207 protein-coding genes, 2 rRNA genes, 8 pseudogenes and 2 riboswitches (2 of these 219 running past the window's edge) are annotated in these 230,686 nt (G+C 48.2%); of the genes and pseudogenes, 39 read left to right on the top strand and 178 right to left on the bottom strand.

From position 1 onward, the window contains the following. The 9 genes from hisJ to ACZ5N7_RS17565 all read right to left on the bottom strand — a co-directional run. Window positions 1–292 carry the start of a histidinol-phosphatase HisJ gene (gene hisJ, locus ACZ5N7_RS17605; RefSeq protein WP_464655920.1) on the bottom strand. The gene continues 536 nt to the left of window position 1, outside the view, so only the first 292 of its 828 coding nucleotides appear in the window; its start codon is at window positions 290–292; the stop codon falls past the left edge of the window. Between the two features lie 4 nt (window positions 293–296). Next, a complete protein-coding gene (locus tag ACZ5N7_RS17600; protein ID WP_464655919.1) occupies window positions 297–1,295 on the bottom strand; it encodes a Gfo/Idh/MocA family protein in 999 nt (332 codons plus the stop codon). Window positions 1,296–1,404: 109 nt separating this feature from the next. Beyond that, complete coding sequence (locus ACZ5N7_RS17595; RefSeq protein WP_464655918.1) at window positions 1,405–2,187, bottom strand: sugar phosphate isomerase/epimerase family protein; 783 nt, start codon at window positions 2,185–2,187, stop codon at window positions 1,405–1,407. 28 nt (window positions 2,188–2,215) lie between these two features. Then, on the bottom strand, window positions 2,216–3,079 hold the full coding sequence (locus ACZ5N7_RS17590) for a sugar phosphate isomerase/epimerase family protein (RefSeq protein ID WP_464655917.1): 864 nt from the start codon (window positions 3,077–3,079) through the stop codon (window positions 2,216–2,218). Between the two features lie 73 nt (window positions 3,080–3,152). Next, entirely contained in the window at window positions 3,153–4,130 is a 978-nt protein-coding gene (locus tag ACZ5N7_RS17585; RefSeq protein ID WP_464655916.1) for a Gfo/Idh/MocA family protein, read from the bottom strand. A gap of 22 nt (window positions 4,131–4,152) precedes the next feature. Beyond that, window positions 4,153–4,983, bottom strand: coding sequence for a sugar phosphate isomerase/epimerase family protein (locus ACZ5N7_RS17580; RefSeq protein WP_464655915.1), 831 nt, complete (start codon window positions 4,981–4,983; stop codon window positions 4,153–4,155). Window positions 4,984–5,045: 62 nt separating this feature from the next. After that, window positions 5,046–6,428 carry an ABC transporter substrate-binding protein gene (locus tag ACZ5N7_RS17575; protein ID WP_464655914.1) on the bottom strand — a complete coding sequence of 461 codons (1,383 nt, stop codon included), beginning with the start codon at window positions 6,426–6,428 and terminating at the stop codon, window positions 5,046–5,048. 98 nt (window positions 6,429–6,526) lie between these two features. Continuing rightward, on the bottom strand, window positions 6,527–7,414 hold the full coding sequence (locus ACZ5N7_RS17570) for a carbohydrate ABC transporter permease (RefSeq protein WP_464655913.1): 888 nt from the start codon (window positions 7,412–7,414) through the stop codon (window positions 6,527–6,529). A gap of 12 nt (window positions 7,415–7,426) precedes the next feature. Further along, a complete protein-coding gene (locus tag ACZ5N7_RS17565; RefSeq protein WP_464655912.1) occupies window positions 7,427–8,380 on the bottom strand; it encodes a carbohydrate ABC transporter permease in 954 nt (317 codons plus the stop codon). 302 nt (window positions 8,381–8,682) lie between these two features. Between ACZ5N7_RS17565 and ACZ5N7_RS17560 the strand changes: the two genes are divergently transcribed. Beyond that, complete coding sequence (locus ACZ5N7_RS17560; protein WP_464655911.1) at window positions 8,683–8,928, top strand: MerR family transcriptional regulator; 246 nt, start codon at window positions 8,683–8,685, stop codon at window positions 8,926–8,928. 138 nt (window positions 8,929–9,066) lie between these two features. Here ACZ5N7_RS17560 and ACZ5N7_RS17555 read toward each other — a convergent pair whose 3' ends face one another. The 16 genes from ACZ5N7_RS17555 to ACZ5N7_RS17480 form a co-directional block, all read right to left on the bottom strand. Further along, entirely contained in the window at window positions 9,067–9,981 is a 915-nt protein-coding gene (locus ACZ5N7_RS17555; protein ID WP_464655910.1) for a dienelactone hydrolase family protein, read from the bottom strand. After that, window positions 9,978–11,066 (bottom strand): Gfo/Idh/MocA family protein, encoded by a 1,089-nt coding sequence (locus ACZ5N7_RS17550; RefSeq protein ID WP_464655909.1) that lies wholly within the window; start codon window positions 11,064–11,066, stop codon window positions 9,978–9,980. The genes ACZ5N7_RS17555 and ACZ5N7_RS17550 overlap by 4 nt, the downstream gene beginning before the upstream one ends. Before the next feature lie 42 nt (window positions 11,067–11,108). After that, entirely contained in the window at window positions 11,109–11,855 is a 747-nt protein-coding gene (locus tag ACZ5N7_RS17545) for a glucosamine-6-phosphate deaminase (protein ID WP_464655908.1), read from the bottom strand. Then, complete coding sequence (locus ACZ5N7_RS17540; protein WP_464655907.1) at window positions 11,845–13,035, bottom strand: N-acetylglucosamine-6-phosphate deacetylase; 1,191 nt, start codon at window positions 13,033–13,035, stop codon at window positions 11,845–11,847. Before ACZ5N7_RS17540 ends, ACZ5N7_RS17545 begins: the two co-directional genes overlap by 11 nt. A gap of 15 nt (window positions 13,036–13,050) precedes the next feature. Further along, window positions 13,051–14,058, bottom strand: coding sequence for a Gfo/Idh/MocA family protein (locus ACZ5N7_RS17535; RefSeq protein WP_464655906.1), 1,008 nt, complete (start codon window positions 14,056–14,058; stop codon window positions 13,051–13,053). Between the two features lie 29 nt (window positions 14,059–14,087). Then, window positions 14,088–15,422, bottom strand: a complete 1,335-nt coding sequence (locus ACZ5N7_RS17530; protein WP_464655905.1) for an ABC transporter substrate-binding protein — start codon at window positions 15,420–15,422, stop codon at window positions 14,088–14,090. 101 nt (window positions 15,423–15,523) lie between these two features. Next, on the bottom strand, window positions 15,524–17,134 hold the full coding sequence (locus tag ACZ5N7_RS17525) for a response regulator (protein ID WP_464655904.1): 1,611 nt from the start codon (window positions 17,132–17,134) through the stop codon (window positions 15,524–15,526). Continuing rightward, window positions 17,135–18,898 carry a cache domain-containing sensor histidine kinase gene (locus tag ACZ5N7_RS17520; RefSeq protein ID WP_464655903.1) on the bottom strand — a complete coding sequence of 588 codons (1,764 nt, stop codon included), beginning with the start codon at window positions 18,896–18,898 and terminating at the stop codon, window positions 17,135–17,137. Window positions 18,899–19,517: 619 nt separating this feature from the next. Next, the gene (locus tag ACZ5N7_RS17515) at window positions 19,518–21,140 is read right to left on the bottom strand and encodes a glycoside hydrolase family 13 protein (RefSeq protein WP_464655902.1); all 1,623 of its coding nucleotides are present in this window, start codon (window positions 21,138–21,140) and stop codon (window positions 19,518–19,520) included. A 26-nt stretch (window positions 21,141–21,166) separates the two neighbouring features. Then, on the bottom strand, window positions 21,167–23,239 hold the full coding sequence (locus ACZ5N7_RS17510; protein ID WP_464655901.1) for an amylo-alpha-1,6-glucosidase: 2,073 nt from the start codon (window positions 23,237–23,239) through the stop codon (window positions 21,167–21,169). A gap of 71 nt (window positions 23,240–23,310) precedes the next feature. Further along, entirely contained in the window at window positions 23,311–24,135 is an 825-nt protein-coding gene (locus ACZ5N7_RS17505; RefSeq protein WP_464655900.1) for a carbohydrate ABC transporter permease, read from the bottom strand. 4 nt (window positions 24,136–24,139) lie between these two features. Next, entirely contained in the window at window positions 24,140–25,087 is a 948-nt protein-coding gene (locus ACZ5N7_RS17500; RefSeq protein ID WP_464655899.1) for a carbohydrate ABC transporter permease, read from the bottom strand. 129 nt (window positions 25,088–25,216) lie between these two features. After that, on the bottom strand, window positions 25,217–26,446 hold the full coding sequence (locus ACZ5N7_RS17495) for an ABC transporter substrate-binding protein (RefSeq protein ID WP_464655898.1): 1,230 nt from the start codon (window positions 26,444–26,446) through the stop codon (window positions 25,217–25,219). A 170-nt stretch (window positions 26,447–26,616) separates the two neighbouring features. Then, window positions 26,617–28,161 (bottom strand): response regulator, encoded by a 1,545-nt coding sequence (locus tag ACZ5N7_RS17490; RefSeq protein ID WP_464655897.1) that lies wholly within the window; start codon window positions 28,159–28,161, stop codon window positions 26,617–26,619. A gap of 6 nt (window positions 28,162–28,167) precedes the next feature. After that, a complete protein-coding gene (locus ACZ5N7_RS17485; RefSeq protein ID WP_464655896.1) occupies window positions 28,168–29,967 on the bottom strand; it encodes a cache domain-containing sensor histidine kinase in 1,800 nt (599 codons plus the stop codon). Between the two features lie 99 nt (window positions 29,968–30,066). Further along, entirely contained in the window at window positions 30,067–31,215 is a 1,149-nt protein-coding gene (locus ACZ5N7_RS17480) for an MFS transporter (protein ID WP_464655895.1), read from the bottom strand. A gap of 308 nt (window positions 31,216–31,523) precedes the next feature. On the opposite strand from ACZ5N7_RS17480, the gene ACZ5N7_RS17475 reads away from it, so the two are divergent. Then, window positions 31,524–32,198 (top strand): hypothetical protein, encoded by a 675-nt coding sequence (locus ACZ5N7_RS17475; protein ID WP_464655894.1) that lies wholly within the window; start codon window positions 31,524–31,526, stop codon window positions 32,196–32,198. A gap of 55 nt (window positions 32,199–32,253) precedes the next feature. Here ACZ5N7_RS17475 and moaA read toward each other — a convergent pair whose 3' ends face one another. The 8 genes from moaA to ACZ5N7_RS17435 all read right to left on the bottom strand — a co-directional run bounded on the left by moaA (window position 32,254) and on the right by ACZ5N7_RS17435 (window position 42,968). After that, complete coding sequence (moaA, locus tag ACZ5N7_RS17470; protein WP_464655893.1) at window positions 32,254–33,276, bottom strand: GTP 3',8-cyclase MoaA; 1,023 nt, start codon at window positions 33,274–33,276, stop codon at window positions 32,254–32,256. A gap of 33 nt (window positions 33,277–33,309) precedes the next feature. Further along, complete coding sequence (locus ACZ5N7_RS17465) at window positions 33,310–34,578, bottom strand: molybdopterin molybdotransferase MoeA (RefSeq protein ID WP_464655892.1); 1,269 nt, start codon at window positions 34,576–34,578, stop codon at window positions 33,310–33,312. A gap of 131 nt (window positions 34,579–34,709) precedes the next feature. Beyond that, the gene (locus ACZ5N7_RS17460) at window positions 34,710–35,198 is read right to left on the bottom strand and encodes a helical membrane plugin domain-containing protein (RefSeq protein ID WP_464655891.1); all 489 of its coding nucleotides are present in this window, start codon (window positions 35,196–35,198) and stop codon (window positions 34,710–34,712) included. Next, window positions 35,182–38,157, bottom strand: a complete 2,976-nt coding sequence (fdhF, locus tag ACZ5N7_RS17455; RefSeq protein WP_464655890.1) for a formate dehydrogenase subunit alpha — start codon at window positions 38,155–38,157, stop codon at window positions 35,182–35,184. Before fdhF ends, ACZ5N7_RS17460 begins: the two co-directional genes overlap by 17 nt. A gap of 325 nt (window positions 38,158–38,482) precedes the next feature. Next, window positions 38,483–39,559, bottom strand: a complete 1,077-nt coding sequence (locus ACZ5N7_RS17450) for an NAD(P)H-dependent flavin oxidoreductase (RefSeq protein ID WP_464655889.1) — start codon at window positions 39,557–39,559, stop codon at window positions 38,483–38,485. A 124-nt stretch (window positions 39,560–39,683) separates the two neighbouring features. Beyond that, complete coding sequence (locus ACZ5N7_RS17445; RefSeq protein WP_464655888.1) at window positions 39,684–40,835, bottom strand: ABC transporter permease; 1,152 nt, start codon at window positions 40,833–40,835, stop codon at window positions 39,684–39,686. Beyond that, complete coding sequence (locus ACZ5N7_RS17440) at window positions 40,828–41,991, bottom strand: ABC transporter permease (protein WP_464655887.1); 1,164 nt, start codon at window positions 41,989–41,991, stop codon at window positions 40,828–40,830. Before ACZ5N7_RS17440 ends, ACZ5N7_RS17445 begins: the two co-directional genes overlap by 8 nt. 38 nt (window positions 41,992–42,029) lie before the next feature. After that, complete coding sequence (locus ACZ5N7_RS17435; protein ID WP_464655886.1) at window positions 42,030–42,968, bottom strand: ABC transporter ATP-binding protein; 939 nt, start codon at window positions 42,966–42,968, stop codon at window positions 42,030–42,032. A 225-nt stretch (window positions 42,969–43,193) separates the two neighbouring features. Here ACZ5N7_RS17435 and ACZ5N7_RS17430 point away from each other — a divergent pair, with 225 nt between their 5' ends. The 5 genes from ACZ5N7_RS17430 (at window position 43,194) to rarD (ending at window position 46,804) form a co-directional block, all read left to right on the top strand. Continuing rightward, the gene (locus tag ACZ5N7_RS17430; RefSeq protein WP_464655885.1) at window positions 43,194–44,330 is read left to right on the top strand and encodes a sensor histidine kinase; all 1,137 of its coding nucleotides are present in this window, start codon (window positions 43,194–43,196) and stop codon (window positions 44,328–44,330) included. Between the two features lie 41 nt (window positions 44,331–44,371). After that, window positions 44,372–45,004, top strand: a complete 633-nt coding sequence (locus ACZ5N7_RS17425; RefSeq protein ID WP_464655884.1) for a response regulator transcription factor — start codon at window positions 44,372–44,374, stop codon at window positions 45,002–45,004. Between the two features lie 146 nt (window positions 45,005–45,150). Then, on the top strand, window positions 45,151–45,390 hold the full coding sequence (locus tag ACZ5N7_RS17420; protein ID WP_464655883.1) for a hypothetical protein: 240 nt from the start codon (window positions 45,151–45,153) through the stop codon (window positions 45,388–45,390). A gap of 233 nt (window positions 45,391–45,623) precedes the next feature. Further along, entirely contained in the window at window positions 45,624–45,902 is a 279-nt protein-coding gene (locus tag ACZ5N7_RS17415; protein WP_464655882.1) for a hypothetical protein, read from the top strand. After that, window positions 45,899–46,804: an EamA family transporter RarD gene (gene rarD, locus ACZ5N7_RS17410; RefSeq protein ID WP_464655881.1), complete on the top strand. Its 906-nt coding sequence runs from the start codon at window positions 45,899–45,901 to the stop codon at window positions 46,802–46,804. The genes ACZ5N7_RS17415 and rarD overlap by 4 nt, the downstream gene beginning before the upstream one ends. 86 nt (window positions 46,805–46,890) lie before the next feature. On the opposite strand, the gene ACZ5N7_RS17405 is transcribed toward rarD, so the two are convergent. The 10 genes from ACZ5N7_RS17405 to ACZ5N7_RS17360 all read right to left on the bottom strand — a co-directional run bounded on the left by ACZ5N7_RS17405 (window position 46,891) and on the right by ACZ5N7_RS17360 (window position 58,576). After that, window positions 46,891–47,868 carry an ATP-dependent DNA ligase gene (locus ACZ5N7_RS17405; RefSeq protein WP_464655880.1) on the bottom strand — a complete coding sequence of 326 codons (978 nt, stop codon included), beginning with the start codon at window positions 47,866–47,868 and terminating at the stop codon, window positions 46,891–46,893. Window positions 47,869–47,915: 47 nt separating this feature from the next. Continuing rightward, a complete protein-coding gene (locus tag ACZ5N7_RS17400; protein WP_464655879.1) occupies window positions 47,916–48,308 on the bottom strand; it encodes a hypothetical protein in 393 nt (130 codons plus the stop codon). A gap of 121 nt (window positions 48,309–48,429) precedes the next feature. After that, entirely contained in the window at window positions 48,430–49,290 is an 861-nt protein-coding gene (locus ACZ5N7_RS17395; protein WP_464655878.1) for an alpha/beta fold hydrolase, read from the bottom strand. 103 nt (window positions 49,291–49,393) lie between these two features. Beyond that, on the bottom strand, window positions 49,394–50,929 hold the full coding sequence (locus ACZ5N7_RS17390; RefSeq protein WP_464655877.1) for a solute symporter family protein: 1,536 nt from the start codon (window positions 50,927–50,929) through the stop codon (window positions 49,394–49,396). A gap of 191 nt (window positions 50,930–51,120) precedes the next feature. Then, a complete protein-coding gene (locus ACZ5N7_RS17385) occupies window positions 51,121–52,635 on the bottom strand; it encodes a solute symporter family protein (RefSeq protein ID WP_464655876.1) in 1,515 nt (504 codons plus the stop codon). A 5-nt stretch (window positions 52,636–52,640) separates the two neighbouring features. Continuing rightward, window positions 52,641–52,946 (bottom strand): DUF485 domain-containing protein, encoded by a 306-nt coding sequence (locus ACZ5N7_RS17380; RefSeq protein ID WP_464655875.1) that lies wholly within the window; start codon window positions 52,944–52,946, stop codon window positions 52,641–52,643. Window positions 52,947–52,971: 25 nt separating this feature from the next. After that, window positions 52,972–54,699: an acetate--CoA ligase gene (gene acsA, locus ACZ5N7_RS17375; RefSeq protein WP_464655874.1), complete on the bottom strand. Its 1,728-nt coding sequence runs from the start codon at window positions 54,697–54,699 to the stop codon at window positions 52,972–52,974. Window positions 54,700–54,953: 254 nt separating this feature from the next. Then, the gene (locus tag ACZ5N7_RS17370; RefSeq protein WP_464655873.1) at window positions 54,954–55,724 is read right to left on the bottom strand and encodes a LytR/AlgR family response regulator transcription factor; all 771 of its coding nucleotides are present in this window, start codon (window positions 55,722–55,724) and stop codon (window positions 54,954–54,956) included. Then, window positions 55,711–57,474, bottom strand: coding sequence for a LytS/YhcK type 5TM receptor domain-containing protein (locus ACZ5N7_RS17365; RefSeq protein ID WP_464655872.1), 1,764 nt, complete (start codon window positions 57,472–57,474; stop codon window positions 55,711–55,713). The genes ACZ5N7_RS17370 and ACZ5N7_RS17365 overlap by 14 nt, the downstream gene beginning before the upstream one ends. 154 nt (window positions 57,475–57,628) lie before the next feature. Then, a complete protein-coding gene (locus ACZ5N7_RS17360) occupies window positions 57,629–58,576 on the bottom strand; it encodes an MBL fold metallo-hydrolase (protein ID WP_464655871.1) in 948 nt (315 codons plus the stop codon). 296 nt (window positions 58,577–58,872) lie between these two features. Here ACZ5N7_RS17360 and ACZ5N7_RS17355 point away from each other — a divergent pair, with 296 nt between their 5' ends. Further along, window positions 58,873–59,655, top strand: a complete 783-nt coding sequence (locus tag ACZ5N7_RS17355) for an alpha/beta fold hydrolase (protein ID WP_464655870.1) — start codon at window positions 58,873–58,875, stop codon at window positions 59,653–59,655. Window positions 59,656–59,778: 123 nt separating this feature from the next. Here the strand turns inward: ACZ5N7_RS17355 and ACZ5N7_RS17350 are convergent, their stop codons facing one another. The 39 genes from ACZ5N7_RS17350 to ACZ5N7_RS17160 all read right to left on the bottom strand — a co-directional run bounded on the left by ACZ5N7_RS17350 (window position 59,779) and on the right by ACZ5N7_RS17160 (window position 110,589). After that, a complete protein-coding gene (locus ACZ5N7_RS17350) occupies window positions 59,779–61,809 on the bottom strand; it encodes a glutaminase family protein (protein WP_464655869.1) in 2,031 nt (676 codons plus the stop codon). 21 nt (window positions 61,810–61,830) lie between these two features. After that, window positions 61,831–63,594 carry a glycoside hydrolase family 2 protein gene (locus ACZ5N7_RS17345; RefSeq protein ID WP_464655868.1) on the bottom strand — a complete coding sequence of 588 codons (1,764 nt, stop codon included), beginning with the start codon at window positions 63,592–63,594 and terminating at the stop codon, window positions 61,831–61,833. A 15-nt stretch (window positions 63,595–63,609) separates the two neighbouring features. Next, on the bottom strand, window positions 63,610–64,434 hold the full coding sequence (locus ACZ5N7_RS17340) for a carbohydrate ABC transporter permease (RefSeq protein WP_464655867.1): 825 nt from the start codon (window positions 64,432–64,434) through the stop codon (window positions 63,610–63,612). Then, window positions 64,435–65,310: a carbohydrate ABC transporter permease gene (locus ACZ5N7_RS17335; RefSeq protein WP_464655866.1), complete on the bottom strand. Its 876-nt coding sequence runs from the start codon at window positions 65,308–65,310 to the stop codon at window positions 64,435–64,437. It lies immediately after the preceding gene. A 79-nt stretch (window positions 65,311–65,389) separates the two neighbouring features. Beyond that, entirely contained in the window at window positions 65,390–66,682 is a 1,293-nt protein-coding gene (locus tag ACZ5N7_RS17330; protein ID WP_464655865.1) for an ABC transporter substrate-binding protein, read from the bottom strand. A 753-nt stretch (window positions 66,683–67,435) separates the two neighbouring features. Then, on the bottom strand, window positions 67,436–68,362 hold the full coding sequence (locus ACZ5N7_RS17325; RefSeq protein ID WP_464655864.1) for an ArsR/SmtB family transcription factor: 927 nt from the start codon (window positions 68,360–68,362) through the stop codon (window positions 67,436–67,438). Between the two features lie 308 nt (window positions 68,363–68,670). Continuing rightward, the gene (locus tag ACZ5N7_RS17320) at window positions 68,671–69,357 is read right to left on the bottom strand and encodes an ECF transporter S component (RefSeq protein ID WP_464655863.1); all 687 of its coding nucleotides are present in this window, start codon (window positions 69,355–69,357) and stop codon (window positions 68,671–68,673) included. Window position 69,358: 1 nt separating this feature from the next. Beyond that, on the bottom strand, window positions 69,359–71,053 hold the full coding sequence (locus ACZ5N7_RS17315; RefSeq protein ID WP_464655862.1) for an ABC transporter ATP-binding protein: 1,695 nt from the start codon (window positions 71,051–71,053) through the stop codon (window positions 69,359–69,361). Then, window positions 71,026–71,913 (bottom strand): energy-coupling factor transporter transmembrane component T, encoded by an 888-nt coding sequence (locus ACZ5N7_RS17310; protein WP_464655861.1) that lies wholly within the window; start codon window positions 71,911–71,913, stop codon window positions 71,026–71,028. Before ACZ5N7_RS17310 ends, ACZ5N7_RS17315 begins: the two co-directional genes overlap by 28 nt. Next, entirely contained in the window at window positions 71,910–72,764 is an 855-nt protein-coding gene (locus ACZ5N7_RS17305; RefSeq protein WP_464655860.1) for a DUF4430 domain-containing protein, read from the bottom strand. The genes ACZ5N7_RS17310 and ACZ5N7_RS17305 overlap by 4 nt, the downstream gene beginning before the upstream one ends. Window positions 72,765–73,266: 502 nt before the next feature. Continuing rightward, complete coding sequence (locus ACZ5N7_RS17300) at window positions 73,267–77,820, bottom strand: S-layer homology domain-containing protein (protein WP_464655859.1); 4,554 nt, start codon at window positions 77,818–77,820, stop codon at window positions 73,267–73,269. A 529-nt stretch (window positions 77,821–78,349) separates the two neighbouring features. Beyond that, window positions 78,350–78,536: riboswitch (cobalamin riboswitch) on the bottom strand. Window positions 78,537–78,615: 79 nt separating this feature from the next. Further along, a complete protein-coding gene (locus ACZ5N7_RS17295; protein ID WP_464655858.1) occupies window positions 78,616–79,785 on the bottom strand; it encodes a benzoate/H(+) symporter BenE family transporter in 1,170 nt (389 codons plus the stop codon). A gap of 30 nt (window positions 79,786–79,815) precedes the next feature. Beyond that, window positions 79,816–81,015 (bottom strand): hydroxyacid-oxoacid transhydrogenase, encoded by a 1,200-nt coding sequence (locus tag ACZ5N7_RS17290; RefSeq protein ID WP_464655857.1) that lies wholly within the window; start codon window positions 81,013–81,015, stop codon window positions 79,816–79,818. Window positions 81,016–81,042: 27 nt separating this feature from the next. Continuing rightward, window positions 81,043–82,482: an aldehyde dehydrogenase family protein gene (locus ACZ5N7_RS17285; protein WP_464655856.1), complete on the bottom strand. Its 1,440-nt coding sequence runs from the start codon at window positions 82,480–82,482 to the stop codon at window positions 81,043–81,045. Between the two features lie 60 nt (window positions 82,483–82,542). After that, window positions 82,543–83,397, bottom strand: a complete 855-nt coding sequence (locus tag ACZ5N7_RS17280; RefSeq protein ID WP_464655855.1) for a fumarylacetoacetate hydrolase family protein — start codon at window positions 83,395–83,397, stop codon at window positions 82,543–82,545. 51 nt (window positions 83,398–83,448) lie between these two features. Continuing rightward, complete coding sequence (locus ACZ5N7_RS17275) at window positions 83,449–84,513, bottom strand: Ldh family oxidoreductase (RefSeq protein ID WP_464655854.1); 1,065 nt, start codon at window positions 84,511–84,513, stop codon at window positions 83,449–83,451. Continuing rightward, entirely contained in the window at window positions 84,513–85,790 is a 1,278-nt protein-coding gene (locus ACZ5N7_RS17270) for an MFS transporter (protein ID WP_464655853.1), read from the bottom strand. The genes ACZ5N7_RS17275 and ACZ5N7_RS17270 overlap by 1 nt, the downstream gene beginning before the upstream one ends. Window positions 85,791–85,873: 83 nt before the next feature. After that, window positions 85,874–86,527 carry a GntR family transcriptional regulator gene (locus ACZ5N7_RS17265; RefSeq protein ID WP_464655852.1) on the bottom strand — a complete coding sequence of 218 codons (654 nt, stop codon included), beginning with the start codon at window positions 86,525–86,527 and terminating at the stop codon, window positions 85,874–85,876. A gap of 162 nt (window positions 86,528–86,689) precedes the next feature. After that, a complete protein-coding gene (locus ACZ5N7_RS17260) occupies window positions 86,690–87,514 on the bottom strand; it encodes an endonuclease/exonuclease/phosphatase family protein (protein WP_464655851.1) in 825 nt (274 codons plus the stop codon). A gap of 46 nt (window positions 87,515–87,560) precedes the next feature. After that, window positions 87,561–88,586 (bottom strand): LacI family DNA-binding transcriptional regulator, encoded by a 1,026-nt coding sequence (locus ACZ5N7_RS17255; RefSeq protein WP_464655850.1) that lies wholly within the window; start codon window positions 88,584–88,586, stop codon window positions 87,561–87,563. An 81-nt stretch (window positions 88,587–88,667) separates the two neighbouring features. Further along, window positions 88,668–89,216: an HAD family hydrolase gene (locus ACZ5N7_RS17250; protein WP_464655849.1), complete on the bottom strand. Its 549-nt coding sequence runs from the start codon at window positions 89,214–89,216 to the stop codon at window positions 88,668–88,670. After that, on the bottom strand, window positions 89,209–90,357 hold the full coding sequence (locus ACZ5N7_RS17245) for an ABC transporter ATP-binding protein (protein WP_464655848.1): 1,149 nt from the start codon (window positions 90,355–90,357) through the stop codon (window positions 89,209–89,211). The genes ACZ5N7_RS17250 and ACZ5N7_RS17245 overlap by 8 nt, the downstream gene beginning before the upstream one ends. Before the next feature lie 23 nt (window positions 90,358–90,380). After that, on the bottom strand, window positions 90,381–91,244 hold the full coding sequence (locus tag ACZ5N7_RS17240; RefSeq protein WP_464655847.1) for a carbohydrate ABC transporter permease: 864 nt from the start codon (window positions 91,242–91,244) through the stop codon (window positions 90,381–90,383). A gap of 24 nt (window positions 91,245–91,268) precedes the next feature. Next, complete coding sequence (locus tag ACZ5N7_RS17235) at window positions 91,269–92,183, bottom strand: carbohydrate ABC transporter permease (protein WP_464655846.1); 915 nt, start codon at window positions 92,181–92,183, stop codon at window positions 91,269–91,271. A gap of 12 nt (window positions 92,184–92,195) precedes the next feature. Beyond that, window positions 92,196–93,665 (bottom strand): sugar ABC transporter substrate-binding protein, encoded by a 1,470-nt coding sequence (locus ACZ5N7_RS17230; protein WP_464655845.1) that lies wholly within the window; start codon window positions 93,663–93,665, stop codon window positions 92,196–92,198. Between the two features lie 154 nt (window positions 93,666–93,819). Beyond that, on the bottom strand, window positions 93,820–94,440 hold the full coding sequence (locus ACZ5N7_RS17225) for a benzoate/H(+) symporter BenE family transporter (RefSeq protein WP_464659331.1): 621 nt from the start codon (window positions 94,438–94,440) through the stop codon (window positions 93,820–93,822). A gap of 207 nt (window positions 94,441–94,647) precedes the next feature. Beyond that, complete coding sequence (locus ACZ5N7_RS17220; protein WP_464655844.1) at window positions 94,648–95,871, bottom strand: Gfo/Idh/MocA family protein; 1,224 nt, start codon at window positions 95,869–95,871, stop codon at window positions 94,648–94,650. Window positions 95,872–95,894: 23 nt separating this feature from the next. Next, window positions 95,895–97,835, bottom strand: coding sequence for an alpha/beta hydrolase (locus ACZ5N7_RS17215; protein ID WP_464655843.1), 1,941 nt, complete (start codon window positions 97,833–97,835; stop codon window positions 95,895–95,897). Between the two features lie 25 nt (window positions 97,836–97,860). Further along, window positions 97,861–98,742: a carbohydrate ABC transporter permease gene (locus ACZ5N7_RS17210; RefSeq protein ID WP_464655842.1), complete on the bottom strand. Its 882-nt coding sequence runs from the start codon at window positions 98,740–98,742 to the stop codon at window positions 97,861–97,863. A gap of 16 nt (window positions 98,743–98,758) precedes the next feature. Then, window positions 98,759–99,694: an ABC transporter permease gene (locus ACZ5N7_RS17205; protein WP_464659329.1), complete on the bottom strand. Its 936-nt coding sequence runs from the start codon at window positions 99,692–99,694 to the stop codon at window positions 98,759–98,761. A 52-nt stretch (window positions 99,695–99,746) separates the two neighbouring features. Beyond that, window positions 99,747–101,396, bottom strand: coding sequence for an extracellular solute-binding protein (locus tag ACZ5N7_RS17200; protein ID WP_464655841.1), 1,650 nt, complete (start codon window positions 101,394–101,396; stop codon window positions 99,747–99,749). Between the two features lie 51 nt (window positions 101,397–101,447). Next, window positions 101,448–102,284, bottom strand: a complete 837-nt coding sequence (locus ACZ5N7_RS17195; RefSeq protein WP_464655840.1) for a phytanoyl-CoA dioxygenase family protein — start codon at window positions 102,282–102,284, stop codon at window positions 101,448–101,450. Between the two features lie 211 nt (window positions 102,285–102,495). Then, window positions 102,496–103,269 (bottom strand): PHP domain-containing protein, encoded by a 774-nt coding sequence (locus ACZ5N7_RS17190; protein ID WP_464655839.1) that lies wholly within the window; start codon window positions 103,267–103,269, stop codon window positions 102,496–102,498. Between the two features lie 52 nt (window positions 103,270–103,321). Beyond that, window positions 103,322–105,277: a CehA/McbA family metallohydrolase gene (locus ACZ5N7_RS17185; RefSeq protein ID WP_464655838.1), complete on the bottom strand. Its 1,956-nt coding sequence runs from the start codon at window positions 105,275–105,277 to the stop codon at window positions 103,322–103,324. A gap of 103 nt (window positions 105,278–105,380) precedes the next feature. Beyond that, a complete protein-coding gene (locus ACZ5N7_RS17180) occupies window positions 105,381–106,157 on the bottom strand; it encodes an MBL fold metallo-hydrolase (RefSeq protein WP_464655837.1) in 777 nt (258 codons plus the stop codon). Between the two features lie 21 nt (window positions 106,158–106,178). Next, window positions 106,179–106,967 (bottom strand): MBL fold metallo-hydrolase, encoded by a 789-nt coding sequence (locus ACZ5N7_RS17175; RefSeq protein ID WP_464655836.1) that lies wholly within the window; start codon window positions 106,965–106,967, stop codon window positions 106,179–106,181. A 15-nt stretch (window positions 106,968–106,982) separates the two neighbouring features. Next, entirely contained in the window at window positions 106,983–107,867 is an 885-nt protein-coding gene (locus tag ACZ5N7_RS17170; RefSeq protein WP_464655835.1) for a carbohydrate ABC transporter permease, read from the bottom strand. 16 nt (window positions 107,868–107,883) lie between these two features. Continuing rightward, a complete protein-coding gene (locus ACZ5N7_RS17165; RefSeq protein ID WP_464655834.1) occupies window positions 107,884–108,861 on the bottom strand; it encodes an ABC transporter permease in 978 nt (325 codons plus the stop codon). Window positions 108,862–108,933: 72 nt separating this feature from the next. After that, the gene (locus ACZ5N7_RS17160) at window positions 108,934–110,589 is read right to left on the bottom strand and encodes an extracellular solute-binding protein (protein WP_464655833.1); all 1,656 of its coding nucleotides are present in this window, start codon (window positions 110,587–110,589) and stop codon (window positions 108,934–108,936) included. A 224-nt stretch (window positions 110,590–110,813) separates the two neighbouring features. On the opposite strand from ACZ5N7_RS17160, the gene ACZ5N7_RS17155 reads away from it, so the two are divergent. Then, window positions 110,814–111,575, top strand: coding sequence for a DeoR/GlpR family DNA-binding transcription regulator (locus tag ACZ5N7_RS17155; protein WP_464655832.1), 762 nt, complete (start codon window positions 110,814–110,816; stop codon window positions 111,573–111,575). Window positions 111,576–111,668: 93 nt separating this feature from the next. On the opposite strand, the gene ACZ5N7_RS17150 is transcribed toward ACZ5N7_RS17155, so the two are convergent. The 3 genes from ACZ5N7_RS17150 to ACZ5N7_RS17140 are packed head-to-tail and all read right to left on the bottom strand — an operon-like array spanning window position 111,669 to window position 114,394. Beyond that, entirely contained in the window at window positions 111,669–112,499 is an 831-nt protein-coding gene (locus ACZ5N7_RS17150; protein ID WP_464655831.1) for a TIM barrel protein, read from the bottom strand. 21 nt (window positions 112,500–112,520) lie between these two features. After that, entirely contained in the window at window positions 112,521–113,438 is a 918-nt protein-coding gene (gene murQ / locus ACZ5N7_RS17145) for an N-acetylmuramic acid 6-phosphate etherase (protein WP_464655830.1), read from the bottom strand. A 23-nt stretch (window positions 113,439–113,461) separates the two neighbouring features. Next, entirely contained in the window at window positions 113,462–114,394 is a 933-nt protein-coding gene (locus ACZ5N7_RS17140; RefSeq protein ID WP_464655829.1) for a BadF/BadG/BcrA/BcrD ATPase family protein, read from the bottom strand. A 192-nt stretch (window positions 114,395–114,586) separates the two neighbouring features. Here ACZ5N7_RS17140 and ACZ5N7_RS17135 point away from each other — a divergent pair, with 192 nt between their 5' ends. From ACZ5N7_RS17135 to ACZ5N7_RS17125, 3 genes are all read left to right on the top strand, one after another. After that, window positions 114,587–115,717, top strand: a complete 1,131-nt coding sequence (locus ACZ5N7_RS17135; protein WP_464655828.1) for a serine hydrolase domain-containing protein — start codon at window positions 114,587–114,589, stop codon at window positions 115,715–115,717. 137 nt (window positions 115,718–115,854) lie between these two features. Further along, complete coding sequence (locus tag ACZ5N7_RS17130) at window positions 115,855–116,304, top strand: hypothetical protein (protein ID WP_464655827.1); 450 nt, start codon at window positions 115,855–115,857, stop codon at window positions 116,302–116,304. An 88-nt stretch (window positions 116,305–116,392) separates the two neighbouring features. Continuing rightward, window positions 116,393–117,241, top strand: coding sequence for a CBO0543 family protein (locus tag ACZ5N7_RS17125; RefSeq protein WP_464655826.1), 849 nt, complete (start codon window positions 116,393–116,395; stop codon window positions 117,239–117,241). Between the two features lie 245 nt (window positions 117,242–117,486). Here ACZ5N7_RS17125 and larA read toward each other — a convergent pair. Then, window positions 117,487–118,753, bottom strand: a pseudogene (larA, locus tag ACZ5N7_RS17120) (nickel-dependent lactate racemase). Between the two features lie 15 nt (window positions 118,754–118,768). Then, on the bottom strand, window positions 118,769–119,755 hold the full coding sequence (locus ACZ5N7_RS17115; RefSeq protein WP_464655825.1) for a 2-keto-3-deoxygluconate permease: 987 nt from the start codon (window positions 119,753–119,755) through the stop codon (window positions 118,769–118,771). Between the two features lie 94 nt (window positions 119,756–119,849). Between ACZ5N7_RS17115 and ACZ5N7_RS17110 the strand changes: the two genes are divergently transcribed. Next, window positions 119,850–120,062 carry a glycerate kinase gene (locus tag ACZ5N7_RS17110; RefSeq protein ID WP_464655824.1) on the top strand — a complete coding sequence of 71 codons (213 nt, stop codon included), beginning with the start codon at window positions 119,850–119,852 and terminating at the stop codon, window positions 120,060–120,062. Here ACZ5N7_RS17110 and pdxA read toward each other — a convergent pair. The 8 genes from pdxA to desA all read right to left on the bottom strand — a co-directional run bounded on the left by pdxA (window position 120,008) and on the right by desA (window position 130,067). Further along, window positions 120,008–120,973, bottom strand: a complete 966-nt coding sequence (pdxA, locus tag ACZ5N7_RS17105) for a 4-hydroxythreonine-4-phosphate dehydrogenase PdxA (RefSeq protein WP_464659328.1) — start codon at window positions 120,971–120,973, stop codon at window positions 120,008–120,010. The genes ACZ5N7_RS17110 and pdxA overlap by 55 nt on opposite strands. A gap of 19 nt (window positions 120,974–120,992) precedes the next feature. After that, on the bottom strand, window positions 120,993–122,294 hold the full coding sequence (locus tag ACZ5N7_RS17100) for a four-carbon acid sugar kinase family protein (protein ID WP_464655823.1): 1,302 nt from the start codon (window positions 122,292–122,294) through the stop codon (window positions 120,993–120,995). Window positions 122,295–122,366: 72 nt separating this feature from the next. Continuing rightward, a complete protein-coding gene (locus ACZ5N7_RS17095; protein ID WP_464655822.1) occupies window positions 122,367–123,638 on the bottom strand; it encodes a nickel pincer cofactor-dependent isomerase, group 22 in 1,272 nt (423 codons plus the stop codon). A gap of 61 nt (window positions 123,639–123,699) precedes the next feature. Further along, window positions 123,700–124,974: an MFS transporter gene (locus ACZ5N7_RS17090; protein ID WP_464655821.1), complete on the bottom strand. Its 1,275-nt coding sequence runs from the start codon at window positions 124,972–124,974 to the stop codon at window positions 123,700–123,702. 224 nt (window positions 124,975–125,198) lie between these two features. Beyond that, window positions 125,199–127,010 (bottom strand): PrpR N-terminal domain-containing protein, encoded by a 1,812-nt coding sequence (locus ACZ5N7_RS17085; protein ID WP_464655820.1) that lies wholly within the window; start codon window positions 127,008–127,010, stop codon window positions 125,199–125,201. A 198-nt stretch (window positions 127,011–127,208) separates the two neighbouring features. Then, the gene (locus ACZ5N7_RS17080) at window positions 127,209–127,808 is read right to left on the bottom strand and encodes a response regulator (protein ID WP_464655819.1); all 600 of its coding nucleotides are present in this window, start codon (window positions 127,806–127,808) and stop codon (window positions 127,209–127,211) included. After that, window positions 127,805–128,941, bottom strand: a complete 1,137-nt coding sequence (locus tag ACZ5N7_RS17075) for a sensor histidine kinase (protein ID WP_464655818.1) — start codon at window positions 128,939–128,941, stop codon at window positions 127,805–127,807. Before ACZ5N7_RS17075 ends, ACZ5N7_RS17080 begins: the two co-directional genes overlap by 4 nt. Before the next feature lie 55 nt (window positions 128,942–128,996). Continuing rightward, complete coding sequence (gene desA / locus ACZ5N7_RS17070) at window positions 128,997–130,067, bottom strand: Delta(5) desaturase DesA (protein ID WP_464655817.1); 1,071 nt, start codon at window positions 130,065–130,067, stop codon at window positions 128,997–128,999. A gap of 326 nt (window positions 130,068–130,393) precedes the next feature. On the opposite strand from desA, the gene ACZ5N7_RS17065 reads away from it, so the two are divergent. Continuing rightward, complete coding sequence (locus tag ACZ5N7_RS17065) at window positions 130,394–131,932, top strand: multicopper oxidase family protein (protein WP_464655816.1); 1,539 nt, start codon at window positions 130,394–130,396, stop codon at window positions 131,930–131,932. Between the two features lie 123 nt (window positions 131,933–132,055). On the opposite strand, the gene ACZ5N7_RS17060 is transcribed toward ACZ5N7_RS17065, so the two are convergent. The 5 genes from ACZ5N7_RS17060 to ACZ5N7_RS17040 form a co-directional block, all read right to left on the bottom strand. Continuing rightward, window positions 132,056–132,316: a hypothetical protein gene (locus tag ACZ5N7_RS17060; protein ID WP_464655815.1), complete on the bottom strand. Its 261-nt coding sequence runs from the start codon at window positions 132,314–132,316 to the stop codon at window positions 132,056–132,058. A 100-nt stretch (window positions 132,317–132,416) separates the two neighbouring features. Next, on the bottom strand, window positions 132,417–132,857 hold the full coding sequence (locus tag ACZ5N7_RS17055; RefSeq protein WP_464655814.1) for a GyrI-like domain-containing protein: 441 nt from the start codon (window positions 132,855–132,857) through the stop codon (window positions 132,417–132,419). Between the two features lie 201 nt (window positions 132,858–133,058). Beyond that, window positions 133,059–133,436 carry a hypothetical protein gene (locus ACZ5N7_RS17050; RefSeq protein ID WP_464655813.1) on the bottom strand — a complete coding sequence of 126 codons (378 nt, stop codon included), beginning with the start codon at window positions 133,434–133,436 and terminating at the stop codon, window positions 133,059–133,061. 115 nt (window positions 133,437–133,551) lie between these two features. Further along, window positions 133,552–135,444, bottom strand: coding sequence for a molecular chaperone HtpG (gene htpG, locus ACZ5N7_RS17045; protein WP_464655812.1), 1,893 nt, complete (start codon window positions 135,442–135,444; stop codon window positions 133,552–133,554). 347 nt (window positions 135,445–135,791) lie between these two features. Further along, complete coding sequence (locus tag ACZ5N7_RS17040) at window positions 135,792–136,739, bottom strand: aldo/keto reductase family protein (protein WP_464655811.1); 948 nt, start codon at window positions 136,737–136,739, stop codon at window positions 135,792–135,794. Between the two features lie 419 nt (window positions 136,740–137,158). Here ACZ5N7_RS17040 and ACZ5N7_RS17035 point away from each other — a divergent pair, with 419 nt between their 5' ends. Together ACZ5N7_RS17035 and ACZ5N7_RS17030 are read left to right on the top strand one after the other, a co-directional pair. Beyond that, entirely contained in the window at window positions 137,159–138,421 is a 1,263-nt protein-coding gene (locus tag ACZ5N7_RS17035; protein ID WP_464655810.1) for a DNA polymerase IV, read from the top strand. Then, entirely contained in the window at window positions 138,418–138,906 is a 489-nt protein-coding gene (locus ACZ5N7_RS17030) for a hypothetical protein (protein WP_464655809.1), read from the top strand. The genes ACZ5N7_RS17035 and ACZ5N7_RS17030 overlap by 4 nt, the downstream gene beginning before the upstream one ends. 10 nt (window positions 138,907–138,916) lie before the next feature. Here the strand turns inward: ACZ5N7_RS17030 and ACZ5N7_RS17025 are convergent, their stop codons facing one another. After that, on the bottom strand, window positions 138,917–139,624 hold the full coding sequence (locus ACZ5N7_RS17025; protein WP_464659326.1) for an AAC(3) family N-acetyltransferase: 708 nt from the start codon (window positions 139,622–139,624) through the stop codon (window positions 138,917–138,919). Window positions 139,625–139,743: 119 nt separating this feature from the next. Further along, a pseudogene (locus ACZ5N7_RS17020) lies at window positions 139,744–140,091 on the bottom strand (cupin domain-containing protein); the annotation flags it as partial. Between the two features lie 512 nt (window positions 140,092–140,603). Between ACZ5N7_RS17020 and ACZ5N7_RS17015 the strand changes: the two are divergent. Then, on the top strand, window positions 140,604–142,343 hold the full coding sequence (locus ACZ5N7_RS17015) for an ABC transporter ATP-binding protein (RefSeq protein ID WP_464655808.1): 1,740 nt from the start codon (window positions 140,604–140,606) through the stop codon (window positions 142,341–142,343). A gap of 180 nt (window positions 142,344–142,523) precedes the next feature. Here the strand turns inward: ACZ5N7_RS17015 and ACZ5N7_RS17010 are convergent. The 5 genes and pseudogenes from ACZ5N7_RS17010 to ACZ5N7_RS16990 all read right to left on the bottom strand — a co-directional run. After that, window positions 142,524–142,635, bottom strand: a pseudogene (locus ACZ5N7_RS17010) (SDR family oxidoreductase); the annotation flags it as partial. A gap of 78 nt (window positions 142,636–142,713) precedes the next feature. Continuing rightward, the gene (locus ACZ5N7_RS17005; RefSeq protein WP_464655807.1) at window positions 142,714–144,645 is read right to left on the bottom strand and encodes a TOMM precursor leader peptide-binding protein; all 1,932 of its coding nucleotides are present in this window, start codon (window positions 144,643–144,645) and stop codon (window positions 142,714–142,716) included. Further along, window positions 144,642–146,327: a ThiF family adenylyltransferase gene (locus ACZ5N7_RS17000; protein ID WP_464655806.1), complete on the bottom strand. Its 1,686-nt coding sequence runs from the start codon at window positions 146,325–146,327 to the stop codon at window positions 144,642–144,644. The genes ACZ5N7_RS17005 and ACZ5N7_RS17000 overlap by 4 nt, the downstream gene beginning before the upstream one ends. 164 nt (window positions 146,328–146,491) lie before the next feature. Then, window positions 146,492–146,605, bottom strand: coding sequence for a YjcZ family sporulation protein (locus ACZ5N7_RS16995; RefSeq protein WP_464655805.1), 114 nt, complete (start codon window positions 146,603–146,605; stop codon window positions 146,492–146,494). A 31-nt stretch (window positions 146,606–146,636) separates the two neighbouring features. Continuing rightward, entirely contained in the window at window positions 146,637–146,750 is a 114-nt protein-coding gene (locus tag ACZ5N7_RS16990) for a YjcZ family sporulation protein (protein WP_464655804.1), read from the bottom strand. Between the two features lie 201 nt (window positions 146,751–146,951). Here ACZ5N7_RS16990 and ACZ5N7_RS16985 point away from each other — a divergent pair, with 201 nt between their 5' ends. Continuing rightward, window positions 146,952–147,251, top strand: coding sequence for a spore germination protein (locus ACZ5N7_RS16985; RefSeq protein WP_464655803.1), 300 nt, complete (start codon window positions 146,952–146,954; stop codon window positions 147,249–147,251). A gap of 93 nt (window positions 147,252–147,344) precedes the next feature. Here the strand turns inward: ACZ5N7_RS16985 and ACZ5N7_RS16980 are convergent, their stop codons facing one another. The 5 genes from ACZ5N7_RS16980 to ACZ5N7_RS16960 form a co-directional block, all read right to left on the bottom strand. After that, entirely contained in the window at window positions 147,345–148,523 is a 1,179-nt protein-coding gene (locus tag ACZ5N7_RS16980) for a DEAD/DEAH box helicase (protein WP_464655802.1), read from the bottom strand. A 275-nt stretch (window positions 148,524–148,798) separates the two neighbouring features. Next, window positions 148,799–150,373, bottom strand: coding sequence for a SagB family peptide dehydrogenase (locus ACZ5N7_RS16975; RefSeq protein WP_464655801.1), 1,575 nt, complete (start codon window positions 150,371–150,373; stop codon window positions 148,799–148,801). 22 nt (window positions 150,374–150,395) lie between these two features. Next, window positions 150,396–152,339, bottom strand: coding sequence for a TOMM precursor leader peptide-binding protein (locus ACZ5N7_RS16970; protein WP_464655800.1), 1,944 nt, complete (start codon window positions 152,337–152,339; stop codon window positions 150,396–150,398). Then, window positions 152,336–154,252, bottom strand: a complete 1,917-nt coding sequence (locus ACZ5N7_RS16965) for a putative thiazole-containing bacteriocin maturation protein (protein WP_464655799.1) — start codon at window positions 154,250–154,252, stop codon at window positions 152,336–152,338. The genes ACZ5N7_RS16970 and ACZ5N7_RS16965 overlap by 4 nt, the downstream gene beginning before the upstream one ends. A gap of 207 nt (window positions 154,253–154,459) precedes the next feature. Beyond that, window positions 154,460–154,699, bottom strand: coding sequence for a hypothetical protein (locus tag ACZ5N7_RS16960; protein ID WP_464659325.1), 240 nt, complete (start codon window positions 154,697–154,699; stop codon window positions 154,460–154,462). 476 nt (window positions 154,700–155,175) lie between these two features. On the opposite strand from ACZ5N7_RS16960, the gene ACZ5N7_RS16955 reads away from it, so the two are divergent. Then, on the top strand, window positions 155,176–155,355 hold the full coding sequence (locus tag ACZ5N7_RS16955; protein ID WP_464655798.1) for a hypothetical protein: 180 nt from the start codon (window positions 155,176–155,178) through the stop codon (window positions 155,353–155,355). Window positions 155,356–155,546: 191 nt separating this feature from the next. Here ACZ5N7_RS16955 and ACZ5N7_RS16950 read toward each other — a convergent pair whose 3' ends face one another. Both ACZ5N7_RS16950 and ACZ5N7_RS16945 read right to left on the bottom strand, forming a co-directional pair. Continuing rightward, window positions 155,547–155,957 (bottom strand): hypothetical protein, encoded by a 411-nt coding sequence (locus tag ACZ5N7_RS16950; protein ID WP_464655797.1) that lies wholly within the window; start codon window positions 155,955–155,957, stop codon window positions 155,547–155,549. Window positions 155,958–156,072: 115 nt separating this feature from the next. Continuing rightward, window positions 156,073–156,576 carry a GNAT family N-acetyltransferase gene (locus ACZ5N7_RS16945; RefSeq protein ID WP_464655796.1) on the bottom strand — a complete coding sequence of 168 codons (504 nt, stop codon included), beginning with the start codon at window positions 156,574–156,576 and terminating at the stop codon, window positions 156,073–156,075. 431 nt (window positions 156,577–157,007) lie between these two features. On the opposite strand from ACZ5N7_RS16945, the pseudogene ACZ5N7_RS16940 reads away from it, so the two are divergent. The 3 genes and pseudogenes from ACZ5N7_RS16940 to ACZ5N7_RS16930 all read left to right on the top strand — a co-directional run. After that, a pseudogene (locus tag ACZ5N7_RS16940) lies at window positions 157,008–157,487 on the top strand (alkaline phosphatase PhoX); the annotation flags it as partial. Continuing rightward, window positions 157,484–157,921 (top strand): alkaline phosphatase PhoX, encoded by a 438-nt coding sequence (locus ACZ5N7_RS16935; protein ID WP_464655795.1) that lies wholly within the window; start codon window positions 157,484–157,486, stop codon window positions 157,919–157,921. The pseudogene ACZ5N7_RS16940 and the gene ACZ5N7_RS16935, both read left to right, overlap by 4 nt. A gap of 189 nt (window positions 157,922–158,110) precedes the next feature. Beyond that, on the top strand, window positions 158,111–158,788 hold the full coding sequence (locus ACZ5N7_RS16930) for a DUF899 domain-containing protein (protein WP_464659323.1): 678 nt from the start codon (window positions 158,111–158,113) through the stop codon (window positions 158,786–158,788). A 142-nt stretch (window positions 158,789–158,930) separates the two neighbouring features. Here ACZ5N7_RS16930 and ACZ5N7_RS16925 read toward each other — a convergent pair whose 3' ends face one another. Continuing rightward, window positions 158,931–160,133, bottom strand: coding sequence for an IS110 family RNA-guided transposase (locus tag ACZ5N7_RS16925; protein WP_464655794.1), 1,203 nt, complete (start codon window positions 160,131–160,133; stop codon window positions 158,931–158,933). A 655-nt stretch (window positions 160,134–160,788) separates the two neighbouring features. On the opposite strand from ACZ5N7_RS16925, the gene ACZ5N7_RS16920 reads away from it, so the two are divergent. The 3 genes from ACZ5N7_RS16920 (at window position 160,789) to ACZ5N7_RS16910 (ending at window position 161,856) form a co-directional block, all read left to right on the top strand. Continuing rightward, the gene (locus ACZ5N7_RS16920) at window positions 160,789–160,986 is read left to right on the top strand and encodes a helix-turn-helix domain-containing protein (RefSeq protein ID WP_464655793.1); all 198 of its coding nucleotides are present in this window, start codon (window positions 160,789–160,791) and stop codon (window positions 160,984–160,986) included. 240 nt (window positions 160,987–161,226) lie between these two features. Beyond that, window positions 161,227–161,490 (top strand): helix-turn-helix domain-containing protein, encoded by a 264-nt coding sequence (locus ACZ5N7_RS16915; protein WP_464655792.1) that lies wholly within the window; start codon window positions 161,227–161,229, stop codon window positions 161,488–161,490. 39 nt (window positions 161,491–161,529) lie between these two features. Next, the gene (locus tag ACZ5N7_RS16910; protein ID WP_464655791.1) at window positions 161,530–161,856 is read left to right on the top strand and encodes a hypothetical protein; all 327 of its coding nucleotides are present in this window, start codon (window positions 161,530–161,532) and stop codon (window positions 161,854–161,856) included. 442 nt (window positions 161,857–162,298) lie between these two features. Here ACZ5N7_RS16910 and ACZ5N7_RS16905 read toward each other — a convergent pair whose 3' ends face one another. The 12 genes from ACZ5N7_RS16905 to ACZ5N7_RS16850 all read right to left on the bottom strand — a co-directional run bounded on the left by ACZ5N7_RS16905 (window position 162,299) and on the right by ACZ5N7_RS16850 (window position 169,652). Continuing rightward, a complete protein-coding gene (locus ACZ5N7_RS16905) occupies window positions 162,299–162,682 on the bottom strand; it encodes a DUF302 domain-containing protein (protein ID WP_464655790.1) in 384 nt (127 codons plus the stop codon). A 450-nt stretch (window positions 162,683–163,132) separates the two neighbouring features. After that, window positions 163,133–163,549 carry a rhodanese-like domain-containing protein gene (locus ACZ5N7_RS16900; protein WP_464655789.1) on the bottom strand — a complete coding sequence of 139 codons (417 nt, stop codon included), beginning with the start codon at window positions 163,547–163,549 and terminating at the stop codon, window positions 163,133–163,135. Between the two features lie 24 nt (window positions 163,550–163,573). Beyond that, window positions 163,574–163,840, bottom strand: a complete 267-nt coding sequence (locus ACZ5N7_RS16895) for a metal-sensitive transcriptional regulator (RefSeq protein WP_464659321.1) — start codon at window positions 163,838–163,840, stop codon at window positions 163,574–163,576. 83 nt (window positions 163,841–163,923) lie between these two features. Continuing rightward, window positions 163,924–164,406 (bottom strand): DsrE/DsrF/DrsH-like family protein, encoded by a 483-nt coding sequence (locus ACZ5N7_RS16890; protein ID WP_464655788.1) that lies wholly within the window; start codon window positions 164,404–164,406, stop codon window positions 163,924–163,926. An 80-nt stretch (window positions 164,407–164,486) separates the two neighbouring features. Then, a complete protein-coding gene (locus ACZ5N7_RS16885; RefSeq protein WP_464655787.1) occupies window positions 164,487–164,885 on the bottom strand; it encodes a rhodanese-like domain-containing protein in 399 nt (132 codons plus the stop codon). A gap of 179 nt (window positions 164,886–165,064) precedes the next feature. Beyond that, window positions 165,065–165,289, bottom strand: a complete 225-nt coding sequence (locus ACZ5N7_RS16880; protein WP_464655786.1) for a sulfurtransferase TusA family protein — start codon at window positions 165,287–165,289, stop codon at window positions 165,065–165,067. A gap of 51 nt (window positions 165,290–165,340) precedes the next feature. Further along, window positions 165,341–165,739, bottom strand: coding sequence for a DsrE/DsrF/DrsH-like family protein (locus tag ACZ5N7_RS16875; protein ID WP_464655785.1), 399 nt, complete (start codon window positions 165,737–165,739; stop codon window positions 165,341–165,343). A 22-nt stretch (window positions 165,740–165,761) separates the two neighbouring features. Further along, window positions 165,762–166,334 (bottom strand): sulfurtransferase TusA family protein, encoded by a 573-nt coding sequence (locus ACZ5N7_RS16870; protein WP_464655784.1) that lies wholly within the window; start codon window positions 166,332–166,334, stop codon window positions 165,762–165,764. Window positions 166,335–166,360: 26 nt separating this feature from the next. Continuing rightward, complete coding sequence (locus ACZ5N7_RS16865; RefSeq protein ID WP_464655783.1) at window positions 166,361–166,669, bottom strand: rhodanese-like domain-containing protein; 309 nt, start codon at window positions 166,667–166,669, stop codon at window positions 166,361–166,363. A 13-nt stretch (window positions 166,670–166,682) separates the two neighbouring features. After that, complete coding sequence (locus tag ACZ5N7_RS16860) at window positions 166,683–167,462, bottom strand: sulfite exporter TauE/SafE family protein (RefSeq protein WP_464655782.1); 780 nt, start codon at window positions 167,460–167,462, stop codon at window positions 166,683–166,685. A 282-nt stretch (window positions 167,463–167,744) separates the two neighbouring features. Continuing rightward, window positions 167,745–168,887 carry an MBL fold metallo-hydrolase gene (locus ACZ5N7_RS16855; RefSeq protein WP_464655781.1) on the bottom strand — a complete coding sequence of 381 codons (1,143 nt, stop codon included), beginning with the start codon at window positions 168,885–168,887 and terminating at the stop codon, window positions 167,745–167,747. Between the two features lie 303 nt (window positions 168,888–169,190). Next, entirely contained in the window at window positions 169,191–169,652 is a 462-nt protein-coding gene (locus ACZ5N7_RS16850) for a ferritin-like domain-containing protein (RefSeq protein ID WP_464655780.1), read from the bottom strand. A 353-nt stretch (window positions 169,653–170,005) separates the two neighbouring features. Here ACZ5N7_RS16850 and ACZ5N7_RS16845 point away from each other — a divergent pair, with 353 nt between their 5' ends. After that, complete coding sequence (locus ACZ5N7_RS16845) at window positions 170,006–170,284, top strand: CC/Se motif family (seleno)protein (protein WP_464655779.1); 279 nt, start codon at window positions 170,006–170,008, stop codon at window positions 170,282–170,284. A 1,043-nt stretch (window positions 170,285–171,327) separates the two neighbouring features. Here ACZ5N7_RS16845 and ACZ5N7_RS16840 read toward each other — a convergent pair. Further along, the gene (locus tag ACZ5N7_RS16840; protein WP_464655778.1) at window positions 171,328–172,131 is read right to left on the bottom strand and encodes a hypothetical protein; all 804 of its coding nucleotides are present in this window, start codon (window positions 172,129–172,131) and stop codon (window positions 171,328–171,330) included. A gap of 573 nt (window positions 172,132–172,704) precedes the next feature. Further along, window positions 172,705–173,445: an SDR family NAD(P)-dependent oxidoreductase gene (locus tag ACZ5N7_RS16835; RefSeq protein WP_464655777.1), complete on the bottom strand. Its 741-nt coding sequence runs from the start codon at window positions 173,443–173,445 to the stop codon at window positions 172,705–172,707. A gap of 581 nt (window positions 173,446–174,026) precedes the next feature. Here ACZ5N7_RS16835 and ACZ5N7_RS16830 point away from each other — a divergent pair. Next, window positions 174,027–175,232, top strand: coding sequence for an IS110 family RNA-guided transposase (locus ACZ5N7_RS16830; RefSeq protein ID WP_464654555.1), 1,206 nt, complete (start codon window positions 174,027–174,029; stop codon window positions 175,230–175,232). A 419-nt stretch (window positions 175,233–175,651) separates the two neighbouring features. On the opposite strand, the gene ACZ5N7_RS16825 is transcribed toward ACZ5N7_RS16830, so the two are convergent. The 3 genes from ACZ5N7_RS16825 to ACZ5N7_RS16815 all read right to left on the bottom strand — a co-directional run bounded on the left by ACZ5N7_RS16825 (window position 175,652) and on the right by ACZ5N7_RS16815 (window position 177,831). Continuing rightward, window positions 175,652–176,515: an SDR family oxidoreductase gene (locus tag ACZ5N7_RS16825; RefSeq protein WP_464655776.1), complete on the bottom strand. Its 864-nt coding sequence runs from the start codon at window positions 176,513–176,515 to the stop codon at window positions 175,652–175,654. Window positions 176,516–176,564: 49 nt separating this feature from the next. Continuing rightward, a complete protein-coding gene (locus tag ACZ5N7_RS16820) occupies window positions 176,565–177,098 on the bottom strand; it encodes an NAD(P)H-dependent oxidoreductase (protein WP_464655775.1) in 534 nt (177 codons plus the stop codon). A gap of 313 nt (window positions 177,099–177,411) precedes the next feature. Continuing rightward, entirely contained in the window at window positions 177,412–177,831 is a 420-nt protein-coding gene (locus tag ACZ5N7_RS16815; protein WP_464655774.1) for a MarR family winged helix-turn-helix transcriptional regulator, read from the bottom strand. Window positions 177,832–178,204: 373 nt separating this feature from the next. Between ACZ5N7_RS16815 and ACZ5N7_RS16810 the strand changes: the two are divergent. The 6 genes and pseudogenes from ACZ5N7_RS16810 to ACZ5N7_RS16785 all read left to right on the top strand — a co-directional run. Beyond that, window positions 178,205–178,753: pseudogene (locus ACZ5N7_RS16810) on the top strand (IS110 family transposase); the annotation flags it as partial. 87 nt (window positions 178,754–178,840) lie between these two features. After that, window positions 178,841–180,079: an IS21 family transposase gene (gene istA, locus ACZ5N7_RS16805; RefSeq protein ID WP_464655773.1), complete on the top strand. Its 1,239-nt coding sequence runs from the start codon at window positions 178,841–178,843 to the stop codon at window positions 180,077–180,079. A 13-nt stretch (window positions 180,080–180,092) separates the two neighbouring features. Further along, window positions 180,093–180,857: pseudogene (gene istB, locus ACZ5N7_RS16800) on the top strand (IS21-like element helper ATPase IstB); the annotation flags it as partial. Window positions 180,858–180,951: 94 nt separating this feature from the next. Further along, a pseudogene (locus ACZ5N7_RS16795) lies at window positions 180,952–181,671 on the top strand (transposase); the annotation flags it as partial. Between the two features lie 918 nt (window positions 181,672–182,589). Then, window positions 182,590–183,405 (top strand): annotated as a pseudogene (locus tag ACZ5N7_RS16790) (site-specific integrase); the annotation flags it as partial. Window positions 183,406–183,479: 74 nt separating this feature from the next. Next, window positions 183,480–183,812 (top strand): site-specific integrase, encoded by a 333-nt coding sequence (locus tag ACZ5N7_RS16785; RefSeq protein ID WP_464659319.1) that lies wholly within the window; start codon window positions 183,480–183,482, stop codon window positions 183,810–183,812. Between the two features lie 478 nt (window positions 183,813–184,290). On the opposite strand, the gene ACZ5N7_RS16780 is transcribed toward ACZ5N7_RS16785, so the two are convergent. The 21 genes from ACZ5N7_RS16780 to ACZ5N7_RS16680 form a co-directional block, all read right to left on the bottom strand. Then, window positions 184,291–185,061 carry an ImmA/IrrE family metallo-endopeptidase gene (locus ACZ5N7_RS16780; protein ID WP_464655772.1) on the bottom strand — a complete coding sequence of 257 codons (771 nt, stop codon included), beginning with the start codon at window positions 185,059–185,061 and terminating at the stop codon, window positions 184,291–184,293. Further along, the gene (locus ACZ5N7_RS16775) at window positions 185,058–186,524 is read right to left on the bottom strand and encodes a restriction endonuclease subunit S (protein ID WP_464655771.1); all 1,467 of its coding nucleotides are present in this window, start codon (window positions 186,522–186,524) and stop codon (window positions 185,058–185,060) included. The genes ACZ5N7_RS16780 and ACZ5N7_RS16775 overlap by 4 nt, the downstream gene beginning before the upstream one ends. Beyond that, window positions 186,521–187,960, bottom strand: coding sequence for a type I restriction-modification system subunit M (locus ACZ5N7_RS16770; RefSeq protein ID WP_464655770.1), 1,440 nt, complete (start codon window positions 187,958–187,960; stop codon window positions 186,521–186,523). The genes ACZ5N7_RS16775 and ACZ5N7_RS16770 overlap by 4 nt, the downstream gene beginning before the upstream one ends. 24 nt (window positions 187,961–187,984) lie before the next feature. Next, window positions 187,985–190,351, bottom strand: a complete 2,367-nt coding sequence (hsdR, locus tag ACZ5N7_RS16765; protein ID WP_464655769.1) for an EcoAI/FtnUII family type I restriction enzme subunit R — start codon at window positions 190,349–190,351, stop codon at window positions 187,985–187,987. A 246-nt stretch (window positions 190,352–190,597) separates the two neighbouring features. Next, window positions 190,598–191,635: a serine/threonine protein kinase gene (locus ACZ5N7_RS16760; protein ID WP_464655768.1), complete on the bottom strand. Its 1,038-nt coding sequence runs from the start codon at window positions 191,633–191,635 to the stop codon at window positions 190,598–190,600. Between the two features lies 1 nt (window position 191,636). Further along, window positions 191,637–192,068 carry a hypothetical protein gene (locus tag ACZ5N7_RS16755; protein WP_464655767.1) on the bottom strand — a complete coding sequence of 144 codons (432 nt, stop codon included), beginning with the start codon at window positions 192,066–192,068 and terminating at the stop codon, window positions 191,637–191,639. 380 nt (window positions 192,069–192,448) lie between these two features. Continuing rightward, a complete protein-coding gene (locus ACZ5N7_RS16750) occupies window positions 192,449–193,174 on the bottom strand; it encodes a metallophosphoesterase family protein (protein ID WP_464655766.1) in 726 nt (241 codons plus the stop codon). Between the two features lie 24 nt (window positions 193,175–193,198). Then, window positions 193,199–193,603 (bottom strand): PHD finger domain-containing protein, encoded by a 405-nt coding sequence (locus tag ACZ5N7_RS16745; protein WP_464655765.1) that lies wholly within the window; start codon window positions 193,601–193,603, stop codon window positions 193,199–193,201. A 170-nt stretch (window positions 193,604–193,773) separates the two neighbouring features. Beyond that, window positions 193,774–194,694, bottom strand: a complete 921-nt coding sequence (locus ACZ5N7_RS16740) for a leucine-rich repeat domain-containing protein (protein WP_464655764.1) — start codon at window positions 194,692–194,694, stop codon at window positions 193,774–193,776. Window positions 194,695–194,918: 224 nt separating this feature from the next. Then, a complete protein-coding gene (locus ACZ5N7_RS16735) occupies window positions 194,919–195,326 on the bottom strand; it encodes a hypothetical protein (RefSeq protein ID WP_464655763.1) in 408 nt (135 codons plus the stop codon). Between the two features lie 301 nt (window positions 195,327–195,627). Beyond that, window positions 195,628–196,167 (bottom strand): Uma2 family endonuclease, encoded by a 540-nt coding sequence (locus ACZ5N7_RS16730; protein WP_464655762.1) that lies wholly within the window; start codon window positions 196,165–196,167, stop codon window positions 195,628–195,630. Window positions 196,168–196,426: 259 nt separating this feature from the next. Beyond that, window positions 196,427–196,942 (bottom strand): metallophosphoesterase, encoded by a 516-nt coding sequence (locus ACZ5N7_RS16725; protein ID WP_464655761.1) that lies wholly within the window; start codon window positions 196,940–196,942, stop codon window positions 196,427–196,429. A gap of 57 nt (window positions 196,943–196,999) precedes the next feature. Continuing rightward, the gene (locus ACZ5N7_RS16720) at window positions 197,000–197,878 is read right to left on the bottom strand and encodes a metallophosphoesterase family protein (RefSeq protein ID WP_464655760.1); all 879 of its coding nucleotides are present in this window, start codon (window positions 197,876–197,878) and stop codon (window positions 197,000–197,002) included. A 44-nt stretch (window positions 197,879–197,922) separates the two neighbouring features. After that, window positions 197,923–198,303: a type II toxin-antitoxin system death-on-curing family toxin gene (locus tag ACZ5N7_RS16715; RefSeq protein WP_464655759.1), complete on the bottom strand. Its 381-nt coding sequence runs from the start codon at window positions 198,301–198,303 to the stop codon at window positions 197,923–197,925. After that, entirely contained in the window at window positions 198,300–198,977 is a 678-nt protein-coding gene (locus ACZ5N7_RS16710; protein ID WP_464655758.1) for a hypothetical protein, read from the bottom strand. Before ACZ5N7_RS16710 ends, ACZ5N7_RS16715 begins: the two co-directional genes overlap by 4 nt. Window positions 198,978–199,045: 68 nt before the next feature. Continuing rightward, window positions 199,046–199,822, bottom strand: coding sequence for a hypothetical protein (locus ACZ5N7_RS16705; RefSeq protein ID WP_464655757.1), 777 nt, complete (start codon window positions 199,820–199,822; stop codon window positions 199,046–199,048). A 43-nt stretch (window positions 199,823–199,865) separates the two neighbouring features. Next, entirely contained in the window at window positions 199,866–200,381 is a 516-nt protein-coding gene (locus ACZ5N7_RS16700; RefSeq protein WP_464655756.1) for a hypothetical protein, read from the bottom strand. Between the two features lie 170 nt (window positions 200,382–200,551). After that, window positions 200,552–201,169 (bottom strand): hypothetical protein, encoded by a 618-nt coding sequence (locus ACZ5N7_RS16695; protein WP_464655755.1) that lies wholly within the window; start codon window positions 201,167–201,169, stop codon window positions 200,552–200,554. A 2-nt stretch (window positions 201,170–201,171) separates the two neighbouring features. Next, a complete protein-coding gene (locus tag ACZ5N7_RS16690) occupies window positions 201,172–201,765 on the bottom strand; it encodes a hypothetical protein (RefSeq protein WP_464655754.1) in 594 nt (197 codons plus the stop codon). Between the two features lie 136 nt (window positions 201,766–201,901). Continuing rightward, on the bottom strand, window positions 201,902–202,303 hold the full coding sequence (locus tag ACZ5N7_RS16685; protein WP_464655753.1) for a MerR family transcriptional regulator: 402 nt from the start codon (window positions 202,301–202,303) through the stop codon (window positions 201,902–201,904). Between the two features lie 60 nt (window positions 202,304–202,363). Next, entirely contained in the window at window positions 202,364–202,930 is a 567-nt protein-coding gene (locus tag ACZ5N7_RS16680) for a hypothetical protein (RefSeq protein WP_464655752.1), read from the bottom strand. Between the two features lie 180 nt (window positions 202,931–203,110). Between ACZ5N7_RS16680 and ACZ5N7_RS16675 the strand changes: the two genes are divergently transcribed. Next, window positions 203,111–204,283, top strand: coding sequence for a hypothetical protein (locus tag ACZ5N7_RS16675; RefSeq protein ID WP_464655751.1), 1,173 nt, complete (start codon window positions 203,111–203,113; stop codon window positions 204,281–204,283). 126 nt (window positions 204,284–204,409) lie between these two features. Here ACZ5N7_RS16675 and rlmD read toward each other — a convergent pair whose 3' ends face one another. The 4 genes from rlmD to ACZ5N7_RS16655 all read right to left on the bottom strand — a co-directional run bounded on the left by rlmD (window position 204,410) and on the right by ACZ5N7_RS16655 (window position 208,424). Continuing rightward, the gene (gene rlmD, locus ACZ5N7_RS16670) at window positions 204,410–205,924 is read right to left on the bottom strand and encodes a 23S rRNA (uracil(1939)-C(5))-methyltransferase RlmD (RefSeq protein ID WP_464655750.1); all 1,515 of its coding nucleotides are present in this window, start codon (window positions 205,922–205,924) and stop codon (window positions 204,410–204,412) included. A gap of 228 nt (window positions 205,925–206,152) precedes the next feature. After that, window positions 206,153–207,061: a diacylglycerol kinase gene (locus ACZ5N7_RS16665; RefSeq protein WP_464655749.1), complete on the bottom strand. Its 909-nt coding sequence runs from the start codon at window positions 207,059–207,061 to the stop codon at window positions 206,153–206,155. A gap of 35 nt (window positions 207,062–207,096) precedes the next feature. Further along, the gene (locus tag ACZ5N7_RS16660) at window positions 207,097–207,876 is read right to left on the bottom strand and encodes a sirohydrochlorin chelatase (protein ID WP_464655748.1); all 780 of its coding nucleotides are present in this window, start codon (window positions 207,874–207,876) and stop codon (window positions 207,097–207,099) included. 257 nt (window positions 207,877–208,133) lie between these two features. Next, window positions 208,134–208,424, bottom strand: a complete 291-nt coding sequence (locus ACZ5N7_RS16655) for a YerC/YecD family TrpR-related protein (protein ID WP_464655747.1) — start codon at window positions 208,422–208,424, stop codon at window positions 208,134–208,136. A 440-nt stretch (window positions 208,425–208,864) separates the two neighbouring features. Between ACZ5N7_RS16655 and ACZ5N7_RS16650 the strand changes: the two genes are divergently transcribed. Further along, a complete protein-coding gene (locus tag ACZ5N7_RS16650) occupies window positions 208,865–209,443 on the top strand; it encodes an aminotransferase (RefSeq protein ID WP_464655746.1) in 579 nt (192 codons plus the stop codon). 147 nt (window positions 209,444–209,590) lie between these two features. Here the strand turns inward: ACZ5N7_RS16650 and ACZ5N7_RS16645 are convergent, their stop codons facing one another. The 4 genes from ACZ5N7_RS16645 to ACZ5N7_RS16630 form a co-directional block, all read right to left on the bottom strand. After that, window positions 209,591–209,752: a hypothetical protein gene (locus ACZ5N7_RS16645; protein ID WP_464659381.1), complete on the bottom strand. Its 162-nt coding sequence runs from the start codon at window positions 209,750–209,752 to the stop codon at window positions 209,591–209,593. A gap of 82 nt (window positions 209,753–209,834) precedes the next feature. Continuing rightward, a complete protein-coding gene (locus ACZ5N7_RS16640; RefSeq protein ID WP_464655745.1) occupies window positions 209,835–209,996 on the bottom strand; it encodes a hypothetical protein in 162 nt (53 codons plus the stop codon). 134 nt (window positions 209,997–210,130) lie between these two features. After that, window positions 210,131–210,910 carry an ABC transporter permease gene (locus ACZ5N7_RS16635; RefSeq protein WP_464655744.1) on the bottom strand — a complete coding sequence of 260 codons (780 nt, stop codon included), beginning with the start codon at window positions 210,908–210,910 and terminating at the stop codon, window positions 210,131–210,133. Continuing rightward, window positions 210,907–211,869 (bottom strand): ABC transporter ATP-binding protein, encoded by a 963-nt coding sequence (locus ACZ5N7_RS16630; protein WP_464655743.1) that lies wholly within the window; start codon window positions 211,867–211,869, stop codon window positions 210,907–210,909. Before ACZ5N7_RS16630 ends, ACZ5N7_RS16635 begins: the two co-directional genes overlap by 4 nt. 163 nt (window positions 211,870–212,032) lie before the next feature. On the opposite strand from ACZ5N7_RS16630, the gene ACZ5N7_RS16625 reads away from it, so the two are divergent. Next, window positions 212,033–212,164, top strand: coding sequence for a hypothetical protein (locus tag ACZ5N7_RS16625; protein ID WP_464655742.1), 132 nt, complete (start codon window positions 212,033–212,035; stop codon window positions 212,162–212,164). A gap of 90 nt (window positions 212,165–212,254) precedes the next feature. Next, window positions 212,255–213,208, top strand: coding sequence for a phosphotransferase (locus tag ACZ5N7_RS16620; RefSeq protein WP_464655741.1), 954 nt, complete (start codon window positions 212,255–212,257; stop codon window positions 213,206–213,208). An 86-nt stretch (window positions 213,209–213,294) separates the two neighbouring features. On the opposite strand, the gene ACZ5N7_RS16615 is transcribed toward ACZ5N7_RS16620, so the two are convergent. Beyond that, a complete protein-coding gene (locus tag ACZ5N7_RS16615; protein WP_464655740.1) occupies window positions 213,295–213,597 on the bottom strand; it encodes a DUF2653 family protein in 303 nt (100 codons plus the stop codon). After that, window positions 213,594–214,121, bottom strand: coding sequence for a hypothetical protein (locus ACZ5N7_RS16610; RefSeq protein ID WP_464655739.1), 528 nt, complete (start codon window positions 214,119–214,121; stop codon window positions 213,594–213,596). The genes ACZ5N7_RS16615 and ACZ5N7_RS16610 overlap by 4 nt, the downstream gene beginning before the upstream one ends. A 532-nt stretch (window positions 214,122–214,653) precedes the next feature. Here ACZ5N7_RS16610 and ACZ5N7_RS16605 point away from each other — a divergent pair. After that, complete coding sequence (locus ACZ5N7_RS16605) at window positions 214,654–214,803, top strand: hypothetical protein (RefSeq protein ID WP_464655737.1); 150 nt, start codon at window positions 214,654–214,656, stop codon at window positions 214,801–214,803. 89 nt (window positions 214,804–214,892) lie between these two features. After that, window positions 214,893–215,045 carry a transposase gene (locus tag ACZ5N7_RS16600; protein ID WP_464655736.1) on the top strand — a complete coding sequence of 51 codons (153 nt, stop codon included), beginning with the start codon at window positions 214,893–214,895 and terminating at the stop codon, window positions 215,043–215,045. 101 nt (window positions 215,046–215,146) lie between these two features. On the opposite strand, the gene purD is transcribed toward ACZ5N7_RS16600, so the two are convergent. The 15 genes from purD to ACZ5N7_RS16525 form a co-directional block, all read right to left on the bottom strand. After that, entirely contained in the window at window positions 215,147–216,409 is a 1,263-nt protein-coding gene (gene purD / locus ACZ5N7_RS16595; RefSeq protein ID WP_464655734.1) for a phosphoribosylamine--glycine ligase, read from the bottom strand. A 78-nt stretch (window positions 216,410–216,487) separates the two neighbouring features. Next, window positions 216,488–218,029, bottom strand: coding sequence for a bifunctional phosphoribosylaminoimidazolecarboxamide formyltransferase/IMP cyclohydrolase (purH, locus tag ACZ5N7_RS16590; RefSeq protein WP_464655732.1), 1,542 nt, complete (start codon window positions 218,027–218,029; stop codon window positions 216,488–216,490). Window positions 218,030–218,085: 56 nt separating this feature from the next. After that, window positions 218,086–218,700, bottom strand: coding sequence for a phosphoribosylglycinamide formyltransferase (gene purN, locus ACZ5N7_RS16585; RefSeq protein ID WP_464655730.1), 615 nt, complete (start codon window positions 218,698–218,700; stop codon window positions 218,086–218,088). Then, window positions 218,700–219,740, bottom strand: a complete 1,041-nt coding sequence (gene purM, locus ACZ5N7_RS16580) for a phosphoribosylformylglycinamidine cyclo-ligase (RefSeq protein WP_464655728.1) — start codon at window positions 219,738–219,740, stop codon at window positions 218,700–218,702. The genes purN and purM overlap by 1 nt, the downstream gene beginning before the upstream one ends. 86 nt (window positions 219,741–219,826) lie before the next feature. Continuing rightward, window positions 219,827–221,308, bottom strand: coding sequence for an amidophosphoribosyltransferase (gene purF, locus ACZ5N7_RS16575; RefSeq protein WP_464655726.1), 1,482 nt, complete (start codon window positions 221,306–221,308; stop codon window positions 219,827–219,829). Further along, window positions 221,293–223,536 (bottom strand): phosphoribosylformylglycinamidine synthase subunit PurL, encoded by a 2,244-nt coding sequence (gene purL, locus ACZ5N7_RS16570; RefSeq protein ID WP_464655724.1) that lies wholly within the window; start codon window positions 223,534–223,536, stop codon window positions 221,293–221,295. Before purL ends, purF begins: the two co-directional genes overlap by 16 nt. Continuing rightward, the gene (gene purQ / locus ACZ5N7_RS16565) at window positions 223,514–224,209 is read right to left on the bottom strand and encodes a phosphoribosylformylglycinamidine synthase subunit PurQ (protein WP_464655722.1); all 696 of its coding nucleotides are present in this window, start codon (window positions 224,207–224,209) and stop codon (window positions 223,514–223,516) included. Before purQ ends, purL begins: the two co-directional genes overlap by 23 nt. 27 nt (window positions 224,210–224,236) lie before the next feature. Continuing rightward, entirely contained in the window at window positions 224,237–224,479 is a 243-nt protein-coding gene (purS, locus tag ACZ5N7_RS16560; RefSeq protein ID WP_464655720.1) for a phosphoribosylformylglycinamidine synthase subunit PurS, read from the bottom strand. A gap of 69 nt (window positions 224,480–224,548) precedes the next feature. After that, window positions 224,549–225,436, bottom strand: a complete 888-nt coding sequence (locus ACZ5N7_RS16555; RefSeq protein WP_464655718.1) for a phosphoribosylaminoimidazolesuccinocarboxamide synthase — start codon at window positions 225,434–225,436, stop codon at window positions 224,549–224,551. Between the two features lie 65 nt (window positions 225,437–225,501). Next, window positions 225,502–226,797 carry an adenylosuccinate lyase gene (gene purB, locus ACZ5N7_RS16550; RefSeq protein ID WP_464655716.1) on the bottom strand — a complete coding sequence of 432 codons (1,296 nt, stop codon included), beginning with the start codon at window positions 226,795–226,797 and terminating at the stop codon, window positions 225,502–225,504. A 131-nt stretch (window positions 226,798–226,928) separates the two neighbouring features. After that, on the bottom strand, window positions 226,929–228,131 hold the full coding sequence (gene purK, locus ACZ5N7_RS16545) for a 5-(carboxyamino)imidazole ribonucleotide synthase (RefSeq protein WP_464659317.1): 1,203 nt from the start codon (window positions 228,129–228,131) through the stop codon (window positions 226,929–226,931). An 11-nt stretch (window positions 228,132–228,142) separates the two neighbouring features. Continuing rightward, window positions 228,143–228,628, bottom strand: coding sequence for a 5-(carboxyamino)imidazole ribonucleotide mutase (gene purE / locus ACZ5N7_RS16540; RefSeq protein WP_464655714.1), 486 nt, complete (start codon window positions 228,626–228,628; stop codon window positions 228,143–228,145). 228 nt (window positions 228,629–228,856) lie between these two features. After that, window positions 228,857–228,958: riboswitch (purine riboswitch) on the bottom strand. 264 nt (window positions 228,959–229,222) lie between these two features. Then, window positions 229,223–229,759 (bottom strand): MFS transporter, encoded by a 537-nt coding sequence (locus ACZ5N7_RS16535; RefSeq protein ID WP_464659315.1) that lies wholly within the window; start codon window positions 229,757–229,759, stop codon window positions 229,223–229,225. A gap of 80 nt (window positions 229,760–229,839) precedes the next feature. Then, window positions 229,840–229,956: ribosomal RNA gene (gene rrf, locus ACZ5N7_RS16530) — 5S ribosomal RNA — on the bottom strand. Between the two features lie 134 nt (window positions 229,957–230,090). Further along, window positions 230,091–230,686, bottom strand: a 23S ribosomal RNA gene (locus tag ACZ5N7_RS16525) (it continues 2,330 nt past the right edge of the window).

Below are 230,686 nucleotides of genomic sequence, written 5' to 3'. Positions count from 1 at the left end.
CCTGGCCCGGCAGAAAATCCAGCTCCAGGCCGACCGTCACTTCAAGCTTCCCTTGATAATCCTCCTTGGCTTTGAGCACGTGATCAAAATAAGCCGGAAGTTCCCAAGGCTCCATCGCGATTTCCTTAAAAAGCTTCTCGTCTTCAAGCCAGCCTTCAGGCAAAGGAGGGTGCTCGCTCACCGTGTACCGGTCGAATCCGAGCTCCACTGCCCTGTCCAGATAAAGCCTAAGTTCTTCCCCATTGCCATGAGGACAAAACTGCGTGTGGGTATGCCCGTCCCATTTGATCATCGGTTTACTCCCTCCCGCTTGCTGAATCGGCCGGGAATACAAGTCCCATTTGCCGCCTGGCTTCGTCCATTATTTCCATAACAGCCATGGAGTTAGCGAAAGAGTTGACACGTGACTCCAGCTTTCCATTTTTCAGCAAACCTATAAATTCTTTAACCTCATAATACATCGCATCGCCGATCTGGGCTTGGGAGATATCTTCTATCGCGCCGTCCCTGTAACGGATTTCCACCTTATCGGGCTCGCTGATTTTGTTGATGACCATCGTGCCATTCTCCCCCTGGATTTCGGAAGGAAGCTGCGAATCGGTGATTTTGGAATACATGATGACCCCATCCATCTCCTTGTACTTCACAACGAGGCTCCCTTCCCCGTCCGCTCCGGAACCCAGCATCACGCCCTCCGCCTTGATCCGCTCAGGCTTCCCGAATAGCACGGCCATCGGATATATGCAGTAAATGCCGAGGTCCATCAAAGACCCGTTGGAAAACGCCGGATTAAAAGCGTTAAGCACCGTGCCTTGTTTATAGGCGTCATAGCGCGAGGAATATTGGCAGTAGCTAGCAAAATAGCGGCGTATCTGTCCAATTTTATGTAAGTTGTCTTGAATGGCCCCAAAATTAGGAAGAAGCGTCGACTTTAAAGCCTCCATCAGCAGCACGTTGTTCCTTTGGGCCGCGCTGATCATGCTATTCAGTTCATATGCATTGGAGGCTATCGGCTTCTCACACAAAACATGCTTCCCATAGTCCATGCAGAGGATCGCATGCTGAACATGGAAGGAATTGGGGCTGGCGATATACACGGCGTCAAACTCAGGACTACATGCAAATACTTCCAAATCTGTGAAAATGTGTGTGACATTATACTTCTCGGCAAATTCCTTTGCCCGCTCCTCCGTTCGTGAATAAACGGCGGTCAAAGCGAATTCCTCCGTCAGTCGGGCCGCTTTAATGAAACGCTCTGTGATCCAGTTGGTGCCGATAACGGCAAATCGTATCATAGGACTCCCTCTCTTCAACCTGGTATGGATATCTTCTTTTATTGTAAAGGAAGATGTCCCGGGAGACCAGTTTTCTGCTGCTTTCACCTCCAGGTGCTCGCGAGGACAACTAATCCTCGGCCGATGTAAACGTTTTAAATTTCCGGTCCAAAAAATGTCTGGCGTCCGCGGTTTCTTTTCTGAAATCGTTCCATAAGCATTCGATCGAAATACGTCCGTCATACCCGGCCCTCTGTATGCAATCGACCAAAGTATCGTAAGGGTAGTCGCCCATTCCGGGAGCATAGCGGCTGTCCGAGACATGGATATGCTTGATCCGGTCCTTATATATTACGATATTTTCAAGCGGTTCTCCTTCTTTATGCATGTGATAAAAATCAGCCAGCGCATGGATCGATTTCCGATTCACTTTATTGGCAAAATCGATCGCTTCCGGAACACTGTTAATGATGTTGGATTCGGTAGTGTTTAATGGTTCTATTACAATGGTAATGCCCAGCGGATCAGCGTAGTCCGCTATCAAGTGAAGAAATTTGACGATCTGCTCCTCCGCGTGTCCTCTCGAAAAACCGTCCGGCAAACTGCGCGCGCCGCCGCTTCCGAACACTATGGTTTCTCCGTCGATTGTTTTTACCCTTTCCAACGCTTTCTCCAGATAGCGCCTAATGCGGTCGGTGTCCACGGACGGGCCGACGATCTTCAGTTCCCTGGGCAGTAAAATGTTGAACGCTTCCACAGGCACCGGGCTGTCCAGGAACCTGTCCAACGTTTCCTGAAACTCGGCGTCGCTTTGTTCCGGCTTTAGAGAAACCACCGTACACTCGACAAAATCAAAGCCGGCTTCATGAACGATATGAGCCTGTTCGATACTGGTGCAAACTCCGAATTTCACTGGTCCATTTCTCCTCCCTTTTTGCGGATCATACTTCCGACCAAAGCCGTTTGGCGTTTTCCATTCCAATTCTCGAGCCTGATCTGCAGTCCTCCATGCCTTCGAACTCAATGGAGATATAGCCGTCATAACCGGACTGCTTGATCACCCGCACAATTCCCCTGATGTCGATATCTCCCTGCCCGACGATGGCACCCCTTAAATAATTGCCGCTAGTTGTCTGGAACCAGCCTTCTCCGGGGTTGTTATAGGACGGGCGAAGGTAAAAATCTTTCAAATGGATCATGGAAGCGTAAGGCAGATTCTTTTTCACGGCAGCGACCGGATCTTCATCCACGCACATGAAATTTCCGATGTCCATAGTGGTTTTATAATTGGCCCGCCCTACCGCCTCAATCAATCTCTGCACTCTATCGCTGGCCTGGACAAAGAACCCGTGGTTTTCCACACTCGTCGTAATGCCGTACTGCGCCGCATAATCGGCAATCGTTCTGCAGGCGTGCACAAGCAGTTCCAGATCCGACTCAAAGCGTGCGATCGAGCACTCATTCTTGGGGCGGAATGCCACATCGTGGCGCATCCGCTTAACTCCCAGCCGGCTTGCGATATCCACATGCTGTTTGACACGCTCAATTTCTTTCTCGTACCCCGCCTGGTTGTCTTTAATAAAATTGGCGGAAATGTTGTAACTGGAAAGCTCCAGACCTGCTTCGCCCGCCTTGTCACGTACGGCATCGGCAAGATCAGGGTCATCCTCAAAAGAGAATCCGAAAGGAGAAATTTCGACATGCTGTCCCCCGTTATCCGCAATCCATTGAATCGCCGCAAAAATATCCATTTCACCCGCTTTAATCACCCTTGACAAACTGTACGTGCTTAATCCGATTTTCATCGTTTTAGTCCCTCCCTTTGTCAACAACAGCAGAGATGCCCTGCCGCAATAAAACGGGAGCATCTCCTTGTTTTTATACTGCCATCTCCTGCGAAATAGTAACCGGCCGTCCCCACTTGGCGGAATCGTTTGCGGCCAGCGTGACTTCCAAAGTTTTCAGCGCTTCCTCATAAGGGGCAAGGATGAAACTGTGGTCTCCGGTGACGATGGCTTGGATAAATGCATCGTCCTGCTCTTTGTAAAAGTTAACCTGGCTCTTGTAAGTGGTCGTCTGCTGTTTTTCCGCAATAGTAAGCGTAGTCCCATCCAGAGTCAAGCGGAACCCGCGTCCGATGACTTCAAGGCTGGAACGTCCGTCAGGCTGTTCGACAAAAGAAGTATCGAGGTGCCCGATCGCGCCCGACTCAAAGACTACATTGACCGAGCAGACATCCGGAATGTTGATTCCGGGAATATCATCCATCACTCTCAGAGCCATATCAGCCGACACCTTCTTGATGTCGCCTGCCAAGTATCTCATTAAATCCAGATTATGAGTGGTCTGTTCCACAAGCTGCCCGCCAGATTTAGCCATATCCCTCCACCACGGCGTTTCTACGAAGCCTCCGAAGCGATGGGCGCGCACCATGGCCACCTCTTTACCCTGTAAGTATTCTTTGGCTTTGGCAACTGTGTCCAGATAGCGCAGGCAGTATCCTGTTGCGGCAATAATATTGGAGCTTGAAATCAACCGTGCCTTTTTTCTCACCATTTCCATCTCCAGGCCTAGAGGCTTTTCCACAAGAAGATGTATTCCACGGCTAACCGCCTTTTCTTCGATTTCCTGGCGGGCAAAAGGAGGCACGCACACCACAAGGGCATCCAACTGTTCCATTTCCAGCATTATGTCAAAATCCGTATATGGGGTTACACCGTACTGATTGGCGATTCTATCCGCGTTAGCCTGCACTATATCGCAAACAGCCACAAGCTTTGACTGCTGGTTTTCATTGAAATATTTTAAATGCTCCGCTGCTATTCCGCCCACGCCGACTATTGCCATACGTATCATTTGTCCTGCTCCTCCGTTTTGGTTATTTCGGTTCCCCGCCGATGATGACGTCTATATGTCTTGCCGTATCGAATATTAACTGCTCTGGATAGCTTGCGTACGGATCAATCTCTGCGGTCAGCACATCGTTATAGCCGATTTCCTGTAAAGCGAGCCTCACTTCTGTCCAGTTGACATCTCCCGCGAGCAGCGGCACAAAGCCATTATAGTTGCCTACAGCCGGTTTAAAATCTTTTACATGGACCCTCTGGATGCGATGTCCCAGAATACGGATCCACTGTTCAGGATAGCCGAAGAGCAGAACATTGCCCACGTCATAGTAAGCGCATACACAAGGGGAATCGAATTCATCGATATAACGTGCCATTTCGAGCGGTGACAGCAGGAATTTATTCCAAACGTTCTCAATCCCCATTTTTACCTTATACTTTTCCGCGCAGGGCAGCAATTTGTTCAGCTCTTCCTGGCTGCGCTTATAGCAGGTATCATACGAAATTCGATCGTTCACTCTGCCAGGGACGACCAGGATCGTGTCTATGCCAAGCATACTTGCGAGTTCCAGCTGCTTTTGGATCGATTGTCTCGCCTGCTCGCGGACGGATTCATCTTCAGATGTCAGCGGATATTTGCCCAATAATTCAGTGGACAGGCTGCGAAGCTGCAGACCATACTGATCAGCCAAAGCGCCGATGTGTTCCGCTTCAGCCGATGTGGTATCCATTGTCAGGCCTACACCGCCTGGCGCGTACAAATTCAGTTCAACGGCGTCGTAACCGGCTCGTTTGCAGGTTTCAAAAATGGTTTCCAATGGAGTGCCTGCCGGAAAACACCATTGGTTGATTCCTTTGAGCATAGTTTTGATTCCTCCAAGTTTCACATGTGATAGGGGCGGGGACAGCCCCACCCCTGGCTTACTTATTTCTGGCTTGCGGACCATTTTTCCGCACGGGACTGCAGATCGTCCAGGAATCCTTTGATGTCAGGCGCTGCTCCGGTTGCCGCTTTACTGGCGAATCCGTTGATCGCAGGCACGATATCGCTCAGGAAGAACGGATTGGCTTCATCCAGCAGCTCCGAGTGGCCGACATTTGCGATTTCCAGCGCGGTCTTCACATACTTATCCTCCGGCAAAAGAAAATCGGGATTCTTCAGTGTCGGCGTATAAGCGAAATACTGGTAATTATGCTTCTGTGTTTCATAGCTGGCAAGGAACTTCATTACTTCCCAGGAAGCCTTTACGTTCTTCGCATCCTTGGACATGATCATGGGGTCAACCGCAACCCAGCCCTCGCCTTTAGGGCCCATGTTCATTCTCACTTCAAATCGGTCAAGCAGATTCTTATCCTTCTTCGTACGGAACTGGCTCATCGTGGAACCTCCGGTTTGATCCAGTCCGATAGCGATATTGTTTTTGTCCAAACCGAAGTTTTCCGCACCCTGCGCATTTACGAATCCCGGAGGAGCCAGCGGAGCCGCTTTCTTGATCCATTCCAGCACTTTGACCATTTCGGGGGAATTCAGCTTCCATTTGATATTCTTCATATCTGCCAGGCTTCCTTCTGCGCCTTTTGCATTATAGGCTAACGCTAAAGCGACGATAGTGGAACCATTGAGAGAGTTTCCGCTCCAGTATATGCCGTAATTCTGTTCTCCGGTTTTCGGGTTTTTGCCGTTTATTTTCAACGCATTTTCCAAAACTTCCTCCGGAGTCGGTTTGCTGCCCAGCGGCGCTACTCCCCAATCGTCAAACAGCTTCTTGTCAAAAATGGTTTCCCGTCTGCCAAGCACGGCCGGAATACCGAATTGTTTAGTTCCGTCAAGCGATTTGGTGCTGTACGATTTGTTCCAAACCCCATCAAGATAAATGTCCGATTTAAATTCCGGGTCCGATTTGATGAGATCGTCGATCTCTTTGAGCAATCCCTGCTGATACCATTGGGCCGCATAGGCTCCCCCGGTGTACAGCACGTCCACTTCCTTGGACATCATCATAGCATACTGTTTGGCTTTTGCGTTTTCCCACGGGATCTGATAAATTTCCAATTTGATTTTCGGGTATTTCTTATAGAAGGTGTCTTTTAAAAATTGGTTCAATCCAACGGTTTCCGCACCTGTCAGAGGGTCGATCCCGTTCTCCAGCGTCCAACCCGCGAGTGCCACCCTCACAGTCCCCGAAAGCCCATCGCCGCTGTCTTTGCTGTTCGAGCCTGAAGCCGGTTCCGAGGAGGAGCAGGCTCCAAGAGTTAAAAGAGATAATGCCAACGGTATTGCCATCCCAGCGCGTGCCCACTTTTTCATAGAAGAACTTCCCCTCTCATTCTGATTGAATGTTCAATTTCCTGCTTTATTTATCCGGCAGCCTGTCTTAGTCACCTCCCGGGCGGATTCCGAAATCATCATTGTTTGATCCCTGTAAGGGCAATGCTCTCGATTATGTATTTTTGGAGAGAGAGATAGACGGCGATCACCGGCACCAGACTCACTGTGGTGGCTGCCATAATGATAGACGGCAGATGGTTGACCCCGTTATTGTAGGTAAACATAGCCAGTCCGAGCTGGATCGTGTATTTCGCAGAGTTTTTCAAGACCAGCAAAGGCCAGAGCAAATCGTTCCAGACCCCCAGGAAGAGCAGGATTACCATGGTGGCCACAATTGGTGTGCAGAGCGGAAAATAGATCCTTGAGAACACGGTGAATTCTCTCGCCCCGTCCATAATGGCGGCCTCCCTCAGACTGGAAGGGAGTTGGTCGATAAACGCTTTTGACAGGAAAGTCCCGAATGCATAGTTCACCGCCGGCAGGTAAAAGGCCCAATAAGAATCGATCAACCCCATTTTGGTGAACAGCAAATACTGCGGGATCATCGTCATTTCAAAAGGAATCATCATTGTGCTCAGAGCCAGCACCAGCACAAAATTCGAACCTTTGAATTTGATTTTCGAGAGCGCATATCCGGAAAGAAGGGCTGAACAGCAGCTGACCAGAATGACACCGGCACTGATTAACGCCGAATTCAGGATGTATTTCATCATCGGAACGTTCGTAAACGCGGCTTTATATGTCTTCACAGAAGGTTCTTCAGGCCAAAATTTGGGTGGGAACGTAATGTTCAGTCTGGCCCCCCAATCAAAACTGGTGGAGAGCATCCAAATGAGGGGAACGATCATGATCAGAGAGCCCAGGCTAAGCATAATGATAATAAACCACTGTACCGCCCTCTCTCTTCGTTTTCTTGAACTGTGCTGAAGTTCATTGCCAGGTACGATCACGTTTCCTTGAGCCATTGTTCTTCCCCCTCAATCGAAACTGTCTTTCTTCTTGTTCAATCCAAGCAAAAGCACGGTCAGAATTAAAATGACAATAAACAGCAGGTACGAAGCAGCTGTAGCCAAGCCCATCTGGGACGCAAGAAAAGCGTTTCGGTAAATATAGAGCACAGAGGTCATCAAGGTTCCGCCGGGGTTCCCCGCTGTACCGCCAATTAACCACACATCCGTAAACCGCTTCATCGCGTGAATGGTTCCCATAATAATCATGAATACAAAGATGGGCCGCAGGTACGGGATGGTAATGTATCTCCACTTCTTCAGGCCGCTTGCCCCGTCCACCTCCGCGGCTTCATACAGATCCCTGGGAACACTCTGCAGCCCTGCGATAAAGATAATTGTGTTATAGCCGAGGGCCCCCCACATGCTCATTAAAACAATACTGAATCTTGCATATTTCGGGTCGGTGAACCAGCCTATGGGGCTGATATGGAACACTCCCAATACGAAGTTGAGCAGGCCTTCTTTGGTTGGGGCAAACAGGAAGGAAAACAGCAGAGTCGTGGCAACCGCCGATATGACATTCGGTAAAAAGTAAATTCCTTTGAAAATGTTTTTCCCTTTGGTCCACTTTACGCTGTTAATCAAACTGGCGAGTATAAACGAAGCGGCGATACCCATAACTACCGACAAGAATCCCATATAAAAGGTGTTGTAGAGAGATTTCCAAAAAACCGAGTCTTTTAAGGCATAGGCGTAATTGCCGAAACCGACCCATTTCCCGACCAGAGCCGTACCGGCTGTTTGCTGAAAACTTAGAATCAACGCTGCCAGCATAGGGTAGATCGCGAAGGTGAGCACACCGATAATCAAAGGAGAACAAAACAGAAACCCTGTCAAATCATTGCGGTTGAATAGTCTTTTACTTCGCTGTGCGGCCGGTGCTTGCTTCAAATTCACTTTGAGCTCCGTTTCGATTGACATAATCACTCACCCCTTTTTGTAACTCCCGCTTGGTCACTCGTTTCTGAAGCTTTTTTTCAATTTTAGTCGACAAGGTGAAATTTAAAAATAAGAGAAATCTATAGAATTCATTGTAAATTTCCAATTTTCACCTAATGTAAGAATATCAAAGAACATGGAGCCAGTCTATAATTTATGTTATAAAATCTAACAAACAAAATGAAATATTAATAAAATCAGGATTAAAACCCCTTGTCAAATAGTAGATATGTAATATAACATAACATTAATAGAGAGATCATGCGTATAGGAGATGAGAAATCATGGCTTGGGCAGAAAAGAAAGTAATCTCTATCGGAACTGTCAGCAAGCTGAGCGGGTTGTCCGTCCGTCAAATCCGCTATTACGAGGAAAGGAAGCTGCTTTTTCCTGAAAGAACCGAGGGAGGAAACCGATTGTACTCTTTTCGCGACGTGGAGAAATTGGTGAAAATCGCAGCGCAGATGGAAGAGGGTTATCATACATATGAGATTCAGCGGCTGGAGATAAAGAAAGCTTCACAAGCTTGAGGAAATTGGGGAGGGCTGCAGGGAAGCGCATTTCGCCGGAATCCAGTCTGCTGCTGCAGGTATCTGGACCTTTATGCTGCGCTTCCCTCCGGAAGTTGGTGAAATCACGCTTTTCCGGCGTCCCTTAAGCCCGACCGATTACAGCCATTTGCCCAAAAATGCCATTACTTCCGAGCGCATCCCGGGGGTCTCCTGATGCCCGGCTTCATATCTTTGAAGGCTCCAGGCTTCCGGCGCATTTTCCTCACGGTAGACGCTTTTCAATTCTGTATCGATTTTGTCTAAACCGTCCCGGGGGGTGAGCAAATCAAATAAACCGTTTAGGCTTAGATGCGGTCTGGGTGCAATTAATGCGTTGATCTGTGCCGTCGTAAAATGCTTCAACAGGCCGGGAACATAATAATAAATTCCATGGCCGTCAAGGCCCTGATTTTCTATAAGGGCGTGGAAATCGGTCATACAACAAAGATCGACGCAAACCTTGATCCGCCGGTCCAACGCGGCCGCCCACCAGGCCATCGTGCTTCCCATAGACATTCCCAAAGTGGCAATCCGCTGCGAATCCACATCCGGCCGCGTCACCAGGTAATCGACCGCACGCAGTGTATCGTAAACCATCATGCCCCACATTACCCGGCCCGACCAAAGCATCTCTTTAAAGATCATACTTTCTGTACGTCCTTCTGCATGGCGCTCTCCAAAGCCCCAGGCGTCTATGCTTATAGCCGAGTACCCTTTCTGTGTCAGCTGTTCCGCGTAAGGGGGCACCTGCATGTAAGGGGCTCCCGTGAGCAGCTCGTTTTTGCCTGCTGTATAAAATCCGCCGTGAGAGTGATTGAATACAACGGCGGGCGAGGGCCCTGCCATATTTTTCGGACGTACGAAATAAGCGGGTACTGGCTCTATTCCATTGAGGTGCAGCACCAGCTTTTCCAATATGTAGGTTTCCCGTTCTTCCTCGAATAGTTTATCGACGGTTATTTCCTTCCGGCTGGGCAAATCTCCAAGCAGCCTGTAAAGCTCCGCTCTCCTCTGTGCGTTTTGCAGGTTCATGGTACTCGTAATCCTCCTTTTTGAAACGAAGGATTTTGACGGAAGCATTCCTCCATTACGGCGACCTGCCGCCTGACCTGCTCGACGGTTACCTTTAAAGGCGTCCCGCTGGTTAGCGTGTCATAAAGCATCGTATAAAAAGACGCAGCCATCGAAAGAAAAAGATCCTTGCCCGCTTCTTCAGTAATATCCCAGCTGTCTTCATGCCAAATTAACTGTTCTCCGCAATAGGCCGGTGTCCCATCCGATTTGCTTAAAGGCACTGAGACCAGCCTCTGCTCCGGAGTTTCCTCAGGTTGGAAATATTTCCATTCCAAATGGGAGGTCGATCCCCGCAATCCGCCTTGTGTTCCTTGCACATTGTATGTATAGCCCGGATACGCGCAGCAGGATGAGATTTCCACGTCAATCGTCGGACGACCTTCGCCCTGAAGCAGCAGCTTTACATAATCTTCCGCATCTCCGAACGTGTTGGCGCTATCCATGCTGCATGTAACCTGAGGCTGTGCATCCGGTCCGAACAGCTGTAATGCCTGGTCGAGCGGATGAGGGCCGGTGTTAAGCAAATTCCCTCCGTTGTTCTCTTGAAGCGTCTGCCAGTCCCATCTCCTGGAAAAACCGTTGTAGGCAATGCTGATCTGTACAATACGGCCAAGGATTCCGGATTCTATAACCTTTCCCATTTTCTCAAAGGCAGGGGCAAAACGCGATTGCTGAAATACGGCTAACAGCTTTCCGGAACTTTCTGCAGCCTTGATCAATGCGTCGACCTCTTCCGTTCTTCTGGCGAGCGGCTTCTCACAAAGCACGTTAAACCCGCTTTGCAGGATATCCATCGATATCGGCACATGCAGATGACTGGGCGAAGCATTTACAATCAAATCCAGATCCGTTCTATCTAACAGTTCGCGGTAATCCGCATAAGTATCGCAACCGAGTTCCTCTTTAGCCCTGTTTCGCCGCTCCTTGAGCGGATCAACCACCGCGGCAATATTATAATATTCAGGCATTTTGCTTAAAGAATAGGCGTGAATATCTCGTCCGCTTCGGCCCTGCCCAATGATCCCGACGTTTAATGTCTTCATTCTGTTCACCTCTCCAAGGTTTTTCGTATCCTTTTATTCTGCTTATTTGTTTAATACCGACGGTTCGGCTAAGGAGGCGGATTCATTATCGATAAAAAGAGTCCAGTTCGAATGTGATTTTAAAATGGTAGCCGGAATTTGGTTTGTGATTTCGCTCTGCAGCGTCAATTGGACCGCCTTGGCTTTCACCTTATGGGGGACGCAGGAAACGATAACGTTACTTTTGAGGATTTGCTTGACTGACATGGTTATCGCTTTTTTGGGGACCTCATCTATTGTTGAAAACCATCCCTCGCCCACCTGCTGTTTTTTGCATGCTTCGTCAAGATCCACTACGATATAAGGTTGATCAGTATCAAAATTTGCAGGGGGATCGTTAAAGGCAATATGGGCATTCTCGCCGATTCCGATCAAGGCCAAATCCACCGGTTCCATGGCCACGGCTTCATTGAGTTCCTGTGTGTTCTGTTCGTAATTTCCTTCACCGTTTACAAAATGGGCTTCTTTAATGTTCACATGGCTGAGAAACCTTTCTTTCAAATACTTCCGGAAGCTGGCAGGATGGCTTTCAGGCAAATCTACATATTCATCCAAATGGAACATCTCCACTTTGTTCCATTCCACATCCATTTGTACAAAAGCTTTAAAAAATTCAAATTGCGATGCCCCCGTCGATAAAATGATCCGTGCTTTTCCTTTTCTCCCGATGGCCTCTTTAAGCACTTCAGCGGAATAAACAGCCGCTTCATAACCCAACTTCTCGGGATTTTCCAATACTTTAACTTGCATCTGACTTCACTCCATTCGGTTTGTTTTGTTGCCGGTATTTATAAACAATGTTTCCGTTTACAACAGTTTCGACGATGGCTAGTTCTCCATCCGGATCCGGGAAATGGAACAGCGTTAAATTTCCTGCAGCACCTGGCTCAAGCCGGCCTAATCTGTCAAACCCCATCGCCTCGGCAGGTCTGGCCGTAACAGCTTGGATGGCTTCGCTTAAATCAATTCCCGCCTTTTGCAACGCAGACGCAATCCCAAGATCCAGGGATTGGGCGGAGCCCGCCAGAATAGCAGGGTTAGCCGCAGTATTCAAACGTCCATCGGCGTGAAGAATCACTTCCGACCCGATTTCGCTTGTATAACGCCCTGGCGGCAGCCCACCGAATTTCACACAATCGCTGACAAACAGCGCTTTGCTTTGTTTCGCCCGCACCATCGATTTGAGTACCTTTGGAGCCAAATGATGTCCGTCGGGAATGAAGGTAGCCCAGAGTCGGTCGTCTCCCAATTGCTCCCATATGTAGTTGGGGTGGCGCGGCAGTATCGGGTGGGCTCCATTGCCCAAGTGGGTTGAGAGCGCCGCTCCCGCTTCAATGGCTTGGTTTATCTGCTCGGCTGTAGCGTTCGTATGGCCGAGGCTGACAATAATACCCGCTTCGTGAAGTCTTTGGATGAAGGATATTGCTCCTTCCCGTTCCGGGGCAACCGTAACCAGACGAATTCTACCGCCGGACGCATTCTGCCATTCCATAAATTCCTGCCAGTCAGGATTTCTGATATGGGCCCGGTCATGCGCGCCGCGCGGTCCGTCCTCATCAGACAGATAAGGCCCTTCCAAATGGATACCCGGGATGGAGAAATTCACTTCATCCGCAGATTCGCATAGCTCTGCATATGCCGCCATTGCTCGGCAAATCCGTTCGAAGCTTCCCGTTATGACGGTAGGCAAATAAGACGTCACCCCCTTGGTCCACATGGCTCTCGTAACGCCTATAAAATCCTGGGCTGTGGTTGTCTCGTCATTAAAGTCATAGCCCGCAAAGCCGTTGACCTGCAGATCAATCCATCCGGGTGAAATCCATGGCAAATGCCCGTCATCTTCGGCGGCCTCAACCGATCGGATTACACCATTGTGCACGGCAACCTGGATAGGTTCCCCGGTGTCGACACGTTTTCCTTTCCATTCCACAACATCACCCCCCTTTCAGGAAAATGCATTTAGGATGCGTACATTTTCATCCGCATCAATGGTTGCTTTTGTCGCTTTTAACAGATCGTCAAAGGTCAGCAAAGCATCGTCCCCACGGATGCGGTTTAAAAAATCTTCTGAAACGGTTGCAGGAGGGCACTCCAAATCAACCAAACTCGGTGCCCCAGCATCGGTGACCTGCAGCAAAAGCGGGCTTTTGGAAATAAACGGGTCACCGGCGGTGCGAATTTCCGCACATCCTTTCGTTCCGGATACGAATATTCTTCCGTCTCCCCATGTCCAGCTTGTTTCAGGCGTGTACCAGTCCGCATAGAGCTGGGCTGCCGTGTTTCCTCCCATAACCACCTGCAGGAAAGCTGCGTCGTAAAAGCCGGCGTATGCAGGAAGAATGTTTTTGGCCATAAATCCTTCTGCAGCAGCGACTTCTTTGCCTGTAAACCAGCGAAGAAGATCGAAATCATGGATAAGAAGATCAATGACAACCCCCCCATTCCGCTCTTTCGAAAAAAACCACTCGGGACGGAGGCCAGGATTCAATCGGTGCGGTTTACGTATCCCTACGCTGACAAGCGAACCCAGTATGCCTTGTTCGATCAGCTTCTTTAGTGTGTACACCGGGGGGGTGAACCGCTCCGTCAGCAGCATACCGACTTGAATTTTACCTCTTTCCCTTACGGAAACGAGGCGCTCGTAATCGCTCCTGCCCGTCACCGCGGGTTTGTCTACCATAACGTGCTTTCCGTGCCGTTCACACAGTTCAATAATGTCAATTTTTTCGTTGTTGATCGAGGCGCAGCCTACGATTTCGATGCCCGCTTCCAGCAGGGTCTCTTTTTCAGAGACAATTGGAATCCCGAACTTTTCCGCAACTGATCTGGCCAGCTTCTCATTTTCCTGTTCATAGATTCCTGCACATTCATATTCAAGCGCCCGCATCTCCTCAATAAAAATCTCAATATGGGCATGCTGGCAGCCGATGATGGAAAATTTCTTTTGCCGCAAGATGGAATCCTCCTTTACGGGTTTGTGCCTCATTTATTTTTCTCAAAAATCTTACCGGCTTCTCCCCGGAATTCAGCTGCCGCTTCGTCTATGCTTGCTTTACCGAACTGCTGTTTCTGTACCACTTGTTCGAACAGCTTGCTCACTTCCCCTGCCCCTTTGGGACCCGCGTCATACCAGGCAGGCTGACTGCCCGTAACGTGATCGAGCATCTCTATCGTTTTCTTGTCCCTGTCCGTAAATCTAGGGGTAAGCGACTCCCGGATTTTTTTATTTTCCGGAATGCCTCTCTCCGTTTCAAAGATGTCCGCCGCTTCCTTCGAATTCACGAAGAAATCGATAAACATCGCGACCTCCTTGGGATACCTTGTCTTAGCCGAACCCGTTAAAAACATCGCGGTCTCCAAAACACTGCCGGTGTATTTGTCACGGGGGACGGAAACCATGCCGATTTTGTCCTTCATCACATTCTCATATGCCGCAAAACTGCTCGTCCAGCCGGGACCATATATAGGCACAATCCCTTTCATCAACGGATCTTTTGTGGGATCTCCCGAGCCCAAAAGGTATGCCGCACTTTCGGCCGCAGGCGGGACCAGACCTTCTTGCCTGGCGTTATCCCACATGGCGAGCCAATTTTTTAAATTCAGATCTTCGTATCCAAGCCTGTTATCGTTATACAAGCGGTCCCCTACAGAATTGAGATAATACATAAACCCTTCATAGCTGGAGGAGAAATCCAGTGCTCCGTATACCTTGCTTCCTAATTTCCCTTTCATTTCACGGGCTTTATCAAAATATTCCTGCCAGGTCATATCTTTTTTCGGCGCCTCGACACCGGCCTGCTTATACATCTCTTTGTTGTAAAAAAGGACAGAAGCGTTATCGGCAATCGGAATACCGGTCAGCCTGCCCTGCACGCTGCCTTGATGTTGCAGAATATCTTCATTCAACTCGTCTGTCTTAAGTTCTATTCCTTTATAAGGCTCAAGGTCTAACAGCACACCACGTTCCGAATATTCCTTTATGTACAGTATGCTCATCTGGATAATGTCCGGCTCTCTGCCGCCCGCCACCTGAGTGGAAAGCCTCTGCCAATATCCATCCCAGCTGGAGTATTCCGGCTTGATTGTGATATGGGGATGGAGCTCCTGAAACTTTTCTATAGTCTTCAAAGTCCGGTCGTGTCTGCCTTGGCTGCCCCACCACGCGAAGCGCAGTTCTATATTTTCGGCCTCACTCCGGCTGGTATCCCCTTTATCTTTGGCGCGGATAGGACCGCTGCAGCCGGCCAGTACCATCAGGCTTAGGGATGCGCACAAAACGATGTATAAAGGCGTGCCCCTAACTCTTTTCCTGCTCATCTTGTGCCCCCTGATCGTACTACAGCCATTATAAATGGCAGTGTATGGTAATGAAATAAGAGAAATCTATAATTATTATTAACAAAACCTCTATTGAGACTTCACTGATTGATTTCTGAAGGATTGCTGCCTGTGTATTTTTTGAACAATTGGCTGAAGTAAGCAGTGTTTTTGTACCCTACCATTCGGGCGATCTCATACAGCTTGTAATTTCCTTTCAGAATAAGTTCCTTCGCCTTATCCATACGTACGCGTGTCAGATAATTATTATAATTTTCTCCGGTTTCCAGCTTGAAGATCTGGCTCAAATAATTGCGTGTCAAAAAAACTTTCTCCGCGATGATATCCAGCGTAATATCCTCCGCATAATGTTCCCGGATATACCTGACGATGAAATCGATTGTTTTTTTATGCTTCACTGTATTCCTTGATTCGATATAACTGCAGACCGGAAGAAGAGTGACCCGTAACCATACTTCCAAATCATCGACAGTATACAGGCCCTCCAGCTCTTTATACAGGTTAAAATCAGTGAGGATTTCTTCCATGGAAAGCGCGTGTTCATAAAGAGAGACCATCAAAATACCCATAAATTCAACGGCGAAGTCCCTGACTGCGTTTATGCTTAACCCTGGCATGGAGTTTACGGTAATGGTCAGTTTCAGTTCCTTCAATTTCATCTCCACCGATTCCCGATCTCCGGATAATACGGCGTCATTAAGCGCGAAATAGCATTCTGTAGGACGGCGGTGAGATTTACGCGTCAGATGGCTCAAATCCTGTTGGGAGATCAATCGTTTATCCACCCAGTTCTCGCGCTCCGCCAATAAATTTATGGCTTCTGTATAGGAATTTTTGATCAGTTCTATCGAATCCACCACCGGTCCAAGCGCCGCCCAGACGTGGATTTTGAGGTAGCTGCTTATATTGAGAAGAAATTCGTTTGCTATTTCCCTGGAGCGCCGCTCAATGTATTCTCTGCCGGCCTCTTTTCCCACGCTGACGATGACCGTAATCATATTGCGCTGGATATCCGCCAGGTAAATCCCTTTATTTTTCTGCACCATTTCATCAACGATGTTGCTCACCGCATAATTGAGCAACAACCATTCACTGGGTTTGCACCCGATTCGGTCTCTGTCCTTGCTAAATTCAATAATTATCACTGAACAATAATGGCACGATAAATCCATCTGCAGGTACTTTAAAGCCTTGGGCAGGATGGGATGGGCGCAGCCCGGCTCAAGCAGTTCCTTTAACACCTGTTTTTGGGTAAGCCTGCCGTTATACTGCAGCAGTTCTTTCAATTCCTTTTCTTCCCGTTCGCATTTGTTCTTTTTTCTTACTTTTTCTATAACATTTTTGATAGCATTCTCAATCTCATCAATCGTGGACGGCTTGGACAAATAGTCATTAACATTCAATTTCATCGCCGACCTGGCATACATGAAGTCTTGATATCCGCTGAGGATCACAATTTCAGCTTCATTGCCCTGCTCCCGTAGTTGTTTGAGCATTTCAATACCGTTCATGGCGGGCATAAAAATATCCGTCAGAATAATATCCGGCTGATGGGTATTAATTTGGTCAAGTCCCTCATTGCCGTTTTGCGCTGTCCCGATAACCTCTATATCCAATCCCTTCCAATCCACCGCTTTTTGCAATCCGTTCAAGGTGATTAAATCATCGTCGACGATAACGGCTTTAAGCATTCAGGCACCCCTTCCTTTATACTGCAGATTGTGCGCAATCTTAGGTATACGAATGGTCATAACCGTCCCGGCACCAACTTCACTTTCCATACCGACGCCATATTCTTGTCCGTAATACATCTTTATTCTGTCATGCACATTGCGGATTCCGCCCAGCATTACAGCAGGTGAATTCAAATCATGGCGCTCCATGCCCTTCCCGTTATCCATAATGGTGAAAATAATATCGTTTCCGCTTTCCTCGCCTATGATTTTGATATCCCCCTCCTTTACATTGCCAATCCCATGCATAATGGAATTTTCCACAAACGGCTGGATAACTAATTTGGGTATGAAATAGGATTCTATCGATTCCGGTATATTGATGCTGAAAGAGATGTTGTGCTGGTATCGGATTTTCTGCAGCTCGATGTAACAGACCAGATGCTGTATTTCCAATTGGATCGGTATAAAAGAAGCTCCCTTGGACAGTCCGATACGAAGCATTTTGCCCAGTAAGGAGAGCATACGGCTGATTTCATGGGCTCCGTGATCGATGGAATGCCAATTAATGATGTCCAGCGTATTGTAAATGAAATGAGGATTGATTTGCGCCTGCAGTACCTGCAGCTCCGCTTCCCGTTTCTTCCGGTGCTCCTCATTCACTTGTTCCATCAGATGCTGAATCCGGGATATCATGTGGTTAAAATGGTTGTACAAGTTCCCGAATTCATTCTGGTACTGGTTGCTTATATGGAGATTCAGGTTTCCAACCTTCACCTGATTCATCACCTGGATGAGCTTGCGGATCGGTTTTACGAACTGTCTAGACAGAAGGAGAGCCATAATCGCCGCCAAAATGATACAGATCAGCCCTGAGCCGACAATTACTTTTTCTATTTTCTTGCTTCCGCTGACCATGCTGTTCCAGGGAATCATATCCATAGTGATCCAGCCGCTTTTGTTTTGCTTGCTCCAAATGATAAGTTCCTTTTTGTTTAATCTAAAAATGGAAAATTGTTCATTCATGGATTGATCCAGTATTTTACCAATTTTGTCTTTATGGTTGATATATGAGTTTTGCCCTTCCCTTTGGTCGACGATTTCGGTAATCAGCCGGTTGCTGGAATCGATAATATAGCGGTTAAAATCCACTGAGCCTGCGGAAACAATATGTTGAATAGCAGAGAGCTTCACATTAATAACCAAAATTCCGATTTCTTTACCTGAAGCCGAAAGTATTTTCCTGGCATAAGTGACCACCGTCGTCTCATTGGTCGGGTAGCTCTCCACTTCAATTTGATGAGCGCCCACCCAGCAGTTGTCCGCATTACTGATCTGCCCGTACCAGGAGGTTTGCCTGATCGAGTCATAGCTGTAAACGCCGTTCGCTCCGATCTGGAGACTGCCTCTCCTATTTTTGGCGTACAGCTGTATCGAATGAATTTCGTTCTTTATATAGCTTGGACGGCTTAAGTCGCCCAGAATTTCTTGATCGGATTCAATGCGTTCATAAGAATCCTCCGGAAACTGCAAATAATTGATTACATGGGGACTGCTGCTTATCGCCAGAGAGTCGTATTCGATTGACTGCATTTGGGCCGTCAACTGTTTATTGATCTCATTTAAAAGGAGCTTGCGTGAATGAATGGTTTGATTGACAATCTCTTGATTTGTAATATAGTAGCTTGTAATTCCAAAAATAAGGAGAAGTATAGAGGTGAAAATGAGAAAAGAGAATAAAAACATGCTTTGAAATGAAAGCGCCTTAAAAATATTCTTCATCTCAATGGTCTCACCTTCGATATAATGGTATATATCTTGAGAATAAAGATGATCAGGCGTTTTGTAAAGGATATGTTAACCTTTTTTTACAGAAAAAACCGGCAAGGAGGACGGGAGGCCAAAGGGAGCCGCGCTTATTGCGAAAAAGGGGGCTAAGAGCTATTTGAAATATAGAGGATTTAAAGGGCGTTATTGATATTGTGATGACAGATTGCGATCGATAGCGGAAGGGGAATTCACTGAAATAGAGCCTCCAAAGGGCGTTATCAGGTGAACTCACATAATACAAGGAACAATAACGCCTCGAAAATCCGCTATATCACATACCAACACTTAAACGAAACTTTTGAAGCGAGGAAGAGACAAGCCAGGTTCTGCTGTCCAACCGTTTAAAGGAGTATAAGAATACAACAAGTGAGAGAGAACAGGGAATGAGTATGGGGTGGAAAAGCGGTAGCGGCCGCCTTTGAAGTCGTGTTCTTACCGCTTAATAAATTCAATGGAACACGACTTCAACAGCGGTTGGAATCCCATATTTATTCCCTCCCCACGCACAAACGTATGGGTAGCACCAAAAAGGACCATCAGGATGAGCTGTTCCTGATGGTCCTTTTTGGTGCTACTGCTGCAGGCGATAAATCCTTGCTTCATAAGGCTGCAGCTGAACAGAACTGCCGCTTTGTCCGGCTTGCTGCGGGTAATTCGCGATCACCGTTTCTTTAGCTGCAGCAGCCGCAGGCGCGGGAAGCTGGCAAACTGCCGGCTGATCAGAAATGTTCAGGAGGACCAACCACTTCTCTCCATCCAGGACGCGTAAATACGCATAGACCTGCTCGTGGTCCTCAAGGACCGGCTCGTAGCTGCCGTAGACCATGACTTCATTTTCTTTTCTGAGCTCTATTAGCTTTTTGTAATAATAAAACACGGAATCCGGGTCGGCCAAAGCCTGCTCTACATTAATCTCTTTGTAATTGGGATTGACTTTGATCCACGGCGTGCCGCCGGAGAACCCGGCATTCTCCGATCCGTTCCACTGGACGGGAGTTCTTGAATTATCTCGGGACAGATGAAGCAGGCTTTCGAACACTTCCTGCGGATCTCTTCCCTTTGCGACTTCTTCTTTGTATTTATTTTTCATCGCGATATCGTTATAGTCTTCAATCGAGCCGAAGCGGACACCGGTCATGCCGATTTCTTCGCCTTGGTAAATGTACGGCATGCCCGGCAGCGTATGCAGCAGCGTTGCAAAGCATTTGGCCGATTCCACGCGATAGGTGGTGTCGTTCCCAAACCGGGTGACAAGCCGGGTGTGGTCATGGTTGTTGAGGAACTGGGAGTTCCAGCCTTTTCCCCACAGACCTTCATACCATCTTTTCTGGATATCCTTAAACCGATTCATATCCCAATGCGCCATATAATCCGCCACTTCAAAATGGAACAAAGTATGAAGCTCCCCGCGGTCTTCCCCTACATACAGCACCCCGTCCTCCGGAGTGACGAACGGAATTTCGCCGACGGTGAAAATATCGTAATGCTTCGATACTTTGTCGTGCATTTCCTGCAGGTACTCATGGATGCCCGGATTGTTGCCCAGATAAGAAATATGGTCAGGGTTTTTCGCATCCGGGAAGCCCGCCTGCTTCGCAAGCAGGTTGATCACGTCCATGCGGAATCCGTCGATGCCTTTATCCAGCCAGAAGCGCATCATATCATAGATTTCTTCACGGACCTTCGGATTTTCCCAGTTCAGGTCCGGCTGCTCCACCGCAAAGGAATGGAAATAATATTCGCCGGTACTGTCATCGTATTCCCATGTGGACGGGGTAAAATACGATCTCCAGTTGTTCGTTTCCTTGCGCCATATATAATAATCTCTCTTCGGATTCTCCTTGGACGAACGGGACTCGATAAACCATGGATGCTGATCGGAAGTATGGTTGACGACCAAATCCATAATGAGCTTCATCCCGCGGGCATGAACCTCCCCGATCAGCCTTTCCAGCGTTTCCATCGTTCCGGCTTTGGGCATCACGGACCGGTAATTGGAAATGTCATAGCCGTTATCCACATCGGGAGAGCCGTAGCAAGGATTCAGCCAAATCACATCGGCGCCCAGCTCGCGGATATAATCCAGCTTTTGAATAACCCCATCCAAATCTCCATAACCGTCTCCATCGGTGTCCAAAAAGCTTCTCCAGTACACCTGATAGACGACTGCTTCTTTCCACCAAGTTTTATTCATGTATTCACAGCCTCACCTTGATTTTTCTATGAACGGATCACTTCAAAGCCTGTAGTATTGTCCAGAACTTCCACGTTAAAAATATTCCCGCCTGGCCGGCTGCGTGTAACTTTTAAAGACAAATGGCCCGAACCGATATGAATATTTTCCGCCGTCAGCTTGTCCATAGCTTCCGGCAGGAACGGATCGATGACGATTTCCTTTGCCGGCGCATTCGGATTCAAGCCTAACATCACCTGCATAAAAACGACAGATGTCGCCGCCGCCCACGCCTGCGGCGAGCATGTGGACGGATACGGCACCGGATAGCCCAGCTCCGAATCATAGCCACAGAATAGCTCAGGGAGACGCTGATACTCGAAAGACCTGGACGCCTCCAGCAAACCGGATAGAACAGCCGCCGCTTCTTCTTTATACCCCATTCGGCTTAATCCAAGCAGAATCATGCCGTTATCATGAGGCCATACGCTGCCGTTGTGGTAGCTCATCGGATAATAACCGGCCGCGTCTGTACTCATGGTGCGGATGCCGTAGCCGCCAAACATATCTTCGGCGGTTAATCTTGCGGCTATTTGTTTCGCCCGGGAAGCCTCAGGCAGCCCTGTCATCAGCAGATGTCCCGGATTGGAGGTCACCGAACGCACCTGCTCCCGGTCCTTGTCTAACGCGATGGCGTAAAACTGTTTGTCCTCCATCCAGAAAGACTGCTCGAATCTCAGCTGCAGCTGTTGCGCTTCTTCCTCCAGCTTGGCCGCAAACGCCGCCTCGCCCATCAATTCAAAAATCGGAACCAGACTCATTTTCGCTTGGTACACATACCCCTGAACCTCCGAAAGCGCGATAGGAGACGACGCATACTCGCCGGACCGGTGCACGATCGAATTGCTCGAATCCTTCCAGCCCTGGTTGGGGAAGCCTTTCTCCGCCTCCTGATGATAGGTCAGGAATCCCGACTCCCGGGCGGCACGGTCGATCCACTCCAGCGCGCGTTCGATGTTAGGCTTTAACTCTTCGACTAAAGAAAGGTCTCCGGTCCAGCGGAAGTACTCCCCGATCAACACCAGGAACAGAGGCGTCGAATCGACCGTTCCGTAATACGGGGAAAAAGGCGACTGCTTCGTGTTCACCAATTCTCCGTAGCGTATCTCGTGCATGATTTTGCCCGGCTGTTCGTCGCGCCACGGATCCACGTCAGTGCCTTGGTAAGCGGCCAGCGTCCTTAATGTTCCTTTGACTTTATTCGGATTTAACGGAAGCATGAACAAGGACGTAATGAGGCTGTCTCTGCCAAAAGGGACCGCAAACCAGGGCAGCCCTGCGACAGGCATGTCACCATAGCCGACATCTGTCATCAGCATGCGCAAATCCTGTGCGCCGCGGAGGAACAGACCGTCAAACACGTCGGAATCCGACCTAATACGCGACGTTTCTTCATACCAGCGTTCATAAGAAGCTTCCAGCTTTTCCAGCGCTTCGTCGTAAGCAAGAACGGACGGACACTGGGGCTCCTGCACGGGAGTAATGAAGAAGCAAATCCGTTCCGTCTCCTGCGGCTCCAACCGAATCGAAAACTGCACGTTTCCCTCCGCATCCGCACTCGTCTCATCACGGTCCCAGGCAATCCGGGTCTCCCGCACAATATCATCGGCTCCTCTGTAGCGGATCGACATGTTGCGGTACCCCGTGTCCTGACCCCTCTTTGCACCTACTTCTCCCGAGCGGTACTTACGGACAATGAACATATCCTGAAAATCGGCGTCCAAAGCCGCAGCGAAACGGAAATTCACGGCACCCGGAAAATAGTTGGTCAGAGTGAAACGCTCGTACAGCACTCCATCGTATATAAACCGCTCTCTATGGATTTCGACGGCTCCCTCATCTTTGGCCGCCTTCATTAACCGGATGGAAGCCAGATAGCTTTTATTGGCGGCGGAAGAAAGCAGCTCGGGCTTTTCCCCGTCGATAAAAATTTCCATTCGGCTTAAAAACCGCGTATCCTTCATATATAAGCCATGGCCTATCTCGTTGTTGCCGGTGATATCCCCATTTTTATCCGTTAGCAGAAACAATCCGCCTTCTTTAATGACCCGGTAGTCCATCGTCTATGCCTCATTCCATTGGGTTTATTGATCGATCCGTTGCGCAAAGAATGGCCTGGGCCAGACGCTCGTTATCCCTTAATGCCGGAGCTCGAAATGCCCTCGATATACTGCCGCTGGAATAAAAAGAAGAAGATCAGAATCGGCAGAGTGGATAATACAACTCCGGCCATAATTAGCGGCGTATTTTCGAACACCATATCTTTTACGCTGTTCAAGCCGACGACGAGGACATATTTGTCCGGGTTGTTGGTAAACGTGCTAGGGATGAGATAGCTGTTCCATGTACCCGCAAAAGCCAGGATCGACATCGTAATCAGCGGCGACTTCGCCAAAGGATACACAATGCGCCAGAAAGCTCCCATCTTCGTCAATCCGTCGATCCTCGCCGCTTCGATGAATTCATTCGGTACCTGGATGAAAAACTGCCTCATCATAAAGATGTACAAACACTGGTACAAAAACGGAACCGTCAAAGCCGCATAAGAATTAAGCCATCCGATCTGGGCCATATTGACGTAAACCGGGATCAGAATCATATGGTAAGGCACCATCATCGTGGCTACGACAATCCAGTAAATGACCTTTTTTCCGGCAAAATCTACCTTCGCCAGGGCAAAGCCGGCCATCGGGTTAATGATCAGGTTCCCGATAATGACAACGCCGGTCATAATGATTGTATTCAGCAGCCACTTGGGCACATTATAGGCGTCATTGGTAAAGTACAGCTTGTAGTTGTTCAAAGTCCAGCTGGAGATTCCGGCCAGTTTATTGACATTCTGCATGGTCGATACAGAAGTGTATAACGTATAGAGAAATGGCAGGATGAAAACAAATCCAAGGATAATAATTATCGCATAATTGCCTAACAGGGAAAGCCTTTTATTGGCCGTCATGATATCACTCCTTATCGTCCAGCCATTTTTTTTGCAGGAATGTAATGATCATAATAATGAAGAAAAAGAGGACAACTGCCGCGCTTCCGTAACCGATGTTCATGTAACGGATACCGTGCTGGTAGAAGTAGGTTACCACTGTGCTCGTAGCTCCCGCAGGCGACCCCAACGCTCCGTATCTGGAAATGGCGGCAATCTGGTCGTAAATCTGGAAACCGAGAATGGTCGCGACGGAAACGATGAAGAAGGTGATCGGCTTGAGGTAAGGGACCGTAATGTAGCGGAATTGCGCCCATTTGGACGCCCCGTCCATTTGCCCCGCTTCGTACAGATCTTTGGGAACTTCCTGCAGCCCGGACAAGTAAACGATCATGCTGAAGCCTGCTTGTTGGAAAATAAATAAAACGCAGACAAAGAACAGCGCATAGTGGGTGTCTGCAAACCACGTTACATCCTTGAACCCGAAGTAAGTGAAAAAGTGCGTAACGAACGTGCCTTTTTTAAACAGCATCATGAATACGGTAGTGACCGCAATTTGCGAGGTGATATACGGGATAAAAAAGACCGTCCGAAAGATGCCTTTTCCGTTTAGCTTCTGGTTCACCAGGATCGCCATTACAAGTCCCAGAAACGTCTGTACAGGTATAGCGATCAAAACGATCTCAAGTGAGTGCAGAACCGCCCGGTAAAATTCCTGGTCATGTAAAATACGGACATAGTTTTGTAATCCCACAAATTTCGCGCTGCCCAGAGCAGTAAACTTCACATCCTGAAAGCTGCGCAGAAAAGACTGCACGAACGGATACAAAAACCACCAGGCCCATAAAATCAGGAAGGGCAGGCTGAACAGCCATCCGACGGCAAAATCCGAATCCGCGATAGAACGCAGCAGCGACTTTTTCTTCCTGACTTCTACCTGTAAACTAACGCTTCCGCTCTCATAGGCAGCCATCGTAATCCTCCTAAATCCCTAAATTTGGTTATCTTATCGTTAAACAGATGTTCCCGTTTCTCAGCGGAAACGGGAACGGGCAGATTATTTTACTGGCGCGGTCCTTAAACCGGCACCCCATCAAGCAGATTACTTGAATTGGGATTGAATCCCGTCGAGAATGTCTTTAGGCGATTTGTTCGCTCCGCCCAAGATCGATGCTTCCAGCTGTTTCACGAGCTCGTCAATGAACTTTTTCGTTTCCACAGGATAATCGAAGTCGGTGCTGTAATCCAAAGCGCCTTTTACATTCTTGAATTCCGGATTTTCATCAAAGAATTTGGAAGAAAGGCTTGTCACCGCCGGATTGAAACCAAGCTTCATAAATTCGGTTTCGACCTTGTCGCTGGTCATATAGTTCGCTGCCTGAAGCGCCGCTTGCTTGTTTTTGGCATCCTTCAGCACGACGTAACCGTCAGAGATCATCGTACTTGCATTTACTGTGCCCTTAGGTACGGGAAGAACGACATATTTCAGGTTCGGAGCCGCATCCTTCAAGTAGCCTTTATACCAGTAACCGCCTGTGGTCATGGCCGATTTTCCGTTGGCAAACACTTCGCCGTCCCAACCGTATCCGAGTGCTTTAGGAGTTACGGCTACGCCCTCTTTATACATGTCGAAAATCTTTTGCAGTGCCTGGACGTTCTCCGGAGTGCTGATCGTTTTTCCGTTGCCCCATCCGCCGCCGTAGCTTTTCGCATAGTTGGTGATGTGGTACGCGTCAATGTTGATCGTGATTCCGGCCACATCTTTGGTCTTCAATTTCTTGGCGGCCGCTTCCACTTCGTCCCAAGTTTTCGGATAGTCGCCGAGGCCGGCTTTTTTCCACATTTCTTCGTTAATAAAGAACATAGCAGGCATATTGATATTCGGAAGCGCGTATTGTTTACCGTCTTTTTTCCAAATGTTCACTGCCGACGGAGTAAAACGGCTCATATCGACGCCGGCCGGTCCAAGCAGTTCGTCCAACGGAGCAAACAATCCTTTGTTGATGTACTCGAAAGCACCTTCATTAGTCAGTTTGATAAAATCAGGCGCCACACCCGCCGCAATTTCACCCGGCAGTGTGTTCCAGAACTGCTCGCTGCTTGGATATTGCTTGATCTTGAGCGTGATATCCGGATATTTCTCCGAAATGGCCGCCGCCATCTCCTGGTATGTTTTCAAATCCTGTGCGGTCCCCCAGAACCCCATAGTTACTGTAGTTTTTCCCTTGCCGCCGTCTCCCGCTTGTGCACCGCCGTTGCTGCTGTTCCCGCATGCGGCCAGGCCGACTACTAATATCAGGCAAAGGAGTACGATCGCCGTAAGCCTTTTCATATTGCTGTCATCTCCCCTGATTAATTTTGTCTACGATATAAGGTTACCGGTTTCAAGCGCAAAAAAAAATTAACCAAATAATGATTAATTTAATAGAATATCCTTTGTTATTTTCCCCAGTCCGCGGGCTGACGATTTTCTTTAATGTTTTTTACTTTTTTTTAATAGAATTAAACCGTTTCCTTGCGGTATTCTTTGGGAGCCATTCCCACATACTTATGAAACACGATGGCAAAATGGACCTGGCTGTTGAACCCGACCCTCTCCGCGACCTCGTAAATTTTGTACCGGTAATCCTTGAGCAGCTCCTTCGCTTTCTCGATGCGGATCTGGTTGATATAGTCGAATAATCCTCTGTCCACTTCCTGCTTGAACAGCCTGCTTATATAATTGGAGCTCACCTGGAACTGCTCGGCTAGACTTTTCAAGGAAATGTTCTCTTTATAATTCGTTTCGATATACTGCACAATATTTCTGATCAGCGGGCTGTAATCTTTATTTTTGTTGTAAATCCGGGCCTCGAGCCTTTTGTTGAACACCGAGTGGTAGAAGGCGGACAGCTCGCCGAAATCCTCGATTTCCTCCATCCGGCTTCTCGTCTCCAGATAATCCTCCCCGTTCTCCAGCATAAACAGCAGCCCTTCGTAGATCTTCTTGACGTCTTTCTCGTTCATGCACTCCGTGTCTCTCAGATACTGTTCCCACTCCGCCAAATTATAGGCAAATTCCTCGTATTTCTCGTCCTTTAGGCCGTTTTTCATGCCCACAATATACGCGTTCGCCTGTTCCAGCGTCTGTTCGTCGTTCCCGGTACGGTGCTGGTAATAAAACAGCGGATCGTTCGGGTGGTAAAATTTCTGCTCCAAAGCCTGCCTCGCTTGCCAGGCCGCTTGCTTCGCTTCCTGGAACGATTGAAAAGAGCTGCTCACACCTATCACCGCGTCAATATTGACAAACCGTTTGAGCGAAGAGCTGATCAAATACACAATATCGTTCACATGGGAAAAGGAAGCCTGAGCGCTCCTGGTCTCACTGTGGCTTATAACTACCGAGTATAAATTGTCGTCGATCTGCGCGAACTCCACTTCATTTTCTTTGGACAGCAGCTCGGACACAATGCTCATGACCGTATTCGGCAGGATAGAGGCGTTGTTCTTCGTGTACCTTTTCACCACCAGTGCGTACTGCCTGATGCTGAACATCATAACGTAAAGGCCCGCTTCCCTCAGCTTTGTTTGCCCGATTCCGTCCGGATTTCCGTGCAGCAGGTTTCGCACCATCGCTTCCCTGGAATGGACCTGGGCTGCGCGTCCGGGAGTTTCCTTCGCATCCTGACTGCCGATCTCCAATTCATCCTTGATCTTTGCCAGCGCTTCTTCGATTTCCTGCTCGTTCATGCCCGGCTTGTGAAAATAATCCGCCGCGCCAAGCTTCATCGCTTTTTTCACGAGATGAAAGTCGTCAAAGCTGCTTAGAATAATGACTTTCGCCGGAATTCCTTGCTCTTTGATTTCCGTCAGCACTTCTATGCCGTCTTTTTTCGGCATTTTTATATCCAGGATGACGACATCAGGCTCGCGTTCCGCGATCAGCTTCAACGCTTCCTCGCCGTCAGCCGCTTCGCCCACGATCTCCATTCCGCCCGCTTCCCAGCGTACGGCGGATTTGATGCCGATCCTGACGAGCGGCTCGTCATCCGCAATTAATATTTTCATGCAGTATCACCTCAATTCTGTTTGAACGACGGGAATCACGATCTTCGCGACCGTGCCGCTGTTCGCTTCACTCGTAATCCATAAGCCGAACCCTTCTCCGAAATGGAGCTCTATCCTTCTGCGGATATTTCGGATGCCGATGGAGTTCATAGGGTCGATCTCCTTCCCCGGTTCGGGCCCCTCGAGCTCCGCCTCGGACAGACCTCTGCCGTTGTCGGCAACGGTCATGATGATTTTACCGGCTTCCTCATAGATTCGAATCATTAGCTTCCCTTTATACGGAATTTCGTCAAACCCATGGAATACCGCATTCTCCACCAAAGGCTGCAGCAGAAATTTCAAAGTTTTATATTCCAGCACGCCGGGCTCAACGTCATATTCAACCTCGAATTTGCCCAGGTACCGGAAATCCAGTATTTTCGTATAGCTGCGGATAAATTCAAGCTCTTCCCGGATCGTGACATAGTCGCTTTCGGTCTTCGCCGTAAATTTAATGACAGAGGAGAACGCGGTGAGCGCCTCTTCAATCCCGGCTGCGCCCTGGATCTTGGCCATCCATCTAATGACGTTAAGAGTATTGTACATAAAATGCGGCCGGATTTGCGACTGCAGCGCAAGTATCTCCATCTGCCGCTTTTCCTGCTCATCGTCATAGATCCGCCGGATCAGCCTTCTGATTTCGTTCAGCATATGGTTGATGGTAAAGGCGATTTTGCCTACTTCCCCATGCTCTATGTCGATCGACACGTCAAGGTTGCCTTCGGAAACCAGCTTCATTTTGCGGTTCAGGACGGACAGCGGTTTTGTAATGCTGGTTGCGATGTAAATGGAAGCGAGAATGGACAAACCCAGCAACGCCAGCAGGGATATAAATATCGTCCTGACAATGGTGTCCACGAACTGGAACAGTTCGTTCTTCGGAATGATCGTAATCGCTTTCCAGTCCGACAGGCGCGAAGTGGAAGTAATGAAGTAGCTGTCCGGGGTCGCCCGCGTCGCCTGCTCTTCCCCGACTATGTTGACGCTGTCCTGTCCCAGCACCTCTGCCGCCGGCTTGCCTATTTCACTGCCGTTGTTGCTGTAGATTATATTTTTGTTCTCATCTATCAGGTAAAACTTCGTATTCTCCGTAAAATGGATATCGCTCCACAAAAGCTTCAGCTTGTCGATGCCGATATTTAACATAATTAACCCGAGATTCTCTTTCGAATACGGGTCGACAATCGCTCTGGCAACGGAAACCACAGAGACGTGGCTGTAGGACACCAGCTTCTCGGGATGAACGCCTACGGCGACATACAGCCCCTGCTTCTGCAGTATTTTCTGGACATAAGGTTCGTTGTAGAATTCATTTTCCAGGTAGCGGTGATCCATATACTCATTGTTGCTTCTGCCGACGATAATATGGTTCCTGCTCTGGTAAATCACCGCCGAATCGATCAAATCGGTATAAAGCAGCATGCTGTTGCGGATTATTCCGCCCACCGTATCGTAATCCTTCTCTCTTTCGTACAGCGGGTAAAGCGCCGTTTCGTAGTCTTTCCGCATGATTTGAAAAATGGCCGGATCGTGCTCCGGATACATCGACAGCCTAAGCAGAGGGTTGAACGAGTTGTCGATGTTTTTGACGATTTGCTTATTATTTTCCACCGCGGCGGCCAGAATCATACTCCGGTTGGAATTGACATACAGCCAGGACAAGGTCCCGCCGATGATGAAGAAAGGTATAATGATAAAGCAGGAAAAAACAAAGATGAGTTTGTTCCGCAGGTTTATGTTTTGAAGTCTCGTCTTGATGGCATTCATAGGCTCACTCTACTTTACAGGAGGATTCGGTATGCTGAATATTTTACGTTCATAATAACCCATCCTTGTCCCTTTTGCAGCAGAAGGTTAAGGCAATCCTTAAGCCATGTGGTTCAGCGCGCTTCTTCGAACGAGGACTTTGGCCAGCATGAGGTGTGCCAATAGGGCGGTCACGCAGCCGAGCACTCCGACGATGACGAACCCTTCCCGCAGAGTGAGCCAATCTCCCGCCGCACCCATAAACAAAGGACCCGCAAACATACCCAATCCATAAATCGCCTGGTAGAAGCCCATCGCCGTCGCCCGCTTCTCCGGGGCCATATGTTTAATGCTGAGTGACATCAGCACAGGCGATGTGAAGCCGCGGCCGAATCCGGCCAGAGACTGCGTCAGGACCAGAATCCAAAGCGAGCTTGTAAAGGGGATCAGCACCGTAAACACTCCGCTCAGAATAAATCCTAGAATGATCACATTCCGCTCACCCAGCCTTTGAGCGAGATGCCTTCCTCCCAACCAGGCCGCGAGCGCGGTCGGCAGAGTGGAACAGAACGTCAGCAGCCCCATGTCCAGCTTCGTGGCGCCCAAAGACTGGGCATACACCGGCGTAAAGCCGAACACCGTTGCAAAAGTGAGCACTTGAAACAAGATGGAAAGAAACGACACCGTCAGCAGGGTGCGGTCGCCGGCTACCTCCCCGATTCCCTGGAGAGTTATTTTTTGCTGGTTGTCTTCAAACTTTTCCACTATGAAAAACGCCCCGGCCATCCCGATCAATCCCACGGCCGCTCCGGCCAGAAACGCCGATTCCCAGCCATAAAGATCGGCGAACCAGCCCCCGCACAAGATTCCCAGCATCTGCCCGAGTGAATTGTATACAGTGATATTGCCCATGGCGCGGGTCGTTTCGTCTTTGGGATAATAACTGGCGAAAAGGATAGTGAAATCCACCCAGGTCGCCGCGGCGGCACCGGCTATAATGCGCAGGAACAGTATCCAGTTCAGATGGTCGGTCAGCAGAATACCGGCGCCGGCCAGTATGGAAAAGACCATTCCGAGCACGATGAACATTTTTCTTTTATGGATACGGTCGGATATGACGCCCACCGGGATGCGCAGCAGCATTTGGCTGAGTCCGTACATTCCCACGATCAGCCCGGCCATTTTGTTGGAAGCGCCCAAGCTTTCCACGTAGGCCGTCAGGATCGGCACACAGGTGTACATCGAGAACCAGAAAAGAAGCGTTACCATACAAAAAAGCGGAATGCGATAGTTTGCGGGTTGCGGCGGAGAGTGCATTCTGCACGTCCTTTCGGTGAATAGATCAGCACTGTTCAGCCGATGGACAGCCCTCGGTAACAACAGTGATTTTAGCCCATTGGTATAATGTTAATCCATCACCGGAGCGAGTACAAGCAAATAAATTGAACTATCGTTCTCCACGTAACCTATTAACTAAAAAAACACTTGCATAAACTAATGCGATTAGTTATGTTCGAATTAATATTCTATGTTGAGAGGGGAAGCAACCGAACTTGGAGACAGAAAGGGTAACCAGTATGAAATTCGGGAAGAAAAACCTCGTACCACAATCTGCTCATGTTATTCGTGTTCGCCTTGCAGCTATGACACTAGCTGTCTCCGGAGTCCTGTTTCTCGTGTATCCCGTGCTTCGCCCCTTCTCCGATGAAACGTCCTTGTTTGGAGCTGCGGCATTCGCTTCCACGGAATGGATTGGGGCGCACGTGCTGGCAATGCTGGGTTTCATCCTGCTGACGTTGGGACTGTTTGGTCTGTACATCTGTCTTCATGAGACAACTGTTCAGCGTTTTGCATTCCGCGGGCTTGTCTTGAGTTGGCTGGGGACAGGTCTGACATTGCCGTTCTACGGGGCTGAAGCTTTCGGACTGCACGTGATCGGCCAAGAAGCAGTCAAGCAGCATAGCGTCACCCTGGTCAGCCTGGCTAATGATGTCCGTTTCGGGCCCGGATTCGTCATGATCCTGGCGGGGCTTGTGTTGCTTGCGCTTGGCTCAATCATGGCTGCCATTGCGGTCTGGAAATCTCGTACCATGCCAAAATGGAGCGGTATTCCGTTCGCTCTCGGATTTCTGCTGTACCTTCCGCAATATGTTGGAACTCAGCAGATCCGGGTGGCTCATGGGTTGTTGGTTGCCGTCGGGTGTGTGTGGATGGCAATGGGCATGTGGATGCAAAGCATCAAGGGAAAGTAAATTGAATAATCGGGTTGCGGAGCTTTGGCTGTTCTTCTGCTCATGAATTATAAACTCAGCCGCCCAGATAGGACATTTCCGCTTTATCTTTTCTGAGACCGGGAGATTGGTTGAGCCGTATCTCCGAATAACGGTCAGTCCGCTTCATCCAAATGCCCCGAATAAGCTCTTCCAGTTCCTCGTCGGTGGCTCCCTCGCGCAGCGGCGTCCTCAGATCGGTGCCTTCCGACGCGAACAAACAGGTGAACAGACGTCCCTCGGCGGATAGTCTGGCTCTTGTGCACGTAGAGCAAAACGCTTGCGTCACAGATGAGATGAACCCAATTTCCACATCGGTTCCCGAGTATCTGTAACGGCTCGCCACTTCACCGTAATAATCGGCCCCGACCGGCTCCAGAGGCATTTCCGCGCTGATGGCTTCGACGATCTCGCGGCTGGGCACCACTTGGTCCAGCTTCCATCCGTTCGTGTTGCCGACATCCATAAATTCAATGAAGCGCAGCGTATGGCCTTTTTGCTTGAAGTAACGGGCCATCGGCAAAATATCGCTGTCGTTGATCCCCTTTTTCACCATCATGTTCACTTTCACCCCGAGACCCGCCCGCGCCGCCGCCTCTATCCCGTCCAGAACCGGCTTGACCGAATAACCGACGCCGTTCATCATGGCAAAACGCTCGTCATCCAGGCTGTCCAGGCTTACGGTCACCCGCCGCAGGCCCGACTGCTTCAGTTCGGCCGCCTTCTTCGCAAGCAAGCTGCCGTTGGTCGTCAGGGCAATCTCCCGCACGCCTTCGGCTTTGTCGATCATGCCGATCAGCTTGGGCAGTTCCTCGCGCAGCAAGGGTTCGCCCCCGGTGAGGCGAATTTTTTCCACTCCCAGCCTGGTGAATATATTCGTAAGACGGGTGAGCTCCTCAAAAGTGAGCAGTTTCTCTTTTTTCAAAAAAGCGTACCCCGCCCCAAAAATTTCGGCAGGCATGCAGTACGTACAGCGGAAATTGCACCGGTCTGTAACGGAAATCCGCAAATCGCGCAGCGGCCTGTTCAGAGTATCCCTAACCTTGCTGTGATTTTCCATCCTCCACACTCCTAATAAAAGCTTTACGCCCAATCAACTTAATAAAAGCACGGTAATGCGATCTCCCGCTTTTTTTCCATGGCCTCCGGGGGGGATGACGAGCAGGCAGTTCGCATCCTTGATGGAAGTGAGGATACCCGATTGGTCCTTCCCCACCTGCCCCGCAACCAGCCTCCCGTCCTCTATGCGGCATTCGCCCCTGACGTAACGGGTATACGCGTTGACTTTATCAAAATCATTGGCAAGAAAGGCCGTGCATTCGCGTAAAAATATATTTTCCTGCGCCTGCATCCCAAGCAGCACAGGCCGGACCAACAGTTCAAAACCGACAAAGCAGGCGCCCGGGTTGCCTGAAAGCGCAAAGAGGAACTTCCCGTCGCGAATTCCGGCCGTTGTCGGGCTGCCGGGCCTCATGGCGAGCTTGTCGAACAGCTTGGTCCCTTTCCATTGTGAGAAAATATCGGCCAAAATATCATAATCGCCCACGGACACGCCGCCGGTCGTAATCACAAGGTCCGCCTGCACAAACGCCTGATCCAGCAGCGCCGACACTTCCTCTTTATTATCGGCTGCTATGCCCAGAGAAAGCGGCACTCCCCCATGCTGCTTCACCTGCGCCGCCAGCATGCTTATATTGCTGTTCCTTATCTTACCGGGCTGGAGCGGTTGATCGATTTCAAGCAGCTCCGAGCCTGTGCCGATTATAGCGACCTTCGGTCTCCGGAACACCGGTACGCGAGACCAGCCGAAAGAGGCGAGCAGCGCGGTTTCTCCGGCGGAAATTTTCCGTCCGCGTTGAAGCAGCTCCGTTCCTTCGGTAAGCTCCGAACCAATCTCCGAGATATTGCTGCCGGCCGGTATCGATTTGGCTACCTCTATATAAAATTGACCCTCGTCCTCCGATTCCCTTGTCATTTCAAGCATGATCACCGCGTCGGCCCCTTCAGGCACCATTGCGCCCGTCATGATCCTTGCAGCTTGCCCGGCGCCTACAGCGCATTTAGGCGTACTGCCGCAGGGAATGGAGTCGATCACTTTCAAGGTCACAGGCTGGTCCGGGGACGTAGTCCCGATATCTGCCGTACGCAACGCGAAACCGTCCATGCCCGAGCGCCGAAAATGAGGCAGCGTATTGCCTGCGTTGACCGTCACGGCCAGATGTCTGCCCCATGCTTCGTGAAGCTCCACTTCCTCAGCAGGGAGCCGGCGGATGTGAGCTTCAATTCTCTGCAGAGCTTCCTTCACTTGAATGGCATGCCGTGCAAAACGCCCGCTGCGGGCAGTCTCGGTATGGTCTTTCATCACTTCTCCTCCGGTCTTCGTAAGCGGTCGGTCGTTTGATATAGAATAACATAATTAAAGTGAGACTAAACAACCTTAGTCCGGCAGCATGCCGGACTAAGGTCTGTTTCTCAATTTTATTATAAAGACTATTATACCTTATCTTCAGGTTTATTCAATTCCTCTCCCAAACCCCGCAGAAAATGAAGCGTGGTTGAGATCGAAGCCGTTACGTTCGGGTCCTTCAATAATCCTAACAATCCCCATAAGTTGGCCGGCTCTTCCCCTTTGTGCATCGATTGCTCCAGACCGCTGCCAATGCCGCTGATCAGCTTTTGTGTCTTCGCGGGATCCAGCCGGCCTAAAAACTGCACGGCAAGGATGATATTTTTCAGCATGATTGGTACGTTCGCCACCTTGATAAATTCGAAGCCGACCGATCCGAGATTGCTGCGGTTTTTCATAATGCCCTGGACGATATCAAGCAATCCGGCTTCCTGCAACTCCTTGAGGATGTCCAGGAAAGAGATGATGGCCTGGCGGTTATCGCTGACCGCCTTTAATATTTCGACGAGCGACTCTGCCTGAAGTTCTTCTTCGGTTGGGATTTTTCTTTCAATAAACTTAATTGATTGTGCCATGCTGTCCGTTCTCCTTTCGGATCGTTTCAACAACGGGCTCAAAATCCGAACGCTCCCATTTATCCTCCACTCTTACGCCCGGCTGCGGATTCCGCTTCGCGAACCGGTGGTTGACGGACGGTAAAGGCGAGGCGCCTTCCGGCTCCAAGACTTCCATTCGTACATTTATTTCTTTATAGTTTGGTGTATCCGTCACTTTGTCGAAATAGCTGCTGGTCAACCGGTTAATCGCCTCATCCACATCCGGCGTGTTCATCGGGAGGTATAATTCTTTGCCTTGCACCCTATCTGTGATGAGCACCGGAATTTTCACCGCGCCGTAAGGAGACTCCAGCCGTACAAGGGCGCCGTCCTTGATTCCCCGTTCCGCAGCCAACTGCGGCGACACCTCCAGCCATGCGTTAGGGACTTTATGCCGGATCCCTTCCGCTTTATAAGTCATATTGCCTTCGTGAAAATGCTCCAATATCCGGCCGTTGTTCAGATGCAGGTCGTAGATCTCCTCCGGCTTGTAAGGCGGTGTCCAAGCGACGGGAAAAAGTCTTGCTTTTGCGTCGGGAAAAGCGAATTTGTTGTTCTCATATAGAAGAGGCGTGCTTTGTCCGTCGGGAGCAACGGGCCAAACCTGGCTGTTCCAGCCCTCCAGATGCTCATAGCTGACTCCGGCGAACAGCGGCGCCAGGCTGGCCGCTTCCTTCATAATCTCTCCCGGGTGGGTATAGTTCCAGTTAGCCCCCAGCCGGTTGGCCACTTCCTGAATGATCCACCAGTCGGGTTTGGAATCGCCCATCGGTTCGAACACTTTATGGAAACGCTGGATGCGCCGCTCCGTATTGGTGAAAGTCCCATCCTTCTCAAGGCTTGGGGCGGCCGGCAGAATAACGTCCGCAAATTCCGCCGTCCTGCTGAAGAATACGTCCTGCACGACGAAAAATTCAAGCTTTCCGAACATCTCTTCCACAAAGTTGGAATTGGAGTCGACAAGCGCCATATCCTCGCCGAACAAGTAAAGGGCTTTAAGGTCGCCGTTGCGGATTCCTTCCACCATTTGATGGTTGTTGTAGCCGTGTTCGACCGGAAGCTCGGTATTCCAGGCCTTTTCGTACCGTGCCCGCACTTTGTCGTCCGTGACGGGTTCATAGCCCGGGAAATAAGCCGGAAGCGTACCGAAATCGCACGCCCCCTGGACGTTATTGTGTCCGCGCAAAGGGTAAGCACCGGTGCCTGTGCGTCCAAAGTTGCCGGTGACAAGCAGCAGGTTGCATATGGCTGTGCTTGTATCCGTGCCTCCCAGATGCTGGGTCACGCCCATCGCCCAGAGAATGCAGGCCGATTTGGCGTTATGGATCATCGTGGCCGTCTCGATCAGCTGAGCCTTGCTGAGACCGGTCACTTTCTCCGCATAATCAAGCGTATAAGTATCCAGCGATTTCACATAATCCTTAAACCCGTTGACATGCTTGGAGATAAACTCGCGGTTTTCCCATCCTTTATCTATGATGTATTTGGTCACCGCTGACAGCCACACCAGGTCGGTTCCCGGCTTCGCATGCAGATGGAGGTCGGCCCGCTCCGCCATTTCGTTCTTGCGCAGGTCCGAGACGATCAGCTTCTGCCCGTGCAGTTTATGTGCCCGTTTGATCCGAGTCGCCAGCACGGGGTGGGATTCGGCGGGATTGGCGCCGACTATGATGACCAGCTCTGTGTTTGCGATGTCATGCATCGTGCCGCTGTCTCCACCCAGTCCCACTGTCCTCATGAGGCCTGCGGTCGCCGGTGTCTGACAGTAGCGCGAGCAATTGTCCACGTTATTGGACTTCATCACCGCGCGGGCGAATTTTTGGAAAATGTAATTCTCTTCATTACTGCATTTGGAAGAAGAAATATATCCTATGGAATGGGGGCCGTAGGTTTCCTTGATGCCGCCGAGCTTACTGGCGATCAGGTTCAGCGCTTCCTCCCAGGTCGATTCGACGAACCTGTCCCCTTTTCGGATGAGCGGCTTGGTCAGTCTTTCTTCGCTGTTGACAAAATCCCAGCCCCACTTGCCCTTTACACAAGTCGAAACCCCGTTGACCGGCGCTTCCACATTTGGTTCAATTTTCAAAATGTGCCTGTCTTTTGTCCAAACCTCGAAGCTGCAGCCGACCCCGCAATAGGTGCATACCGTCTTGGTGCGCTTGATTCTCGATTTGCGCATGGCGGCTTCCATTTCGGAAACCATGAAGATTTCCCTGTAGCCGGGTTCAATCTCTTTGGTGAGATCGATCATCGGTTCCAGCAGGTTCGACGCAATCCCTGTGAGATAGCCGGCTTCTCCAAGCATCGACTTTTCCATAAGCGCGTTGCACGGGCAGACCGTTACGCAATGGCCGCAGGAAACGCACGAGGATTGATCCGCCGGAACGTCCTGGTCCCAGATCACCCTAGGATGCTCCCTGCTCCAATCGATCGACAGCGTCTCGTTCACCTGCAGATCCTGACACGCTTCCACACACCGTCCGCATAAAATGCACTGGTTGGGATCATAGCGGTACAGCGGATGCGACAAATCCACACTGTACGGCTTCGGTTTGAATTCATATTTTTGGTGGTTCATTTCCAGTGACTCCGTTGTATTATGTACAATGCAGTTGCCGTTGTTGTTGTCGCACACAGTGCAGTATAGCTCGTGATTTTTCAGTATCCTCGACATCGACTCTGTCTGCGCTTCTTTTACCAACGGGGACTCGGTAGATACCTGCATGTCCGCCTGCACGACGGTGCTGCACGCCCGAACCAATTCTCCGCCGACCTCGACGAAACAAGTATCGCAGGTCTGGATCGGCCCCAATTGAGAGTTATAGCATATACTGGGAACGAACAAATGATTATCGGTTGCTGCCTGAAGCAAGGTTGTTCCCGGTTTGCACTGCACTTCGTTACCGTTTAAGCGTATAGTTATAGTCTCCATGTCCATTCAACACCTCTTAGACGGCGAAATTTTAGTAATCAATTATTACTTAACCCGCAGCGCGTCCGGTTAACCAGTGTCTGTTATTTATATGGAAACCTCTATCGAAGCAATACAAGGATGAGCGACCGCGATTTAAAGGCAGGTTTCCCCTTTAATATTGCCAACCCGCGATTCTTCCGGCGCGTTGCGACACTGCACGGCGGGGGATCAAACCGTTAAAGCAGCCGAAAATCATAATTTCCTATACAATAAAAAAGACACCTGCTTTTCAAAAAGCAGGTGCCCAATAAAATTTATGTAAGATTTCCATCAAAGAGTCTAAAAGAAGCTAATGCAGCAGGGCCAACGCCTGGTTGATGATCTCGGCCATGATCTCCTCCGCTTTTTGTCCCGAGGTGAGGAGTCTTGTACCCTGGCCGGCCCACAAAGACATGTAGTCCGCGTTATTCTGCCGGGCCGCCGCATTGCGGACATCGCGCGTCACTGTATTATGCGTGGGAAAAGGAAGCGGCTCGACTCCGCCGGCATCCCATTGCCGGATAAATTCGTTGAGCACTCCTCTGGCCGGACGGCCTGAGAACGCCTTGGTTATCACGGTGCTCTCTTCCGTGCTTTGGAGCAGGGCCTGCTGATAGGCGGGATGGGCTCCCGACTCTGCCGCCGTGAGGAAACGCGTACCCATCTGCACTCCTTGCGCTCCGAGTACCAAAGCCGCCACAAGTCCACGGCCATCCATAACTCCCCCGGCTGCGATTACCGGAATCTTCACGCGGTCGACAATTTGCGGTACCAGCGCAAACGTGCCGATATTCGTGCCCATGGGATTGTTCGAGAGGTCGAACGTTCCCCGGTGCCCGCCCGCCTCGCTTCCTTGCGCCACAACGGCCTCGCACCCCGCCCGTTCGGCCAGGATGGCTTCGTCTACAGTGGTGGCCATCGCCACAGTCCGCACTCCTGCCGACTTGGCCTGCCGCATCATCGGCTCCGGAAGAACGCCGATAGCGGTACTAATGACAGGCACCTTTTCTTCCAATAGCACGGCGAACTGTTCTTCGAAACGATCGGGAGTTGCCACCGCACTTTCCGGCGGATGAGGTATGCCTAGTACATCGCGTACGCTGTTCAGCTGCCGCTGGGCTTCCACGATTCTCGAATTGTCGTCGGCCGAGCGATCCGCAAATAAGTTCACCGCAAACGGCGCATCCGTCTGCCCGCGGATTGAGCGGACCGATTCCCGGATTGCGGCCGGTTCCATGTATGCGGCGCCCAGCGTGCCCAATCCGCCCGCTTTCGATACGGCAGCCACCAGGTCTGCCGTGGTGGGTCCGCCTGCCATACCTGCTAGGAAGATTGGGTAGCGGACATTAAACATCTCACATAGTGAAGTATGCAGCCGAATATTCATTTTTTCCCTCCAAAATGGATTCATGAAAAAGCCGTCAGTCCCTCACCATTGTAGCATACACCGTCGCGTATTGCGGCGCTGCACGACATGTGATATGCAAGATATCCTCATGCCGCGCTTCCGCCTAAGCAGCGGCCTTCTCGGCCGGCCTTAACACCGCGGAGCCGAAACCGAGAAAAATGACGGCAAACAGCGCCAAAATCCCCAAATTCAATCCGATTTGCATCAGGCTTTGCCCTGCAGCCAATTGTTCCACGGCATCGATAGCCCATGTTTGCGGGACAAAATTCGCTATCTTCTGCATAAATCCCGGCATGATCGAGAGCGGCCACCAGCATCCGCCGAGCATGCAGGTCGGGACAATGACCAGCGCGTTAAGCTGTCCGATGTTGCTGCTGTTCTTCACCAGCGCGCCGATTGCGCTGCCGATTCCTACGGCGGCCAGGAGGAAGAAGGCGAGGATCACAAACATCGGGACGAAGCCGATGCCGTAATCAAACCCGACGATATACTTAGTGATCACCATGGCTACCAGTATTTGCAGCAATCCCACGGCGAAGCTCCCCAGAAAATTGCCCAGCGCGATTTCATACGAACGTACGGGAGCCGTATAGATGCGCGTCATCGTCATTTGGCTGCGGTCCTCCAGCACCAGCGCGAGCGAGTTCACAATCGATCCCATCACAAAATAAAGCATAAATCCAATGACCAGATACAGGTTGTTGTTGACAGTTTTTCCGGTATCGGTCACCGTCGTTTTCACCTGATGTTTATCCTGCTGCGCCAGAACCTTCTCCACCAGTGCCGGAATTTGCTCTGCCGCGGCACCTCCCGCACGGACGGCTTGCGTGGTCCTCTCCAGCTGCCCGACACTCTGCTTCAACGAAAATTCCAGTCCAAACGAAGCTTCGGATATATTCAAATAATAATTCCGGATGGGCACAGTCTGGCCGGCCAGCAGCTTTGACGTAAAATCCGGAGGGATGACTAAGCCAAGCGAGAGCTTCCCGGAACGGATTCCCTCGGTCAATTCCCGTTCATCCATCTTTACGAACCGGTACTCTTCTTTTTGCGCAACCTGCCCTATGACATCCTCGCCAAACACGCCCTGATCCTGGTTGGCATAGCCAACCTTTACGACATGGGTGCTGTCGCCGCCGATGAAACTCACTATAAGCGACATGACGAAGACGGGCATCACCAGATAGGAAAACCAGCCTTTGCGGTCCGAAAATATCCTTTTGAGCAAATTACCAGCGATATGCAGGCTATTCATGGTATCCTTCCTTTCGATAGAGCATAAAAGCGATCAGCATGAATGCACAGGCCATGGCTGCGAGCACAGCCAGATTGCCGATCACCGCATATCCTGACTGTCCGCTCATGAGCCGGATAAAGCTGTTCGAGGCCCAATGATTTACCGTAAACGGTTTGACATACTCAAGCGGGGTGCCGTCGGTCGGCATCATCCCGCCGCTGGCAAACGTCATTAAGCCGATAAAGGAAGCAAATACGCCGGACGCGGTTTTTGTCGAACGAAAGAGGAACGCGACGATAAAGCCCATCCCCATCGATGCCATAATGGTCGAGAGGCAGATCAGAACGAGGTAGAAAGGCGAACCGCCCCAATCCGCCCCGTAGGCAAATGCCGTGACCGCAATGATCGCCGAGGCCTGGATTGCCGACAGCACGCTGGTTCCGGACAATTTCCCCGCGATGATCCGCGAAGACGACACCGGCATGGACTGCAGCCGCAGCAGGGTATGCGCTTCTTTTTCCTTCAGCAGGCCGATGGCCGCCGTCAATCCCGAGAACAAAAGAAACATCACGAGCATGGTGGCGGAATAATACTGCAGGGCCGAGTATTCCTTTCCGTCTTTGCTCAGTTTACCGGCTTCAACGTACACAGGCTCCGGCACGGCTTTCGAGCTGCCGGCGGACGGTTCCGCCGCTTTCGGTCCCAGCACGATGGCCGCAGACTGCATGCGGTTCGTTTCGTCGACGAACGACTGCATGATCAGTCGGCCGACTCTGTTTTTAATCCTGTCGCCGCCATTGATCAGTTCCCAGCCGCCCTCTTTTCCCTGCAGCACCGAGCTACTAAAGCCTTTTGGGATATATAAGCCGAACTGGGCTTCTCCGCTCTTGATTTTCCGCAGCACATCCTCACGGGAATTCTCTTCGGCGGCTGTGAGACGGCCTTCCCCTTTCATAGCCTGCAGATAGCTTTCAAATCCTTGCGACAGCCGTCCTTTGTCTTCATCGTAATAGACGAGCTTCACGGCTTCGAAATTTTGATCCTTGGGGTTAAACACATTCGCCAGGGCGGAGCCCAGTATAAAAATGAGAGTAAGCGGCGCGACGATCAGCAGGAACAGGACGGAACGCGCCCGCAGCAGTCTTCTGAGTTCATTGATCGCTATGGTCCACATTGACAAACCTTCCTTTCTTCCATATGGTGGCAGTTCTGCTACGCATCCCGCAGGTTTCTGCCGGTCAAAGACAGGAACAGCGTCTCCAGATTCGGCTCCTGGCGGGTCAGCGACCGGATGGAAACCTGGAATTTCTGCAAAATGAACAGAATGTCCTGCAGGAAAACTTGTGAGTTCTTCAGGAAAATCTCGATCGTATCATCCTCTACAAGGACCTTGCTCACGGCCGGATACTGCTTCAGTTCGTCGATGGCCTGCTGTTTAACTTCGGCAACCTCGATCCGCAGCTTCTCGTCATCCGCGACCAGCCTTCTGAGCTCTTCCTGCGTGCCGGAGGCGATCAAATGGCCGTTGTCGATAATACCCACACGGTTGCTGATTGCCGCAACCTCCTCCATATAGTGGCTGGTGTAAATGATCGTCGAGCCCATCCGATTAAGCTCTTTGACGCATTCCAGGATATGGTTGCGCGACTGGGGATCGATACCCACTGTCGGTTCATCCATAATGAGCAGCTTGGGATGATGGACAATGGCGCACGCAATATTCAGCCGCCGCTTCATCCCTCCCGAGAACGAGGACGGCTTATCCTTCTGCCTTTCCAGCAGGCCGACAAAATCGAGCGCTTCCACCACCCGTTCCTTCAGAAGCAAACCGCTCAGACCATAGAGCTTGCCGAAAAAAGTTACGTTCTCCCGTGCCGACAAATCCTCATAAACGGCAATCTCCTGCGGTACCAGGCCAATGCGCCTTTTCGCTTCCATGGGGCTTCTCCCCACATCGATTCCTTCGACAGTGATCAAGCCCTGGTCGATTTTGAGCAGGCCGCTCATCATTTTGATCGTTGTGCTTTTTCCCGCGCCATTAGGGCCCAGCAGACCAAAGATCTCCCCTTGCTCAACCGAAAGATTCAAATGGTCAACCGATAATTTGCTGCCGTAGCGTTTCATGACGTTGCGGATTTCAATGAAACTCATATGGATCTCCTCCCAGCACCTGGTTGAACTTTGAAAACCTCTTATAAACCGCGGTCGCCCATCCTTGAAGAGCTTCGTCAAAGGTTTTCTTATATCTTGATTTTACTACCCCGCATGCCTGCTGCCATGTAGAGAAAGTCATCAGTACAGGATGACTTAAGTCATGTTATAATTTTGCCATTACGGTCCCCGGGACGCACAAACGTAAAGGTTGGGTTGCCTTCGATGAATCAGAAGCTGTTTGCCATCCGCTTTTTGCTAATATTGATTGCAGTCATAACCACGGTGTACACCTCATCTATAGAGTCCTACTACATGTATACCTTCTTTACGCTGCTCTATATTGCCCCGCATGCTTATCTTCAGCGATGGGAGCGTTCAGCGGCCGCACCGTGGATCATCCTAATGCAGATTTCACTCGGCACCGGTCTCAGCTATGTTTACGGCGGGTTCCTGTATTTACTGTCCTTCGCCGTCCTGCTCACTCTCCGTCCTAACAGCGGAAGACCGTCGGACCGGCTGCTTGCGGCGCTGCAATGGGCGGGCATGAATGCGGTCATCTACAGCGAACCGGCAGCGACGGTCCTCCTGGCGAATCTGATGTTTATCGTCATCCTTGCCGCCTTGATGTTCATGGACGGCATTATGCGGCAAAAGGAAGAGATTCAGGCGTTATACGATACTCTGCGCCAAAGTCATTACGAACTGGACGAAGCCCGCAGGAGATTGATCGAGTATGCGCAAAAGGTAGAGAATGCCGCTCAAACCGAAGAACGGAACCGAATTTCCAAGGATATCCATGATGAACTGGGACACAAACTGATCCGTGTCAAATTGATGACGGAAGCGGTAATCCGCACTTTCCCGCAGGATCGCGAAAAGGGGATGGAAATGCTCTATCACGTGCGCGACCAGTTGTCCGCAAGCATGGAAACGCTGCGTGCGACCGTGAGAAAAATAAAACCCAATGACCGCATGACCCGCAGCTTTTCGCTGCAAAGCTTGGCTGAGGATTTCGCGAGAGACAGCGGGGTACCGGTTAAGCTCACGGTCAGCGGCATGCCCCGCGTCATTTATCCGAGCGTGGAAGTTGCGTTTTACCGGAATGCGCAGGAGGCAATGACGAATGCGGTCCGGCACGGCCAGGCTACTGCGATCTCCGTCCGACTGGACTATTCGCCGGACGAAGTCGCCTTGTCGGTCAGCAGCAATGGCCGCCCGCCCGTCGGAAGCATCGTAAAAGGGCTCGGTTTGCGCGGAATGGAGGAAAGGATTGAACTGCTAGGCGGAACGGTCGAAACGGAGACAACGGACCGGTTTATCGTTCGGAGTGTTGTGCCGTACCGGAATCATGCGGGGTAGACGCGAGAACAACCAAGCACGTACAAGGAGGAGCGAGTGAAGTGATCAAGCTGATCGTTGCGGATGACGATCCTTTTATCAGGGCGAGCTTTAAATACATATTGGATCAAGACCCGGGCATTGAAGTCCTGGACACCTTCGGGAACGGAGAAGAAGCCTATTCCTATTGTTTGCGGACCAAGGATGTAGACCTTGTGTTGATGGATATCCGAATGCCGGTTTGCGATGGTGTAGAGAGCGCCAAAAAAATCAAACGGGACCGGCCGGATGTGCACATCGTGATCCTTACCACCTTCGACGACGACGACTACATCGTAGAAGCGCTGAAGCATGGGGTGAACGGCTATCTCCTGAAAAATATTTCTCCCGGCCAAATCATCGAAGGCATCAAAATGGTGATGCAGGGCCATATGCTCGTCCATCCGGACGTTGCCAAAAAACTGCCGCTCTTCCTGCAGCAAACGACCCAAAAGACCAAAGATTTCGCAAAATTCGGAATTACCGCGACGGAACAGCAGGTCATCGAAAACATTGCCGAAGGCCTCTCCAACAAGGAAATCGCGGAAAGGCTGTATCTCAGCGAAGGAACCGTCAAAAATTACGTCACCCAAATATTGCAAAAGCTTCACCTGCGCGACCGCACGCAAATCGCCATTTTTTATTTGAGGCCTTAGTCGGCTGCCGAACGACCTTCCTGCCTCACCCTGTCGCTGGACCTGGGAGAAACGTTCAATTAGCGAAAAACTTCCCCACGGAAACAGGTTATATCTCCCAGTCATTTGGACATTCTATGTATGGGCGGCAGGAAAGCAGGTGCCAATTGATAAATAAAGACAATCTCTACGAATATTTCCATACGATGATCCATTCATCGGCAAAAGAACCGAAGTATATGTCGATTTCAACGGTTAGAGCGGCGGATATTTTGGGAGTGCAACCGTCAGATATTGAGCAAAAATTAAACGAGTTAGTAAGCGATGGAAGATTAGTTAAATCGCAGCTGCAGGACCATCCGCATAATGACATTTATATGCTGCCCTCCACAAATTCCCCGTCCTGACAGGCGGGGAATTTTGGCGTTAATAATACCTTTTATGAGAATTTATAAAAACATTTTGAGGTTTCGACAAAAATTAACAGCATCTCTGCCTTATGGTAAGCTATAATAGGTTCGGGAATTAGGTATAAAGACACTTTATTGCGGCAGTTAAAAAAACCGATATGTTTATTAAGCCCATAACAGCATTATTAACGGCAATTTACTTGATCACGCTATGCGCAGGGGGTGCCGGGATGGCAGTTTTAGATTCGTACAGGTTGTACGGGTTGACATTGATGGAAGCGCAGGATATTGAAAAGGCAGTTAGACGTCGGTGGAAAGCCGGATTTCGTCCTGATCATACTTATGAATTTATTAGTGAACGTCTCGATGATATTTATAACGATCCTCATTTAATGCGAGTAGACCGTAAGTATTTCCTTAGCAAACTGGAAAACTCCAGAAGATTCACGAATGATATGATAAATGAACTTTTTCCAGTAGAGTCACATATAAAGGGGAATCGCTTATGAAGAGGGGCATCATTTATGGAGTTTTAAGCTATTTATCTTGGGGGTTACTTCCTATATATTGGCACCTTTTTGAAACGATGTCCGCATGGGAGATTCTGGCCCATCGTATCGTATGGTCGTTCGTCTTTGTTGCCGTTCTTGTTTTTGCAGCAAGGCGCTGGAGGCAGCTAAAAGATGTCATTTCCGGTGGAAAAAGCAAAATTGCCGTCCTTCTTTGTTCCACTTTTATAAGCTTGAATTGGTTTCTGTTCATTTGGGCGGTTAATAACAATCATGTAATTGAAACGAGTCTGGGCTACTATATGAATCCGCTTATAAGTGTGTTATTCGCAGTTATTTTCTTGAAAGAAAGATTGCACATCGGTCAATGGATTGCAATTATTCTTGCGGGTTTTGGTGTTTTCATTATGGCGGTGCAATATGGGCATGTTCCGTGGGTAGCTATTTTTCTGACGATTTCCTTTGCGTTATACGGGCTTGCTAAAAAAATAGCAAAACTAGATGTCTTGTTAGGGCTCACATGGGAAACTATCTTTGTCTTTCCGGTTTCACTTTTCTTTTTGTTGTATGTTCAAATCGCAGGAACCTCTACTCTTGTTACTCTGTCAAGATTGTCTCTGATTCTATTACTATTATCCGGGACAGCCACAGCTTTGCCTTTGTTCTGGTTTGCCGAAGCAACCAAACGGCTTCCGCTCTCCATGGTCGGATTCATCCAATATATTGCCCCGACGACCAGTTTGCTGCTTGCGATTTTTATGTTCCACGAGCCTTTTACGAGAGCGCAATTGATTAGTTTTTCGTTTATTTGGTCCGGGTTAATAATATATTCGTTTGTGACATTCAGAGGTTCAAAATCGGCTCGGCATCTTAAAAGCAGCGTAGGCGAAGCGAGCGCTTAAGAACGAGAAATTGGGGTAGTTGCTCCACTGGACACATTGCTGTATTAGTTTACCGCGCATGCTCGTCCAGTCCCATCGCTTTCTGCTCAAGCTTGTCCGGTGCCCATCGTCTCTGCCTTTACCTGCCCAAAAACACAATCCTTCGGCGCGGTTTCCACAAAAGCCTGAATGCTCGGCTGACGCAGCGACCTTCCCTCGTCCAGCCGCCATTCCGTGTACTTCACTTTGACAGCCATCGTCGGCCGCACCCATATGGCATCTTTGTGACGTTCCGGATTGTTGGCAAAAGGGCGCTCTTTTATCACGTGAGGGGCCAGCTTCTCCGTCAGTGTGCGCCAATCCGACTGCGAGAGCCTGCCCGTTCCGGTGTGGCCTACATACCAAAATCGTCCTTCTTCGTCATATAAGCCGAGAAGAACGGCATTCACCGTGTCACCCCTGAGAGTAAACCCTCCGATTGCCGCAATGAGGTCCCCGTAATTTTTCACCTTGACCCAACTCTCGCTCTTCCCCCCGATCACATAGGTGCTGTCGAGATTTTTGCATACGATCCCTTCCATGCCCTGCCGCTTCATCAGCTCGAACAGCGCTTGCCCGTCAGGATGGGATGCCACATGCTGTACTATCCGGTTCGGAACCAACAGGCTGCCAAGCAGCTCCATCCGCTCACGCAGCGGCAGCTGATGCACCCAGCTTCCGTTATAAAATAAAATATCGAACACCATATAATAAACGGGGACTTCCTTACGCGCTTGTTCGACGCGTTCCATCCGCCGCAGCCCGTCCCTGCGCATGACTTCATGAAAGGAGGGCTTGCCGTCGGACCCCAGCGCAACCACCTCACCGTCCAGAATGGCCGATTCGGCCCGGCAGTAAGAGGCAATGTCGTGAAGCTCCGGATAATGGCGGGTCCGCTCGTTCAGCTTTCGGTTATACAAGGAGACGCCGCTGCCGTCGGCATACGTTAGAATTCGAACCCCGTCCCACTTGATTTGATATGTCCATAGGTCGCTAGCAGGGATGGTTTCATGCCTTACGGGTTCGAACGGGATGATGGGTTTCAATGAGTAAGCCTCCAAAAATCCATTTTATTAAACGTCACGCTTGCACCTTATTCCTTCGAGCACCGGCTCCAGATCACTCTGATCATAAGGACCAGACAAAACGACAGGGACTGCAGAAGAATAAGACTGCTATCCTCCGGGGAGAGCAGCATTTTTCGTGCCAAAACGGTCAGGAGAATATCGGTGAGCCGGATGGCGTTCCGCTCCCTTAACAGCTCCATAAATTCAAACACGAGAATCAACGAAAAAATATCCTCCGCCACTTGGTGAAACTGGTTCAGCACATAAGGAGGATCATTCAAGATGATCAGCCATTTTTCAACGAACCCGACCATACCGACGCACAGCGCGATGAGAATAATAATAAAGATGCCCAAATGCAGCCATGAGGCAAACTTGTACAGCAGATCCAGCATTTTTTTATATTGTCCACGGTTCATGACGCCAAATTTCAACTCCAGGAAGAGTATTCGCTAAACATTATCATGTCCAATTTGGATAACCGTGATAACCATAATTATCATTTCGGCCGATAATGCGCTAACACCCCATGCAGCAACTTCAATTTAAAAAAGCCAGACTGCGCGCATTTACAATGTCGGGCCGTTCCATCGGCAAACCGTGACCCGCGTTTTCGATCAGCTCTGCCTCCAGCTTCGGAATGAGTTTAAGCGCCCTATGAATCGCGGCACGCGCATCGTACTGCACATCCTGATCGCCGACCAGCAGCAGCAGAGGGCACTGTATCTTTTTCAACTCTTCGTCCGGCAAATAAGTTGCAAAAACTTTAATACGGGGGATGCAGTTTTGCATTGCTACGATAAACTGGTTTCTCACTGAGGAGTTGACGATGTTTCCTTTTGCGGCCATCCAGTCCATTAATTTGTTTAACCTATTGGCGGAGGGAAAGATGCCGGCCATCAAGCAGCGCAGAAAAAAGCTCTTTCTTTGGGGAAGCAGCGACGCTCCGGGACTCATCACGATCACCCTGCGCAGCCGTTCCGGCAGAAGCAGCGCGAAAATTAGCGCCAAAAAGCCTCCATAAGACAGTCCCATCACATTTGTTTTTTGTAAATGTAATCCGTCCAGCACATCCGCGAACCAATCGGCGCAATCTTGTTTACTTTCGATTTGCCGTGTCGCCACGCTTTTATTTATATCGCCGATAACATCCACCGCATACACGCGATGCTTGGAGCTAAGCGGCTTAATGTTATCCACCCACAAGGTGGAGCTGAAACCAAAACCATGCAGCAATACCAGCGGTTCACCGTCCTCAGGTCCGGCTGCTATGACATGGGTCATTCCAAAACGGGTAGCGACCTGCAGCGCTTCGTAAGGCACTTCCCACTGCTGCAGCGTCTGCTCATAAGCTTTGTTGAAAATGGCTTCCGCCCCTGGCCTTCTATAAATTGATTTCATAAAAAAGCTCCGTTCGTCAAAATTGATCATCAGACTAATGAGTGTTAGTTCCGGTAATTACTTTCCAAGCTTAACTAACGGGTGTTTGTTTGTCAATTAAAATTCATTCTGCCTGCCTGTTCTTTTCATCAACGGCCAGATTGGCCATCACGAGCATCCGGTTGAAACGGTCCGAAGGATTCGCTTTTAGCGACAGCCAGGTGCCGACGACTCCCCCGAGGAATCCGAGAGGAATGGAAACGATGCCGGGATTTTTCAGAGGAAAAATCGCGTCCGCACGGATCCAGCCGAGGGAAGGATCCATTACGTTCGGGCCGATGACGACGAGCAGTACAGAAGAAATCAGACCTGTGTACAGCCCTGTAATGGCACCGAATGTGTTGAATTTTCTCCAGAAAAAGGTTAGCAGCAGCACCGGCAAATTGGCGGAAGCCGCAACGGCAAAAGCGAGGGACACGAGAAACGCGACATTCAGCTTTTGGGCGCCGAGCGCGAGTATGATTGCCGCTAATCCGACGAAAACCGACGACCACTGTGCTACCCGCATCTGCTGGGCTTCCGTCGCTTGCCCTCTCCGGAGGATATTTCTGTACACATCATGTGAGAAAGCGGACGAGGCCGCCAGCACCAAACCCGACACAACCGCGAGGATGGTGGCAAACGCAACCGCCGTAATAAAGGCCATGAGAAACTCCCCGCCAAGCGCCTTCGCCAAAAGCGGAGCCGCCAGATTGTCACCGCTGAGCAGCTTTTGCCAATCGACAAATGCCGCCGCGCCGAAGCCGAGAAAAATCGTCATAACATAGAAGGCGCCAATGATCCAAATCGCCGTCATGACGGAAGATCGGACAGCCCGCGTATCCTTAACCGTATAGAACCGGGTGATGATATGCGGCAGACCTGCGGTTCCCAGCACCAGCGCCAGATTAAAGGACAGCGTGTCCAGCGGCCCCTCGAACATATTGCCCGGCTGTAAATATACAATACCCAGCGGCGTGGCGTGCGTCATGTGTGAATAAAGCGCTATCACATTCCAGTGAAAACGGGAAAGCACAATCAAACTGACGATAAACGTGCTGCATACGAGCAAAATAGCCTTGATGATCTGAACCCATGAGGTCGCCAGCATCCCGCCGAAAGCGACATAAATCGTCATCAGGCAGCCGACGATCATAATCGCGGACGAATAGTCAACGCCCATCAGCAGATGAATCAATCCCCCGGCTCCCACGAGCTGGGCGATCATATAGAAAATCGTGATTATAATATTGTTGATGGCGATACTGCCTCTCAGCAGGTTGTCCTGAAAACGTACGTCTATCGCGTCGGCCATCGTGTAACGTCCCAAGTTATACAACGGCTCGGCAATAATGTAGAGGACGATAACGTAAGAGGCCAGGAAACCGATCGAGTAATAAAACCCGTCAAAACCGTAAACCGCTATTGACCCGGCAATGCCGAGAAAAGATGCCGCGCTCATATAATCGCCTGAAATCGCCAGCCCATTCTGCACACCGCTCAGCCTGCTGCCGGCAGCATAATAATCGTTCGTGTTCATTGTCCGCTTGGCCGCATAGTATGTGATCACCAGCGTGCCGATGACGACTGCCAGAAAAAATACAAATCCCGAAATATTCACGCCGTCTTCCCCCTTTCCTGCCTGTCGCCTGGGGCTTGATGCATATATTTTCATCATCGCACATGAGCTGCCGAAAGAAAAGACGAAAAACGGCCGATCCATAGAGCGGTAACACCCCTTGTGGATCGGCCTTTATGTTCAGCGTAAGCTATTTTAGTTGATCAATCCCTTGCGTACCCTGTGGCTTAGTATCAAGCGCCTGTATTGGCTTTTACCATAATCTCCTGGTATTTGGCCTCGTCCTTTGTGCTGGAAAGCAGTGTTCCCACATAAGCCGCGACGAAGCCGAGAGGAATCGATATAATGCCCGGATTACTCATGCTGAAGAGCGGAGTCCCGACCAGAATCGCTTTTCCGGTTTGAGGATCCCAGACGTTCGGGCTGAGCGCGACCAAGATGATTGTGCTGAGCAAGCCGGTCAGCATACCGGTAATCGCCCCGGTGGTATTGAATCTTTTCCAGAACACGGTGAACAGGATGACCGGCAGATTCGCGCTGGCAGCCACGGCAAAAGCGAGCGATACCAGGAAAGCTACATTGAGCTTTTGGGCAAACAGCGACAGGATGATGGACAGCACCGATACCCCGATCGAGGCCCAGCGCGCAGCCTTCAGCTGTTCCTTCTCCGTGGCCTGGCCGCGGCGGAGGATATGGCCATAGAAATCGTGGGCGAAAGCCGATGCCGCCGACAGCACGAGCCCGGTAACAACCGCCAATATTGTGGCAAAAGCCACCGCAGAGATGAAGGCGAACAAGAAGTCTCCTCCCAACGCCTTGGCGAGAAGCGGAGCGGCCATATTGCCTGCTTTATCGACGGCTGTAATATTCTTTGCGCCAACGAACGCGGCTGCGCCGAAGCCGAGGAAGATGGTCATGATATAGAAAATTCCGATGATCCACGTGGCGTAAACGACGGAGCTGCGGGCGGTCGGCGCGTCTTTCACCGTGAAGAAGCGCGTCAGGATATGCGGCAGTCCGGCGGTGCCAAGCACCAAAGCGAGATTTAGCGAAATCGTCTCCAATGGAACTTTGTATTTATTGCCCGGATTCAGGAAAGCTTCCTGCAGGGGCGTAGCCGTTTTCATGTGCTCGAACATGTTGGTCAGGCTGAAGCCGAATTTGGCGAAAACAATCAGCGAGATGACAAATGTGCCGGCCATGAGCAGTACGGCTTTCGTGATCTGCACCCAGCTTGTGGCGTGCATACCGCCGAATACGACATACACGGTCATGAGCACGCCCACTATCAGGATGGATGTCGCGAAATCAAGTCCCAGGAGCAATTTGATCAAGGCGCCCGCCCCGACCAGCTGCGCGATCATATAAAAGATGGAAATGGCGATCGTGTTTAAAGCGGCGACCCCGCGCACTTTTTTGTCTTCAAACCTCGCGGCGATCATATCCGCAACCGTGTATTTCCCCAAATTTCTTAGCGGCTCTGCTACCAGATACAGCACAACAAGGTAAGCCACAAGAAATCCGATGCTGTAGAAAAATCCGTCGAAGCCTGAAAGAGCTATGGATCCGGCAATCCCTAGGAAGGAGGCGGCGGACATATAGTCTCCGGCTATCGCCGTCCCGTTCTGCCAGCCCTTCAATCCTCCGCCTGCGGTGTAAAAGTCGCTGGTGTTATTTGTATTTTTGGCGGCAAAATACGTAATGACCAGCGTTAGCAGGACAATCGCGCAAAACAGGGTAAATGCCATATTGGTTATGCCCCCATATCCCTTTTGATTTCGTCAACCATACGGTCAAATTGTGCCGATTTCCTGGAGTAAATGATGCACAATGCCCATGTCATAAGAAATTGGGCGAAGGCGAATATCCATGCCCATGAGATCGGCCCGATGGCCGGCTCGTTTAGCACTTTGGAGTACGAAGTCATGATCGGCAGTGCGAAATAAAAGACAAGGAAAAATATGGTCATCGGGAAAATAAACCGCTTTTTGCGGGAAATCAGCGTCCTAAACTTCTCGGATTGCCAGACTTCAGCGTAATCTTTTTGCTTACCCTTCATGCCGCTATCCCTCCAATGTTTAAATTTAATCTTCCAATGTGGAAAGGTCTCCTGTGGGCAGGCCTAATTCCTGGGCCTTCAGTACCCGGCGCATGATTTTGCCGGATCTGGTTTTGGGCAGTTTGGGCACAACCTCGAATTCCCGGGGCGCCGCGTGCGCGGACAGCCCGTTGCGGACAAACTGGCGAATCTCCTCCAGCAATTCGGGACTTTCATGATAGCCCTCCCGCAAGTTAATGAACGCTTTGATAATCTCGCCCCTGAGCGGGTCGGGCTTGCCGATGACGCCGGCTTCAGCCACGGCCGGATGCTCCACGAGCTTGCTTTCCACCTCGAACGGCCCGACTCGTTCGCCCGCCGTGTTGATCACATCGTCCACCCGTCCCTGGAACCAGAAGTAGCCGTCTTCGTCCATGTAAGCGGAATCCCCCGAAATGTACCAGCCTTCCAGGCGGAAGTATTCCTCGTACTTGGACGGATTGTTCCAAATCTGGCGCATCATCGACGGCCATCCGGAGCGTATCGCCAAATTCCCCAAACTGTAAGGCGGCAGTTCTTTGCCCTCATTATCCACGATCGCGGCTTGAATGCCGGGGAACGGTTTCCCCATCGAGCCCGGCCGCTTATCCAGGCACGGGAAGTTGACGATCATATGGCCGCCCGTTTCCGTCATCCACCATGTATCGTGAATGTGCTTGCCGTACACCTTCAATCCCCAGCGGATCACCTCCGGGTTCAGCGGTTCGCCGACGGAAAGCAGATGGCGAAGGCTGGACAAGTCGAACTGCTTCACAGTATCCTCGCCTGCCGACATCAGCATGCGGAATGACGTCGGAGCGCTGTACCATACAGTAACTTTATGATCCTGCAGGGTTTGATACCACCGTTCGTGAGAAAAACGTCCGCCGCGAACCAGGTTCGTCGCTCCGTTCAGCCAGGGTGCAAAAATGCCGTAGGATGTCCCTGTAACCCAGCCCGGATCCGCCGTGCACCAGTAAATATCGTTTTCCTGTAAATCCAGCACCCATTTCCCCGTAATGTAGTGTTGGATCATCGCCCTATGCACGTGAAGCACACCCTTCGGCTTACCTGTCGAGCCGGATGTGTAGTGCAGAATAAGCGGATGCTCCAGATCCACCCAAGCGATTTCCAATTCTTCGGAGGCTTCCGCCATCGCTTGATGAAAATCGATTTCACCGGGCAGCCATTCGGCCTGTTCATCGACGATAATGAGATATTTTAAATGCGGCAGCTTATCCCTTGGAATACGGTGTTTCAACGCAGAGGTCGTAATGACCGCCACCGCCTCGGAGTCAGCCAGCCGGTCCAGCACGGCGCCTTCCATAAAAGCTTCGAACAACGGGCCGACAATCGCCCCGATCTTTAACGTTCCAAATATGCCGACATATGTTTCAGGAGAGCGGGGCAGAAAGAAAAAGACGCGGTCCCCTTTCCCGATACCGAGGTTTAACAGCATATTTGCACACTTGTTGGACATTTTGCCGAGCTGTTCGAATGTATATTTTTCTTTACGGTCATCGGCTTCATAGATCAAAGCGACTTTATGCTTCAGCGGCCCTTCAGCGTGACGGTCGATCGCCTCGTAGGCCATATTGCATTTCCCTGTGCGGTGCCATGTAAAATGAGGCTCAATCTCTTCCCAGTCAAAATTATTGTAAGCGGATTCATAAGATTGAAGATTGTAGCTCCCCTGCCTGCTTGATATCGTTTCGATGAGATGTCTTTCTGCCATGAAATCAGCTCCTTGACGATTATTGAAAGCGCTTAAATGAATTATAAACGGTTTTGAACATTCTGTGACATAACCGTGCGCCAATCGTTCAAAAGAGAGTGTGAAGCGTTAAAAAGCAGGTCCGAACGGATTGCTTGGGGGCTATTTATCCATATTTTATCCAAAAAGGATTTGGCATTCCCCGGAAATAAGACCCGCGCATCCGACTCGTGATGGTGGGTCTTTTTATTCAGCCGTTGTTTAACCTTGCGTCGCTATTCACCCTTAAACATCCGGAACAATTCCTTGGCCGCTTCCCTCGACACGGGGATCGCAGTGCGTTTGGCATCCTTCAGAATGAGGTTATATGCCCCGTTAAACCACGGTACCAGCTCGTCGATCATTTTCAGATTAACCAGATAGCTGCGGTAGGGACGGAAAAAGGAGTAGCCTTCCAGCCTATCCTCCAGCTCCTGAAGCGTTTGTTTGGACGTGATGCACTGCCCCTCCGCCGTGTGAATACGGATGACCTTCTCCTCCCTGACCGCGTAAAGTATCGTTTCCGGATCGAGCAGCACGTGCTTTTCCCCGTCTTCGACCAGCAGTTTATTCAATCTCCCGCCCGGAGCGGACAGGCCCTTTCTTGGCGACAGGGAGGAAGGCTCCGGCTGCGGTTCGGCCAGCTTGGCTCGGATGCGCTGCAGTGTCTCTTTCAGCCGCAGCTGGCTGTAAGGCTTAAGTAAATAATCGACGGCGTTTAAGCCGAATGCCTCTACCGCGTAATCTTCATGAGCGGTCGTGAATACGATGAACGGGGAATGCGGCGACGACTTCAGCATGCGTGCCGCTTGTATGCCTTCCATCTCCGGCATCTGCACATCCAGAAACACGGCTTGGGGTTGCCAGGTCCGCACCATTTCCAGAAATTCCCTTCCGTTCACCGCGCTGGGAAGGAGCTCCAGATCGTCCTCATGCTGCAACAGATAGGACAGTTCTTCCCTGGCTAACCGTTCGTCTTCCGCTATCATTACTTTAATGCGCTTCATTCGACTCCCTCGCCTCCGCAAGCGTAGATGGTATGAAAAATTTGAACCGGCATCCGCCTTCCTCTTTATTTTCGATGCGCAGCCGTGCGTCTTTGCCAAAAAGAGCTATCAACCGCTGGTTTATGTTATAAATGCCGATGCCGTTGCCCTCGCTGCTCGACACCGGCTTCTCCCCCAGCTTGTCCAGCACTTCCGGCGGGATCCCGGTCCCGTTATCCTCGACGCAAATCTCCGCGCGCCCGCCAATTCTTTTTAATTCTATCCGGATCACGCCGCCGGCCGTTCTGCTGCGCAGCCCGTGCTGGATGCTGTTTTCCACCAATGGCTGAATCGTTGCGGGCGGAATGGGCAGCGCCTCAAGCTCCGGATCGATTTGGCAAACTACAGCCAGCCGGTCTTCAAACCGGATTTTGATGATTTCTATGTATGCGTTCAAAAGGTCCATCTCCTGCCGGATGGAAATCCGCTGAGAGGATATAATCTTCAAGTTGAGCCTCATGAACGTGCCGAGCTGCATTGTAACATGCCGCGCCATGTCGGGGTTAACGCGGATCAGCGATATGATCGAATTGAGCGTATTGAACAAAAAATGAGGGTTGATCTGGGCCTGCAGCACTTTGAGCTCGGCCTCCTTCATCAGGTGCGTCATTTTTTCGTGCATCGCGGCGCTTAGCTGGTAGGAGATGAGCTGGCCTAAGCCCTGTGCGAGGACGATTTCCACCGTGCGGATTTCCTGCGGCCGCTTGAAGTACAGCTTGATCAGCCCCGCTTCCGCAACGCCTTGGCTGATGGGAACAATAATCGCCGCTCCCAGCGCCCCATGATACGGCTGAATTTGCTCATGGCTGTCGGCGATCTGCAGTTCTCCGGTAGCCAGCGCCTTGCGGCACAGCGGGGAGTTGATCTCCTCTCCCGGCATGTGCACCGCTGCTCCGATACCGGCATGCGCCAGAATGCGCTCCGTGTCCGTGATCGCGACGGCCGCCGCTTTCAGCTCGCGCATCAATAAACCGGCGACGGCTTCGGCCGTTTGGTAGCCCAGCCCCTGCTTCAAGTGGGGAAGCGCAGCCTCGGCAATTTTCAGTGCCCTCTGCGTTTCGTAGGCCGCCGCCCGTTCCTCTTCAAGCATCGCAACTCGCAACATGGTCGTAAAAATGGCAATCGACACACTATTGGTCAGCACCATCGGGATGCCGATAAAATCGACCAACTCGATTGCCTTGCCGGGGGCATAGGTGCAGATGAGGATCATCCCCATCAGCAGAATCGGCGCAAACATGCCGATAAAAAGCGCTTTCACAGGAGAAATAACCCGCTCCTGGGAGAAGAACCTGGCTACCCCGCCGGCCAGGATTCCGGTCAGCGGCGAAGCGATGCCGAAAGCGAGCCCGGTAAATCCGCCGATATACAGCAAATGCGTCCCGGCGATCAGCCCCGCCCCGGCTCCAACAGCGGGCCCGCCCATCAGGCCGCCGATAACGACGCCGACCAACGCGGAATGCGCCACAGCTTGCTCCGGAGCAAGCGGAAACATCCAGAACGAGGAGGAGATTATATTATCCTGCACGACCACCCCGGCGTACGTCCCCAGGATACCGAATAATCCGAACAGGCAGGAAAAAATCAAGATGCTGCCGGCGGACTTTTTCCGGTCGAGCAGTTGGCGGAACAGAGGGATCCTCGTCAAGATAAACGTCAAAATGAGCAAAATCCCCATTCTTTCGAACAAAAGCAGCGTCAGCTCTTCCACAAGGACCCCTCCTCTCCCTGCATTCATTCTAGCACATTGGGAAGCGGATGGAGCAGGGGCTACGCTTATCCACAGCCGCACCTAAAATCATAATTTCCTATACAACAAATAAGTCACCAAGATTCACTTGGCGTTTTTTTATTCCAATGCCATCTCAAATCAACAAGCCATCATAGGCAATTTCCACCTTCACAGGAGCATTTTGTGCAAAATAAGCTTGGAGTCCCTCATGATCCAGATTATGCACATGGTTAATGTGCGTCGCCAGGATCCGTGTACCCGCGTTGATCGTGCCCTGCTCCAGAAGCATCTCCAACACCTTGACAAAGCTGTACACATCAAGATGCTCCGCACCGGCTCCAAGCGCAATAGAACCAAAAGTGCACTCCATGACGAGCAGGTCCAGGGTATGCGGCTTTAATAGTTCAAAGGTGTCTTCAAAATAATACCCGGTGTCCACAGCATAGTACATTTTACGGCCGTCCTGAAGAGTGATCAGGTAATTGGCGGCCTGTTCGCCTTTTCCGTGCGCCCGATGGTTGCCTTTCAACGCCTGAACTCTCATCCCTTCGATCTCATATTCCTTCAGATATTCGATTTCCACGAACTCAATAATTCCACGGTTTATCAAGGAAAGGTCGTATTCGCCAAGCTGTTCAAAAGCCCATTTATACGCGGGAGAAGTTAAATATACTTTCAGCGGCTCTTCCCTGCTGTCCAGTGCCATTTGGCGTAAACTGAACTGGCTGATGCAAAAATGGTCTTCATGCGTATGGGTCATGATAATGTGCCTGAGCTCATGCAGATTTACCCCGCAGTTTAAAGATTGGCTAAAAATATCCGGACCGAAATCGATATGTACCCGTTCATTCAGCCTAAGCGAGCTCCTTGTACGCACTTCCTTGCCGCCTTTTTGACGCGCGTTTTCACATATGCCGCATTTGCAGAACGGGTCCGGAATCCCTTCCGCTGCACTGGTTCCCAGAAAAGTTATCCCATATTCCATGCTCTTCACTTCTCCCATTATCATAATTTGACTGCTTCCCGCATTTTTGAAAATATTGCCTGTGCCGATGACTGCCAACTTCAATTTTCCCGCCATGGTATGCCTTCATAATCATTTTAAAAGTTACCCTTTTACAGCTCCTGCCATTATACCTTGAATTATATACTTCTGCATAAAAAGGAAAAAGAGAATAACCGGTATGACTGCCATCGCCTGTTCGCACTCTCGCTATATCAGATAGCTTAGTTCTATAGCTGAACATTTAGCGTAGTTCTATATTTGTCGGCACAGTTCCTCCCACATCGCGTACAAACAAGAGTAGACGCTCACCTATTTTTCCTTAGGTGAGTATCATAAGTTGTGTGCCACTTTAACTAAACGGAGGAATCGGCGTGGGATACTTTATCACTGTAGAACCAGGCGTAAATATATATGTGGAAGATATAAACCCCGGGGGCGGCAAGACCATTGTGTTTATACATGGTTGGCCGTTGAGCCATAAACAGTTTGAGTATCAGTTTGATGTTCTTCCAGCAATGGGATACCGCTGTATAGGAATTGACTGGAGAGGTTTCGGCAAGTCGGATAAACCGATGAGCGGCTACAATTATGACCGGTTGGCAGATGATCTCCGCACTGTAGTGGGTGCACTCCATTTAGACAACTTCACACTTGCGGGTCACTCCACTGGCGGAGCGATTGCGATTCATTATATGGCCCGGCACAATGGTTACGGAGTGTCCAAACTTGCTCTTATAGACGCGGCAGCGCCCACAGGCTTAACAAAAGAAACTGCCGACAGACTTCTGATCGAAACATTAAATGACCGGCCCAAGATGATGCGGGGAGTGACGGACACCTTTTTCTTTCAGTATATAACCGGCCCGTTCTCAGACTGGTTTTTCCAGTTGGGATTGCAAGCAGCAGGATGGTCAACCGCGGCAATCATAATTTTGTTAAGAGACGAGAAGCTTGATGCTGATCTGCAAAAAATAATCATCCCAACTTTAATCATTCACGGCATTCATGACAAAGTGATTCCATTTGCACAAGCTCACGTACTAAATCAAAAAATAAGGAATTCACAGCTTGTCCCGTTTCAATACAGCGGTCATGGCCCTTTCTGGGAAGAACGCGACAAGTTTAACAAGCTATTGATGCAATTTGTAGGCTGATAGCTCTGTTCGGCCGACCTACGGAGAGAGATAGAGCAAAATTAACCAGCTAAGGAAGATAAACTATAACAAGCTTTTCCTCAAAAAAAGAGGGCGCAGGATTTGATCCTGTGCCCCGCCATTTTACAGAGTCATCAAAGACTCCCTCTCGTTTGCCAATGACCCTTTGTCCGACAAAATCTTGATAAACAGGCCGCCTACAACCGAGCGGTTGATCATATCGACAACTCTTCCGTCAATCGTATAGTACCAGTCCGTAAACGGAACTCGCGGGGTGGATTCGTGCAGGAAATCCCACAGCGGATTCACCAGTTCTTCGAAATCCTCCCGTTTGTCAGCCAGCGTGGCGGCCCAGAGGAGCCAATCGGCTTTCGCATAAGTTTTGCGGTTGTCCAGAGGCGTGCCGTAACGATTGCGTTTGGCCAAATAATAGGCGGTCTCTTTGCGGCGGATTTCCGGAGCAAACAGATTTAAACCGAAGATCGTGTCCCAGACCAAATTATATTTCAGACTCCAACTGTCCGGGACATCGAATGCGAGTCTGTAATGGTCGCCGTCGCAGGCCATTTCTTCCCACTGAACAGCCATCTCCCGTGCCAGCCGCAAATGTTCGTCCTTCTCCTGCTCCATTCCCTGCATGCCGCAGAGCAAGCCGTAGCTGCCGATGCCGATGATCGCCTTCACGGCTAAATTTGTATTATGCGCCAAATGGCCGCCAAAATCATCCGTGCACAGCTGTTTGCCGGGGTCCATGCCGTTTTCCTTCAAATACTCCGCCCACTGCGTGAGCAACTGCCAGTGTTCGGAGGCGAAATCCGACTTCCCCTCCGCCAGGCATACAGCCGCAGCCATAATCAGCATATTGCCGCATTCTTCAATCGGCATCTGCCGTTCGATGTTCAATCCGTACGCCTGGCCATTGGCGATCGGGTAACGCCCGACATCGTGGGGAGCGAACGGATAAGGCCACTCGTCGGAACCGGCATATCGGAAAACAGGCCGCATCATCCCTTTGACAAGCTCGGTGTTGTACAGCAAAAACAGCGGGATCGAAGGATAGCTTACGTCCACCGTCCCCATGCAGCCGTTGCTGAAATTTTCTTTTGAGAAAAACACAACGTTCCCCGCTTCATCCTGCACCAATTTGTGGGCAGCGATAGCCTGGCGGTAAGCCAGCGACAAAATATCGGCGTACTTCTGCCCGCCGGAATCCAGCGCATCCTGCCGCACCTGTTGGTTTACCGCTTGGCACCTGCTCATGATAGACGGGTATTCGCTTACTGCGGCCGCCAGCATTTGTCCGGTCGTCATCCCGTTTCTCCTCCAATACGCGGGAAGCCGGGTATGGAAATACTCGACCGACAGAATATCGTCGTAAGCCAGAACAAGGAAGCCGGACTGCTCCTCCGCTCCGATCCGGCCCAGATCGAGCATCGCCGCCATGACCGGCATATTCTCCTCCGCCGCACGCGGCATATCGGTGTCAAGCTCTGCATCGAATGCCCCGCTGTCCGCCACCATGCGGCGCAGCTGCTCTGAACGGATCGTCGTTTGGGCAGGTACGGAAGAAGGCACCACCAGGTAAGCATACCCCCAGTCGATTCGCACATCGTCGCCTTTTCGCTGCAGCACAGCCTGTTTCCTCGTGCCCATTTTCAACGCCTGGCTGCCGTCCGGCTGCTTGAACCCTGTCCATTCGACCTGCTGCTGCGGACTGTGGACACAAACCTCAGCCGTCACATCGTAATAAATCTGTACATTATGGTCATGCCCGTCCAATGAACGAACTTGGAAAGTAACATACGAAGCCGGCCTTGACAATACGTCCAGATCATCAAGCAGCAGCGGTGTAGTAAAGTCCACAGTCAAGGAAATCCCGCCCGCCTCGAACGTGTATACCGTGGATAAAGGCAGCACGACGAGGCTCGTCTGCAGCATCGCCGGAGCTGCCAGCGCCTCTACATCGTTGCGGATATCGGCGCCGCCCATAAACCGCCATGCCGCTCCATCGATTAAGGCCATTCCAAACATGCCGTGGTTATGCTTCGTCCAATGACGGGTCACCCCTTCATGCAGACGATCGTTGAACGACCAAATACTGAAGTAAGGGTCAACGGTAACTAGCGGTACTGCGGGCGGTCTCAGGGCTTCCATTTATTTTTCCTCCTTGGATGTTTAGGAAAGATTAATGTCGCGAATTTTTTGCGGGTCGATTTTCGGCTTTCTGTCTGCCGTGAGCAGGCCGTTGATTTCTTGCTGGACGTCGGTAGTCTGGGTATAGCAGAAGCCGCATACATAAGGCACTTGCTTAATGGCCTGTGTAATGTCTTTGTACCTTTGCAGGAAATCTTCTTCCGACTTGACCATACTGCCGTACCCCCAGCCTTTTCCCTCGTCGAACGCGATGCCGCCGTACTCGCTGATGATGATTGGCTGGCCCTTATATTCATAGCCTTGGGCAAACGCCAGCTTGTAATTGCTGAAGGAACGCTCGTTGCTGACCAGCGGCTCCTTATCCGTGTAACGGGCAGCGAACCTTGCGCCAAATTCCTCATAGTCATGCAGGGTGAGAATGTCCGAAACGGTATGCTCCCAGCCGTCGTTCACGACCACCGGCCTGGTGGAATCGAGCGACTTCGTCAGATGGTAGATCGTTTCGGTAAAAGCCTGCTGCTTCCGATCGGTCAACACTTGAGGAATCCCCCACGATTCGTTGAACGGCACCCAAGTTACGATACACGGATGATTGTAATTCTGCCGGACGATATCCGCCCATTCCTGCGAGAAATGACTCACCGCTTCATCCGAGAACTCGTAAGCGGCCGCCATTTCGGACCATACCAGCAGTCCTTTCCGGTCGCACCAGTACAAAAATCTCGCGTCTTCGATCTTTTGGTGTTTTCTGACGCCGTTGAAGCCCATCTCCAGCGTCTTGTCGATGTCCTCGATGATCGCTTCCTCGGATGGAGGCGTCAGCAGGCTGTCCGGCCAGTATCCCTGGTCAAGCAGCAGCCGTTGATACAGAGGCTGGTTATTCAAATATATGTATCCGTTCTCGATAGAGATTTTTCTCATTCCAAAATACGAGGTCACGCGGTCCACCGGTTGTTCGCCGTCATATAAAACAAACTCCACGTCGTACAGGTTCGGCCGGTTCGGATGCCAGAGCATAACTCTCCATTCATGGATGTCGCTTGTGATGTCCAGGCTCAGGCTCACCGACTCCCTGTCGACGAGGGACGATACTTTCTTCACCGGCTTTCCTTGGAACGTTATCGCCGTTTCGACACGCAAATCCCGTCCGGCCATACCGTCTATCTGATACTCAAAACGAACGGAGCGGGTATCGATGTCCGGTGTTATTTTCACATCGCGGATGCAGGCGGCGTCCAGAAACTCGAGCCATACCGTTTGCCAGATCCCGGTAGTCTGCGTGTACCAGCAGCCGTAGTTCTCGTCTTTCCATCTCTGTTTTCCTCTCGGCTGGAAGCAGCTCATGCTGTCTTCGGCTTTGACCACGACGTTCTGCTCGCTTTGGAAATCCTGGATCGCATAGGTAATATCGAACGAAAAAGCCGCATACCCGCCAACGTGCTGGCCGATAAAAATACCGTTTACCCAGACCTTGGTCCGATAATCTGACGCTTGAAAATGGAGAATGACCCGCTTGCCTTCATATTCCGCCGGAAGCTGCAATTTTTTCTGATACCATACGTTGTTGTGGTGCGCTTCTTCCCCGATTCCGCTGGCCTTGCTTTCATAGCTGAAAGGGACGATAATTTTGCGGTCCATCACAGATCCGTTATACCACTGCTGAAATTCGCCAATGTTGCCGTCATCAAAGCGGAAGTCCCACTCCCCGTTCAAATTCATCCAATCCGGCCTTGCAAACTGCGGTCTCGGGTATTCCTGGCGCACCCCTTTATTTTCGTCTACCATTACAATTCTCCTCTCTTATCCTTTGATTCCGGTGAAGCTGATCCCTTGTACAATTTGTTTTTCAAACAGAATAAAAGCAATGATGACCGGTATGGAGGCTATGGCGTTGACCGTCATGGGAGTGACATAATCCACCGTGTAGTTCGACAGCAGAGTAGGAATGCCGACCGGCAGCGTATAAAGCTCCTCGCTCGTGATGGACAAATAGGGCCACAGAAAATTGTTCCACGAACCGATAAATGTGAAGATCGCGAGCGACGCAAGCGCCGGTTTGGCCAAAGGCAGGACGATGGTGCTGTAAATCCTGAACAAGCCGCACCCGTCCATCTCCGCGCTCTCTAGGACTTCTTTAGGCACACCGTCGAAAAAGCTTTTCAGAATGACGACCCCAAGCGGAGCAGCAATTCCCGGAAAAATAATGCCCAGGTAGCTGTCCAGCAAGTCCATATCTTTGACAACGGCATACAGCGGAATGATTGTCGCCTCTCCCGGAATCATCAAGCCTGCGACAAAAAACAGAAAAATCCAATTTTTATAATGAAAATCAATTTTGGAAACGGCAAAAGCGGCCAGAGATGTGAACAGCACGGTCAGTACCGTTTTGACAAGCGCGATAAACAGGCTGTTTCCCATCCACCTGAGCATCGGCGTTTTGCCGAGCACGTTAGCGTAATTCATAAAAGTATAAGGCGGCAGAAACCAGTCGATGAGCGTTTTGATCGGAGTGCCTTCCGTCTTGACAGAGACGAACAGCATCCAGACGACCGGGATCAGGAAAAATAACGCAAGGATAAAAGCCAGGACCAGCCGGACTCTCGTCAGCAGAGCGGGTGACTTCACCTAGACCTCCTCCTTAGGCTTTAGTTTGAGCTGTACAAAGGCGAGCACCAGCAAAATGACGAACAGTGCGTAAGACATGGTGGCTGCGTAGCCCAGATCGTTATTTTTAAATCCGGTTTCATAAATGTATTGGATGATCGGCCTTGTCTTGGTGCCCGGTCCCCCTCTAGTAATGAGCCAAATCTGGGAGAACACTTTGTACGAAGCGATAATTTGCAGCAGGAGGATCATCCTCGTGATAGGCGCAAGGAGCGGCAGAGTCACATGCCAGAACAGCTGGCTGTCGGTGGCTCCGTCGATTTTTCCCGCCTCATACAAATAGTCGGGGATATCCTGCAGTGAAGCGAGATACAAAATCATATTGAAACCGACCGTCCACCATAGCGTCACGCTTATGATCGATACCCACGCCAGCCTGTTGTCGGCCAGCCAGAACGGCTCGGCCTTGCTGCCCAGCAGATGAAGGAAAGAATTCACAAATCCGGTGTAGGGCTGCAGCATGAAGATGGCCAAGAAGGAAATGACGGATACGGATAAAACTCCCGGAAGAAAGAAGCTCCCCCGGAAAAAGGTCCGGAATTTCGTTTTCATGTTGGCAAACAGCGCTAGAACCAAAGCGAGCACAACCATCGCCGGAGTGGACAAAAGCACGAATAAGGTGGTATTCCATAGAGCCTGCCAAAATTGCGGATCTTTGAACATCGCTGTATAGTTGGCGAAACCCACGTAGTCCATCTGCTTGATAAGAGTCCATTGATAGAGGCTCATCTGCAAGCCTTTCAGCATGGGGTACACCGTGAACAGGACATAGACGATGAAAAAAGGAAGCAGGAAAGGCACTGCCTTGATGTTCCCGGTCATTTTCTTGCTCTTCATTGCGCACCTCTCTCACGATATCCGGGTTGGCCCGGAGGAAAGCCTCCGGGCGGCCAGGACTATAGATTTCGCAAGGCGATCACTTGATGACGGTCTTCAGTTCCTCCTGCATTTTCTTGAACGCTTCTTCCGCAGGGACAGTATTGCTCCAGATCGTATCCAGGTTGCGGATGATGACCGTTTTCATCGGCCAGTTATACGGCGACTGCTTGTTGAACACAACGGTGTCGGCTACTGAAACATAATCGCTGCGGTAAGGAAGCTTTTTGAATTCGGGATCGTCGACGATCTTCGCTTTTGCCGGGATGTGTCCCGCCTTCGCCCAGATTTCGCCGTGGTCGGCAACGTATTTCATAAAGGCCAAAGCCGCTTTTTGTTTATTCGCATCCTGTTTTTTCTGCATCGGCTGGATCAGCGTGTGGGAATCTCCCCATGTGGCCTGCTTGTCAAAAAACTTCGGGATCGGCATTACGCCGAATTCCAGTCCACTCGTTTGTTCCATTGTTCCGGTGTTCCATACGCCTGACATGAAGAATCCCGAGTTGCCCGCCTGGAAGGTCTTCGTAAAGTTTTCCAGGTTCAGCGGGATGACTTGATGCTTATGGTATAAGTCCTTGATATAATTCGCCGCCTTGACGGCCTTATCCATATCGATTGATGGCGTTTTCAAATCATCGGCGATGACATCCTTCCCGCCCAATTGGTGATAAAGCGACCACCAGAGCCGGTACGGATCGTCCCCTTTACTTGGGAAAGCGAAAGCCATTTGATTGTTCTGCAGACTGGCCTTCAGCTTGACGGCAAAGCTTACAAAGCCTTCTGCGGATTGTTCCATCACCGGCTTGCCTTTGTCGTCGAGCAGGCCGGCCTGTTTCAAAAGCTTTTTGTTATAAAACATAATAAACGGGTGCGTGTCGATCGGAATCGCGTAATGTTTGCCGTTCACCACCGTGGAGTTTAAAATGTTCTGGTTGAACAGGTTCCAGTCCAGGTTTTCTGTTTTCGCGATCGGATCCAGTTCATTGACGACGCCCTGCTTGATCAGCTCGGGCAGCTTGGAGGTATGGGACACACCGATGTCCGGCCCGTTGCCGGAGGATACTCCCGTGATCAGCTTGGTGTAATATTCCGCCCACTCCAGCTTCACGTTCTTCACTTGGGTGTTCGGATTTTCTTTGTTGAAGCCGTCGATCATCTGCTGCATGAAATCCCCGTCGCCGCCGCTGAACAAGGACCAGAACACCAGTTCAACCTTCTGGTTGGACGAAGCCGGCTTTTTGTCCCCTTCTGCGGATTTTGTGCCTGATGAACATGCTGCGAGCAGACTGAATGCAAGGACTAGTGACAGTAACAATGAAAGCCCTTTCTTCAAAGCTTGCACTCCCCTTTCAAGATTGTTTTTTTGTAAGTCAGCACAAACACTGTATCTGTTTTATTACAATGTTTATGTAACTTATTAGAGGAAAATTCGCTGTTTCTCAGGTGTTTAGATGGGTAAAATAGAATAATATGGTATGTAACCGCTTTTATTATACCATTTATTTACTTATTTACAATATAGTTGTAATAAATAAAAGTCTTTTTTCGAGTCTGACTATCGACCGTGCAGCCCCGAAGCGCGTGCCGGAGAGGTGCGCGCGTTAGAAAAGTAACAAAATCCACCCTTCAGGTAAATAAGACAGCGTACCTGTTTATCATGACTGGGACTGGACTAGTTCATAGCAGACTGGATTACTTTGATGAACGTGAAAATATACCGGGCTTCCCTCTCGGATATTTCCCGGAATTAACGAACTGGGATTCCGTCATTTATGACCAAAACGCTGGTTGGAATGGGTAAAAAGCCTGTTTTCCCAAAATAGAGGAATTGTATTCCGTTAATGTGAGTCGGGGAGCGGGAAATCTGTGAATAAGGGAATAAAAATCCGTTAATGCGTGAGCGCTAACCCCGCTTGGCGGAACACGCCGGGCTATTTGGCGTTTTGAGGCTCACATGACTGCCGCAAATGCACCATTCACAGCAGCAGCTCCTGCCACTACAGGGATCCCGCTGCACTCGCATTTATTACTTTACTGTCAAAAGTGCTGTTCAATTTACTTTGGGTGCTGCGTGCGGCAATCCCAGCTATTCATTCACGTAATACACTTTCATTTTAATATCCTGGTCGAAATCCCCGAATTCTCTTCCAAACAGGTTGATACCGCCCTTATGAACCGCTTCCGTTTTTACGCCGATCTTAAAACTGATCGAATCGCTCAAGGGCAGCTTTAAATCGGTGATATTTACGCTCGAGATCGGCACATCGTCCACAGAGGATTTGGTCCTGTCAATTTTCCAGGTTTTCAATAAGCCGAACTGCGTGCTGTTTTCAGACCACCAAGCCGGATTAAGCCGTCCCCTCCTTCCGCCAAAATCGCCTGGACACGTCCAGGTCCCGATCTCAATGTCGTTCACCCACACGGTGATGTCCGACGGCCAATCATTGTCGTAGCTTGGGGCTTCCGAGCAAAGTTCCAAGCTGAATTCCAGCGACTCGATCCCGGCCTTATTGGAAACTCCAAGCGGAAACTTGTACTCCACATAACCTTTTCTAAACCAAATGAGTTGGGCCGTCACGCGGTGGGGATGAAAAAAGCTGGAAGGTTGATCTTCCGGCACAATCATCTGCTGTGAATTCGCCATACCGCAGGTGGGACTGACGAAGCAGTCGACAAACTGTCCCAAGGGCATATCAATTTCGTATTTGTTTTTATAGTTTTGCAAATAAGTGCCGGGATTCAAATTCATATGCACATCGTGAAAGCTTCTGCTGCACACTTTCATGACTCCCCGGATGCCTGGTTGCAATTCAGTCAAAATAAGCCCGGCCTTTTCCAGTATCCTGATGTGGGAGGCAGCCGTAGAAACAGGGATTTGGATTGATTCCGCAATTTCGATTATGTTCATATTCCTGTTGTTCAGCAGCTGCAGAATTTTTATACGGACCTCAGAGGATAAGGCATGGGCCACTCGTACAAGCTCTTCAGGCTTATTTATGTCTAATTTAAGCATAGATTCCTCCGCATGCTAAACCGTACTTTGATTCACTGCCTAGCCAGATGTTTATTATTGGTAATTGTACTTTTATTCCAGGTTGTTGTCTATCCGCAGCTTCCGGATATATCAAATTCTTCCATTCCTCCAGGAAATCGGTAAAGAGGAGCATTAGCGACTTTTTGTCCAATAGCGACCGAGGGCCGGTTTGTAAAGTGATTTTTTCCAATTTAATTATGGGCCAATGTAACTAATGATTGACCCTGCCATGCCGCGCAGAAATCCAGGCAGCAGAGTCGAACCATAGATCGACCCCGCAGCTGACATTATTTTTCCAACAACCCGTACTTCCTTTTGTAGCGCTGCAAAATCTTGATCCACCCCGGACCGAGCACCGCCAGGAAAAAGACGTTGCTGAGGGCGTGGGCCAAATCGAAGTAAAAACTGGCGGCATAAGCAGCGAGCACCGCAGCCCAGGTCAGATCGCGCCCCATGTTGGCCAGCACCCAAATATTCATGATCCACCCGAAGAAAAAGCCCCAAACGAACCCGAAGGCCAGCAGCATAAAACGGTTTTTCAGCCAGCCCCACTGATACAGGATGCCCGCCGTCCAACCGATCATTCCCCAGCCGAACATTTGCCAGGGAGTCCAGGGGCCCTGCCCAAGAAACATATTGGACACCATCGCGGCCACTGCGCCAACCATGAAGCCCGTTTCCGGACCGAACACGAGAGCGGAAACGATGATGACAAACGAAGTGGGCTGCACGCTGGGCAAAGCGGCGAAAGGAACCCGGCTGGCGGCGGCTATCGCGGAAAGTACGGCCAGCAAAACGATCTCGCGGGCCTGAAGGGACCGTCTTTCAAAGCGCAGAAAAAACGGCACGATCGAACTGCACACCAGGAGCAGGGCGATGGGCAAATACTGCTCGTCTGTCGCCCAGGCCATGTAGGCAAGCGCGCCGACGAATAACAGGATTACGATGCAAAAAGCGAAACGGACGCGCGTCATTTCACTCCCACCTCAGCAGCTGGCTCATCGCCGTCGTGTAGTATAAGTTATCGCGGAAGAACGACGAAGGTGCCCCTTCGGCGGCGACCGTGCCGTCAAACATCATCGCACACCGGGTGGCATAGTCTGCGGCGAATTCCACGTCATGCGTGACCATGACAACAGTTTTGCCCATCCGCTGCAGCTCCCGCAGCCGCTCTCCCCAGCGGCGCTTGGCCGCAGGATCCAGCCCTTTCGTCGGCTCGTCGAGCAGCAAGAGACCGGGCCCAGACAGCATCACTGCCGCTAATGCCGCAAGCTGGCGCTCCCCCTCGCTTAAATCGTAAGGGTGTCTGCCGAGGACATCGCCAAGGCCGAACCTTTCCACGACATCCGCGATTGCTTCTGACCACCCGCCGTGCAGCGCCGCATTACGCGCCGGGAGAGTCGCGCGTTGGGAATCTCGGCCGGCGCCCCCCTGCTCAGACCGGGCCCCAGCCTGCTGAAGCTCAAGCAGCACCGTTTCCTCGATAAAATAGGTCAGCGGATTTTGATCCAGAAACCCTATCCGAGCCGCGCGTTCATGGGGCTTCCATTTGCCCAAGTCCTTCCCCTGGAGAAGGATTTTGCCTTTTTGCGGCTTCAGAATTCCTGCCATGGCTTTCAGCAAAGTAGTTTTACCGGATCCGTTCGCACCGAGTATAGCGAGCACCTCTCCGGTGTGCACACGGAGAGAAGCATTTTTCAGCACCGGCGCCTGATCTTGTGGACTGTACTGAAGATACAGATCCCTGCACTCCAGCAAAATCGTCCGATCACCAGAGCTGCTGCCCTCCGGCTCCGCAGCCGCTGTCTGCCGGACGCGCTCCAATGAGGGGAACTCCCGCAGCATTTGCCTGCCTTCTTTGACCGTAAGCGGAGTAAGCGGTGCCCGCTCATTCCGGCTCCCCGTCTCCTGCAAAAACAGCCTCGGAATCGGCGGAACAAAATCCTCCCACTTGCCATGCTCGTCCGACCAAAACGCTTGCACGGCTTCACGCGATGTTCCCGTGTACCTGATGGCACCATTGTCCATCGCTACCACCCGGTCAACGACAGGCAGCAGCTCTTCAAAACGGTGTTCTGCCACGATGACCGTCAGTCCAAGATCCTGATTGATCCGCTGCAGCATCTGGATCAGCTCCCGGGCCGCCAGCGGATCGAGCTGCGCCGTCGGCTCGTCGAGCAGCAGCAGCTGCGGCTGTAAAGCCAGCATCGAGGCCAGCTGCACGAGCTGCTTTTGGCCGCCTGACAGCTCAAACACGTGCTTGCCCAGCAGCGCCTCCAGCCCGAAATAATGCGACAGCTCGGCTGCCCGCCTCCGCATAAGATCGGTTGTAAACCCCACATTTTCCATCGTAAACACAAGCTCCGACAGCACTCTGTCCGTGACCGTCTGATTTTCCGGACTCTGCTGCACCATCCCGATATTTCTCGAAACATACCTGTCGTCATATGCCGAAAGAGGCTTGCCCTGAAAAAGCACCTGCCCGCTTCCCGCACCGACAGGCGTGAGCTCCTTCTTGATATGGCGGAGCAGAGTGGTTTTGCCGCAGCCGGAAGTCCCGCACAACAGCACAAATTCACCGGGTTCCACCGAAAGGTTGATTCCGTCCAGCACAGCGCGTTCCCCCGCAGCATATCGAAAGCTTAATTCTTGGATCTCCAGGATCGCCACAGCCACACCTCCCTTGCTTCCACGATGACCGGCACTGCCGCGTAAAGCGCAAAGCAGGCGAACGACAGCGTCTCCCACCCCTGCAGCGTCACAGTTCCAAGCGTCGGGAAAATCCGATAAGAGCCGTAGCCCAGAGACCGGAATACGACACAGCTTGCAAACAATGCCGATAAAAGCCCGAACAAGCCCCAATCCCGGGGCCGCATAACGAATTCCTCATAACGGCCGCGCGGGCCCGAGCCATATCCCTTCGCTTTCATCGCATCCGCCGTCTGCAGCGCCTCCTCGAGACTAAGGGTGAGCAGAATCTGCAGCAGCTTCATTCCGGCCGTCATTCGTTTGCGCAGGCTTCCGTGCCCCACCTCGACGCCCTTCATTTTTTGCACCGACGAAATTTCCGCCAGCCTTCGCCTTAACAGCGGAACAAAGCGCATCGACATGACGATGAGTAGCGCGATTTTCGGAAACAGCGACCCGAACAAATACAGGAACCTGGCCGGCGTGATCACCGAATTAAAAGAGATAAACAGCACCAGAATCACCAGCAGATTGACCGTAGAATAAATGCCGTAAGCGAGCGACTCTAACGTGACCGGCTGATCCCAAAGGTAAAACAAAATATGACGCCCCCGATGGGAAAACAGCGGATTGATCATCGCATACAGCACACTAACCGGAAGATAAAGCTTCAACATGCTTGCCAAGGCTTTGTGTTCCTGGTTCAAGGCGGCAAGCAGCGTCAAAAGCAGCAGAAGAGTTAAAATGTAAATCGGGTGGGTTACGATCATGCCAAGAATCATAACGCCCATATAAAAGAAAAAACAGGGAAACGGATGGAACGACCGGAAACCGCTGTTCATTTCTTTATCGCCCCTACGTCTTCTCCAAGGTTTAGCGTGTACAGCCATTCAAGCTTGTCGCCTGCCGACAGCTTATAAGAGCCCGCTCCCTGGCTTGGCGCGACGCCGTTTACTTTGTACACCCATCCGCTTTTGGGTCCCCCATCAAATTCGTACACGTTATCAATGCCTTGTACATATGCGAATGTTCCCTTGCCCTGGAATTCCATCTGGATCTTATTTTCTTTGGTCACCTGCCTGAGCGCATCCATCACCGTCATTCCTTCCTGAAAAGGCACGGAGATTTCCTTTAAAATGACCCCGCGCTTGCTGTCCCCTGTTATGCTGATTTGTAACGCGGTTTTCTCAGGAGTCTGAGCGGAGACGGGGGGCTGCTGTGTGGGTTGATGCGCTGCAGCAGTTCCTCCCGGCTGTCCGGGATCAGACGGCTGTGAGGCTGGCTGCCTGCCGGCTGCAGGCTGCTGCGAGGCCGACTGCCCGCCTCTGACGGGCGGTTGGGCCGCCGGTGCAGCCGGTGCAGGCTCCGCCCGGTTATTCGGCGGGCCCGCCTGCGGCTGAGCGTCGAGCTTGCCCGGCGCGGGCCTCACTTGCCCGGACGCTGTGGGCTCGGGCTGCTGCTCCGACTTGACCGCCGGGTCAGTCGGCTTGGCGGCCTCCGGCGCTGTTTCAGCGGACTTCGCCGCTTCTTGCGCAGGCGCAGTGCCTGCAGCATTGGCGTCGGAGCTGCCAGCCGGCGCTTGAGCTGCCTCTTGGGCGTGTGACGGCGTCTTAGCGGCCTGCGGCTGAGTTTGCGGACCGCAGCCTGAGGCAGCGAGCAGCACGGCGACAGCGAATATATATAAACTCTTCATCTGATCTCCTCCCTGTGACTTGTTGGACTAGAGTATTAGCAAATTTCTTTATGAATCTGGCCGCATTGCATTTTGTGCAGTGAAAAGAACCATATCCAATCAAATTCCGAGCACGGAGTGAACAAAATCCAACGGATGTGCGTGAATGATGTTGATTCGGTTAAAGGACTCCTTTTTTCATAAGTAAAACGCCTAACGGCTTCCTTTAGAACATTGCAGCCGAAATAAAGGAATTTTATTCCGCTAATGCGGCATTTCCCGGTTATTGCCCAGAATTAACGCACTGCGTTTCCGTTATTTATGGCCAAAAGGCTGACGTGGATGGGTAAAAAGACTGTTCGCCCAAAATAAAGGAATAAAAATACGTTAACGCCGCGAATGCACCATTCAGAGTAGTACCCGCCACTGCATAGAGCCCGCTGCCCTCAAATTTACACTATCTTTTCTTACAAAAAAAGGAAAGGAGAGCCCCTTCAAACCGGGCTCTTCTCATCCTGGGCAATTACTGCTTTTTTGTCAATTCAAAAGCTCTTACCGCTACGACAGCGGCCATCTCGCGAGTTGCCGGATCCAGCGGCAGGAACTGTCCGGATTCGTCGCCTTCCATCAGCCCCTTCTCCTGGACGGCCTGGATGAAAGGTACCGCATCCGGATACGAGTGGTTCAAATCAATGAAGCTTGCAGAACCGCTGCCTGCGGCTTGTAACCCCAGCGCCCTCGCCAGCATAATGGCCATCTCCTGCCGTGAAATCGCGGCCTCCGGAGCGAACCGGTCCGCGCTTATGCCTTCCACGATGCCTTTAGCCGCCGCTTTGCCCACATATCCCGCATACCATGAATCCGCAGCTACATCGGCGAAAGCGGTTTTACCGTCACCTGAAGGCGCTTCGCCCTGCAGCCTCAGCATTATCGCGGTAAACTGCGCGCGTGTAACTTGCTTTTTAGGCTCAAAGGTTGGAACCGCTGCACCGGTCCCCTCCATAATGCGGTAGACCGAAGCCTTCTGCACGAACGGCAGAGCCCAGAAGGCGATGTCCTCCTGGTCGGCATAAGCCGGTGCCGATGTTTGCGAAGCCGGAGCCCGAGGCGCCTGGCTCACTGGATTCAGGAACGCTTGATATGCACCGAGCGCCATTAATGCCTGCTCCGTGGCGATCACTTCCGCTTCCCCGCCGCTTTTGTGCGGGAATGCGCCGCTGCTCAGCTGCAGTCTGAGCAGGTAAGCCAGCATGCTCTTGCTTCCGGACTTGAAATATGGGCTGTTCACCGGATCAGTTCCGCTGACTGAAAGACCCCAGAGCACCTGTGCCGTGCTTTCCGCGTTCTCCGCTCCTTCTAGTGCAAAGCCGCCGTCTTCCGACTGCTTGGAGCCGAACCATTTGACCGCTTTCTCCATAGCGGTTTTTACTGCCTCCCGCTCTTTGTAAGGTGTTAGAGCTGCCAACGCGGCACCGGTCAAGTCGGGATTGCCCGCTTCACCCTTCATCAGCGGCCAGCTGCCGTCTGCATTCTGCACATCCAGAATCCACTGCAGCAGCTTCTCGCTCGTCCACTTTGCATCTGCGGGAATATGATATGCTCCTCCGTTCAAAGCGAGCAGCGCGTAGATTGGACCGTTGCTGCCCTGCGCTTCCATACGGTCGTTATTATAAATACGCTCGATCAGGTTGAAGCCGCCGATCAACTCCGGATTGCCGCCGGCCGCCTGCACGCTCAGCGCCAGCCTTTCATAGTCGGTTACGTTCCGGAATACGCCATTTTTCTCTTTCAGCCTGGCTTCAGCCGACGTAAGGTAATTCTCCGGAATGGCGACACCAGCTCTGCTCAGCGCGTAGGCTGACCAGTCGCTCAGCTCCGCTCCGCCCTTAAGCCATTTGGACGCCCGTTCAATGGACGGTCCGATTTCTTTGGCCGAATCAGACGCGACGGGCACCGCCAATCTGGACTTATTGATTACAGCGAATTTCGTAAAATGGTGCACGAGCCCGGTCACAACTCCCGTTTGGGCATCGATCACGGCCGGCACCGGAATCCACTGTCCCGTCTTCTCGTTCAGCCACACCAGCGCCAATTGATCCAGGCTTTCCGCCGCCACCGGTGTTTTTATCGAGATTTGTACCGGTTTATTAAACGACAGGCCCGTCGGGCCGAATTCATAAACCGGGGAAACGAGCTCACTGCGTCCGGAGATACTCAGCTCACTGACCGTAATGGCCGTGAACTTACTAAGCGCTCCTGCCGGAATCTGCAGCTGAATTTCTTCTTTGGCGTCAGCAATCACTGTCGCGGAATCCGCAAAAACCGCTTTTTCCATTTTAACCACATTGGCCGCCAGATCGTTCTTAAGCTTGTCCGCGGCATCAGCCGACATTTTTTTGTCCGCGTTCAGCACAACGGCCGGCTTGGCAATCTCGTCCACCGGCTTCGGGTTATCATAGGCCAGCTCCAGCTTCTGCACAGCATCCGCCACCGCAGAGCCGGTTTGCACTGCTTGCACTCCCGCACCTGACGCACCGGACGTTCCTTCCGGATCAGCTTCTTTATTCAAATCCTTCCCGCCGTTCAGGGTATACCGCCAAGCGACCGTATCGCCTGATTTCAAGATCACGGAATCCGCTCCCCTGCTCAGGTAGTTTCTGTTGAGCGCGTACATCCAACCGCTTAACGGCCCCCGGTCGAATTCCTTCAGTCCGTCAATGCCCTGTACGTACGCCGTCGAGCCCGAACCGGACGATTGGACGCGGCCGGCGCCCAATGCACGGATCAAAATGGAATAAGGCGTATCGCCGCTCCGCAATGAAACCCAAGTCGAAGACTGGATGGTCCCCATCCCGCTGTCTCCGGCTACTGATAAATTCACGACCGGATTTGCAGCGGCATCCGATCCTCCGCCTGCCGCCACGGTTCTCGGCCCGACGGTCACAGTCTGCGAGGTATGAACAATCTTCGGCCCTCCGCCGGTGACATAACCCGAAATGTCGAGCGTATACACTCCTTCGGGCAACCCCGCAAAAGTAGCGGTGCCTTGATTGTCGGTGACGGCGGTGAGGCCTCCGATTTTCACCTGAGCCCCGGCTGCCGGGGAAGGCGTATCGTAACCGAGCGTCTTGTTCACCTTGACGGTAAAGGATTCGCTCGCTTTAGGCTGCGCCGGATTCAGCGTAATGGAATCGACCAGATACGTTGTCGGATTCCACTTCGCGTCGTACCCGGCGTAATAGATGACGGCTTGATCGCCCGGCTGAAGCGTATAATCCGCCATTCCCACCTGTGGAATGCTCCATTTGCCCTGGCGGTAGACCGCATAACTCCAGGAATCGGCATCGGAACCGATCGATTTCACATACTTTCCGAAGCTGGCGCTCTCGATCTTGAAAGGCACCTGTTTACCGGCCAAAAGCTGTTGAACGCTGTCCAGCAAATTCGGGGAGCTCGCCGTCCCCACGGCGTATGTGCTTGAGGAGCCTTCAATTTGAATGGAGGCCGAGCCGATCTGAACGGCTTTGGTATCCGTTGCGATTTTCGGGGCCATCCCCGGCCGCTCGCCTCTCACAACGGCTTTATAGCTGCCGGCCGGCAGACCGGACGCGAATAGAGCGACCCCTTTACCGTCTGTCTGCACCTTTTGGCCGCCCAGCTCCACATACACGCTGGAAGCCACTGTCACATTCTCTCTGTTATATACCCAGTCCCATACCGACTGTTCTACTTTCACTTGCAAAGCTTGCCCGGCCACCGGCAGCGCGGGATCTACCGTGACCGATTTGACCACCGCAGTGTCAAGGCCGCTGTAGTAGAGATAAATTTCATCGCCGCTCCGCAGCTTGTAGTCAAACATTCCAAGATTATTCGTGTTGGCGTAATCCCATGAGCCCTGGCGTTTGACGTTATACAGCCAAAAAGCACTGTTACTGCCCTTGATTCCGGCTATCTCGGTGATAAAATGGCCCGGGCTCTCCGTCGGTGTAATACCTGCCTTCCCCAGCACCTGGATGACAGCGTCATAAGCGCTGCCCGCAGCTGCCGGACCTTCGGCAATAATCCCCGCCGGGCCGGCCACGTGCACCGTGACGCTGGCTGAGGACGGCGATACGATCCCGGCGGTCAGGACAGCATCGTACGATCCACTGCTGCCGCCGGTAAACGTGTGGTAAGCGGCCAAGGCCATTAGCGCCTGTGCGGTGGCACCCGCGTTGGAAGGGCCGCCGGCCACGTGGGCGAAGCCGCCGTCGCTCTGCCGATAGCTGAACAAATAGCTGAGCGGATTGCCGTTCGCCTTCGTGAAACTCGAACCGCGGGCATCGATGCCGGCAGCGGACAAGGCCAGAATGACCTGCGAGGTGCTTTCCGAATTTTCCCCAAACTCGTAAAATCCTCCGTTTGCCAATTGATGCGAGGACAGCCATTGAATGCCGCCGTCGATCGCCTGCTGTACTCCGGCAAGCGTTTTGTATTTGGAGAGCGCGTTTATGGCAGACGCTGTAATATCTACGCTGCTGGCTCCCCCGGCTGCGAGCGGCCAACCGCCGTCAGCGTTTTTTTGCGCAAGCAGCCAAGCGGCGATTTTATCCGGATTCCACCTCTCAGTTAACGGAATATTGTAATTGCCGCTGCCGAGCGCCAGCAGCGAATAAATCGCGCCGTTGGTTCCCTGCGCGGTCATCACGTCGCTGTTATAAATACTCTGAATGAGATTGTACGAATTCGATCCGGCGGCGATCTGTTCCGGATTGCCCCCCGCCGCCTTCACAGCCAGCGTTATCCGGTCATAGTCGGTGACGCTGCCGTAACTTCCTCCGCTCTGCTGAAGCTTACTGCCGACCGAAGCCAAATACGAATCCGGCACCGGCTTCCCGGCTTTGGCCAACGCGTACGCATCCCAATCCGTGAGCGTATTTCCATCTGACGCCAATATGTAGCCTGCAGCGTCCTCTATCGCCTGGGGAACAGCAACAAGCCCCTTTGCGGCCCCATTCGCGTGCGCCGGCAGCAGTCCGCCAAGCATGGATATTATCAGGCACCAGCTTAGCAGAAACATGCTTATCCTTTTAATCAATCTCTTACTCTCCATCTGTTTTACATTCTCCTCTCATACAATTCTCAATAAGAAGTCCCATGTCTTGTCTAATTCTCGTTCAAGCAGAGGGTTGCATGCGATATAGCGGATTTCCGAGGCGTTATTCTTTTCTCTATTGTGCAAGCTCATCTGATAACGCCGTTTGGAGGCTCTATTTCGCTGAATCCCCCTTCCCTGTAGTTCAAACGACCAAATAAAGCCTTAACAATCCGTTATCGATCGGATTCTTCTCATTGGTTTGATGAATAACGCCCTGGAACTCCGCTATTCTCCAAAAACACCAGTAGATCCAGCAGTGTAGGTAGGTAAAAACTGCTGTCGTACGAGCCGTTCCCCTTCGGCCACCCTTGCCATTTAGTTGATCCCGCATCGTAAGCAGAGAAAACTGCTGCAGTAGTCAACTAAAAAAGCACCCCTATGAAAGGGATGCCGAAATGCGCATTGACTTGCAGGCGGAATTACGTGCCTGACGTAGAGCCGTTCCCCCCTCTCCTATTTTCGCGTAGGCGATGGTTCCCTCGAGTAGACAGATATCCTGACTTGCGGATCGTAGCCGGCTTCCGTCTTCCCGCCCCATAACCCAGGACAGTGACATGGTGGAAGCCGCTCCCCGCTTACAGTGGCGCGACCGTGCCGGATTCTCACCGGACTTCCCTGTTCATCGAACACGCGGGACCTGCAAGCTCCCCGTTCGATCTCTTTCGAGTAAATCATTCAATTATTTTAAAGATAACACGAACCTATTTCCTCGTCCAACCTTTTTTGGGGCCGAGTCTACGAATCTTGCAAACCCGCATCTGCGTGAACCCCCTCATTCAAAATCTTTGCCGAAACCACTCCGAACAGAAGGGCCCACACCGGCGAAGCCACGCCAAGAAAGGAAATGTTGGACACGGCGATGGCAAACGCAAAAACAGTGGAATAACGGTAGGAAGAAGCGGAAAAAGCGGACTGCAGGCTGTTCATCAGCACGCCCACCAGGGCAAATCCGGCAATAATGGTAATGAAAGGCATTGGCAGTACCTCAATGACTGCAATAGCCGCCCACGCAAACAGACCGAACAGGACCACGATTCCCCCCGAAATGACCGCCGCCCAGTACCGCTTCTCTTTGGGTCCCGCCTCCTCCTGGCTGCATACGGCGCTCATCATGCCGCCGACATTGGCCGCGTGTCCTCCGAAAAAGCCAACCAGCGCAGTGGCGAACCCTGAAAAAACCAGCATCTTGCCCACGGGCAGCTCGTAGCCGTTTTTTCTGAGGGCGGCGAGAGCCACCGCGATATCGTTGCTTAATATGAGAAAGGCGACAGGAATCGTAATCGCCACAAAACCGCCGGCAGTAAAGGACGGCGCTGCCGTTTGCGGCAGCATTGGCGCCGCCGGCTTGATCGGCGGCAAAGAACCGCTGATCAGCAGCCCGATGACGCCGAACGCCAGAACGCCAAGAATCGGCGGAATTTTTGCGGACAACTTCGGCACGATCAAAAATCCGAACAGCGCGAGGCTTCCGATCAGCGGGGCCTGCTTCAGAGCCGGGACCATTTTCACAATATAATTCAGAACCAATCCCGCTAGCATCGCGTCAAGCATCGGTCTGGGCACGAAGCGGAGCGCTTTTTCGAATAGGCCCGACATTCCTACCAGAGCGACGACGGCTCCCGCCATGATATAGCTGCCTGCCAATTCGGATAACGGGAACCGGGCGGCGGCAGTGCTCAAAAAAGCCGCCGCCGTAATAGAGTGGGCACCGGCTATTGGAATTTTATAAATCAGAGGCAGAACCAGACACATCAAGCCGCCGAAAAAGTAGATCGCAAAAATCCAGGAAATGAGCTGGGGCCTGCTGAAGCCCGCGGCGTTTGCCGCGTCGATCACAATCACAGCCGGACCAGTGCAGCACATCACGGCGGATAATATACCGCTCGATACATTTTGCGAGTTCAAATACGGCACCTCCTGATCTGCCCTCATGAATTAAAACGCTTTGCTAAGAATCGATTCGAATCCTTCCTGTCCGGGGACCCTTGGATTATTGCGGACCAGGCGGACAATAGGAAGGGCGTTCTCGGCAATGCCGGGGATGTCATTCTCCGAAATCCCGATCTGCGAGAGTTTGACAGGAAGACCGATCTCCTGAACAAGATTTAGAACACAGCCGGAGGCGGCCAAGGCCAATTCCCTTTGCGATTTGCCTTCCGCACCAATGCCAAACGCAAGAGCGATCTTTGCCATTTTTTCCGGAACAACAGAGGTATTGTACTCCATCACATACGGCAACAGCAATCCGGTCACTTCTCCATGCGGGGATTTGACCAGGCCGCCTATCGGATAAGCCAGCGCGTGGGCAGCCGCCGTTCCCGCGTTGGAGAACGCAAGTCCCGCTAACAGACTTCCCAGCAGCATGTTCGATCTCGCCTCGAGATTGCTGCCTTGTTGTACCGCTTTAGTCAGGTTGCCGACTATAAGCTCGATGGCCTGAAAGGCCAAAGCATCGCTGATCGGGAGAGATCCCTGGAAAAGCAGTTGCCCTTCGGCTTGAATGTATGCGTACGGTTTGGCAGTGAAAGCTTCGATCGCGTGCGCCAGAGCGTCTATTCCGGTGCAGGCAGTGACATATGGCGGCAAACCGACGGTCAATTCCGGATCAAGCAGCGCTACGGCCGGACGGAGATAATTGTCGGATATCCCTATCTTGATGTTGTTTTCGACATCCGTCAAGACGGCAACAGACGTCACTTCCGAGCCGGTGCCCGCTGTAGTGGGAACAGCAACAAGCGGCGAGATCGGACCAGGCACTTTATTTTCTCCGAAGTAATCCTTCGGGTGTCCTCCGTGCTCAAGAAGCAGAGCGACTACTTTTGCCAGATCGATGCTGCTTCCCCCGCCGAGTCCGATAATCGCGTCCACTTCTTTCGACCTGGCGAATTCAAAGCAATCCAATGCGGTTTGAACCGGCGGCTCAGGCACTGCACTGTCAAACACCTCAACCCCATAACCGGCCTGCTCCAACAAACAGATGACCCTATCCGCAATGCCGGCTGCTTTGATTCCCGGATCCGTGACCAGGAAAACTTTTTTCGCTTTTAAACGTTGAAGTATGCGGTCAAGCTCTATGATAGAGCCCTGTCCAAACACGATTTGTTCCGTCGAAAAAAATTCCCACGTCTTTCTCATACTGTCTCCCCTTTTCTTAACAAGTTTTTATAAGTTGATCACTACGATCCGCTCATCGGTCATTTCCTGTACCGCATACTTCGGGCCTTCTCTTCCGATTCCGCTGTCCTTCACGCCGCCATACGGCATGACATCCGCACGGGTAGTGGAAACGTCGTTAATAATGACTCCGCCAAATTGCAATTCATGAGCGGCCCGTAAAGCCAGCTGGAGATTCGACGTAAACAATCCTGCTTGCAGGCCGAAGCGGGTGTCATTCGCCCATTGGAAAGCTTGATTCACGTCATCATACGGCACAATATTGATCGCAGGCGCAAAAATTTCCTGGCACATCACCTTCATATCCGCTTTTACATCGACTAGAATCGTAGGCTCCATGAATGCCCCGTTGCGCTTTCCGCCGAAAGCCACTTTCGCTCCTTGCGCAATAGCCTCGTCAATCCAGCTTTCCACGCGTTTTGCCTCTTTCTCCGAAATCATCGGACCGATATCTGTGCTTGGATCTGCCGGGTCCCCGACTTTCAAAGCTGCTGCTGCTTCAACCGCCTGTTCAACAAACATGTCGTAGACATTGCGGTGTACATATACCCGCTGTACGGAAATGCAGGCTTGACCGTTATTTGCCATGCCGCGCGAGACGCAAAGCTCAGCCGCCTTGGCCAAATCCGGAGCGTCTTCATGTACAATGTTGGGTGAATTATTGCCTAATTCCAATGTCACTTTGCGGATTCCTATCGCGCTTTTAATTTGACGGCCCACTCCCGGGCTTCCGGTAAAAGTGAACATCGCGATGCTTTCATCTTCCAGCAAATACTGCCCTGTCTCCTGACCGAATCCGTTCACCACGTTCAAGAATCCCGCAGGCAGGCCCGCTTCAGCCATAATATCGGCCAAGATGCAGGCGATGACAGGAGTCATTTCAGCCGGTTTTAATACCACGGTGTTTCCTGCCGCCAGAGCCGGCCCGACCTTATGCAGCGTCAGATTCAAGGGGAAATTGAACGGGGTAATGGCGCCTACAACGCCTACCGGAACACGGATCGTAAACGCGATTTTTCCGTCAAAACCCGGTTGGCCTAGTGGAACGCCTTCACCTGCGATACGTTTCGCCTCTTCCGCCGAAGCAATTAAAGTTTGGATTCCGCGATCCACTTCCCCTCTTGCATCTTTCAGCACTTTGCCTACTTCGCCTACCATAATAAGAGCAAGCTCTTCTTTTCGTTCCTCCAAAATGTGAGCCGCCCGCATAAGAATATTGTATCGCTCGTTTGGTGTAAGTTTTTGAGTTTTAAATGTCTGCAAAGCGGCGTCAACGGCTTCGGTTACTTCCCGGCGGGAGGCTCTGCCGATCTTTGCCATCTCTTCACCGGTAAATTTGTTGTAAACAGCGAAGGTTTCGGCTGACCCTCTCCAGGCACCGTGGATATACTGTCCAAAGGCATAGTGATTTTTAACGGTAGTCGTCATAATTTCCTCCCCCTCAGTAAAAGAAATCGGCTGCTTGTCTCCAAGCAACCTTGTTCCTTATTACTTTAATACATTTGTAAGCGTACCGACGTTTTGTATCGATACCGTAATTTCATCACCGGATTTCAGCCACTGCTGACGGTCTTCCGGATAACCGAGAATGACGCCGTCCGGCGTGCCGGAATAAATGATGTCCCCAGGCTCCAGCGTCATATAGCGGGAAGCGTAGCTGATAATCGCCGCACAGCTGAAGATCATATCTTTCGTATTCGCGGTTTGGCGCAGCTCTCCGTTTACTTTACATACGATATGTAAATTATTTACATCCCCCGCTTCATCCGAAGTAACGATATAAGGTCCGACAGGAGCGAACTGGTCGCATGTTTTGCCGAGCAGCCACTGTCCCGTGCGAAATTGCAGATCCCGGGCTGACAGATCGTTGCCTGCGCTGTAGCCGTAGACATAACTCAAGGCGTCTTCTTCGCTTACGTTCCTGGCGGTTTTGCCAATCACAATGACAAGCTCCGCTTCATAATCGAATTTCTCCGCATCTTCCGGCAGTTGAATCTCCTCTTGGTGGGCAGCGAGTGCGTTATTGAACTTGCTGAAAAGGATCGGCGTCGTCGGCACCTGCATTTTGGATTCCTCCGCATGGTTGATGTAGTTCAAGCCCACGCATATAATCTTTCCGGGATTGGTAACAGCCGGCGCATAAGCGATCTCCGATTCGTCAATGTAAACCAGATCGGGCCGGACAGCCAAAGACTGGAGCTTGGCGATCCCTTCATCCCCTTCGGCGATGATTTCTTCCATTGTGTAAATTCGGCCAAGCGTCGAAGACACGTCAATAATGCCTTTTTCCGTTTTGATTCCCGGCCGTATTTGATCTCCCTGCGCAAAGTTTACTAATTTCATAGTCAATGCCCCTCTTGTCGAGAATATTTTTGTTGATGAAAGGACTGCTGCTCACGCGAACAACGGTTGAATTAAACGATCCGCTATGCCCGCTTCCTTGGCAAATACCGCCAGTTCCTGCACCACGGATTCCGGCAAGGCTATTCCTTCCGCCAGATGACGCTCTTTATTTAAAAATTCGATCTCACCCGGGAGATAAACTTGAGAAGAGCCGGGAGCCAGCGGAGTATCTTTCATGTACCGGACATACCGATCAACGGAAGCTTTGAAAATGGCCGGGTTCATAAAGCCGTCTACCCGCAGAGCCATGAAAAAATGGCTGATGTCATTCGGCCGGTTCAAGTTTTGGTACAAGGATCCGATCTCTTCCCCGATGGCGCCTTGGCTTAATACAGCCGATAAGATATCCACGATGATGGCTAAACCATAGCCCTTGGGCCCGCCCACAGGGAACAGATAACCTCCGTTGATTACTTCGTCCGGATCTGTGCAGGGCTCTCCCTGGCTGTTCACTGCCCATCCTTCCGGAATCGGCTGCCCCTTGCTTTTGGCGGCTACGATTCTGCCCAGAGGGACAACACTGGTTGCCATATCCAGCACGATCGGTTTCTCAGATGCCGCCGGCACGGCGATGGAGATGGGATTATTCCCCACTCTCGCTGCAGCTCCGCCAGGTGTGACCATAAGAGGTTCCACGTTGCTGACCGCGATTCCAATCATATCTTGTTCAAGCGCCTGCATGGCCCAGTAAGCGCCTGCACCAAAATGGTTGCTGTGCCGAACCGAGACAGCCGCAACCGGGGATTGCTTCGTTTTCTCGAACAGGATGTCCATTGCCTTCTGGGAAACTACTTGACCCATCCCGTATTCTCCATCGACAACGGCAGTGGATGCGGTTTCATAATCGACATGCACATTTGGTCTGGATTGAATAACGCCCTTTCCCAAGCGCTGGAGATAGATAGACATCCGGATGACGCCGTGGCTGCTAACACCTCTTAAATCGGCTTCCACCAAAGAAGCGGCGATAATTTTCGCTTGATCCGAAGGAATGCCCTGCTTTTCTAAAATAAGCGAACACATTTCGATTAAAGGTTGTGGTTGAATGCGGTGCATTAGGCGGTTAACCCCTTTCTTTTCTGCTGTTGTTGTGCAGGCGCTTTCAAGAAAAACAGATACATGATTGCCGAAATCCCGCCGATGACACCTGCAATGACAAGAGCCGCAACAAAGTTATGCAGTCTATCGGCAAGATATCCGGTTAAAATCGGCGCAATCCAGCCGGACAGGTTGCCGATGAAATTTTGCATTCCTGCCAAAGTACCCGCAGAGCCACGGGGAGCAATATCCGCTACAATCGCCCAAGACGAGCTGTTGGCGAACATCATCCCGCCCAGCGACAGGGAGATTAGTCCCACCGCAACGGGCACACTGTCCACGAATGCTGCGGGAATAATGGCCAGCGATAGAATCATTCCGACTGTCATGATCAAACGCCGGGCCGACACGGAATTCCATCCGCTCTTCACCAGACGGTCGGACAAGTATCCGCCCACCAAAGCGCCGACCGAAGCGGCTATCCACGGAAGGATCGCGTTAAAGCCCGCTTTCACAAGAGTCATATGCTTTTCGACTACCAGATAAGTTGGCAGCCAGGTCAGCATTAAATACAACAGATAATCCTGCGCGAATAAACCATACAGCAGCACCCATACATTTTTCACTTTAAACAACTGATACCAGCGCAGCCGGGGACCTTCAGCTTCCGTTTGTACTGTTTGTCCCGCCTGAATGTGCTGCAGCTCCGCCTCGCTGATCCCCGCTTCCGACGGTTTATTCTTGAAGAAAGCAAGCCACGCGAACACCCAGACGATCCCGATCGCCCCATTGATAACAAAGGACATCTGCCAGCCGAAGGTCTGCACCACCCAAACAACAAGCGGGGTAGTCAATCCGGCCCCCACGGCAATGCCTGTAGTAAATAAACCGTTTGCAAAACCGCGCTCCTGCACCGGCAGCCAGTCCGAGATGACACGAGTGTTGGTCGGAAAAGCCGGAGACTCGCCGATACCCATCAAAGCCCGAATTCCAATCAACGCGCCGAGCGAGCGGCCGGTTGACGTAAGCGCATTAAAAATAGACCACCAAACAACCGCCACGGCGTAGGTAATGCGCGGTCCCAGCTTGTCCACAATTGATCCGACCGGGATCTGCATCAACGTATAACTCCAGAAAAAAGCGGAACCTAAAATACCGAAATCCGTCTTAGACATATTTAACTCTTTCATCATGATCGGACCTGCGACCCCTAAATTCGAACGATCCATATAATTGATGGATGTGGCCAAAAAAATGAGAATAACAATTAACCATCTGCGATTTGTCCTTTTCAAACAAATTCCTCCATTTAATTTTTCTGTCTCTATTTTTTTGTTTCCACTCCATCACATTGTGCCGCTTCCCTCTCTTTCCTGTTTTATTGTTCACCCCCCTCATAGAGTTCAAGGAACGTGCGTTTTGCCTTTTCCAAATGGTGGATGACGGCTTCTTCCGCTTGTCCCGTTGTCAGACTGTCAATGATGCTGCGGTGCTCTTCAATGACTTCGCTGCGCCGGGTTTCCCTATGCAGAATTTTCATTCCGATTCTCCTTATCAGGTCGGAATTCTGCTCGATCAGGGCACACAGTCTCCGGTTGTCGGAGGCCTCGTATAACACGTCATGAAAATCGCGGTCCAAGCCCAAAAACTCGTTTTGCGATTGCTCATCGGCATTAACCTTCATCTGCGAAACAATGGATTCCAGACGATCAATCGTGGCTTCCTCCATCCGCTTTGCGATCTTACGCACCACAGCGCCTTCCAGAATCATGCGAAGCTCGAACACTTCTTCTATATCCCTTATCGTTATCGGGCTCACATAAGTCCCCTTGTAAGGAATGGTGTAAACCCAACCTTCCATCTCCAGCATTTGAACCGCTTCCCGAAATGGCGTTCTGCTTATCCCAAACTGCTCATAAGCCCGTTTCTCGGTGAGCATCTCGTTGTCTTTCAAACTTCCGTTTATGATCGCTTCCTTCAAAATTGAATGCGTTTGCATCTTCAGCGGCATGGGTGCTGGTCTATTCATCATCGTTAGTTCTCCTTACATAGGATATAATATATTATATATGACACTGAATTTTCTGTAAACTAAAAATTGAATTTGTGCAGCCTGAAGCTCTTTTACCTTAAACAAAAAAACAAAGCTGACTGAAGGAACAGCCAGCTTTGTTAAAGTTGCCGATGAATTGATTTACCTTTTCTCAAAAATAGCGACCACCGGATAATGATCGGAAGGATAGCCGCCTTCGAACTCGCTGCGGTCTATCGACACTTCCACCGGTTGCAAGCCAAATCCGCCAAATACATAATCGATCGGGGGCTGCCCGGTTTCCCCGCCTTTGAATTCATGTGCGGTGCGGCCGACATCATCAGCTAATACCGAATAGGCGTCGATCAATTGGCTCTTTTCACCGCCAAGCTCCAGCTCACCCCGTAAAAACTGAATTGCCACACTGTCAGGATAAGAGTTGAAATCCCCGGTCAAGAGGACAGGCACCTGTTCGCCGGAATCGTTGGAAGCATGCTTGAGGATCATCTGCCAGATCAAGCTCGCTCCCTCCTGCCTCGCGCGTTCCCCTATATGGTCCAAGTGCGTGTTATAGATGCGCAGCGTTTGACCGGTCATTCCCGTGTTTTGCTGATTTGCGAACCGGAAGCTTGCCCATGTGCAGATGCGCGGAAGATTGCTGTCCCAGCTGATACTTCCTGCCTTTGCAGGCTCCTCTGACAGCCAAAATTGACCCCAGTCGTCCAGCGCCAGCTCGTCTTCTTTGAAGTAAATGGCGGTATGCTCATCCTCCGAGCCCCCACGCCGGCCTTCACCGACACGGGCGTAGCCAGGAAGAAGCCCGTCCAGGTCCTGGAGCATTCCGGCCAATCCCTCCTGGGTTCCAACAAGCAGCGGATCGTGCTTGCGGACAGCGGCCCGCACCCGGGTTTTACGGGTTCCCCATGCGTTCAAGCCGTCGCCGGGATTATCATAACGCAAATTAAAGCTCATCACTTTTATATGCAAAAAAGAACAACCTCCCTATAGATTTTATTTGATCTCGCCCGGCGTCTCACCGGCGTCTCGCCTCTGTGCAGGAATTGCGGAATACCAGCTGCGTCGGTATCAAAACTCTTGTCGCGGTTTGCTGTTCCTGTGCGCACTGGCGGATCAACAGCTTCGCCGCCTCGCTCCCAAGCGTCTCTGCGTTTAGCTTGACTCCGGACAGCGGAGGCGCAAATTCGGGGGCGAACACGGAATCGTCGCTAAAAGCAAACACGGATAAATCCTCCGGAATCCGCAAATTCATTACGGACGCACACTTATATACGCCGAGTGCCACTTTGTCCGAATCCGAGATCACAGCTGTAATCGAGCGATCAGCTGCCACCAAACGCTTGGTCGACAGATAGCCGTATTCGGAAGATGCGGACTGCTCGTCCCTGTAATCAATCAAGGAATCGTCTACAGACAGTCCGGCATTCACATACGCTTTGCGGTACCCTTTTTCACGGTCTTCCGATACTGTGCGCGATTTGGGAGCGTTGAGGAACAAAATTCTCCGGTGCCCCAAGCTCAGCAGGTACTCGGTTACACGCTGTGCGGTCAGAACATTGTCATTGTCGACGTAGGAAATATGCGATTCATATCGTTCAGGCGGTCTGCCGACGATAACAAGAGGCTTCCCCAGCGAAATTTTCTCCCGAATGCGGGGGTCGTCCCGGTCCGGGTCAAGGAAGATTTCTCCGTCAACCGGATCTGACGAGATATGCTCCACTTTTCCCAGATATTCCGGCGACAGCGTGTTTACGAGCAGACGATAACCCGCGTCATAGCATTCTTTCAGTACGCCGTTGAGCAGCGCGAGGTGGAACTGGCTGAACTTTACTTTTTCCCCGTGCATCCTGATGCCGATAATGCTGGTTTTCTTGCTTGTCAGCATGCGGGCCCAATAATTGGGCTTATACTCCAATTGCTCTGCCACCTTTAATACCCGCTCCGTTACTTCCTTGCTGATCGGCCTTTTCTTGCTGAACACACTCGAAACGGTACTTTTCGAAACACCGGCCTGCTTGGCAACATCTTCAATCGTAGCCAAATGTCTTCCCTCCTCCTCGCGGTATGTCCCTCCGTAACACCGATGTATTTTAGCCGCGATAAAGGATATGTCTAACTCCCTCTATTTCACAGCCAGATACTCGTTATTTAACCTTTGAAGCAAATTCTGCAGATCGGCGCTGTTCTGGACATCGTACCGAGGGGTTTCCATTTCGGCGGCCGGCGCCTTGGGATAACGTTCGTTCCATTGAATCCGCACGGAGACCAATCCGAGCCTGTTGGCGCCAAGCGCATCCCGAGAAAGGTTGTTGCCGATCATCAGCACACGGCTCCGCTCGTCATCCGCTACATTCAGGTCGGTCAACGCTTTCTCAAATATGATAGGACTCGGCTTTTCCACTCCGACATCCTCCGAAATGGCGAGAGTGTCGAACAATTCCAGCACACCGTGCCGAGACAATACGTTGCGGCAGGTGCCCACATACGAGTCGGCGACAAGCCCGATGGGAACGCCGCGGGACGCCCAATATTGGAGCAGCTCCACCATGCCTTCAAACACCTCCGCAGATTGAGTGACACCGGACTCGTCTTTCACTTCGGTTTCTTCGATCATAATGGTGTCTCCCAGATCAAACAGTAAAGCCCGGATACCGTTTCCCTTGTTATCCATGTAATATCTTCTCTCCTGCTCTGATTTTCCCTTGCGAAGTCAGCGAAATATTTTCCTGATCTCCCGATGCATGGAACAGATAGCTTAATGTTTTAATCTTAAACCAGACCGGATCGTCAGGATGAACACTCGCTGTCATCGGCGCAGTCCCTTTAATGATTTTGTCATCCACATTCAAATTTAATATCTTCTCTTTGCCGTTGTACTCGATAACTCCTATGGAGCCCTTTAAATATTCGCTTTCATTTGGAGGAACATCGAATCTGATTTCAATATCATGAGGCCGGAAACCCAGAATCACTTCCTGATTTCTATCGATCTTATCCTTATCCACGTGCAGTCCTCTTATAATATAGTCCTGATCCGTGCCTATGATCTTGAGCGATTCCCCAACCTCATGCCAGACGCAATCCAGTCTGTTCATCGTCGGCAGGCCCAGGAAGCTCGCCACAAACCAATTGGCCGGCCTGGAAATCAGTTCCTCCGGCGCTGCGTACTGCTGCAGCCGTCCGTCTCTCATGACGGCAATCTTATCCGACATGGCCATGGCTTCTTCCTGGTCATGCGTGACCATGATGGTCGTGATGCCAAGTCTTCTCTGCAGCCTGCGAATCTCCTCCCGAAGCGTAATGCGAAGCGTCGCATCCAGGCTGGACAAAGGTTCGTCGAGCAGCAGAAGCTTAGGCTCCTTAACTATTGCCCGGGCAATCGCCACGCGCTGCTGCTGGCCGCCGGAGAGCTGCTTTGGTTTGCGGGTCATAAAATCTTCCATTTCCACAAGCCGCGCGGCTTCTCTTGACCTGGCAACCCGCTCCGCTTTGGGTACCTTGTTGTTCTTCAGCGGGAACGCGATGTTCTCCATGACAGTCATATTCGGATACAGCGCCGAGTTCTGGAAAACCATTCCGATGTTGCGGTCCTTCGGGTGCTTGGTCTGGACGGGCTCCTTGTCGAACAAGATTTCACCCGCTGAAATTTTATAAATACCCGCAAGCATCAGCATCGTTGTCGATTTGCCGCACCCCGACGGTCCGAGAATCGAGATGAGGTGACCGTCTTCGATAAATAAGTCCAGGTTTTCGACAGCGGGCTTCTCGCTGTTCTCGTAATATTTGCTAAGTCCTTTCAAATTGATGTTCATTTCGTTTCTCCCCGAGTGGCTTATTATATCTTGATTTTGTCCAGATACTTTTGCGATATGAAATACAAAATCAGGCCGGGCAGCATATAGAGGCTCGCGATCGCCATCATGAATCCCGTTGCCTCGGCGCTTGTTTCACGCAGAAAGCTCTGCATAATGATCGGCAGCGTCAACAGCTGATTGTCGAAGATAAAGACGGATAACAGGACATACTCGCCCCAGCCGCCCAAAAACGCAAACAGAGAGATCGCAGCGACACCTGGCCAAATGTAGGGAAGGAATATTTTAAAATACGATTTCGCTTGTCCGCAACCGTCGACTTTAGCCGCCCAATCCAGCTCCTTCGGCACCTCATCGAAAAAGCCTTTAATAATCCAGGTAGACATTCCCACCCCGCCGAGTCCTTTGAGCAAAATCACACCCGTCAGCGTATTTAAAAGGCCCACATTTTTCAGAATATAAAACGACGCAATTAACCCGGTCACGGCCGGGAATGCGTGCGTCAGAATCGTCGACTGAAGCAGCGCCGTCTTTCCGGGAAACCGTCCCCGCGATAACGCGTAGCCTGCCATCAGGCTTAAGGCAACCTCCAGCAGAGAGGAGCATACAGCAAAAATGAGAGTATTGCCGAAGATTGGCCAAATGTTGGAGTACCGGAAGCTTCCAAGGACGAATTCGGACCACATGAAACTGAAATTTTTCAGCGTAAAGCTGGTCGGAATAAACCCGTCAAGATGCCCGGCGAACGCCACAAGAAACACATAAACATAAATATAAATCATAGGGACGGAAATGACCGTCAATATGATTATGGACAGCCAATGATAAAGATCGGCGTGCCCGGTTTCATTGGTCCGCTTCCATTTCTTCCGCTTGAGAACCTCCATAGCTTTCTCCTTTGATACACTTCGTTATTTTACGTTGTTCATCATTTTATCAAAGCCAAATACCTTATATACGACAATCATCATAATGACAATAATGGGCAGCAGCGCCAGCATAATCGCCGAGCCGTAACCTATTTCCATAGAAGCAAAAGCCTGGTGGTACGCATACAGCGCCCAGGTCTCCGACGCGTATTTGGGGCCCCCGTTCGTGAGCAGCAACACAGACTCGAAAGAGGTCAATATCGAAAGTCCCTGCCAGATAATGAGGAACATGAGCGGCCACTTCAGAAAGGGGATGAGCAAATCTTTAAAAATCGTCCACTGCGACGCGCCGTCCAACTGTGCTACATAAAAATAAGACTTGTTAATCGACTGAATAGCAGAGGATAAGATGACCATCGTAAAGGTGGAGCCCATAATCCCCGCAAGTAAAATGTTGATCAATAACGGGTACTCCGTCAGCCACGGCCTTGGCGGGGCTCCGAAGAACGTCTTGGCGATGATGTTGGCCAAACCGTAGTTGCTCGGTGAAAAGATCAAATACCATAGAAAAGCTTCCGCCACCCCCGGCGTGACCTTCGGCAGCATCCACGCGGTGCGGAAAAACCGCCCTATCCGTTCGCTTTTGATGTAGTAGGAAGTGGTAAGGGCCAGGTAAAAACCCCAGCCCACTTTCAATGCCAAAGACCCGATAACGAACAGAATGGTGTTGAACAAGATTAAAGGCACACGCGGATCGTGAAACAATTTGTAATAGTTGAAGAGGCCCGAGAAGTCCCAATTCAATTTGTAATTCATGGAAGTAAAGGATATCAGGATAATGATGGTCGCCGTGACCGCAAACAGAACATATTGATTAAACACCAGGGGTAATGACATGAGAACGGCAAACCAGTCATCCTTTAATTTTTGCCATAACGTTTCCTTCTGCTGTTCCATTATGTATCCTCGCTATTTATTGATAATATGGTCGGCTCCAATGTTCAGCTTGATTTGATCCTGAATATACTTGGCTGCTTCATCCGCCGGCATTTTTCCACCTTCCAGGTTGATCATCGCATCCTGCAGAACGTCGGAATATTTGCCCCACTGCGGGTGCGAAGGAACAAACTGGGAGTATTTAGTGAGAGGAATTTGCTCTTGTATCCATGGGTTGCCTTTCACTTCCGGTCTTTCCTGCGCTTCTTTCGTAAAAGGAATATGCGCGCTCTGCAAAGCGTGCGTCACCTGGATATCCGGTGCGGACACTTCAACAAACAGGCGCTTAATCAGATCAAGTCTATTGCCGTTTGGTGACCCTTTCGCCACAGTGTACACTTGTGGGTGGGACAGTGTAACCGGTTTGCCGCCTTTTTCAGCTGCAGGCACGGCCATGACGCCAATTTTCTTGATCGTTTCTTCAGCGGTCAGGTTGCCTTTTCCTTCTACCCAGCCTTTGGTTCTGAATTTCGCTTCATCCCAAGTACCGGCAATCATAAACAATACTTTATCGTTTACGATACGCTTTAAATTCTCATCGCGGCCGATTGTGATGGAATCCTTGTTAATAACGCCGCTGTCCACCCATTTTTTCGCCCAGTCCAGCGTCTTGTGTACCGCTTGTCCATCATAGATGAACTTCGCATTGCTGTCATCATAGAACCTGGCGCCGAACGCCATATACAGAGGGAGCAGCTGTTTGCCGCCGTCATGCGTGAAACCGAAGCCTTTTTCGACAAGTCCTTTGTCTACCGCTTCCTTGCCGACTTGCGCCATATCGTCCAAAGTAAATTCGCCTTTGGCAGTTTGCTCCGGCAGTGCGGCGATCCGGTCGTCAGTCCAACCCAGCTTTTTCAGCAGATCCTTGTTGAAAATAACGCCACGCGCTTCCGTATCCTGAATAACTCCATAGGTATGTCCGTTCCACTTGGTTGCGTTCCAGTACCCCTCCATCAGTTTGCTGAAAGCGGGATCTTTCTCGATACCATCAAGGGGCAAAACGTAGTTGCCGTCGGCCATCCAGCCGATATTATCGAAAGCGAGTGCGTATATTTCCTGGGCGCTGCCGCTTTGGGACGCAAAAATGATGTTCTGCCTCATCACCTCATCCTTGGCTTCTGCCAGAGTCGCTTCCACCTGAACGCGCTCTTTGGCGCCTTCTTTCTCGAGCTTTTTATTCAAACGGTCGGCTGCTTCAACAAGGTTGTAAATCCGGGCCGGCGCCGATTTGTCGCTGCTGCTCGCGCGGAACTTGATGATTTTGTAGTCCCCGGCTTCCACTTTGTTCGTTTTCACGCCTTCCTTGTTGATTTCCGCGTCGCTGGTTACCTTTTCTCCCGATTTCACCTCTTGGCTGGTAGTTACTTGCTTGGCGCCGGTGCTGCAGCCGGTCAATGCGAATGCGATAGCTAACACAATGGGTGTGAGTTTCTTGGCTTTCATTCTCGTTTCTCTCCTTTTTTTGTATATCTGAGCCTTCCTGAATAGAATAAAACGGTTTTATTATCTCTGTTTCAAATTGAAATATTGCTTTTGTAAATTGGTTGGATTTGGTTGACAACAAGTAATAACAAGCATTCTGCTGAGTTAAACCGGTTTAATGAAACGGCGGCTGGAGAGCAGCATATGGCCTCGCAGGCGTTTTGGGAGTGTGCAAGCTATCACGGTACCGGGGAAGGACCGTGTACATTCTGGCCGGTACTGGGCTAGGACGTGCACTCTGGCCGATACTGGCAAAGAATCGTAATCGCCACAAAACCGCCTGCTGTAAAGGAGGGCGCTGCCATTTGCGGCAGCGCTGCTGCCGCCTGCTTGATCGGCGGCAAGGAGCCGCTGACCAGCAGCCCGATGACGCCGAACGCCAGAACGCCCAGAATCGCGGAATTTTTGCGGACAGCTTCGGCATCATCAAGAATCCGACCAGCGCAAGGCCTCCGATCAGCCGAGCCTGCTTCAGGGCCGGAACCATTTTCACAATATAATTCAGCACGAGCCCCGCCAGCATGGCGTCAAGCATCGGTCTGGGCACGAAACGGAGCGCTTTTTCAAATAGGCCCGACATTCCTAACAGAGCTACGACAGCTCCCGCCATAATATAGCTGCCAGCCAATTCGGACAAAGGGAATTTGGTCGCGGCAGTGCTCAAAAAAGCCGCCGCCGTAATAGAGTGGGCGACGGCTATCGGAATTTTATAAACCAGAGGCAGAACCAGACACAACAACCCGCCGAAAAACTAGATTGCAAAAATCCAGGAAATGAGCTGGGCCGCACCCCAGTCTCTGGTTATTTACAATCCGGGAATATGGCATGAAGGAATGCGTTAGTGCTGAGTGAGGCCTAAACAACAAAGAGACTGCCCCTCACGGAAAAATCCGCTCATGGAACAGCCTCTGATCCTAAGTGCAGCCGTTGCGTGTTCGATTCGCTACACTTTGTGAATCAACTCATCCACCCGAAACGGCCTGCCTTCTTTTATTGACTTGTTTGCGGCGATCCCGATGATATTGGACATCGCGCCATCCCAGGAGCTGGCCTGCTGACGGAGCGGATCCTCCACGTCCCCTCTGATCAGCATCTGCAGAAGCCGCTCATCCCCGCCGCCGTGGACTCCGTTCACAACAGGAACGTTGATCGAAATTTCCTCCTGCTTACGGTTGTATAAGCGCAGCCGGTTCACATTCTGCCCCGCATAAGGACCGATGCTGCCATGGAAATACTCGGCTTCCATCCTGCCCCCGCTGCCGTTGATGGAAAGCTTGAATCCCTCATATGGGGAATGGGCGGTCAAAGAATAACTCATCAAGGCGCCGCCTGAAAACTTGACGCTGACGCTCATCGAATCTTCAATATCGATTTCCTCGGAGAATAAACATTTGTCCCTGTAATATTGGTCCACATCTTCATTCTGCAAATACAGCTCGCCCGTCGCCCCTTGGGAAATGTCAAAATAAAATTCACATGAGCTTGTGTAACTGCAGGTCAGGCAGCGTTCTCCCCGTTCCTCCCGCGTGGGCCCGTAAAACCTCCTTGTGCCGAAGGCCGAAATCACTTCAGGCTCTTCCTCCAGCAGCCAGTTGATCACATCGAAATGATGCGTCGATTTGTGTACCAGCAGCCCGCCGGAATTTTCTTTCCTGCCGTGCCATCTTCGGAAGTAATCGGCACCATGCCTAGTATCCAGAAACCATTCGAAATGCACGCTCAGAATGGTGCCTACGGACCCTTCCTGAATGAGCTCCTTCATCCTTTTCACAAAAGGCATAAACCTCATATTGAAGGTAACGGTTACCTTTTTCCCTGTTCTCTTCTCGACTTCCAGGATGGAATTGACCTTCTCTTCATCGATAGTCATCGGCTTTTCCGTGATCGCATCGCAGCCTGCTTCTAGCGCTTTTATAATGTAATAATGATGGTAGCTGTCAATCGTAGTAACAAGCACAACATCCGGTTTCGCTTCGGCTATCATTTCTTCAAAACTGGAGTACACCGGAAAATCACCGCCCGTTTTATCCCTGACCAGCTCAGCCCGTTTGAAATTGGGATCGTAAATCCCGACCAATTGCGCAGTGTCTGCAAAATCCCGAACGATCGGAATCGCATACATGTGCATCCCCCTGCTGCTGGCGCCGACTATCGCATATTTTTTCAACAAATATCTCTCCTTTGGCCAATCTATCGTTTAAAACCGAGGTCCGGCAGGTCAAAATACTTCAGCATTCCCGGTAGGACGATGCTCATAATATCGTGTGAGTCATAATGCCTTGCACCGATCCACGATTTCATGCTTCCCATTCCCTGGGCGACATCGATCGCCTTTATTTTCCCATCGAGCAAGGACGCAAGTTGAGCATACATCCCCTGCCGCCCGTGAGCGTATAGCCGAATATCTTCTGCCATAATCCCCGGTATTTGAGCGGAAAACTCTATCGCCCGCAGAACGTCATAGGTCCTCATCGCCGCCAGACTATCGTTCAACCATATTAAATCATCGGACAATTTATGGATCACCCCGTAGAAGCTCCGGGCGTCATGTCCGTTCAGCGGATTGGGCGTCAGCTTCCCTGCTCCCGACGTATCCAACACCAGGACGGCCCTCCCGGATTCGCACGTTTCTCTGATCCATTGCAAATGCCGCTGAATTTCGTCCGTGCCCTCGTCCCACACTGCGATCGTCAAGGGCAGCTCCTCATTCTGATAAAGGAAGCTTCTGAACAGGAATCCATGGTTAAAAATACCTTCCTGCGACCACCAAAGGCTGCTTGTAACGGTAAGGTCATCCACCCAGCCTATCGGGACATGTCTTGGATTGAAATCGCAGGGCGTCCGCTCGTTCCATATCCTATCCTTAAGCCAGACCATCGCCCTTTGCCTTAACACGTCCAGAGAGACGGAGTAGCGTTCTTGTTCCAGTTCCCTGAGCCGTTCGGCGTTTTCTTCATGGACCGCACGCGCGTTATTGAAATGGTTCCGGACTTGGCCGGTCTCGGTGCACCACAATTGTGACGGAGGCAATGTTTTAATTTCGCTTGACGCAGCAGACCCCGTTTCGTCAAGCAGATGCCTGGAGAAAAACTCAGCTGCCGCTTGAGCCAACGCCTCGGTATAACGGTGAACGGATGCATCTTCAATCAGATCGATATCATTTCCGGCGCCGTACATTTCCCAAAAGCGTTTCGTCCTTGCTACGGTTGTTCTCGTTCCTTCAATCGGGAAAAAATCATATTGGACGGAGAGCACACGCACGGGTTTGGGAGCTACGGCAAGCAGAATATCCTCATGGTCGAATCCCAGAGCTGACATCCCCGGCCAAATTTGCTCCGCATCCTGCGCGCCGCCGGCAAACAAGTATGTTCTCCGGTTCATGATGAAGGTCGCCGGCGCAGCCGCAGCGATACGCGGATCGCAAACCATCATCAGCGAAGTTTGAGTACCTCCTCCCGAATTCCCGGTAACACCGATTTTGTCCGAATCCACTTCCGGACGCGTGCACAAATAGTCGATCCCCCGCATGCCGTCATGGACAAAATAACGTGCCAGGCCGTCTCCGAGCGGCCAGCACTGGCTGCCGGCATAATCATGCTCTCCGGTGCACGATCTTATCGTAGGACCGTCCAAAGCTTGTTCGTAATAGCTTAATCTTTCTCCTTGGCCGATCGGATCGATGGCCAGAACGATGAGTCCGGATTTTACTAAATGCTGGCACACGGTTTGATATTCCGGGTGGTGTTTGGCCTGCTCATGATGCCCGCTCAAATAAAGCACGGCGCCTTGGGGCGCGGTAATTCCGTCCGGCACATATAAATTGCAGGTGACGTATGTATCCGGACGCGACTCATAAATGATTTTCTCAATTGAAAATCCGTCGCATCGGACAACGCCTGTGACCGTCGCGTTCAAAGGCGTATCGCTTGCAGGCAAACCGCCGACCGCTTCGGTAAATTTGGTCCTCATGTAGATTTGGCGCTCCTCAAGCTGTTCCTTCGAAGTAATTAAATCGCGTGCCTCATCGCCCATCCGGAACGCTTGCAAAGACCTCTCGTAAACATGGCGCTTCAATTGGTGCTGCACATCGTACATGGATAGCTGAAAATTTTCCAACTGCTTTACGTCCATAGGATCTCCCTCCAACAGTCACTTCTTATTCTTTCAATGAACCGATCATTACGCCTTTGACAAAGTATTTTTGCAAAAAAGGATAAACGGCCAGAATGGGCAAAACCGCTACGATAATCATGGAAAACTTCAGTTGGACGGTAAACATGGCCCGGTCGTACTGGTCCACCATTCCCTCGAGCATCGTACCCGAATTTTGGATAAGCACCTTCACCAGGTATAACGAAAGCGGCTGAAGCTTCGCGTCAGGCAAATACATCATGGCAGGCAGGAAGCTGTTCCAGTGTCCCACGGCGTAAAATAAGGACAAAACTGCAATAATCGGCATCGATAAAGGGATCACAATAGTTGTCAATGTCCTTAATTCACCGGCGCCGTCCAATTTGGCTGATTCATGCAGGCTTTCGGGAATCGACTGGAAGAAAGTGCGGGTAATGATGATCAGAAACGTGCTGACTAAACCCGGCAGGATCACAGCCCATCTTGTGTTGTAGATTCCGAGATTCTGGATCAGCAGGAACATGGGAATGAGCCCGCCGCTGAAAAACATCGTAACGATAATAAACAACATAAACTGCTTCCGTGCGAAAAACGATTTACGGGACAGCGGATAGGCGCCGAGAATCGTCATGACTATATTCAATGAAGTGCCCACCACAGTGTAAAAAACCGTATTGAAATACGCAGTCCAAATATCGGGGTTTTCAAACACTTTTTCATACGCCTTCAAAGAAAAGCCTTTAGGATACAGCCAGACCGACCGGTCTATGACATAGATCGGGTTGCTGATCGACATGCTGAATACATAAATAAAAGGATATAACGTTAGTGCTATCACCAAGCACATAAAAGCCACGATAAGTCCGTCAACGATTCTTTCTCCCGCCGACCTTTTTATTGCTGCCACTCGCGCGCCCCCCCTTCTACCACAAAGATGTTTCGGATACTTTTCTGCTTATATAATTCGCCGAGACCAAAAAAACGACGTTAATCAAGTTATTAAAGAGGCCGATTGCGGCAGCGTAGCTGTATTCCGAATTCATGATCCCTCTTCGATAAACAAAAGTACCGATCACATCCGACGTATCGTAAGTAGCGGGGCTGTATAGCAGCAATACTTTCTCGAATCCGACGTCCATGAGCTGGCCGATATTCAATATGAACAGGATAATAATCGTGGGCATGATACCCGGAATTGTAATGTGCCGTATTTTATGCCATCTTTGTGCACCGTCCACCTCGGCGGCTTCGTACAGCTGCGGATTAATGCCTGCGATGGCGGCCAGATAAATAATCGAGCCCCAGCCAAAACCCTGCCAGATGCCGGAAGACACATAAATCGTCCTGAACCATCCCGGTTCATTCAAAAAATTGATCGGCTGAAAACCAAATGCCTGAAGAATGACATTGATCACTCCATCCAGAGGCGACGTGAAAGTGACGATCATCCCGGTCACGACAACGAGCGAGATAAAATGCGGCAAATAGCTGACGGTTTGGACGAACCGCTTGAAAAATCGCTCCTTGAGCTCATTTAATAAAAGAGCAAAAATAATAGGCACCGGAAATCCCCAGAACAACGAGTTTATGCTTAAAAGCAGGGTGTTTTTCAATAACCGCCAAAAATAGATCGAGTTGAAGAATTGTTCGAAATATTTAAAGCCTACCCATGTGCTTCCGAGGATCCCTTTTAACGGCTGGAACTTTTTGAAGGCGATAATGACCCCGTACATAGGGATATAATGGAAAATAATGTAATAGACAACCACAGGTAATATGATGAGCAGCAGCTGTTTATCTCTTGAAACATTTTTGAAAAATTTTTGAAAAACGTTGGCTCGTTTAGGCGGGACGGCCATTTCGGCGGTGACATTTAACTCAGTGCTAATTGTATTCACCTCCACTTAACGATTACTTTTTCATCCTGTCATACTGATTCTGTTTACTTTTGACGATCTGCTCAATTCCCATCGATTTCAGCCTGCCCGTAAATTGGTTCCAGTCGATCGGAGCCTGGCCTGTAATGAATTTGGCTAAGGTTTCATCCCGATAAGTCGTTATGTCCGTCATTATACGCGCCACTTCCTCGGACTCATCAAGCGTGGGAAGGCCGAGCAGGTATTGCGATGAATCGATCAAGTAGGATTTCACTTTTTCAGCCTGCTTCGCCAGAGGCGGATCAAGCTTTAGCGTAGCCACAGGCTGATAAGAGAGCGGGCCTTCGTGGCTTCGGATCCATGCGGTGGTCGGCATCGCTCCCAGCGATCTGAGCGCTTCGTTAAACGAAAGACCATCGGGATTGTGGGCTACCCAATCGGTGAACTCCGGTTTTCCGTTTACCATCGTATAGCTCTTTCCTTCGATACCAAATGCAACCGCGCGGGCGCCTTCTTCATTTGCGTAGGTGTAATCCAGCCATTTCATAGCGATTTCCGGATGCTTGGAATCCTTCGTAATCGCATGCCAGCCGCTGATGGGACCGTATTTCTCATAAAATCCCTTTTGTCCGTCACCTGAAGGCGGCAGAGTAATTTGCCAATTTGCGCCAGGTACGCCCGCTTGTTTTTGCGCCGCATTGAATCGGTTAGTGTTGTTAATAAAATGGTTTGACAATCCTACCAGGTTTCTGGTGATGTTGGAGTCTATTTGCTCGCCGGTGTTCGTCATAAACTGCGGATCGATAAGGCCCTCTTTGTATAATTTGTTCAGCCAAATAATTAGTTGATGTGCCCGCTCATCCATCCATTCATATTGAATTTTCCCTTTATCGTCCGGATAATAGCCTTCGCTGTAAAACAAATGCAGCCCTAAGGCGCTGCCGAACAGTCCTACACCTCTCAGATTATCCCGGGGAGAAAAAGGAATTTCGTCGTTTTTACCGTTGCCGTTCGGATCTTTTTCTTTGAAAGCTTTCAACACTTTGTACCAGTCATCCAGCGTCTTTGGTTCCGATAAGCCCAGTTTCTCCAACCAGTCCTGCCTGATTAATAAACCATAAGGATCGGCGTAGCCCGCTCCGGTTACTACGGAGGATAAAGCGTAAATTTTTCCGTCCGGTGTTTTCATGCTTTTCTCGAGCTCGGGGAACTGCTTAAAAAAGTTTCTGATATTCGGAGCATAATTTTTAATGAGATCGTCCATCGGTATAATCAGCCCGGTCGACGCTAGCCTCACCGGATCAGCTTCCGGAATGCTGATGATGTCAGGCAGATTTTTGGCTGCAGCGAGCCGAATCTTCATGGTGTTTTGATATTGCGACGAAGGGGTAACGTCCCATTTCATCTTTACACCTGTTTTCTTCTCGATTTCCTGCCACACCGGCAAACCTTGCGTGAGACTTTTCGGGGCATAATAGTTGTCCGCAGTTCCATAGCTTAATTCCACGGAGCCGTCAGACACAATGGGCAGTGTGTAATCTTTTGCCGTTGCAGGATCTCCGCTTTTTTGCTTCCCCGAGTCTCCCGTCCCATCGCCGCTCTTCTTCGTATCGGTGCACGCGGAAAGTACTGCTGTGAAAGCGAGGGTGAAGGTTAGGACGAACATAGCGCTTTTCTTTTTCATTGAACCCTCCCGTAAACTATTATCGAGACATGGATACCGCTTATCATTTGTTCAGCACTCGGCATCCGTCATCTCATTGGTAAACATCAATTTGAATTCCTCTTTACTCATCAATACGGACGAATCCGGTGCAAACCGCAGTTGTATGGCCTGGCGTCTTCTGGAGGAAAAATTCGGAGGTGTCCCGTGGTGAAGCAGTCCGGAAAAAATCAGAATGGCTCCAGGTTTCAAAGGTACGGCCACGTCGCGTTCTACGACAACATTGCTGTCACAGATTTGCCAATCCCGTAACGCATAGTGGGGTGTGCCCCCGTCCCTGTGCGTTTTCGGAATAATGTGCATGCATCCGTTATCGAGACCAGCTTCGTCCAAAGCAATCCATACTCCCAATATTTGCTTTTTGAAAAACAACCCCCCGTAAGCCATATCCTGGTGCCAGGGTTTTTCCGTCCCGCCAAACGGCGGCTTCAAAAGTCCCTGGTTTCCGACAAGTCTCGGTTTGTCCTCAAGCAGCTTTTCCGCAACGCCCAGAATACCGCTGTGGTTCGCAATTGCTGTCATGGCAGGAGCATAGCCCACAAAATCGTATACCTTCCTGGTTGCAAACACCCTTTCTTCGGGAGTCTTGATTTCTTCCAAGGGTTTCACGATTTGTACTCTAGGCCCCTTGAGCCGTCCATGTATAATATCGTCGATCTCACTCAGGGCCTGCCCAATTTCCTCTTTCGTCAAAACATTTTCAATAATGAGATACCCTTGGTCTTTATAAAAGCGGATTTCTTGTTCACCGACATCTTGTATCGTTGGAACCCTGTCTATGGCGATGCTGTCGTAACGGTAAAGCGTCCGGGCGAGTTCCTTCGCTTCTTCATCGGCAGTTTTTTTCACACAATCACCTCCGTTTTTTCAAAATGTTTGACCGCAATTTACTAGTGCTTGTAATAATACTATGATATTTCCAGTTCTATAAAAATAAGGTAAATCTATAAAATATACGAATTTTATTTGATGTTTCAATAGGGCACAGACAGATAAAGAAAAAAAAAGAAGCCACTCGGGTTTGAGCAGCTTCTGAACATTTATCGGCATTTACTTCCTTTTACATCCCTCTCGATGCTTTAAGAGAAGCAAGATGAAGAGGCGACCACAGTTGATCCTGCGTCGCTCCCTCTTCCAGCAGAATACGGGTCATCTGATCGATACGGCGGCCGATATTCTCAAGATGGTGGGAATCTGTCCCAGTCATAATAGGGCACCCTGCCTTAATCAGTGGACGGACGATGGCATTCAAGTAATCCTCGTCTACCTCTCCGTCCTTGAACAGGGCCCATGCCGGTACTTCAAGAGCTGTCTGGTTATTCCGTGCTTCAATCCCCGCTTCCTCTATCCATTCCGGCTTTAAAAGATCGTAGCCAAACTTGTAAACTTTAAACACGCCGACCCACGGATGACCAATTGCGTTCACCCATGGATTGCGGATGGTATTCAGGAGATTTTTCTGTGCAAAATAGAGAATGTCGGTTGGCGGTTTGGACAGGTCCGGACCTTCTACCCAATCCAGGTGATAATGATGAACTCCCGCCATTACATAGTCAAGAGACCGATAAATCTCAGGATTTCCCGTCAGATCTCCCTCCAGTGTCATCACATCCAGCTCCACACCGACCCAAACCTTGATATCCACATCGTTAACAGCCGCTAACTGTTCGCGATTATTTTTAAATATGGCAGGATCAATATGCGGATGAAGGTGGTCGGTTATACCGATGCCATCCACACCTGCTTTAGCTGCTGCTTGCACCATGGCTTCAACGGTATTTGCAGGATCGGCGCATCGTGAGTGGTTGGAATGCATATGCAGATCTACTAACATGGTTATTTTTCCTCCTTAAGATGGTTTTCAACTCTGTACCGCAGTTCGCACCTTACATATTGGATGATTTAAACAGGCTTAAGAGTTTAGGGTGAAGATCCGCGCTGGTATCGGAGACTTTGTAAGGATGTTCCCCTTGCAGCTCGTATATCTCCTGTCCGAATGCAGCGCCGATTCGCCAACCCGCATTGTTTGGATACCACCAACGATCCTCATAGGGTTCTTTGATTTCATCCAAAGGCATTTCTTCGCCATAACCCCACAGTACAAATGTGCTGTCTTTCCCTGACAGATGGGCAACCGACAGTTCTTTGCTGAATCCATTGGTGCTGTCAAAATGAACCTCGTCGGATTTGAGTGTCACTCCCTTAAACGTCAATACACATACCGAGTACCAACCGCTTTCGGTGACCGGGTAGTCCGCCTGAAAATGAAATTTACGATCCAACTCTGGGTGCCAGATCCAACCTAGAGAGTATTCACTGTCTTTCTCAAATTCCGTAACAGGTATTTTTCCTGACGGCAGCTCGTTTTTCATACCCGGTGTAAAGCTCTGAACCGCTTCTCCATCCTTAATCAATTTAACCTCCGTTATCGGATCGTCTGGAGAGACAGTGACGATGATATGTGCGAAGAACTCTTTCCTTAGATCAACAAACCGGGAGTGGTTGCTGATTTCGAATATTATCGCGGAAGCGAACGGTCGGTCTGCAGCTTGTTCCGGTTCAAAATAAATTGGACTTGTAATGCACCAATGGCCCCGCACGTCTTCCACTCTTAGCAGATACCAACTGTTTTCCGATTCACGGAATGAATGGGTAAGGTGTACCTCCCCTTCCCTGCCTGTTACATCAAATGCTGCAACCGCATTACCCCGCCGGTAGAGTTCGGCTTTCTTGAGCGGGTACAAGCTGTGAATTTCGGAATGGGCGGTGTAGATGCCATCCTCTTGCAGCATGATCGTATCTCCGGGTGGGCGGTTATCAATTGTAAAGAAGGAAAATACGGGGCCTCCATTAGTGGAAAAAGTATTCCCCCGCCGTATGGATTCCACAATTGCATGGTAACTGAATTCTTGAGCATAACTATAAACTCTTCGGTCACCGGGGGTTAACGTTTGGAGACGTTCAAGCGTACTATCCGTGTAACTGGTGCACGCCACCTTATTGCCCAAGTTCAAGATAGCAAACCAGAAGAGTTCGGTTGCTGTCGCATCAACGTCGAACGCATCTGCGCATCGGCCTAAAACGGCATCTGAAAAAGCCCCGGCAGCCCCCATCCAGTGAAGTTGATGAGGCGGGGTGAGCGGATGAGTGTACATCACCACACCACCCTTTTCATGCACAGCTTCGGCAATGGCCTGACCGGGCAAAGGCCTTTTCGAAATATCTGCCATCCGCTCTCCGGAGATCCGCTCCGAAATGCCAGGCGTAATGAAGTGACCCGTATAGCAGACACTGCCCAACTCCGGAGCGTATTTGAGTAGAAAACGATCATCGCTTAATTGATCAATGTTCTCATAAGAAACATGGGAGCCTGCTTCCGTAATGTAGCTAAGTCCGTTCGCTCTCCCTTGCAGCGCAGTGTAAGCAAGCCCGGTTTTCATTTTTGCCGTTAGGTCATGCTGTGAATGTACATGGTTGTCGCCACCGTACCATCCTCTCTCCTCCGGAGAGAACCAGCGATAGAGGAAGGCATGCAGATAAAGCTTTTTCCCTGCTGCAGCATCAGTAGAAATGGTAAGCGGGATATAGTTGGGACCGCAACTTATGAGAATCTCAGTGTGACCTGGTGGCAGAATAACGGTAAATTTGCTTTCTACAAAAAATCGCCCATCGGCATAAACACCGTTTCCGGCCCCGTCAGGGTGACTCCCATCGCTCGCCGTCACTACGACTCGTGCCGGCAAAGATTGGCCATCATTCGCAGCTGCAATCTCAACGGCTATCTCCGAAAGGTCCGTATCCGTAGTTGTTTCCTCGCCCAAAACTTGATATCTGCTAAACATCAATCCCTCATTGGATAGCTGCCTGCCCAAACGTCTCACCCTTTCAACTTTGAATGGTTTGAATAAGGATTCCCCCATAATCATGCTTTCAGCGAACCATTACCTAAAGGACATAAACTTGCCCATCCCTTGGCCATTCAACTTCCTTCGCAAAAATGCCTCGAGCCGCTTCCACACACGCTTCCGCCCTGGTGCGGGAACCGTGCACGAGCAGCAGTTTGCCGACATCGGCCGACTTGGCGATCTCGGCCGCATCTTTTGCGCCTGAATGTAAATAAAGGTTATCCGCTTGGTCGACGGCAGAAGGTCCCATTGCAGCTTCATGAATAAGCAGCGGACTTCCCTTCACATGTTCGATAATCGGCGGATGGTAGGCCGTATCACCGGTAAACGAGAAGAATTTATTCGTTCTTTTATCTGTAAAACGATAGCACAACCCCTGTACGGGATGTTTAGTTGAACATGTTGTAACACTAAAATGTTCATCTTCGCAGGAATCCCCTGGGGTCAGCGGAATGATCGTCGGAAAATCGCAATTTTCATAAAACGTGTCTGTCTGCAGAAAATTCATGGCCAGCTTCACTACCCGTTCCACATCGTCAACCGGCCCGATGATCTTCAATTCCTTGAGCGGTTTTCTGACACACAGAAAATAAAATAAAAGGGACGGCAATGACAAATAATGGTCATGGTGCATATGCGTAAACAAGAGATACTCGATTTGCGCAGGATCTACGCCCAGATTGCGCAAATTTCCGACTGACGACCAACCGGTGTCCACAAGGTAACGGTCATTAATCAGAAAACTTGCCGTGTCGCTTCCAACGTCGGGTAGAGCAGACGTTGTGCCCAAAAACGTTACTTGGGTTTGATAATTCATATCCATCTTGCCACCTTCTTTTTATAATGGAAATCTCCATAAATCATGCGCTACCTGAACTTCTCCCGGGAAATCGGCTGAAACCGTCTCTTTCAACTCCTGATCGCGGGTGTCCCATTCATGGTGAACATGGTTAATGAGCAGTTTCGGTATTTTATAGTCCTTGGCAAAATTGCGCAGTAGATCCGGTTTGATATGTCCGAACTCGTGAACAACCAAATCAGCCCCCGGCAAAACAGAAATCAAATCATCAGAATTCAACAAGTCGCCGCTTAGAACGATTTTTTTGCCGTCCATCCGGACAACCAAGCCATAAGCGACCGGTTCGATTTCATAGTTATGTTTTTCGTCGAGCTGCTTCCAGTACTCTTGGGACAGATGTCTCGTTTTGAAAAAACGGATATCGATAAAATCATCGCTAAAGATGGTATCTTCATCGTATTCTTTTGTCGTCAATTCAAATGGGTAAATCTCAGGCGGAATGAAAAAGATAGTTTGCAGCAACCTCACTTTTCTGTCCGTTCCTTTCGGACCGTAGATCGTTAGGCTCTTCTTTCTGCCCGTCAACTGCAAATCCTGTATCAGCATAGGCAGACCGCTTGCATGGTCCGGATGCCAATGCGTCAAAAAAACTGCCTCAGTATCCCTGGGGTCTTCTCCCATCTTTTTTAACTGCGAACTTACCGGACCGCCGCAATCTATTAAATAAAGCCGGCCGGCCTTCTTAATGGCCATACCGGTAGTATGGCGATTCTCAGTAGGTATTCCGGCACTCGTTCCCAAAAATAATAGCTCAGCCAAACTGATCACCTCTTCTGTAGATTGTTATCCCTTCACGCTGCCTAAAGTGATCCCTTTAATGAAAAACCTTTGCAAAAACGGGTATACCAGCAAAATCGGCAAGGCCGCAACAAAGATTTCTGCGGAGTGGATGGTCCGGTTGGAAATCAACTGCAGCTTCTGCACATCGTCTTCCGTCAGAAAGCGCGGATCGACCTGGATTACCAATGTTTGCAGAAAACTTTGCAGAGGCCAATGCTCAGGGCGGTTCATGAGAATTAACCCGTCAAACCAGCTGTTCCAATGGCCGACCATACTGAACAGCGTAATGGTTGCCAAAGCGGGCAAAGATAACGGTACAAAAATTTTCCAAAGCGTTACAAAGTGGCCGGCCCCGTCCATCTTCGCAGATTCTTCCAACTCCTTCGGCAAGTCCCGAAAAAAATTAAGCAGCAGGATTACATTAAACACCGGTACCGCGCCCGGCAGCACCAGGGCCCAGATAGTATCGAGCAAACCGGTTGCTTTAATCGTCATATACCATGGAATAAGACCGCCGCTAAATAACATGGTTAACACGAAAACCCAAACGTAAATCGTCCTCCAGCCGAAATCCTTCTGCTCCTTAGACAGCGGGTAGGCAATCAACATCGTCAAAACCAGGTTAAGCGAAGTGCCAAGCAGCACCCTTTCGATGGAAACCGCAAATGACGCCAAAAATTGATTCATGCTCAAAACGTGCTGATAGGATGCGGCCGAAAACTCAACGGGCCACAATTTAACTGCGCCGGAAGCGGCAGCAGAGGACGAGCTGAGGGAAATGGAAAGAATATGCAGAAGAGGAACGATACAAAGCAGCGAAAGCAAAGCCAGGAAAGCATAATTGAAGGCAAGGAACAATCTTCTGCCCAGAGACATTTGGTAAACCAAGTTTATTTCACCTCTCCTAAAATATTCTGTAGTTGGCAAACCGGTAGGCCAGCACATAAGAGACCGAAATAAAAACGAGAGAGACCAGGGATTTAAACAGTCCGACAGCGGTAGCCACGCCGTATTGAAACTGCTGAAGTCCCAGCCGATAGATGAATGTATCGAGAATATCCCCACTCTGATATACTTGCGGATTATATAAATTGAACACTTGGTCGAAACCTGCGTTCAATACGTTTCCCAAACTCAATGTGCCAAGCAAAATAATGATCGGTATTATGCCCGGTAAAGTAATGTTCCAAGTTTGCTTCCAACGCCCGGCCCCGTCAATCTCGGCAGCTTCATAAAGCGCCGGATTAATGCCGGTTAGCGCCGCCAAATAAACGATTGTGCTGAAGCCGAATTCCTTCCATACCTCCGAAATGACGAGAACAGAGGGAAACCATTTGTTGTCCCCGAGAAAAAAGATCGGTTGAATGCCGAATCCCTTCAGCATTTGATTAACAAGTCCCGAGGAAGGGGAAAGGATATCGATGAGGATCCCGCCCAGAATAACCCAAGACAGGAAGTGCGGCAAATAAATCAGTGTTTGGCAGGTGCGCTTGAATATAGCGTTTCTTACTTCATTCAGAAGCAGGGCGGTAATAATGGGCGCAATAAATCCGGCAATCATTTTCATTACTGCGATATAGACCGTGTTATAAAGAATACGGCCCGTATCCGGCAGCATCATTAAGTACTTAAAATTGTCCAATCCAACCCACTGCGAGCCGAATATACCCTTTGATGGAATGAATTTTTCGAATGCAATGACGACTCCAAACATCGGCACATAATGATAGACAATAATTAACAGCAAACCCGGCAGGATCATTAAGTGTAAAGGCCATTCCCTCGCCCATTTGGAGCCGGGCTTCAAACGAATGGCAGCTTTGCTCACCCTGGCAAAAGGACGAGATAATGTCAACCTGTTCTCCGCTCTCTTATCCAACACGGTTCAATCCCCCTTCTCTAAGCCTGGTGAAAAAAGGGGGAAACCGTTCTCCCCCGAATTTCTCATGCCTGACTATTTCTTATCCTTCTTGGAATACCACTCATTCACTTCTTTGGTAATCGCATCCCCGCCAAGGCTTTTCCAATCGACCACAAACTTGTCGAAATCATCGACCGAAGCTTGATTCGTTATAATCTTTGTAAATACTTCCTGCTCCTTCGCATCCAAAGTGGACTGTTTATCAGACATCGTCGGTGTTGGAGTAGTGTAAAATTCACTTGGCAGGTAGCGATTTTGTTTGTCATACTGGCTCATGATTTCCAATGATCCGCCGGCCCTCGACTTCATCCAGCTGTTCCAGTATTTTGTGTCTCCATTAAGGTACTTTTGGCTTTCATCATAAAGCTTTATTGCATCCTGGATGTCCGTGAGCTTGGAGGTATCTTTAGTGTTTAACGCATTCGGAAGCACCTCGCCGGATTTTACATTCAAATCAGGACGGTAGAGAATTATCGGATTCAGCTTCCAATAATAATCGCTGTTAGGTACGCCTAGTTGATAAATCTTATCTTTATCTTTTTCCGGCTGAGCGTATTTGTTCAGAATTTCAAAGATCGCCTCAGGATTTTTAGCCTTCTTGGAAATGACATAATAACTGCTGACTCCTAATCCAACTTGTGTCATTGCTGGCTTGTCATCAACAGATGCGATCGGATATACCGCCCAATCCTGTACCAGCTTCCCGTCCTTCACTGCCGCCGACTTCAGCGGGTATGACGCCAGCCAGAACAAGCCGTAAGCCATGCCGATCTTATTGCCGGTTACCAGTTCGTTCTCTTTGTCGGGATCTTTCACACCAAACTCCGGATCGATCTGTCCCGCTTTATACATATCCTGCAGCTGCTTCAAAGCTGTTTTCATTTCCGGCTGGACACTGCCGTAAACAAGCTTTCCGGATTGGTCTTTAATCCAATGGCTCGGATACGCATGGTAACCGTTAAAAAATCCGGTTAAACCGTATGCATCTCCATAAAGGCTTTTCGTTGCCGCGAGCCCATAGGATTTGTCAGCCCCGCCGGGATTCTGTTTGCTGAAGGCATCGGCAATCTTTAATACATCCTGCATCGTTTTTGGTTCAGGCAGATGCAGCTTGTCCATCCAATCCTTGCGCACCCATAAGTAGGAGGAATAGTTGGTCGGGCTGTCCGTGAACGGGATCGCCATAAGCTTGCCGTTAAATTTGGCCGAATCCAGCTGCCTGTTTACGGAGAAAAATTTCTTGGCTTCATCCGAAACGTTCTTGTCAAATAGATCCGTCATATCCATAACGAGATCGGCATCGACCAATTTCTTCAATTGTAATTGTGAAACTTTGAAGAAGTCGGGAATGTCGCCCGAAGCGATGCTGAGATCAATCTTGGAATTGTACTGGTTTGAGTCTACAACCCAGTTGTTTTTCAATTTAATTCCCAGGTCTTTTTCATAACTGTCATATACGGCGTTTTTATCCATGGATTCGCCCGGGGCAAATTTGATGTTCGATTCCGTAGACCTGACCGTAGTTAGTTCAACCGGCGGATCATACCTGACGAGCCCTTTTACCTGTTCGGGAGCATGTCCTTGTTTGCCTGCGCCGGCATTCTGGGCTTCAGGTTTACCGCTGCATGCAGCCAACAATAATGTTGTCATTGTAAAAACCGAGACACACTTTTTAAGATTGTGTTTCAAAATAAGTCCTCCCCATTGTTTTTTGTTTGTGCTCCATATGATTAGATTTAATCATTTCCTTATCCTCAATACTACGATTCAATTGTTAACTTTGTATCAATTACAAATTAATTTTGAGTAAATTGAATCAAAAAAGTATATTTTTATGATTGATATTAATCAAAAATTGAAATACAATGAATATGAGAACTGATTACGTATAAAGAAGGAATGGAAAAAAAACAGTGAAAAATAGGCCCCGGGAAATCATTCGACTTTTAACAGTAAAACCTTTTATGAAAATTGATGAACTTTGTCAGGAATTAAACGTTTCTCCAGCCACCATCCGGCGTGATTTGACGGAGCTTGAGAATTCAGAGTCGATCATACGCGTTAATGGCGGGGCTATTATTCGTAATGAACAAAAAGCGGGCTACAATGAGCAAGAAAAGACGAAAGACCGGTTTGTAGAGGAGAAAACCAGAATTGCAGAAGCCGCTGCCGCTTTAATAAAAGAAGGTGATACTATATTCATGGATTCGGGGTCAACAAACCTTCAAATTGCCGATCGGCTCACTGCCTTCTCGAATATTACGATTGTCACGAACAATATTACAATCGCCAATAAATTCATTAATAGAAAAGATCTTTCAGTTATCATTTGCGGGGGGACTTTAGGCGAAGTGAATCCGGACAGCATTGTCGGCCCGATGGCGGAAAAAATGATTTCATCTTTTCGAGCTAACATAAGTTTTATAGGAACATCCGGAATCAATATGAAACAGGGAATAACCGATCCTTATTTTACGGCAGCCCGAATCAAACAGAAGATGATTGAAAACGCCAATAAAACAGTCTTGGTAACGGACAGCAGCAAATTCGGTGTCATCAATACTTATTTTGTCTGCAGCATTGATGAAATCGGTCATATCATCACCGATTATTCTGCGCCAAAAGAAGAAATCGGTTTTTTGACAAACAAAGGCATTTCCGTCACGTTAGTATAATTTTGCCTAAGAAAAACGGAGCTGCGAAACCTCGCAACTCCGTTTGTTTTGATTCTCAAATCAATTTTACTAAATTCATAAGCGCCTCTTGGATTAAAGGGATTTTTCAATAGATTTAATGTACTCTATCGATCTCTGGGTATAATCTTCGAAAAAATCTTTGCCTCCACCTTTATGCATAACACTGAACGGGTCTGCCGAAGCCGGCAGGATTTCGAATGTCACGTATCCCTGATAGTTAATCTCCTTTAAAGCCCTAAGCACAGGAACGAAGTCCGTTTGTCCCACACCTGGTGCTGCCCGGTTGTTATCAGCGAAGTGAATATGGATTAAAGCGTTTCCACTATTGCGTATAGCATTTGCGTTATTTGCTTCTTCAATATTCATATGGAACGTATCTCCCATAATCCCTACGTTAGGCAAATCAACTTCCTTCATCATTTCGACACATTGATCGAGACGGTTCAACATGTAAGTTTCATAGCGGTTCCATGCTTCGATACACAGGTTAACGTTTAACTTTGCCGCATATTCCGCGCCCTCACGAATGCTTTCCACTGCCCATTTCCATTCGTCTTCCACATTGCCGAGTTCTTTGATTCTCATGTTGGCCGCCGGGGCTACAATCATAACCGGTGCATCCACTTCCGCCGACATATCAGCGATTCTTTTTACATATTCAACCGCTTTCTTCCGCATGTTAGCGTCAGGATGAGCCAAGTCTCGTTCTGCGTTGTAAATCGAGCAAATCGAGGATACCTGAATGCCATGACTATTTACCAGATCGCGAACTTCCTTCGGATTGTAATATTGCGGTTCACCCACAAGCTCAATGGCGTCGTAACCGAATCCGGATAATCTCTTAATGCTTGTAGCAATGTCTTCTCCGTAATAAACGAGTGCATCAAAACTATACTTGAACATTAGGTAAACCTCCTGTAATGTTTACTTTATTTTGTTCTTGCGCATCGCCAGCGCTTTGCGGATATATCCGCCCGACTGCTCCAGCAGCGCGCTGGCCCGCTCCCTGTCCACGCCTGCCATAATCATCACAATCGCCGTCTTCACCTGGCCCTCCGCTGAGTCAAAGGTCCGGTCCACAACTTCGTCGTCTGCGCCGGTGGCCAATCGGATGAGCCTTTTGGCGCGCGTTACCAGCTTCTCATTCGTCGGTTGAAGATCCACCATTAGATTGTCGTATACTTTGCCAAGTTGAATGAAGCAGGTTGTCGTCAGCATATTGAGGACCATTTTTTGCGCAGTGCCCGCCTTCATCCGTGTTGACCCGGTGATGACCTCTGGACCTGCTACCGCCTCAAGCATAATGGAAGCGTGCTCTCTCATCGGCGAATTGGGGTTGTTGGCCAGGCCGATCGCTTTTGCGCCAAGCTGCCGGGCCCGCTTCATACCGCCGATCACATACGGGGTGCGGCCGCTTGCGCATATTCCAACCAAAACATCCTGTGGGCGGAGGCCCGACCGGTCGATGTCTGCCGCGCCCATTTGTTCGTTATCCTCCGCGCCTTCCACGGCCTTGTGGACAGCCCCATAGCCTCCGGCCATAATTGCCTGTACGAACTCCGGGCTTATTCCAAACGTCGGAGGGCACTCGGAAGCCTCCAAAATGCCAAGCCTGCCGCTCGTCCCCGCCCCCATAAAAAACAGCCTGCCTCCCTGCTTGAGCGAAGCCGTGATCAGTTCGGCCGCTGCGGCGATTTCAGGAATGATCGATTGAACCGCACCGGCGATTTTACGGTCTTCCGCATTAATTAAGGAGACGATCTCGATTGCCGATTTTTGGTCGATATTGACGGTGTTCGGGTTTCGCTGTTCAGTGACAAGGCTGTTGATTGACGATTCCATAAATAACCTCCATTCGTTCGGGTTTAGCTTTCTTGTAGGAATTGCAGTGCAAACTGCCCCGCCCCGAATACGGGAGATTGCCGGGATAATACAACCGGGGCATTGGATTGGCTCAGAACCTGGCTTTCAAAAGTTTCCAGATACAAAGGTGAATTTTTGAAAATCGATCCGGTCACTCCGATGCTCGTGTCTGCGAACGAAGTCTCCTTCTTTTGCATCGCCGAACACATGGCCGCGAGCCTGGAAGCTGCATCGCGTATCAGGCCCGACGCCAATGCATCCCCTATTTCCGCGCCGCGGATGCAGATTTCCGCATATTCGGCAATATGCTGCTTTTTTACCGCCGGACCGTAGATATAATCCCTAAGTGAGACAGGGCTCTGGAAACCGTGCTTCTCCAGGATCATCTCGGTGAGCAGCGTCTTCGGCAGCATGCCGTCGTAGCTTTTCATAACGGTTTGCAGCGTATGCAGGCCGATTTCGTATCCGCTTCCTGGGTCGCCGAGGATGTGCCCCCAACCGCCGATGCGGTGCCGCTCACCCTGCTGCGTTATGCCGTACACAATGGCCCCGGTTCCGGAAATCACGATAATGCCGTGCTTTTGTCCGGTCGCCGCCATAAGCGCGATCTCGGCGTCGTTTTTCATCAGCAGCTGAAAGGAGCTGCCTTTTTCTCGCGCGTAATTGGCAAGTGCCAATTGGAACGGCGTGCGCTCTTCATCGCTGTCGACCCCCGCCAACCCCAAACAAACGGCTTTACAGCGGGAGGGGCTAAGGCCCGGTTGAGCCAACAGAGCATCAAGCACAGCCGTCAGGTTTGGGATCGCTTGTTCATAACTAACAGCGTGCGGATTCGAGGCGCCGCCCTGGACCCTGCCCAGCAGCTGGCCGTCCATGCCGAATGCGGCCGCTTCCGTCTTCGTTCCGCCTCCGTCTACCCCAATGATAAAGTCCATGTCGTTCCCCGCTTTTTTCTGCCTTAGTCCGTACCCAAATATTGTTAATTATCCTCTTACACTTCGAATTATATCGATATAAAAATAAAGTATCAATAAATCAATTTTTTTAAACTTTAACTTGTCCAATTGCAGAAAATGATCGGCTGGCCTATACTCGAACTTGCAAAGGATCTTAAAGGGGGAACTGAGGTGGAACAAAAATCGGATAAGGATCTGCACAAGGAGCTGGTATATTCCTCTCCCGAGAAAGAACGGATGAATGGAAAACAGCTGCAGACCGCTTTCCTTCTGCTTGACCGGGAAACGGAAAGAGGGGAAATTCCGGGAGGCGTCGCTTTTGTCGGCAGAAACGGCAAAATCGTAGCAACGCACAAAGCCGGGCTCTCGATCGCCACTGGCTTCGCCAATTATCCCGTGCAGCTTAATACGATCTATGACTGCGCTTCCTTGACCAAAGTGGTGGTCACTCTGCCTTTGATTCTGCAGCTTATCGACCGGGGCGAAATGCGCCTGAACGATCCGGTGCGCAGATATGTTCCGGCTTTTGCCGCGAACGGCAAGTCCGAAGTGACCCTGAAGCACTTGCTGACCCACACATCCGGCCTGCCTTCTTCCAAAGACATGCATTCGCATGGCTGGACGCCGGAGGAAATAAAAGCGGCGGTCTGGAATGAAGCTCTGACATTCAGTCCCGGAACAGGCTGCGTATACAGCGATCTGAATTTCATTACGCTGGGTGAAATCGTTTCCCTGCTATTCGGTATCCCCCTTGACACCGCTGCCCGGAAGCATATCTTCGAACCGCTCGGCATGCGCGACAGCACTTACTGTCCGGCGGAAGCGCTCAAACCGCGAATCGCCGCGACGGAATTCATGGACGGCAGCTTCCGCTGGGGCGATGTGCACGACGAAAACACGGCAGCTATGGGCGGTATCAGCGGCCACGCGGGACTGTTTTCCACTGCGGCCGATTTGTCCATTTATGCGGCGATGTGGTTAAACCGGGGACGGTATCATGATGGGATACTGCTTTCTTCTTCATCCGCTGCGACCGCAGCCCGGACTCACACAGCTCATCTGAACGCAAACCGCGGACTGGGCTGGGTTCTCAAAGGAGACCCCTGGGATTCGTCCGGCGATTGGTCGTCCCCGCTCTCTTACGGTCACACCGGCTTTACCGGCACCAGCTTATGGATAGACCCGGAAACCGGGGTATTCGTGGTTCTGCTGACAAACCGGGTTCATTTTGGACGCGGCAAATCGGTTGTCCGTCTGCGGGACTGCTTCCACAATGCGGTTGCCGCTGCAATTGAGGATTAATAACCGGTTTCATAAGTAATTGTTTGTTGATCCCGGCAAAAACCTTTTAACCGCTGTCCTATTTCAATCGTGTCATATTTGGGACGAATCATAAGAAAAAATTATGGGATAATATAAATCACTGGAGGTGGAACATAATGGGATACGTGTTCGCTTATACTTCATTGGCAATCGCACTCGTCATCGCTTGGTTGATGCCTAAGCATTTGACCGGGCGAGAAATATATATTACTTGGGGCTGGATGGCTGCATTAACGATATATACCGACCTTTCTTTCGGTCACATTATCGATCTGTATGATTTTGTCGACCCGTCGATAAATTTCAAATATCTTGCCCTTGAGGCGGCTCTGGCACCCGCATTTGTAATTATTTTTCTGAATTTTATGCCGGAAAGGAAGCTGTATTTCATTTTTTATTTAATCGGAGCCGTACTCTTCTCCATTTTTTTGGAGTATCTATCTGTTCTCACCGGCTACATTGTTTATAAAGGCTGGAAATTGTGGTACTCGGTGCCGTTCTATTTTTTGGGACTACTCTATTTAAGATGGCACCTGTTTTTTTTACGAAAACCAAAGCGCACATAACTCGTCAGACAATTTTTTCAGTGTATTTTATGATGTTTCCGGGGTAGTATATTGTTTGCAAATGTTATCGAAGCGGAGGTGAGTCCATTTGTTTTTTATCGCCGTACTCCTGCTGTCCTGGACAGTGTTTTTCATTTTTTTTCGCAAAGACAAATTTACAAATATATATCCTACCGCCTTTTTGGCCATGATAATGAGTTTAGCGTCAGATACTGTTGTCCATTATTATCCGTTATGGCAATATTCCGATCCTTACACCCATATGAAACCGATGATGATTGAGCTTCTTGATGATTTCGGAGTTTACCCGGTCATCGCCTGTTTCTATGTTCTGTTTTTGCCTAATACCGCTAAAAAATGGTTTTTCTACACATTAATGTGGACTATTGGAGGAATCATAGTAGAATATTGTATGGTTATTGCAGGTTTCATGAGTTATCACTTAGGATGGTCGTTAACCTGGTCCTATCTCGCCAATTGGATCATCTTCGGCCTACTATCGATTCACGCCGTATGGCATGCTAAAAAAAACCATGCGCAGAAATTTTTTATAAACCATTCATTAGGAAAAGTGAACATCTGCTTTGAACAAAAAATTCAACCCATACATTCATCGCATGTTTTGCATGAAATCCCTTCCTATCCCGGAGTCGATTTCTACCGGATTGCTAATGCCAATCGCATAGAATCATTCCTCTTTATTTTGGAGCCAAATTCGAAGTTTCGTCCTCACTCTCATGAAGGAAGCGAACTGCATTACCTGATGGAGGGCTCGGTAGCGGTAGTTATTAACGGACAAGAAGTACACCTGGAGCAAGGCCAATCCATCTGTTTTCCCTCAACACAATCTCACTCCTTCAAAAATCGAGGTACAAAGCCGGCTAGAATAATATCTTTTTTGTTGGGAAGCGAAAATGCTAGACAACAGCTTAGCTGACATTTGCGTCGATGGGAGGTTTAACGTTAAAAAAACGGCCCCGCCAAGGGCCGTCGAGTAGACTCCATAAGAGGTTTTCTTATTTTGTAAAGAAAGCAGCACCTGACCGTTGGATCTCCAGGCTAATCATCCGGCAGGCCGGTAAACCGGACTGAGCGACCATATCCGCATAGACGGCAATCACTCTTTCTTTAGCGTTGGCGTTATGTATCCATGGAAAATCTCTTCGTTATCGGATTCAGTTATTATTCTCCTTTAACATAAGGTATTGTCAAAAGGACCCAAAGGCAAAACCGCCACTGTCATATCGTTCCCGTACTTCTCTTTGAATTGCTCTAAAGCGGCCTCGATATTATGGATTGGCCATAACATAGCTTTTACAACTTCTTCATCCGGTAAGGAGGAATAAAGATATACATCTGCCCAGACCTGAATGACCGCCTGTTTCTGTACTTGCCATTGGTCGAACTTTTGAAAGGCAGGATTGTTGATCATCTCGAGAATCTCATGAGGTGTTTTTCTCATCTGTAAAATCTCCGCATAGTTGCCATGGTCAGGAATTCCGTCAGAACATTCGGAAGCACAGACAATGACTCCGCCTTCTTTTACAATCTTATGGGCCGCGCTCATCCCTTTTACAGCCTGGTAAAGATTCTGGTCCAACGGATACCCGGAATTAGAAGTAATGACGACATCAAATCGCTCTTCCACCGGAATCATGGCATGCTCTTTGGTGAAAGCACAGCCTTGATCATGGGCTTCAAATAACTCGCCTGCAAAAACTTGCGTAATCTCCTTCGATTTATTTAAAGTAACGTTCAGCATGAAGTGAGGCTTGCACAGCCGATTAATTTCGCGGGTCATTTCTTGCAAGGGATTGTCCACCATGTTCCCCCATGTCGACAAGGGATCACCGATCATTCTGGCATTATGAAAGGTCAAGATGGTCTCAATCCCTGCAATCCCCGGCATAATTCCTTTCGGACCGCCCGAAAAACCCGCAAAAAAGTGAGGCTCTATAAAACCTGTTACAATCCTGAAATCTGCTTCAACATATTCCTTGTTTAAATATACATCACAGCCAAATTGGCTGTGCCCTACATTCACCAGTTCATCTTTATTGTGACAATGATGGTTAATTACCCGGAAATTATCAACAACCCACTCACCCAACATATGAACGAATTCCTCTTTTGTCTGATCACGGTGTGTTCCCGTACCGTTAATCACAACAAAATTTTCTGCGGGTACGTGAGTTAGTTCCTCGATAATCCATGGAACGAGCTTATGATTAGGGGTTGGGCGTGTAATGTCACTGATGACAATGGCCACTTTGTCCGTAGATTGTACCATCTCCCGCAAAGGCGGCAGGCCGATGGGGTTCCTTAAAGCCTCCTGAACCGCTTGTTTCTCTTCTTGTAAACCATTTAAATGATACGGTTCGATGATCACGGAATGATCCGGGACTTCGATTGGAAGAACTCCTTTTCCGTACAATAAGGTCGTTTTCATTATTGATCTCTCCTTCTAAACGCTGGTTTCCTTCGTTATTAAGCTGGTTCTGGTTCCCTGTTTAGCATCGAGCCGTTTTGCATACCAGGCTACCACGAAGGGTACCACAACAGCGGTTACAATGACGCTGGCAGCAACCATAATCGTTGCAGAAGAAGCGACTTCCTTATATACCGGGTTGGCCGCGGCTACAGCGGCCGGAACCGCTGCGGCATTGCCGGCAGTAGTGGCGGCAGCCAATCCGGAAATTCCGTTTCCGCCCGTTAATTTATCAACGATAAACAGCGCCGTTCCTGTAACCACGACCACGCCAATCCCCAAGAAAAGACCCGTGAAGCTGGCTTGTGCCACTTTTTTAAAATCAAGCCCTGCGCCCAATCCAAAGGCGAAAAAAGGAATTACAGCCGGCACCGCTTTACTGAACAGCTCGCGAAATTCTTTATCCAGGTTTCCGGCAACCATTCCGGCAAGCAAAGGAAGAATGGCCCCTACCATCGTTTGCCACGGAAAAGAAGAAAGACCGGCGATTCCCAAAGTAACCATGGTCAGGAACGGACCGGATTCCAGGCTCATGAGCGAGTATGCCCCCGCATCTTCCTTTTTGCCGAACTGTCCGATCAGGGCCATATAAAGTCCGCCGTTGGTATCATTCATCGCGGCGACAATAGCTAATACGGATAATCCGCCGAGTACCGTCGTGCCTGGATCATGTCCGATCAATTGGGTGGCGATGATGCCGGCTATGGCCGCTATCCCTATTTTCGTCAGAAGCAGAGCCCCTCCTTTCTTTACAATGTAAGGGGTTGCTTTAAAATTTATCGTCGTACCAATGCAAAAGAAAAAGACGGCTAATATCGGTAACGCCCCTTTAAACAAGGCCCCTGTGAACGATCCAAAAAAATCGGCTGTATTCGGGAAGAACGTGTTGATCAATGCCCCAAATAACAGCGGGATAACCATCATTCCTCCCGGTACTTTTTCAATGGCTTTTTTTAATTGCATAATGATGTCCCCCTCTAATATAAATCCTTTTTGTCAACGCTTGCAAAATGTCCGCATCACTTGCTCCGCGCTTTGAGCAAGAAGCTCAGGCGCCTTGTCCCATAGGCATTCGTCTCCAGATTTACCGGGAGCAGGGGCTGCAGGCGGCATTGGAGGCGCGTTTCAAGCGTTCTTCCCTGCCACAATGAAAAGAGGTATTGATATTGTGATCGAATATACAGGATTACGCGAAGCACTGCATGGAGCGGATACTTATCGTTTAGGAGCCAGCTCTACAGCTTGGCGCAAAGCTTCCTTTATGCTTTGATCATCCGCAATCCCTTTGCCGGCAATGTCAAATGCCGTCCCGTGGTCGACACTGGTTCTGATAATGGGAAGGCCCACTGTGATATTAACGCCGGCCTCCAGTCCTAATACTTTGACCGGCGCATGCCCTTGATCATGGTACATGGCAACCACGATATCGAAATCGCCTCTTCTGGTACGGTAAAACAAAGTATCGGCGGGCAGCGGGCCAACCACGCGAATTCCCTCCCGCTCAGCTTTCTCAACCGCAGGGATAATCTTTTCTTCCTCTTCACCATAACCAAACAGGCCGTTCTCGCCTGCATGAGGGTTAATGCCGCATACAGCGATGCGGGGCGAAGGATAACCCGCCTTTTCCAAAGTTTCATGGGCCAGGCTGATCACTTTATAAACCCGATCGGGATTAATCATTTTCACAGCATCAATAATGCCCACATGTGTTGTCACATGAATAACCTTCAAATTAGGAGCAGACAGCATCATAGAGAAGTCTGTGGTCCCTGTCAATTCCGCTAAAATTTCCGTATGCCCAGGGTACAGGTGTCCGCCTTTGTGCAGAGCTTCTTTATTTAACGGGGCCGTGCATATGGCATCAATTTTACCTTCGTTTGCAAGCTCAATCGCTTTTTTTAAATACATGAAAGCTGCGTGTCCCGCTGCGGCGGAAACTTGTCCGAACGGAAGATCCGCAGGGAGTAAATTTAAATCCAGACACTCCACTTTCCCCGGTACAAATTCCAGATCCGCGGGCTCGGAGATTGTGCTTACCTGAAGGCCGCTTCCAACCACCTGTCCTGCCCTCTCCAGGATTTTAAAATCCCCGATCACAAACGGACGGCAGTTATCATAAATGGCCTTATCGCTCAAAGCCTTCATAATGATCTCCGGACCGACGCCGGCGCCGTCCCCCATGGTGATTCCGATAATCGGTTTATACAATTGCACTCTCTCCTTTCAAAATTTGCTTTGCATAAAGAAGCGATTCCTTATTTCCGAATGCTCCTGCTTTCGTTACCGCGAGCAAATTGCCCGCTCCAAGCAAGCGTCCCAGGGGAATACCGGCTTCCAATTCCGCAAGCAGCTGGATTCCTCGCACCCCCATGTGTCTGGATACCGCTTTTGCCGTATCGCCCCCTGTTAGAACAAGCCCTCCCAGTCGGCAAACTGAAACAACCTTTCCGGCGATTCCTCCTAATGAATCTGCTATCCGGTTGGATACGCTGGAAGAATCTAGCCCTATTTGAGCTCCCATTTCATTAGCCAGTCGTACCTGTTCCGGTGATGACCCCGCATATAAGCTGACATCGAGTCCTTTATTTAGTGCCTCCACCAGCAAGCGAAAACAGCGTTCTTCTTCGCTGTTCCACTGCCCGGGAGATGCCATTAAAGCAAGCGGATCCATTTCGACGGAGACAACGCCCGGCTGTTCGTTAAACGCAGCGACCTGATCCCGGGTTACTTTTGAAATACTGCCTGCCACAAGCATGATTGGATAAGCAGCGCTAATGTTCAATTGCGGTCGGAATCCCGTATTCCCGCTCCCCTGGGCCTGTAAATGTTCGGCTAGCCCAGCGGAGCCTGCCCAAAGAAACCGGTTTTCGTAATCAGCCACCAAACCTGCGATAAGTTTCATATCTTCATCGGTTTCAGCATCAAGGATTATATAGGGTGCTGGATGCTTCAATGATTCCTCAATACGGAGACGCACTGCCGTCTCCCCGCTCCGCAGCGTTGGAAGATCAATGGATATACAACTTCTCCTGGATTGCAGGGACAATAGCTTGGCCACATCCGCCTCGGGCACAGGTGTCTTCGGGTCCTTGGCTATCTCCGTCTCATTGACAGGTACACCATGTATATAATGAACACCGTTAACCGTCGTACGCCCGATTCGCGGAAAAGCCGGAACAATAAGCGCCGCTTCAAAACCATACACATCAACCACTGCATCGAGTTCCTGACCGAGATTACCCCGAAGTGTGGAATCCATTTTTTTGTATATAAAAGAAAACCCTTGATTCCGTAAAGCTTCTGCGGCCTCTTTTACTCGTACGTAGGCTTGTACGCCTGGCAAGGACCTGCTGTCCGTATCAATTACAATCGTTTCCAGGCAATCATTAAAGATCTCTTTCCAATCAAAAATAACCTGTGTGCGGTATCCATTTCTCGCAAACTGGACACCCGAATCCGAGGCACCAGTCAAGTCGTCCGCAATGATGGCTAAACGCTGCAAAGTTGTTCCCCCCATGTGAGCATTGATGACCAATCAGTTCCGAAATGCTTTGCGCCAAATCGGTTTCTATAGTCAATGGACATGATAATCCGATTTAGAAAAATATCCGGCTTTATCGAATTTCATTTCCTCCGCTTCACCGATGACTTCTACGTGCGGCAAACTTTGCACTTCCGGCAATAAAGCCTCCGAAACATACAAATATTCCAAGTGAAGCGTGCTGGGTATACGGATCATTCTCGCCCTTTCCGGCTGCACTCCCCAATTTGCGCGCAATGCTGCTGCAATCGCTTCCTCGTCGTTTTCCATCACGATAGGAATGGCCGCTCGCGAGAGAAATGTGCTCGTCACAACATTCTCATTCATTTTTTGAAAATCAATCGTCCCGAACAATCGTTTGGTCGTCAAATCGGCAAGCCCGATGCCCAGCGCATTGCCATGTGACTCCTCGCTCAAATCGCTGGCAATGATATACTTAATACGCGGGCTTTCCGGCTCTTCAGCACCCAGTATTCGAATTCTGCCGATAATATTGGTATCCATTCCAGTTCCGCTGTAGTTTTTCCCTATTTCATCGACGACTAATATGTCGAGATCTTCTACGGGAAGTTTAGGCATCAGGGATGCCGAGAACTGCAGCAGTTCCCCTTCTCTTTGGGAAATTTGCCCGGTCGGAATCGCTTCGATGAGTGCCGTTTGTTCAAACGCATTTTCTACGATCGCTACTCCGCAAACGATATTCGCCTTTTGCAGCACAACCTTTGCCACTTCCGGCATAATGTCGCGAATCCCGTGAACGCCGTAACTGTGAATAAGCAGGGCCTGCTTGTGTTTCCCCAACCCGATGGCCGCCATTTTCATTAACCCGCTCTCGATGCCGATCGGCGATTTAAAATCGGTATGTACCTTAACGCGCCCCATCACTATAATGCCATCCGCTTCCATGGCATTCTTGTCCACATATACCGGCATTCCTTCTGGCGTCTCGCCCACAGGAACAACCTCCATCGAGGAGAGGATCGGCGCCCCGCAAAATTGTTCTGTAACCCCCAGACTATGCAACACTTCTACTTGTCCTTCCGCCGTTGCCCCTCCATGGCTGCCCATGGCCGGAACAATGAAAGGGACCGCTCCCCGGTTCTTTAACTCTCTGACGGTCGCACGGATGATAACAGCGATATTGGCAATTCCGCGGCTGCCTGCCGTTATGGCAATCCGCGTGCCCTGCTTGACTTTATCGTCAAGCCCTGCTCGAGAGAGCTGCTCAGCAACCACTCCATCGATATCTTCCACCACAGGACCCGAGAAATGCTGTCTGATTTTAATTAATCTTGGAAAGTCCATCCGTCCCATTCCCTTCTCTAAAATTAAGACAAGACGGCATCAGGGAAGATGCCGTCGATGCTTATACCTTTTGCGATAATTCTAACGGTTTGCGGCTGCTGACGGTATTTGAGCTCGAATCTAAGAAACGCCCCAAAATAAGGGTGGTGATCGCCGAAACCACCAGGGAGCCGGCCAGGAAGAAAAACCCCGCGTGGAAATCGCCTGTTGCATCTTTCAACATGCCCACTACTTTAGGGCCATAGTAACCGCCCAAGTTTCCTATCGCATTTTGCAAACCCAGCGCCGCTCCGGCTATTCCTGCTGGCACAATTGCTGTGGGAATCGCCCATAACGGACCATACGGCGCATATACGCATATTGCCGTAATCGAGAGAAGCACCATCTGCAGCACGGGATCGCTTACAAATTGACCTGCGACCATAGTTAAAGCTCCAATGAGCAGCGGTACAGCCGCATGTTGAATCCGGTTCATCCGGCGGTCAGACCAATATGAATTCAGCAACATTCCAATCAATGCGCAGCTAAATGGAATTGCGGTTAACCATCCCATGGTCACCGGATCTTTCGTGAACGTTTTTACTACACTCGGCACCCACAACGTATAACCGTAGAAACCGGTCATCCAGAACAAATACATAATGACCAATCCCCAAACCTTGCCGTTTTTAAAAGCTGCTCCGAAGCCTTCCGATCTCACCTTTTTCTTTTGTTCCTCTGCCAAATCTTCAAGCAGCTTTTGCTTTTCCGCCTGATTCATCCAGTTTGCTTCGGACGGTCTGTCTTTGACAGCATAGAACCAGACCAAAGCCCAGATAAGCGGAGGAATTCCTTCGATAATCAAAACTTGATGCCAGTTGAAATGAGCCAGCAGCATTCCGGATAACGGCGCCATCAGCATGGCTGAAACCGGTAAACATGCCATCCAGAATGCATTGGCCCGTGCGCGCTCCTTCTGGGTAAACCATGACGCTAGCAATACGAGAACGGCCGGCCAAACCCCGCCTTCAGCTACTCCTAGGAGGAAGCGGACCACTTTTAACTGCCCTTCCGTCTGCACCAATCCGGTTGCGATAGCAGCAATGCCCCATAAGATCATCAGAATAAAAATAAACTTTCGGGCAGACCATTTTGTAGCCAGTATTCCGCCCGGAATCTGCAGGATCAAATAACCCCAGAAGAATATACCGGCAATATCACCGGCAACGGATGACGTTAAATTCAAATCTTTCTGCATATACGGTATAAGTATGCCAATGTTGATCCGGTCCATGTAAGCGAGCATGTACATCACGAAAGCAACCGGTATAATCTTGAACCATTTAGATGTGCCCATTGTTCAATCGCTCCTTAAATTAGGGTTATTCATTTTTTAAGCGATTACAAAGTTTTACAAAATAAACGAAAACGCTTTCACGATGTACGTTTTAAACACTCATTGGATAACTCCTCCCAAAACGTTTATTTAAGAAACACGATGAATCGTGTAAGCGCTATAATTAAATTATAAAATGGTCCCCATAGCCCAATCAACTTATGAAATGTTTATTTTTTAAACAATCAATTCAATTTCCTCCACAAAGTGGTGCGGTTTATTCCCAGTCTTTTGGAAGTTTTGGATTGATTCATTCCTTCTTCTTGAAGGATAAGCCTTAATATCCGCGCTTCAATTTCCTCGAAAGTCCCGCTAATATCGATTTGCACATAAGCCGCATTTGACGAAACATTGCCCGGGTGCTGTTCCAACCGGGCCAACACTTCGTTAACTTCATTCCATTCCGTATAATGGCCTTTCGTAAGGATAAGCATCTCCTGAATGAGGTTTTCCAATTCCAGCAGGTTTCCAGGCCATTCATACAGATGCAGCCGGTCCAGCACCTCTTCCCGCATGCCCACAATTTGTTTGCCCGATTCGAAATTATACTCTCCAATCATTACGCTGACGATTTCCTCTATATCCTCGGGCCGTTCCCGAAGCGGCGGAATATTCATGTGCATTTCCCCCAATGCGAAAATCAGATCATTGTTATACCCGGCGCGATTCTTGATCTTAGTGATTGGCGTAGAAGAAGAAGCGATAAAGCGTATTTTTGTATTGCGCACCGCCTGCAGCCATCTGATCTGGACCGCTTTGCTCATCCTGTCTATATTTTCTAAATAAACGGTGCCTGCAAATCCTCCTTGGAGAAGACCAGGTTCTTGAGAATCGCCGATAAGCAGCATATCCGTTTGTTCCTCTGTGACTTCTTCGCAGACTATCATATAAAATCCTTGATCCCGGCGTTTGCTGACTGAGTGAATGGCTTGGGCAAATAAACACTTTTCTGTGCCTCTTTCGCCAAATATCCAAATGTTTCGATCCGACTGTGCAAATTTTCTCGCCTTGGCCACCGCTCTTTGAAGCGGCAAGCTCGAACCGATCACTTGAGCAAATGTGCCCAGTTTTGGCGGAATATAAGCGGCATAACGTTGTTCATTCCGCTGATTCTCCATCGAATCTAACCAAATCAAATAACCCGATTGGCCCCCCGTCTCATGCTTAACAACACTCACTATGAACTGTTGATCGTTTATCTGCGCGTAATGCCGCCGCTTGGCATTCGCCTGCTCATCCGCTTGTTTAATCAAATTGCTCAAGTTCGGGGAGAACAGAATTAGATTGTTCCCTTCCACTCCGTGCAGTTGACCCAATATACGGCAGGCAGTTTGATTTGCATAAAGCACTTTTTTTGCATCGTCTATTACAATGGTACCCCGGGGATCGGCATCCAAAATTCCCTTGTAAAACCGGATCGTTTCCTGTCCCTGCTTATAGACCTCAAACACTCTGCGAACCTCGGCAAACATGTCGGCGACGGATTCTTTTCCTGATGTTATGAGAATGCCCCGATACCCCATCGCTTGTGCCATCCTTACCGTAATCACATCACCCAGTACGATTTGGATGTCCGATCGAAACGCCCTGTTTATCACATCGGCAACCTCTGACTCATGACCGATAGCATAGATGGGAATCTTAAAATCCAGCAGACTGGATACCTGAGCGACGCCGTGGCAAACATTAGGGAAACCAATGATGCCTACTTTCGAGTTCGAATTTTTTACCAGCGTCAGTACGCGCAGAATATCATATCCCGAAACCGGGATATCCACCACCGGCAGGGAAACATGCTGGCGTATCAAATCGGCGGTGCCCCCTCTGCTGACAATGATATGATATCCTTTTCGCTCAGCTTGTACGACGAGCGGTATCGCTTCCTGAAGATCGGCAACCTCAACATCCATATGAATTGAATTTTCTTCTTCTGCCATTTCCAACAACAAGTCTTTCAAGCCGGGATAAGGCGCAATGGCCAATACGCGAATCTTCATCTGTTCCTCCTGATATGTTGCAAAATGAATCTTCATTTCTATCTCATTCCATATAAACGAGGAGACTTCCTTTTGAATAAGGCATCTTTTAAGATTTTATCACAGGTTCGAGGATATATTAAAAAGCCGCCTTTCCACTTAAAGTGGTAGAGACGACTCAGTCTAAATTGACCGTTGGAATCCTAATCCGGCTCATAATTACTTGAACCAACCCTTCTCTTTAAACCTTGTAATGGCTTCGACCCGGTTGCTGACACCGAGCTTATCGAGGATAACGGATATATAATTGCGGACGGTTCCGTTCGTAAGATACAGCTCGCTTGCGATATCCTTCGTATTTTTACCGTCGGCGATAAGGAGCAATACTTCCTTCTCCCGTTCGGTCAATGGATTTCCATGCCCATAGGTATCATCGACCAACTCGGCTGCATAGATGCGGCGGCCGGCCATAATGCTTCGAATCGAGTCCGCCAGTTCCTCGCTGGGGCTGTCCTTCAACAAGTAGCCGCTTGCGCCTGACTTGATGGCCCTCTCAAAATATCCGGATCTGGCAAAAGTGGTCAAGATCATAACCTTGCAGCCCGTACCTTTCAACTCCTCGGCCGCCTCAAGCCCACTCTTCCCCGGCATCTCGATGTCCATGATGCAAATATCCGGCTTGTGAAGGTGAACCAGCCGCACGGCATCCTCGCCGTTGGTTGCTTTACCGACGACCTTCATGTCTTCTTCCAAATCGAGCAGGGTAGCTAAAGCTCCAAGCAGCATGCGTTGGTCCTCGGCAATCACGATGCGAATCATATCACCGCCTCCTTTTCCGGTTGCTTGAACACGATCGGCACTCTAAAAACGATCATTGTCCCGGCATCCGACACAATCTCCATAACACCGTTCACAAATTCAAGCCGTTCTTTCATTCCACGGAGTCCGCTTCCTTTGAAGTACGCGGATTCCTCGGCGATACCGATACCATTGTCTTTTACTTTGATAACGAACTCGGTTGGCGAAGGCTCGATGGCGATCAAACATGTTGTCGCATTGCTGTGTTTCACAATATTCGTCACAGCTTCCTTCAAGCACATGCTGAGGACGTTCTCGGTCATCAGGGAGATGTTGACCATTCTTGGGTCGCCTTCCAAGATGAGATCGATTTCGGCAGCTTTCAAAATCTGTGTGACCCGAAACATCTCATCCTCTAACCGGGTACCGCGCATTTCCGTAACCATATCCCGAACTTCCTTCAATGCGGTTCTTGCCGTTCGACGTATGTCATTGAGTTCAGCTTGCACATGGGTCGGGTTTTTAGTTATTAATTTGCCCGCCAAATCACTCTTCAAACCGATTAACGACAGTTTCTGACCGAGGGTATCATGGAGATCGCGGGCGATCCTTTGGCGTTCCTCCAGCTTGACCAACTCGGAAATTCTCTTATTCGCATCTTCCAGCTGTCCCTGAAGTTTATCTCTTTTGTTCCGGTTATAGGTGGTGACGGGAAGCAGGATAACGCCGATCAGACTGACCAGGACGAACGGCAGCTGGGTAAGGAAAATAGGGTTCTGAGTCACGAAACCAAAGTTAATCGCCGCGATCGTAGTTAGAAGATGAATAGTGTAAAGTGTAGCAAACCCGATCCGGTTCTGGATATTGCCGATAAAAAACGCCAAAAACAGAGCGAAATATACATACCCGAACAGCAAGGTCATAGTGATCGAAATGAGAATCTGGACGCTGGTCCAGAAGTAGACCAACCACCCTTTTGAAACAAAAGAAAGTACGTAGCAAGCAAAGAACACCAAAATCATAATGATGCCGATTACTACTTCGTACGTAGAGGAGGAACGGAATATGAAATAAAAAGGGAGGATGTAAAAGACGACCCATACATAAGGACTAAGTCCCGTGCTTTTGTGAAAAATATGATGCCACTTCTTCATGGTCGCCCACCCTTTATTCTATGCCTATTGAGTTAATTATAACAGATTTTCGATTCTAGCTGGCTCGTTCCGAGGTTTTCAATTCACTTGCCTGCCAATTGGCTTTATTTTCAGCGCTCGAAGCTGCCTGCTTGACCGCGAGCTTCAGATCCTTGAAACCGATGAACGTCTTCTTGTGCTCATCCCACAGATGGAATCCGAGCGACTTCAGGCTGTGGCCGATAGTGATCGTCGTTGCCTTCTGGAGGGGAACCGATGCGTTATGCGCATTCTCCAAATTATAGTTAGGCACTTTGGGGCTCAGGTGGTGCACATGATGAAATCCGATATTTCCGGTAATCCATTGCAAAAGCATAGGCAGCTTATAATAAGAGCTTCCATCTACGGCAGCTTTCACATAACTCCACTCGTCTTCATTCTCAAAGTAGGAATGCTCGAACTGATGCTGTACATAAAACAGCCAAATTCCAAGACTGCCGGATATGAGGAAAATCGGCCCTTGAATCATCAGAAACGCCTGCCATCCGATGGCCCAGACCATCAACGCATACAAACCGACAAGCAGGGCATTGGTTAAGTAATTGCTCATCCGTTCCTTCCGCTTCGCACCTTTACGGTTGAAACGATATTGTATGAGAAAAACACCGATCGGTCCGACTCCGAACATCACAAGCGGGTTCCGATAAATCCGGTAAGCAATACGGCGCCATAAAGGAGAAGCGGTATATTCCTCAACAGTCAGAATCCATATATCGCCGATGCCCCGTTTATCGAGGTTGCTGCTCGTGGAATGATGGATCGAATGCGTGTTCTTCCATTGTTGATACGGAACGAGGGTAACGACGCCCAGAATGGTGCCAAGTATATCATTAGCCCTGCGGCTCTTGAAGAACGATTGGTGACAGCAGTCATGAAACAGGATAAAGGTCCTGATAATAAACCCGGAAGCAACGACCACAATCGGAAGGGTAATCCAGTACGACACCGAAAGGCTCAGGTATGCGGAATACCAGAGCGCCAGTAATGGCACCAATGTGTTGATTAATTGTTTGATACTTGCCTTCGTATCGGTTTTCTCAAAGGGGGCGATATCTTTTTTCAGATGCGAGATGTTGGGCTGATCCATTGTGATTGTTTCCTCCTCAGAATGACGCGCGGGCAACGTTGTCGAAGTCTGCCGCCGTAGTCTATCCTAAGTATAGACAATCCGGCAGCCTTGCAGTAGTTATAAACGTCAATCCGAGAGTATGACATATGTCATATATTATCATTTGTTTCAACAATGTCCTTGATTTTTTTTAGGTCCTTCTTGTGCTCTTTTCATCATAAACGACATTAATCCCTCCATTTTCAGCTGCCTCGGATTTGAACACGTATAACTAACATAATGAACAAGTTCACGTTCATAAACTTACTCAGTTGATCCTGACAATGGAGAGGATGTCAATTCTTATGCCAGCAAAGATAAAGCTGCAAAAATTCGTGGATGAACTGCCTATTCCAAACACGTTATCTCCCAAGAATCGAAGCAATAATAGTTCATATTACGAAGTGACCATGAAGGAGTTTTCCCAGAAGCTGCACCGGGACCTCGGACCAACCCATTTATGGGGTTATGAAGGAGCGTTTCCGGGTCCTACGTTCGAAGTGATGAAGAATGAAACCGTGTTTGTAAAATGGATGAATGATCTGCCCAGTAAGCACCTTCTTCCTGTTGATACAACGATTCATGGTTCCGAAATGACTCTGCCAGAGGGTAGAACCGTTGTGCATTTACACGGAGGAAGAACGCCTGCCCATAGTGATGGTTACCCCGAAGCATGGTTCACGAGAAATTTTGAACAAACGGGACCTTTGTTTGAACGAGAGGTTTATGCGTATCCAAACATTGAACGAGCCACTGCGCTATGGTATCACGACCACACGGTCGGAATTACAAGATTGAACATCTACGCGGGACTGGCGGGATTTTATATCATTCGCGACAGGCATGAACAATCCCTTAATCTTCCGAGCGGAAAATATGAAATCCCTCTTTTAATTGTCGACCGCTCGTTCAACCCGGACGGCTCGCTTTACTACCCCAGCAAACCGGATCAGGACGATGCAGGTCTTCCTCATCCTTCTCTTGTCTCTCCTTTTGATGCGGATACAATTCTTGTAAACGGGAAGGTTTATCCATTTTTGGATGTAGAACCAAGAAAATACCGGTTTCGAATTTTAAACGCATCAAATAGTCGAATCCTTACATTAAAAATGGAATCCAATCAGCCTTTTTATCAAATTGGCACGGATGGCGGCTTTCTTGAGACAACGGTCAAAATAAATGAATTCATACTTATGAGTGCCGAGCGTGTAGATGTGATAATTGACTTTTCTCAATACTACGGTCAAACCATTATTCTCAAAAATGTTACCAAGAGTGCATCCCCCGAAACGACAGACGTAATGCAATTCAGAGTAACCGTTCCGTTACGAAGTACAGATACCAGTTCCCTTCCTTTTTATTTGGAAAAATTCGAACGACTTCCGTTAAGTGCGGCAAAAAGGACAAGATATTTAACGCTTGTCAGAATCAAGGATCAATATGGCCGATCCTTGAATTTATTGGATGGAAAAATGTGGATGGATCGCATATCCGAAAGAATTGAAGTCCATACTGTTGAAATTTGGCGAATCATCAATATCATCGATGACGTTCCTCATCCCATCCATCTCCATTTGGTTGACTTTCAAATTCTTGACCGCCAGCCCTTTGATGTTTCTCATTTTCAAAAAACCGGAAACCTTATTTTCACGGGAGCGCCCACTCCTCCTGATGCCTATGAAATGGGACTAAAAGATACGGTTCGAACCCCCTTTGGTTACGTTACATCCATTATTGCCCGTTTTGGACCTTTCACCGGGCGATATGTGTGGCATTGTCACATGCTGGAGCATGAAGATTACGAAATGATGCGTCCTATGGAGGTTTTTAAACCCATCCAATAGTCCTGAAAAGTTATTATGTTGATTTCCCTGACCCTCCTGAACCAATGTACGCCCCATCGTAAGGGACATCCTGATTTTTGCCGAGCAGGCGAGTGCCTTCCCGACCGAAGTAAACTGCGGTACTCATTGCTGATCCTCTCCTTTATGCAGCTTTATGCTTAGTTTATCCACCCGGCCTGATCCGATCTCGTCAATCACAATATCGAATATCGCGTTAATCCGTTCGTCATCCTGCTGAAGCGCGGCGGCAACTCTTCCGAGACGAAGTTGGCCCGACCGCTCCTTATGAAGCTTCCGTTTTTTCTCCCGGCAAGGCTCGATGTCGTCCTCCTCGGCCCCATCCGCTTCAAGCTTTATGTCAACGCTCGCCCGTTTCTTCAACAAATAAAAAAGAGCCTGCTATGCAGCAAGCTCTCAAATAGTGCATATATATAGCGGTTAAATGACCGGGGAAGCGGCAAGCTATCGCGCGAATCGCAGATACTTATCTGAGATTATAGAGAATCTCTGTCTCAAGCTTTGATTCATCATCATTCCAATGTCCGTATATCTCCAATAACGGAGCCTCATGGTGTTCTCCTAAAGCTTCTATAGTCGATTGTATGCTCCTATATGTTTTGTCTAATTCACTATATGGCCCGATGTGTTTGCAATAGGCATATTTTTGCAAAATAATATCCTTATTTTCCAGTAATGTATCTCCATTCGGCGGAGAGATCAACTCAATCCCAGCAAATATAATATGATCTGCTTCATAAACTACATGATTGATGCCAGTATGAGAGAGTTCTTTGTTTCTTACTTCCGCCCAAACCTGATCCAGCAATTCGAAAATCGTTTCACTATAGGCTTTGTTTTCATCATGAAGTTTGGAAAAACCGAACAATGTAAAAGTTTTTCTTTGGTTTATAATAACCGTTTCCATGATTAGCTCCCCTTATTCCATTGATTTGGCAACCTACACCAATACTCTTTCGATATACTTGTCTTCTTTCCTCTAAGGAGAATAAATATTGTTACTGCGCTATCCTGTCGCGAACCCAACCGATAGACTCTAAAATGACGAAGGGGTTTAAAAGGTCACGGGGCCACCCCCTCTTGTTATTCGGCAAAAGAAAAAGAAAAATTATTTAGTATTGCTGTTAATCCCAAGATGATGATGTAATTCCCCAATCAAAGCTTGAATAGAATCTCTTTCTTCTCTTGCCAACGTAAGCTCCTCTTTTACAAGCGCCAGCTCCTGCATCACTGTATCATGCGTTTCATTTAATACCTTTTCCTGATTATCTCCAGCTTTTTTAGACACATAACCCAATATGGGAAGGGCTACTCCCTGGAAAATGCTCTGCACGATGTACTGCACCCATCCTACAAGATCAGTCGGATGCTGGAAGAAAAGCGGAACAATCACTAGTGCAAAAATGAGATAGAAACATCCCATCGTAGACAGAAACATAGCTAATTTATCACCTAACCAGTCATTAAAACGACTAATAATTATCACTCCAATCCTTCATTATTAATGCTGTCTCACCTTGCAAATATACCCTAAGATATTGTAACATGTCACTCAGAAAAAAAGCCCAAGCCTTGTTTCAGCCTGAGCTCTTTGTTGCATTTTATTTGCCGGAGGAAACCATGATTTTGCATATATCGTTAGTAAATTCTACCGGATCCTCTATCGCCAGTCCCTCGATTAAAAGTGCCTGATTGTATAACAGGTTAGTAAACAGATTCAGTTTCTCCTTATCGTTGGCATAGGCATCCTTTAAGGACTGGAACACTTCATGGTTTCTGTTGATTTCCAAAATCTTCTCGGCACGCACATCTTGATTATTCGGCATCGATTTCAATATCTTTTCCATTTCGATCGTTACTTCGCCGTCTGTGGACAGACATACAGGGTGTGATCTCAACCGTTTGGACACTCTTACATTTTTTACCTTACCCGATAAAATATTCTTCATAGACTCAAACAGTTCTTTATTGCCGCTCTCTTCGGAATCCGCGCCGTCGTGATTTTCTTCCGGTTCAATCCCCAAGTCACCGCTCGATACCGATTTGAATTCTTTCTCTTTGTAGCTCATGATCATTTTGACTGCAAATTCATCGACATCATCGGTAAAGTACAAGATTTCATATCCTTTTTCGGATACGAGCTCTGTCTGCGGAAGCTTCTCGATCCTTTCATTCGTTTCTCCGGAAGCATAATAAATGTATTTTTGATTTTCCGGCATTCTCGATACATACTCGTCCAAAGTAACCAGCTTCTTCTCTGTGGAAGAATAGAACATGAGCAGGTCCTGCAGGTCCTCTTTATGGCTTCCGTAATCGCTGTAGATGCCGTATTTTAATTGTCTGCCAAAGGATTTGTAAAACTGCTCATATTGCTCCCTTTCATCCTTCAACAAGCTCTGCAGCTGGTTTTTAATTTTGCTCTTGATATTCTTCGCGATAAGCTTCAGCTGCCGGTCATGCTGCAGCATCTCCCTCGAGATGTTAAGAGATAAGTCCTCGGAATCCACCATTCCTTTGACAAAGCTGAAATAATCCGGAAGCAGGTCGGCGCACTTGTTCATAATCAATACGCCGTTGGAATACAGTTCCAACCCCTTCTCAAACTCCTTGCTGTAATAATCAAAAGGGATGTTCTCCGGGATGAACAGAATCGCATTGTAACTTACGGCGCCGTCTACACTGATATGGATATGCCTCAGCGGCTTATCAAAGCCGTAATGCTTCTCGGCGTAGAAGTTGTCATAGTCTTCGGGAGTCAGTTCGCTTTTATTCTTTTTCCAAATCGGAACCATGCTGTTGACCGTCTGCTCTTCTTGATAGTCTTCGAATTCATTGTCGCTGCCTTCTTTAGGTCTCTGGCCGACGATGTCCATTTTAATGGGGTATCTTATAAAATCGGAATACTTTTTGATGATCGCTTTCAGGCGATACTCGTCCAGATACTCGTCATATCGGTCATCCTCTGTATTCTCTTTTATTTTCAGGATAACCTCCGTGCCCACCGATTCCTTCTCATACGGCTCAATGGTATACCCGTCCGCACCGGTTGACTCCCATTTGTAAGCCCCGTCGCCGCCCAAAGCTTTGCTAATGACAGTGACAACATCCGCTACCATGAATGCCGAATAGAATCCCACGCCGAACTGCCCGATAATCTCGTGCCCGTCCTTCGATTCGTTCTCTTTCTTAAAAGCTAACGATCCGCTCTTGGCTATGACGCCAAGGTTATTCTCGAGCTCTTCCTTAGTCATCCCGATGCCGGTGTCAGAGATCGTTAACGTTCGGTTTGCCTTGTCGGCGTGGACTTTGATGTAGTAGCCCTCTTTGTCAAAAACCAATTGCTGATCGGATAAGGCTTTGTAGTAAATTTTGTCAATCGCATCGCTGGCATTGGATATCAGTTCTCTCAGAAAAATCTCTCTTTGCGTGTAAATGGAGTTGATCATCATTTCTAGCAGTCTTTTGGATTCTGCTTTAAACTCGTGTTTGGTCATGAATGTCTCTCCTTTCAAGTATAGAGGGATGGATGTGTATGTAAGGGGTTAGCACTCTTACATCACGAGTGCCAATCACTTGTTTTATAGCATTCCTGCTTGATTTTGTCAAGAATTTGAAGCTTTTCACTTAAAAATGAATCGCCACTCACATCCATATATGGAAAATCACCGGTTACTTCTATCTATTCCGCTTTATAAAGCCTGGGCGCAAAGCTGCCGACGCACATTTATCAACATTTTATCTACAGCCGCCGAAAATCATAATTTCCTACACAATTAAAAAATGACGCTCAAGGAAAACAATCCTCGGCGCGTCATTTGGTATTAACAACATTACCTCATTCTCACTTCGACTCGCCGATAATGCCCTCGATACGCTCAAGCACTTCCGGAGGCAGCACAATCCCTGAGGCCTTGGCGTTCTCCTCTACCTGCTCCGGACGGCTCGCGCCGACCAAGGCGCTGGCGATGCTCGGCTGGCGCAGGATCCAGGCGAGAGCGAGCTGACCGACAGTGATATCCAGCTCGCCGGCGATGGCCGACAGCCGGCCCACCATCTCGATCTTCTCTGCCGTTATGCCATTGCGCATCCCTTCCAGCTTGGCGGCACGGCTGTCCTGCGGAATATCGGAGACGGACTTATATTTGCCGCTTAGCAGCCCTTGTGCAAGCGGGGAGAAAACCACTTGGCCAATTCCTCTGGACTCTCCCAGCGGAATGACATCCTTCTCGATGTAGCGGTTGAACATATTGTACACCGGCTGATTGACCACAATCCGATCAAGCAAGTATTTGTCCGCGACAGCCAGCGCTTCGGCCATCTGTACAGCGGTCCACTCGCTGACGCCGACGTAGAGGATTTTACCCTGGCGGACCAGGTCGTCGATCGTCCGGAGCGTCTCCTCGATGGGGGTCTCCGGGTCGAAGCGGTGGCAGTAGTAGATGTCGACGTAATCCGTGCCGAGCCGCTTCAGGCTTGCATGGCACTGCTCCATCACGTGCTTGCGCGACAAACCGCGGTCGTTGGGACCGTCGCCCATAGGCCAGAACACTTTAGTCGCCAGCACATAGGAATCGCGCGGATATCGCTTGAGCGCTTCACCTACCACTTTCTCGGCGGCTCCGCGCTCATACACGTTGGCCGTATCGAAAAAGTTGATGCCGAGCTCATACGCCTTGTGAATCGAGTTCACCGCGTTATCCTGCTCCACGTAGCCCCCGTAGGTAAGCCAGCTGCCCAAACTGATTTCGCTGACCTTCAAGCCTGTCTTGCCTAATTTGCGGTATTGCATGTTCTTTACCTCCTAAGTAATGTAGTTGAGGGGAGAAACTTCAAGACCTATCCATCCTTGTGCCGAATCAACCAACTTTACCATTCCCTGGCGGCTTCCATAGAGGAATAGCGGGGCTCATAGCCGAGCAAACGCCGAGCTTTCTCCAATGCTGCATCTGGGCTGTCACGATATAGCCATACACGGAGCGCGCTCTGGCTCAACACTGAACTCTTTCATTATAAAATCAAATCCGATTCCACGTAAGAGCTTACAACAAGCTAACCTAATAACCTAAAGGTAAGTGCTCTCCGCCCTATAACCCAAGTTTTTTTCAATACCCTCAAAATGTCAATATTTCCCCACTTGCAAAGCGAATATTTGTTCGCTATTCTTATTATACTACATACGAACAAACATTCCTATTCGGGGTGATCTTAATGGACCGTGTCATCATGCTTGCCGATTGCCAGAGTTTTTACGCAAGTGTAGAAAAGGCTGCACATCCCGAATACCAGCACCGCCCTGTCGTGGTCGCAGGCGATCCTGCAAGACGTTCCGGAATCATTCTGGCGGCTTGTCCTGTAGCCAAACAATTTGGCGTGACCACGGCGGAGCGGCTGGGAACAGCCATCGCCAAATGTCCGGAACTGATTGTGATAAAGCCAAGAATGCAAACGTACCTTGATGTTTCGTTGCTTTTGACGGAAACCTTGGAGGGCTTTACGGAAATGGTTGAACCTTACAGTATTGACGAACAATTTCTTGATGTAACTCACTCCATTAAATACTTTGGCAGTCCGGAGTATATTGCACACTTGATCCAATCAAAGATTTATTTGCAGACAGGGGTTTGGTCAAGAATAGGAATCAGTTCTACAAAGGTCCTTGCCAAAATGGCCTGCGACAATTTCGCCAAGAAAAAGACGGAAGGCGTGTTCATATTACCCAAGTCCGAAATCGAAACCCATCTGTGGGAGCTTCCCGTTCATAAGATGTTTAGCGTAGCGTCAAGGATGACCGCACATTTTGCACGAATGGGAATTATAACGATCGGCCATCTTGCCAAGACCCCATTACCTGAACTTAAGAAGAAAATGCGGCTTCACTTCGGCAAAAACAGTGATATTAATGCAGAAGTGTATTGGCGTACCGCAAATGGCATTGATGATTCGCCTGTGACGCCGGACACGTATGGCAAGCAGCAAAAGGCTATAGGACACGGCATGACGCTGCCAAGGGATTACGGAAAACGTGAGGAGATAGAAGTGATTTTGCTTGAACTGGCAGAGGAAGTTTGCCGCCGCGCCCGTTCTAAATCATATATGGGACGTGTTGTTACCGCTGGCGCACAAGGAGCCGACTTCGACCGCCCAACGGGCTTTCACAGGCAAACCACACTTTCCGATCCCACAAATATAACTCATGAAGTTTATGAAGCTGCAAAGAATATCTTTTTTACTCATTGGAATGGACTGCCTATAAGAAAGGTCATGGTTACACTGACGGGTATCACCCATGATTCGGAATATCAGCTGACGCTCAACTTGTTCGGAGATCGGGAGAGGACACGGAATTTGGAAAAAACGACAGACAAAATCAAGCGGCGGTATGGAAATACAGCGATTTTACGCGCATCATCACTTCTCGACGCAGGGCAGGCATTTGAACGAAGCGCCAAAATTGGAGGACATTACAAATGAGCAAGAAATTAGAAAAAAATGGGCTGTGGGAATCCAGTCGCATGACACTGCCAGAGCAGCGTGAGGCGTTAATAAAGCGCAGAGAGCCTGCAGAATCTCACAGAGTGCCGACAAAGGAAGAATTGACGCTCATACGGGCTTACGCGATCCTGCCTGCTATCGTCAATGTAGTGGAGAAGAACCTTAAACAGATTGAATTTTCGACGTACTCCTTGAAAAAACTTTACATAAACGCACTCCTTGTGCTGTTAAAGCAGATTCACACAGACTTCCTGGAAGTAAAAAAAGAACTTAGACGACACAATATCAGGATAATCAATGAGGAAATGTTAGATACTGGAATGAAGTATAGGTTTACCTGCAACGGATTTGAGGGCGACTTCACACTGATCCGTGATGTATTGAAAGCTGAAATTAGCGTGAGGCTCGGGAAATACATCGATGGCTTGTTTAATTCGATTAAGGATTCCACGCCTGACGGTTAGCCTCCTGAAATCAGGTATCGAATCTATACTGTTCCAACCATTTGCCTGCAAAATCAACACCTGCATTCATATTAAAGAGTCTGCATTGAGCATTGCCAATTTTACCTAATGTAACGTAACTGGTTTCGTCAAGTGCCTTTCCAATCTGCTCAAAATCCGCATCCGTGTAAGCATAATCCTCAAACCATTTCCAAACTCTTTTATTATTTTCCATTATTGCGGCTCCCATTTTTTTTCTTGGCATCTTTTCATTTAAAGCCTCAGCAAGATGGAAGCTTGTACAAGAATCATAGTTGACACCTAATAAAAGTACTTTTGCATTTAATTCATACAATTTTCCCAAAGGAGAATTCATCCCAAATTGAGGTGCTAGCTGATGATTCTCTGTCACCGTATTTGCATATTTTCCACTGGCAGAAAAGGATACTTGCGGATGGTTCGACCTAACAGATTCCGGTAAGGTCCTAAATAACTCTGCAATGCGTCCCATTCCCCTTGTTGGCGAGAGATCCACATCAAACGCAGGCATGCTTTCATATATCTTTTCTATCCATTCCGTTGGGACTGGAGGGTTACTCCACTCAGCCGGGTCAGAAATTTCTCCGCTGTGTGCAGGCATTACTAAGGTACCGCCTTTGCCTACAGCTTGTTTAAGAGCCATTATTACAGCCTGAACACCTCCACAAACCCAACCCAAGCTTGAAAGAGAAGAATGCACTAACAATATATCCCCATTTCACACGCCAAGTTTTAATAAATCATTATATATAGAATCTACAGTGTTCATGTTTCTTGTTAATTCAACTGTTCTTAGCTCACTCAAAATTCTCATCTCCTTTACTCTGGGTATTTGACGACGGGCCATTTTTCCTTACGCAGTGCGTTCAACAGTTCCGGGCCTACATGTAAGTTTTTCTCTACCAGTTCACGAGGAGTCAGTGCCATCCATTGGTTTAACGACACATCCACAAATCGGTCACTCTTGAATATCTCTAAAAACCATAAGGTTTGGTTACCCGTATTCTGAATATAGTGCCCAGCAGCAAAAGGTACATAACCGACATCACCGGCTCCATAATCAAATGTACCGGCTGTGCCATTGCCCGCAAATACCGTCATTCGCCCCTGTCCGGTGAGGTAATACTGCCACTCGTCGTTATTAGGATGCCAGTGCAGTTCTCTCACATATCGCGCCGCCACCGATAGCGGATTTCCATTCCGCTATTGTGCAAGGTAAAACGGGTTGAACTTGAAATTATAACTATGGATTGAAACCTTACTTCCTTATTAATTTAGGAGAATTATCGTAATCAATATTTCGGCACGAAAACACAACTTCCTCCATTTTCCATATTGCGCTTTCAAAAACTTTAAATATAGACTTGATCATGATGCAACCTAGTCTAAATCCTCCGCCTTTAGGTGACCATAAGGCTGGAAGTGAGAGTAAACATAGTCGGTAATCAAACCCCAGAGCTCCCTTCACGAAGGCATAAATGTGGTTCCCAACCCGCGTATAGCAGTGTACCAGCCGTCGACTCGCATCGTGCAACAATCTTATGCCACGAAGGTGATAAGAATTGATTTTAATGAATTGTTACATTGTCCGCTTGGTATTGCGATGCTACCATAATTATAAACCGACTGGAGGGGAAAAAGATGAGACACTATATAAAATTTGCTTGGAGGCATAGTTCGTGGAAAAGTTAAAAAAATTTTTAGCTTACTACAAACCTTATAAAAAGGTGCTGTTTGCGGATTTGATTTTTGCATCGCTGGCTTCGATGACGGTACTTGCATATCCCATGCTGGTAAATTATATTACGAAAAATGCAATAAGTGATGAGGGAATCGCTGCAGAGTTAATTATAAAAATGGTTGGAATCTTTTTGTTTTTGATGGCTGTTGAGTATGTCAGCAACTTCTATACGGACTATTTTGGGCATGTGATGGGAGCCAAGATGGAGTCCGACATGCGAAACGACCTTTTTCAGCATGTTCAAAAGCTTTCGTTTCAATACCACGACAATGCCAGAACAGGGCAGCTGATGTCGCGTATAACAACAGACTTATTCGATATATCGGAACTTGCCCACCATGGACCGGAAGATACGGTTATATCTTTGGTGAGAATTATCGGTTCGTTCTTTATTTTGCTAAGTATGAATTGGATACTCACTTTGGCTATTTTTTTTATTTTACTTTTCATGCTTCTTTTTGCATATCGGTACAGCATAAAGGTGAAAAACGCCCTTAAAAAGAATAAGGAACGTATAGCGGACATAAACGCGCAAATCGAAGACAGCCTTTCCGGGATTAGAGTTGTCCAATCGTTTGCCAATGAAGAAATCGAAATGGATAAATTTAAAAGCAGTAACCGCCGGTTTTTGGAAAGCAGGAAAAACGGTTACCGGGTTGAGGCATTGTTCTTTAACGGCTTGACCGGCTTCATTTCATTTATTAACATTTCGGTTGTTGTCGCGGGTGCCGTTCTTATAAGTTATAACCGATTGCATCTGACAGAGTTGATTACCTTTTTGTTATATATAAACACTTTGGTGGACCCGGTAAAAAGATTAGTGAACTTTACCCAGAATCTTCAAAACGGGGTGGCCGGATTCGAACGTTTTATGGAAATTATGGCAGTTGAGCCGGACATCACTGATGCAAAAGATGCTGCTGTGTTAGGAAGTGTAAAAGGCAAAGTGGAATTTGTAAATGTAGGGTTCCAGTATGCCAGCGACTCGAATTATGTGTTTAGCAATATAAACATCACGGCAAATCCCGGTGAATATGTAGCGCTTGCAGGTTCATCCGGAGTCGGCAAAACGACACTTTGCAGTCTAATCCCGCGTTTTTATGAAACCAGCGAAGGTGCTATTAAAATTGACGGTACGGATATCAAAACTATAAAGCTAAAGTCATTGCGTCACCATATCGGGATCGTGCAACAAGATGTATATTTGTTTGCGGGTACGATTAAAGAGAACATCTTATATGGGAAGCCTGGAGCTACTGATGAAGAAATTGTAAACGCTGCTAAAAACGCAAATGCCCATGAATTTATAATGGAGCTTCCGGGTGGCTACAATGCCTATATCGGACAGCGGGGTGTAAAGCTTTCGGGCGGTCAGAAGCAACGCATAAGCATCGCACGTGTATTTTTGAAAAACCCTTCTATCCTTATATTTGATGAAGCCACTTCCGCCCTGGACAATGAAAGTGAAAGGGTGGTGCAGGAAAGTTTTGAAAAGTTGGCCAAGAACCGCACTACCTTTGTAATCGCACATAGGCTGTCCACTATCAAAAATGCAGACAGGATTATAGTGCTTTCGCAACAAGGGATTGCAGAGGAAGGTACACACGCAGAGCTTTTGAAAAATAACGGTATTTATGCAAAGTTCTATAAAATGCAGTTGAATCAAGTGATATTATAAGCTTATAGACATAGATACGTCTAATTGCCAAGCCAAAGCCTAAAGACGCTGCGCAAATATTAATTTGTTTAGCGTCTTTAGGCTTTGTCTATTATGTGAGCGGTTTTTCCTTGTTCTACAGGTAGCCGGAACGATTGCAGCGATGGACAATACGATCGGCGTCGTAGGCGCTGCGACAAATCAGGTTTCAGTCATGACGCCGCCGTTTACATGCAGAACCTGCCCGGTTACAAAGGATGAGTCGTCAGATGCCAAGTAAATGTATGTCGGAGCCAGCAAATGGCTGCCCTGCTAAGGATAAACTGGGTACACATTCATTCCTCCCGCTGTTTTGACTGGACAGCCCGCCAATGACTCGATGAATGAAGTCTTAAAGAAACGGATGGGGATGCCGGTTCAGATTTTCCATTTTCAGCGGCTGCTCCTTATAACCAAGTTCCATCGGCACACGCAATACTCTCTCCAAACCCGACAAGCGGGTAAGGTGATGTCCGAACGTCATGGGCAGCATGCCCGGGATTATCACTTTTACGCAATACAATCCATTTCGGATAGTTTCAGGGGTGCTTTGATTTATAACAATTAGGTTCAGGTTCAAACTTTTAAATTTGCGCAAAATATCCTTCAAATCTTCAGTCAGATCTTCATGCGACGGCTTATAGTTGAATTCTTCGCCAAATGTTCGGAGCTGACGATTTGCTTCCAGCAAAAATTGCAAGCGCTCCTCAGCCTCAGGTAAACAGTACAGCGCGGAATGGTCTTCCATTCGGCTTACCAGGGACGAATCATTCAACATTCGGACATACTCTTCCCTGTTTGCCTCCAGCATCTCGTCCAGATATGCCATATTGCCGGCCAACTCGAAAATCGCGCTTTTCGCGGCTTTTACAGGATCCGGATGAGCGCCGGCAGCACAAATGAGATTCGATCCGGTTGTTTTATTGTTTTTTACTGTCGCCCAAATGCTCGGAATCCCGGTTTCCATCGTCATATTAAACAGGAAAACATCATATCCGGCCACCATCTGCAAACGATCAACCATCAGCTGTAATTCTTTGTCCTGGGCGGAATAAGGGTCAAGCCGCGGGATAGACAACTGTGCATACCAGGTCAGCAGGAACGAATCGCGCTCCACCACCTCCAAAATCCCATACAAAATGGCTTCCTCGAGACTTCCTCCCAAGGCGCAGCCATTAGAAGCTTCTTGGACAAAGCTGCCTTCACAGCCCATACTGTAATAAGCAAGCTGATCCGGAACCAGAATTGGACGTTCTTCCAATAAGGAGTAAGCCCATACCCAGTTCATCGGAGCTGCAGGATCAAAGGGTTGGAACGGGAAATCAGGCTGTGCATACTGTTCAGCTGAGTACAGCCCGGCGGTGGCGGGATCCAATGCTTGATGGGCCAGATTCCGGAAACAATCGTGTATTACGCTTCGCTTGCCGCGAGGTAAAATGCCGCAGTATCGCTCCAAACCCTCCAAAATGGCAGAAAGCTCGCTTTCCGTAAAACAATGAGACCGGCCGGCCGTCACCTCATTCCCCATTACAGAGGGCAAATTCATAAGCACGTTGGAAAATGGAGACATCAGGTCCACTCTTTTTCCGTTTAGTAAGCCTGTCCTCTCATCCACATAGTCTCTGGCCAAAACCTTCTTAAGGTCGTCCATCGGTCGGCAGCGGTAAATGTTGGGGCTCACTTTAGGGCTTGTTTGTAGTGTAATTCGGGCATTCTCCGGGGAGTCGTCCGGCAATCGACCGCATACCTCGCAGAGCGGGTCAGGCAAAAACGGATGCAGCGAACTCTTCAGTGTTTTCAAATCAACCAAATAAATCTGATCTTCCGTGTGGACCGGCCTCCCCTGAATAACGCTTGACACCTCTTTCACGATCAAACAGCTCATATGTACAAGTGCCGATCGCGATACCGATTCATTGCGCGGAGCCGCACCAAGCAGCAGGTTCTCCAAAATATGATTTTGGTTGCCGCCCGCCATACGAAGCCTCTTATCCGCACACTGGGAGCAACCCGGAGTACCTGGGTTTACAAGCGGCCCGATAACTCCCTCGTCATAAGAAATAAAGCCGCACAGCCATGTTAAATCCGCATTCCTCAGAGCCTCTGACGCCGTGGCATAAACCGAAGAATCCCACACATCATGGAGGACCAACACCATTTTAGACGTTCCGCTTATTCTACCTGTGAAATCAGATTGACGAATGATCTTGTATTGACCGGGCAATCGTTCACACACTAAATCCGCTAACTGCCCCGCTCCTATGACGGTTATTTCGCAGCTCAAGGGGACTCCCCCTTTCGTATCATCACACCAAAAACCCCTCCCAGCTCTTCTCTTAAAAATGGTTCCACAGCCGATCTGAAGACTGCGAGCCGCCTGTGATTTCGTTTCAAGACCTGCAGAGCCATCTGCAGAAACTCATGCTGTGGATTTTCTTGAATTGCCTCAATGACAAGGTTTAACGGCATCTTTTCTTGCATTTCCAGAGCAGGAAGCTCTACACCTCGCGCCTGCGGGCAGGTAAAATCGTTTTGTGCTTTTATCAGGGCTAACTCCAGCGCACCTCGCAGAGCCATTGTCTTGTTCAAGCCTGCACAACCATACCAACAATCGCCCGTGCCGATCCAGACGACAGGAAAGCCCAGGATCTCGCCCAGCCCGATCTCCGGCCTGCTCTTCATGGTGGTCAGTGCTTGCAAATAATACCGGCTTTGAAGGTCCTCCACTCGGTTAAGTGTGACCGTAAGCGCATCAGAGGCTCGATCAGACATTTGCTTTCTTAACTCTTCAGTCAGACATTTTTGCAGCCCGCGGCAGATGGCCTCTTCTACTGTTTTTCCCGCTCCCATACCTATAAAATCATCCGTCTCGCCAATTGAGCTTCTCGATGCCTGTCCGGACATCAGCATGATCCCGGCCAGCCTTGCCGCATACGCCTCGATTCCTGCCAATCCAGCCTCGATCCTCGCTTCTATATGTGTCATACCTGTACAGATTAATTCCGGAAGCAGCTCCGCCGGTCCCGGCGAAAGCGGGTCAGCTGCCTGTAGGCGGCATTGACAAAGTGGGAGCTGCTTTAGATCCCCCTCATCCCAATGATGAAAAATGCCTGATTCCTTCGATGTCAACCGGCTGAAATAAGAAAATAAGGCTTCCGCCTCACAACCGCCCTGTTTTTGTGCGAGTTCCAGATCTAAGTCATCAACCAATTCAAACTCAATACTTCCGGTCACCAGCGGATGAGGCAAGAATGAATGAAAACTTCCTTCCAACGTCTGCAAATCAAGCAAATAAAACGAATTTTTTAATTGTGACTGTCCTGCTTCCGTCACCGCTTTTAACAGTTCAAACACAATAACATTAGCGAGCATATCTCCTGCTGTGGGAGAAAAGGTAATCTGATCCGCATTTTTAACAAGCGATGAGCGGTGGATGCGCCGCCACAACGATTCACAGCACCCCTCGGTGTCCGGATGTATAAGTGGACCTGCAACTCCTGCCTGCATTAGACAAAGGGCGGGAATAAGCGGTTTTTTTTCCATTTTGCAAGCCGATTGAAGAGCCCGCAGCTCCTCGATATTCCCCTCTTCCGAGACATATAGAATCCATTGAAACGGCTGTACCGCTTGTCTCCATGTATCTTTTTCGTTATTAGAAACAGTGATTTCTTCAATCGAAGCCTCGGAGTCAAACTTCCGCACTTGATCGGTGAGTTCTTTCAAGCCCTGCCGCTCCGTCCGTGAGGAATCTGTAATGCAAACATGAAACTTGCTCAAACCGGATTCGAAAAGCATGGCAGCCAAGGATAACAAAAACCGGCTTGAGCCGACGGCCAACACCTTAGCTTGTCGGTAGGACATCGCCTGCAATGGATTGCGAACATGTTGGGTCGCACTGCGATCAATGCTTCTGGCTGCTTTTGTTCCGGTCTCTTCCTTAGGGGTATTGGAAATGTTATGTATCACGTTCTCCTCCTGTATAAATTTATATAGCTTTATGGACCACTCTAATCTGAATATCTATTCGCCCATAACGGCGATCATGAATGAAAATTCAAAAATGGATGCACTGCTGCAAACAAAATAACCCACTCCTTATAAAGGACCGGGTTAATTTATACTGCTATTTTTTAGTATACCATCATGCGAGTAATAATAACTAAGAGAATGAATAAAACCAGGATAAAAGCAAAGCCGCCGCCATAGCCCGCGCAGCTATATCCAGCACAGCTGTAACCGCCCATATCATTCACCTCCTTCGTGATAATAAATCGATCAATATCCCACTATTGTACGGCTGATAATAACCAAAAGAATAAACAGAACCAGGATAGCTCCAACACTTGAATAACCTGCGCAACTGTAACCGGCACAACTGTAACCGCTCATTTTCATTGCCCCTTCGCTACAAATTAGTTGTAGTACGTTATTACTATATGAAGTTCATCCATCTTCGATTGGACATACGTGGATACCAAGATAATTTGGTTAATATCCCATTCAGTTTATTGACAGCTTCGCACCCGTTAACATCTGGGCAGCATACTACATACCATGAACAAAGAAAATGAGAATGAAGGGTGTTTGCGTATGCCGTCAATTGTCGGGAACTTCAAGATGGTCCATGTCAGCGGGGGCTCCTCCCTTATTATCGGAGATACGCTCCAGATCGTGCCCGACCACTCATCCAAAGAGTTTGCGGGAGCGGGCTCCTTTAACACGGGGGACTTAGTGTACACGAACAATTTTACCAGCGCCACCAATACCACGGACAACGATAACCAGGATTCCACTCTGACCTCCAACGGCAATAAAGGGGTCAACGCCGGAGTAGCCAGCGGGGCAAGCTCAACCGGAGTGGCCTCAGGCGGGGCTGCGGCAGCGCCATGAACTGAACTTTCAAGCGCTGCATTATTTTGTCAATGCAAGGCTGGTAAAATCAGCAAAAGCTTTTATTTTTCATTCCAAAGCCAGTTGAGAAACTTATTTCGATGATCTTTCAGACTTTACAGGCAGATCTGTGCCTATCATCGGATAGGGATGGTCTTTGACTTTGGGAATCGTCTTTTTGATCATTTTCTCAATGTCTTTGAGATATGGCATTTCTTCATTTTCGCAAAAAGAGATCGCGACCCCGCTTAGTCCCGCCCTGCCGGTTCGGCCAATTCGATGAACGTAAGTTTCCGGGATATTCGGGAGATTGAAGTTAATCACATGGGAAAGTTCGTCAATATCAATTCCTCTTGCTGCGATATCCGTCGCTACCAACACGCGCGTTGCGCCGCTTTTGAAATTGTTCAATGCCAGCTGACGGGCATTTTGCGACTTGTTTCCGTGAATGGCCTGGGCGGGAATTTTCGCTTTTGCCAGCCCGCGCACCACGCGGTCCGCACCATGCTTGGTACGGGTAAACACCAATGCCGAAGCAATGGATTTATTTTGCAAAAGGTGGGTCAATAGTTTCTGCTTGTTTTCCTTGTCCACGAAATAAACGGATTGCTCGATCCGATCCACCGTAGAGGACACCGGAGTCACTTCGACTTTCACCGGATTAACCAGCAGCGTGTTAACCAAGTTGGATATTTCCCGCGGCATGGTGGCCGAGAAGAAAAGCGTTTGTCTTTTGCCGGGCATTTTGGCGATGATTTTCTTCACGTCGTTGATAAATCCCATGTCCAGCATTCTGTCGGCTTCATCCAACACCAGGATTCCGACATGTTGCAAATCGATATGCTTTTGGTTCATCAAATCGATGAGTCTGCCCGGGGTCGCAATGACAATATCCGCGCCTCGATCAAGCGCTTGCTCCTGCGGTTTCTGTGAAACGCCCCCTACGATGACAATGGATCGCAAATTCGTGTATTGACCGTACGCCTGGATGTTATCGTAAATCTGAATCGCAAGTTCTCTGGTCGGTGTTAAAATCAATGAGCGAACCCGTCGCTCCGTATTCGGTTTCCTTGGCTGTTCGCTTAACAGCTGGATAATCGGTAATGCAAAGGCAGCCGTCTTCCCCGTTCCCGTTTGAGCAACGCCAAACAAGTCCCTGCCGGCCAATATTGCGGGGATCGCCTGCTCTTGTACGGGTGTCGGCGTCGTATACCGCTCCTTGCTGAGCGCTTTTAAAATCGCGGGGGTAAGCTTCAAATCATTAAATGTCATTTTGTCTCCTTTATTGTAAGAACAGCTATTTTTTTACCATTACTTGTGGCGTCTCTATAAACCGTTCCTCTATGTCATGATGCATAAGGATACCACAAGTATCGGCCAAAAAGAAGCCAGGCTTTATCCGCTCCGTTCAAATGCAGTTTAATCAAGTGATATTATAAGCTTATAGACATAGATCCGTCTAATTGCCAAGATAAAGCCAAAAGACGCTAAGCAAATATTTCTTTGTTTAGCGTCTTTTGACATTTTACTTAACTGTTCGCTTCCCGCTAGCTGTGCAGGCCCCCTTCCAAACGGGGACGCTGATGATAGCGGCCGATCGGGATTTGGATCAGACTGGTTTTTCCTTGCTCAGTCAATTTGTAAATCTCATCACAAAAACCCGGATTAAATCCGAGCAGCGGCCGCCCTCCCATTCCGATCGCGGACGCCGCTAACAGCAAGCGTTGAACAAGCATGCCCGCCTCCATCTGCTGAATACGGTATCCTCGGTACCCTAATGCCGATTTGAGGTAGTCCTTGTCACCAGCCACATGCAGGCAGAGCGGTACCTGGAACAGATTGACATTGCCCAGGGACATTCCCTGCTGCAGCCGCAGCCGATGATCCCCGGGAAGGACTCGACGCAACATATGAGCAGATCTGTCATAGCGATAAGCACCGTCCGGAATGCCTTCGACGTTATACAAACAGCAGTACAAGGACATACGGGAGACAGTCTCCTCATGGGGTCCCTTCAAATCATTGTGATATGAGAAGGAAGTCGTCGCCTCTTGTAACAGAGCGGCCGCTTCCGACTGTTTCACCTTGCTCAATACGAAATCCGACTCTGGCGAATATCGTTTTCGGCAAATCGACGCCAGATCATACGACATCCGCTCCACGCGGGGCATATATACCGCCTCTATCCCGCTGTCAACGTGCTTCACCAGCCCGACGTGCCGAAATGATCCTGTTGAACCCAGCATGGACGCTTCGTTCATCCCGGTCAGCATCGGGTACTCCTTGACTTTTTGCGACCGCACGTAGTGTTCATGCCGAACGACCGGCAGTTGCCGGCACAAATCAGCCGCAGAGACATCCCCTTCTCCGCAAATCCCATTATGAAACCAGGATATGGCGGGCTCCACCGAAAGCGGAATCACCGCATACACACTCTCCTCCCGGTCGGATAGCCCAAGCAGATGGTTGACCGCCCGATCAAGAAACTGGAAATTCACACCTGCTTCGTAACCGAACCGTTTCGTCACTTCAAGTAATTGCCCGATCAACACGCCAGTATCCAGCCCTTGAAGACGATAGGCAAAGTTACTGTACTTATAAAAATTTTTCCAAAACATAATCGAAACAAAAACGGCGCCAAAGCAAGCCGACACATCGCATCGGTTGCCAAGAGCCCGGGCCAGATAGGAATCAAAATCTCCTTCACGAAGCAATACCAACCGATGGTGCGCCGCATCATAATGGTAAACTCCGACAGGAACATCCGTTATCTTCAGATATACATATAGTTCGTTCGGATATAACCCGCCGCCGGATGGGACGAAACGCCGATACATCTGTACCGGGCCCGTCGATTGGTTTATGGAATTCGCCGCGTGGTATTGGCTCAATTGGGTGAGGCCATAGACATGCCAAAGAAAATGACCGATGGTTGTCAGATCGGGATTGGCGGACGATTGTCCACCAAGCGACAGCGGTACTTCAGAGGATAAAGGAAAGACAGGTAATCTGCGATAGAGCTTATATGTCAGCGGTGCGTCCTCCCAATCAATCTCCCAATCCGGCGGTCTGGTCTCGTAGGTATCCTCATGGAGATTGCGCAGGAATTTCTCCAGACTCATCCTATTCCCTCCTCAGGCGGTTTTATGGGAACGGATGCGGATGTGGATTGAGCTGTTCCGGAAGCAGCGGCTGCTTCCCATATCCAAGCAGCGCCGGTACCTTCAACACCCTCTCCAGCCCTGTCACACGGGTGAGATGATGACCGAACGTCATCGGCAGCATCCCTGGAATCAGCACCTTCACACAGTATAATTCGTTTCGTTTCAATTCCGGAGCTGTCTGATCCACTACAATCACATCCAGGTTCAACCTGCGGAACGCCAAAAGGACGTCCTTCAGGTCATCGCTCAGGTCCGGATGAGCCGGTGTCCTGTTGAACTCCTCCTGAAACGTCCGCAGAGGGCGGTTTTCCTCCAGAAGAAACTGCAGCCGCTCCTCTGCTTGCGGCAAGCTGTACAGCATCGAATGGTCCTCCATCCCGCGCACCAGCAACGGGTCGTGATACATTTGCACATACCGCTCCCGGTTCGCATCGAACTTCTCGTCAAGGGTCAGCATCATCCCCGATAATTCATGAACTGCACTTTTCGCCGCCCGCACCGGATCCGGATGTGCTCCGGCCGCGCAAATCAGGTTTACTCCATTTGGTTTCGTGTTTTTTGCCAATGCCCAAACGCTTGGAACTCCGTTCTCCATAGTCGAGTTATACAAATGCAAATCAAATCCCGCCACCGACTGCAATCGGTTGACCATCAGCTCCAGCTCCAGATCGCCCGCGGAACAAAGATCAAGCCGCGGGAGCGGCAGCTGCGCGTACCAAGTCAACAGGAATGAATCCCGCTCGACCACTTCCATAATGCCGTAGAAAATGGCTTCCTCCAAGCTTCCTCCGAGTGCGCATCCGTTGGACGTTTCATAGACAAATCCTTGTCCGCAGCTCGAACTGTAATAGGCGAGCTGTTGCGGAACCAGAATCGGACTTTGCCACAAAAACGAGTAGCCCCAAACCCAATCGATAAGGTCGTCAGGATTAAATGGCCTGAATGGAAAATTAGGCCGTTCATACTGTTCCTTCGCATACAAACCTACCGTGACAGGATTAAGAGCATGATCCGCCAGATTGCGGTAACTGTCTCTGATCATCGTCCTTTTGCCGCGGGGCGCCATACCGCAGTACCGCTCCAACCCCTCCATAATGGCGGTCAGCTCGCTTTCCGCATAGGAATGCGTTCGGCCTGCCGTCGTCTCATCTTGGTGAAACATCGGAAGATTCACACTCACATCGGCAAAAGGCGACACGAGATCAACCATTTTGCCATTCAAGAAACCGGTCTTATAATCCAGATAATCTTCGACCAGAAAGTCCTTCAGCTCCACCAACGAACGGCAGCGGTAGCTTTTCTCGCTGATCTTAGGACTTGGCTGCAGTGAAATAAGGGCCGATGCCGGCGTGTCATCAGGCAAACGGCCGCAAACCGGACATAGCGGGTCCGGCAGAAAGAAGTGGCTTGTGCACTGCAGAGTTTTCATGCATATGAAAAACATCCGTTCTTCCGAACGGGACCGGCTGCCCTGAAGCACCTTCTGCGACTCCGTCACGAGCAGGAATGCCATCTGTAATAGTCCGGTGCGCGATGCCCACGCGTCACACGGGATTCCCCCGGCCTCCGCCAGACGCTGCTGCAGCATCCAACTCTCCTTGCGGTCACGTCCCGCCAAGAGACGCCGATTGTCTGCACATTGTGTACACCCGGGCAAACCTGGGCGAATCAGCGGACCGACCACACCCTCGCCGAATGCGACAAAGCCTCTCAGCCATGGGATGCCTGCTGTCCGGAGCACTTCTTCCGCCTCCCGATGAACGGAAGGATGCCATGCATCGTGCAGCACCAAGGCGAAATCCGTTCCTTCCGGTACTCCTGCCTTAAAATCGTTCAGACGTACAACCCGGCAAAAGGCGGACATCTCTCCGCATACAAGGTCCGCTAACTCGCCTTCTCCGATAATGGCCACCACTGTGTTCACCGGGACTCCTCCTCTCGCAGCAACACGCCAAACACTCCATCGAGCCCCTCTTTCAAAAAAGGCTCCACTGCCAGATCCACAACGAAGAGTTGCTTGCCGTTCTTGTGCAAGATCTGCAGGGCCTCTTGCAAAACCCCCGGTTGATCTGTTCCTCCACTTGAGGGGATCACAAGGTGAACCGCGACTTCTTTTCCAAGTTGCACGGACGAGGCTTCCAGCACTTGAGCCGAGCGGCATACGGAATTATTCTGCTCCTTATGCAATGCAGCCTTAAGCACCTTCTGCAACGCCATTGTCCTATTCAAGCCGGCACTGCCATACCAGTTATCACCTGTACCGACCCATACTACGGGGAACCCCGACACTTCCTCTCCCAAGCCGATCATCGGAGCTCCCTTCATAGCGGTCAAAGCCTGTAAATAAAACCGGCATCGTTCATCTTCCACCTTACTTAACTGCACCCGGATGACAGGTTGCTTCCGAGCCTTCTGTTGCGCGGCCAGCTGCTCGGCCAAATTTGCTTGTAATCCGCGTATAACGCCTTCCGCAGCCGTTTCCCCTGCTCCGATTCCGACAATTTCTTTCGTCTGTATAAGCACACCGGCCAATCGTGACACATACGCTTCAATCCCGGACAGTCCCGCTTCCCGCCGCGCTTCCTCGTGCGTCAGACCTGTACAGACCAGGTCCGGCAGCAACCCTGCAGGTCCCTCCGACAACGGATCAACCGCCTGAACACGGCACTGGGAGAGGGGAAGCTGTCTCAAGTCCCCCTCTTCCCAAATATGGAGAATCCCCGTTTGTGCCGAAGTCAATCGGTCAAAATAAAGCATCAAACGGTTCGATGCACTTTTGTCCGGGCTCACATCAAGCCGCAGATTCGATACTGGAACCCTTTGGGCTGCCGCACATCCGTGTATCAAAGGATGCGGCATGAACGGATGCCAGCTTCCTTCCAACGTTTCCAGATCAAGCAGAAAGAACGAATTTCTTAACTCCGATGCTCCGGTAACCGTTTTAAACAGCTCGAACACGATTACATTCGCCAGCATCGCTCCCGCTGTGGACGTGAAGACATGCAGCTGCGGGTCCTTATAAACAGCTGACTGGTGTATGCGGCGCCATGCCGATTCCCAGCATCCATCAGACTCCGGATGTACGACCGGACCCGCCATTCCTGTCTGATGCAGGCACGTTGCCGGCAAGAAAACCTTCTTTTCCGCTTTGCAAACCGCATGGAGAAGCCTCAGCTCCTCGACATCCCCTTCTTGAGATACGTACAGAATCGATTGGAACGGCTGCACTACGTCTCGCCAACCGCTTGCTCCTTCTTTCCGCGCGGTGATCTCCTCAAGAAACACCTCTTGATCCGTTCGACGGGCTTGTTCCGCCAATTCCGTCAGCCGCTGCCGATTTGTCGGCGCAGAATCCGTTATCCACATGTGGATCTTAGGCAGTCCGGACTCAATTAAAGCAGAAACCAACGCAACGAAAAACGGACCGGACCCGATCGCTAATACGTTAGCTTGTCGATAACACTGAAACCGGTATGCGCCAGAATCGCCGAAGCTGTCTAAAAAGGCTATTTGTGCAGCGTACTTTTGGATAATCCCATTTGTCAATTGATGCGGGCGATCTTGACTCACATCCCGAACAAAGCCTTTTTGGTGCAGCACGTGCGCGATTTCATACACCTGATTCCGGTGTGGGTTCGATAATCCGTCAGTCAAATCCGCCAATGTGTATTCCCCATTGAACATGGGGATTAGTTTTTCAATCCACCGGTCCATCATCTCGCCTTCCATACGGAACGTGCCTACGTTATTCCGGAAATAGACACCGTCGTTCGGAAATGGGAGAAAAAATGTGTCCCCCTTTACTTTCAGACGCGCAGCAGGGGTCAAATTTGTCATTTCACTCCTCCAAACTCTTGCAGATTGACAATATGTGACATCCATTCTTCATTATCATATGTACGTCTATTCGTCCCTCATGCCTTGCATGTAATTATTGAGAAAAGCCCCTGACAACCGTAGCTGTACAAGGGCGAACGCTTCTCGCAAGCCGATGCGGTTTCTCTAAGAAACTGGAAAACGGCGAGATTAACTTAAGTGATGATGCTAAAAACCGCCGCAGTGATGATGGCAAAACCCACCGCAATGATGATGGCAAAAAAAACTGCAGTGATGATGGCAAAAACCGCCGAAAAAACCGCTGCAAAAACCGCCGAAACCGCCACAAAAGCCACCAAAACCGCCAAAGCCGCCAAAGCCAACGCATAGCCGTGAAGGGTCCGCCGTATTCAGGCCAATCGGAAACTGACCCGCCGCGTACTGTCTTTGTTGATTCCAGGGCGTCATCTCACCCGCCTGAACCTGGGAAACGCTCAACTGTTGAAGTTCATTTTGGAAATCATTCAATGTAAAAACCTCCATTATTTTTTTGGTAATGGTATTGGCATGAAGGAAAGGTTGAACTGTATTGAACATGATTCAATGTATGGTGCGGAATCCGCACTTGTTACTAAGGCAAACGCCTATTTTTTGGGCCTTTGTACCAGAGAATTACGAGAGGTTGTGTCGCCGGAGCCTTAAAGAAACGGATGAGGATGCGGATTCAGCCCAGTTCATTCTTGCGAATGCCCTCCTCCAAGAATGTGCTTGCCCGGCCCGATATAACCTTCCAATATCCCTCAACCAAATAAACACTTATCTCTTCTACATCGACAAAAATGGTAACAATCCGACAATGCAATACGACAATCTTTATTCTAAAGTAATCTTATAATGGAGATAGTCTACATCTCTATTGAGACGTATGGGAGGATGAATCGGAAATGGATGATCACTTTCTAAAAAGATTACACTCACTTAGTCGTCGCGATGAATTGAGATCGAAATTGCTGATTGCCGGTGTTAAGCGTAAACTGCAAGAAAATAAGGAAAAGACGCTCATTAATAAATTCTTTAAAAAAAGCAAAAAGAAAACGATGACAGCAAAAGGCTGGATTGAATGAAGGGACTTTCGAGAATCTAATTCAGTTAAGGCATATCTTCGTAGCTCATCTATCCCCTTCTCATCGAGCTCAGCCCAAATCGACGCCTTAAAAGCAATAGTCTGTGTTTCATTGTTCAATTCAAGAATCGATGATAATGCATCGATTGGCGTTTTAAGCAGCGACCTTGTGCGGCCAATCGTAAAATCGCCCTAGCTGAAGGCTGCTCCATTGGGTGGAGAATCTACTTTTCTTCCTATCCCGTTGCTATGTTGATAATATGCTAAAAACCGTTCAGCAACTTTGTTGAACGGTACGTCTTGATTATGTGACTCGAGATACTCATCGATCATAGATAGAATAAGAACCATTTTATAAGACTTTTGTTTGTTCTGAAAAATCTTCAGATTAACCTCGACATCGCTTAGTAACGGTGCAGGTTGTTCTGTTTTCATTCGGATTATTTTTCTTTGAATAAATTCGGAAACTTCTACATCATAAACAATAAGCTCGTCAGAATTAATCCTTCTGAGCTCAGGATCAACACTAAATCTACACTTCATAGTAAAAGAAATCATGGAAATGTACTTTACATTTTTATAACCAGTTATTATTGTGTACACCTGATTCCACTCCCGCGAAATGCCTCGGGTGACCAAGGGTCGGCTAATGCCGTCCCGATGCGTGAATACGGTGTAATACGATGCCGGGGCTTCTTGAGAAGCCAACAAAATTTCTTTATTGTAATTGTTTTTCCATTGTAATGTATGAATGCTTTCTTAACGGGTAGCGTACTTCTCCTATTTCTTTATATCCATTTCGTGTGTATAGTGCTTTAGCTGTTTCATTAATTTTATATACATCAATTCGTACACTTGTATATCCCTTTTGGATTGCCAAATTCTCTATGTACTGTAATAAAAGCTTGCCTAAACCTTTACCTTGATGGTCCGGATCAACTGCAAGACGATGAATACAGCATGGTTTTCCTTCTTTATCGCTCCAGTTTAATGTTTGATATTGCTGGCTTTGTATATCATCGAGCGTAACTACGGCTATTAATTCATTTCCATCTGTAATTCCATGCATGGTTCCATTCTTTATGTCAGCCTTATAATTAGATCGATTTGGATAAATCCATTTCCACTGATCATTATTCTGCTTCTTTAAATCTATTTTAATTTTTTTGAAAATTTTCAATACAGATGGTAAGTTATCCGATAGAACCAGTTGAATGTTCATTATTGAAATTGCTCCTTTTGATTTTATAGGTTTCCCTGGTTTCGTATAACATCATATTTACGAACTCCGTAAATTCCCCACACTTCAGATATTCGTTAAGTGCTTAAATTTTCCTGCATGCTTTGTTTCGCCACCCTTTTACATCACACCCTATGTCTTTCGGGTTCCGCCGAATTTTTTTTCGAACTCGCTAATCTGCTTGTTTATCCATTCGAGTTCTTGCTCTGCGGTACGGCTTCTCGATCAAAATCGGTTCGCAATGCAACACGAGTACAGGGTACTTTAGCCAATCGCTCCGTAACCGCAACATTATGGGGAACGGCGCTGAGCGGCGAAGGCTTGTATGACGAATCAAGCCGGCACGCCGGCCTGGATCCCGCTCATTACGGAAGGATGACCGAAATCGACCCGTTTGATGCCGCTTCAAACCGCGCAAGCATACGGCGCTCGGCCGTTTTCACCATGCGGGTGCCGTTATGAAGCTGTCAGACACTGGCAAGCTTGTCATCTATATGGGGGACTCGAGCGGCGGATGCCTCTTCAAATTCGTCAGCAGCGGCACTTTCGACGCCGCCAAAGGACGCTACAATTCGGAGCTGCTCACGGAGGGAGCATTGTATGCGGCGCATTTAGCAGACGGTACCTGTATTCCGCTTAAGATGGAAGCTGTTGGGAAACAATTGAAGCGTTCCGACTTCGTCCTTCCGCGCTTAATAGGGTACAGTCAAGAGCAGCTGCTTTCGCTGCTGCAAGAGGAGGCAGATACATATGTATATGCGACGGAGGCCGCTCTCATCCTGGGGGCAACGCCTCTTGACCGTCAAGGGGATATCGCTATCCGACCTGCCGATAATGCTCCCTACGTCTCGTTTATCCACAACGACGCGCAAGGAAATGTGTATGGCAAGTGATTCGCATCGAAGAACTAAGCGGCGCGGCCGGAGATCGCTTCGAAATGGATATCATTGTAACAGGCGGCCGTCCAAGCGGATTCAGATCACCGCGGGACCTCACCTTCGACAACTCCGGGCAGCTCTGGATCGCAAGCGACATCGCTCCGGACAAACTGCATTCGGGAACGTATCAATCGTTCGGAAACAACGGCCTGTACGTGATCGCCACAAAGACGAAAAGTTCCGAGCTCTCGATCACACAGTTTGCATCAGCCCCAACAGGGGCGGCCTTCGCAGGTCCCGCTTTCGTTCCGAACGAACATACGATGTTTGTTTCTGTCCAGCACCCGGGTGGCGAATATTCATCCGATTCCCAATCGTCGACCCTATGGCCAAACCGATTGGGCGATAGCATTCCACGTACTGCTATCGTTGCTATTCACGGTCAATAATCGAATTAACAGTTGAAGCCAAATGAGGAATTTTTCCACGGGTGTCGACCGTTCATAAACTGATCTCCCGTCATTTAAATTGGATGGCTAAAATGAGGGTCACCAACAAAAATAAAAGGATTTACTCTCATCTATTCCAGTCCCGCTTCTTCTGATGCAATTCTTGCTAGGGCCGACCAATCTTAGTGGATTGAAGCGAGGAAGGAACTATTGCGTAAAGAAAAGGAATTCACGAAACTGCGGGATGAACTCACACAGCAGAGACGTGACCTCCCGTGGGAAGCCGTCAGCAAATCATACACATTCGACGGACCAAACGGTAAGATGTCACTGTCTGATTTATTTGCAGGCAGAAGTCAATTAATTGTGTACCATTTCATGTTCAATCCTAATTGGGATCAAGGATGCAAACATTGTTCCTTTTGGGCAGATCACTATAGTGGGATGATCCCACACTTAAATCACCGTGATGTGACTTTCGTATGTATTTCGCGTGCATCATTGGAAAAACTGGAAGCGTTCAAAAATCGAATGGGCTGGACATTTCCTTGGTATTCTTCGGGAAATACGGATTTTAATTATGATTTCCAAGCTTCATTTACGGATGAAGAAGTAGAGAAGAAGGAAGCATTTTACAACTATATGCTTCAGAATCCAATGACTACAGATAGAGAAGGCGTAAGCGTCTTCTATAAGGATGAAGAAGGAGATATTTTTCATACATACTCGACATACGCTAGGGGCATTGACATGGTGAACATCACGTACCAGTTTCTCGACTTAGTACCGAAGGGGCGGCAAGACGATCGTGGACTGCGGCATCATGACCAATACGTTGCAAAATATAAGCGTTACACGGGATGCTGACTGAACTAAAACCAGCTAATAGTTTGTCAACATTTTTCTCTTAAATTTAGTTTGAGATGGAAGTATACTGAAAAATAGGCACACTAAATAATCCTCCCTCAGCATACTGGAAGGTTTTACATCCGAACGATAAATTTGGTAACTAAGCTATGTCGACAAAGCTTTCTTTCTTCACTAATAGGGCATAAATCCAGTGAAGGAGCTTGTTAACACAGGCGATGAGGGCAGCGCGATAAGGCTTGCCTTCTTCGCGTTTCTTGTCGTAAAACTGACGTAATTTTTTAGATCCTGTCTTCTTCAAACCGCACAGTACGGCGAGATATAAGGCGTGACGAAGCTTCTTAGACCCACGTTTCGTAATGCGATTGGTTGTCGCTGTGAACTTACCTGAAGAATAAACACTAGGATCAATTCCTGCGAAAGCAACCAACTTTTTTGCATGATTAAACCGATGGATTGCCCCGATCTCAGACAGAATCGTTGCAGCGATTTTGCTACCTATACCGGGAATCGATTGGATAATCTCATAAGCTTCAACTTCTTTAGCAAGGGCATCGATCTGGCTTTGCAGGTGGGAAAGATGCTCTTGGTACTGAAAGAGTAGATCGATGTATAACGCTAGGCTTATAAGATGGCTCGTATAGTTTACTTTCTGAAAAGGATTGTTTGTTGCGGCGGCCACGATATGGCTTGCTTTGTCAGTAGCCCAGCGCTCAGAACGGCTGGGGCAGAGGCAGGCAATTACATATGCAATGCTAGATTCACCGGCTGCTTGAAAAGCCTCAGGGGTCGTAAACTGTTTTAGAAGCTGTAATGAAACTCTCGAATAGAGATCACCGAAAATACCTCTGTAATCCGGGAAGACCTGATCTAAGACTGCTTGGAACTGCAGTTTAACCTGTACATACATTTGCGTTAGAGAGTTAAACTGACGTGTCAGGTGTCTAAGATTCAGTAGCTGAACTCCGCGTTGTTTATGGTCTTCAAATTCCTCTTTGTAGTACAATTCGCATAGCCGAAAGGCATCGACTGCATCTGTTTTTACTTTGCATAGACTTGATTTCTTAGCTTGATGAGAAATGAGTGGGTTTACAACTAAAGACAGGATACCGTGTTCCTCTAGGAACTGAATAACGGCCTGATGATAGTGCCCCGTCGACTCCAAGATGACAGCTGGGGTTTTCCCAGTCCTATCTTGTACGTTTGTAATGATGCCTAAAAGCTGGCTAAGACCTTCTTGGTTATGCTGAAAACAAAACGAATGCCCGAAGGGTTTGCCCTTGTCTAAGAAGACTTGTCCATCACTTTTTCCTTTTGAAATATCTAGGCCAATGACTGGATTCATAAAACACTCTCCCTTATAAAATTGCCGGTACCCCTAAGCACTGCTCGTAGTTCCACAACATCGCTTGTTATGCGAGATCTATTCGTCTCAACCAGCTTAAACATGGTTTCTACAAGTAGGGGGCGATCAGTTTTAGCGACGGGTTACAGACCCAGGGGAACGACCGATCTGCCCCGGCTACCGAGAAATACACCACTAAAATGAAAAGAGGTCAACCAGTAAAAACTGGCTGACCTCATAATACGACGGAGAACGATAGTTCAGAATTAACCGCGTAATGATAGGGCGGTTTTTCTTTTGGTCAGATATCAACAATCAAGGATAACAGAGCCAACTAAAAAAGACGGTCAGCTCTCGCGGATTAGTCCGCCCGCTGCCGTCTTTTCTATGCGCATGGTCAATAAAAGCTATCGTTTTTCTGGCTGTGACTGCTCTTTTTCTTTTTGCTGTCTGAGCTCAGCTTTTCGTTTAAACTCCGGCTCTTGTATAAGCCTTGCCACAAGCACATGTAGTTTATGGATCGCTTCTGGTGAAGGCTTATTTAATTCGATCAGTCAATTTATTCACCTCGCCGCTTATAGCCTTTACATTAAGGGTAGGCTAATTAGAGGAAATGAATACATGCTATCCCATGCTTAAAGAAACGGAGATTCGTGTGACCACAAGAAAAAAGCTCTTAAGGGCGGAAGAGCTGCCCGATATTCTAACTCCGCAACACGTTGCTGACTACCTCGGGATCTCCCGCCGGCGTGTTTATGAGTATTGTCAGATGACCGAAGCTGCGGGAGGACTGCCGAGCTTCACGATCGGCGCCTCCCGCAAAATAAAAAAGACGCTCTTCTCCAATGGATAGCGTTGCAAGAACAAAAGGCAAGACGGCCAGCTGTCCGGGATTAGTCCGCCGCTCCGGGGTCGATGCCTAGCTATCTGAATTTGTAAGCACCAAATCGTTAATCACTTGCCTTAAATGGGATCCTTATGAGGAACGACTTAATCACTATATTAATCACAATAATTCTCTCTCTCCTCCAGTGAGCTTAGTATGAGAAAAGTCTGCCTGTTCGGTTATAATACGAACAGGAGGTTATGCTTTATGCTGAATGATATTGAGCGGAAGATGTTACGTGTGATTGCCAATTTCTCAGCTGGGCGCCGGCGAATGCCAACGATAAAAGAACTCTGCGTGAAGACGGGCCGCAGCCGGTCCGGAGTGATTTCCGTTCTGGCCATCTTAGCTCATCATGGTTTCATTGAATGGAGTAAAGAGCGGCCAGAAGAGATGGAGCTGCTGTTAGCATGGGAGCCGGGGCAAAAGAAAACCACAGCCAAAATAAACCTGCCATATGGCCGCCGCTGAACTGGAGTTAAGTAATATTGCAACAGAGGAGGCTAATTCATGAGTTTGGCGGAAGACTTTTTTAGTAAACTGGAGAAGTGTGAGCCCACGATGCGACAAAGCCTGCAAACCATCCAGCAAGTAACCAGCAGGGATAAGACCCATACTGCTGTTTGGGCTGCAGGTTGTCTTTCAAAAATAATAGGCATCATTGATAGCGTGGATGACGTCGAGCGTTTGATTTCAGTGGCAAAGTCACAAAACCCAAATTTGGATCATGTGCTTGCGATGAATAAAGCATCGTGCACTTACGATAATCTTCTTAGTTTGATGTCGGAGGACAAGAACATACATCGTTATAGGACAAGAACTTGCATTGTTAAATGAAATTCTGATTCTGCTTGGATGTAGAATTAAAAATCAAATGACAAGAAATATTACCGATTCAAATTTGTGATAATATTTTTTATCAGTTTATCATGGATATTTAATTTTATGTCCCACTGTTGACCACCGTAAAGCGATTTACACATTTTCTTAATGAAGTCCTTCTGGATTTTCATATCTATTCAATACACTGGGATACGTCGTATTGTAGGTATTGTTGTTTAACCCATTTAAAAAACTGTTTTATAGCGGAAACGATGCGCGCTCTTGCAGTCGGGGATAGACATGCTTTGAGGGTTGCTGCTATCGACCGGCGCTTTCTGTTAATTCTTACTTTCTCCATAAGTTCTTCTGTTTTCTCAAAGTTTTGCAGTGTTTTCTTCATAACCGTCAGTGGCTTGAGCGAAAAAATGCCGAAGCAACCCAAAACTTGTCCGATTGATCATATACTTTGATCAATACATGACTTCAACCGTGCTTCCACATCTTCAGCTATTGTCTGCAGCGCTTCTCCTCCTACCATTCCGATCAATGACGTAGGTTTGGGCATGCCGATTTTTACCGCCTGGCCTTTTTCATAAATAACGATCTTGCAAGGCAAGAAGTACCCAACGATTCGATTCTCACTTAGAACCCGATTTGCTTCAACCGGATTACACACTTCCAGAATGTGATATTTTTCTTCGAAGCCTAACCCCTTCTCCTGCAATTTCGCCTGCAAGTCCAGGTGCCAAAGAACACCAAATCCCTCCTTCTTTAAATTCTGTTCCAACGAGGCTATGGCTTCATTCACTGGCTTATGCGTCCCTACCGTATAATGGAACATAGGAGTTCATCTGCCTTTCCTAAATTTTTTTGTTTTCATTCTTAAACGTTTATACTATAATTCTTAGTAAATACATCGGATTTGGAGGTTTATCTTATGCCGATATTTCATAAATGGTTTCACGAGTTGTGCCCAGTGTGCAATTCTGCTCTGACCGCTGAAAAATCTAAAGTGTTGATTGGCCATGTCGTGAAAGCCTGCCCCCATGGGCATTACAAAAAAGAATTCTTACCGGCTCTCGAAGGTTATGTGGAGCATTACTCGATAAAAACTGGTACCAGATAAGTTTATGTAACCCCAATATTTTTATGTAAAACAATCATTAGCGATTATCCGCTAATGATTGCACTTTGCTTAACTTTTAATCTCGTCGTCTGACTGACAGCTTTCACAATAATTTTTTCACGGCTTTAAGTGCGGCCTCCGGACTCTACATATGCAAAAAAATCATTAGCGTTTAACCGCTAATGATTTTTCACTATATTTAGCCAGTTTTCCTTGCCAAGATGAGATGCCGCCCTGCAAATGAGTTAATTCGGGGATCCCGCATTTCTTAAGAGTCTTAGCAGCTTGTTTACTTCGCATTCCACTTCGGCAATACAAGTAAACTTTCTTGTCCTTTGGAATTTCGCCCACCCTATTTTTAAGCTGGGATAGCGGGATATTCACTGCTCCAGGGATGTAACCTTGCTTCAGCTCAACAGGCTCCCGAACATCGATCAGCATTTGGTTTTTGTTACTTTCAAGCTCCTTCTGAAATTCATTCGCATTTAAGGTTTTAAGCCCGTTGACACCTACCAACCTCGAATAAGTAAACCAAATCAGTAAAGCGCCGATAACTATATCAATAATGAGTTTGTTATCCATAACAAAACCCCTCGTTCTCTTTATTTAACGACTTTTTACCAGTAAATCAACGGCCTGGCGCACCAATTTGCTGCTGTCTCGACCGGCTTCCTGTTCCTCAATGATGCATTGCTCCAAGTTGACTGCAACAATGTAAGCCATAGCCTTATCTGCCGCGCTTCTAATCGCGGATAGTTGGCTTACCACATCCTTGCAATCCTGTTCCTCCTCCATCATCTTCAAAACGCCGCGAATTTGGCCTTCGATGCGTCGTAATCGCTTTTTCACATCATCATCATATTTCAATTGAATCCTTCCTTTCGTTGATACCTGTGTAGGTATATTATTACCGAAATAATGGACAAACACAATCACAACAGAAAGGAAGGCCGTTATCAGATGAACAGATTGACCTTTGCATCTGAAGCATCACCCAAATAAGCGGCTACGCCCGCATATTCGATGCCGTCGAGCAATTCCTCCTGCTGCAGTCCAAGCAGGTCCATTGTCATTGTGCAGGCTACCAGTTTAACTCCCTGCTCTTGTGCTAATTCAATGAGCTGCGGCAAACTGAGAGCATTATGCTTTTTCATCACATGCTTGATCATTTTCGGCCCAATTCCACCGAAGTTCATTTTAGATAAGCCCATGCGGCTAGCTCCCCTCGGCATCATTTTTCCAAACATTTTCTCTAGGAAGCCTTTTTTGAGCTGCATTGGCTCATCTTTACGAAGAGCATTGAGTCCCCAAAACGTACAAAAGATCGTTACATCGTGATCATAAGCGGCTGCACCGTTTGCTATAATAAAAGCTGCGATCGCTTTATCCATATCTCCGCTGAACAGTACAATAGTAGTTTTTTCTTTGTTTTCGGCCATAAAATCCATCCTCTCACTTTTTACATATACATGTATGGATATAAATTAATTTAAAAAAGTTAAATGAACATTGTTTTCATTTATAATCCGCCATAGTTTTGATGACTATCCTTGAACTGATGATAAGCCGACATCCCATTCTCTAAAAAAGTTAAGTTCTGAAAACCACTTCTCTGCAATATTCTTGCGGCTTTTTTACTGTGGTATTTGGAATCAGCAATTAAAATAATTTCGTCGTTAACATGTAACTCTTTCTTTTTAACATGAGGCAATCGGCCCAAGGATATATTAATGGCCCCTTCCACATGATGAGCATAATAGTCACCCTGGTCCCTTACATCCAGGATTTTAACATGGTCCGTTTTCTGCTTTAGGAGATGAGAAAATGAACCGGCATCTATATATTTAAGACCCTTTACAGGACTTAGACGTCGAAACAAATAAAGTAAAAGAAAGAAAAGTATAAAATATAGGATCAAAAAGCCCTCCCCCTTATAAAAAACCTTTTTTGGTATATGATATATTATATACCATATGGGGTATATAATCAACCTGGGCTTACTGGTAATTATGTGAATGAACACTCATTTGAATGGATGGAAAATTATTAAAAAAGCCACCACCGAGCGTTCAAGTGGCAGCTCCTTTCACATTTTTATTATCCCTTTTTGACAACAAAGGTGAACACGCCATTATCTTCTCTGGATTCAATGAGTTCATGATTCGTTTGGTTGACCCAAGCCTGAAAATCTTTCATCGAGCCTTTATCCGTCGTTTGCAGCTCCATAATTTGTCCGGATTCCAACGAATCGATCCCTTTTTTCGCTTTAACAATCGGCATTGGACATGCGAGTCCTTTTGCATCAACAACTAAATTTGCCATTTAAATCATTCCTCCTGAGTGTTAGTTATAATAGCCACCGGTTGTGTTTTCTTAGAAGTTGAGAGTCACTTGCGCATCGAAGGCATAATCCAGGAACGTAGCTGCGCCTCCGAGCTCGATTCCTTCAATAAAATGCTCTTTTTCCAGGCCCATGACGTCAATAGTCATTTGACAACCGATCATGCGAACGCCGGATTCTTTGGCAATCTCGAGCAACTCCTTGATCGATGGTACATTTGCCCGTTTGAATCCTTCCGCAAAGCCCTCGTTACCCGGCTTAAGCGTCAGCATTTGTTCGGAATCCTTATGAATAATAGACAGCCCTTCAAAGGTGAAGAAAATCGCCACTTCTGAATCCAATGCAGCCGCTGCTGTAGCGATATTCAGAACTTTATAAGCCGTTTCCAAACCACCGTTGGATGCGATAATTGCAACTCGTTTATTAGCCATTTTCTATTTCTCCTTTGATTTTTTAGTCATTTTCTATTTCGTCTGTCCATTCGGTCATGCCCGGGACTACGTTTTTTACGTGGTTAAAGCCTTTTTCTGAAAGCAGCTGGCAGGCCATATCGCTTCGATTACCTGTTCGGCATACCACATAATACTCTTTAGCCGGATCAAGCTGGGCGAGTTTTTCTTCAAGCTGTCCAAACGGCATCGAAATAGCTCCAGGAATACGACCGAAAGCATATTCGGCAGGTTCACGCACATCAATGATGTTAATTCCTTCGTTAGCTGAAAGCTTACTCTTTACATCCTCAAGGCTCACTGTATGGGGATATGTTTTCTCAGGCTGGGTTTCAGAAGCATCAGCTTTTCTGATAAAATGCCGAAATACGCCATTTTCTTCTTTCAAGCCGATATATTGATGCCCTGTGCGACTGGTCCAACCTTTGAGATCGGCCACCGATCCTTTGTCCGTAGCCCGGACCTCCAGCACTTCGCCTGCTTGCATGTCATCTATGGCCTTCTTGGTTCGAACAACCGGAAGAGGACAAGCCAACCCTTCACATTCCAACGTACGGTCCACTTGCAGTGTAGTCATTATTTTTCCCTCCTGTTATAAGCTGCTTATTTGCCGTATTTCATATCCCCGGTCCAGACCGACATACCACCTGGCATATTAATTACGTTGTAACCGAGGGGAGCTAGATAGTCACAAGCCCTTTTACTTCTGTTTCCGCCGCGGCACACAACAATCGTTTCTTGTTTAGGATCGATTTCATTGAGCGCTCTTGGTATTTCACCAAGCGGGATATGCTTCGCTCCTGGAATATGGCCAGATTCCCATTCATCGTGTTCACGAACATCGAGAATGTTAACCGGCTCGCGCCGCTGAATTCTTAACAACACCTCTTCGGGCAGCTGCTCTTTATACATAGGTCCGACCTCCTTAGAATAAAATAGAAATCCATATCTTAATCACAGTCGCTGTTATTAAAGCGGCTAAAATCCATTGTAGATATCGGGTATTCATCTTTTTGCTTAATTTCGCCCCGAGAGGAGAGGCAATTGTACTTGCAACAATCAGTACAATGGATGGAATGAGCAGCATATGCCCTCCTATCAGCTTGCCTGCTGTCGATCCGATCGAAGATATAAACGTGATCGCTAAGGACGATGCTATGGCGACCCTTATAGGAATTTTCAGGACTACAAGCATCACCGGGACGGTGATAAAGGCTCCTGCAGCTCCAACAATTCCTGATACCACTCCGATAATTAAGGCTAAGATTGCAGCTAAGGGCTTATTAAACTTCAATTGGCTGACATCTTGCGAATCATTGCCTTTTTTAGGAAGAAACATCATAACCGCTGCGATCAAAGCCAGGACAGCATAGACCAAGTTAATTACCGAACTCGGTAATGAGTTGGAAACAAAACTTCCCAAGAAGCTGCCGATGACGATGGCAGTGCCCATATTCAATACTAATTTTTTGTTTAACAGTCCGCCTTTACGGAACACAAGCATTCCCATCATACTTGCGAAGAAGACCTGAACGGCGCTGATGGCCGTCACTTCTTGTGCGCTGAAGGCCGCAAAGCCTAATGCTGGAGGAATAAAAAGCAGCATGGGGTAATTGATAATGGAACCACCAATTCCCACCATTCCCGAAATAAAAGAACCCAAGAAACCGATGGCAAAGAGGGTGATCATCCATTCCAAATGCATTGTCTTCCCCTTCCCTGCTAAAATCAGAGTTAGTTTACTCTAATTAACAAAATACTATATACCTTATGGGGTATGTCGAATTCTAAAAAAATTTGATTTACTAAACAGTCTGTTCGGTCCGTGCAATTGATCACTACTAATACCCGTATAGGTATACTGTTAATATACAGGATTATTTCATGGTCGTCAACAAGCTTAACCGCCGACAACACCGTCTACAAAAACGCTAGCTTGAGATCGTTTAGAAAACAGCTTTTTCCGGCAAGTGTTTCGGCCCACTAACTATTTGTCGTGAATGGCACAACGGTTGGGCCCGATTTCCATTTCACGCTGCAGTTCTTCGTCAGGCTCAATTTTGCCCATGTTTACATGACGTATTTCCTTATAAGCGTTAGGCTGAGGCGGTAAATTTTCTGTCACTGCTTCTCTGAATTTCGATTCATCCGCTATGTTGAGGCCTGGGTTGTGCTTGTACAGTTCGACTAGTCTTTCAGTTACAGCACCTGCATCATTCAACTCGGAAATACTGCCGAAATGCGCGGGTAGCACAATCAGTTCATCAGATAGTTCTTTGTAACGCTTATACAATGTGTTACGCAGATCGCCCACCCAATCCTCGGCTTTGCCAGCTAGGTCCGGACGGCCGATTGATTTAATAAATAGGATGTCGCCTGTTAACAAATACCGGTCATCAACGATCAAAGACGTACTTCCTATTGTATGTCCGGGAGAGTAAACCGGTTGTATATTGATTATCGTATTGCCGACTGTAATAACTTCTCCTTCTTCAAGCTTCGTGTAATCGAACACAACTTCCGTAGCATCTTTAGGAGGCAGCCAGTAGGAGGCTCCGGTTTTTTCAGCTAAAGCTCTTCCTCCGGAAATATGGTCCGCGTGAAGGTGCGTATCCATGGTGTGTTTAATCTGAACTTGATGGTCTTGTGCAAATTTTTCGTAAACATCTGTCATTCGCAGCGTGTCGACCACAGCAGCTTCGCCTTTGGATACAATCATATAAGACAAGCAACCTTTTCCGATACGGACAAACTGATAAATAGAACCTCCATCCGTTAAATCACCAATCTTCACCGGTTCTAAATGCTCACTCCAAGACTTCATGCCGCCTTCAAGATAAAACACATTAGTTCGGCCGGCCTCCACGATTTGTTCCGCAACAAATTTCGAAGATCCCTCTTTTGCGCATACCACTAAGAGCTTCTTACCATCCGGGATTTTCTCCAATACGGCATCGACACCTTCTAATAAATCGAAGTACGGAATGTTAATGATGTCAATACTCTCCCCTTCAATTTTCCAGTCAGCGAAATCTGTTTCGTTACGCACATCAAGAATAAAAAGCTCTTCTTTGCTCAACACGATTCGAGTGACTTCTTTCGCATTCATCGGCTCTAACTTGGTTGTCATAAAAATATCCCCTTTCAATTCGAACAATTTACATTTGTAAGTTCGTTCGTTTTGCGTGAAATATAAAACATAGTGTTGTCAAACGGCACTTTTTGATTCAATTTGCTATAACATTTAGCCGTTTGTCTTATACATATACCCCTATGGGTATTATAATATCTTGTTTATTTTTTGTTGTCAAATGTGTATTACCATATAAGCGGGGCTTATAACTGTGACAAAGGAAAAGCATAATATAAAGAAGGCTGCCAGCTATGCTGACAGCCTTGCCGACGACACACATGAACTAGCCTTCCCCGTCATCTAAGTTATTAAAGGTTCATGTGCTACTGCTGAGTGTTGAGTCAAAAAGTACAAAAACCACACAGCATGATTTTGCTCATCAGCTGATGCACGTTGAAAGTGCTCTTTAATAAATGGATCATTTGTTCTTCCCGCAATGTTTAAGTAAAAATCTACCGTTTCTTGTTCATCCTTAAAAGCAAAGTTAATTCCTGCACGGTATTCTGAAGGACATTGTTCAGCAATCTTTGGTGTTGGTTGTCTGCCAGTTAATGCAGTGTAAATGTGCGAGAAAACTTTGAAATGTCTAATCTCATCTTGTCGTATTTCAAGTATTTTTTTGCGGATTTCCTCATTAGGGGCCAGTTTCGCCAACTGTTCATAACAGACAACCGCACTGTATTGACCGTTAATTGCTTTTGTAATGTCATCAATAAGTGTGGGCTGAAACGCAGGACGAATATAATAATCATTGTAAACCACGTTAGTGTTCTCTCCTCTAAAAGTCATCTTATCTATTTTATGTTTCATTTAGGCGGAAGTACGTTGTCTAGGTAAATTGTTGATAAGATAAATGGCATGACCGATGGACCTAACCACTCGCACTCATACGTTGCATAGCCTAAATAAGGCGACTGTAGTGAGATTTAATTCTTCCAATCTCGAAAAACGTCGTATTCTTAAAGATAAGAAGGCGTCTAACAATTCGCTTTTCTTAATGTGGTGAGTATTTATGGCTGAGCTGTACCGTTCGTTGTTTGACATTTCAATATTTTCTTTCTATATTGAAAGTAACTACTGAGGTTAGGAATTTGTAAAATTGGGGAGTGATGGATATGATCGTTGAACTTGATGATAAAGCAAAAAGATGGATTGAAACAAAAGGAAAACATCTTACAGTTACTAACGTTGAAATAAAAGGATGTTGTAGCGTAGGAATACAGGATCTGGTCACTATCCCCAAAAAACCAAAGGATTCGAATTGCTATAATGAGTTTAAAGTAGATAATCTGTCTATATATATTCAAAAAAATATTAAGGTACAGGACAAAATCTCCCTTAAAATGTCAGGGATTGGTATTTTTAAAGGCATTTCGGCAAAATTAAGTACTTAATATAATCATGTATGCACAAAAAATGTATGATAGCCATTTGCCCCTCTGATTTTCCTCTTATTGACATTCAGCGAAATGTGAAATCCTGCGAATTCATCAGTCTGAGTAAGACAACCAAATCATATCGAGGACTTACGACGCTTGGGCAGCAAGAAATAAAAGGCTTCTTACGATAAGAAGATAGCCGAGGGTAAATCACATAAAGTTGTAATGATCGCCTGCGTAAAACAGATCCTTCATTGGATGTTTGCACTACGTAAACGCAAGGAAACTTTCCTCGATGTGACCCAGATAACCAAATGTATGAAAAACCTTGCAGCTTCAAATTGGAGGGTTGTTTGTCATGTACTGTTATTAATATTAACAATGTTTTCCAGTTTAATTAGAAAAACCTTGACAAGTATTAGGCTAGTTTGCTGTCTTGAAAAATAAAGTATTGACTAGATGTGCTGAATTTACGCGGCCATCCTAATTCAAAACCGTCAGACACCGTAAAAAGTATTAGACTGTCATCAAGATTGAAACGCGGCAGCCATGGACAGAAAACTACAGTCCTAGACTCCTGCTGTCTTATTGAACTATCGTTCTCCGTCCCTCAGTCTTAATTCTCCACGTCGGTGACGGTGCACGGATAGAATACCACAGAGCCTGTCGTGTCGAATGCTCTGGCGGTGTCTCACAATGGAGCCATGGGGGTCTTACATCCCAAAACATCTCCTAAAGGAGCCTTTACCATTGTGAATTCATCTCTACAGGAACAAATGGCCGCTTTTCGTTACAGCCTTATCGCTCTTAACCAATCTTAAAGAAGGAAGATCAACTGCTTATCAAGTTATACAATTACTCTGGCTCTTGTCTTCCTTTATCTCTACTTGTAAAGAACTCGGTTTTCAGGTACATATCACTTGTAAACCTTAATTTAAGTTCAAATTTCTATATGTTGACACTACGCACTCCACATGTGTTGTGCAGATAGTGTGGGACATATGTAGTATGATGTGCCCTTCACCAAGCCACTGATAGTGGCTTTTTTGTTTTCTTAATTATGCAGGTAAAAATGATGAACATTCTTCTTTTATTAACGAAGCAATTTCACTAATTTGTAAATCAAAAACGCTATCCCCCTTATTCTGCGACTTTTCAATCACAGAATCAATAATACTATTCTCGGAAACATGGGAATAGTAATCAGAGAATGTGATGGAGGAAAAATCATAATTCCCGTACATCTTTTGAAATATATAAGTTATGGTAGTCTGTTCTAAGAGGGTAACAGCTGCTTTTTCTTCCGATATCATAGGATATGTAATTAATAAATAATTAAATACTACATCTGATCTAATGAAAGGTATTAATTTGTATGAATACGCGATTAGAATAGTATCCATGATTTGCATGAAATACTGCCCTATGGCCATTAAAAAAATCTCTGCTTCCCCCATCCTTTGTCTTAAAACATCAAGAGACAGAATATCATTTAGATTCTTTTCAATTCGTTCTTGCAGAGAAATAGAGACATCACTCTTATCATTGAGGATTAATTTATCAAGTAAATCTGCTCTGATATCTTGTTCTATCTCCTTAAGAGAATGATATTTACCTAAAAATTCTTCCTCTGTTGTACAGGGGTTAACAAAAAGGCTTGAGATAAACGAGTAAGAGCTTTTCTTCAAAAACGCCATTCGATCTTCTTGATCTTCCGAAAAGATATCATCCAAAGGCAGAACTATGAAATAGTCCGAGTAATCGGACAGGACATTTATGCAATCATTTACAACCTTGACTAAGTAATCCCTTGCCCTCTTTTGTTTAACCGCACTACTTTCTGTTAAAAAGAAAGCTCTCATTTTCGAGACAGGATCTGTAAATATACGAGGATTTGAAAAATAAAGTCTTAGATTGCCGCCGCGTTATTAAACTATCGTCTCCGTTAGCGGAGGCAACGACCGACTTCATGATCCGTGACTCGGCCAACGCTGACAAACTTTGTATGGCTGTATTCGAAGCCTTTTGGAGAATGCTTTTTTGAAATTTATAATCAGTTAATCACTGTCTAGTTATACATTGAAGAGGGAATTGAAATGACACCATTATGAATAAAACTACCATGTCACTTTTATCTAAGAGTCGGAATGCCCAAGAAGAAATCCAGAAACAAAATGGTATATCCATCAATGAAAAAGTCGTGCAGTTCGCCAATCTAGGGAAGGCATTCATAAAAGTGCGCCATGAAGGGATTGATCCCTTCGTGGCGATAGAGGCCGTGATGCCTGGGATAAACTTGTATCCTCTATGAAATGCTCGAACGTCACGATTGTAACGAAATTTTGTCCTATCGGAGAGGCTGTGTAAATCATTAAGCTAGCCCTATGTAACTAAAGTGCCAGTCGAAGTAGTACCACTGACAGAGCTTGATGTTTCTAGCCTCTCAGCTGAATCTCATAATCTGTAACAATCTTTCCATCGTACTGAATAATTTGGCCATTTTGATTCTTATCGGACAGGATAATGTCGGTACTCATCTGCCCAGCGGCTTCGGGAGACTTGACGAATCCGCCGTGCGCACCAGCTTCCATGCCGTTCAAGTCGGTTGCGACAGCGCCAGGCATGATGCCGAAAATCTGGCGATGGCTGCCCATTTTTTCAAACTCGTAAGCGTAAGTCAGTGTCATCACGTTGAGTGCTGCCTTGCTCGCAATGTAAGCGAGCGGGTGCCAAAAGTTGGTCGGCGAAATCGGAACGGTGATGTTGACGATTTTCGCGTTGTCTGTCAGAGATGACAGCAGACTTTTGATGAGTTCATGTGTGCCGAGAAAATTCGTTTCCATCGTCGTACGTAAATCCTCAGTTGTATAGTCAAATGTGCGCTTTGCGAGGTCGAGCGCCGCGCGCCCAGGCTTAACACTATCAGGAATTCCAGCATTATTGACCAAAATATCGAGCGAATTAACCATTTTAGCCGCTGCATGCAAGCTGTCAAGATTATTCAGATCAATCTTGATGAACGTCGCTGATATGTCTTGTGCGGCAAGTTTTTCGACTGCTGCCTGCCCACGGGCTTCATCACGCGCTCCAACGAGAATGTCATAGCCACGCTTACCAAGACTTCGAGCGATTTCGAAACCGATTCCTTTATTTGCGCCAGTGACCAGTGCTTTCATAGTGAGCTCCTTTTCGTTTTTTACTTGATACAAGCACATTATAACTTAACGATAGAATCATCAGCATTCTTCAAAACGTCTCAATTCCTCTGATACGATGCGTTTCTGCGTTGGATGGGTTATTAATCATGAAGCTGATTGTTGCTCCAGCCAATCCGATATGAGTACAGCTATGAAATTCAGTGGTGCTTCACGGTCTGCCACATTTGGAGTCTCAATTATCCTTTTCAATATTCCCCAAAACAATTGTACTTCGGGAATCGGAAAGTATGCAAATTTATTAATTATTAACAATTAGAAACGAAATATTATTCTACTCTTCTGCCCGTTTCGTATTATAAGGTTAACCAGTTTTTACTGGGTTGACCTCTTTTTCTTTAAGGGGTTTAGTTTACGGGTAGCCGGGGTAGAACGTCACTGCCCGAGGGACTGTGATCCCGTGAAGTAACATGTTCGCCCCCTACTTGTAGAAACATGTTTGAGGCTGGTTGAGACATAGATCTCGTATAACAAGCGAAGCTATGACACTGCAAGAAGGACTAGGGGATACCGGCAAATAAAATCATAGAGGTGATACAAGGATGAATCCAGTACTTGGACTGGATGTTGCTAGTGGAGAGAGTAAAGGTCAAATCTTCTTAGACAAGGGAAAGCCTTATGGCAAAAGCTTTACTGTCCTTCACACCCGTGATGGATTGGGGGGCTTCCTTCAACTCTTGATAGATATTCAAGCCATGACAGGACAGCTACCGATGGTCATTCTGGAAGCAACAGGTCATTACCATACCCCTGTTACTCAGTTTCTGGATGAACATAACTACCTTTACATTGTTATAAACCCACTTCTGTCTTATCAAGCGAAAAAGTCTTCAAGCTTACGTAAAGTGAAGACAGATGCCGTTGATGCTTATGCTTTATGCGAGTTCTTTTACAAGGAAGATTTTGAACCCCGTAAGAAAAGAGGTATTCAATTACTAAACCTTCGTAATCTTACAAGACAGCATGAATCGGTAACGGATCAATTTGTTCAGATCAAACTTCAATTCCATGCGGTTTTAGATCAAGTGTTTCCCGAGTATAAGGGCGTATTCGGGGATTTGTATTCGGTGATCTCTTTACAAACCTTATTAGAATTCCCTACTTCTGAGGCTGTTCTGAGTGCCGGTGAAGCTCAATTAACGGAGAGGATCGCGATTCTATGTCCACATCGTTCCGAACAATGGGCTAAGGATAAGGCTCAAGAGCTTATGGCAGCGGCGACCCGGAATCCCTTTCGGAAAGCTCTATTCCAAAGTCATTTGTTCAGCATGAGTATGTACATCAATATGTTGCTTCATTACAAAAAGCATCTATCAACCCTCGTAAAGCAAATAGATGCCTTTGCAAATGAAGTTGTTGAATATAAGATTATCCAGTCGATCCCCGGTATCGGAGAGAAAATCGCTGCAACGATTATTTCCGAACTTGGTGAGATCAGTCGGTTTAATCATCCTAAGAAGCTCGTTGCCTTCGTTGGTGTAGATCCAAGCGTGCATATCTCCGGTAAGTTTACCGCAACAATTAACCGGATCACGAAGCGAGGCTCCAGCAGCCTGAGGCACGCCTTATATATGGCTGTGCTATGCGGGTTGAGACGTACCGGAAGTAAAAAGCTTAAAGCCTTTTATGACAAGAAAATGTCCGAGGGCAAACCCCATAAAGTAGCGATGATCGCCTGTGTGAATAAGTTGCTCCATTGGATCTTTGCTATGCTTAACAGGAAAGAAGCCTTCCACGAATTAACTTAGTTTATAATTTACTGAAATTCGTGAAAAACCTTCCATAATTGTATTGGAAGGTTATTTGGCATGCTCAATTTCAAGTATAACATCAATCCACTACTCGTTAACTAGAAAAATCTTGACAAGATATTAGCTGGGTTACTTCAATGAAAAAACAACCGATCACTGGTCGGCTACCGTCGTTGGTTTATTCAGTTATCGTCTCCCGTTTGTTCAATAGCAATAAATTTATTTCTAGCGGAAAAGTTCAAAAGAATACCAACCCAAAACCCTCCTTCTAGCGAATTATTCATCAAGAAAGTCCCTATTACAATCTTGATGGAGGACTTTCCGCTGTATTGATTTTTTTTCTTGTATAATACGCCAAACGTGTAGCGCCGTTTTGACTTTGGTCAAAAAGAAAGGGGTAATCGGCAAAAATATTATCAAACAAACGCATCCTTATAATCTTGGGCAAACGTTTCGAATGAAGTTGCTTTTTGTCCTGTAATTTCTTCTACTGTGTTCGAAACCTCTGCAGTGTACCCGAGTTTGTTGATGTGATTCAGTTCCAACAAGGCATCTACGATGACAGCAGGCATTCCTGTTTCTAACATGGATTGCCGAGCAACGTCAGCCGGAACATCAACATATTTAATCGATTTGCTAGTCACCGAAGAAAGGATATCTGCGATCTCGCGATAAGAAATTGCGGATGGACCGGACATATAATACGCTTTATTTTCATGCCCATCATCGGTTAAAACGTGGAACGCTACCTTCGCAATATCTCGTGCATCAATCAGTGCAATTTTCCCATTACCCATAGGTGCATAGAATGCACTATGATCCTTAATCGTATAGGAATTATAATTGACGATGTTTTGCATAAACGAATTTGGGCGCAAGAATGTATAGGCTATGCCTGATTTTTCTATTTCTTTTTCAACCGCGCGGTGCCATTTAGCCAATGTAATGGCTTCCAATTCAGCACCTGCTCCCGATAGTTTAACCAGATGTTTCACACCTGATTCTTTTGCAGTTTGAATAATGTTGTAGGATAACTCCACCATGTTCAAAACCACTGGTGTCACGAAAAAAACTTTGTCGGCTCCGTTCATTGCCGCCTTCAGTGTAGAAGAATCTTGAAGGTCAGCTTCAACCATTTCGACACCCAGTGATTTCAATTCCTCTATACGAGTCGTGGGGCGTACGGTCGCACGAACCGCATGACCGTTGTTGGCTAAAAGTTTGACCAGCTCTTTGCCGATGTTTCCAGTTGCTCCTATTACCAGAATTGTTGAATTCATTTTATATTGGCTCCTTTTCAAATGTGATTGTTTGACTAATTGAATCTCATCATAGGCGCTCATAGTTTCCGAGAACTATATTTGCGTATTCCCGAGCGCTGTTTGCAATGTCTTCTTCAGACAAATAGTTGATGCCATTCAACATAAATGGCGGTAAGAATTTCGTGCCAATTAAGTTGCTCGTAGCCTGAAACGGTGTGGTCAACTCACTTATGGTAAAGCGGTTATAACCAACTGCACTATAAGCCACCTCAGGTCCTCCCGTGGAAATCGCAAGCATCAATTCTTTACCGTGGAGTTTGTTACCCTTCGATCCATATGCCCAACCGTACGTCAACACTTCGTCTTGCCACTTTTTCAGTAAGGAAGGTGAACTGTACCAATAAAACGGAAATTGCCAGACGATTCGATCATGTTCGAGTAAGAGTGTCTGTTCTTTTACTACATCAATTGCCTCGTTGGGATACTCTTTGTATAGTTCATGCACTGTGATCTCGGGATACTTCTTTAATTCTTCAACCCATCGCCGATTAACCCGAGACTTTGTGATATTTGGATGTGCTACGTTAACTAAAGTCTTCATTCGTTGTCTCCTCTAATGGTTGATACCTTGTTCAAAGTCATTTCTAAAAAAAGAAGCGAGCGTAATGTCTTTTGAACAGAATTCATAAAAATACAGTACACCAGGCTTTAATACACTCATGCTTACATCCCATAAAAAACAATGTCACTTTACTTGCAGGTTTCATCCTGCCTCAGTTAGTCAGGGTAAGAATTCCGTTCGCCCATATTTCCATTAATTAACATTCCCTTCTTCACTATAAATTTATTACTTGTTTGTACATACAAATTATATATTTGTTTGCACATACAATCAAGTGTCTGTATAAAAAATTTTATTCCAGTTGCTCGCTTGCCGAATGTACTTGCTGTGTCAAATGTTTTGCCTCTTCTTGTCCTAAGACTGTACTGTACTTCTGAGACAGCTCTACCCATGACTGATGTATTTGTTCGAGCATTTGCTTGGATTTGTCAGTCGGGTAAATCATCACCTGTTTGCCTTCTTGCTTGCGCTCAACGATGTCTCTGGTTACTAACTTATCGACAAGTCGTGTACACGTAGATGGTGCAAGATGTAGTTTCTCACTGAGTTCCTTCGGAGAGATTCCAGGCTGCTCCTCCACTACCATAATTACAAATGCATACGAAGGGGATAATCCGGTTGTAGCGAATGCTTCTTCAGCCATTTTATTCATTACTCTAGCCAGTCGATTTGCAGTAAAGTACAGGCAGGTAGAAAAATATTTATCAATCATTTTACGTCCTCCAATTGTTTGCACATACAAAATGTACACCGTTTTGAAATCATCGTCAATGTGATTTATTGTGGTACGCTGCATACCTATGACCAGTCGAAAAAATCTTATCGTTTCAAGGACGAACTTTAATCCAAAATCAATTAGGACTGCTCCCGTAATTCCCTTCATCATTCTATTGTTCATATCTCTCCAACATCTTCACCCAATTTTGTCTCAATACTTCAGATTATCGTTGTGTCGCTATCCTGCCCGTTAGAATTCCTGTAAAACGAATAATTAGGAGTTTGAATAAAAAGGAGCGCCTCTGTACGATGGGAGTACGCAACGGGTCAAAAGCCCTTAAAATCCCACATCAGGAGGTCGCTCTACTATGAAGTTTAAGGCACAAGACAAACAAAATCAACTCATTGAAAACATTACCGCAAGCCATCTTGTCGTCGGTGTAGATATCGCCCAGGAAGCTCATGTTGCTCGCGCTGTCAGTTTTCGTGGAATCGCCCTGGGCACACCTCTGGAGTTTGGAAATCACAACGAAGGTTTTCAACACTTGGGTCGTTGGATTCAGGATCTATTCAAAACCTACACGCTGAACAAAGTGATCGTTGGCATGGAACCAACCGGTCATTACTGGCTGAGTTTGGCTCGTTGGCTCTCTTCTCAAGGAATTGAAGTTGTTCTTGTAAATCCCCACCTCGTCAAAAAGAATAAAGAAAACCGCGACAATACCCCATCTAAAAGTGACCGGAAAGACGCACTTGTTATCGCGGATATGATCAAAAACGGGTACTACTCCCCTGTACGTTTCCATCCAGAAGCCTTCGAGGAACTACGGATTCTCATGGCTAACCGGGACACGGTTACTAAACGGCTCAACAGCGCTGTTAACCAGATTCATCGTTGGGTAGATATTGTGTTCCCTGTGTGAACGGCAGTGCTAAAATCCCCAATAATGGCACTTGAAAATTCCCCATAATCGGCAGACACTCTTCCTTATGGGGGAGAGACAATGATCAGGAATGGGGAGTTTTACGTGATTCAGCACATGAGACAAAAAGGAATGAGCAAGACGCAAATCGCCGAGGAACTCGGCCGTGACCGGAAGACCATCGGGAAGTGGCTCCGGGAAGACGGTCCGCAAGCTTACAAGCGGCAAACGCCGAAACCGAGCATCCTGGCGCCGTTCCAAGACTACATCCGTTCGCGAATGGAAGAAGGCTGCCTGAACGCAGCGGTACTGTTCGACGAAATCAAAGCCAAAGGCTACATGGGCCAGATCCGACTATTGCGTTCGTTCATGGAGCCACTGCGGCCAGCGGTGCTCGCCAAAGCGACCGAACGTTTTGAAACGCCGCCCGGCAAACAAGCGCAGGTGGACTGGGGACATTTCAAAGTCGAATGGAAGGGCGAGGCGAAACGGCTGTATGCCTTCGTCATGGTGCTTGGCTATTCCCGGACGATGTACCTCGAATTTACGGAAGACGAACGACTGGATACGCTGATGGGCTGCCATGTCCGGGCGATGCAGTATTTCGGCGGCAGGCCGGAAACCGTGCTCTACGATAATATGAAAACCGTTGTCACCGGTGTGGACGATCAGGGCCACCCGGTATGGAATGAGCGGTTCGCCCGTTTTGCCGCTCATCACGGGTTCCTGCTCCGGCGCTGTGCGCCGTATCGTCCACGCACCAAAGGGAAAGTGGAAAACGGTGTCGCGTATGTACGCAAAAACTTTTGGCCGCGCGTGCGCACCTTTACCGGTTTGACCGATCTGAACATCCAAGCCCGCTTGTGGCTCGATACGGTGGCCAATGTCCGTATCCACGGCACCACGCATGAAGTGCCGCTGCAGCGTTTACAGCAAGAAGTTCTGCAGAAGTTTAATGTGCGCCCCTTCGATGAAGCGGAGCGGCATGCCCGCAAAGTGTCCGCCGACTCCCTGATCTCCTATGCGGCGAATCGCTACTCGGTGCCCTGGCGGTATGTGGGGCAAACAGTGGAGGTGCAGGATGAGCGCAATGGCCGCCTCCGAATTTTTGCTGGGGACAAGCTCATCGCCGAACACGACAAAGCCACTGGGCACCATGAGGTGGTCTTCGACCGCAAGCATTCCGAAGGCATCCGCTCCGCAGTCGGGAAGCCCAAGCAGCTGCCCATGCCGCGCTTAGTCCAGCAAGCGTTGCCCGACGTGGTCGTGCGCGATCTGTCGGTCTACGAGGCGTTTCTGAATGAGGCGGTGATCCAATGATGGTGGTCACCGACGGTTACAAGAGGCTTTCGAAGAACTCGGGTGGAGCCGGATTCCGGAGATTCTGCACCACCATGCCGAGGAAGCGGCGGCACAGAACCGGACATATCTGGAGTTTCTGGATGGGCTGCTGCAGGAGGAACTGTCCGCTAAGCATGACCGGTTCATCCGCATGAAAACCCGCATGGCACACTTACCGTACCACAAAACGCTCGATCAGTTCGACTTCGGCTTCCAGCCGTCGGTCGAAGAGCGGCGCATCCGGGACCTGGCGACACTGCGCTTTGTCGAGCACCAAGAGAATCTGGTCTTTTTGGGGCCGCCCGGTGTGGGTAAAACCCATTTGGCCGTAGCACTCGCGCTGGAGGCGATTAAACGGCGCTACACGGTGTATTTCACCACCGCACACGATTTGGTACAGACCTTGCAGCAAGCGCATCTCAATAACACGATTACGCAGAAAATGAGGGCGCTCACCAAACCGAATCTGCTGATCATCGACGAGATCGGCTACCGGAAGATGGATGAAACTGCCGCCCACTTCTTCTTCCAGATCATCGCGGAGCGCTACGAGTCTGGCTCGATCATTCTCACCTCTAACAAGTCTTACGGCGCCTGGGGAGAAATCTTTGGGGACTCGGTCCTCGCTACCGCCATCCTCGACCGCCTCCTCCATCACTCCAGCACGATTAACATCAAGGGGGAGAGCTACCGAATCAAAGAGAAGAAAAAAGCCGGATTTTTCCGACCCGATCCGGATGAGGAAAAAGAAAATTAAATAGATTTTCACCGGCCTTACGCGGGCCTTCTACTTGCACCTTTTGGGGAAAATTCAAGTGCCGGTTTTGGGTAATTTTCGTTTGCAGTTGACACCTGAGCTGCGCCAGGTTTTTAAGATCCTTACCTGCACGAGTAGCATTGCTACGCTTAGGCTCTTTCCCTTACCGGAGGAAATCAGATGTTTAACCACTGAACAGGTCCTTGCCGGTTGGAAGCAATATGTCAAACGTCATGCTGGCGTTAAACGAGCGGAGCAGCTCATTGCACTAGCCAAATGCAGTGTTGGTGCTACGCAGGCACTCCACGCCTACAAGCTTCACTTGAGTCAACTGCTTGAGGAATACGATTTGGCACAGCGTCAGCTAGAACAGATTGAGCATGAACTCCATCTCATCCTGGGGCGTATTCCCTATGCGCAAAAGTTACTTGAAATACGAGGTGTAAATGCAACGAGCTTAGCCGGTGTGCTAGGCGAAGCCGGTGATCTAAGTGGCTATGCACACGGAAATGCTCTACTACGACATGCTGGCTTGAATCTAGCTGAGGCAAGTTCCGGGAAATGGCGAGGAAAGATGGTACTCAGCAAACGAGGCCGCCCTCGTCTGCGTCATTTTCTCTATCTCATGACGATGTGTATGGTGATGACCAATCCGGATGTCAGGGCCTTGCACCACTCCAACGTTGAAGTGAAGAAGTTAAAGAAAATGAAATCCATTATGAAATTATGCGGTAAAGTTGCCCGTATGCTTGTCGGGCTGGCCAAGAGTAGCGAAGCTTATGACTCTACCAAAGTCTTTCCGCAAGCAGCCTAAGATCAGTTTACTCTCACCAGCTGATGCATTCGCAGGATAAATCAGAAGCACGGAGTATCGGGAGACGTTACGCAAAAGGGCTCGGACCCGTTCCGTTAGAAAGACCGACCTCCACACCCTTAGTTAGATGTGACGAAGGAATGAAAGGGCTTAGACCCGTTGAGACATGGGAGTGAGAATCGCTAGGGGCTACATGGAGACGTGCAGGATATGGAACAAATTGGGTGTTTATGCCTCACCCTTATTCCTGCATGCCCTTTAGACTGCCTCAAGCTACCTGCTCCTCCGTGTACTTCCTTCTCCCACATAGAGCTAAGAGTGAAATCCTGCGAATTCATGAGCCTGAGTGAGGATACTGAATCATTTCGAGGGAGTTTAACGTCGTCGCCTAGTCTATAACTTTATTTTCTCGGTCTAACACTTTATTTTTCAGTCTAATACTTTATTTTCTCGGAACAGCTAAATCCCCAAACCCATCAGGCGGTGCTTCTCCACTTAAACATCTGTAGCAAAACTGCACAAACACTATATATCATTACTTTCTAATATCCTCAATATCTTTCCTCATTCCCTTGAAAATAAATGAAAATAAATTTCCCAATCGTATGTATTCGAATACGATCAACAATAAAATAAATGTAACAAAGCGTAAATCACCGAATGATTGAATGCTTCATGGTACAGCTTTCTAATTTCTGTTATAGGTGGTGTAAGATAGCGCAAATCTGTCAGTTCAATATGAGCATTACCGTTCTCACTCAACTAGGGGAGTTAACCGAACAACGGCCACCGGCTAACTGATCAGGACCGGCAGCGCGTCCTGGACATGCTCAAAACACTATTTCCGGAATACCAAGAACCTAAGAAATGAAAACGCCAGACGACTTTTAAATTTGAAAGTGGAGAGGGTGTGATAATATGGCCAATATTCAAAAGCGTGGAGGTAATTCATGGTTTTTCACGGTTTATACAGGAAAGGGCCCGGACGGGAAATATGGACGGAACACCAAAACGATCACAATTACAGACGAGGCATTGCTAAAGACGAAGAAGCGACTGCAGGATTACCTGGACGCTGAATATTCAAAGTTTCGGGAAGAGATTGAGTCCGGGGAATATATCACGCCGCAGAAAATGACGTTTGGAACATTTGTTCAGGAGTGGCGGACAAAATATGCCACTAGGCATCTGGAGTACAAGACGCTGTATGCCTATGAGTCCCACATAAAAACACGTATCTTGCCAGCTTTCGGGCATCTGAAGTTGGAAGATATCAAGCCACTTCATATTGTGGACTTTCTTGAAAAACTTGGGCAGGAAGGCGGACGAGGGAACAAAAAGAACGGTGGCCTCTCTTCCGGGACGATCCAGATTAATCACCGCATCCTTAAGAACATCTTCAAGCGTGCCGTAGAATGGCGCGTTATCAAAAACAATCCCGTAGGTGCTGTTCAGAAGCCCAGAGTAGTCCACAAGGAGATTGTTCCTTATGATGAGCAGGAAGTGCACCAGATGATTCAGGCACTTCAAAAAGAGCCTCTCCACTGGCGCATGATGATTACGCTGGCATTGACCACAGGAATGCGACGCGGGGAGTTGCTCGGACTTGAATGGAAGCATATCGATTGGAAAACTGGCGTGATAGACGTTTCTCAGACCCTCATACATGCCCTGAAAGGCGAGATCATCGTCAAGGAGCCTAAGACGAAGAACTCAAAGCGGAAAGTCGCGCTGCCGCCTTCTGTGCTTGAGGAGCTGCGGGAATATTACTCTTATCGCGTAAAGGAGCGGGACAAGCTAGGTGACGCCTGGAATGGCAAAGATCGCGACGGCAGGAATGGCATTTCGTTTTCTGTCACGCTGATGGATCTCCATTCCATCACGAACGTCCCTATCTATGGTTCCGGCAATTCATTAAGAAGAACGGGCTGCGTTATATCCGGTTCCACGATCTGCGGCATACATCGGCCACACTGCTCATTAACCAAGGCGTTCACGCAAAGATCATTTCCGAACGGCTTGGCCATGGAAGCATAACAACGACGATGAATATTTACGGCCATGCCCTGCGATCAGCGGACCAGGCTGCGGCTGATAAGTTCGAATCACTGTTTTCCAACAAGACTAAAGTCCAAAAATAAAGACGCGTGGGTAACTTTTCCCCAGCGTCTTCTTCGTGTGTGTTAATTCAAATGACAAAACCGAACCGCATAAATGCCCTTAGGTCGTCCTTAAAGGAAAGCATACTTTTATGACTGCGTTGAATTCTAACCTAGTTGTACCCTCAACCTACGTAGCATTTCAAATATTCGAGACTAGTGGTCACTTTTATTTTATTTTATGTCGGATTATCATCATTTATTAAATATTATGTTGATATTTCACATCAAATTAACATCAATATCAATTTCTGAGGACTGTATTAGTGTCATTCTCAAATCTGTACTACCCACCAAACCCGCTACACAACTAAAATCTCACCGTTCTGTACCATCCCTCACCAGCAACGCCACCGATTCTACATGTATCGAGTACTAAGTGAGAACACCCATAATGCTTATTCACCCATCTAACCCTGTCCTTTGACTGTTGACACCATGACCACTCACGGATAACGAATCACAATAAATCCACTTTGAGAAGAGTCATGACACTTCCTGACGACTTATCTGCTCTTGAATACTCTTTCAATGAAATCGCTGAGCCTGACTTATTTCTTGTAACCCAAGTTTTTGTATCAATAGATTCATAACCAGTCATTCGAAAGTTTGCGATCAGACATTCTTTGGCAAACGAATTGTTATGGAGAGAGTCACCAGATTTCAAGAAATTAATTTTACCAATAAGACTCTTTGACATCCCAAGATGAACAATTACACCATCTATAGAACCAATAATAGCATAATTCCCCAAATGAAAATCGAGTATTCGAAACACGGCTACGAGCTTTGAAACCATGAATTCATTACTGATTGCTTTGATTGTATCGAAATCGAATGGTGCAGACATAGAGATGGGCTTGACCATTTGTTCAGGAAGAAGAAACTCTTTTGCAAACTGGTTCGCCTCTATTTCAAGCGGCTTTCTTGTAAAATCTAACATATCGGTTCGAGAACATTCAAACTTGTCCCCTTTGTGATTCAAGCTAAAATGTCCGAGTTCATGAGCTTTTGTGAAATTAATTCTTCCCGCATTCTTTATATCCGTATTAACGAGAATAATTGTCTTTCCTTCGGCACGAATTAAGCTCCCCATATAGTTTGTATTACCATAATCCATTTCATCATAGATGATATTATAATGTTCAAATATTTTATCAAAACTCGAAGCAGGGGTTGATATAATACTGAAATTACGAAGCAACTGTTCTGCTTTTTCAGCCGGTATCATTGCTGGGAATTACCGAGTAATTCAGTCACTCTATTTTTAATCTTAACCTTTGTTACAGAATCAATCTCTCCGTCAGACCGAGCGGCTATCTCCCAGTCCTCAAAATCATTAGACTTTGCTGCCTGGAAATCTACCACATTATTTTCCTTTTCAGATTGACTAAATGCCTCTTTTAATAGAGATTGCATTAGCATTTCACTGTCGCACCTAGACTGTTCCACTGCTTTCTCAAGTTCATCGCATAGTGCCATGAGTTGATCAACTTTTCCAACGATTCTTTGCATTTCATTTAATGGAGGCAGAGGAATCAATAGATCGTTTAAGATACTTAAATTAATATTTTTTTGAGCCGTTGATGGTGCATACATATTTAGCATGTCTTTTGATATTTTTACAAAATAATAGAAGTAACCCATGCTTTCGATGGGTTTATATGGTAAAAAACCCACAACACTATCTGGGAAACATGCATCAAAATCTAGAACTCCCGTGTCAGCAATGTTTGCCGCGATTGTTATACAAAGAGTTCCTTTGGACCATAATCTGCTTTGTTTTAATCCGACCTCATTATACAAATTACTGTATGTTTTGATTACACCGTTACTTCTTGCTACATCTCCAGTCTGCACTAGTGGATATTTCCCATCGTTAAATAATATCTCATCATTTCGAGGTCTGTGTTTTGATTTACCTCGCTCTAATTCTCCAATATCTTGAAACCTCACCCATTCCCAACCCTTTGGCAACTTATGAGGAATCTCATCCTCCATAATCTTAGGCATTGGATTCTCTTTCTTAATCTTCTTCTCTTTAATCAACTGTTCTTTCTCAGCCTTAATCCTCTCCAACAAAACACTAGCAGGTTCATCTGTCGGGTCTTGTGGTACTAAATTACCTTGTATTGCTTGTTTGAGAATAGATTCTCGTAAATGAGACACTTGCTTATCGGAATCCTCTTTCAATTCCATTATGTTAGTGACTCCGTTGTAAATATCATTTAATCTGGATACAACTTTTTCTTGTATCTCAAGAGTTGGCAGTGGAACTCTGATGTCTAGAAATTTATCAACCTTCAGTCTGTTACGACTTATTGCTGTGCTTCCCTCACTATTCTCTAAACAATTATCCCATACACGGGGTTGATTAAAGTACCACATCAAATATTCAATACTTAACTGATCATTTTTTACAAGAAAACAAGGAAATTCATTCGATACATAACAACCATCGAACTCCTCTGTTGCTATTGCAAATGAGCCTTTCCAAGCAAAAAGTCTACTATAAATAAAGTCCCCTTTATTTACTCTATAAATGTAATTCGCCTGAATCTCACTTCCTTTTTTTATATCCTTAATAAACAAACCCTTTGCATACCAACGAACTCCTAATATCTTATATTCTTTATCGCTTTGAATCTCTTCCCGTCGACTAACTTCTTGGAGCAAATTTGTTAATTCGATCATATCCTTACCTCAAGTGTTTGCTTTATTTTATTTAGAATATCAATGATTTTCTTTTCGTTGTTTACAATTTGTTCAATTGCTTCCAGTGGATTATAACTAAGCTCCTGCTGACTTCTATTAGGGTTTTTTATGTCTAGATTATAATTTCTATCTTTTATTTGTTGAATATTCATCTTCCATGAATTATCTGATTCAGTCCTATTATTCCACCATTCTTTTTCCAAATTGAATTCTTCATATCTGATTGCTCTAGTCTTCGTGTAATTTTTATATCCTTCAGGAAGCGGATGCTCAAAATACCATATTTCTTCGGTTGGCTTGCCTTTCTCAAAGAACAACAGATTCGTATTAATCCCTGTATAAGGAGCAAACACACCATTAGGCAATCTAACAATCGTATGCAAATTAAACTCTTCCAAAAGCTTTTCCTTAATCGCTGTCTTCACGCCTTCACCGAATAAAAATCCATCTGGCAATACGATCCCCGCTCGACCGCCGTCTTTAAGAAGGTACATAAGGAGTACCATGAAAAGGTCGGCAGTTTCCTTCGTGCGAAATTTCTCGGGGAAGTTAATCTCTACACCGTCTTCCTCAATTCCGCCAAACGGCGGATTCGTTACGATAACATCCACTTGTTCAATTGGGCGGTAGTCCCGTACATTTTTCGTAAGCGAGTTATCATGCTTGATCCTCGGAGCGTCAATATCGTGCAGAATCAGGTTGGTGACAGCAAGCATATGAGGCATGGGCTTCTTTTCAATCCCCATGATCGTATCTTGCAATATTTGATTATCCTCTATACTTTTGATTTGACCTGTATTCTTAAAGTGTTCTATTGTACTGGTCAGATAACCACCTGTTCCACAAGCAAAATCTAATACTTTCTCACCTAACCGTGGATTTACCATGTCAACAACAAACTGTGTTACAGGACGGGGGGTGTAATACTCTCCAGCATTACCTGCATTCTGCAAGTCCTTTAATATGCTCTCGTAGATGTCGTTAAACATATGACGATCTTGTTGTGTAGTAAAATCAATCTCATTAAGTTTATTTATGACTTGGCGCATCAGGGTGCCGGATTTCATGTAATTATAGGAATCCTCAAAGACAGCTTTAACAATAAAAGCTTTGGGATCGCTATATTCGTCCAGTTCCATTTCCTTCAATTCTTTGAAAAGCTTATTGTTGACGAAGTCCAGTAGCTCATCGCCAGTCATACCTTCGTCATTGGCTGCCCAATCACGCCAGCGTAATCCTTCTGGAACAATAGCTCGATATTCATCGCGCATTAACTCCCATTCTTCTTCCTTAGCGTCAAATACTTTTAAGAACACCATCCAAACCAATTGAGATATACGTTGCGCATCCCCATCAACACCCGCATCTTTACGCATTGTATCTTGAACAGATTTAATAATCGCAGAAACTGACATCTAAATGCTCCTCCTAAATCGTATCTATGCTGAATAAATTACTTTGCCTAATTCTCTTATGGCTGTCATATAACCCTGCTTCCCACCGAACCGTTTTACGATTTCGATTGGAGAACCGAAGCTCTGAAATTCAGGGATCTTTAATACTTCAATACTCTCCAAGTTTACGATCCCTGTGTCAGCGTATTTCTCCAAAAGAGCTTCTAAAACAATTCTCGCTTGATCACTGTACTTCGCAAAATAATTTCGCTTCTTAACATTATCTGCTCTCTCGCGGCGCGTGAGAGGGGGTTGATCAAAGGCTACATGACAAATGAGATCGAAGGGATCAAGGTCTTGACCGACTTCATCTTTTAGTTCATCAAGCAATATGCCCTGAGCTTCAAGCTCTTGTAGGACTGCTTCTTTTTTGTCAGCCTCATTCCACTTCTGAAGAAAATCATCGAGAGATTTGAATTCATTCTTTACGTTTTTCTTGGTGTAGTCAATCAGCGACTCGGTAATCAGCTTACCATCCTTGTCGTAATAATACACCCGATGGTTTAACACTTTCACTTCTACATTATGCACGTAATACTTGGCGGGCGGGTCATTTATTATATCCCCTCCACCAGTTGAAGGATCATCATATGATCCACCACCATAACCATCATCATCTGTCGGTTCGTCCCCGTCACCAGTTTCGATATCTTCTGGGGGAATGTCGCCACCTGGTTGATCAATAATTACAACCGGATCTCCGTCAAAATCAGGATCGGCAAAGAGCTTCGTTACATTACGGAAGTCAATAATCGTAAAGTACAACTTCCCGAAATCTTCCCGAATTCTTGTGCCGCGACCAATAATCTGCTTGAATTCAATCATGCTATTGATATTGGAATCCAAAACAATGTATTGGCATGTTTTTGCATCAACACCAGTGGTCATGAGCTTACTTGTCGTAACGAGAACAGGGTAAGGCTCGTTAGGATCTATGAAATTATCTAACTCAGCTTTGCCCTCTTCGTTATCACCAGTGATTCGCATCACGTACTTGGAATTCTTGGCGACCATATCAGCATTTTCATTGACAAGTGCCTGACGCATACGTTCAGCATGATCAATATCAACACAGAAGAATATCGTCTTTGCCATTCGAGATTGGTTCGATTTCAGGTAGTCCGAGACCATTTTCGCCACTGTGTGTGTACGTTTCTCCAAGATCAAGTTTTTATCATAATCCTTACTGTTGTATTCACGATCTTCAATCTCGTAGCCATATTTATCACGCTGCCCTTTGGTAGGTCGAAAGCCTTCGACATCCTTATCAAGCAATACTCGAATAACTTTATAGGGAGCTAAGAAGCCATCCTCAATACCTTGCTTCAACGAATAAGTATATAGTGGTTCACCAAAGTAACTCAAATTTGAAACTTCTTTGGTTTCCTTCGGTGTTGCAGTTAACCCAACATGGGTTGCAGAAGTGAAATAATCTAAAATCTCACGCCAAGCTGAGTCTTCTTTAGCGCTACCGCGATGACACTCGTCTATGATGATGAGATCAAAGAAGTCTCTGGAGAACTCTTTGTACGCATTTTGAAAATCTTCCGAGCCAGATATCCCTTGATATAGAGCGAGATAAATTTCGTGAGCCTTATCGATCTTCCGATTCTTAATCTTCGTCATTTTATCGCCAAACGGAGCAAAATCGTTGGTCATTGTCTGATCAACAAGGATGTTCCGATCAGCAAGAAATAAGATGCGTTTTTTTGTCTTGGACTTCCATAAACGATATATGATTTGAAAAGCAGTATAAGTTTTACCAGTCCCGGTAGCCATGACAAGAAGGATCCTATCTTGTCCTTTAGCAATGGCTTCAACTGTGCGATTGATGGCGATTCTTTGATAATAACGTGGACTCTTCGAATCCTGTGTGAAATAATAGTCCTCAACAATCGTTTCCTCAGTTTGAGTGTCAATTCCTTTGGCTATCTTATATCGTTGCCAAAGCTCTTCTGGAGAAGGGAACTGAGCCAACGCAAGCTCTCGCTCAACTGTTCCTGAGGATGCTGTCCTGTCATGTTCTAGAAACCCATCACCATTCGAAGAATAAACAAAAGGGATGTCCAGAATATCACCGTAGTTCACAGCTTGTTGCATCCCAGCGCCAATGGAGTGTTTGTTATCCTTGGCTTCGATAATTGCAATCGGAATGTTAGCTTTATAATAAAGGATGTAATCCGCACGTTTCTTCTCGCCACGAGTAACCACTTTCTTACGCACAATAATTCGTCCATCAGTAAATGTGACTTCTTCACGAATCTGCTTCTGTAAATCCCATCCTGATTGAACTAGTGCAGGTGTTATGTATTTTGAGCATATATCGCGTTCTGAGAGGTCTTTTTTGTTCAAATGAATCCCTCCGATCAAGAAACATCAAATAGTACTTTATACTTATTCCACACCCTTATTCGAATTCCCTTTTATCGACATTAACCTTCCATTATTATACATGAGGTTAAGTACAACAGTATGTCAGCAAGCATATGTTCTCCTAAGGTATCCATCTATACTGAAATCAAAAAAACTCAAGCCATATAAGCCTGAGTTTCAGTTCATAAGTTTCTATCGAAAAGTCACCAAACCGACAATTATACATTAGTAGACTGTATTATTCGCTATAAAGCTGTACATATATTTAATCGCTTCATCTTCGGTGTTAAAACTTCTCGTTTCAGCACTTATAGTACGTCCATTTTTCTTAGCGATAAATTCTTTTTTTGTTTTCGTTCTATTAACTAGAACCGAAACGGTATCGCCTTCTTTATACATAGCTCCTTCCCATACTGCATCATCTATAGGTTGCCATCGACATTTATATTTTAGCTTGTCGATTGCATCTCTAAGCTCCGCCGCAGTCTGGAAACGATCAGTTGGGTTCAATTTGCATGCTTTTTTAATGATTTGACGTACTTTGTTGGGTATGACTGGATCAAATGGAAGTTTGTCAATCAACTTCCCATTTCGCATCAAAACATTCGCGTCTCTTATGTTCTGTAAAAAGTCACGCCAGTTTGTTATGTTATTAACCGCACGATATAAAGTCATTCCAAATGCAAAAATATCACTTGATGTAGTAGCTACTGAATCACTAAACACCTCAGGAGCAGCGTGAGTCCTATACCAAACCCAAGGATCAATTTCTGTTCCAACAGGAACTGCTAAACCGAAGTCGGAAATTTTAGGAATACCGTTATGAATAAGTATGTTAGCAGGTTTAATATCTCTATGTATAATGCCGTTAATATGGGCGAATTCCAAACCATATAAAGCATCACTAAGCAGTTTTAGCCCATCAACAATCGGCATATACTGTCTTCCTTGACTGGCTTCAAACGACCCGCCATTAACTAACTCCATATCTATGACGACCTTCAAAGAATCCTGTACAGGGAATATGTTAGCCTCGTTAATAGTAACGATGTTCTTATGTCGACATTTAAAAGGTATTTCAGCTTCTTTAAGCATAGCAAGAGCTTTCTCAGGGTGACTCACATCTAGTATTTTAATCGCTTTCTCGCTTTGTAGAGCCATATCAATCACATGATAAACTGCTCCAAAACTACCATTACCGATTTTTCGTTTAATACTATATTTATCTATACTCGTCCCGCTTAAATCTAAAGTCTGGTCCATCTTATCTCTCCAATTCGCTCCAAGCTACCACTAGAGCATCGAGCTCTGTATCTTTCAAATTATCCTTAAATTGTTGAAAGTAGTTCTTTGCTATCGTTTTTCTCTGTGCTGTAACATAGCTAGTTGAGCGTGATATAGTAGGAATACCTTCTCGATGGCAAACAAGATTCAAAACACCCATTGGAAACTGCAAGTAGGTCATTTGATCCTTTATTGTATTTAAATGCAATTTGTATGCAACCTTATCAGGAGTATACTTTGCGAGTATCTCTTTATAGCTACTTTCAAACCAATCCATAAGTTCTGGAACACTTTCCGTGACTCTTATGTTTATCTTTTTTATTTCTAACAAAGTGGCTTCTTTCTGCATTTCGCCTTCAATTACCGTGTAATGCAATTCATTCTTCCTAAGAGTAATCCCTAAAACCTTCAAAAGACCGCCTCCGAACGAATTTATCTATATTAGGTAATTATATCATATTTCTTGGAATTTTGTGGGGTCTCTGTTACTAGGGACCAACTGCATTTGCTATCATAATAATTAAAAAGCTCATGCTTATTGAGCACGAGCTAGCTTTTGATATTTCCTAGAATTGTTTAGGTGTTCCCGATTATTTGTCAACACGGTATGTTGACATTACGCATTCAACATGTGTCGTATGCGGATTCGTCACTGGGTCTGATAGAATCTGTTATAGTCCGCTGAAGTCTTGATTTTACTGGGATTTTAAAGTTCTTATTCTGTTCTATTTGGGGTTTTAGGTTGGTTAATGTTGGATTTTATCACCAATTTAACACCAAGTTATCACCAATCTAATTATCTAAACTTACCGTACTCACTGAATGATATTCTCCAGTATCTTCGATAATAAGCGCATTTAGATATTTCCCGAACTTAATACCTCCGTCAATACCGATTAATTGACCGCCAAACCATGGAGTAAAGTTTGTTTCATCTTTATGTAAACGTGCACAAACCTCGTGCCCGAATATAATCACTTTACTTGTAGGCAGTGAACTAGAATATTCATAAAACCGTTTACGTATCCACCGAAAATCCTTATGCGATGTTTGTTTCCAGTCATTCTGTTGAGGATCTATTCCGGCGTGCACGTAGATATGAAAATCATCTTCAACAAAGTTGGGTAAGTTACGCAAAAAACTAATTTCAGTGAAGTACTGCTTGTTGATATATTCTCGTGCCTTTGTATCGTCCATCTCTGAATTGTACCAGGGGCAAAATGAATGAATCGTCTGTAGTCCACCGTTCTTAGGGAGGGTATAAGGAGATGGGAGATAATCTTGGTCATCTAGCCAATTGAGGAACATATCGTCATGGTTGCCGCCAATTGCATGAACATTCGCATTTTTTACCAACTGTTGAACCAAACGGACTACTTCAAGGGATGCAGGCCCTCCATCAACGTAATCACCAAGCAAAATAAGCCGATCACTGCTCGGATTATAACTCAGGCGAGATAGAAGTGTTACAAAGGTACGATAATACCCATGAATATCTGAAACTACGAACGTTCTCACAGAACATACTTCCCTTATAGTTTATTAAAATCTTCTCTTCGAGTTACACTCATCACATAGTGTTAGAATCCAGTCTCCCTCTTCTCTCAGTTTTCCATACTGGCCACATATTTGACAGATCTCGTTGCTTTTATTCTCTGCCTCTAGCAGAATTCGTTCTATCGAATCATTATAGTAGGTGTATCGAAAAGTCATACCACCATACTGTTCATATACCTCTTGAATAATGAATCTATGCTTTATTGTACTCCTTATTCTTGCAAGTTCCTTTTCGATGTTTAATGAAATTTCCCACAGCAAATCATACCAGCCTGGTTCAATTGAAATTGAGGCCGTCCGCTCAATTTCTTTTTCATCCGTCCATTGATAGAAAAAGAATCGGTTTATCAATTTATTAAGAAACTTTTTTTTAGTTTGCTGTTCCTTCAAAATTCATCATTCCCCTTACGTCCCCGTCATTTCGTATCTCTAACCAATGAGTTAAAGGAGCCTTTACGAATTTTCAGGTTTCATTTAAACGAAAATCAGGAATGGCCTCACGTAAAGGTCTATTTCTCATCCGGGTAATCTACACATTTTGTTGCCTTTTAAAAATTACATCAATCTTCTTTTCCATTTACCCAGCCTTTTACCTTGTAATAATGTTCTTTATATCCTTCAATGTCTTGATCGACCAACCTCAATTTGTAAGCAGGACTATAATCCTCAATCTCATTGTAACCAAGATACAATCGACGGAGATTGTTTTTAAAATCTTTCAGTGCCGAAATATCAGAAATTTGATTATGCCTTAAATTGAGGTAATAAATGAATCTCAAATCCTTCAATGGAGTGATATCTGATACCTTGTTATATCGAAGAGTCAAATAATAAAGAGAGCTTATTCCCTTTAACGGACTGATGTCAGTTATGTCATTGTGAGAAAGGTTCAAGTCTTCAATATGTTTGCATTTCGCGAGAGGGGAGATGTCAGAAATTCCGCAATAATTTAATCTGAGGTGAGTTAGCCCTTGCGGATGCATTTGCTGCTGCCAAAACTCATTTGACTTAGGCAATCCTTCCTGCTTCTGACACAGTTCACGGATAGGAGTTAAATCATCAAACTCACACTCTCTTAAGTATAAAAAACTAAGACATGGCAAACCACGAAGAAATTTCCAGTCTGCCGTTTTACTACTCTTAACATATAATTCTCTTAAATTCTTAAAATCCTTAAGGATTTTAAGATTTTCGGTTGCCACATAGAGATGCAACGCTTGAATATGTGAAAAGTGTACTAAGTCAGGCTCCCATTGACCGTTTTCTGAATCAGCCGCATTAAACATCAAATTAGGAAACGTCATTTGAAAAGCAGATGAGTCAGAATGCCATGGAATTTCTATAAAATCACTATATCCATCTGCGATTAAAACCCCGTTGAATAGCAACAAATCCTCAGCTGTTAACTGCCTTTCTGAAAGCTGCAGTTTTTCTCTAACAACCTTTTCAAAGCCTTTGTCGGTAAATTCGATGAACCCCATCTGGCACTCACTCCTATACTCCAATTCTTCTAACTGAAGATATCGTGTCTACCCTCCGTTTTAGCCTCTCCTCCTTTTTACCTTGCGCCAAATAATTAGTTTGTGAACTTCAAACTGGCAGACATATTTTTGTGCTTTCTAAATTTATTGCGCATCACTGAGAATAGCTTCCCAGCCTTTTCACTAAATCAGTATCTCGGCTTACTCTTTTCTTAAGAAAAGAATTAATCTTGAGCATATAGCACTGATCTATAACAACAATCACATAATGTCACAATCCATGAACCTTCTCTGGTTTTGCCGGACTTACCACATTCTTCACATACCCCATAACTTTTATCCTCTATTTCATGAATGAGTTTTAATATATTTTTGTTATCAATGAATGAGGTTACGACTCTCATCCCACCGTATTTTTGCTTCACTTCGTAGATAAAAAACCTCTTTGCTTCAACATCGGTTATCACTGCAATCAGTTCCTCAAGCTTCAATGACAAATCCCACAGAAGATTGAACCATCCGTGACCGATGAGAAAGTTAGTCGATTTCTGATTGCCCATTTCATCTAACCAATGAAAAAACGAAAACCGATTTATCAATATTCTTTCAAACACATTTTCATGACTTTTCACTGTACAGTCTCCTCCCAAACAATGTACCTGCTACCATCTCGCAACCTGTGGAATTTGACACACTTTCACCTTCCAAAATTGCTCACGCCAAAGAATAAAAAAAATAATGGAGGGAACCTTGTTTTCTTAACAAACATTGCTTGTTTGTTAAATCCCAATGTCTCTACCTGTGAACTGTATGTCGCAGACAAAACTTTTTCGGGGGCGTTGAATTAAATGCTATCCCTTTGTGTTCCTGCTTGAACTATCAATTTTTATAGCAAAATGGACCTTCAACGTTCTCTTCCCTTCCTGGTTTTCTTCAAAACAAATTCAACTTGGTTTCAAACAGTAGATCCACCTTAATTTCAACATAAGGAATATTATTAGAGCTAATCACGTTTCCTGACACGTACCTGTTTGGGCGGCTATATTCTCGACCATTGTGGATATATTGCTCTACCATCCTGAATTCAGGATAGAGTATCCAATATTCTTTGACGACAGTTCTTTCATACAAAGCTAACTTGTCGATTAGATCGTTTCTAGTGTTGGAAGAAGACACCACTTCTCCAACTAAATCTGGAGTTCCTTCAATCCCTCTTCTAGTGACAATGGAGAGATTGCAATGCCGTACAAATAAGAAATCCGGTGTCAGAACTTGTCCTAGAATAAACAAATTAATTGGTCCTAAGAAAATTTCACTATGTCTCCCACAATCCCTAACACTAAATTGATTTACGACGTTCCTTACGATTACTTGATGGTAAGTGGACGGCGTCGAGAACATATGCATTTCACCATCTACCAATTCGTAGCGATTACCGTCGTCTGGCATATTCAGAAATTCATCCAATTTCAATGCAAATCCTTCCATCAAATAATTACCTGTTGTATGTACGGAGTGAAATCTCACCCTATGTACCTATGTTTTCTTGTCAAACATTGTTTGTTTCCTTAACCCCAACATCTTGCATGTTAACTTATATATCGCTCGCAAAACTTTCTCCACACCGAGTTGTTGCTAACTACAATGATGACAGATAATTCTTTGTTTGTTGTCTTTTAATTTATCGAAAGCTATGAACCCCTACATAACATTGGCTTACATTCAAGTATTTTCATAATAATCTTAACTTGATCTCCTCATAGGAAATGGGTCGATAATTGATTCGTTCTACTGAAACACAACAGTACTTATTGTGATCTAGTCCCTCATCCCGAAGATGTAAATGCCCATGCACATTCGCATGAATACCTTGATCCTCTAGATACAACAGATTCGTCATATTTAATGGCTCATGCGTTAGAATAAACTCGCGAAATTGATACATTCTGACAGGATAAAAACCTAAACGAACAAACTGTCCACTTGTGACTCGGCCGCGATCGTGGTTGCCCAATATCACTATGTGACGTCCTTTAGATGTTAATTGTGTAGCTATTTCCTTCCGTCGAGAACTCGTTGCAAAAAACATATCCCCTAACCAAAACACAATATCGTTCTTTTTAATCGTATAATTAACGTTGTCAATAATGGCTTGATCCATCTCTTCGACTGTACTAAATGGCCTTTTCTCAAATTCCAGCACGTTCTTATGCCCAAAGTGAGGATCTGAAATAAAATAATAATCCATAAAAAGTCCTTCCTCTCCGTAATTGCTCCGACCTGTTACTTTCTAATGCTAGTTCGACTATTTCTGTGAAAACCTGTCCATATTATTCTTTTGTAACAACATGAGATATTCATTATTGTCGAACGGTATCGATATCGCCTTAGTAAATCGTATTTCCCCCGGATAACCAAGAGAATTATTAACTAGTAAACATCCTTGCTGCATGTACATTTGTCTATAATGAACATGTCCAAAACACCATATTTTCCCCTTTGCTCGAGCAAGAAAATCAGAACCGTCAAAATAGTAAAATGCTGTGATTGGATTCCATTGAAAACGCGGATTAAGATGCGAGTCATCAGGTGAAACATGGGTAATCACTATATCACAGTCGTCAAATATGGCGTTGAGTTTCTTCTTTTCTTCATCTACCTTGGGACACTCGATAATATAATTAGAGTCATTAAAGTTAGAAAACCAGTAAGCATCTAGTTTTTTCCAACTATATCCAAGCTTTAAACCATAGATGTAGTCATACCACAACCCAGTGCCCCCGAAGGTGACACCATCAATGGTCACTTTATCGCCATCTAACGCAATCACTCCAGGAATTTCACTGCTCAATTCCTTAAGTTCCTCCCAGCGCTCAACTGAAGAATTATAAATAGCATGTTCCTTCTCATCGGGAAATAAGTACAGATCATGATTTCCAAATGTGTAAAGCACGTGATCATATTTTTCAGCTAAAAATGTAAGAAGCAGCTGTGAATGACTGTTCTTATGCCCCAAATCACCGGCAATCACGAGAACCGGTGATGGTGATTCTGGTGTAATAGCCTCCACGAATGCCCGGATAATCTCCACTTCTGTGGGTGTGACATCAACTTTGTACCAGTCCCAATATTTCCGAACATAAAAATCTAAGTGTAAATCTGATATCAAATCAAATGTTTTCACTTCTACCTTTCCTCCTCTCCGTCATAGTTAGTTGATGTCTATCTCTATATTTTGTGATCCTGAATCCATTGTTCGATTTGTTCTTTGTTAAATTCTCCAGCCGCAGTTCTTAAACCTAACTCCACTAACTCAGTTTGCTCGTATTTCAAGCGGAAGCCATTGATGCGAAGTAACAGCAGCATAACGGCAATCCCCATCCGTTTATTTCCATCCACGAACCCGTGATTCTTGATCAGTGAAAATGTCACCATTGCAATTTTCCCAACAATTGTCGCATACAGATCCTTACCTTCAAACGTGATGAAAGCCTTGCTCAAAGCACTTTCAACAAGACGAAAATCCCTCACTCCTTTCATCCCTCCGGTTGATTGTGTTATTTTGTCGTGAAAGATATGGAGTTGATCAACAGTGATTCGGATCATCATTTAGCCAACTCCTTTAGTGCTTCAAAGTTCATTGCAATAATATCTTGCATTATTAATTCAAGTGTCTCATTCTCCGGTAAATATTCTTCTTTTAGAGTGTTGTCCACCTTTGGGTTTATAGGCTCCTCGATCACAGCTTCGTGATGCACTTGAGGATCAATGTAAATTTGCTCCATGTTCTGTAAGAAACGCTTATCATGTCGCTCATTACTTATTTCATCTTCTTCGTGACAACTAAATAACATGTAAATCAGTGTCCAGTATACGGATAGATATTTATCTTTGTTAGAAGCTTCCACCTTAGATAAAAACAATACAAGGTAATCCAATATTACGGCTAATTGTATATACAAAGAGTAAATATAGAAGGGTTCTTTCAACCATCTCGAATTATGCTCAATCGTGAATCTATCTTTTCTGGCAAGCTCGGTTAACGCCTCAAGAAATGGGTTTAACCTTAGACGTGACGAAATTTGTTTTAAAAGGTTCACTGAAGGCAATATAATGCTTGGCAGTTGATAAATATGAATGCTTTTTGAAAGATACTTTCCGCCATAATACATCCTTTTTTCAAGATCATAATGTTGTTGGTGAAGTTCTATAATCTGATTTTTATACAAAAAGATACGCTCTAAGAATTGATACTTCTCCTCGTCAGCATGACAACTCATCATATACCACCCCTTCATTCCACACTATTTGTTACAAGGAGTTAATCTTGAAACATGTTATAGGATATTACTTAGTGTCCATTCCGCTTAACCCATGTGGACAACCCCTGAACGCACTTATTGATATAGCTAATGACCTCTACAAAAGATTTACTTTCACAACGTTGACGCCATTCCAGTGTATTTTCCTCTTCGGCGCTCAATTGAATTAAACCAAAGACATCGAATTCTGTTTGTTTAAATATGTCATTATCCTTAAGGCGCATGAGCCTTGAGAACCACCAGGTGCTACGACGTAAAAAAGTATCTACATGATACTGCCTTTGATGGAGTTGATATTTGCTATCCATATCAAGTGTCCAGTGTCGTTCTTTGATTGAATCCTGTGAGAACTTAGTGTAAAATATGTTCCACTCATCAATATCACGACGAAGCATCTCATAGTACAAAGTTGAGGACTTTGGAGTTATTTGATAGCTTTTTGAATGCTCCAATTCTCTAAGATCAACTGAATCCCTTTGAGTTGTTTCACGAAACCGTTTATATATATGAGATTCGCACTGAACACTAATACGACGACTAAAAATTGATTCCAACACATCAGCTACTTGCTTGCATCGCTTCCAGCATTCCAACCTATTCTTATGTTTATCAAATGAAACATAAAGATCCACATCACTCATTGCCGTTTCTTTACGTTCCAGTACTGATCCATAAATACGAATCCATCGTACATTCAATGGCTCAACAACCCGATAAATATGATCTCTTTGGCATATGATTTCATCAAGTAGTTTCATTCTAATCACTTCTTCACCAAAAGGATTTTCATTATTTAATTTTGGCATTATGTTATTCCTTCAAAGTTGAAAGGTTTGTATTTGGAAATAATCACCTTATATTATATAAGCATAGGACTGCTGCCCAACCATATGCGAAGTTAGGTGCCCTTCCGTCATCTCCTGTGGCTCCATATTTTAATATCATGTCCAACATGTATTTTGCATGCAGAAAAGCATTTGTTATATGGACGGTTTCCTTAAACCATTCTACTTTATGCCCTGGAACAAACTCCTTACCGGTGCCCAGTTCAATTTGTCTCATGAAGTTTTTGTGCAAAGGCTCGTCTAACAGCTTCTTTAGCGTCTCAACAATACTTAAAGTGTATTCTTGCAAATGATATACCTTATAGCTATAATTATAAAATTTATACAGTTTTGTTTCGTAAACGTCCTCATCATCTATTAAAGTTTGAAGTTCCTTCAAAGTTCGTAGGTTGTTCATTATGTTTTCACGCAATTTCTGTTCCTTAATTTTATTATCTCTGAAAAAACCGTTCATAAAATCCAGTTCAATTTGAAGGTCGTTTATATTACGTTTACAATCATCCATATAATCACCGACCATTCTCTTTGTCTTATTACAAAGTCAAAAAAATCCTTTTTAAGCATTGTAAAGTATGCACCAAGTGCGAAGGCAAGTTTTTTCTAGATTAGGGGTTTCTACAGGATAGGCCTTTGTTGTTGCATTTCTCTTGGATTACTTAGTGTGTTTAGAAGATTACTCGATACTGACAATCACTCTTTTTCAAATGAATTCTGAAAATTTCCTGCGACAACATATTTCTTTATCCTTTCAATCCATGTGCAATAGATTTTCAGGCACCGATCTTCACTGTATTTACTTGTTTCAAAAACAACGTCGCTATGTACTTGTAATCCTTTAGATCGTTCATAGAGTACACTCCGAATTTCAAATTGTTCTAAGCCAAAAGAAACCAGATCCGCTAGGGCTCTTTTCGTTTGTTTTAGTAAAACCTCAGACTGATTTGGATTTAGCGAAATACCTTGAGAGCACAGCTTATTCAATTCGCGGCAGATATTTTTTATGTTTTGTTTAGCGGCGGCCAATTGTTCACCTGAAATGCTCTCTTTATAACACATACTTTTAGAAAAATGACTTAGATACTTAACACAAAGTCCGTTGAGTACTTCCCCAGCAAGGTAACGTTGTACATCTTGAAACGCCACCTTAGAACTAAGATTCTTGTAATAATCATGCTGAATGTTTAATATAAGGATTAGTTCTTCTAACACTAATAAATTTTTTTGAATTTCCTCGAACAATTGACATAGCTTCTCAAACGAGGTAATCCCCATAACACCTTTTGTCTTCGCGGCAAAACAAAATATCATACTCATTTCCACCTTTCTTTGACAACAGCTGCTACGTTCGGAATTTTTCCTAGTGCTTCCACTTGGTATTGATGCAGCAGCTCTCGAGTAAGGGTTGTAATTTGTGCATAGTACGCTTGAACAAATGTACGATAACTTTCATCGGTTTCCCAAGTTGTTTGATGATACATAAAAGGAGAATCTGGGACTTCGTTGCTATAAACTAAACCCGCTAGCTCTAAAGAAGGGTAATCCAACTCCAGATTATAGTGTTTTACTTTTAGCAATAATGCCTGCTCCAAGGAAGCCATTTCTTCAGGAAGTGATGAAATAATTGTTCCGTCAAAAAATTTGCCGATATGTTCCTTTATTTGTTGTACTATTTTTTGGTCAATTTCATCATCAATTCGTTCTTTCATCCATGACTCATACTCTCTTAACACCCTCCGAGGTGCCGCCACAAGATCCCCCGTCCAATCATCAAGATTTAGTTCTTCAATCACACTATCGATGATGCCTTCGTGGTTTTCTTCTCTAATCGTCTCTTCGGCCGTTTTCATTTCGACCTCAACGTTGAAATGCTCAATACATAAATTAATTTGTGTTTTTGCGTCCATAATTTGCTGTTCTCTCCTTCAAACATGATATTGATTTAATTTTAAGACAATTCACTTGCCTTACATTCCCTATCAAAATGTAGTTCACAAGTATAGAGATAAAGTAATTAGTATAGCTTGACAAGGTTATCAACTTTTATTCGGACTCCTTAAAGTACCTCAAATACAAATCTGTTGCGTTGATGTTTTGAAACTGTCCCGACTCAACACCCATAGTTATCTGCATGAGAATATTCCAATAGCTAAGTTGTTTTTTTACACGCTTTTTATTAGCAATGATCCGTTCAGTTAAAAATAATAGTTTGTTTGATGAATTGAGATAGTCCTTTATGTCAGATAAAGGTATGCCTAAACGATTTGCAGCAATGATTTCGCATATTTGCTCTAAGTGATCATTTGTATACTGATTTGCAACTCCAGATTTCGGCTGCCGCAAGGTGATAAGCTTGTACTTAGCACCGATGTATGTCCTAAGAGCACCTTCTGTCAACAAAAATCCACGTTTATTGACCTCTTGAATTAGTTCCCGTTTCTGCATTGTAACCACCCCAAGTCATGTTATTAACTCATCACTAGGTAATAAAGCTAAAATAATGGACTAAAATTTGACCCAACCTCTTGGCTCTTCATTCAACAGCACTCTTGATTGAATGGGGTAAACATACGGTTCACCTGAACTTCTGTACTTTGTTCGAAATGTTGTTGTGTTTATTATTTGCGGTTCCATTGTAACCCTATATAATACAATTCCATCCTTAGAATAAAACTTTTCATAGTTTGTTGTGGGTTTAATTAAAGAAAGTGAAATTAGCCTCGACCCTTGGAGTGGGATTTTTCTCTTTAAGATGGTCTGAACCGGGGTGGTAGAAGTGAAGAGAAAGACATCACAATCCCTACCGATTTGTTCCAAACAATTCGAAAAATACAAGGCCCCTGTACGCCCCGATCTCGGTAAAAATTCAATATTTATTGAGTTATGCCGGATCCAATCTAAATTCACCTTAGCAATTTCAGAGGTAAATTTATTTTTTCTTAATCTTATAAGTGAAATCTCGGGTATTAATAACTTCGTCTTTTGTTTCATTTTATCCGATACAAGATCAGAAAATTTCACCATTTGAATATGCGAGTCATTAGGATCAAATACAAACACAATTTTGTTCATACAATCGCTCCTTCACATTTCTTATAGATCTTCTTTGAATCACTGGAATTTCTTCTCGTACTGTATTGTAAATCTTGGAGGTTCCCTCTAAGCAAGACTTTATTTGATTCTTGTTGAGAATTAAAATATATAAATGTAAAATGAATATAAGTTCCAGATACCAACTTTAGGAGAAATATCATGAGTAACCCGACTTCAGAATGGCCAAAAAATATGGGAAAACTAATTAAATATCTTGAACAATATAATATAAAAATCAAAGATAGATCCGTAGACAAGGAATACCGTGTGAAGCATAAATACCTACGAGAAAATGTTCATTACAAAGAAAAAAGGGAGCAGTATTATAGCAATTATGAAAAAAAGGAGCGGTATTATAGAAATTATGAAAAAAATGCTGCTGAAGTTATAGCAAAAATAAAAACAATGATTGACTATCTTGACCTTACTCATGAAAAAATCAAAAATGATAAAATAGGTGAGGATGAGAAAAAACTTCTTAATCATATAGAGTCAGAATCTAGCCCCCTATTCTTAGCAATATATGAAAAGATGACTAATTTGAGAAACACATACCCTGACTCCTGGCTTGAAGATTTGGATTGGAAGGAGTTGTACAAGTTTTGCAGCGATTTTTCTGAAGAAAATTATAATTTAGAGCGGATTATCGAGGAAGAGATTCATGCGTTAGACATTAACGAAATCGAAAGTGCTTTATACGATGAATTATATGACAATGAGGTGCAAGAATTTGAGGAATTCCATGGTCTAAAGGATTTCAACGAATCGAACGCATCCAGGTCATTACTTGATGCCTTTAATAAACATATCCAAGCAAGAATAAATGAAGATCTTGACGAACGATGTCTGGAGACTGTTAATGATCGAATAAGAAATAGAATTGAAAAATGGATAAATGATTCCCAACAATTTTACAGTTCGGTAGCAACGGTATCAATGCATATGAAGAAAATAGGCCCTCGAATAAAAGAATCCTTTTTAGAAAAACGAGGACAAGATGAAATAAGAAAAAGGGTTGATGATGTAACAGGAACTTTGGATTTATTAGATTTGGAGTTATTGGCTGTGCTATTCCTTGACAACTGCAGCGTCTATAAACTAGGAATTTGTATGGGCTGGTATGAAGAATTTTTAGACATGAAAATTGATGGCTTTGACAATATCTTTAATGATTATGTTTCTGAGAACTATCAAAAAATTAGAGCTTGTTCTCAATTCCTAAAGAGGCATTACATAGATAAAAAGAATTTACAGGAAACCCTAGTTGACATCTCTGGTGTAGAAATCAAAAATATTGCTTCTAGTGAATTCAACTTACCGATTCCCCTTTAGTGGGGGTATAAAAAGTGACAGGTTTTAAAGTTCGCTACATATCTTATCAAGCGAATCGAGGTCAAAGAATCTGGCAATGTGAGGATAACCTATAACTTTAAAGTATAGAAAAGAAGGCGATGAGACTTACTCATCGCCTTCACCTACAAGAAGATCTTTTCTATATGTTGACACTACACATTCAACATGCACCGTATGCGGGAACATATCCACCGGCTGCACTTCGACCGTGCGGTAGCCACCCTGCTCGAGCAGCGCGAGGTCGCGGGCAAGTGTCGATGCGTTGCACGACACGTAGACGACCCGCTCCGGGCGCATCTCGAGGATCGTCGCGATCAGCGACGCATCGCAGCCCTTGCGCGGCGGGTCCACCACGATCACGTCAGGCGTTATGCCCTGACGTTTCCATTCGGGGAGGACCGCCTCTGCCGGGGCTGCTTCGAAATGCACGTTGGTGATGCCGTTTAACTCGGCATTCTTTCGTGCATCGGCGATCGCTTCCGCGACGATCTCGACGCCGTACACTCGCTTGGCTCGCTGCGCCAGGAACAAAGAGATGGTTCCAATGCCGCAGTAGGCATCGATGACGGTCTCTTCGCCGCTAAGCGCGGCGTATTCCAGCGCTTTATTATACAGCACTTCGGTTTGCACCGGGTTGACCTGGTAGAAGGAGCGTGCCGAGATGGCGAACTTGACTGCGCCAATGTAGTCATAAATGACCTCGCTGCCCCACAAAACTTTGGTTACATCGCCAAAAATAACGTTGCTGCGCTTTGTATTTACGTTTTGGCAGATACTCTTGACCTGCGGGATCGCTTCCCGAATTCGGGCAATCCATTCGTTCACACGTGGAATTCGGTCGCCGTTGGTGACCAGAACAACCATGATTTCATCGGTACGGAAGCCCACTTTTACGACCACATGGCGAAGCAAGCCTGTATGCGATTCCTCCGAGTATGGCTTGATCCCCAGATCACGGGCTATCTGCTTAACGGCATTAACAACAGTGTCGTTAGCTTCATGCTGGATAAGGCACTCGTTCATATCTATTATGCGGTGGCTGCCCTGGGAGTAGAAACCTCCGATTAATCCGCCCTCTTCTTCTCCAAACGGAACCTGTGCTTTGTTACGGTAGCGCCAAGGGTCGTTCATTCCTACAGTAGGATGCACCAGTATCCCTGGATCATCATTTAATTGACCATCGGTAAATTCGCTGTGGGGCTGGACCCCGTTCTCGTCAGACTCCCAGGAGGTCTCATTTAAACCCTTCCGTACCTTCAATTTCCCGATCCGTTCCAGGTTATCCACTACCGTCTGCCGTTTCACCTTCAACTGCGCTTCATAGTTCAGGTGCTGAAGCTGGCAGCCGCCGCACTGCTTGTAAATCGGGCAAGGAGGCTGCGAACGGTCGGCGCTTGGCTCGAGCACTTTCAGTAATTTGGCGTAGCCGAACTGTTTTTTTACCTTAAGCACTTTGACCAGCGCCCGTTCGCCGGGGAGAGCGCCAGGTACAAAAAAGGTAAAGCCGTCTACACGGCCCACCCCTTCTCCCTCGTGGCCTATACCGATAATGTCCGCTTCGTATTCGCCGTTTTTCTCCACCGGAACGGTGAGAGAGCCCCTGCTGTTTTGTTTACCCACACTAATCGCTCCCACTTCTATTGTTCACCTTTGTTAAAAGTCGCTCCATAGAGCATTCTTTCAACGTTTTTGTCTATGCCATTCTTTCAACGCTTTTGTCTGCGGAAATCTTTCTTCTTCTTACTCTATATGGGGCCTGACCACCCTCCATACAGTGCCGCAGCGCACTCCGGGAGAACCGTGTGTTGGCACAATTCGCTTGCTGGTCCCCGACCTTCACAACCCGCCCTACTTATAACTACTATGGCCCGTCTCATCCACAATAATGCGAAGATGCTGCGGCAGGCTTGTGAATACGCAGGGCAGGGTGCCTCCCAGCTCGCCGTCGAGGTTGACTTGCACATAGTCCGGAGAGGCGATCTGCAGATGCCGGGTCTGAAAATGGATCAGATTCGGGTCGTTCAAATGCTCGCCGCGCAGTGCCAGAGTGACGACACGGATAAATTCAGGCAAGGAGCACTGCCTCAGGATTAAAACATCCAGCAGGCCGTCGCTGAGGCTGGCATCCGGAGCGAGCTTCTCGAAGCCGCCGACGGAGTTGGAGTTGGTGACGAGGAACAGCATCACTTTTTCGTGGATATCGATGCCTTTTGACCTGGCATAGATTTCGATCGGGCGGAGACGCGGCAGCTTCTCCAGTCCCTTCATATAATAAGCGAGCTGGCCCAGCATCGTCTTCAGTTTGCTCGGCACTTCGTAGGTCAGCTCGGTCATCGAGCCTCCCCCCGCGATATTGATGAAGTAACGCTGGTTGACTTTACCCACATCGATCGGACGCGAGTACTGCTTAATGATGAGGTCGCAGGCTGCATCGACATTTTTCGGGATGGCAAGAGCCCTGGCAAAATCATTCGTTGTTCCCAAAGGCAGGATGCCCAGCTGCGGCCGGTACTCCTGCTCTGCCATTCCGTTGATGACTTCATACAGCGTGCCGTCTCCTCCTGCTGAGATAATGAGGTCGAACTCGCGTTTCACCGCTTCCCGTGCCGCCAAAGTGGCGTCGCCCTGCCCGATTGTTGCGTGGGCAGAGGTTTCGAAGCCGCCCCTCTCCAGCCGCTGCAGGACATCGGGCAGACGCTTTTTCATTTCTTCCCTTCCGGAAGTCGGATTATAAATGAGCCTTGCTCTTTTTGCCATTCCCGTATCACCCGCTCGCCATAAAATTTCCAGTGTCAATCTATGTCTATCCGTAATCGTATAAAAGGCGCAATCTGCCCTTCTATCCATTTGGGAATTGATGCATTCGGCAGCAGCGCTTTACCGTTATAACGATAAGTGTACCCCTGCAGGCGGTTCGGGATTACAGTTCTTGTAAAATATCCCTCGCTCAAAAACAGAGGAACGACAATTACTGCGTGCCCGGGCTTCTTCTCCGCCCAAAGCTTCATCTGACGGTGGACCTGATCAGGCAGCAGCATCGCCGCATCCGCCTCGTCGAATCCCCCTAGTTCTTTTACCCTTGAAGCCAGGAGTTCTAACCCTCTCCGCCATTTGTCATGGAATCCCTGTTCTTTACTTCCGTGCCCGATCAGCAGAACGATTTCCCGGGACGGATTGTTCGTTAGATCTTTTATTTTATCATACAAAACAGCGGCAATGATAGGGTCATCATCTATCGGCGACGTAAAATGAATCCTTGCGCTCCGTTCAAAAGGTGTCAGATCCGTCGGCAGCTCAGGCTCCGGCTTGGCCCCTAACGCATATCCGATCTCATCCACATGCGTGCTGCCGGAAGAGACAAACAATGGCACCGCGATAATGTCCGTCACTCCCTGCCGCTCCAGGGTCCTGATTCCGTCCTGAATGAGCCGCCCTTCTACGATTTCAAGAAAAGAAGACACAATCGGAATGTCCGAAGGACGCAGCACCTGCGCAACGGCTTCATCCACTAGCCGCACCCACTTCCCGTCGCGCGAACCGTGGCTGATGACGAGCACTCCGTAACGTTCCATAAACCATCCCCCACTTTCTTAATGCGTTAACGTTAAAACGCTGTCATGAATAGAGATACGAAAGAAAGGCCCCGGAAGGAGCCGCAATTTAATTGTGCCTTGTGACTTTGTTTATTCCCAGTGGTGCCATGCAGCGTAGAAGCCATTATAATTCCGCACAATGAATGCTTCCCAACGCGTGCTTCTCCCGGCTCATTTTGTGGCGTTGCACGGCGGACGGTCAGCCCCTGAAGTGCCTCTGTCTCTGTCCCGCCGGACTATCGGCCCAAACGTTCCAACGTCAGTTGGTAGCCGTCGTTCCCGTAGTTCAAGCATCGTTTCACCCGGGAGATCGTAGCCGTACTAGCGCCCGTCTCCGCCTCGATCTGGTTGTACGTGTTGCCTTTGCGCAGCATCCGCGCCACTTCCAGCCGCTGGGACAGCGATTGAATCTCGTTCACGGTGCACAAATCGTCAAAGAACACATAGCATTCCTCGAGATCCTTCAGAGTAAGAATGGCTTCAAACAGCTGATCTACCGCTTTATCGTTCAGTTTTTTAAGCTGCATATGTTTATCAACCCCTAGTAAACTTGGTAACGCATACCTTTTCGACAGCATCCCTCAAAATCCTTCTCTACCCGAATCTTCAGGACGTTAAAATCTTCATGCGTTAATGGATTAAAATGTTTCTCCAATCTACCAAGTATAAACTATTGTCGCCAATCATTCCAGCTTTAAAAAAGGGGCAATCACTATCCCTTGGGCCGCTTGCTTTCCTTGAGCTGTCCTTGTACCGGCGGCGTCGGGCTTGTTCAATTGGGCGGTGAAGTTTTGTGCGGTCATGGTTCCTCCTGCGCGTTTCGCGTCTATTCCCCGATTTTGCGTTTTTTCTTATTTTATCCCCGGCATGCCGGTCTATCAAATTATTCCCGACCCGTGACAAACGTCCATACCAAACATTTGCCCATCACATAGGCTGTAGTAAAACGGCAAAGGAATGAGAAACCATGACATATAACCCTTACGACCAAGAAGTAACTACGCGCAGTTTCTTTTCAGGACCACAGGCAGGCGGCGGAGGTTTCCCGGGAGGGGGGGCTCCGGGAGGGGGGGCTCCAGGAGCGGGATTCTTCGGCGGAGGCGGAGCTCCACAAGGTGGTGGATTTTTTGGCGGCGGCGCACCCGTGCAAGGAGGCGGCTTCTTTGGCGGCGGCCAGAGTCTCGGCGGAGCTCAAGGCCTGCCTCAAGTTGGAGGGGGCGGCTTTCCTTTTGGCGGTGCAGCAGGCGGTGCGGCAGGCGGCGCTTCTTCGGCGGCATCCGGCATCAATTTCGAGCAGATCAAAGGATTCGTCGACCGGATGGGCGGCATTGACGGGATACTTTCCACCATGACCAAGGTGCAGAAAATCTTTGGCAATGTTCAGCAGATGGCGCCCTTGTTCAAGCTGTTCTTCAAAAAAGGCGCAACAACCAAAACAACCGGCACCAAAGACGACGCCCTCTCGAGAGATTTTGTTCCCCGAAAACGCAGAAAGAAAACCCGTGCCGGCTCTACAGCAAGCAGAAGGCGCAAGACGAAAAGATAATATTGCGCACGTCCCCAATTTAGCCACGGAAACTATGTCGCATATGTACGTTCTAATCCACGGTGATCGTTTCGCATATGGGGATCCAACAAAAACAGCCGGCCTCTCAAGGGGGCGGGCTGTTGTATTACTTCTGTCCACTCTAATTTATGACTTTGGCGCGATATCCGTCCTTACAACGCCCACATCGGACGCATTGATGGCAAAGGCATTCCCTCCCTGGCCGGTGCTGGCGCTGGTGGATTGCCTGACAATGACCGTATTTTTGCCGCGTGTCTTATGGGTATGCTTCTTTGTTTTAGACATCATTTTCACCTCCCCTTTTATGGGAGCTTACGTACGGCGTCTGAGCAGCCGCCCTACAGCACCGCAACGTGCGCCGGGACGGGATTCAACGCTTTTTGTTTTTGCTCAGAATTTTTACATTGACGGCATTGCTGGCGAGAGCGTTGCCGAGCTTTGTCCTGGCGACAGCGGATTGAAAGATCTTGATGACCAGGTAATGGTTTTTGCCAATGCGGTGCTTATATGTTTTCACGTAGGTTCGGAACACCTTGTTGACCCCCTTCTCAGCAGCTATTACATGTTATGTACAACCTAAGGGTCCCGACTCGGCGCATATCAGACATCCCGCTTTCCGGAGAGCAAAAAAGCCCGCCTGATGGCGAAGCCCTTGCCGCAAACCCTCTATGTCACATCCCGGTTCTGAAAAACGAGTGAAGCCGCCGTCATAAGCAGCAAAATATACAGCACTATGACAGCCAGCGAGAAGCCGAGCGTCATCCCTTCGTACAGCGGCATTTGGCCTCGGTTAATGAGCGGATTCGGGTCGTACATCTGCAGGTTGGTATTGGCAAAAATAACGAACTGCGACCATCTGTATCTGCTGATGAACAGCATCAATGTGCTGCCGATAAAATTCGCGATAACGGCTGTGATGATGGCAAGCGGAGAGCTTTTGAACACCGTCGCCATGAAAAAGGCCAAGGTCATATAGAACAGCGCAGGCGGAATGTCGTACAAGTAATATTTTAGCGTCGTACCGAACGTAAAGCCGTCTTTGTCCGACGTCCCGAAGAGGGCCGCACCGATCAGCGACGCGGACACCAGCAGCACCGCAAACGCAGCAGCCGTCATAATTACGCAGGCCGCATATTTGGACAAAAGCACCGTCGTTCTTGACGGAGGGCGGATCAGCAGCTGCTTGATCGTGCCTTCCTTGTATTCGTCCGTAACGGTCTGCGCGCCGATAATGATGGAGAACATCGTAATAAAGATACTTAACCCCATAAAGATAAGCTGCGGGTATTTGGCATAGTTCAGTTCGGCCGCCACGGACGGATACCATACTTTAATGGCGATGGCGATAGCCAAAGCAACGATGAACAAAAAGAGGAAGAACCGAGTGCTCCGCTTTTTGCTGTTCATTTTCATCAATTCGTTCCGGACCAGCTGGATGAATTTCATAACGGCGCCTCCCCTTTGGTCAGTTCGAGGAAAGTATCTTCCAGCGATTGCGTGCGGCTGTGCACTCCGAATACCAGTACGCCGTCAGTCAAAAGCACCCGCAGCACAGCGGGAATCTGTTCTTTTTCCAGCGAAACGACAAGCATGTCGCCTTCCGCAGCCGGCTGCATAGCCTCGAATGAGGGAACGTCTTCGCCGGAGGCATCCCGTTCTTTCAGGAGCTGAAGCGCACGCTTGCTGTCGTCCACCTCAAATTCCACAGGACGAGCCAATGTAGTCGGAGCCGGCCCCGTAATCGAGATCTCATCGACGAGCTGCCCGTTCTGGATAATCAGCACCCGGTCGCACATCAACTCCACCTCTGACAAAAGATGGCTCGATACGACCACAGCGATGTTTTCTTTTTTGGCGAGATAGCGGAGATGGTCCCTCAGCTTGCGGATTCCCGCGGGATCCAGGCCGTTCGTAGGCTCGTCCAGTATGAGAATCGAAGGCTTGTGAAGCAGCGCTTGAGCGATGCCCAGCCTCTGTCTCATGCCCAGCGAGTAGGTTTTTACTTTATCGCGGATCGCATCGGTCAGGTCGACCAGCTCTACGATTTCATCCATGCGCGCTTTAGAGATCGGCTCCGAACTCATCCGGGCAAAATGAATCAAATTCTTCATCCCCGACATATATCCGTACAGCTCGGGATTCTCCACAATGGCTCCCACATGCGCCATCGCTTCCGACCGCTCCGTTTTGATATTGTGGCCTTCTATGTATATGTCGCCGTTCGTAATGGAGATCAGGCCTACCATCATGCGGATCGTCGTCGTTTTGCCGGAGCCGTTCGGGCCGAGAAACCCGTACACTTCCCCCCGGTTCACCGAGAAACTCAGGTTTCGGATGATGGGCCTGCCGCCGATCGTTTTGGATACGTTATGCAGCTCGACAACGGATTCTTGCGGTTTTGCCATCCAGAGCCCTCCTTGCTGAAATATTACCTATCCTTACCATTATGGCGGGAATTGATACTATTGTCCATGCATGGGCACACCTGTGGTGAGGAAGCATATTTTTGTCCGGATTGAGAAAGACTAGCTGTAAAAAAACGGCTGGACAAAGGCGGGAGGAACCCCAATGAATTCCTTAATGCGATTAATTGAACATTACTGGTTGCCGGTCGTTCTGGTTGCGGGAATCGGCTATGCGATTTATAAGGTATATGAAAGAAGGCGGACCCTTCTGCTGAAAAATAACGATGAGCCTTGATGTGGCTGCCTTCCACTCTTGCATACTGTGTGGTAAACTTTTTATCATCAAAGTTGAATGCGGTTGCAATGAGATGGGAGGATCGGGGCGGTGCTGTATGAACCTTTTGGCATATCCAGATCGGGAGAGATTATAGAAAAAATGGCGTGTGATCCGGAAACCCTCTATCTGGGCCGAAACGGGAAACCCGTGGAAAGAATCTCCATTCTTAGAAACGGAAAACCGGAAATAGCGATCGTCAAATATTTGACTAATTACGAAAATATAGGAAGAGAAGCGTGGGTGTATGAGTCGATTTTGGCGCGGCTGTCGACGCTTAGGTTCCCTGAACTGTTAAGCGTTTCCAATACTACAGATCCTGAGTCCTATTGGCTGCTGTTCGAGGATTTAGGCAATCTGACCCATTCGTTTGAAGCCGATTTCCTGTGTCGGGTCGCTTCTTTGATGCCCCAGTGGCATTTATTGCCCGCAGCATTAGTGCCGGATCTATATGAGGGGCACACCCCCAAATTACAGCCTGTCCATCTGGAGCTGGCATCACGGCAAAGTGAGCTGAGGTCTGTACTTCTGGATTTGCATCTGGACACTCATCTTATAGACCGGCTCCTTAATGGCATGCTGCAAGAAGACCCTGACCGCATCGCTGGACAAAACGTAATCTGTCACGGGGACCTAAATCCTTTAAATATTTCATTCAAAGAACAGCAGCTTATCGTATTTGATTGGGAATACATCCAGAGGAACAGCGTATTCTGGGACTTGTTTAATTTGATCGACATCACCAGTCCGGTTTACCGCAGGAAGGTTCTCGATATCGATGCCCGCTGCAGGATTTTAACCGCGTATATAGACGAACGCAAAAAACTGAACCGGCCCGTAGATGGTGACTTTGAAAGGGATTATCATATTTTTTCCGCGATCTATACCGCTTGGATTCTACTGTTAATCGACGGCGATCTGCGGCACGGCCGCTTTGAGAGGGACTCTCTTCTCCTGCAGAGAGAAGAAGCTTCAGCTATTCTGCGGAATCTGCTGGGATATTAAAGCTTTCTACTTGCTTTTTAGTTGGTGAATATTTCCAGGATGTATCTGGAAATAAAGGTAGCGTCGATTAAAAGCATGCTATAGTTTTAGCTCAAACGAGCTTCAATGACAGCGGAGATCCCTTGTTTCTCTTCAAACAGCAGCTCGATTGACAGCGTGCCCGGGTCAAAATTATGATACTGGTCAAGGTAAATAGCCGCACCGTCGATGATGTCCTGTTCCGACAGCTGTATTTTTCGTCCGTTCCGACCGCTCACTTCCGCCCAAATTCCCCTGCCTTCTTCAAAAAACAGTTCCCCCTGCAGATCGTGCATGTTCTCGTTATACCGCTGGGAAGCAAAAACACATACTGCATTTGTAAGGTCTTGTTCATTAAATAAAATTTTCATTTATTTCCCCCCCAGAATCTGCGGAATAATTTATAGGCAATAAACAGGATGACTCCCCAGAAAATAAGACCTAGAATTGAAAATCCGCCTGACCCGGCGTACCCGTCAGTATAACCGGTGCCATAGCCCATTCCGCCAAAAGGATGTAAAATATGCCCGAGAAACGCTCCGGCCGCCATTCCTCCGAAAAAGCTTCCCCATCCATGCTTCGGTGCAGGCTGCGGTACAGGCTGATTCACTGACGGGTATCGTGGACGGGTTACGTCCGTGGAAGGAGCTCTTGGACCTGTTCTATATCCGGGAGCCGGTCCCGTCCGATTTCCATCTGTGGTGCTTCCGCTTGGTGCTTTGTAGCTCCCTTTACCTGAGGAATATGCTGCTGTTTCCTGGGAGCTCTGTGCTTGGGCCTGCAGTTCTGGGTTTTGAACCGGCGTGTTTTGCAGCGATGTTTGATTAGCAAAAACCGTGGTCATATTCAAGGATACGCACAGGGCCATGACAAGTGAAAGTACGAATTTTTTCATGATTTCCCTCCGTTCCGAATTAGAGATTGACGCTTGCGGCACAGCTTTCGAGAGAATTCCTTCTGTACAGTCCCTTTAACCCCGTTCTCCAAAAATGAAGCAAAATGCAAAGCAGCTTCCATGTTTTTAGCCTGCAGCCGGCGCTGAATTCAAATGAGCCTTGAGTTTTGGAATGAGGTGTTTTGGAATGAGGTGTTTTGGAATGAGGTGTGGTTCAAAGCATCTGCTATAATCCCATAAAATGGTTAAAGGGACGTGGCGCAACGGCTATCGTAGTGAATAAAAGCGGACACATTTTTATAGAGTTCATTGAGATCCAGGAGAAGATGGGGAAACAGCAAGAGAATGTGCCTGAGCAAATTGCTCTATGGGATACTATAGAGGATATAGGCTATAACGATTTCCGACTTCCGCCCCTGCGGGGCTTAAGAGCAACCAGGCCAATACTCGCAGCCATAGCTCTTAAGCCCCCTAATTGGATTGGAGAATACCAAGGGAAATAAGGTACACTTTTCATAGGGAGGCGATCTACATGATGAAGCGAAATAAAGTATTCGAAGAAGTATGGTACAAAGTGTTCATCGAGCAGGGACATCCAGTAGTCATGGTACTGCGTTTGGCGGTGTGGCCTCCTCCACTTACTATGCCCGAATCCATCCCTCCCGCCCGTCGAAGTCTCTAGCGGAAAGCCGCCGCGGACGTCCTGTAAGCGCGCACTCCCTGACCCGAGCGGGTCGGATCATAAGCGACGCGCAAGTCAAAGACTGGCTGATGGAGTTGGTGTCGGGTGAGGAACATATTTACGGATACCGTTTGTTGGCAGAATGTCTGCGCAGAGAGCATGATCTGATCATAAACGATAAGAAAGCCTACCGTCTGTGTAAGGAACTTGGCATCCTCCAACCCCAGCGACGCAAAGGATAGTACCACTAACTCTCCAGAATTAAGGGGCCGAACCGTATATTTATTGGCGCGAGTCAAATTTGAGAATAACGGAAGAAAATTCCGTTAGCTGAACTGCTCACTTACACCAAAGCTTTCTTCGCTATATCCGTACGATAATGCTTGCCCTCAAAGCGGATGCGCTCAATATCTTCGTACGCTTTAGCTCGCGCTTCGGCAATGTCCTTGCCGAGGGCGGTGACACCGATCACGCGGCCGCCGTTCGTTACAATCCGGCCGTCGGGGGACATAGCCGTACCGGCATGGAACACGGTTGAGCGCCGGACAGCGTCCAGGCCCTCAATCGGCAGCCCCTTGGCATAGGAGCCCGGGTAGCCGCCGGAAGCGGCGATAACGCATACCGCTGCTTGCTCGCTCCATTCGATATCCACCTGATCCAGACCCCCGTGTACTACCGACAAAAAAATGTCCAGCAGGTCCGATTGCAGCCGCGGCAGCACCACTTGAGTTTCCGGATCGCCGAAACGGGCGTTAAACTCAATCGTTTTCGGTCCCTGTGCCGTAATCATCAAACCGGCGAACAACACGCCCTTGAAGGGACGGCCTTCCTTCACCATGGCTTCCGCGGTTGGCTTGATGATAGTCTCAATCGCTTCATCCACGACAGCCTGCGGTATGTGAGGCACCGGAGAGTAGGTGCCCATGCCGCCTGTGTTCGGGCCTTCGTCGTTGTCGAACACCGGCTTATGGTCCTGCGCCGGCACCATGGGGCGGACAGTATTGCCGTCTACGAACGACAAAATCGACATCTCCTGGCCCTGAAGGAATTCCTCGATGACAACCCGGTCGCCGGAATCTCCGAAAACTTTATCCACCATGATGCCGCGCAGCGCCTTCTCCGCCTCTTCCATAGTGCGGGCTACAACGACGCCTTTGCCTGCGGCAAGCCCGTCCGCCTTCACGACGACAGGAACCTGCTGCCGGTGCAAGTAAGCGAGTGCCGGCTCATATTCACTGAAAGACTCGTAGGCTGCGGTCGGGATACTGTATTTTCTCAGCAGGTCCTTTGTAAATACTTTGCTGCCCTCTATGATTGCCGCATTCGCACGCGGGCCGAACACGTTCAAGCCGTGGCCCTCCAAATGGTCGACAATCCCCTCCGAAAGAGGGTCATCCGGGCCAACAACCACCAAATCAATTACTTTCGATTTTGCAAAACGCGCCAGCTCTTCGAACTGCTTTTCCTCAATCGGTACACATTGCGCGAGCTGCGCGATTCCCCCGTTGCCGGGCGCGCAGAAAATTTCCGCTGCTTTGGGGCTCTTTTTCAATGCCCAGATGATCGCATGTTCCCTGCCTCCACGGCCAATAACCAGAATACGCATGGATACCCTCCTAAACGAAACTTCACCTTTTCCAATTACACGGGGAACTGCACGCACGAGGCTCTGTTAAGCAGTATCTTAGTGTTTAAAATGCCGCACGCCCGTCATAATCATTGCAATCCCGTTCTCGTCAGCCGCTTTGATCGATTCTTCATCCTTGATGGAGCCGCCAGGTTGAATCACCGCGGTAATTCCAGCTTTGGCTGCCAGCTCCAAAGTATCGCCCATCGGGAAAAATGCGTCTGACGCCAGCACCGCGCCTTTCGCCTTGTCCCCCGCCTGCTCGATGGCTATTTTAGCCGCGCCTACGCGGTTCATCTGCCCCGCTCCGACTCCTACGGTCATATCGTCTGCGGCCAGCAAAATGGCGTTCGACTTCACATGCTTAACGACCTTCCACGCAAAAAGCAGCTGCTTCAACTCCTCTTCCGTCGGCCGGCGTTCGCTTACTACCTTCAAATCCGCTTCCGTGAGCGAGTAAACATCGCTTTCCTGTACCAGTGCACCGCCTTCGACGGTGGTCAGCACGGGCTGCGCTGTCTTGGCCCCGCCTGACACAGCCACTTTCAACAGCCGGATATTCTTTTTCCTGGTCAGAATCTCTTTTGCTTCCTCCGTAAAATCCGGGGCCAGCACAATCTCAAGGAAGATTTCGTTGAGCAGGATCGCTGTCTCCTTGTCCACCGTACGGTTAGCCGCAATGATGCCTCCAAAGATCGACACCGGATCCGCATTGTACGCTTTTTGGCAGGCTTCAAGAATCGTCGTCCCGATCCCTACTCCGCATGGATTCATATGCTTAACGGCCACGACAGCCGGTTCGTTGAACTCTTTTACAATTTGCAGGGCCGTGTTGGCGTCATTGATGTTGTTGTAGGAAAGCTCTTTTCCGTGCAGCTGCTCCGCTGTAGGGATGCTGCCGGCTCCCGCCAAAGGCTTGCGGTAGAATGCGGCCTTCTGATGGGGATTTTCCCCGTAGCGCAGGTCTTGCACCTTTTCGTAAGTTACCGTGTAGCTTTCAGGCCACCGCTCGCCGACCTGCTTCGTCAAATAGTCGGAGATCAGCGCGTCGTAAGCCGCAGTGTGGCGGAATACTTTGGCCGCAAGGCGTCTGCGGGTCTCCAGGACCGTGTCTCCGCTTGCCTTCACTTCTTTCAGAACGCCCGCGTAATCCGCGGAATCGACCACCACCGTCACGAAAGCGTGGTTCTTCGCCGCAGAACGGAGCATCGTCGGGCCGCCGATATCGATATTTTCGATGGCTTCCTCGTAGGAAACGTCAGGCTTCACAATCGTCTGGGCAAAAGGATACAGATTCACCACCACAAGGTCGATGTAATCTAGCCCAAGCTCCTTCATCTGCCGCTGATGCTCCTCATTGTCGCGAACCGCCAACAAGCCGCTGTGCACCGCGGGATGCAGGGTTTTGACCCGTCCGTCCATAATTTCGGGAAACCCGGTCACTTCCGAGATACCCATCACAGGAACGCCGTTTTTCTCCAGCAAAGTTTTGGTTCCTCCTGTGGAAATCAGCTCAACCCCCTGCTCAGCCAAGCCGCGCGCAAAATCCACCAATCCGTTTTTATCCGATACACTGATCAATGCCCTTTTGATGGCCACGGTTCTACCCCCTGCGTTTTTCAAAGTAATTTGTATTCTAAAATATTAATGCGCGATTACTCATCCCTGACCCTTACAACCCGTCCGTCCAAAAGTACCCTGCCTTCACGAATCCATTGGATTACCTGCGGCAGCAGCTCGTGCTCCACACGATGAACACGATGTTCCAGATCCTCCAGATTATCCCTCTCAAAGATCTCGAAGCTGCGCTGCGCAATGATCGGCCCGCTGTCCAGACCGCCGTCGACATAATGAACGGTAACCCCCGTCAGCTTCACTCCATACTCCCAAGCTTGCTCTATCGCCCGAATCCCCGGAAAAGCCGGCAGAAGCGACGGATGGATATTGATGAGCTTGCCGTAAAAAGGCTCCACGAGCGTGGAAGTGATAATACGCATATAGCCCGCCATGACAACCAGATCGATCTTCAGCTCCCGCAGCCGATCCAGGATGATCTCTTCGTACTGCTCGCGCGATGCGTAATTCTTCGGCCGAAAAACAAAGGCGGGAATCCCCGCCTTCTCGGCCCGCTCAACGACCTTGGCCTGCGGCCGGTCGCAAACCAGCAGCTCGATGCTCGCATCGAGCCGTCCCGCCGCGGCGGCGTCCACGATCGCCTGGAAGTTGGAGCCGCTGCCTGACGCGAACACTGCGATACGGAACGGCTGCATTACACGTCAGCTCCCGTAAAGGTTACAGCACGGCTGCCTTCCGTAACGCTGCCTATGCGGTAGACCTTCTCGCCCAGCTTCTCGGCAATCGCTGCAGCTTCTTCCGCCTGCTCCTCCGCCACGATAACGACCATCCCTATACCCATATTGAACGTGCGGAACATATCGTTATTGGAGATGCCGCCCGCTTCCTGCAGGAGCTTAAACACCGGGAGGATCGGCCACGAACCGTACTCGATGTCCACATTCACGCCGTCCGGAAGGACGCGCGGAATATTTTCGATAAAGCCTCCGCCTGTAATATGCACCAAGCCCTTGAGCTTCACTTTTTCCATCATCGCCAGCACCTGCTTCACATAGATGCGGGTCGGCTCCAGCAGAACATCGCCCAGCTTGCCGCCGAGTTCATCGATTTCCTGCTGGAGACTGTAGCCTTTCGTTTCGAGCAGCAGCTTGCGCACGAGAGAGAAGCCGTTGCTGTGCACGCCGCTGGACGCGAGTCCGAGCACCGCGTCGCCGGGGCGGATGACGGAGCTGTCGATCATCTTTTTGCGGTCTACAATGCCTACGGTGAAGCCTGCAATGTCATACTCACCTTCTGAGTACATGCCCGGCATTTCCGCCGTTTCCCCGCCGATCAGTGAACAGCCCGCTTGCAGACAGCCGTCCGCGATGCCTTTGACGATGCCCTCGATCTTCTCTGGAATAACCTTGTCGCACGCCAGATAGTCCAGGAAGAATAAAGGCTCCGCTCCCTGCACGACCACATCGTTGACGCACATCGCCACCGCGTCGATCCCGATCGTATCATGCTTATCCATGGCAAAAGCCAGCTTCAGCTTCGTCCCCACGCCATCGGTGCCCGACACGAGAATCGGCTCCTCGTACTTATCCTTGTTCAGGCCGAACAAAGCGCCGAATCCGCCTAATTCGGTCATCACTTCCGGGCGGAACGTTTTCTTGACGTGCTTCTTCATCCGCTCTACCGCTTCGTTGCCCGCAGCAATATCGACTCCAGCCTGTTTGTATGCATCAGACACGCTATCCAGCTCCCTTGTCTTTACTTTTTATTTCATCCGATCGTCGTCGCGGTCGGCAGGCCCGCAGGGCCGAAGGGCCGGCCCAATCAATCGCAGCCGCAGCCGATCTTGGCGTCTTCCCCGATCTCCGTCGGATACCGGTTGTCGAAACATCCCATACAGTGCCCGCGGTTAAATTCCACAGAGGTTCTGCCAATCGCTTCCAGCAGCCCTTCCTTGGTCAGAAAATGAAGGCTGTCCGCATTGATCGCCTGGCGGATCTCTTCAACCGACTTCTGCGCGGCGATCAGTTCCTTGCGGTCCGGCGTATCGATGCCGTAGAAGCAAGGATTCTGGAACGGCGGCGAGGAGATGCGTACATGCACTTCCGTCGCTCCCGCTTCCCGCAGCAAATTTACGATCCGCAGGGAAGTCGTGCCGCGCACGATCGAGTCGTCGATCATGACGACGCGCTTGCCTTCCACGACCTTGCGCACCGCGCTGAGCTTCATTTTGACGCCCTGTTCGCGCAGCTCCTGGTTCGGCAGGATGAAGGTGCGCCCGGTGTAGCGGTTCTTGATCAGCCCAAGCTCGTAAGGGATCCCGGTCTGCTCGGCAAAACCGATGGCGGCCGATATGCTCGAATCCGGCACGCCGGTCACCAGATCCGCGTCCACGAACGCTTCCTTCGCCAGCTGCATCCCCATCCGCTTGCGCGCGGAGTGGACGTTGATCGTGTCGATGTCGCTGTCCGGCCGCGCGAAGTAAATAAACTCCATCGCGCAGATCGAGTTCTGGCGCTTCTCTGCGAACCGGTCTTCCTTCAGCCCGTTCGCGTCAAGCACAAGCAGCTCGCCCGGTGCCACGTCGCGGACGTACTCGCCTCCCACCGCGTCGAACGCGCACGACTCGGAAGCGAACAGATAGGCGTCGCCCAGCCTGCCCATCACAAACGGGCGCAGCCCGTTCGGGTCCAGCGCCGCAATCAGCTTATCGTTCGTCAGGATCAAGAACGCAAAACCTCCGACGATTTGACCCAGCGCGTCCTTCACCGCTTCGACAATATCGTCGTGCTCCGAGCGGGCGATCAGGTGAGCCAGCACTTCCGTATCGCTTGTAGTCTGGAAGATCGAGCCCATCTTTTCCAGACGGCGCCTGATAGCGGGCGCGTTCACCAGGTTCCCGTTCGTTGCAATCGCCAGATCGCCTTCCCGGTACTTGAAGATGAGCGGCTGGGCGTTAGCCAGCTTGCTCTCTCCGGCGGTGGAATAGCGCACATGGGAGATTGCGGTACTGCCGCGCAAGGACGAAAGGTTGTCGTTGTTGAACACTTCCTTCACCAGCCCCATGCCGCGGTGATAATCAAAATACTCCGCATCCGCCGTACATATGCCCGCGCTCTCCTGCCCGCGGTGCTGCAGCGCATGCAGGCCGTAGTAACAGAGGGAGGACGCATCCGGATGACCGTACACCCCGAATACTCCGCACTCTTCCTGCAGTTTATCCATAATGCCGTCATGGCTGTTATTGCCTTCGTTATAGAAACGTCCTGTCCATAGCTTACTCTCTGACTTTACTTCATTAGACATGGAATCGCATCCTTCCAAACCTTCTCGAGTTGCCGCACAGATAGCTGGATGGCAGGCTTGGCGTTCACGTCGATCCGCAGTTCGTTTCCTTCCACTTCGCCGAGCACTTGATAAGGGACACCCCGGGCCCCGGCAAGCTGCTTCAACGCATCCAGCCGATCAGGCGATACGCTGAGCAGGATGCGGGACTGGCTTTCGCTGAACAGCGCATGATCGGCCCTCACCCCGCATTCAAAGCTCACACGCGCCCCAATGCCGCCGCTGATGCAGCTTTCCGCAACCGCTGCAGCCAGTCCGCCTTCGGACAAGTCATGCGCGGAAGCGACAAGCCCCTGCTGAATCCCGTGCAGCACCATATCCAGCAGCTTCTTCTCCGCTGCCAGGTCCAGTATCGGAGGACGGCCCTCCGTCACGCCATGGATAACCTTTTGAAACTCGCTGCCGCCCAGCTCTGCCTTCGTTTCGCCAAGCAGGACGATCACATCGCCTGCCTTTTTGAACCCTTGAGTCGTAATATGGCCCACATCATGCACCAGGCCGACCATCCCGACCACCGGCGTAGGATAAATCGCACCTTTGGCATTCTCATTGTACAAACTGACGTTGCCGCCGATCACCGGCGTACCCAGCACCCGGCAGGCTTCCGCCATACCGTCTACAGAGGTCTCCAGCTGCCAGAAAATGTCCGGCTTCTCCGGATTACCGAAGTTCAGGTTATCCGTAATCGCCAGCGGCTCCGCGCCGGAGCACACAATGTTGCGGGCCGCTTCGCTCACCGCGATCCTGCCCCCGACTTCAGGGTCCAGGTAAACGAACTTGCTGTTGCAGTCCGTTGTCATCGCGAGCGCCTTGCGGGTGCCGCGAATCGTCACCACAGCGGCATCCGATCCCGGCTGAACCGCCGTTTCCGTGCGGACCATGTAATCGTACTGGTTATAAACCCATTCTTTGCTGGCCACCGTAGGGGAAGCCAGAACCTTTTCCAAAGCGTCATTCAAATCCGTCACTTCCGGATAACGAAGCGTATCAATCTTCGCTCCCTGCTCATAATAAGCAGGCACTTTAGACGGCTTGTTGTAAATCGGGCACTCGTCCACCAGCGCCGTCACCGGCATATCGCCGACCACTTCGCCGTTATGGAACAGCTTCAGACGGCCGTCGTCGGTAACTTTGCCTACCTTATAACACTCCAGCCCCCAGCGGGCGAAGATCGCTCTCGCCTGGGCCTCGTCCTTCGGCTCGACCACGAACAGCATGCGCTCCTGCGATTCGGACAGCATCATTTCGTAGGCGGTCATTCCCGTTTCCCGCTGGGGCACCTCATCCAGGTACAGCTCCATTCCGTTGCCCGCTTTGCTCGCCATTTCGGAGGAAGAACTGGTCAAACCGGCCGCGCCCATATCTTGAATACCGAGCACGATGCCGGAGTTGATCAGATCCAGGCAAGCTTCCATGACCAGCTTCTCCATGAACGGATCGCCGACCTGTACCGCCGAACGCCTTCCCTCTGTCTCCTCCGTCAACTCCTCGGACGCAAACGTTGCGCCGTGGATTCCGTCGCGGCCCGTTGCCGGTCCGACGTAAAACACCGGGTTGCCCACGCCCTTGGCCACCCCGCGCTGGATCTTGTCGTGGTCGATCAGGCCGACGCACATCGCGTTTACAAGCGGGTTCCCCTCGTAGCTCTCATCGAACGTAACCTCCCCGCCCACCGTAGGAATCCCGATACAATTGCCGTATCCGGCGATCCCGCTGACCACATGCTCGAACAAATATTTGACGCGGTCGCTCTGCAGCCTGCCGAAACGCAAAGAGTTCAGCAGGGCGACAGGCCGCGCGCCCATTGAGAAAATATCCCGGATAATCCCGCCCACCCCGGTCGCCGCCCCTTGATAAGGCTCGACTGCAGACGGGTGGTTGTGGCTTTCGATCTTGAACACGACCGCCTGGTTGTCTCCGATATCGACGATGCCCGCGCCTTCGCCGGGTCCCATCAGTACGCGGGAGCCGGTAGTCGGGAATTTGCGAAGCACCGGCTTGGAGTTTTTGTACGAGCAGTGCTCGGACCACATCACGCTGAACACGCCAATTTCCACATAGTTCGGCTGCCGGCCCAGAAAACCGCAGATCAGATCGTACTCGGCATCCGACACGCCCATCTGCTTGTATAGCTGCTGTTCCGCAATCTGCTTAGCGTTCGGTTCCTTAGTTGATAGCTGCTGCTCCATGTCTTTCCCTCCAGGTGTTCAAGATGGATGTGAACATCCGCTTTCCGTCGACGGAGCCGAGCAGCTCATTGACCGCGCGCTCCGGATGGGGCATCATGCCGACCACGTTGCCTTCTTTATTGCAAATCCCCGCGATATCTTCCACCGAACCGTTCGGATTCGCACCCGCCTTATACCGGAATACGATCTGACCGTTCGCTTTCAGCTCCCGCAGAGTAGTATCGTCACAGTAATAGTTGCCTTCGCCATGGGCGATCGGAATGTTGATCAGCTCGCCCTTTTTATAGTCCTTCGTAAAAGGTGTCGAATTATTTTCCACTTGAAGCAGCGCCGCATGACAGCGGAATTTTAAAGAATTATTGCGAAGCAGAGCCCCGGGAAGCAGCCCCGCCTCGGTCAGAATCTGGAATCCGTTGCAAATCCCCAGGATGTACTTCCCGTCGGCCGCAGCCTGTTTTACCGCATTCATCACCGGGGCAAAACGCGCAATCGCGCCGCAGCGAAGGTAGTCCCCGTACGAAAAGCCGCCCGGTATAAGAATCGCGTCATACTTGGAAAGATCCGTTTCCGTCTGCCACACATAATCCGCCGTTTGCCCGATCGTATCTTCTACCGCTTTATAACAGTCCACATCGCAATTCGATCCCGGAAATACGAGTACGGCAAATTTCATTGGACTGACCCTCCCTGATCTCGGATTTTACTGTATCTCAAAACGATAATCTTCCACAACCGTGTTAGCCAGCAGTTTTTCGCACATTTCTTTCAGCCGGCTTTCCGCTTCGCTGCGGTCGTTCGTCTCCAGCTCTACTTCGAGGTATTTTCCCACACGCACGCTCTGTACTTCAGCAAACCCCATAGAATGAAGCGCTCCTTGGACGGCGTTGCCTTGAGGGTCCAGAACGCTCTGCTTGATCGTCACGTAAACCGTTGCTTTTAACATGGAAAATGTCCCCTTCCGAAATATTTACCCTGTTCCCTTTGATTCTACCATTGGTTGAAATCGTTTCCCTTATGCCTGCTCCGCCAAAAATTTATAAATCTCTTTATATCTCCGGGAAGTTTCCTCCACAACATGGGCGGGAAGCTCATCCGGTTCGCTGTTTTTGTCCCAATCCGAATTTGAAAGATAGGTCCTCACCGGCTCTTTGTCCATACTGTCGATTTCCGTGTCCAGCTCATAATTCTTTTTTGCCCAGTAGCGCGAGGAGTCAGGAGTGAAAAGCTCGTCGATGAGAATGACCTCCCCGTCCACAATACCGAATTCAAACTTCGTGTCCGCCAGAATGATGCCGCGCTCCTCACAGTAAGCATGGGCGAAGTTGTAGAGCTGAATGCTTTTTTCCTGCAAAATGTCCGTAATCTCCGCGCCTGCAAGCTCGCGCATTCTTTCAACCGAAATATCTTCATCGTGGCCCACATCATTCTTCGCCGAAGGAGTGAAGATCGGCTGCTCCAGCCGCTGGTTTTTGCGCAGCCCTTTAGGCAGCTTCCGCCCGTTGATCCCACCCGTCTTCTGGTACTGCCTCCAGCCGCCTCCGGTGATGTAGCCGCGCACGATGCACTCGATATCAATCCGCTCCGCTTTCTTGGTGACCATAATCCGATCCTTCATCAACTCGGCATCCGTAATCACGTCACCCAGCCTGGCCGCATCGGCGTGCACCAAATGGTTCGGCTGAAAATGGGCCGTTTTCTCAAACCAGAACTTGCTGATCAGATTCAAGCAGTTTCCTTTATCCGGGACGGCAGGCTTCAGAATATAGTCAAAAGCCGAGATCCGGTCCGTCACCGCGATCAAATAGTGCTCGCCGAGGTCGAACAGCTCCCGTACCTTGCCTTTGTACAGCAGCGGGGCTTTTACATAGTCCACTGCGCTTGAAATCGCCTTAGATGCCATCTTGCGCCCTCCGTTTCAGGTCCAATCCTTAACATACGTATGATAAGCCGCACGAACGCAGCGCTTTAGATCAATTCCAGGCGCTTAAAGATCGTATCCACATGCTTCAGATGCCAGCTCGGATCAAAGCAATCCGCGATCTCTTCGGCAGTAAGTACGCTCGTAATCTCAGGGGTGTTCTCTACGATGCCGCGAAAAGGCTGCTGCGTCTCCCATGCCTGCATCGCCCTGGGCTGTACCGTGTCATATGCCTGCTCGCGGGAAAAGCCTTTGTCGATCAGCTTCGTCATGACCCGGCCGGAGAAAGGAACTCCGTAGGTGCTCTGCATGTTGCGCTTCATGTTCTCAGGGAACACAGTTAGGTTCTTGATGATATTGCCCAATCGGTTCAGCATGTAGTTGAGCAGCGTCGTCGCGTCCGGCAGTATAATCCTTTCCACTGAAGAGTGGGAAATATCTCTTTCATGCCACAGCGTCACGTTCTCGTAAGCGGAAACCATATGGCCGCGGATGACGCGGGACAGGCCGGATATGCTTTCGCAGCCGATCGGGTTGCGTTTGTGCGGCATCGCGGAGGAGCCTTTCTGGCCTTTGGCGAACGGTTCCTCCACCTCGCGGAACTCGCTTTTCTGCAGCGCGCGGATTTCCGTGGCGAACTTGTCCAGCGAGGTCGCTATCAGCGCCAGAGTGGCCATATATTCGGCATGACGGTCGCGCTGGAGCGTTTGCGTCGAGATGGGAGCCGGCTTGGTGCCGAGCTTTTTGCACACATATTCCTCGATAAAAGGATCGATGTTCGCATAGGTGCCTACCGCGCCCGAGATTTTACCGAACTGAACACCGTCCGCGGCGAAGCGGAAACGCTCCAGGTTGCGTTTCATTTCCTCGTGCCATAGCGCCATTTTCAGGCCGAACGTGGTGGGTTCCGCGTGTACGCCGTGCGTTCTTCCCATCATCGGAGTGTCTTTGTAGCGGATCGCTTTATCTTTTAAAATATCAATGAAGTTAATAATGTCCTGTTCCAGGATCTCATTCGCCTGTCTCAGCAGGTAACCGAGCGCCGTGTCCACCACATCCGTGGAAGTCAGGCCATAATGCACCCATTTGCGCTCATCCCCCAAAGTCTCCGAAACCGCTCTTGTAAAAGCGATCACATCATGGCGGGTTTCCTGCTCGATTTCGTAAATCCGGTCAATGCTGAACCCGGCGTTTTTTCTCAGCTCCTGCACGTCTTCCTTTGGAATGACTCCCAATTCGGACCAGGCCTCGCAGGATAAGATCTCCACTTCCAGCCAAGCGTTGAATTTATTCTCTTCCGTCCAGATGCGCGCCATTTCCGGCCTGCTGTATCTAGGTAGCATCGGTCAGCCTCCTTGTATGTGTTCTCCTATATAAAAGGCTCCGCCTCCGGCCAAGGCTCCAGCGCCTGTGACTCCGCCGCAAGCATCGCTGCAAATCTTGTTCTCTCCGCGAGCACCGTCGCCAGCCCGGCTTACTCCTGCTCCCGCCAAATCCCGGTTCTTTCAATCCAACTGAACGCTTTCTCCACTTCCCCTGTCAAAAGGTTAACATGGCCCATCTTTCTTTTCTCCTTGGCCTCTTGCTTGCCGTAGAGATGGATCTTCGGGGAAACCTCGGCGTCCTCTCTGGTTTGCCTCTCCAGCCACTCGAGCAGCGGATTCACATGCTCACCCAGCACATTCACCATCACTACAGGAGACATAAGCTGCGTCGAGCCTAAAGGGAGGTTGCAGACCGCCCGGACATGCTGCTCGAACTGGGAAGTCCGGCAAGCTTCCATCGTATAATGGCCGGAGTTGTGCGGACGGGGTGCGAGCTCGTTAACGTACAGCTGCCCGTCCTCCGTTACGAACATTTCGACAGCCACGAGGCCAATTACTTCAAGCGCTTCCGCAATCCGTACCGCCACTTGTTCCGCTTTCTTCCGCAGCTCTTCGTCAATGCGCGCGGGCACGATAGAGAGGTGAAGGATGTTTTCCTTATGGATATTTTCCGCAGCGGGAAATGCTTTGACCTCTCCTCTGGCAGAACGGGCGGCAATCACCGAGATTTCCATCCGGAAACGGATAAATTGCTCCAGAACAAGCTCCGTTCCGGCTTTCTTCAATGTTTCATAAGCTTCGCCCGCTTCATCCATGGAACGGATAACCCACTGGCCTTTCCCGTCGTAGCCTCCTGTGGCGGTTTTCAGCACGCAGGGCGTTCCAAAGTCCGCCAAGGCTTCCTTCAACTGCCGCTCACTTTTAATTTGCACATAGGGGGCCACTTTCACTCCCGCGGCTTCGAGGGCTCTTTTTTCCCGCAAGCGGTGCTGGGTGATGTACAGCAGCTCGCTTCCCTGGGGAACGTAGGCCTCCTTCATTAAGATCGAAGTCACCTCGGCATCCACATTTTCGAATTCGTAAGTAATGACGTCGGACAGCTTCGCCAGCTTCCTTGCCGCTTTTACATCATCATAAGGAGCCAAAATCTGCTCTTCCGCCACCTGTCCGCAAGGCGCGTGCTCTGTAGGATCCAGAGTAATAAAACGGTAACCCATGGCCCGTCCCGCCAAAGCCATCATTCTTCCCAACTGCCCGCCGCCCAGAATACCGATCGTGGAGCCGGGCAGAATCGTCCGGTGGGTCTGACCACCCGAACCTTGTACTTCATTCCTGCTGCCGTTCTCCGCCATTTCGCCGTTCATCAAGCCAGATCACTCTTTTCCATCACAGTATCGCGGATCCTGCCGCGCCTTTCCCTGATTTTACGCTGCAGCTCGGGGTCAAAAGCGGCCAAAATCTGCGCGGCAAGCAGCCCGGCATTCGCAGCTCCCGCATGGCCGATTGCGACCGTAGCGACAGGAATGCCTCCGGGCATCTGCACAATGGACAGCAGCGAATCCAATCCGTTCAGCGTCGAAGTCTTCACCGGCACGCCAATGACCGGGAGCTCCGTCTTTGCCGCGACCATCCCCGGAAGATGCGCCGCGCCCCCCGCCCCGGCAATGATCACCTTCAACCCGCGGTCTATCGCAGTCTGCGCATATTCAAACATTAAATCCGGAGTCCTGTGAGCGGATACCACCTTTTTCTCGTAAGGAATTTCGAGCTCCTCCAACATATCGCACGCATGCTTCATCGTTTCCCAATCGGACTGGCTTCCCATAATGACGCCTACTTCGACAGACATGTTATAACCTCACTCCCTTGTAAAAGTCCGGTGCATTCCATAGTCTTTCCGAAGCGGGAAATTTCCCCGCACAGTTCGATGCCGATTCGGAGATTTTCTGAACCTGTCGCATTTGATTCTCAAGAAAAAAAGCCCGAAGATAGAATCAAAAGTGATTTATCTAACGGACTACAGAGCTTGGAAGAATCGGCGGGCACGATTAAAAAGCATCCCTGCGGGATGTGTTAAACCGATTCATTCCTTACTCGTAGTCCAAAAATTTAAGGTTTTCGGGTAGAGACTTTCGGGCCATATTCCCGACGATATACGAGCCAAATCGACATGTTTTCTCATTTGCATTTACAACTACAGTTTAACAGCCCTGCTTGGGAGATGTCAACAAAAGACGAACATTTTATAAAATATTACTTATTAAAGTTCGTTTTTAATTCAATAGATCAGCCAAGTACCTCGTTTACACTATGATTGGATCACAAAACACGGGCACTTGATCTGCCCTCCAACCAAAAAAGCCCATCCGACTCACCGGAGCCGGCTGGGCTTTGCTCTTGCATTGCACGCTGTACGCCCTGGAATTGGTACGCAGACGCTTTTCTAACTGCCGGGAACCGGCTTTTCCTCCACCCGTTTACGGATAAAGGGAATCACGACCAACGCGCCGGCCACAAAAAACAAAGCAGCTGCTTCATACAACAAAACCAACGAAAACGATTGTTTCAGCACTCCGAGCGACATCGTCACCACCATAGCTCCCATAAAACATGGATTCAAAATCCCGTTTACTCTTCCCACAAATTCCTGCTCCGTATCTTTGAGGATCGTCGTGTTGATACCGATTTGAATCATCGGCATAACAAAGCCGCTCAACAACTGCAGCGCAAGGGTTAACCACAAAATGGTGGATAGGCCCGTACCGGCTATAGTTACCGCGCTCACGGCCATCCCGATAACGAGCATTCCCAGCGGCGGAATTTTCTTTGACAGTCCCATGGTGAGGCCTCCGCCTGCAATCATGCCAATCCCGTTAGCTGCCATAAGCCATTGGAAATATTCTTTGGGCAGATGCAAAAGCTCCAGGACTACAAACAATCCCATCGGTTGAATTAAACCTATCGCCAATCCCGCGGCAATAAAGCTCGCAGTTTATCGGAGTTGTTACCACCGAAACGAATGCAAAAAAAGCCCGCATCTGCGGACTCTTTTTACATGTTGCTTGGCAATGTCCTACTCTCCCGGGACCCTGCGGTCCAAGTACCATCGGCGCTGAAGGGCTTAACGGCCGTGTTCGGTATGGGTACGCGTGGTTCCCCTTCGCCATGATCACCAAACGTTTTATTTCATTCAGGGTGTTTATTCCCTGAAAACTAGCAGCGAATTCAACGTAAGCTTGTTTGTTCTTTCGGGCCCCGAGAAAGTATTCGGATTCCGCTTCGTCAGCTTCCTCTTCACTTTCTTGGGTATTATGGTTAAGCCCTCGACCGATTAGTATTCGTCAGCTGCATGCATTGCTGCACTTCCACCCCGAACCTATCTACCTCGTCGTCTACAAGGGGTCTTACTGAATTGGGAAATCTCATCTTGAGGGGGGCTTCACGCTTAGATGCTTTCAGCGCTTATCCCTTCCGTACTTGGCTACCCAGCGGTGCTCCTGGCGGAACAACTGGTACACCAGCGGTACGTCCATCCCGGTCCTCTCGTACTAAGGACAGCTCCTCTCAAATTTCCTGCGCCCGCGACAGATAGGGACCGAACTGTCTCACGACGTTCTGAACCCAGCTCGCGTACCGCTTTAATGGGCGAACAGCCCAACCCTTGGGACCTACTTCAGCCCCAGGATGCGATGAGCCGACATCGAGGTGCCAAACCTCCCCGTCGATGTGGACTCTTGGGGGAGATAAGCCTGTTATCCCCAGGGTAGCTTTTATCCGTTGAGCGATGGCCCTTCCATTCGGTACCACCGGATCACTAAGCCCGACTTTCGTCCCTGCTCGACCTGTTTGTCTCGCAGTCAAGCTCCCTTCTGCCTTTGCACTCTTCGAATGATTTCCAACCATTCTG

It is taken from the genome of Paenibacillus sp. JCM 18996, assembly GCF_055392555.1.
Note: the sequence above shows the minus strand (reverse complement) of the source record. Positions and strands in the feature narration are given on the sequence as shown.

Excerpts from the sequence above, each read along its gene's own strand:
- ACZ5N7_RS16665 (WP_464655749.1), bottom strand. The coding sequence starts at position 207,061 with ATGGCAAAAAGAGCAAGGCTCATTTATAATCCGACTTCCGGAAGGGAA.
- purF (WP_464655726.1), bottom strand. The coding sequence starts at position 221,308 with ATGTCTAATGAAGTAAAGTCAGAGAGTAAGCTATGGACAGGACGTTTC.
- ACZ5N7_RS16825 (WP_464655776.1), bottom strand. The coding sequence starts at position 176,515 with ATGAATTCAACAATTCTGGTAATAGGAGCAACTGGAAACATCGGCAAA.
- acsA (WP_464655874.1), bottom strand. The coding sequence starts at position 54,699 with ATGGCAGAAAGACATCTCATCGAAACGATATCAAGCAGGCAGGGGAGC.
- ACZ5N7_RS17230 (WP_464655845.1), bottom strand. The coding sequence starts at position 93,665 with ATGAAAGCCAAGAAACTCACACCCATTGTGTTAGCTATCGCATTCGCA.
- ACZ5N7_RS16870 (WP_464655784.1), bottom strand. The coding sequence starts at position 166,334 with ATGACTACACTGCAAGTGGACCGTACGTTGGAATGTGAAGGGTTGGCT.
- ACZ5N7_RS17445 (WP_464655888.1), bottom strand. The coding sequence starts at position 40,835 with ATGAATAGCCTGCATATCGCTGGTAATTTGCTCAAAAGGATATTTTCG.
- ACZ5N7_RS17360 (WP_464655871.1), bottom strand. The coding sequence starts at position 58,576 with ATGGCGGGAAAATTGAAGTTGGCAGTCATCGGCACAGGCAATATTTTC.
- ACZ5N7_RS16775 (WP_464655771.1), bottom strand. The coding sequence starts at position 186,524 with ATGATCGAATTAACAAATTTGCTCCAAGAAGTTAGTCGACGGGAAGAG.
- ACZ5N7_RS17265 (WP_464655852.1), bottom strand. The coding sequence starts at position 86,527 with ATGATGAATAGACCAGCACCCATGCCGCTGAAGATGCAAACGCATTCA.
- ACZ5N7_RS17275 (WP_464655854.1), bottom strand. The coding sequence starts at position 84,513 with ATGCACCGCATTCAACCACAACCTTTAATCGAAATGTGTTCGCTTATT.
- ACZ5N7_RS16975 (WP_464655801.1), bottom strand. The coding sequence starts at position 150,373 with ATGAGTCTGGAGAAATTCCTGCGCAATCTCCATGAGGATACCTACGAG.
- ACZ5N7_RS16780 (WP_464655772.1), bottom strand. The coding sequence starts at position 185,061 with ATGATACCGGCTGAAAAAGCAGAACAGTTGCTTCGTAATTTCAGTATT.
- rarD (WP_464655881.1), top strand. The coding sequence starts at position 45,899 with ATGAAGAGGGGCATCATTTATGGAGTTTTAAGCTATTTATCTTGGGGG.
- ACZ5N7_RS17590 (WP_464655917.1), bottom strand. The coding sequence starts at position 3,079 with ATGAAAATCGGATTAAGCACGTACAGTTTGTCAAGGGTGATTAAAGCG.
- ACZ5N7_RS16645 (WP_464659381.1), bottom strand. The coding sequence starts at position 209,752 with ATGATGTCTAAAACAAAGAAGCATACCCATAAGACACGCGGCAAAAAT.
- ACZ5N7_RS17150 (WP_464655831.1), bottom strand. The coding sequence starts at position 112,499 with ATGTTCAAGTATAGTTTTGATGCACTCGTTTATTACGGAGAAGACATT.
- ACZ5N7_RS17035 (WP_464655810.1), top strand. The coding sequence starts at position 137,159 with ATGGACCGTGTCATCATGCTTGCCGATTGCCAGAGTTTTTACGCAAGT.
- htpG (WP_464655812.1), bottom strand. The coding sequence starts at position 135,444 with ATGACCAAACACGAGTTTAAAGCAGAATCCAAAAGACTGCTAGAAATG.
- ACZ5N7_RS16915 (WP_464655792.1), top strand. The coding sequence starts at position 161,227 with ATGCTGAATGATATTGAGCGGAAGATGTTACGTGTGATTGCCAATTTC.
- ACZ5N7_RS17305 (WP_464655860.1), bottom strand. The coding sequence starts at position 72,764 with ATGAAGAGTTTATATATATTCGCTGTCGCCGTGCTGCTCGCTGCCTCA.
- ACZ5N7_RS16630 (WP_464655743.1), bottom strand. The coding sequence starts at position 211,869 with ATGGCAAAACCGCAAGAATCCGTTGTCGAGCTGCATAACGTATCCAAA.
- ACZ5N7_RS17320 (WP_464655863.1), bottom strand. The coding sequence starts at position 69,357 with ATGACGCGCGTCCGTTTCGCTTTTTGCATCGTAATCCTGTTATTCGTC.
- ACZ5N7_RS16865 (WP_464655783.1), bottom strand. The coding sequence starts at position 166,669 with ATGTATAAAGAGCAGCTGCCCGAAGAGGTGTTGTTAAGAATTCAGCGG.
- ACZ5N7_RS17325 (WP_464655864.1), bottom strand. The coding sequence starts at position 68,362 with ATGCTTAAATTAGACATAAATAAGCCTGAAGAGCTTGTACGAGTGGCC.
- ACZ5N7_RS17370 (WP_464655873.1), bottom strand. The coding sequence starts at position 55,724 with ATGAAGCGCATTAAAGTAATGATAGCGGAAGACGAACGGTTAGCCAGG.
- ACZ5N7_RS16855 (WP_464655781.1), bottom strand. The coding sequence starts at position 168,887 with ATGACAACCAAGTTAGAGCCGATGAATGCGAAAGAAGTCACTCGAATC.
- ACZ5N7_RS16760 (WP_464655768.1), bottom strand. The coding sequence starts at position 191,635 with ATGGACCAGACTTTAGATTTAAGCGGGACGAGTATAGATAAATATAGT.
- ACZ5N7_RS16705 (WP_464655757.1), bottom strand. The coding sequence starts at position 199,822 with ATGCCAAAATTAAATAATGAAAATCCTTTTGGTGAAGAAGTGATTAGA.
- ACZ5N7_RS17480 (WP_464655895.1), bottom strand. The coding sequence starts at position 31,215 with ATGGTAACGCTTCTTTTCTGGTTCTCGATGTACACCTGTGTGCCGATC.
- ACZ5N7_RS16605 (WP_464655737.1), top strand. The coding sequence starts at position 214,654 with ATGATGAAGCGAAATAAAGTATTCGAAGAAGTATGGTACAAAGTGTTC.
- ACZ5N7_RS16680 (WP_464655752.1), bottom strand. The coding sequence starts at position 202,930 with ATGAACAAAATTGTGTTTGTATTTGATCCTAATGACTCGCATATTCAA.
- ACZ5N7_RS16610 (WP_464655739.1), bottom strand. The coding sequence starts at position 214,121 with ATGAAAAAATTCGTACTTTCACTTGTCATGGCCCTGTGCGTATCCTTG.
- ACZ5N7_RS17190 (WP_464655839.1), bottom strand. The coding sequence starts at position 103,269 with ATGTTAGTAGATCTGCATATGCATTCCAACCACTCACGATGCGCCGAT.
- ACZ5N7_RS16905 (WP_464655790.1), bottom strand. The coding sequence starts at position 162,682 with ATGTTCCATTATACGGTAGGGACGCATAAGCCAGTGAATGAAGCCATA.
- ACZ5N7_RS16690 (WP_464655754.1), bottom strand. The coding sequence starts at position 201,765 with ATGGACGCAAAAACACAAATTAATTTATGTATTGAGCATTTCAACGTT.
- ACZ5N7_RS17525 (WP_464655904.1), bottom strand. The coding sequence starts at position 17,134 with ATGCTTAAAGCCGTTATCGTCGACGATGATTTAATCACCTTGAACGGA.
- ACZ5N7_RS16685 (WP_464655753.1), bottom strand. The coding sequence starts at position 202,303 with ATGCAGAAACGGGAACTAATTCAAGAGGTCAATAAACGTGGATTTTTG.
- ACZ5N7_RS17545 (WP_464655908.1), bottom strand. The coding sequence starts at position 11,855 with ATGCAAGTTAAAGTATTGGAAAATCCCGAGAAGTTGGGTTATGAAGCG.
- ACZ5N7_RS17505 (WP_464655900.1), bottom strand. The coding sequence starts at position 24,135 with ATGACGGCCAATAAAAGGCTTTCCCTGTTAGGCAATTATGCGATAATT.
- ACZ5N7_RS17515 (WP_464655902.1), bottom strand. The coding sequence starts at position 21,140 with ATGAATAAAACTTGGTGGAAAGAAGCAGTCGTCTATCAGGTGTACTGG.
- ACZ5N7_RS16695 (WP_464655755.1), bottom strand. The coding sequence starts at position 201,169 with ATGATATTTTGTTTTGCCGCGAAGACAAAAGGTGTTATGGGGATTACC.
- ACZ5N7_RS17380 (WP_464655875.1), bottom strand. The coding sequence starts at position 52,946 with ATGAAGGGTAAGCAAAAAGATTACGCTGAAGTCTGGCAATCCGAGAAG.
- ACZ5N7_RS17280 (WP_464655855.1), bottom strand. The coding sequence starts at position 83,397 with ATGAAATTAGTAAACTTTGCGCAGGGAGATCAAATACGGCCGGGAATC.
- ACZ5N7_RS17450 (WP_464655889.1), bottom strand. The coding sequence starts at position 39,559 with ATGAATATTCGGCTGCATACTTCACTATGTGAGATGTTTAATGTCCGC.
- purN (WP_464655730.1), bottom strand. The coding sequence starts at position 218,700 with ATGCAGCCGTTCCGTATCGCAGTGTTCGCGTCAGGCAGCGGCTCCAAC.
- ACZ5N7_RS16655 (WP_464655747.1), bottom strand. The coding sequence starts at position 208,424 with ATGCAGCTTAAAAAACTGAACGATAAAGCGGTAGATCAGCTGTTTGAA.
- ACZ5N7_RS16965 (WP_464655799.1), bottom strand. The coding sequence starts at position 154,252 with ATGACAAATTTGACCCCTGCTGCGCGTCTGAAAGTAAAGGGGGACACA.
- ACZ5N7_RS16650 (WP_464655746.1), top strand. The coding sequence starts at position 208,865 with ATGACATATAACCCTTACGACCAAGAAGTAACTACGCGCAGTTTCTTT.
- ACZ5N7_RS16960 (WP_464659325.1), bottom strand. The coding sequence starts at position 154,699 with ATGACGCCCTGGAATCAACAAAGACAGTACGCGGCGGGTCAGTTTCCG.
- ACZ5N7_RS16740 (WP_464655764.1), bottom strand. The coding sequence starts at position 194,694 with ATGGGGTTCATCGAATTTACCGACAAAGGCTTTGAAAAGGTTGTTAGA.
- ACZ5N7_RS17080 (WP_464655819.1), bottom strand. The coding sequence starts at position 127,808 with ATGATTCGCATCGTGATTGCCGAGGACCAACGCATGCTGCTTGGAGCT.
- ACZ5N7_RS16675 (WP_464655751.1), top strand. The coding sequence starts at position 203,111 with ATGAGTAACCCGACTTCAGAATGGCCAAAAAATATGGGAAAACTAATT.
- ACZ5N7_RS17130 (WP_464655827.1), top strand. The coding sequence starts at position 115,855 with ATGGGATACGTGTTCGCTTATACTTCATTGGCAATCGCACTCGTCATC.
- ACZ5N7_RS17385 (WP_464655876.1), bottom strand. The coding sequence starts at position 52,635 with ATGGCATTTACCCTGTTTTGCGCGATTGTCCTGCTAACGCTGGTCATT.
- ACZ5N7_RS16890 (WP_464655788.1), bottom strand. The coding sequence starts at position 164,406 with ATGGCCGAAAACAAAGAAAAAACTACTATTGTACTGTTCAGCGGAGAT.
- ACZ5N7_RS17115 (WP_464655825.1), bottom strand. The coding sequence starts at position 119,755 with ATGCAATTAAAAAAAGCCATTGAAAAAGTACCGGGAGGAATGATGGTT.
- ACZ5N7_RS17485 (WP_464655896.1), bottom strand. The coding sequence starts at position 29,967 with ATGAATGCCATCAAGACGAGACTTCAAAACATAAACCTGCGGAACAAA.
- purE (WP_464655714.1), bottom strand. The coding sequence starts at position 228,628 with ATGTCTGTCGAAGTAGGCGTCATTATGGGAAGCCAGTCCGATTGGGAA.
- ACZ5N7_RS17520 (WP_464655903.1), bottom strand. The coding sequence starts at position 18,898 with ATGAAGAATATTTTTAAGGCGCTTTCATTTCAAAGCATGTTTTTATTC.
- murQ (WP_464655830.1), bottom strand. The coding sequence starts at position 113,438 with ATGGAATCGTCAATCAACAGCCTTGTCACTGAACAGCGAAACCCGAAC.
- ACZ5N7_RS17475 (WP_464655894.1), top strand. The coding sequence starts at position 31,524 with ATGAAATTCGGGAAGAAAAACCTCGTACCACAATCTGCTCATGTTATT.
- ACZ5N7_RS17490 (WP_464655897.1), bottom strand. The coding sequence starts at position 28,161 with ATGAAAATATTAATTGCGGATGACGAGCCGCTCGTCAGGATCGGCATC.
- ACZ5N7_RS16955 (WP_464655798.1), top strand. The coding sequence starts at position 155,176 with ATGGATGATCACTTTCTAAAAAGATTACACTCACTTAGTCGTCGCGAT.
- purL (WP_464655724.1), bottom strand. The coding sequence starts at position 223,536 with ATGGAGCAGCAGCTATCAACTAAGGAACCGAACGCTAAGCAGATTGCG.
- ACZ5N7_RS16900 (WP_464655789.1), bottom strand. The coding sequence starts at position 163,549 with ATGGATAACAAACTCATTATTGATATAGTTATCGGCGCTTTACTGATT.
- ACZ5N7_RS16820 (WP_464655775.1), bottom strand. The coding sequence starts at position 177,098 with ATGAAGACTTTAGTTAACGTAGCACATCCAAATATCACAAAGTCTCGG.
- ACZ5N7_RS17140 (WP_464655829.1), bottom strand. The coding sequence starts at position 114,394 with ATGGACTTTATCATTGGGGTAGACGGAGGCGGAACGAAGACGGAAGCG.
- ACZ5N7_RS17435 (WP_464655886.1), bottom strand. The coding sequence starts at position 42,968 with ATGAGTTTCATTGAAATCCGCAACGTCATGAAACGCTACGGCAGCAAA.
- ACZ5N7_RS17240 (WP_464655847.1), bottom strand. The coding sequence starts at position 91,244 with ATGGAGGTTCTCAAGCGGAAGAAATGGAAGCGGACCAATGAAACCGGG.
- purB (WP_464655716.1), bottom strand. The coding sequence starts at position 226,797 with ATGCTACCTAGATACAGCAGGCCGGAAATGGCGCGCATCTGGACGGAA.
- fdhF (WP_464655890.1), bottom strand. The coding sequence starts at position 38,157 with ATGGACATGGAGACTATAACTATACGCTTAAACGGTAACGAAGTGCAG.
- ACZ5N7_RS16625 (WP_464655742.1), top strand. The coding sequence starts at position 212,033 with ATGAATTCCTTAATGCGATTAATTGAACATTACTGGTTGCCGGTCGTT.
- ACZ5N7_RS17290 (WP_464655857.1), bottom strand. The coding sequence starts at position 81,015 with ATGAGAAAGACGTGGGAATTTTTTTCGACGGAACAAATCGTGTTTGGA.
- ACZ5N7_RS17285 (WP_464655856.1), bottom strand. The coding sequence starts at position 82,482 with ATGACGACTACCGTTAAAAATCACTATGCCTTTGGACAGTATATCCAC.
- ACZ5N7_RS16635 (WP_464655744.1), bottom strand. The coding sequence starts at position 210,910 with ATGAAATTCATCCAGCTGGTCCGGAACGAATTGATGAAAATGAACAGC.
- ACZ5N7_RS17500 (WP_464655899.1), bottom strand. The coding sequence starts at position 25,087 with ATGGCTGCCTATGAGAGCGGAAGCGTTAGTTTACAGGTAGAAGTCAGG.
- ACZ5N7_RS17095 (WP_464655822.1), bottom strand. The coding sequence starts at position 123,638 with ATGGACTTTCCAAGATTAATTAAAATCAGACAGCATTTCTCGGGTCCT.
- ACZ5N7_RS16830 (WP_464654555.1), top strand. The coding sequence starts at position 174,027 with ATGAATCCAGTACTTGGACTGGATGTTGCTAGTGGAGAGAGTAAAGGT.
- pdxA (WP_464659328.1), bottom strand. The coding sequence starts at position 120,973 with ATGGGGGACGGCGCCGGCGTCGGTCCGGAGATCATTATGAAGGCTTTG.
- ACZ5N7_RS17030 (WP_464655809.1), top strand. The coding sequence starts at position 138,418 with ATGAGCAAGAAATTAGAAAAAAATGGGCTGTGGGAATCCAGTCGCATG.
- ACZ5N7_RS16845 (WP_464655779.1), top strand. The coding sequence starts at position 170,006 with ATGATCGTTGAACTTGATGATAAAGCAAAAAGATGGATTGAAACAAAA.
- ACZ5N7_RS16945 (WP_464655796.1), bottom strand. The coding sequence starts at position 156,576 with ATGAACATTCAACTGGTTCTATCGGATAACTTACCATCTGTATTGAAA.
- ACZ5N7_RS17530 (WP_464655905.1), bottom strand. The coding sequence starts at position 15,422 with ATGAGCAGGAAAAGAGTTAGGGGCACGCCTTTATACATCGTTTTGTGC.
- ACZ5N7_RS17565 (WP_464655912.1), bottom strand. The coding sequence starts at position 8,380 with ATGTCAATCGAAACGGAGCTCAAAGTGAATTTGAAGCAAGCACCGGCC.
- ACZ5N7_RS16860 (WP_464655782.1), bottom strand. The coding sequence starts at position 167,462 with ATGCATTTGGAATGGATGATCACCCTCTTTGCCATCGGTTTCTTGGGT.
- ACZ5N7_RS17085 (WP_464655820.1), bottom strand. The coding sequence starts at position 127,010 with ATGAAGATTCGCGTATTGGCCATTGCGCCTTATCCCGGCTTGAAAGAC.
- ACZ5N7_RS16555 (WP_464655718.1), bottom strand. The coding sequence starts at position 225,436 with ATGGCATCTAAGGCGATTTCAAGCGCAGTGGACTATGTAAAAGCCCCG.
- purQ (WP_464655722.1), bottom strand. The coding sequence starts at position 224,209 with ATGAAATTTGCCGTACTCGTATTTCCGGGATCGAATTGCGATGTGGAC.
- istA (WP_464655773.1), top strand. The coding sequence starts at position 178,841 with ATGATCAGGAATGGGGAGTTTTACGTGATTCAGCACATGAGACAAAAA.
- ACZ5N7_RS17090 (WP_464655821.1), bottom strand. The coding sequence starts at position 124,974 with ATGGGCACATCTAAATGGTTCAAGATTATACCGGTTGCTTTCGTGATG.
- ACZ5N7_RS17460 (WP_464655891.1), bottom strand. The coding sequence starts at position 35,198 with ATGGCACAATCAATTAAGTTTATTGAAAGAAAAATCCCAACCGAAGAA.
- purD (WP_464655734.1), bottom strand. The coding sequence starts at position 216,409 with ATGCGTATTCTGGTTATTGGCCGTGGAGGCAGGGAACATGCGATCATC.
- ACZ5N7_RS16615 (WP_464655740.1), bottom strand. The coding sequence starts at position 213,597 with ATGAAAATTTTATTTAATGAACAAGACCTTACAAATGCAGTATGTGTT.
- ACZ5N7_RS17415 (WP_464655882.1), top strand. The coding sequence starts at position 45,624 with ATGGCAGTTTTAGATTCGTACAGGTTGTACGGGTTGACATTGATGGAA.
- ACZ5N7_RS16600 (WP_464655736.1), top strand. The coding sequence starts at position 214,893 with ATGGAGTTGGTGTCGGGTGAGGAACATATTTACGGATACCGTTTGTTG.
- ACZ5N7_RS16880 (WP_464655786.1), bottom strand. The coding sequence starts at position 165,289 with ATGGCAAATTTAGTTGTTGATGCAAAAGGACTCGCATGTCCAATGCCG.
- ACZ5N7_RS16925 (WP_464655794.1), bottom strand. The coding sequence starts at position 160,133 with ATGAATCCAGTCATTGGCCTAGATATTTCAAAAGGAAAAAGTGATGGA.
- desA (WP_464655817.1), bottom strand. The coding sequence starts at position 130,067 with ATGGATCAGCCCAACATCTCGCATCTGAAAAAAGATATCGCCCCCTTT.
- ACZ5N7_RS16980 (WP_464655802.1), bottom strand. The coding sequence starts at position 148,523 with ATGACATTTAATGATTTGAAGCTTACCCCCGCGATTTTAAAAGCGCTC.
- ACZ5N7_RS17395 (WP_464655878.1), bottom strand. The coding sequence starts at position 49,290 with ATGAAATCAATTTATAGAAGGCCAGGGGCGGAAGCCATTTTCAACAAA.
- ACZ5N7_RS17585 (WP_464655916.1), bottom strand. The coding sequence starts at position 4,130 with ATGATACGTATGGCAATAGTCGGCGTGGGCGGAATAGCAGCGGAGCAT.
- ACZ5N7_RS17350 (WP_464655869.1), bottom strand. The coding sequence starts at position 61,809 with ATGGAAGCCCTGAGACCGCCCGCAGTACCGCTAGTTACCGTTGACCCT.
- ACZ5N7_RS17065 (WP_464655816.1), top strand. The coding sequence starts at position 130,394 with ATGCCAGCAAAGATAAAGCTGCAAAAATTCGTGGATGAACTGCCTATT.
- ACZ5N7_RS17550 (WP_464655909.1), bottom strand. The coding sequence starts at position 11,066 with ATGAAGACATTAAACGTCGGGATCATTGGGCAGGGCCGAAGCGGACGA.
- ACZ5N7_RS17570 (WP_464655913.1), bottom strand. The coding sequence starts at position 7,414 with ATGGCTCAAGGAAACGTGATCGTACCTGGCAATGAACTTCAGCACAGT.
- ACZ5N7_RS17600 (WP_464655919.1), bottom strand. The coding sequence starts at position 1,295 with ATGATACGATTTGCCGTTATCGGCACCAACTGGATCACAGAGCGTTTC.
- purS (WP_464655720.1), bottom strand. The coding sequence starts at position 224,479 with ATGTTAAAAGCAACGGTTTACGTGACGATCAAGCAGAGCGTTCTGGAC.
- ACZ5N7_RS16840 (WP_464655778.1), bottom strand. The coding sequence starts at position 172,131 with ATGAGAGCTTTCTTTTTAACAGAAAGTAGTGCGGTTAAACAAAAGAGG.
- ACZ5N7_RS17180 (WP_464655837.1), bottom strand. The coding sequence starts at position 106,157 with ATGAATTATCAAACCCAAGTAACGTTTTTGGGCACAACGTCTGCTCTA.
- ACZ5N7_RS16715 (WP_464655759.1), bottom strand. The coding sequence starts at position 198,303 with ATGATGATCCGAATCACTGTTGATCAACTCCATATCTTTCACGACAAA.
- ACZ5N7_RS16770 (WP_464655770.1), bottom strand. The coding sequence starts at position 187,960 with ATGTCAGTTTCTGCGATTATTAAATCTGTTCAAGATACAATGCGTAAA.
- ACZ5N7_RS17575 (WP_464655914.1), bottom strand. The coding sequence starts at position 6,428 with ATGAAAAAGTGGGCACGCGCTGGGATGGCAATACCGTTGGCATTATCT.
- ACZ5N7_RS17345 (WP_464655868.1), bottom strand. The coding sequence starts at position 63,594 with ATGGTAGACGAAAATAAAGGGGTGCGCCAGGAATACCCGAGACCGCAG.
- ACZ5N7_RS17235 (WP_464655846.1), bottom strand. The coding sequence starts at position 92,183 with ATGGAACAGCAGAAGGAAACGTTATGGCAAAAATTAAAGGATGACTGG.
- ACZ5N7_RS17185 (WP_464655838.1), bottom strand. The coding sequence starts at position 105,277 with ATGTTTAGCAGATATCAAGTTTTGGGCGAGGAAACAACTACGGATACG.
- ACZ5N7_RS16700 (WP_464655756.1), bottom strand. The coding sequence starts at position 200,381 with ATGGTCGGTGATTATATGGATGATTGTAAACGTAATATAAACGACCTT.
- ACZ5N7_RS17335 (WP_464655866.1), bottom strand. The coding sequence starts at position 65,310 with ATGAAGAGCAAGAAAATGACCGGGAACATCAAGGCAGTGCCTTTCCTG.
- ACZ5N7_RS16985 (WP_464655803.1), top strand. The coding sequence starts at position 146,952 with ATGCCGTCAATTGTCGGGAACTTCAAGATGGTCCATGTCAGCGGGGGC.
- ACZ5N7_RS16910 (WP_464655791.1), top strand. The coding sequence starts at position 161,530 with ATGAGTTTGGCGGAAGACTTTTTTAGTAAACTGGAGAAGTGTGAGCCC.
- ACZ5N7_RS17040 (WP_464655811.1), bottom strand. The coding sequence starts at position 136,739 with ATGCAATACCGCAAATTAGGCAAGACAGGCTTGAAGGTCAGCGAAATC.
- ACZ5N7_RS17560 (WP_464655911.1), top strand. The coding sequence starts at position 8,683 with ATGGCTTGGGCAGAAAAGAAAGTAATCTCTATCGGAACTGTCAGCAAG.
- ACZ5N7_RS16660 (WP_464655748.1), bottom strand. The coding sequence starts at position 207,876 with ATGGAACGTTACGGAGTGCTCGTCATCAGCCACGGTTCGCGCGACGGG.
- ACZ5N7_RS17200 (WP_464655841.1), bottom strand. The coding sequence starts at position 101,396 with ATGAAAAAGAAAAGCGCTATGTTCGTCCTAACCTTCACCCTCGCTTTC.
- ACZ5N7_RS17495 (WP_464655898.1), bottom strand. The coding sequence starts at position 26,446 with ATGAAAAGGCTTACGGCGATCGTACTCCTTTGCCTGATATTAGTAGTC.
- ACZ5N7_RS17205 (WP_464659329.1), bottom strand. The coding sequence starts at position 99,694 with ATGGCCGTCCCGCCTAAACGAGCCAACGTTTTTCAAAAATTTTTCAAA.
- ACZ5N7_RS16995 (WP_464655805.1), bottom strand. The coding sequence starts at position 146,605 with ATGGGCGGTTACAGCTGTGCTGGATATAGCTGCGCGGGCTATGGCGGC.
- moaA (WP_464655893.1), bottom strand. The coding sequence starts at position 33,276 with ATGGAAAATCACAGCAAGGTTAGGGATACTCTGAACAGGCCGCTGCGC.
- ACZ5N7_RS17310 (WP_464655861.1), bottom strand. The coding sequence starts at position 71,913 with ATGAACAGCGGTTTCCGGTCGTTCCATCCGTTTCCCTGTTTTTTCTTT.
- ACZ5N7_RS17215 (WP_464655843.1), bottom strand. The coding sequence starts at position 97,835 with ATGGACGTAAAGCAGTTGGAAAATTTTCAGCTATCCATGTACGATGTG.
- ACZ5N7_RS16875 (WP_464655785.1), bottom strand. The coding sequence starts at position 165,739 with ATGGCTAATAAACGAGTTGCAATTATCGCATCCAACGGTGGTTTGGAA.
- ACZ5N7_RS17430 (WP_464655885.1), top strand. The coding sequence starts at position 43,194 with ATGAATCAGAAGCTGTTTGCCATCCGCTTTTTGCTAATATTGATTGCA.
- ACZ5N7_RS17580 (WP_464655915.1), bottom strand. The coding sequence starts at position 4,983 with ATGCTCAAAGGAATCAACCAATGGTGTTTTCCGGCAGGCACTCCATTG.
- ACZ5N7_RS16725 (WP_464655761.1), bottom strand. The coding sequence starts at position 196,942 with ATGGATTATTATTTTATTTCAGATCCTCACTTTGGGCATAAGAACGTG.
- ACZ5N7_RS16835 (WP_464655777.1), bottom strand. The coding sequence starts at position 173,445 with ATGAAAGCACTGGTCACTGGCGCAAATAAAGGAATCGGTTTCGAAATC.
- ACZ5N7_RS16710 (WP_464655758.1), bottom strand. The coding sequence starts at position 198,977 with ATGATGAGTTGTCATGCTGACGAGGAGAAGTATCAATTCTTAGAGCGT.
- ACZ5N7_RS16990 (WP_464655804.1), bottom strand. The coding sequence starts at position 146,750 with ATGAGCGGTTACAGTTGTGCCGGTTACAGTTGCGCAGGTTATTCAAGT.
- ACZ5N7_RS17250 (WP_464655849.1), bottom strand. The coding sequence starts at position 89,216 with ATGGATAACAAGGGAAACGGTATCCGGGCTTTACTGTTTGATCTGGGA.
- ACZ5N7_RS17245 (WP_464655848.1), bottom strand. The coding sequence starts at position 90,357 with ATGAACATCAATTTGAAAGGACTTAGCAAATATTACGAGAACAGCGAG.
- ACZ5N7_RS17465 (WP_464655892.1), bottom strand. The coding sequence starts at position 34,578 with ATGAAAGACCATACCGAGACTGCCCGCAGCGGGCGTTTTGCACGGCAT.
- ACZ5N7_RS16815 (WP_464655774.1), bottom strand. The coding sequence starts at position 177,831 with ATGATTGATAAATATTTTTCTACCTGCCTGTACTTTACTGCAAATCGA.
- ACZ5N7_RS17075 (WP_464655818.1), bottom strand. The coding sequence starts at position 128,941 with ATGAAGAAGTGGCATCATATTTTTCACAAAAGCACGGGACTTAGTCCT.
- ACZ5N7_RS17055 (WP_464655814.1), bottom strand. The coding sequence starts at position 132,857 with ATGGAAACGGTTATTATAAACCAAAGAAAAACTTTTACATTGTTCGGT.
- ACZ5N7_RS17440 (WP_464655887.1), bottom strand. The coding sequence starts at position 41,991 with ATGTGGACCATAGCGATCAATGAACTCAGAAGACTGCTGCGGGCGCGT.
- ACZ5N7_RS17510 (WP_464655901.1), bottom strand. The coding sequence starts at position 23,239 with ATGGACTACCGGGTCATTAAAGAAGGCGGATTGTTTCTGCTAACGGAT.
- purK (WP_464659317.1), bottom strand. The coding sequence starts at position 228,131 with ATGGCGGAGAACGGCAGCAGGAATGAAGTACAAGGTTCGGGTGGTCAG.
- ACZ5N7_RS17400 (WP_464655879.1), bottom strand. The coding sequence starts at position 48,308 with ATGAACCGTGGACAATATAAAAAAATGCTGGATCTGCTGTACAAGTTT.
- ACZ5N7_RS17555 (WP_464655910.1), bottom strand. The coding sequence starts at position 9,981 with ATGAACCTGCAAAACGCACAGAGGAGAGCGGAGCTTTACAGGCTGCTT.